The organism is Allomesorhizobium aridi, from assembly GCF_043769475.1.
Lineage (GTDB): Bacteria > Pseudomonadota > Alphaproteobacteria > Rhizobiales > Rhizobiaceae > Allomesorhizobium.
The window spans coordinates 1591172-1821857 of sequence record NZ_CP171729.1; the positions used below are offsets into that span (position 1 = coordinate 1591172).

207 protein-coding genes, 4 tRNA genes and 14 pseudogenes (1 of these 225 only partly in view) are annotated in these 230686 nt (G+C 62.5%); 126 read left to right on the forward strand and 99 right to left on the reverse strand.

The window, feature by feature from the left end; genetic code table 11:
• The first annotated feature begins 125 nt into the window (after nt 1-125).
• From coaD to queA, 4 genes are all read left to right on the forward strand, one after another.
• The gene (gene coaD, locus ACG873_RS09825; RefSeq protein ID WP_165028732.1) at nt 126-623 is read left to right on the forward strand and encodes a pantetheine-phosphate adenylyltransferase; all 498 of its coding nucleotides are present in this window, start codon (nt 126-128) and stop codon (nt 621-623) included.
• 10 nt (nt 624-633) lie between these two features.
• Complete coding sequence (locus tag ACG873_RS09830; protein WP_394891543.1) at nt 634-1218, forward strand: peptidylprolyl isomerase; 585 nt, start codon at nt 634-636, stop codon at nt 1216-1218.
• Between the two features lie 28 nt (nt 1219-1246).
• On the forward strand, nt 1247-1762 hold the full coding sequence (locus ACG873_RS09835) for a peptidylprolyl isomerase (protein WP_394891544.1): 516 nt from the start codon (nt 1247-1249) through the stop codon (nt 1760-1762).
• A 169-nt stretch (nt 1763-1931) separates the two neighbouring features.
• Nucleotides 1932-3011: a tRNA preQ1(34) S-adenosylmethionine ribosyltransferase-isomerase QueA gene (gene queA, locus ACG873_RS09840; RefSeq protein WP_394891545.1), complete on the forward strand. Its 1080-nt coding sequence runs from the start codon at nt 1932-1934 to the stop codon at nt 3009-3011.
• On the opposite strand, the gene ACG873_RS09845 is transcribed toward queA, so the two are convergent.
• Nucleotides 2999-3397: a GFA family protein gene (locus ACG873_RS09845; RefSeq protein ID WP_394891546.1), complete on the reverse strand. Its 399-nt coding sequence runs from the start codon at nt 3395-3397 to the stop codon at nt 2999-3001. The genes queA and ACG873_RS09845 overlap by 13 nt on opposite strands.
• 124 nt (nt 3398-3521) lie before the next feature.
• Between ACG873_RS09845 and tgt the strand changes: the two genes are divergently transcribed.
• From tgt to ACG873_RS09875, 6 genes are all read left to right on the forward strand, one after another.
• A complete protein-coding gene (gene tgt / locus ACG873_RS09850; RefSeq protein WP_394891547.1) occupies nt 3522-4652 on the forward strand; it encodes a tRNA guanosine(34) transglycosylase Tgt in 1131 nt (376 codons plus the stop codon).
• 452 nt (nt 4653-5104) lie between these two features.
• Complete coding sequence (locus ACG873_RS09855; protein ID WP_394891548.1) at nt 5105-5362, forward strand: hypothetical protein; 258 nt, start codon at nt 5105-5107, stop codon at nt 5360-5362.
• Nucleotides 5362-5847 carry a DUF4087 domain-containing protein gene (locus tag ACG873_RS09860; protein WP_394891549.1) on the forward strand — a complete coding sequence of 162 codons (486 nt, stop codon included), beginning with the start codon at nt 5362-5364 and terminating at the stop codon, nt 5845-5847. The genes ACG873_RS09855 and ACG873_RS09860 overlap by 1 nt, the downstream gene beginning before the upstream one ends.
• 53 nt (nt 5848-5900) lie before the next feature.
• Nucleotides 5901-6146, forward strand: coding sequence for a glycine zipper 2TM domain-containing protein (locus tag ACG873_RS09865; RefSeq protein WP_394891550.1), 246 nt, complete (start codon nt 5901-5903; stop codon nt 6144-6146).
• 14 nt (nt 6147-6160) lie between these two features.
• Entirely contained in the window at nt 6161-6514 is a 354-nt protein-coding gene (locus ACG873_RS09870) for an EF-hand domain-containing protein (protein WP_394891551.1), read from the forward strand.
• Nucleotides 6515-6892: 378 nt separating this feature from the next.
• Entirely contained in the window at nt 6893-7327 is a 435-nt protein-coding gene (locus tag ACG873_RS09875) for a hypothetical protein (protein ID WP_394891552.1), read from the forward strand.
• Nucleotides 7328-7330: 3 nt separating this feature from the next.
• On the opposite strand, the gene ACG873_RS09880 is transcribed toward ACG873_RS09875, so the two are convergent.
• Nucleotides 7331-7750 (reverse strand): DUF4864 domain-containing protein, encoded by a 420-nt coding sequence (locus ACG873_RS09880; protein WP_394891553.1) that lies wholly within the window; start codon nt 7748-7750, stop codon nt 7331-7333.
• A gap of 278 nt (nt 7751-8028) precedes the next feature.
• Here ACG873_RS09880 and ACG873_RS09885 point away from each other — a divergent pair, with 278 nt between their 5' ends.
• The 14 genes and pseudogenes from ACG873_RS09885 (at nt 8029) to glpK (ending at nt 22760) form a co-directional block, all read left to right on the forward strand.
• The gene (locus tag ACG873_RS09885; protein WP_394891554.1) at nt 8029-9441 is read left to right on the forward strand and encodes a circularly permuted type 2 ATP-grasp protein; all 1413 of its coding nucleotides are present in this window, start codon (nt 8029-8031) and stop codon (nt 9439-9441) included.
• A 72-nt stretch (nt 9442-9513) separates the two neighbouring features.
• Nucleotides 9514-9885 carry a four helix bundle protein gene (locus ACG873_RS09890; protein WP_394893428.1) on the forward strand — a complete coding sequence of 124 codons (372 nt, stop codon included), beginning with the start codon at nt 9514-9516 and terminating at the stop codon, nt 9883-9885.
• A 58-nt stretch (nt 9886-9943) separates the two neighbouring features.
• Nucleotides 9944-10885 (forward strand): alpha-E domain-containing protein, encoded by a 942-nt coding sequence (locus tag ACG873_RS09895; protein WP_394891555.1) that lies wholly within the window; start codon nt 9944-9946, stop codon nt 10883-10885.
• Nucleotides 10886-10897: 12 nt separating this feature from the next.
• Nucleotides 10898-11692 carry a transglutaminase family protein gene (locus tag ACG873_RS09900; RefSeq protein ID WP_394891556.1) on the forward strand — a complete coding sequence of 265 codons (795 nt, stop codon included), beginning with the start codon at nt 10898-10900 and terminating at the stop codon, nt 11690-11692.
• 32 nt (nt 11693-11724) lie between these two features.
• Nucleotides 11725-12456 carry a peptidase gene (locus tag ACG873_RS09905; protein ID WP_394891557.1) on the forward strand — a complete coding sequence of 244 codons (732 nt, stop codon included), beginning with the start codon at nt 11725-11727 and terminating at the stop codon, nt 12454-12456.
• Nucleotides 12457-12552: 96 nt separating this feature from the next.
• The gene (locus ACG873_RS09910) at nt 12553-13317 is read left to right on the forward strand and encodes a DeoR/GlpR family DNA-binding transcription regulator (protein WP_394891558.1); all 765 of its coding nucleotides are present in this window, start codon (nt 12553-12555) and stop codon (nt 13315-13317) included.
• A 134-nt stretch (nt 13318-13451) separates the two neighbouring features.
• Nucleotides 13452-14975, forward strand: a complete 1524-nt coding sequence (gene glpD, locus ACG873_RS09915) for a glycerol-3-phosphate dehydrogenase (protein ID WP_394891559.1) — start codon at nt 13452-13454, stop codon at nt 14973-14975.
• 37 nt (nt 14976-15012) lie between these two features.
• Nucleotides 15013-16096: pseudogene (locus tag ACG873_RS09920) on the forward strand (ABC transporter ATP-binding protein).
• 4 nt (nt 16097-16100) lie between these two features.
• Nucleotides 16101-17171, forward strand: coding sequence for an ABC transporter ATP-binding protein (locus ACG873_RS09925; RefSeq protein ID WP_394891560.1), 1071 nt, complete (start codon nt 16101-16103; stop codon nt 17169-17171).
• A gap of 2 nt (nt 17172-17173) precedes the next feature.
• Entirely contained in the window at nt 17174-18040 is an 867-nt protein-coding gene (locus ACG873_RS09930; protein WP_394891561.1) for a carbohydrate ABC transporter permease, read from the forward strand.
• Between the two features lie 103 nt (nt 18041-18143).
• On the forward strand, nt 18144-18962 hold the full coding sequence (locus ACG873_RS09935; RefSeq protein WP_394893430.1) for a carbohydrate ABC transporter permease: 819 nt from the start codon (nt 18144-18146) through the stop codon (nt 18960-18962).
• Between the two features lie 11 nt (nt 18963-18973).
• A complete protein-coding gene (locus tag ACG873_RS09940; RefSeq protein ID WP_394891562.1) occupies nt 18974-19381 on the forward strand; it encodes a DUF2160 domain-containing protein in 408 nt (135 codons plus the stop codon).
• 75 nt (nt 19382-19456) lie between these two features.
• A pseudogene (locus ACG873_RS09945) lies at nt 19457-21182 on the forward strand (ABC transporter substrate-binding protein).
• An 87-nt stretch (nt 21183-21269) separates the two neighbouring features.
• Nucleotides 21270-22760 carry a glycerol kinase GlpK gene (gene glpK / locus ACG873_RS09950; protein ID WP_394891563.1) on the forward strand — a complete coding sequence of 497 codons (1491 nt, stop codon included), beginning with the start codon at nt 21270-21272 and terminating at the stop codon, nt 22758-22760.
• 74 nt (nt 22761-22834) lie between these two features.
• Here glpK and ACG873_RS09955 read toward each other — a convergent pair whose 3' ends face one another.
• The gene (locus tag ACG873_RS09955) at nt 22835-23410 is read right to left on the reverse strand and encodes a BA14K family protein (protein WP_394891564.1); all 576 of its coding nucleotides are present in this window, start codon (nt 23408-23410) and stop codon (nt 22835-22837) included.
• Nucleotides 23411-23751: 341 nt separating this feature from the next.
• Here ACG873_RS09955 and ACG873_RS09960 point away from each other — a divergent pair.
• The 5 genes from ACG873_RS09960 (at nt 23752) to ACG873_RS09980 (ending at nt 29046) form a co-directional block, all read left to right on the forward strand.
• Nucleotides 23752-23826, forward strand: a tRNA-Lys gene (locus ACG873_RS09960).
• A gap of 120 nt (nt 23827-23946) precedes the next feature.
• The gene (locus ACG873_RS09965) at nt 23947-24696 is read left to right on the forward strand and encodes a cytochrome c biogenesis CcdA family protein (RefSeq protein WP_394891565.1); all 750 of its coding nucleotides are present in this window, start codon (nt 23947-23949) and stop codon (nt 24694-24696) included.
• 115 nt (nt 24697-24811) lie between these two features.
• A complete protein-coding gene (gene glmU / locus ACG873_RS09970) occupies nt 24812-26158 on the forward strand; it encodes a bifunctional UDP-N-acetylglucosamine diphosphorylase/glucosamine-1-phosphate N-acetyltransferase GlmU (RefSeq protein WP_394891566.1) in 1347 nt (448 codons plus the stop codon).
• Nucleotides 26159-26368: 210 nt separating this feature from the next.
• The gene (gene glmS / locus ACG873_RS09975; RefSeq protein ID WP_394891567.1) at nt 26369-28192 is read left to right on the forward strand and encodes a glutamine--fructose-6-phosphate transaminase (isomerizing); all 1824 of its coding nucleotides are present in this window, start codon (nt 26369-26371) and stop codon (nt 28190-28192) included.
• Between the two features lie 89 nt (nt 28193-28281).
• On the forward strand, nt 28282-29046 hold the full coding sequence (locus tag ACG873_RS09980) for a DUF502 domain-containing protein (RefSeq protein ID WP_394891568.1): 765 nt from the start codon (nt 28282-28284) through the stop codon (nt 29044-29046).
• Here the strand turns inward: ACG873_RS09980 and recG are convergent.
• On the reverse strand, nt 28998-31106 hold the full coding sequence (gene recG, locus ACG873_RS09985) for an ATP-dependent DNA helicase RecG (protein ID WP_394891569.1): 2109 nt from the start codon (nt 31104-31106) through the stop codon (nt 28998-29000). The two genes, ACG873_RS09980 and recG, sit on opposite strands and share 49 nt — an antisense overlap.
• Nucleotides 31107-31199: 93 nt before the next feature.
• Between recG and ACG873_RS09990 the strand changes: the two genes are divergently transcribed.
• A complete protein-coding gene (locus ACG873_RS09990) occupies nt 31200-31487 on the forward strand; it encodes a succinate dehydrogenase assembly factor 2 (RefSeq protein WP_394891570.1) in 288 nt (95 codons plus the stop codon).
• Nucleotide 31488: 1 nt separating this feature from the next.
• Nucleotides 31489-34989, forward strand: coding sequence for a transcription-repair coupling factor (mfd, locus tag ACG873_RS09995; protein WP_394891571.1), 3501 nt, complete (start codon nt 31489-31491; stop codon nt 34987-34989).
• Between the two features lie 59 nt (nt 34990-35048).
• Here the strand turns inward: mfd and ACG873_RS10000 are convergent, their stop codons facing one another.
• Genes ACG873_RS10000 through ACG873_RS10010 form a run of 3 tightly spaced genes read right to left on the reverse strand, consistent with a single transcriptional unit; the run spans nt 35049 to nt 38562 of the window.
• Nucleotides 35049-36014, reverse strand: a complete 966-nt coding sequence (locus ACG873_RS10000; RefSeq protein ID WP_394891572.1) for a serine hydrolase domain-containing protein — start codon at nt 36012-36014, stop codon at nt 35049-35051.
• A 14-nt stretch (nt 36015-36028) separates the two neighbouring features.
• Nucleotides 36029-36709, reverse strand: coding sequence for a DsbA family oxidoreductase (locus tag ACG873_RS10005; protein ID WP_394891573.1), 681 nt, complete (start codon nt 36707-36709; stop codon nt 36029-36031).
• Nucleotides 36710-36729: 20 nt separating this feature from the next.
• Nucleotides 36730-38562: an extracellular solute-binding protein gene (locus tag ACG873_RS10010; protein WP_394891574.1), complete on the reverse strand. Its 1833-nt coding sequence runs from the start codon at nt 38560-38562 to the stop codon at nt 36730-36732.
• A gap of 240 nt (nt 38563-38802) precedes the next feature.
• Between ACG873_RS10010 and ACG873_RS10015 the strand changes: the two genes are divergently transcribed.
• On the forward strand, nt 38803-39432 hold the full coding sequence (locus ACG873_RS10015) for an invasion associated locus B family protein (protein WP_394891575.1): 630 nt from the start codon (nt 38803-38805) through the stop codon (nt 39430-39432).
• A 66-nt stretch (nt 39433-39498) separates the two neighbouring features.
• On the opposite strand, the gene hspQ is transcribed toward ACG873_RS10015, so the two are convergent.
• On the reverse strand, nt 39499-39822 hold the full coding sequence (gene hspQ, locus ACG873_RS10020; protein ID WP_394891576.1) for a heat shock protein HspQ: 324 nt from the start codon (nt 39820-39822) through the stop codon (nt 39499-39501).
• 132 nt (nt 39823-39954) lie between these two features.
• Between hspQ and ACG873_RS10025 the strand changes: the two genes are divergently transcribed.
• The gene (locus tag ACG873_RS10025) at nt 39955-40917 is read left to right on the forward strand and encodes an AEC family transporter (protein ID WP_394891577.1); all 963 of its coding nucleotides are present in this window, start codon (nt 39955-39957) and stop codon (nt 40915-40917) included.
• Here ACG873_RS10025 and ACG873_RS10030 read toward each other — a convergent pair.
• Nucleotides 40906-42099: a UbiH/UbiF family hydroxylase gene (locus ACG873_RS10030; RefSeq protein WP_394891578.1), complete on the reverse strand. Its 1194-nt coding sequence runs from the start codon at nt 42097-42099 to the stop codon at nt 40906-40908. The two genes, ACG873_RS10025 and ACG873_RS10030, sit on opposite strands and share 12 nt — an antisense overlap.
• A gap of 155 nt (nt 42100-42254) precedes the next feature.
• Here ACG873_RS10030 and pcsA point away from each other — a divergent pair, with 155 nt between their 5' ends.
• From pcsA to ACG873_RS10060, 6 genes are all read left to right on the forward strand, one after another.
• Nucleotides 42255-43043, forward strand: a complete 789-nt coding sequence (gene pcsA / locus ACG873_RS10035; protein WP_394891579.1) for a phosphatidylcholine synthase — start codon at nt 42255-42257, stop codon at nt 43041-43043.
• 2 nt (nt 43044-43045) lie between these two features.
• On the forward strand, nt 43046-44023 hold the full coding sequence (locus tag ACG873_RS10040) for a quinone oxidoreductase family protein (protein ID WP_394891580.1): 978 nt from the start codon (nt 43046-43048) through the stop codon (nt 44021-44023).
• A gap of 107 nt (nt 44024-44130) precedes the next feature.
• The gene (locus ACG873_RS10045; protein WP_394891581.1) at nt 44131-45702 is read left to right on the forward strand and encodes an ABC transporter ATP-binding protein; all 1572 of its coding nucleotides are present in this window, start codon (nt 44131-44133) and stop codon (nt 45700-45702) included.
• On the forward strand, nt 45702-46820 hold the full coding sequence (locus ACG873_RS10050; protein ID WP_394891582.1) for an ABC transporter permease: 1119 nt from the start codon (nt 45702-45704) through the stop codon (nt 46818-46820). Before ACG873_RS10045 ends, ACG873_RS10050 begins: the two co-directional genes overlap by 1 nt.
• Complete coding sequence (locus ACG873_RS10055; RefSeq protein ID WP_394891583.1) at nt 46813-47727, forward strand: ABC transporter permease; 915 nt, start codon at nt 46813-46815, stop codon at nt 47725-47727. Before ACG873_RS10050 ends, ACG873_RS10055 begins: the two co-directional genes overlap by 8 nt.
• 153 nt (nt 47728-47880) lie before the next feature.
• Complete coding sequence (locus tag ACG873_RS10060) at nt 47881-48897, forward strand: BMP family ABC transporter substrate-binding protein (RefSeq protein ID WP_394893432.1); 1017 nt, start codon at nt 47881-47883, stop codon at nt 48895-48897.
• Nucleotides 48898-49012: 115 nt separating this feature from the next.
• Here ACG873_RS10060 and rimO read toward each other — a convergent pair whose 3' ends face one another.
• Complete coding sequence (rimO, locus tag ACG873_RS10065; protein WP_394891584.1) at nt 49013-50332, reverse strand: 30S ribosomal protein S12 methylthiotransferase RimO; 1320 nt, start codon at nt 50330-50332, stop codon at nt 49013-49015.
• 125 nt (nt 50333-50457) lie between these two features.
• Nucleotides 50458-51153, reverse strand: coding sequence for a TerC family protein (locus ACG873_RS10070; protein WP_394891585.1), 696 nt, complete (start codon nt 51151-51153; stop codon nt 50458-50460).
• Nucleotides 51154-51325: 172 nt separating this feature from the next.
• On the opposite strand from ACG873_RS10070, the gene ACG873_RS10075 reads away from it, so the two are divergent.
• Nucleotides 51326-51574 (forward strand): hypothetical protein, encoded by a 249-nt coding sequence (locus tag ACG873_RS10075; protein WP_394891586.1) that lies wholly within the window; start codon nt 51326-51328, stop codon nt 51572-51574.
• Between the two features lie 89 nt (nt 51575-51663).
• Here ACG873_RS10075 and ACG873_RS10080 read toward each other — a convergent pair whose 3' ends face one another.
• Nucleotides 51664-52131: a MucR family transcriptional regulator gene (locus tag ACG873_RS10080; protein WP_394891587.1), complete on the reverse strand. Its 468-nt coding sequence runs from the start codon at nt 52129-52131 to the stop codon at nt 51664-51666.
• 499 nt (nt 52132-52630) lie between these two features.
• Between ACG873_RS10080 and ACG873_RS10085 the strand changes: the two genes are divergently transcribed.
• Nucleotides 52631-54592 (forward strand): S9 family peptidase, encoded by a 1962-nt coding sequence (locus ACG873_RS10085; RefSeq protein ID WP_394891588.1) that lies wholly within the window; start codon nt 52631-52633, stop codon nt 54590-54592.
• On the opposite strand, the gene ACG873_RS10090 is transcribed toward ACG873_RS10085, so the two are convergent.
• The 17 genes and pseudogenes from ACG873_RS10090 to ACG873_RS10170 all read right to left on the reverse strand — a co-directional run bounded on the left by ACG873_RS10090 (nt 54589) and on the right by ACG873_RS10170 (nt 73859).
• Nucleotides 54589-56547, reverse strand: a complete 1959-nt coding sequence (locus ACG873_RS10090; RefSeq protein ID WP_394891589.1) for an adenylate/guanylate cyclase domain-containing protein — start codon at nt 56545-56547, stop codon at nt 54589-54591. The two genes, ACG873_RS10085 and ACG873_RS10090, sit on opposite strands and share 4 nt — an antisense overlap.
• A 208-nt stretch (nt 56548-56755) precedes the next feature.
• On the reverse strand, nt 56756-57448 hold the full coding sequence (locus ACG873_RS10095) for a response regulator (RefSeq protein WP_394891590.1): 693 nt from the start codon (nt 57446-57448) through the stop codon (nt 56756-56758).
• Entirely contained in the window at nt 57445-60144 is a 2700-nt protein-coding gene (locus tag ACG873_RS10100) for a DUF4118 domain-containing protein (RefSeq protein WP_394891591.1), read from the reverse strand. The genes ACG873_RS10095 and ACG873_RS10100 overlap by 4 nt, the downstream gene beginning before the upstream one ends.
• Before the next feature lie 8 nt (nt 60145-60152).
• On the reverse strand, nt 60153-60605 hold the full coding sequence (locus ACG873_RS10105) for a PTS sugar transporter subunit IIA (RefSeq protein WP_394891592.1): 453 nt from the start codon (nt 60603-60605) through the stop codon (nt 60153-60155).
• Nucleotides 60606-60614: 9 nt separating this feature from the next.
• Complete coding sequence (gene kdpC / locus ACG873_RS10110) at nt 60615-61184, reverse strand: potassium-transporting ATPase subunit KdpC (RefSeq protein ID WP_394891593.1); 570 nt, start codon at nt 61182-61184, stop codon at nt 60615-60617.
• A 12-nt stretch (nt 61185-61196) separates the two neighbouring features.
• Nucleotides 61197-62615 (reverse strand): potassium-transporting ATPase subunit KdpB, encoded by a 1419-nt coding sequence (kdpB, locus tag ACG873_RS10115; protein ID WP_394891594.1) that lies wholly within the window; start codon nt 62613-62615, stop codon nt 61197-61199.
• A 32-nt stretch (nt 62616-62647) separates the two neighbouring features.
• On the reverse strand, nt 62648-63292 hold the full coding sequence (locus ACG873_RS10120) for a hypothetical protein (protein WP_394891595.1): 645 nt from the start codon (nt 63290-63292) through the stop codon (nt 62648-62650).
• A gap of 13 nt (nt 63293-63305) precedes the next feature.
• Nucleotides 63306-65009 carry a potassium-transporting ATPase subunit KdpA gene (gene kdpA, locus ACG873_RS10125; RefSeq protein WP_394891596.1) on the reverse strand — a complete coding sequence of 568 codons (1704 nt, stop codon included), beginning with the start codon at nt 65007-65009 and terminating at the stop codon, nt 63306-63308.
• A 9-nt stretch (nt 65010-65018) separates the two neighbouring features.
• On the reverse strand, nt 65019-65108 hold the full coding sequence (locus tag ACG873_RS10130) for a K(+)-transporting ATPase subunit F (RefSeq protein WP_353646118.1): 90 nt from the start codon (nt 65106-65108) through the stop codon (nt 65019-65021).
• 448 nt (nt 65109-65556) lie between these two features.
• Nucleotides 65557-66323: pseudogene (locus ACG873_RS10135) on the reverse strand (SDR family NAD(P)-dependent oxidoreductase).
• Nucleotides 66324-66343: 20 nt separating this feature from the next.
• Nucleotides 66344-67132 carry an SDR family NAD(P)-dependent oxidoreductase gene (locus tag ACG873_RS10140; RefSeq protein WP_394891597.1) on the reverse strand — a complete coding sequence of 263 codons (789 nt, stop codon included), beginning with the start codon at nt 67130-67132 and terminating at the stop codon, nt 66344-66346.
• A 10-nt stretch (nt 67133-67142) separates the two neighbouring features.
• A complete protein-coding gene (locus tag ACG873_RS10145; RefSeq protein ID WP_394891598.1) occupies nt 67143-67985 on the reverse strand; it encodes a purine-nucleoside phosphorylase in 843 nt (280 codons plus the stop codon).
• 9 nt (nt 67986-67994) lie between these two features.
• Nucleotides 67995-69308, reverse strand: a complete 1314-nt coding sequence (locus tag ACG873_RS10150) for an amidohydrolase family protein (protein ID WP_394891599.1) — start codon at nt 69306-69308, stop codon at nt 67995-67997.
• Between the two features lie 8 nt (nt 69309-69316).
• Nucleotides 69317-70219, reverse strand: a complete 903-nt coding sequence (locus ACG873_RS10155; RefSeq protein ID WP_394891600.1) for an ABC transporter permease — start codon at nt 70217-70219, stop codon at nt 69317-69319.
• The gene (locus tag ACG873_RS10160; protein ID WP_394891601.1) at nt 70212-71270 is read right to left on the reverse strand and encodes an ABC transporter permease; all 1059 of its coding nucleotides are present in this window, start codon (nt 71268-71270) and stop codon (nt 70212-70214) included. Before ACG873_RS10160 ends, ACG873_RS10155 begins: the two co-directional genes overlap by 8 nt.
• Nucleotides 71267-72787 carry an ABC transporter ATP-binding protein gene (locus tag ACG873_RS10165; RefSeq protein WP_394891602.1) on the reverse strand — a complete coding sequence of 507 codons (1521 nt, stop codon included), beginning with the start codon at nt 72785-72787 and terminating at the stop codon, nt 71267-71269. Before ACG873_RS10165 ends, ACG873_RS10160 begins: the two co-directional genes overlap by 4 nt.
• A 61-nt stretch (nt 72788-72848) precedes the next feature.
• The gene (locus ACG873_RS10170; protein ID WP_394891603.1) at nt 72849-73859 is read right to left on the reverse strand and encodes a BMP family ABC transporter substrate-binding protein; all 1011 of its coding nucleotides are present in this window, start codon (nt 73857-73859) and stop codon (nt 72849-72851) included.
• 210 nt (nt 73860-74069) lie between these two features.
• Here ACG873_RS10170 and ACG873_RS10175 point away from each other — a divergent pair, with 210 nt between their 5' ends.
• Complete coding sequence (locus ACG873_RS10175; RefSeq protein ID WP_394891604.1) at nt 74070-74438, forward strand: cupin domain-containing protein; 369 nt, start codon at nt 74070-74072, stop codon at nt 74436-74438.
• Between the two features lie 1095 nt (nt 74439-75533).
• Here ACG873_RS10175 and ACG873_RS10180 read toward each other — a convergent pair.
• The 5 genes from ACG873_RS10180 to ACG873_RS10200 are packed head-to-tail and all read right to left on the reverse strand — an operon-like array spanning nt 75534 to nt 81487.
• Nucleotides 75534-77033 (reverse strand): ABC transporter substrate-binding protein, encoded by a 1500-nt coding sequence (locus ACG873_RS10180; RefSeq protein ID WP_394893433.1) that lies wholly within the window; start codon nt 77031-77033, stop codon nt 75534-75536.
• Between the two features lie 49 nt (nt 77034-77082).
• Nucleotides 77083-78759 (reverse strand): dipeptide ABC transporter ATP-binding protein, encoded by a 1677-nt coding sequence (locus tag ACG873_RS10185; protein WP_394891605.1) that lies wholly within the window; start codon nt 78757-78759, stop codon nt 77083-77085.
• Nucleotides 78756-79610 carry an ABC transporter permease gene (locus ACG873_RS10190; RefSeq protein ID WP_394891606.1) on the reverse strand — a complete coding sequence of 285 codons (855 nt, stop codon included), beginning with the start codon at nt 79608-79610 and terminating at the stop codon, nt 78756-78758. The genes ACG873_RS10185 and ACG873_RS10190 overlap by 4 nt, the downstream gene beginning before the upstream one ends.
• Nucleotides 79607-80545, reverse strand: coding sequence for an ABC transporter permease (locus tag ACG873_RS10195; protein WP_394891607.1), 939 nt, complete (start codon nt 80543-80545; stop codon nt 79607-79609). Before ACG873_RS10195 ends, ACG873_RS10190 begins: the two co-directional genes overlap by 4 nt.
• A gap of 51 nt (nt 80546-80596) precedes the next feature.
• The gene (locus tag ACG873_RS10200) at nt 80597-81487 is read right to left on the reverse strand and encodes a proline iminopeptidase-family hydrolase (protein WP_394891608.1); all 891 of its coding nucleotides are present in this window, start codon (nt 81485-81487) and stop codon (nt 80597-80599) included.
• 116 nt (nt 81488-81603) lie between these two features.
• Between ACG873_RS10200 and ACG873_RS10205 the strand changes: the two genes are divergently transcribed.
• Together ACG873_RS10205 and ACG873_RS10210 are read left to right on the forward strand one after the other, a co-directional pair.
• On the forward strand, nt 81604-82365 hold the full coding sequence (locus ACG873_RS10205) for a LuxR family transcriptional regulator (protein ID WP_394891609.1): 762 nt from the start codon (nt 81604-81606) through the stop codon (nt 82363-82365).
• Nucleotides 82366-82474: 109 nt separating this feature from the next.
• A complete protein-coding gene (locus ACG873_RS10210) occupies nt 82475-83398 on the forward strand; it encodes a proline iminopeptidase-family hydrolase (RefSeq protein ID WP_394893434.1) in 924 nt (307 codons plus the stop codon).
• Between the two features lie 388 nt (nt 83399-83786).
• On the opposite strand, the gene ACG873_RS10215 is transcribed toward ACG873_RS10210, so the two are convergent.
• Entirely contained in the window at nt 83787-84593 is an 807-nt protein-coding gene (locus tag ACG873_RS10215) for an N-formylglutamate amidohydrolase (RefSeq protein ID WP_394891610.1), read from the reverse strand.
• A gap of 125 nt (nt 84594-84718) precedes the next feature.
• Between ACG873_RS10215 and ACG873_RS10220 the strand changes: the two genes are divergently transcribed.
• The 5 genes from ACG873_RS10220 (at nt 84719) to ACG873_RS10240 (ending at nt 88769) form a co-directional block, all read left to right on the forward strand.
• Nucleotides 84719-85510, forward strand: coding sequence for an ABC transporter ATP-binding protein (locus tag ACG873_RS10220; protein WP_394891611.1), 792 nt, complete (start codon nt 84719-84721; stop codon nt 85508-85510).
• Nucleotides 85503-86237, forward strand: a complete 735-nt coding sequence (locus ACG873_RS10225; protein ID WP_394891612.1) for an ABC transporter ATP-binding protein — start codon at nt 85503-85505, stop codon at nt 86235-86237. Before ACG873_RS10220 ends, ACG873_RS10225 begins: the two co-directional genes overlap by 8 nt.
• Entirely contained in the window at nt 86234-87124 is an 891-nt protein-coding gene (locus tag ACG873_RS10230; RefSeq protein ID WP_394891613.1) for a branched-chain amino acid ABC transporter permease, read from the forward strand. Before ACG873_RS10225 ends, ACG873_RS10230 begins: the two co-directional genes overlap by 4 nt.
• 62 nt (nt 87125-87186) lie before the next feature.
• Nucleotides 87187-88125, forward strand: coding sequence for a branched-chain amino acid ABC transporter permease (locus ACG873_RS10235; protein ID WP_394893436.1), 939 nt, complete (start codon nt 87187-87189; stop codon nt 88123-88125).
• Nucleotides 88122-88769 (forward strand): cysteine hydrolase family protein, encoded by a 648-nt coding sequence (locus tag ACG873_RS10240; RefSeq protein WP_394891614.1) that lies wholly within the window; start codon nt 88122-88124, stop codon nt 88767-88769. Before ACG873_RS10235 ends, ACG873_RS10240 begins: the two co-directional genes overlap by 4 nt.
• On the opposite strand, the gene ACG873_RS10245 is transcribed toward ACG873_RS10240, so the two are convergent.
• Entirely contained in the window at nt 88763-90076 is a 1314-nt protein-coding gene (locus ACG873_RS10245) for a glutamine synthetase (protein WP_394891615.1), read from the reverse strand. The genes ACG873_RS10240 and ACG873_RS10245 overlap by 7 nt on opposite strands.
• Nucleotides 90073-90993 (reverse strand): MurR/RpiR family transcriptional regulator, encoded by a 921-nt coding sequence (locus ACG873_RS10250; RefSeq protein WP_394891616.1) that lies wholly within the window; start codon nt 90991-90993, stop codon nt 90073-90075. Before ACG873_RS10250 ends, ACG873_RS10245 begins: the two co-directional genes overlap by 4 nt.
• Nucleotides 90994-91155: 162 nt before the next feature.
• Here ACG873_RS10250 and ACG873_RS10255 point away from each other — a divergent pair, with 162 nt between their 5' ends.
• The 3 genes from ACG873_RS10255 (at nt 91156) to ACG873_RS10265 (ending at nt 94243) form a co-directional block, all read left to right on the forward strand.
• A complete protein-coding gene (locus ACG873_RS10255) occupies nt 91156-92292 on the forward strand; it encodes an ABC transporter substrate-binding protein (RefSeq protein WP_394891617.1) in 1137 nt (378 codons plus the stop codon).
• Nucleotides 92293-92405: 113 nt separating this feature from the next.
• Complete coding sequence (locus tag ACG873_RS10260; RefSeq protein ID WP_394891618.1) at nt 92406-92978, forward strand: cysteine hydrolase family protein; 573 nt, start codon at nt 92406-92408, stop codon at nt 92976-92978.
• 962 nt (nt 92979-93940) lie between these two features.
• Nucleotides 93941-94243 (forward strand): general stress protein, encoded by a 303-nt coding sequence (locus ACG873_RS10265; protein WP_394891619.1) that lies wholly within the window; start codon nt 93941-93943, stop codon nt 94241-94243.
• Between the two features lie 106 nt (nt 94244-94349).
• Here ACG873_RS10265 and ACG873_RS10270 read toward each other — a convergent pair whose 3' ends face one another.
• Nucleotides 94350-95078 carry a Crp/Fnr family transcriptional regulator gene (locus tag ACG873_RS10270; RefSeq protein WP_394891620.1) on the reverse strand — a complete coding sequence of 243 codons (729 nt, stop codon included), beginning with the start codon at nt 95076-95078 and terminating at the stop codon, nt 94350-94352.
• 465 nt (nt 95079-95543) lie between these two features.
• Between ACG873_RS10270 and ACG873_RS10275 the strand changes: the two genes are divergently transcribed.
• The 3 genes from ACG873_RS10275 (at nt 95544) to ACG873_RS10285 (ending at nt 98094) form a co-directional block, all read left to right on the forward strand.
• Nucleotides 95544-96092, forward strand: a complete 549-nt coding sequence (locus ACG873_RS10275; protein ID WP_394891621.1) for a sigma-70 family RNA polymerase sigma factor — start codon at nt 95544-95546, stop codon at nt 96090-96092.
• A gap of 91 nt (nt 96093-96183) precedes the next feature.
• Nucleotides 96184-97092 (forward strand): PhnA-like protein, encoded by a 909-nt coding sequence (locus ACG873_RS10280; RefSeq protein ID WP_394893438.1) that lies wholly within the window; start codon nt 96184-96186, stop codon nt 97090-97092.
• Between the two features lie 90 nt (nt 97093-97182).
• Entirely contained in the window at nt 97183-98094 is a 912-nt protein-coding gene (locus ACG873_RS10285) for an NAD(P)/FAD-dependent oxidoreductase (protein WP_394891622.1), read from the forward strand.
• Nucleotides 98095-98431: 337 nt separating this feature from the next.
• Here the strand turns inward: ACG873_RS10285 and ACG873_RS10290 are convergent, their stop codons facing one another.
• The 4 genes from ACG873_RS10290 to ACG873_RS10305 all read right to left on the reverse strand — a co-directional run bounded on the left by ACG873_RS10290 (nt 98432) and on the right by ACG873_RS10305 (nt 101816).
• Nucleotides 98432-99358, reverse strand: a complete 927-nt coding sequence (locus ACG873_RS10290; protein ID WP_394891623.1) for a manganese catalase family protein — start codon at nt 99356-99358, stop codon at nt 98432-98434.
• A 498-nt stretch (nt 99359-99856) separates the two neighbouring features.
• The gene (locus tag ACG873_RS10295) at nt 99857-100345 is read right to left on the reverse strand and encodes a YidB family protein (protein WP_394891624.1); all 489 of its coding nucleotides are present in this window, start codon (nt 100343-100345) and stop codon (nt 99857-99859) included.
• A gap of 711 nt (nt 100346-101056) precedes the next feature.
• On the reverse strand, nt 101057-101338 hold the full coding sequence (locus tag ACG873_RS10300; RefSeq protein ID WP_394891625.1) for a hypothetical protein: 282 nt from the start codon (nt 101336-101338) through the stop codon (nt 101057-101059).
• 199 nt (nt 101339-101537) lie between these two features.
• On the reverse strand, nt 101538-101816 hold the full coding sequence (locus ACG873_RS10305; RefSeq protein ID WP_394891626.1) for a hypothetical protein: 279 nt from the start codon (nt 101814-101816) through the stop codon (nt 101538-101540).
• A gap of 264 nt (nt 101817-102080) precedes the next feature.
• Here ACG873_RS10305 and ACG873_RS10310 point away from each other — a divergent pair, with 264 nt between their 5' ends.
• Nucleotides 102081-102329 carry a hypothetical protein gene (locus ACG873_RS10310; protein WP_394891627.1) on the forward strand — a complete coding sequence of 83 codons (249 nt, stop codon included), beginning with the start codon at nt 102081-102083 and terminating at the stop codon, nt 102327-102329.
• A 75-nt stretch (nt 102330-102404) separates the two neighbouring features.
• On the opposite strand, the gene ACG873_RS10315 is transcribed toward ACG873_RS10310, so the two are convergent.
• On the reverse strand, nt 102405-102944 hold the full coding sequence (locus ACG873_RS10315) for a response regulator (RefSeq protein ID WP_394891628.1): 540 nt from the start codon (nt 102942-102944) through the stop codon (nt 102405-102407).
• Here ACG873_RS10315 and ACG873_RS10320 point away from each other — a divergent pair.
• A complete protein-coding gene (locus ACG873_RS10320; RefSeq protein ID WP_394891629.1) occupies nt 102931-103197 on the forward strand; it encodes a hypothetical protein in 267 nt (88 codons plus the stop codon). The two genes, ACG873_RS10315 and ACG873_RS10320, sit on opposite strands and share 14 nt — an antisense overlap.
• Before the next feature lie 81 nt (nt 103198-103278).
• On the opposite strand, the gene ACG873_RS10325 is transcribed toward ACG873_RS10320, so the two are convergent.
• The 3 genes from ACG873_RS10325 to ACG873_RS10335 all read right to left on the reverse strand — a co-directional run bounded on the left by ACG873_RS10325 (nt 103279) and on the right by ACG873_RS10335 (nt 105063).
• A complete protein-coding gene (locus tag ACG873_RS10325) occupies nt 103279-104361 on the reverse strand; it encodes a sensor histidine kinase (RefSeq protein WP_394891630.1) in 1083 nt (360 codons plus the stop codon).
• A gap of 250 nt (nt 104362-104611) precedes the next feature.
• Nucleotides 104612-104839 carry a hypothetical protein gene (locus ACG873_RS10330; RefSeq protein ID WP_394891631.1) on the reverse strand — a complete coding sequence of 76 codons (228 nt, stop codon included), beginning with the start codon at nt 104837-104839 and terminating at the stop codon, nt 104612-104614.
• Nucleotides 104836-105063 carry a hypothetical protein gene (locus ACG873_RS10335; RefSeq protein WP_394891632.1) on the reverse strand — a complete coding sequence of 76 codons (228 nt, stop codon included), beginning with the start codon at nt 105061-105063 and terminating at the stop codon, nt 104836-104838. Before ACG873_RS10335 ends, ACG873_RS10330 begins: the two co-directional genes overlap by 4 nt.
• A gap of 80 nt (nt 105064-105143) precedes the next feature.
• Here ACG873_RS10335 and ACG873_RS10340 point away from each other — a divergent pair, with 80 nt between their 5' ends.
• From ACG873_RS10340 to ACG873_RS10350, 3 genes are all read left to right on the forward strand, one after another.
• Nucleotides 105144-105542 carry a DUF982 domain-containing protein gene (locus ACG873_RS10340; protein ID WP_394891633.1) on the forward strand — a complete coding sequence of 133 codons (399 nt, stop codon included), beginning with the start codon at nt 105144-105146 and terminating at the stop codon, nt 105540-105542.
• 74 nt (nt 105543-105616) lie between these two features.
• Nucleotides 105617-105850, forward strand: coding sequence for a DUF6894 family protein (locus tag ACG873_RS10345; RefSeq protein ID WP_394891634.1), 234 nt, complete (start codon nt 105617-105619; stop codon nt 105848-105850).
• 40 nt (nt 105851-105890) lie between these two features.
• On the forward strand, nt 105891-106097 hold the full coding sequence (locus ACG873_RS10350; RefSeq protein ID WP_394891635.1) for a hypothetical protein: 207 nt from the start codon (nt 105891-105893) through the stop codon (nt 106095-106097).
• On the opposite strand, the gene ACG873_RS10355 is transcribed toward ACG873_RS10350, so the two are convergent.
• Nucleotides 106098-106307, reverse strand: coding sequence for a hypothetical protein (locus ACG873_RS10355; RefSeq protein WP_394891636.1), 210 nt, complete (start codon nt 106305-106307; stop codon nt 106098-106100).
• 932 nt (nt 106308-107239) lie between these two features.
• Between ACG873_RS10355 and ACG873_RS10360 the strand changes: the two genes are divergently transcribed.
• Nucleotides 107240-107542, forward strand: coding sequence for a hypothetical protein (locus ACG873_RS10360; protein ID WP_394891637.1), 303 nt, complete (start codon nt 107240-107242; stop codon nt 107540-107542).
• 164 nt (nt 107543-107706) lie between these two features.
• Nucleotides 107707-108081 (forward strand): PRC-barrel domain-containing protein, encoded by a 375-nt coding sequence (locus ACG873_RS10365; RefSeq protein ID WP_394891638.1) that lies wholly within the window; start codon nt 107707-107709, stop codon nt 108079-108081.
• A 59-nt stretch (nt 108082-108140) separates the two neighbouring features.
• Here ACG873_RS10365 and ACG873_RS10370 read toward each other — a convergent pair whose 3' ends face one another.
• The 3 genes and pseudogenes from ACG873_RS10370 to ACG873_RS10380 form a co-directional block, all read right to left on the reverse strand.
• Nucleotides 108141-108374: a DUF6894 family protein gene (locus ACG873_RS10370; RefSeq protein WP_394891639.1), complete on the reverse strand. Its 234-nt coding sequence runs from the start codon at nt 108372-108374 to the stop codon at nt 108141-108143.
• Between the two features lie 333 nt (nt 108375-108707).
• On the reverse strand, nt 108708-108842 hold the full coding sequence (locus tag ACG873_RS10375; protein ID WP_394893848.1) for a hypothetical protein: 135 nt from the start codon (nt 108840-108842) through the stop codon (nt 108708-108710).
• A gap of 95 nt (nt 108843-108937) precedes the next feature.
• Nucleotides 108938-109459, reverse strand: a pseudogene (locus ACG873_RS10380) (recombinase family protein); the annotation flags it as partial.
• A 249-nt stretch (nt 109460-109708) separates the two neighbouring features.
• Here ACG873_RS10380 and ACG873_RS10385 point away from each other — a divergent pair.
• The 3 genes from ACG873_RS10385 (at nt 109709) to ACG873_RS10395 (ending at nt 115072) form a co-directional block, all read left to right on the forward strand.
• Nucleotides 109709-111034, forward strand: coding sequence for a hypothetical protein (locus tag ACG873_RS10385; RefSeq protein ID WP_394891640.1), 1326 nt, complete (start codon nt 109709-109711; stop codon nt 111032-111034).
• Between the two features lie 88 nt (nt 111035-111122).
• On the forward strand, nt 111123-114053 hold the full coding sequence (locus ACG873_RS10390; RefSeq protein WP_394891641.1) for an AAA family ATPase: 2931 nt from the start codon (nt 111123-111125) through the stop codon (nt 114051-114053).
• Between the two features lie 434 nt (nt 114054-114487).
• Nucleotides 114488-115072, forward strand: coding sequence for a GNAT family N-acetyltransferase (locus ACG873_RS10395; protein ID WP_394891642.1), 585 nt, complete (start codon nt 114488-114490; stop codon nt 115070-115072).
• 67 nt (nt 115073-115139) lie between these two features.
• On the opposite strand, the pseudogene ACG873_RS10400 reads toward ACG873_RS10395, so the two are convergent.
• Nucleotides 115140-115748, reverse strand: a pseudogene (locus ACG873_RS10400) (DUF2161 domain-containing phosphodiesterase); the annotation flags it as partial.
• Nucleotides 115749-115913: 165 nt separating this feature from the next.
• Nucleotides 115914-116538 (reverse strand): annotated as a pseudogene (locus tag ACG873_RS10405) (hypothetical protein); the annotation flags it as partial.
• Between the two features lie 516 nt (nt 116539-117054).
• Here ACG873_RS10405 and ACG873_RS10410 point away from each other — a divergent pair.
• Entirely contained in the window at nt 117055-118032 is a 978-nt protein-coding gene (locus ACG873_RS10410) for a MurR/RpiR family transcriptional regulator (RefSeq protein WP_394891643.1), read from the forward strand.
• A gap of 47 nt (nt 118033-118079) precedes the next feature.
• Here the strand turns inward: ACG873_RS10410 and ACG873_RS10415 are convergent, their stop codons facing one another.
• The 23 genes from ACG873_RS10415 to ACG873_RS10525 form a co-directional block, all read right to left on the reverse strand.
• Entirely contained in the window at nt 118080-118844 is a 765-nt protein-coding gene (locus tag ACG873_RS10415; RefSeq protein WP_394891644.1) for a MurR/RpiR family transcriptional regulator, read from the reverse strand.
• A gap of 275 nt (nt 118845-119119) precedes the next feature.
• Complete coding sequence (locus ACG873_RS10420; RefSeq protein ID WP_394891645.1) at nt 119120-129319, reverse strand: enterotoxin A family protein; 10200 nt, start codon at nt 129317-129319, stop codon at nt 119120-119122.
• Nucleotides 129320-129865: 546 nt separating this feature from the next.
• Nucleotides 129866-130909, reverse strand: coding sequence for an EscU/YscU/HrcU family type III secretion system export apparatus switch protein (locus tag ACG873_RS10425; RefSeq protein WP_394891646.1), 1044 nt, complete (start codon nt 130907-130909; stop codon nt 129866-129868).
• A gap of 49 nt (nt 130910-130958) precedes the next feature.
• Entirely contained in the window at nt 130959-131396 is a 438-nt protein-coding gene (locus tag ACG873_RS10430; protein ID WP_394891647.1) for a hypothetical protein, read from the reverse strand.
• A 6-nt stretch (nt 131397-131402) separates the two neighbouring features.
• The gene (locus ACG873_RS10435) at nt 131403-132800 is read right to left on the reverse strand and encodes a type II and III secretion system protein family protein (RefSeq protein WP_394891648.1); all 1398 of its coding nucleotides are present in this window, start codon (nt 132798-132800) and stop codon (nt 131403-131405) included.
• Between the two features lie 7 nt (nt 132801-132807).
• Complete coding sequence (locus tag ACG873_RS10440; RefSeq protein ID WP_394893440.1) at nt 132808-133791, reverse strand: FHIPEP family type III secretion protein; 984 nt, start codon at nt 133789-133791, stop codon at nt 132808-132810.
• Nucleotides 133703-134140, reverse strand: a complete 438-nt coding sequence (locus tag ACG873_RS10445) for an FHIPEP family type III secretion protein (protein ID WP_394891649.1) — start codon at nt 134138-134140, stop codon at nt 133703-133705. Before ACG873_RS10445 ends, ACG873_RS10440 begins: the two co-directional genes overlap by 89 nt.
• Complete coding sequence (locus ACG873_RS10450) at nt 134128-134964, reverse strand: FHIPEP family type III secretion protein (protein ID WP_394891650.1); 837 nt, start codon at nt 134962-134964, stop codon at nt 134128-134130. Before ACG873_RS10450 ends, ACG873_RS10445 begins: the two co-directional genes overlap by 13 nt.
• Nucleotides 134957-135292 (reverse strand): tetratricopeptide repeat protein, encoded by a 336-nt coding sequence (locus tag ACG873_RS10455; RefSeq protein WP_394891651.1) that lies wholly within the window; start codon nt 135290-135292, stop codon nt 134957-134959. The genes ACG873_RS10450 and ACG873_RS10455 overlap by 8 nt, the downstream gene beginning before the upstream one ends.
• Before the next feature lie 5 nt (nt 135293-135297).
• On the reverse strand, nt 135298-135726 hold the full coding sequence (locus tag ACG873_RS10460; protein ID WP_394891652.1) for a hypothetical protein: 429 nt from the start codon (nt 135724-135726) through the stop codon (nt 135298-135300).
• Nucleotides 135723-136676, reverse strand: coding sequence for an FHA domain-containing protein (locus tag ACG873_RS10465; RefSeq protein ID WP_394891653.1), 954 nt, complete (start codon nt 136674-136676; stop codon nt 135723-135725). Before ACG873_RS10465 ends, ACG873_RS10460 begins: the two co-directional genes overlap by 4 nt.
• A 115-nt stretch (nt 136677-136791) precedes the next feature.
• Entirely contained in the window at nt 136792-136965 is a 174-nt protein-coding gene (locus ACG873_RS10470; RefSeq protein WP_394891654.1) for a hypothetical protein, read from the reverse strand.
• Between the two features lie 145 nt (nt 136966-137110).
• Nucleotides 137111-137935 (reverse strand): type III secretion system export apparatus subunit SctT, encoded by an 825-nt coding sequence (gene sctT, locus ACG873_RS10475; RefSeq protein WP_394891655.1) that lies wholly within the window; start codon nt 137933-137935, stop codon nt 137111-137113.
• A 3-nt stretch (nt 137936-137938) separates the two neighbouring features.
• Nucleotides 137939-138208, reverse strand: a complete 270-nt coding sequence (locus ACG873_RS10480; protein WP_394891656.1) for an EscS/YscS/HrcS family type III secretion system export apparatus protein — start codon at nt 138206-138208, stop codon at nt 137939-137941.
• A gap of 28 nt (nt 138209-138236) precedes the next feature.
• Nucleotides 138237-138887, reverse strand: a complete 651-nt coding sequence (gene sctR, locus ACG873_RS10485; RefSeq protein WP_394891657.1) for a type III secretion system export apparatus subunit SctR — start codon at nt 138885-138887, stop codon at nt 138237-138239.
• Nucleotides 138884-140011, reverse strand: a complete 1128-nt coding sequence (gene sctQ, locus ACG873_RS10490; protein ID WP_394891658.1) for a type III secretion system cytoplasmic ring protein SctQ — start codon at nt 140009-140011, stop codon at nt 138884-138886. Before sctQ ends, sctR begins: the two co-directional genes overlap by 4 nt.
• Entirely contained in the window at nt 140005-140496 is a 492-nt protein-coding gene (locus tag ACG873_RS10495; RefSeq protein WP_394891659.1) for a hypothetical protein, read from the reverse strand. Before ACG873_RS10495 ends, sctQ begins: the two co-directional genes overlap by 7 nt.
• Nucleotides 140493-141833 (reverse strand): FliI/YscN family ATPase, encoded by a 1341-nt coding sequence (locus tag ACG873_RS10500; RefSeq protein ID WP_394891660.1) that lies wholly within the window; start codon nt 141831-141833, stop codon nt 140493-140495. The genes ACG873_RS10495 and ACG873_RS10500 overlap by 4 nt, the downstream gene beginning before the upstream one ends.
• Nucleotides 141830-142438 (reverse strand): type III secretion system stator protein SctL, encoded by a 609-nt coding sequence (sctL, locus tag ACG873_RS10505; protein WP_394891661.1) that lies wholly within the window; start codon nt 142436-142438, stop codon nt 141830-141832. Before sctL ends, ACG873_RS10500 begins: the two co-directional genes overlap by 4 nt.
• On the reverse strand, nt 142435-143037 hold the full coding sequence (locus ACG873_RS10510) for a SctK family type III secretion system sorting platform protein (protein WP_394891662.1): 603 nt from the start codon (nt 143035-143037) through the stop codon (nt 142435-142437). The genes sctL and ACG873_RS10510 overlap by 4 nt, the downstream gene beginning before the upstream one ends.
• 5 nt (nt 143038-143042) lie before the next feature.
• The gene (sctJ, locus tag ACG873_RS10515; protein WP_394891663.1) at nt 143043-143954 is read right to left on the reverse strand and encodes a type III secretion system inner membrane ring lipoprotein SctJ; all 912 of its coding nucleotides are present in this window, start codon (nt 143952-143954) and stop codon (nt 143043-143045) included.
• Nucleotides 143870-144478, reverse strand: coding sequence for a hypothetical protein (locus ACG873_RS10520; protein WP_394891664.1), 609 nt, complete (start codon nt 144476-144478; stop codon nt 143870-143872). The genes sctJ and ACG873_RS10520 overlap by 85 nt, the downstream gene beginning before the upstream one ends.
• Nucleotides 144479-144490: 12 nt before the next feature.
• The gene (locus tag ACG873_RS10525; protein WP_394891665.1) at nt 144491-145087 is read right to left on the reverse strand and encodes a type III secretion protein; all 597 of its coding nucleotides are present in this window, start codon (nt 145085-145087) and stop codon (nt 144491-144493) included.
• 214 nt (nt 145088-145301) lie between these two features.
• On the opposite strand from ACG873_RS10525, the gene ACG873_RS10530 reads away from it, so the two are divergent.
• Together ACG873_RS10530 and ACG873_RS10535 are read left to right on the forward strand one after the other, a co-directional pair.
• Nucleotides 145302-145976 carry a L,D-transpeptidase gene (locus tag ACG873_RS10530; protein ID WP_394891666.1) on the forward strand — a complete coding sequence of 225 codons (675 nt, stop codon included), beginning with the start codon at nt 145302-145304 and terminating at the stop codon, nt 145974-145976.
• A 76-nt stretch (nt 145977-146052) separates the two neighbouring features.
• Nucleotides 146053-146850, forward strand: a complete 798-nt coding sequence (locus tag ACG873_RS10535; RefSeq protein WP_394891667.1) for a tetratricopeptide repeat protein — start codon at nt 146053-146055, stop codon at nt 146848-146850.
• 625 nt (nt 146851-147475) lie between these two features.
• Here the strand turns inward: ACG873_RS10535 and ACG873_RS10540 are convergent.
• Entirely contained in the window at nt 147476-148288 is an 813-nt protein-coding gene (locus ACG873_RS10540) for a class I SAM-dependent methyltransferase (protein WP_394891668.1), read from the reverse strand.
• Between the two features lie 496 nt (nt 148289-148784).
• Here ACG873_RS10540 and ACG873_RS10545 point away from each other — a divergent pair.
• A pseudogene (locus tag ACG873_RS10545) lies at nt 148785-150351 on the forward strand (serine hydrolase).
• A gap of 402 nt (nt 150352-150753) precedes the next feature.
• Here ACG873_RS10545 and ACG873_RS10550 read toward each other — a convergent pair.
• Nucleotides 150754-152103: pseudogene (locus ACG873_RS10550) on the reverse strand (transposase); the annotation flags it as partial.
• A 253-nt stretch (nt 152104-152356) separates the two neighbouring features.
• Nucleotides 152357-153700 carry a PQQ-dependent sugar dehydrogenase gene (locus tag ACG873_RS10555; protein ID WP_394891669.1) on the reverse strand — a complete coding sequence of 448 codons (1344 nt, stop codon included), beginning with the start codon at nt 153698-153700 and terminating at the stop codon, nt 152357-152359.
• A 78-nt stretch (nt 153701-153778) separates the two neighbouring features.
• Between ACG873_RS10555 and ACG873_RS10560 the strand changes: the two genes are divergently transcribed.
• From ACG873_RS10560 to ACG873_RS10575, 4 genes and pseudogenes are all read left to right on the forward strand, one after another.
• Nucleotides 153779-154606: a BtpA/SgcQ family protein gene (locus tag ACG873_RS10560; protein ID WP_394891670.1), complete on the forward strand. Its 828-nt coding sequence runs from the start codon at nt 153779-153781 to the stop codon at nt 154604-154606.
• Nucleotides 154603-155730 carry a M42 family metallopeptidase gene (locus ACG873_RS10565; RefSeq protein WP_394891671.1) on the forward strand — a complete coding sequence of 376 codons (1128 nt, stop codon included), beginning with the start codon at nt 154603-154605 and terminating at the stop codon, nt 155728-155730. The genes ACG873_RS10560 and ACG873_RS10565 overlap by 4 nt, the downstream gene beginning before the upstream one ends.
• Nucleotides 155727-157220: an FGGY-family carbohydrate kinase gene (locus ACG873_RS10570; protein WP_394891672.1), complete on the forward strand. Its 1494-nt coding sequence runs from the start codon at nt 155727-155729 to the stop codon at nt 157218-157220. The genes ACG873_RS10565 and ACG873_RS10570 overlap by 4 nt, the downstream gene beginning before the upstream one ends.
• A pseudogene (locus ACG873_RS10575) lies at nt 157217-157784 on the forward strand (SIS domain-containing protein). Before ACG873_RS10570 ends, ACG873_RS10575 begins: the two are co-directional and overlap by 4 nt.
• Nucleotides 157785-157819: 35 nt before the next feature.
• On the opposite strand, the pseudogene ACG873_RS10580 reads toward ACG873_RS10575, so the two are convergent.
• From ACG873_RS10580 to ACG873_RS10590, 3 genes and pseudogenes are all read right to left on the reverse strand, one after another.
• Nucleotides 157820-158315: pseudogene (locus ACG873_RS10580) on the reverse strand (carbohydrate ABC transporter permease); the annotation flags it as partial.
• Nucleotides 158316-158317: 2 nt separating this feature from the next.
• Nucleotides 158318-158446: pseudogene (locus tag ACG873_RS10585) on the reverse strand (6-phospho-3-hexuloisomerase); the annotation flags it as partial.
• A 201-nt stretch (nt 158447-158647) separates the two neighbouring features.
• Nucleotides 158648-158722 (reverse strand) — tRNA-Asn (locus tag ACG873_RS10590).
• 192 nt (nt 158723-158914) lie between these two features.
• On the opposite strand from ACG873_RS10590, the gene ACG873_RS10595 reads away from it, so the two are divergent.
• From ACG873_RS10595 to ACG873_RS10630, 8 genes are all read left to right on the forward strand, one after another.
• Nucleotides 158915-159160: a PGPGW domain-containing protein gene (locus ACG873_RS10595; RefSeq protein ID WP_394893442.1), complete on the forward strand. Its 246-nt coding sequence runs from the start codon at nt 158915-158917 to the stop codon at nt 159158-159160.
• 330 nt (nt 159161-159490) lie between these two features.
• Nucleotides 159491-159564: transfer RNA gene (locus ACG873_RS10600), tRNA-Cys, on the forward strand.
• An 88-nt stretch (nt 159565-159652) separates the two neighbouring features.
• Nucleotides 159653-160327, forward strand: coding sequence for a protein-L-isoaspartate O-methyltransferase family protein (locus tag ACG873_RS10605; RefSeq protein WP_394891673.1), 675 nt, complete (start codon nt 159653-159655; stop codon nt 160325-160327).
• A gap of 182 nt (nt 160328-160509) precedes the next feature.
• Entirely contained in the window at nt 160510-161907 is a 1398-nt protein-coding gene (locus ACG873_RS10610) for a TolC family outer membrane protein (RefSeq protein ID WP_394891674.1), read from the forward strand.
• 340 nt (nt 161908-162247) lie between these two features.
• On the forward strand, nt 162248-163033 hold the full coding sequence (locus tag ACG873_RS10615; RefSeq protein WP_394891675.1) for a DUF2497 domain-containing protein: 786 nt from the start codon (nt 162248-162250) through the stop codon (nt 163031-163033).
• Nucleotides 163034-163320: 287 nt separating this feature from the next.
• Nucleotides 163321-166104: a valine--tRNA ligase gene (locus ACG873_RS10620; RefSeq protein WP_394891676.1), complete on the forward strand. Its 2784-nt coding sequence runs from the start codon at nt 163321-163323 to the stop codon at nt 166102-166104.
• Nucleotides 166105-166462: 358 nt separating this feature from the next.
• Complete coding sequence (locus ACG873_RS10625; protein WP_394891677.1) at nt 166463-167713, forward strand: OmpP1/FadL family transporter; 1251 nt, start codon at nt 166463-166465, stop codon at nt 167711-167713.
• A 450-nt stretch (nt 167714-168163) separates the two neighbouring features.
• Nucleotides 168164-168979 carry a tetratricopeptide repeat protein gene (locus tag ACG873_RS10630; RefSeq protein ID WP_394891678.1) on the forward strand — a complete coding sequence of 272 codons (816 nt, stop codon included), beginning with the start codon at nt 168164-168166 and terminating at the stop codon, nt 168977-168979.
• A 49-nt stretch (nt 168980-169028) separates the two neighbouring features.
• Here ACG873_RS10630 and xth read toward each other — a convergent pair whose 3' ends face one another.
• From xth to erpA, 4 genes and pseudogenes are all read right to left on the reverse strand, one after another.
• Nucleotides 169029-169820: an exodeoxyribonuclease III gene (gene xth / locus ACG873_RS10635; protein ID WP_394891679.1), complete on the reverse strand. Its 792-nt coding sequence runs from the start codon at nt 169818-169820 to the stop codon at nt 169029-169031.
• A 104-nt stretch (nt 169821-169924) separates the two neighbouring features.
• Nucleotides 169925-171392: pseudogene (locus tag ACG873_RS10640) on the reverse strand (NCS1 family nucleobase:cation symporter-1).
• 368 nt (nt 171393-171760) lie between these two features.
• Nucleotides 171761-172141 (reverse strand): glyoxalase, encoded by a 381-nt coding sequence (locus tag ACG873_RS10645; protein ID WP_394891680.1) that lies wholly within the window; start codon nt 172139-172141, stop codon nt 171761-171763.
• A 19-nt stretch (nt 172142-172160) separates the two neighbouring features.
• The gene (gene erpA / locus ACG873_RS10650) at nt 172161-172511 is read right to left on the reverse strand and encodes an iron-sulfur cluster insertion protein ErpA (protein WP_394891681.1); all 351 of its coding nucleotides are present in this window, start codon (nt 172509-172511) and stop codon (nt 172161-172163) included.
• A 75-nt stretch (nt 172512-172586) separates the two neighbouring features.
• Here erpA and ACG873_RS10655 point away from each other — a divergent pair, with 75 nt between their 5' ends.
• The 25 genes and pseudogenes from ACG873_RS10655 (at nt 172587) to ACG873_RS10775 (ending at nt 196829) form a co-directional block, all read left to right on the forward strand.
• Nucleotides 172587-173801 carry a deoxyguanosinetriphosphate triphosphohydrolase gene (locus ACG873_RS10655; protein WP_394891682.1) on the forward strand — a complete coding sequence of 405 codons (1215 nt, stop codon included), beginning with the start codon at nt 172587-172589 and terminating at the stop codon, nt 173799-173801.
• Nucleotides 173802-173862: 61 nt separating this feature from the next.
• Nucleotides 173863-175620 carry an arginine--tRNA ligase gene (gene argS, locus ACG873_RS10660; RefSeq protein ID WP_394891683.1) on the forward strand — a complete coding sequence of 586 codons (1758 nt, stop codon included), beginning with the start codon at nt 173863-173865 and terminating at the stop codon, nt 175618-175620.
• A 103-nt stretch (nt 175621-175723) separates the two neighbouring features.
• Nucleotides 175724-178900 (forward strand): hypothetical protein, encoded by a 3177-nt coding sequence (locus tag ACG873_RS10665; RefSeq protein WP_394891684.1) that lies wholly within the window; start codon nt 175724-175726, stop codon nt 178898-178900.
• Nucleotides 178897-179187 carry an SPOR domain-containing protein gene (locus ACG873_RS10670; protein WP_394891685.1) on the forward strand — a complete coding sequence of 97 codons (291 nt, stop codon included), beginning with the start codon at nt 178897-178899 and terminating at the stop codon, nt 179185-179187. The genes ACG873_RS10665 and ACG873_RS10670 overlap by 4 nt, the downstream gene beginning before the upstream one ends.
• Before the next feature lie 92 nt (nt 179188-179279).
• The gene (gene nagZ / locus ACG873_RS10675) at nt 179280-180299 is read left to right on the forward strand and encodes a beta-N-acetylhexosaminidase (protein WP_394891686.1); all 1020 of its coding nucleotides are present in this window, start codon (nt 179280-179282) and stop codon (nt 180297-180299) included.
• Nucleotides 180300-180362: 63 nt separating this feature from the next.
• Complete coding sequence (locus tag ACG873_RS10680) at nt 180363-181163, forward strand: segregation and condensation protein A (RefSeq protein ID WP_394891687.1); 801 nt, start codon at nt 180363-180365, stop codon at nt 181161-181163.
• Nucleotides 181164-181255: 92 nt separating this feature from the next.
• A pseudogene (scpB, locus tag ACG873_RS10685) lies at nt 181256-181656 on the forward strand (SMC-Scp complex subunit ScpB); the annotation flags it as partial.
• Nucleotides 181657-181716: 60 nt separating this feature from the next.
• Nucleotides 181717-181884 carry a hypothetical protein gene (locus ACG873_RS10690; RefSeq protein WP_394893849.1) on the forward strand — a complete coding sequence of 56 codons (168 nt, stop codon included), beginning with the start codon at nt 181717-181719 and terminating at the stop codon, nt 181882-181884.
• 40 nt (nt 181885-181924) lie between these two features.
• On the forward strand, nt 181925-183049 hold the full coding sequence (locus ACG873_RS10695; protein ID WP_394891688.1) for an ABC transporter ATP-binding protein: 1125 nt from the start codon (nt 181925-181927) through the stop codon (nt 183047-183049).
• 34 nt (nt 183050-183083) lie between these two features.
• Nucleotides 183084-183317: a twin-arginine translocase TatA/TatE family subunit gene (locus ACG873_RS10700; protein ID WP_008838168.1), complete on the forward strand. Its 234-nt coding sequence runs from the start codon at nt 183084-183086 to the stop codon at nt 183315-183317.
• A gap of 54 nt (nt 183318-183371) precedes the next feature.
• Nucleotides 183372-184001 carry a Sec-independent protein translocase protein TatB gene (gene tatB / locus ACG873_RS10705; protein WP_394891689.1) on the forward strand — a complete coding sequence of 210 codons (630 nt, stop codon included), beginning with the start codon at nt 183372-183374 and terminating at the stop codon, nt 183999-184001.
• Nucleotides 184002-184045: 44 nt separating this feature from the next.
• Nucleotides 184046-184855 carry a twin-arginine translocase subunit TatC gene (tatC, locus tag ACG873_RS10710; protein WP_394893443.1) on the forward strand — a complete coding sequence of 270 codons (810 nt, stop codon included), beginning with the start codon at nt 184046-184048 and terminating at the stop codon, nt 184853-184855.
• An 88-nt stretch (nt 184856-184943) separates the two neighbouring features.
• Nucleotides 184944-185831, forward strand: coding sequence for a VOC family protein (locus ACG873_RS10715; protein WP_394891690.1), 888 nt, complete (start codon nt 184944-184946; stop codon nt 185829-185831).
• On the forward strand, nt 185828-186664 hold the full coding sequence (gene kdsA, locus ACG873_RS10720) for a 3-deoxy-8-phosphooctulonate synthase (RefSeq protein ID WP_394891691.1): 837 nt from the start codon (nt 185828-185830) through the stop codon (nt 186662-186664). Before ACG873_RS10715 ends, kdsA begins: the two co-directional genes overlap by 4 nt.
• A gap of 83 nt (nt 186665-186747) precedes the next feature.
• Nucleotides 186748-188022: a phosphopyruvate hydratase gene (eno, locus tag ACG873_RS10725; protein ID WP_394891692.1), complete on the forward strand. Its 1275-nt coding sequence runs from the start codon at nt 186748-186750 to the stop codon at nt 188020-188022.
• Nucleotides 188023-188154: 132 nt separating this feature from the next.
• On the forward strand, nt 188155-188481 hold the full coding sequence (locus ACG873_RS10730) for an FtsB family cell division protein (protein WP_394891693.1): 327 nt from the start codon (nt 188155-188157) through the stop codon (nt 188479-188481).
• A 171-nt stretch (nt 188482-188652) separates the two neighbouring features.
• Complete coding sequence (gene pdhA, locus ACG873_RS10735; RefSeq protein WP_394891694.1) at nt 188653-189696, forward strand: pyruvate dehydrogenase (acetyl-transferring) E1 component subunit alpha; 1044 nt, start codon at nt 188653-188655, stop codon at nt 189694-189696.
• Between the two features lie 15 nt (nt 189697-189711).
• Complete coding sequence (locus ACG873_RS10740; protein ID WP_394891695.1) at nt 189712-191151, forward strand: pyruvate dehydrogenase complex E1 component subunit beta; 1440 nt, start codon at nt 189712-189714, stop codon at nt 191149-191151.
• Nucleotides 191152-191160: 9 nt separating this feature from the next.
• Nucleotides 191161-191454, forward strand: coding sequence for a DUF5076 domain-containing protein (locus ACG873_RS10745; protein WP_394891696.1), 294 nt, complete (start codon nt 191161-191163; stop codon nt 191452-191454).
• 9 nt (nt 191455-191463) lie between these two features.
• A complete protein-coding gene (locus tag ACG873_RS10750; RefSeq protein ID WP_394891697.1) occupies nt 191464-192849 on the forward strand; it encodes a pyruvate dehydrogenase complex dihydrolipoamide acetyltransferase in 1386 nt (461 codons plus the stop codon).
• Nucleotides 192850-192900: 51 nt separating this feature from the next.
• Nucleotides 192901-193539: an SGNH/GDSL hydrolase family protein gene (locus ACG873_RS10755; RefSeq protein ID WP_394891698.1), complete on the forward strand. Its 639-nt coding sequence runs from the start codon at nt 192901-192903 to the stop codon at nt 193537-193539.
• 16 nt (nt 193540-193555) lie between these two features.
• Nucleotides 193556-195019, forward strand: coding sequence for a dihydrolipoyl dehydrogenase (gene lpdA, locus ACG873_RS10760; RefSeq protein WP_394891699.1), 1464 nt, complete (start codon nt 193556-193558; stop codon nt 195017-195019).
• Between the two features lie 84 nt (nt 195020-195103).
• Nucleotides 195104-195388 carry a GlsB/YeaQ/YmgE family stress response membrane protein gene (locus tag ACG873_RS10765; RefSeq protein ID WP_394891700.1) on the forward strand — a complete coding sequence of 95 codons (285 nt, stop codon included), beginning with the start codon at nt 195104-195106 and terminating at the stop codon, nt 195386-195388.
• A 4-nt stretch (nt 195389-195392) separates the two neighbouring features.
• The gene (gene lipA / locus ACG873_RS10770) at nt 195393-196358 is read left to right on the forward strand and encodes a lipoyl synthase (protein ID WP_394891701.1); all 966 of its coding nucleotides are present in this window, start codon (nt 195393-195395) and stop codon (nt 196356-196358) included.
• A gap of 12 nt (nt 196359-196370) precedes the next feature.
• Nucleotides 196371-196829 carry a type II toxin-antitoxin system RatA family toxin gene (locus ACG873_RS10775; protein ID WP_394891702.1) on the forward strand — a complete coding sequence of 153 codons (459 nt, stop codon included), beginning with the start codon at nt 196371-196373 and terminating at the stop codon, nt 196827-196829.
• A 5-nt stretch (nt 196830-196834) separates the two neighbouring features.
• Here the strand turns inward: ACG873_RS10775 and ACG873_RS10780 are convergent, their stop codons facing one another.
• Together ACG873_RS10780 and ACG873_RS10785 are read right to left on the reverse strand one after the other, a co-directional pair.
• Nucleotides 196835-197323 carry a CinA family protein gene (locus ACG873_RS10780; protein ID WP_394891703.1) on the reverse strand — a complete coding sequence of 163 codons (489 nt, stop codon included), beginning with the start codon at nt 197321-197323 and terminating at the stop codon, nt 196835-196837.
• A complete protein-coding gene (locus ACG873_RS10785; RefSeq protein ID WP_394891704.1) occupies nt 197320-198549 on the reverse strand; it encodes a bifunctional 2-C-methyl-D-erythritol 4-phosphate cytidylyltransferase/2-C-methyl-D-erythritol 2,4-cyclodiphosphate synthase in 1230 nt (409 codons plus the stop codon). Before ACG873_RS10785 ends, ACG873_RS10780 begins: the two co-directional genes overlap by 4 nt.
• A gap of 140 nt (nt 198550-198689) precedes the next feature.
• On the opposite strand from ACG873_RS10785, the gene dusB reads away from it, so the two are divergent.
• The 11 genes from dusB (at nt 198690) to hflX (ending at nt 210948) form a co-directional block, all read left to right on the forward strand.
• Nucleotides 198690-199718, forward strand: coding sequence for a tRNA dihydrouridine synthase DusB (dusB, locus tag ACG873_RS10790; RefSeq protein ID WP_394891705.1), 1029 nt, complete (start codon nt 198690-198692; stop codon nt 199716-199718).
• Nucleotides 199715-200860, forward strand: coding sequence for a two-component system sensor histidine kinase NtrB (locus tag ACG873_RS10795; protein ID WP_394891706.1), 1146 nt, complete (start codon nt 199715-199717; stop codon nt 200858-200860). The genes dusB and ACG873_RS10795 overlap by 4 nt, the downstream gene beginning before the upstream one ends.
• Nucleotides 200857-202314, forward strand: a complete 1458-nt coding sequence (gene ntrC, locus ACG873_RS10800; protein WP_394891707.1) for a nitrogen regulation protein NR(I) — start codon at nt 200857-200859, stop codon at nt 202312-202314. Before ACG873_RS10795 ends, ntrC begins: the two co-directional genes overlap by 4 nt.
• Nucleotides 202315-202421: 107 nt before the next feature.
• A complete protein-coding gene (locus ACG873_RS10805; RefSeq protein WP_394891708.1) occupies nt 202422-204716 on the forward strand; it encodes a sensor histidine kinase NtrY-like in 2295 nt (764 codons plus the stop codon).
• Nucleotides 204706-206067, forward strand: coding sequence for a sigma-54-dependent transcriptional regulator (locus ACG873_RS10810; protein ID WP_394891709.1), 1362 nt, complete (start codon nt 204706-204708; stop codon nt 206065-206067). The genes ACG873_RS10805 and ACG873_RS10810 overlap by 11 nt, the downstream gene beginning before the upstream one ends.
• A 34-nt stretch (nt 206068-206101) precedes the next feature.
• Nucleotides 206102-207478, forward strand: a complete 1377-nt coding sequence (gene trkA / locus ACG873_RS10815) for a Trk system potassium transporter TrkA (RefSeq protein ID WP_394891710.1) — start codon at nt 206102-206104, stop codon at nt 207476-207478.
• 25 nt (nt 207479-207503) lie between these two features.
• Nucleotides 207504-208016: an MBL fold metallo-hydrolase gene (locus ACG873_RS10820; RefSeq protein WP_394891711.1), complete on the forward strand. Its 513-nt coding sequence runs from the start codon at nt 207504-207506 to the stop codon at nt 208014-208016.
• Nucleotides 208017-208018: 2 nt separating this feature from the next.
• A complete protein-coding gene (locus ACG873_RS10825) occupies nt 208019-208264 on the forward strand; it encodes a hypothetical protein (protein ID WP_394891712.1) in 246 nt (81 codons plus the stop codon).
• 43 nt (nt 208265-208307) lie between these two features.
• Nucleotides 208308-209168 (forward strand): D-amino-acid transaminase, encoded by an 861-nt coding sequence (locus ACG873_RS10830; protein WP_394891713.1) that lies wholly within the window; start codon nt 208308-208310, stop codon nt 209166-209168.
• A 136-nt stretch (nt 209169-209304) separates the two neighbouring features.
• Nucleotides 209305-209553 carry an RNA chaperone Hfq gene (gene hfq / locus ACG873_RS10835; protein WP_008838101.1) on the forward strand — a complete coding sequence of 83 codons (249 nt, stop codon included), beginning with the start codon at nt 209305-209307 and terminating at the stop codon, nt 209551-209553.
• 75 nt (nt 209554-209628) lie between these two features.
• Nucleotides 209629-210948, forward strand: coding sequence for a GTPase HflX (gene hflX, locus ACG873_RS10840; RefSeq protein ID WP_394893444.1), 1320 nt, complete (start codon nt 209629-209631; stop codon nt 210946-210948).
• A gap of 6 nt (nt 210949-210954) precedes the next feature.
• Here hflX and mazG read toward each other — a convergent pair whose 3' ends face one another.
• The gene (mazG, locus tag ACG873_RS10845) at nt 210955-211779 is read right to left on the reverse strand and encodes a nucleoside triphosphate pyrophosphohydrolase (RefSeq protein ID WP_394891714.1); all 825 of its coding nucleotides are present in this window, start codon (nt 211777-211779) and stop codon (nt 210955-210957) included.
• Between the two features lie 130 nt (nt 211780-211909).
• Here mazG and ACG873_RS10850 point away from each other — a divergent pair, with 130 nt between their 5' ends.
• Nucleotides 211910-212209: a hypothetical protein gene (locus ACG873_RS10850; RefSeq protein WP_394891715.1), complete on the forward strand. Its 300-nt coding sequence runs from the start codon at nt 211910-211912 to the stop codon at nt 212207-212209.
• 13 nt (nt 212210-212222) lie between these two features.
• Nucleotides 212223-213209, forward strand: coding sequence for a hypothetical protein (locus tag ACG873_RS10855; RefSeq protein ID WP_394891716.1), 987 nt, complete (start codon nt 212223-212225; stop codon nt 213207-213209).
• A 47-nt stretch (nt 213210-213256) separates the two neighbouring features.
• Here the strand turns inward: ACG873_RS10855 and thrS are convergent.
• The 5 genes and pseudogenes from thrS to ACG873_RS10880 all read right to left on the reverse strand — a co-directional run bounded on the left by thrS (nt 213257) and on the right by ACG873_RS10880 (nt 216834).
• Nucleotides 213257-215244 (reverse strand): annotated as a pseudogene (gene thrS, locus ACG873_RS10860) (threonine--tRNA ligase).
• A gap of 123 nt (nt 215245-215367) precedes the next feature.
• A complete protein-coding gene (yidD, locus tag ACG873_RS10865; RefSeq protein ID WP_394893446.1) occupies nt 215368-215730 on the reverse strand; it encodes a membrane protein insertion efficiency factor YidD in 363 nt (120 codons plus the stop codon).
• Nucleotides 215697-216068 (reverse strand): DUF86 domain-containing protein, encoded by a 372-nt coding sequence (locus tag ACG873_RS10870; RefSeq protein ID WP_394891717.1) that lies wholly within the window; start codon nt 216066-216068, stop codon nt 215697-215699. Before ACG873_RS10870 ends, yidD begins: the two co-directional genes overlap by 34 nt.
• Nucleotides 216065-216376: a nucleotidyltransferase family protein gene (locus ACG873_RS10875; RefSeq protein WP_394891718.1), complete on the reverse strand. Its 312-nt coding sequence runs from the start codon at nt 216374-216376 to the stop codon at nt 216065-216067. The genes ACG873_RS10870 and ACG873_RS10875 overlap by 4 nt, the downstream gene beginning before the upstream one ends.
• Before the next feature lie 11 nt (nt 216377-216387).
• Nucleotides 216388-216834 (reverse strand): iron-sulfur cluster assembly scaffold protein, encoded by a 447-nt coding sequence (locus tag ACG873_RS10880; RefSeq protein WP_394891719.1) that lies wholly within the window; start codon nt 216832-216834, stop codon nt 216388-216390.
• A 232-nt stretch (nt 216835-217066) separates the two neighbouring features.
• Between ACG873_RS10880 and folE the strand changes: the two genes are divergently transcribed.
• From folE to ACG873_RS10895, 3 genes are all read left to right on the forward strand, one after another.
• Nucleotides 217067-217705 carry a GTP cyclohydrolase I FolE gene (folE, locus tag ACG873_RS10885; RefSeq protein ID WP_394891720.1) on the forward strand — a complete coding sequence of 213 codons (639 nt, stop codon included), beginning with the start codon at nt 217067-217069 and terminating at the stop codon, nt 217703-217705.
• A 40-nt stretch (nt 217706-217745) separates the two neighbouring features.
• Complete coding sequence (gene hisI, locus ACG873_RS10890; protein ID WP_394891721.1) at nt 217746-218204, forward strand: phosphoribosyl-AMP cyclohydrolase; 459 nt, start codon at nt 217746-217748, stop codon at nt 218202-218204.
• A gap of 83 nt (nt 218205-218287) precedes the next feature.
• Nucleotides 218288-219250, forward strand: a complete 963-nt coding sequence (locus ACG873_RS10895) for a patatin-like phospholipase family protein (RefSeq protein ID WP_394891722.1) — start codon at nt 218288-218290, stop codon at nt 219248-219250.
• Here the strand turns inward: ACG873_RS10895 and recJ are convergent.
• From recJ to ACG873_RS10920, 5 genes are all read right to left on the reverse strand, one after another.
• A complete protein-coding gene (gene recJ / locus ACG873_RS10900; RefSeq protein WP_394891723.1) occupies nt 219247-221031 on the reverse strand; it encodes a single-stranded-DNA-specific exonuclease RecJ in 1785 nt (594 codons plus the stop codon). The two genes, ACG873_RS10895 and recJ, sit on opposite strands and share 4 nt — an antisense overlap.
• Nucleotides 221032-221121: 90 nt before the next feature.
• Nucleotides 221122-222102, reverse strand: coding sequence for a class II fructose-bisphosphatase (gene glpX / locus ACG873_RS10905; RefSeq protein WP_394891724.1), 981 nt, complete (start codon nt 222100-222102; stop codon nt 221122-221124).
• A 308-nt stretch (nt 222103-222410) separates the two neighbouring features.
• Nucleotides 222411-223724 (reverse strand): homoserine dehydrogenase, encoded by a 1314-nt coding sequence (locus ACG873_RS10910; RefSeq protein ID WP_394891725.1) that lies wholly within the window; start codon nt 223722-223724, stop codon nt 222411-222413.
• Nucleotides 223725-223762: 38 nt separating this feature from the next.
• Nucleotides 223763-224983: an LL-diaminopimelate aminotransferase gene (locus ACG873_RS10915; RefSeq protein ID WP_394891726.1), complete on the reverse strand. Its 1221-nt coding sequence runs from the start codon at nt 224981-224983 to the stop codon at nt 223763-223765.
• A gap of 67 nt (nt 224984-225050) precedes the next feature.
• A complete protein-coding gene (locus tag ACG873_RS10920; protein WP_394891727.1) occupies nt 225051-225491 on the reverse strand; it encodes a hypothetical protein in 441 nt (146 codons plus the stop codon).
• 108 nt (nt 225492-225599) lie between these two features.
• Between ACG873_RS10920 and phaC the strand changes: the two genes are divergently transcribed.
• The 4 genes from phaC to ACG873_RS10940 all read left to right on the forward strand — a co-directional run bounded on the left by phaC (nt 225600) and on the right by ACG873_RS10940 (nt 230122).
• A complete protein-coding gene (gene phaC, locus ACG873_RS10925; protein ID WP_394891728.1) occupies nt 225600-227429 on the forward strand; it encodes a class I poly(R)-hydroxyalkanoic acid synthase in 1830 nt (609 codons plus the stop codon).
• A 224-nt stretch (nt 227430-227653) separates the two neighbouring features.
• Nucleotides 227654-229111 (forward strand): D-Ala-D-Ala carboxypeptidase family metallohydrolase, encoded by a 1458-nt coding sequence (locus tag ACG873_RS10930; protein ID WP_394891729.1) that lies wholly within the window; start codon nt 227654-227656, stop codon nt 229109-229111.
• Between the two features lie 77 nt (nt 229112-229188).
• Nucleotides 229189-229263, forward strand: a tRNA-Glu gene (locus tag ACG873_RS10935).
• Between the two features lie 622 nt (nt 229264-229885).
• Complete coding sequence (locus ACG873_RS10940; protein WP_394891730.1) at nt 229886-230122, forward strand: hypothetical protein; 237 nt, start codon at nt 229886-229888, stop codon at nt 230120-230122.
• 397 nt (nt 230123-230519) lie between these two features.
• Here ACG873_RS10940 and ACG873_RS10945 read toward each other — a convergent pair whose 3' ends face one another.
• Nucleotides 230520-230686, reverse strand: the end of a protein-coding gene (locus ACG873_RS10945) for a hypothetical protein (RefSeq protein WP_394891731.1). The gene runs 169 nt beyond the window's last position; 167 of the gene's 336 nt are visible here — the last part of the coding sequence; its start codon lies off the right edge, out of view; the stop codon is at nt 230520-230522.

The window sequence follows — 230686 nt, forward strand, 5'->3', positions numbered from 1 at the left end:
CCGATGCCGGTTGAACCTTTTGTGATGCCGCCGTTCATTCGCGGTTCATCTTGCACACGTCGAGCAGCGGCGGCTCCGCCCATGCGAATTGCGTTTGATCTTAGGCCCGGCTAGAAGCAGCTTCCATGAAACGCATCACTATCTACGCGGGATCGTTCGATCCGCTGACCAACGGCCATCTCGACGTGCTGAAGGCGGCGCTGGCTGTCGCCGACACGATCTACGCCGCAATAGGCGTTCATCCCGGCAAGAAGCCACTGTTTTCCCTGGAGGAGAGGATCGAGCTCATCGAGCGGGCGGCGCGGGCCGAGTTCGGCGCCGACGCAGAGCGCATCAAAGTCATTTCGTTTGACGGGCTGGTGATCGACGCGGCGCGCAAGCATGGCGCATCGACCATGATACGCGGCCTGCGCGACGGCACCGATCTCGATTATGAGATGCAGATGGCCGGCATGAACGAAACCATGGCGCCCGAACTGCAGACCGTTTTCTTGCCGGCGAGCCCCTCCGTCCGCACCATTACCGCCACACTTGTCCGCCAGATAGCCAGCATGGGGGGCGACATCCGCCCCTTCGTTCCGGCCGTGGTCGCCGGCGCGCTCGTCGAAAAATTCGCTCATTGAGGAAAAATTCATGAAGCTCAGGAAGCTTGCTTCGTCCCTGATTATTGCCGCGGCCCTGTTTGGCGGCTCGGCCGCGATCGCCGCCGAGCCGGAAAACACCATGATCGTCACGCTGGAACAGGGCGACGTGACTATCGCGCTCAGGCCCGACCTCGCGCCCAAGCATGTCGAGCAGATCAAGGCGCTGGCGCGCGCCGGCGAATATGACAATGTCGCCTTCCACCGGGTGATCGAGGGCTTCATGGCGCAAACCGGCGACGTGGAATTCGGCGACATGAAGGACGGCTTCGACCCGAACCGCGCCGGCACCGGCGGCTCCAGCAAGCCCGACCTGCCCGCAGAGTTCTCCAGCGAGCGTTATGTGCGCGGCACCGTTGGCATGGCGCGGGCGCAGAGCCCGGATTCGGCCAATTCGCAGTTCTTCATCATGCTTGCGCCCAATCCGGGCCTTGAAGGCCAGTACACGGTCGTCGGCACGGTAGAGAGCGGCATGGAACTGATCGATCAGGTGAAAAAGGGCGACCCCGCCATGAACGGGGTTGTCAGCGAGCCTGACCGCATGGTCAAGGTGCGCATCGCCGCCGACGGCAATTGAACAACATAAGCAGAAAAAGGAATTCGGGATGGCCGAGATCAAGGATCGCGAAAACGCGCTCGTCATGGAAACCACCAAGGGCAAGGTCGTCATCGAGCTTCTGCCCGACCTGGCGCCGGGTCATGTGGCCCGCATCAAGGAACTGGCGCGTGAGGGCGCCTATGACGGCGTCGTGTTTCACCGCGTCATCGACGGATTCATGGCCCAGACCGGCGACGTGAAGTTCGGCAATTCGACCACGCCGTCGTTCAATCCGTCGCGCGCCGGCATGGGCGGTTCAGACAAGCCCGACCTCAAGGCCGAGTTCTCCAACATGAACCACGGCCGCGGCACCTGCTCGATGGCGCGGTCGCAGAACCCGAACTCGGCGAACTCGCAGTTCTTCATCTGCTTCGACGACGCGGCTTTCCTCAACCGGCAATATACGGTGTGGGGCCAGGTCATCGAAGGCATGGAGAATGTCGACAAGATCAAGCGCGGCGAGCCGGTACAGGATCCCGACAAGATCGTGTCGATGAAAGTGGCGGCGGACATCGCAGCCTGATCTGCCTGCCTACCCTTGAGGGAGGTGGCAAGCGAAGTGAGGCGGGTGGGGTTATATTGCTCCATCGCCGACCATGCTTCTTTGGATATCCAACTGTGAAATCGCACGGTAAGACGCCCACCCGCCCGGCCGAACGGCCGGGCGACCTCCCCTCAAGGGGGAGGTAGAGGTGCGCGTCGACCTCTTCGATTTCGATCTGCCGGAGGAGCGGATCGCGCTTCGTCCTGCAGAGCCCCGCGATGCAGCGCGGCTGCTCGTGGTCAGGCCGGGCGAGGAGGTCGAGGACCGCAGCGTGGTCGACCTGCCGAGGCTGCTCGAGCCCGGCGATGTGATGATCTTCAACGACACTAAGGTTATCCCGGCGCAGCTGAAGGGCTTGCGGCGGCGCGGCGAAGCGTCGGCTCAGGTGGACGCGACGCTGCACATGCGCGTGGCCCCTGACCGCTGGCTGGCCTTTGTCCGGCCAGGCAAACGCGTGGCGCCGGGGGACCGCATTCATTTCGGTCACGACGGCAATTCGTGTTTCCTCGGCGCGCTCGACGCGACAGTGGTCGAGAAAGGCGAGGGCGGCGAGGTGCTGCTGGCCTTCGACCTGTCCGGCACATTTCTTGACGAGGCACTACATGCGGTCGGGCATATTCCGCTGCCACCTTATATCGCCTCGAAGCGGCCGGACGATGAGCGCGACCGCACTGACTACCAGACGATTTTCGCCCGCGACGAGGGCGCTGTCGCCGCACCCACCGCCGGATTGCATTTCACGCCGGAATTGTTCGCGGCACTCGACGCGCGGGGCGTCGAACGGCATTTTGTCACGCTGCATGTCGGTGCGGGGACTTTTCTCCCGGTGAAGGCGGAAGACACCGCCGACCACAAGATGCATGCCGAAACCGGAAGCGTATCGGCGCAAACGGCCGCGGCGGTGAACGCCGCCCGGGCGCGCGGCAGCCGCGTGGTATCGGTGGGCACGACTTCGCTCCGGCTGCTCGAAAGCGCCGCGAGCGACGACGGGCGGCTTGGCGGGTGGTCGGGCGCGACCAGCATCTTCATCACGCCCGGCTACCGCTTCAGAACAGTCGACGTGCTGATGACCAATTTCCATCTGCCGCGCTCGACGCTGTTCATGCTGGTCTCTGCGTTCAGCGGCCTTGAGACGATGCGCGCGGCCTATCAGCACGCTATTGCCGCAGGCTATCGGTTCTACTCCTACGGCGACGCGTGCCTTCTGTTCAGGGATCAGAACCAGTAGTCGAAGACCCTACGGCCGTCGCGCGGCAGATCGGTGAAGCTATTCAAGCCCTCGAAATGGTCGATCGGCAGGTCAGCTACCATTTCCGGTTCGGCGAGCCTGACGTTCACGGCCATGCGTCGCCGGCCATCCTTGCCAGGGCGGTTTCCTCGCCACCATGCGACGCAGCCACATTCTGGGCAGAAGTGAAAGCTCAAGTGTTTTTCGCCCCGTGCATAGGCATGCGTCGTTCCGGACACGGTGATCTCGTGGCCTTCATAGCCGTAGATCCACAGAGCCCCGTGGCGGCGGCAGACCGTGCAGTTGCATGCCGTCGCTCCCTCCGGCTCTCCCTCGAAACGCCAGCGCACTGCGCCGCAATGGCACGCGCCCTCGATCGTCTTCATTCGGTCAGGCCCATCATTTTCAGCGTGCGTCAGCGTAGAGCGCCCATTTTGATCGTTCAAGGCTGAAGCGGCTCTTTGCCGTGATCCGATTGTCTTGACGCGCTGTCGTCGCTAAGGGCAACTCATGAGCCAAACATTCTCTTTTTCTCTCCTCGCCACCGACGGCGCTGCCCGCCGCGGAGAAATCTCCACGCCACGGGGAGCAATCCGCACGCCGGCCTTCATGCCGGTCGGGACCGGCGGCACGGTCAAGGCCATGTATATGGACCAGGTGCGCGGCGTCGGCTCCGACATCATTCTGGGCAACACCTATCATTTGATGCTGCGGCCCGGCGCAGAGCGCGTGGCGCGGCTCGGCGGCCTGCACGAATTCGCCCGCTGGCCATATCCGATCCTGACCGATTCCGGCGGCTTCCAGGTGATGTCGCTGTCGAAGCTGCGCAAACTGAATGAGCAGGGCGTGACCTTCCGCTCGCATATAGACGGTGCGGCCTACGAGATGTCGCCGGAGCGCTCGATCGAGATACAGGGCCTGCTCGACAGCGACATCCAGATGCAGCTCGACGAATGCACCGCCCTGCCGGCGAAGGACAAGGAAATCGAGCGGGCGATGGAGCTGTCGCTGCGCTGGGCGGAGCGCTGCAAGGCGGCCTTTGGCGAGCAACCGGGCAAGGCGATGTTCGGCATCGTGCAGGGCGGCGACAATGCGCTGCTGCGCGAGAACTCCGCACGCGCGCTGGCTGCCATGGATCTGAAGGGCTACGCGATCGGTGGTCTGGCGGTTGGCGAGCCGCAGGCGGTGATGCTCGAAATGCTGGAGATCACCTGTCCCGAACTGCCGACTGACAAGCCGCGCTACCTGATGGGCGTCGGTACTCCCGGCGACATATTGAAATCGGTGGCCCGCGGCATCGACATGTTCGACTGCGTGATGCCGACTCGCGCCGGCCGCCATGGCCTCGCCTACACCAGGCGCGGCAAGGTCAATCTGCGCAACGCGCGCCACGCCGACGACCACCGCCCGCTCGACGAGGAGAGCGACTGCCCGGCCGCGCGCGACTATTCCCGCGCCTATCTGCACCACCTGGTCCGCTCGCAGGAGGCGCTGGGCGCGATGCTTTTGACCTGGAACAATCTTTCCTATTACCAGAACCTGATGGGCCAGATACGCGACGCGATCTCGGCGGGTGCGTTCGAGGAGCGCTCGGCGGAGATCGCCGAGGGCTGGGCCAAGGGCGACCTGCCGCCGCTTTAGCGCATACGGTTCGTTCTACCATGGAGCGAAATCGGTGTCGGACCTAACGCGTCGGTAATAGGCGCTTACAAGGTCAATACTGGTTTGCACATCGTCCAGGGACAGCACTTCTGACAACGCTGCATGTACGGGAGGGGAGCCGAGATCACCTCTGTTGCAACGTTTCCTCGTCCCGTCCGCGACAGTCGGCCGTTTGCTGGGTTCGGTCGATGGCGGTTTGAGACGGCACGATTCTGCTCTTGTCAGCGACAATAATCTCGTTCCTTGCTGTTCACATCGACTGGACAAAATCCCGGTTATTCAGAAGACTTTAATTTAGAATACAGTGAACTATTCAGAAAACTCTTGCCTCTGGCCGCGACCATATGCAACCTTTGGTTAGCCGGACCGTTTGGTCGGCGTGACGCCATGCCGGGCGAGTGAGCGTCGAAGCGAACTGAAGGATTGGCGTCATGGTTCGTACCGCAATTTTCGCGGCGACGATGGCAGCGATACTGACCGGCTGCACCGCTACGGATGAGACCCTCGTGACCCGCAGCGTCGTTTTGGACAACCGGCCCAATGCCGTCATCTACCGCGACAGGCGGCCGACCGCCATTACCATGCGGGACGACCGCCCGGATGCGATTATTTATCAAGACGACCGGCCCGACTCGATCACTTACGAGGACAGTCGGCCTGACGAAATCATTTATGACGATGACGACTGATGTCCGTTTCCACAAGCGGGCAAGCGTCACGCGGCGTGACGCAAGTTGACTTAGGTAAAGGTCTTCCCGTCCGGGTGGCCCCTGCAAAAATGCTGCAAATCGTGGAGGCTTCCATGCGCCCGTTTCTCGGGATTGTTTGTCTGTGCCTGATCGGCTGGTCCCTACCTGCGGCAGCGGCAGAAAAACGCTGTGGCTGGTATGGAAATCCCGCACCCGGCGACATGCTGCTCACGGATCGTAACGGCGATTGGTGGATCACCGGGGGCGGCGAGGGGGCGGATGCCAAGGGCCTCGAAAACGTGCCCCAGATGAGCGACCGGGGATTTATCGCAACCGGTGTGCCGGGTTCAGGCCGAGGCTTCAACTGTGCCTGCCTGACCGTTGAGACCAATGCGAGGACGCAGCGGATCACCAGAGTGATCTCCGGCGAGATCCTCCCACTGGCGCAGTGCCGCAACGACAGATCGCTTCCAAGTCCGGACTGACGATCATCGACCTGGCGAGGGGTGCACTTGTCATCGAAAACCTGGAGGAATCCATGAAGAAACCAACTCTAGCAATTGCTCTGGCAGGCAGCTTCGCGCTGACAGCCTGCCAGTCGTCGTCGGATCCGAACGTGCAGGCGCGCAACGCCGAATTCGGCTGTATCGCCGGCACGGTCGGCGGTGCGATCGTCGGCGGTTTGATCGGCAGCACGATCGGCGGCGGCACCGGCCGTGTTATCGGGACGGCAGTCGGCTTGGGTGGCGGCGGCTTCCTCGGCAATCGCCTGGCATGCCGCTAAGAAAGGAACGCACGATGAGAACGAGAATCGCGACCACCGCTTCCGCCCTCCTGCTTTGCACCGTGATTGCCGTCGCACAGCAGGCCAGTCCCATGCATGAAGGTCATCGGGATCATCTCGACACCGACGACAACGGCGCGGTCAACCGCACCGAGTACCGGGCCTTCATGACGGACGCGTTCGACAAGCTCGACACTGATCGGGACGGCAGCTTGCGCGCAGCCGATCTCGGCCAGATCCTCACGACGGATCAGTTCACCGCAATGGACCGCAACGGCGATGGCAGTGTGAGCAGGACCGAATTCATGAATCAGGTCATGGCCGACTTCGCCAAGGCTGACGGCAGCGGCGACGGCCAGCTTCAGTAATGGTCAGGAGTATCGGAGGAAGCGGAGATGTCCTTTCCGATGGCGATGGTCGTTGCCGTGATCGCCGCAATCGTCGGGTTAGCGATCGTGTCCGCCGTCCTCCGATGGCTCTGGAATGCGACCATAGCCGAGTTTTTGGTCTCAATGCGCTGACATTCTGGCAGGCGGTCAAGCTCCTGCTCATCTCCGCGATACTGTTCGGCGGGCCAACGTCCGCCGTACATTTGGCGCCCGAGGACGGAGGATCAGCGGTACGTGGCCAGGAAGATGCGACTGGGCCCGCCGATTGTTGCTCGCGTCAGGATATCAAGCTCGACCGGACGGGTTGAGGGAACATTTGTCGCCAGTCTGGGTTGTGTTTGAATGCGCCTGGCGAGAATGCCGGTAGATTACCAATGCACCGATCACGCGGGGCCCACACCATGGAGCTTACGGTCTTTCTTTCGAAAGTCTTCGGCATCGGCCTCATTATTACGGGCGCGGCGATCGCGATCTCGACGGCGCTATTTCACCCCCGTTTTCGGCGCTTTCGTCGAAGAACGCCTTGTTCGCGCCGTTGTATCGTTTGCCGAGCTTATTGGCGGTCTTTTTCTGGTCATTGCGCATAACATCTGGGCGCCGCTGCCGGCCGCGATCATTTCCATCCTCGGATGGATGGCCGTCATCGAGGCAACGGCCTATCTGCTTCTCCCGGACGATATGCTCGAAAAGTTCATCGGCACGTTCAACGTCCCTGCCTGGTACCTTGTCGGTGGAATATTCGCAATTCTGGTCGGCATCTATTTGGCTGGTTTTGGCTTTGGCTGGTGGTGACCGTTACGTGCTCAATGACTTCGCCGCGCGCAGGCTGACGCCGGTGATGCGATACGTGCCGTCCGGCTGCAATTCGAGCGTATAGATCGCCTCATAGTCCTTACCGTCCGGCCCGACGATCAGCACTTGCTGGACGATCGAGGTAGCGCTCATTTCCTGGACCTTGCCGAAAGCATAGTTGCGAGGTCTGTGGACCGGCCCGTAGCCGCCAGTCACCATGTCCATGAAGGTCTCGACAGTCGGGAAGATGCGCTTGATGTTTGGCGCCGCAAAGGAATAGGCGGCCACACCGTCATTGCGGCTGAACGCTTTCATCTGCCCGTCTATGGCGTCTTGCGCCGCCTTGATCTCGGCCTCGCCGCCGAAGGCAGCTGACGCCAGAAGGCAAAAAGCGGCCGCGAGTGCAAATGAAATGCGGCGCATAGCTGACCTCCCGCAACGAAACCGCGACATCGGCCGCTGCCGTAGCCGCGCTGATTCCTGTCATACCATACGTGGATTGGAGCGGCATGGTTTCACCCGCCGGAAAAAATCGAGGCCTGCGATCGAGAGTATGCCGTCTTCTGCACAATCCGTTTTCAATACCTCCAGGCAATGTGCCCTGAAATTGGGCAGAGACCAGCGCATGCCCGAGTCGCCAGCGATTGCGCTTGCTTTTCTCAGCGCACGCAATTGAAATGCTCCTACAGGGGAGTGCGTGCGTGGTCGCTTTCGACGAGATGCTGCCGGAAACTACCGGATTGCGACGGCCATATACCGGGTATGACGACTGGCTGAAGGGCCAGGATCCGGCGCGGTTGACGGAGAAGATGCGGGATGCCGAACGGGTGTTCCGCAAGACCGGCATCACCTTCGCCGTCTATGGCGAGGAGGAGGCTGCCGAACGGCTTATCCCCTTCGACATTGTGCCACGCATCATTTCCGGGCATGAGTGGCGGCGGCTGACGCAAGGCATCGAGCAGCGCGTCCAGGCGCTGAACGCGTTCCTCGACGACATCTATCACCGCCAGGAGATATTGCGCGCCGGCCGTGTTCCGAAGGAACTGATCGCCAACAACGAGGCGTTCCTGCCCGAAATGATCGGCGTGCGTCCGCCCGGCGGCGTCTACACTCACATCATCGGCGTCGACATCGTGCGCATCGGCGAAGACGAGTTCTACGTGCTCGAGGACAATGCGCGCACGCCTTCCGGTGTCTCCTACATGCTGGAGAACCGCGAGACGATGATGCAGCTCTTTCCGGAGCTGTTCCAGAGGATCAAGGTCCGGCCGGTCGAGAACTATCCGCAACTCCTGCGGCAGTCGCTTGCGGCCGTGAGGCCGGATGGCGTCAAAGGCGCTCCGACCATCGCGGTGCTGACGCCGGGCAGCTACAATTCCGCCTATTTCGAACACGCATTCCTGGCCGACCAGATGGGTGTCCAGCTTGTCGAGGGCCAGGATCTGCGGGTCGTCGACGGTCATGTCGCGATGCGCACGACCGAGGGCTACAAGCAGATCGACGTGCTCTACCGGCGCGTCGACGACGCTTTCCTCGATCCGCTGACCTTCAATCCGGATTCGGCGCTCGGCGTGCCCGGCATCATGGACGTCTACCGCGCCGGCAACATCACCATCGCCAACGCCCCCGGCACCGGCATCGCCGATGACAAGGCGATCTATTCCTACATGCCCGAAATCATCGAGTTCTATACCGGCCGCAAGGCGATCCTCGGCAACATCCCGACATGGCGCTGCTCGGAGCCTGACAGCTTGAAATACGTTCAGGAACACCTCTCCGAACTGGTGGTCAAGGAGGTGCACGGCTCCGGCGGCTACGGCATGCTGGTCGGCCCCGCGGCCAGCAAAAAGGAGTGCGAGGATTTCGCCAAAAAACTCGCCGCGAAACCGTCCAACTACATCGCGCAGCCGACGCTGTCGCTGTCGACATGTCCAATCCTGACCGAGAAGGGGTTGGCGCCGCGCCATGTCGATTTGCGCCCCTTCGTGCTGGTCTCCGACCGAATCCAGATCGTGCCGGGCGGGCTGACGCGGGTGGCGCTGAAGGAGGGGTCGCTGGTCGTCAATTCCTCGCAGGGCGGCGGGACGAAGGATACGTGGGTGCTGGATGATTGAAGGAGCGAGTAGCGAATAGGGAGTAGTGAGTAGTGAGTAGTGAGTAGTGAGTGGTGAGAAGAGGGCTGTGATCTGGGGCTTATCGTCAAATCATATAGAGATCTGCTTGTATGGAAGGCGGCTATCGAACTCGCAGTGGATTGCTATTCGGCGACGAAAGCTTTTCCTGCCAGGGAAATTTATGGGATGAGTTCCCAAATCCGCCGTTCGGCAGCGTCCGTCGGAGCGAATATCGCAGAAGGCTATGGAAGAGAAAACAGAGGTTCATTCATTCAATACCTCAGGATCGCCCAAGGATCTCTCAAGGAGTTGGAGACGCATGTTATTTTATGCGGAAGGGTAGAGTTGATGATCGAGAACGACGTTGCCCGGCTGCTTCGCCAATCAGATGACCTGGGGAAGATGTTGCATGCGATGATCCGGAGCCTGCAGCGGAAATCATGATGTTCCTCCACTACTCACTACTCACTACTCCCTATTCACTAAGCAGCGGAGCCGCCTGATGCTCCTCGGTCGCACCGCCAACGGCCTCTACTGGATGAACCGCTATATCGAGCGGGCCGAGAACATGGCGCGGCTCCTCGACGCTGGGTTGCGCATGGCGCTGACCCGGACCGCGAGTTCGGCCGAGGAATGGACCTCCGTGCTGTTGAGCGCCGGCTGCGAGACCGAGTTCCGCAACCGGCACGACGATCTTTCGGCGGCGACCGTCGGCGATTTTCTGCTGCGCGACACCTTCAACCCGTCCAGCGTGATGTCGTCCATCGAAACAGCCCGCAACAATGCCCGCATGGTGCGAACGGCGTTGACCCGAGAAACATGGGAAAGCATCAACGAAGCCTGGATGTCGTTGAAGCGCATGCTGGCCGATCCGATCGACGAGCGCGAACTGCCGAAGGTTCTGGACGCAATCAAGCGCGAGACAGCCCTTATACGCGGCGCGTTCTACGGCACCATGCTGCGCAACGAGATCTTTGACTTTTCGCAGATCGGCACCTTCATTGAGCGGGCCGACAATACCGCCCGCATCCTGGACGTGAAATATTACGTGCTGCTGCCGTCGATCTCATGGGTCGGCTCCTCGCTCGACAATTACCAGTGGGAATCGATCCTGCGCTCTGTCTCGGCGCATCGCTCCTACCGCTGGGTCTATGAAGCGGACTACCGCCCGGCCAACATTGCCGACTATCTCATCCTCGATGGCCGCATGCCGCGCTCGCTGGCCTTCTGCTACCGCAACATCTCGCAAAGCCTGAATTATCTCGACGAAGCCTATGGGATGCGGCACGTCTGCCACAAGACCGTCGGCGAAACGATGGCCAAGCTCAAGGTAGGCTCGATCAAGGACATATTCGACGCCGGCCTGCACGAATTCCTGATGGACTTCATCCGCGACAATTACCGGCTGGGCGACGAAGTCGCCAAGCACTACCGGTTCCAGTGACCAGAGCCGCCGATGCGCCTGAAGATTACCCACCACACCGAATACCGGTACGATTTTCCCATCCAGTACGGGCTGCAGCGGCTGCGGCTGGTACCGGGCGGAGGCGCCTCCCAGTCGGTCCAGTCCTGGTCGCTGGCGATCGAAGGCGGGCGCGAGGAAGTCCGCTTCACCGACCAGTTCGGCAATGAAACGCGGCTCGTCAGCATCGAGGGGGAGCCGCGCATCGTCAGCGTCGAGGCGGCGGGCGAGGTCACGACGCAAAACACGGCCGGCATGACCGGTCCGCACCAGGGTTTTGCGCCGCTGTGGCTGTTCGAACGGCAAACGCCGTTGACCGAGGCCGGTGAGGGCATACGCGACCTTGCCGCCTCGCTCCGCAATGGTCCGGACATAGAGCGGCTGCACCGCCTGATGAACGCGATCGGCGAGCGCGTGGTCTATACGGCCGGCGTGACCGACGCTGCGACGCCGGCCGAAGCGGCGCTGGCGCTGAAAAGCGGCGTCTGCCAGGATCATGCGCACATCTTCATCGCCGCGGCGCGGCTCATGGGCTTTCCGGCCCGCTATGTCAGCGGCTATCTGATGATGGATGCGGCGACCGAGCAGGCTGCGAGCCACGCCTGGGCGGAAGCTCATGTCACGGCACTCGGCTGGGTTGCCTTCGACGTCGCCAACGGTATCTCTCCCGACGAGCGTTATGTGCGGCTTGCGACGGGCCGGGACTATCGCGATGCCGCTCCCGTATCGGGAATCAGGCTGGGACAGGCCGCGGAAGAGCTTGCGGTCCGCATCACTGTGGAGCAGTAATTCCGGCCAAATCGGACGCCGGAAGAGAATCGATGACCTATTGCGTGGGCCTCAAGATCGATCGCGGGCTGGTGTTCATGTCGGACACCCGCACCAATGCGGGCATCGACTCGATTTCCACCTTCCGCAAGATGCAGGTCTGGGAAAAACCCGGCGAGCGGGTCGTGGTTCTTATGTCGGCCGGCAATCTGGCGACCACGCAGGCGGTGGTCAGTCTGCTCGACGAGCGCATGAAGGCGGTGAAGGACCGCACGCCGACGCTGCTTGCTACGCCATCCATGTTCCAGACAGCGCGGCTGGTCGGTGATACCGTGAAGGAGGTGATCGCCAGTTCGACGCCGGCGGGCGAGCGGGCCGATTCCTATTTCAACGCCTCCTTCATCCTGGGCGGCCAGATCCGCGGCTCCGAGCCGCGCCTGTTCATGATCTATCCGGAAGGCAATTTCATCGAATCGACCGACGACACGCCGTTTTTCCAGGTCGGCGAGACGAAATACGGCAAGCCGATCATCGTCAGGGCCTATGATCGCGCCATGAGCTTCGCCGAGACGGTCAAGCTGCTGATGGTTTCGTTCGATTCGACATTGAAATCGAACCTTTCGGTCGGCCTGCCGCTGGATCTCCTGTTCTACGAGAAAGACGCATACCGGGTAGCGCTCAACAAGCGTATCGGTCATGACGATCCATACTACCGCACGGTTTCGGACGGCTGGTCGAACGCGCTGAAGCTGGCCTTCAAGAGCCTGCCTGACTTTCCCGAATAATCCCGGTTCGCGCCGATTTCGCGCTTCTCCGGATTGACTTCCGGCATCTTTCGTTTTCGAATGTAAAGGCAAAAAACGAAAGCGGAGGATCGGAAAATGTATCTGTCGGCGCGGCATTCCGAAATCGTGCAGATGGCCAAGGATAATGGCCGGGTGCTGGTCGACGATCTCGCTACCCATTTCGGCGTGACGCCGCAGACGATCCGCAAGGATCTCAACGACTTGTGCGACCAGCGCCTGCTCAGCCGCATTCATGGCGGCGCACTTTTCCCTTCCGGCATCGAGAACATGGAATATGAGGCGCGGCGCAAGATCGCGTCGGACGAGAAGGAGGCAATCGGCAAGGCTGCAGCGCGGCTGATCCCGGACAACGCTTCGCTGTTCATCAACATCGGCACCACGACGGAGGCTGTCTCGAAGGCGCTGCTCGACCATGTCGGGCTCATGGTCATCACCAATAACATCAATGTCGCCAACAGGATGCGGGTATATCCGGGCATCGAGGTGGTGATCGCGGGCGGGGTGGTGCGTGGCTCAGACGGCGGCGTCGTCGGCGAGGCGGCAGTGGATTTCATCAAGCAGTTCAAGGTTGACTACGCGGTGATCGGGGCTTCGGCCATCGATCATGACGGGGCGCTTCTCGATTTCGATTTTCGCGAAGTGAAAGTGGCGCAGGCGATTATCGCCAATGCCAGGCATGTCATCCTGGTCTCCGATGCGACGAAATTCGAGCGCACCGCCCCGGTGCGGATCGGCCATCTGTCGCAGGTCGACACTTTCATCACAGATCATTGCGATATCGCCACGGTGCGCCGCATCTGCCAGGATTCGGAGGTGCAGCTTATCGAAACCTCACGCTGAGCGCAGGCTTCGACCCAAATGTCCGGTTGACTCAGATTTTCGTTTGACATTCGTTCCTACTTCGAAATAATTCCCAAACGGTTTCGAAAACGGCGTGAAAATGCTGCACTGCGAAACTCGGGAGGAATTTTTCTTTGGACGCAGTTCCCATCCATGACATTTTCGTCATCGGCGGCGGCATCAATGGCTGCGGCATCGCCCGCGACGCTGCGGGGCGCGGCTTTTCGGTGTTCCTCGCCGAGATGAACGATCTCGCCAGCGGTACGTCGTCCGGCTCGACGAAGCTGATCCATGGCGGCCTGCGCTATCTCGAACATTACGAATTCCGCCTTGTGCGCGAGGCGCTGATGGAGCGCGAGGTGCTCTGGAAGGCAGCGCCGCACATCATCTGGCCGATGCGTTTCGTGTTGCCTTACGCCAGGGGACTGCGCCCGGCATGGCTGATCAGGCTCGGTCTTTTCCTCTACGATCATATTGGCGGGCGCAAATTGCTGCCGCCGACGCGCACGCTCGACATGACGCGCGATCCTGCCGGCAAGCCGCTCAAGCCTTTGTTTCGCACAGCCTTCGAATATTCGGACGGCTGGGTCAACGATGCCCGGCTGGTGGTGCTCAACGCCCGCGACGCGGCCGAGCGCGGTGCAACCATCAGGACGCGCGCCAAGGTGGTGCGGGCGCGGCGCGAGAACGGCAACTGGACGATCGCGGTCGAAAATCTGCGCGACAAGACGGTCGAGACGGTGAAGGCTCGCCTGGTCGTCAACGCGGCCGGGCCTTGGGTGGACAGGGTGCTCGCCGGAGCCGTCGGGCAGAACGATGTCCACAATGTCCGCCTCGTGCAGGGCAGCCACATCGTTGTCGAGAAGAAATTCGATGATCCGCGCGCCTATTTCTTCCAGAACAAGGACGGCCGGATCATCTTCGCCATTCCCTACGAGGACGATTTCACGCTGATCGGTACCACCGATCAGGACTATCTCGGCGACCCGCGGGAAGCGAAGATCACCGAAGCGGAGATCGACTATCTGTGCGCGGCGGCGAGCGAATATTTCGCCGAGTCGGTGCAGCGCAAGGACATCGTCTGGACGTATTCCGGCGTGCGCCCGCTCTATGACGACGGCGCCTCGAAGGCGCAGGAGGCGACCCGCGACTATGTGCTGAAGTCGGACGCGCCGGACGGGCAGGCCGCGATCGTCAACATATTCGGCGGCAAGATCACCACCTATCGGCGCCTGGCCGAATCCATGCTGGAAAAGATCGAGGAGCATCTCGGCAGGCGCGGCAAGGCGTGGACCGCTGAAGCTTCCCTTCCGGGCGGCGACTTTCCGGCGACGGGCTTTGAGGCGGAGGTGGCGAAACTGAAAACCGCTTACCCTTTTCTCGATCTGACCCATGCCAGGCGGCTGACCAGGCTTTACGGGACGCGGGCCAGAATTCTGCTAGGCTTGGCGCGATCGGAGGCCGATCTCGGCCGGCATTTCGGCGCGGATCTCTACGAGGCAGAAGTCCGCTACCTGATGAGCCAGGAATGGGCGATGACGGCGGAAGATATCTTGTGGCGCAGGACCAAGCGCGGCCTCAAGCTGACGCGGGAGCAGGCAGACGCCCTCGACCGCTACATGAACGGCGCGAGCGGCGCGATAGCGGCAGCCGAATGACCGGCGCAATGGGCAGGATGGCCTTGGAGGAGGCGCAATGCTGGAACTGAGAAACGTAACCAGGACGGTGGCCGGCGTGGACCACATCAGCGACGTGTCGCTGACGCTCCAGCATGGCTCGCTCAACGTGCTTCTCGGGCCGACGCTTTCCGGCAAGACCAGCCTGATGCGGCTGATGGCGGGGCTCGACGCGCCGAGTTCCGGCTCGGTCTGGTTCGATGGCGTCGATGTAACCGGCGTGCCGGTGCAGAAGCGCAATATTGCCATGGTTTACCAGCAGTTCATCAACTATCCGGCGATGACGGTTTACGAGAACATCGCCTCGCCGCTGCGGGTCTCTGGCGTGAACCAGGCGACCATCGACAGCGAGGTCAGGCGCGCCGCGTCGCTGCTCAAGCTGACGCCCTATCTCGACCGGACCCCGCTCAGCCTGTCGGGCGGCCAGCAGCAGCGCACGGCGCTCGCCCGCGCCATCGTGAAGAATGCCGGGCTTGTGCTGCTCGACGAACCGCTCGCCAATCTCGACTACAAGCTGCGCGAGGAACTGCGCGCCGAACTGCCAAAACTGTTTGCCGAAACGGGCGCAATCTTCGTTTATGCCACCACCGAACCGCATGAGGCGCTGCTGCTCGGCGACAACACGGCGACGCTGTCGGAGGGCCGCATCACGCAGTTCGGCCCGACCATCGACGTGTTCCGCAAGCCCGACGATCTGCTGACTGCGATGACCTTCGCCGACCCGCCGCTGAACACGATCGTGCTGAGGAAAAGCGGGCCGCATTTCCTGCTGGACGGCGGGGTTAATCTTCCGGTTCCGGCCGAGATGGCGCATGCGGAAGACGAGGTCTACACGATCGGTTTCCACCCGCACCATCTGGCGCCACATCGCAAGACGCCGGCGGCGGTGCCGATCTCGGCCAAGGTCTCGATCACCGAGATCACCGGCTCGGAGAGTTTCGTGCATCTCGACTTCGCCGATGCGCGCTGGGTCATGCTGGCGCACGGCATTCGCGTATTCGAGCCCGACGAGACGGCTCGAGGTGTTCATCGATCCACGTCACATTATGGTCTTCGACGCGAGTGGACGTTCGGTCGCGGGCCCCCAGAGAATGGCGGCGTAAGACCATGGCGCGCATCGATCTGAACCACATCCGTCACGCATACATGCCCCATCCGAGGTCGGATGCGGATTATGCGCTGAAGGAAGTGCACCACACTTTCGAGGACGGCGGCGCCTATGCGCTGCTCGGTCCGTCAGGTTGCGGCAAGACCACGCTCTTGAACATCATTTCGGGCTTGCTGCACGCCTCGCACGGCGAACTGCTGTTCGACGGTAAGGATGTCACGCGTCTGTCGACGCAGGAGCGCAACATCGCCCAGGTGTTCCAGTTCCCGGTGATCTACGACACGATGACGGTCTACGACAATCTAGCCTTCCCGCTGCGCAACCGCGGCGTGGCGGAAGCCGATGTCGACCGCAAGGTGCGCGAGACACTGGAAATGATCGGCCTCGCCGACTGGGCCAAGCGGCGGGCGAGGGGGCTGACCGCCGATCAGAAGCAAAAGATATCGCTCGGTCGCGGCCTGGTCCGTTCGGACGTAAACGCCATCCTGTTCGACGAGCCGCTGACCGTCATAGATCCGCACATGAAGTGGGTGCTGCGCTCGCAGCTTAAGCAGCTCCACCGCCGCTTCGGCTACACCATGGTCTATGTCACGCACGACCAGACCGAGGCGCTGACCTTCGCCGAGCGGGTCGTCGTCATGTATGACGGCGAGATCGTGCAGATCGGCACGCCGGCGGAACTGTTCGAGAGGCCGAAGCACACATTCGTCGGCTATTTCATCGGCTCGCCGGGCATGAACGTCATGCCAGTCGAGATCGACGGCCGCAATGCACGCCTCGGCGGCCAGGTGATCGCACTGCCAGGCGCGCCGAGCGCAGGCGCCGAAGGCTCGATAGAACTCGGCATCCGTCCCGAATATGTCCGGCTCGGAATTGAAGGCATGCCGGTCTCGATCAGAAAGGTCGAGGATATCGGCCGCCACAAGGTTGTGCGCGCCAGCCTCGAGGGCCGCGAGATCGCGGCGATCCTCGGCGAGGACGAAAATATTCCCGCCGACCCGAAGATCGTTTTCGACCCCGCCGGCATCAACATCTACGCCAACTCCTGGCGCGTCGAGACGGGGAGCTGATCATGGACAAGACCTGGAACAACAAGGCCTGGTTCATGGTGTTGCCGGTGCTGCTGCTGGTGGGATTTTCGGCGCTGATCCCGCTGATGACGGTGGTCAACTATTCGGTGCAGGACACGTTCGGCAACAACGAGTTCTTCTGGGCCGGCACCGCCTGGTTCGAGGAGGTGCTGGAATCCGACCGCTTCTGGGATTCGATGGGGCGCAACCTTCTCTTCTCGGCCATCATTCTCGGCATCGAGATCCCGCTCGGCATCTTCATCGCGCTCAATATGCCGCGCAAGGGCTGGGGCGTGCCGGTCTGCCTGGTGCTGATGGCGCTGCCGCTGCTCATCCCGTGGAATGTGGTCGGCACGATCTGGCAGGTGTTCGGCCGCATCGACATCGGGCTGCTCGGCTACACGCTGGCTGCGCTGGGCTTCGACTACAACTACGTCAGCGATCCGTTCGACGCCTGGATCACGGTCATCGTCATGGATATCTGGCACTGGACCAGCCTGGTCGTGCTGCTGTGCTACGCCGGCCTGGTTTCGATCCCCGACGCCTACTACCAGGCCGCCAAGATCGACGGCGCCTCGCGTTGGGCGATCTTCCGCTACATCCAGCTGCCGAAGATGAACCGCGTGCTGCTGATTGCCGTGCTGCTGCGTTTCATGGACAGTTTCATGATCTACACCGAGCCCTTCGTAGTGACCGGCGGCGGCCCCGGCAACACCACGACCTTCCTGTCGATCGACCTGGTGAAGCTCGCCATCGGCGAGTTCAACCTCGGCGAGGCGGCTGCGATGTCGATCATCTACTTCCTGATCGTGCTGCTGCTGTCATGGGTCTTCTACACGGTCATGACCAGCTACGATGCGGAGCGCTGAGATGACGGTGCGCGAACAGACGACAACCGGCGCAGACGCGCTGATGCGGCAGAGCCAGACAGGAGCCGAGGCGCATTCGCTCAACGTGGCGCTGGCGCGCAAGATGCGCCGGCGCGGCGAGGAATCGCGCTTCTGGTGGCTGGTGCCGACGATCTACATCATCTTCCTGATGCTGCCGATCTACTGGCTCATCAATATGAGCTTCAAGACCAACCAGGAGATCCTGGGCGCCTTCTCGCTGTGGCCGCAGGACCCCACGCTGCGCAACTACATGGTGATCTTCACCGATCCGTCCTGGTACAAGGGCTACATCAACTCGATCATCTATGTGGTCATGAACACGGTGATTTCGGTCACTGTCGCGCTGCCGGCGGCCTATGCGTTCTCGCGCTACCGCTTCCTCGGCGACAAGCATCTGTTCTTCTGGCTGCTCACCAACCGCATGGCGCCGCCCGCCGTTTTCGCGCTTCCCTTCTTCCAGCTCTATTCGGCTTTCGGGCTGATCGACACGCACATCGCGGTCGCGCTCGCGCACTGCCTGTTCAACGTGCCGCTGGCGGTGTGGATCCTCGAAGGCTTCATGTCCGGCGTGCCGAAGGAGATCGACGAGACCGCCTATATCGACGGCTATTCCTTCCCGCGCTTCTTCGTGAAGATCTTTGTCCCGCTGATCGCAAGCGGCATCGGCGTCGCCGCCTTCTTCTGCTTCATGTTCTCGTGGGTCGAGCTATTGATCGCGCGCACGCTGACCACCACCGACGCCAAGCCGATCGCCGCGATCATGACCCGCACCGTCTCGGCCTCCGGCCTGGACTGGGGCGTGCTGGCGGCGGCCGGTGTGCTCACCATCATCCCGGGCGCGCTCGTGATCTGGTTCGTCCGCAACTACATCGCCAAGGGCTTTGCCCTTGGGAGAGTCTAGGGGAGACCGCGATGACCGCGACTCGTCGCTGGCAAATCCCGCTGTTCGTCGTGCTAGCCTTATACACGGCAGTGGTGTGGCTGCTTACGCTGCAACTGCCCGTCAAGGACGGCGAGACCGACTGGTACGGCTCTCTCTTTCCGGGCGGCTGGATGGCCTGGTCGTTCCCGACCGCACTGTTCTTCCTGACCATCCTGCTGCTGCTCGGGCTTATGGCGGTCTGGGAATACGCATCGCCCGGCGGTAATCCGCGCGTAGGCGTGCTACGCTTCGAAACGACGCGCGGCGACCGTCTGTTTGTATCGCTGCTTGGCAGCGCCTTCATCCATCTCGCTTGGCTGGGTCTTGTCGGACCCAACCTGTGGTGGGCTCTCGCTCTCTCGGTGGTTTACGCGATTGGCGTATTCCGCTTCGTTTAGAGCGGGCACTGATCGGAGCGCCGCGCACCACGCGAACGCTCTGATGGAACTTGTAACTGTAACGGGAGGAAACCCATGCGAAGGCAATTTCTGACTTCAACGACTGCCCTGGTGCTGCTCCTCGGCGCGGGCCAGGCCTATGCCGGAATGGACGAAGCCAAGGCGTTTCTCGACGCCGAAATCAAGGACATGTCGGCGCTCGACCGCGCCGCACAGGAAGCCGAAATGCAGTGGTTCATCGATGCCGCGAAGCCTTTCGCGGGGATGGACATCAAGGTGGTCTCGGAAACCATCACAACCCACGAATACGAATCCAAGACGCTGGCCAAGGCGTTTGCCGACATCACCGGCATCAAGGTCACGCATGACCTGATCGGCGAAGGCGACGTGGTGGAAAAGCTGCAAACGCAGATGCAGTCGGGCGAGAACATCTATGACGCCTATATCAACGATTCCGACCTGATCGGCACGCACTGGCGCTACCAGCAGGCGCGCAACCTGACCGACTGGATGGCCAACGCCGGCAAGGACGTGACCAACCCGAACATCGACATCGACGACTTCATCGGCAAGTCGTTCACCACGGCGCCGGACGGCAATCTCTACCAACTGCCCGACCAGCAATTCGCCAACCTCTACTGGTTCCGCTACGACTGGTTCAACGACGAGAAGAACAAGGCCGACTTCAAAGCGAAGTACGGCTACGACCTCGGCGTTCCCGTCAATTGGTCGGCCTACGAAGACATTGCCGAGTTCTTCACCGGCCGTGAGATCGACGGCAAGAAGGTCTATGGCCATATGGACTACGGCAAGAAGGACCCGTCGCTCGGCTGGCGCTTCACCGACGCCTGGCTGTCAATGGCCGGCAATGGCGACAAGGGCATCCCGAACGGCCTGCCTGTCGACGAATGGGGCATCAAGGTCAACGAGAAGTCGCAACCGGTCGGCTCCTGCGTGGCCCGCGGCGGCGACACCAACGGCCCGGCGGCGGTCTATTCAATCCAGAAGTATCTCGACTGGATGAAAGCCTACGCCCCGGCGGCTGCACAGGGCATGACCTTCTCCGAGTCCGGCCCGGTCCCGTCTCAGGGTGAGATCGCCCAGCAGATGTTCACGTACACTGCCTTCACGGCCGACTTCGTTAAGCCGGGCCTGCCGGTCGTGAACGAGGATGGCACGCCGAAATGGCGCTTCGCCCCGTCGCCGCACGGCGTCTACTGGAAGGACGGTATGAAGCTCGGCTATCAGGATGCCGGATCCTGGACGCTGATGAAGTCGACGCCGGACGATCGCGCCAAGGCTGCCTGGCTCTACGCGCAGTTCGTCACCTCCAAGACGGTGGACGTGAAGAAGAGCCATGTAGGCCTGACCTTCATCCGTCAGTCCACGCTCGATCACCAGAGCTTCACCGACCGCGCGCCGAAGCTCGGCGGCCTGATCGAGTTCTACCGCTCGCCGGCCCGCCTGCAGTGGTCGCCGACGGGCACCAACGTGCCGGACTATCCGAAGCTGGCGCAGCTCTGGTGGCAGGCGATCGGCGATGCGTCTTCGGGAGCCAAGACGGCGCAGGAGGCGATGGATTCGCTCTGCGCCGAGCAGGAAAGCGTGCTCGAGCGTCTCGAACGCGCCGGTGTGCAGGGCGACATCGGCCCGAAGCTCGCCGAGGAGACTTCGGCTCGAGGAGCAGAACGCAGCCGCGGTCGCGGCCGGCCATCTCGCGCCGCAGCTGAAGGTGGAGAACGAGAAGGAAAAGCCGCAGACCATCAACTACGACGAACTGGTCAAGAGCTGGAGCAAATAGTAACGGCGGCCAGGCATTTGCCTTGACTGCAATAAGGGGAGGCGGCGTGAATGCCGGCTCCCCTTATTCATAATATTCGGAGGGACCATGACCGGCTTCATACTCGCCATCGACCAGGGCACGACATCCAGCCGCGCGATCGTCTTCGACGGCTCCATGAAGCCCATAGGCTCCGGTCAGAAGGAATTCACCCAGCATTTTCCGGCTTCCGGCTGGGTCGAGCACGATCCGGAAGAAATCTGGGAAAGCGTCGTTGCGACCTGCAGGACGGCGCTGAAGAATGCCGGGCGGACGGCAGGCGACATTTCGGCAATCGGCATCACCAACCAGCGCGAGACCGTCGTGATCTGGGACAAGGCTACCGGCAAGCCGATCCACAACGCCATCGTCTGGCAGGACCGGCGCACGGCCAAGCTTTGCGACGAACTGAAGAAGCAGGGGCTCGAGGAAAAGTTCTCGAAGAAGACCGGGCTGCTGCTCGATCCGTATTTCTCCGGCACCAAGATAGCCTGGCTGCTGGACGAGGTGGAAGGCGCGCGCAAACGGGCCGAGAATGGCGAGCTGCTCGCCGGTACCATCGACAGTTTCCTGATCTGGCGGCTGACCGGCGGCAAGATACACGCCACCGATGCGACGAACGCCTCGCGCACGCTGGTCTATAATATCGAGAAGAACGAATGGGACGCTGAGCTTCTCAACATCCTGCGAATTCCGGCCGTGCTTCTGCCCGAGGTAAAGAATTGCGCCGATGACTATGGATTCACGGAGAAATTCCTGTTCGGCGCCGAAATCCCGATCCTGGGTGTCGCCGGCGATCAGCAGGCGGCGACAATCGGCCAGGCCTGCTTCGAGCCGGGCATGATGAAATCAACCTACGGCACCGGCTGCTTCGCGCTGCTCAACACCGGCGGCGACCTTTGCCGGTCGAAAAACCGGCTTCTGACCACGATAGCCTATCGGCTGAACGGCAGGACCACTTATGCGCTAGAGGGTTCGATCTTCATCGCGGGAGCGGCCGTCCAGTGGCTGCGCGACGGCATCAAGGTCATCGGCAAGGCCGAGCACAGCGGCGAACTGGCGGCAAATGCCGACGAGACGCAGAACGTCTATCTAGTGCCGGCCTTTGTCGGGCTCGGCGCGCCGCATTGGGACGCGGAGGCGCGCGGCGCTATCTTCGGGCTGACCCGTAACACCGGCCCGGCGGAATTTGCCCGCGCGACGCTGGAATCGGTGGCATTCCAGACCCGCGACCTGCTCGACGCCATGAAGAAGGACTGGAAGAGCGGCAACGGGAAGACTGTTCTGCGCGTCGACGGCGGCATGGTGGCATCCGACTGGACGATGCAGAGGCTGGCCGACCTGCTCGATGCACCGGTAGACCGGCCGACCATATTGGAAACCACTGCGCTGGGCGCTGCCTGGCTCGCCGGGTCGCGCGCCGGCGTGTGGCCCAATGCAAAGGAATTCGCCGAATCCTGGGCGCTCGACCATCGCTTTGAGCCGCAGATGGATGAAGGCCTGCGCTCCAGCAAACTGAAGGGCTGGCATGACGCGGTGAGGCGTACACTGAGCCAGTAGTGCTCTAATCGGCGCTAGGCCACGAAAAAACCCGCGCCGGGAAGGCGCGGGTTTTTCCGATCAACTGAACTCGATCAGCTGTAGGGCGAAATGCACTCCCGGCGCGGACCGTAGTTAGGCTGATATGTGTTGTCGTAGGCGCGGTAAGACCGCCAACGGTCGTAGCACCACTGCACATGCGCATTGCCGCCGTAAACCCGACGCGGTGGACTGCTCAGCGCCCCGCCAATGATAGCGCCGGCAATGAAAGCGGCCGCCGGGAACCAGAAATCACCGTAGCGGCGATAGCCCGGACGATAATAGCGGTAGCCGCGGTGACCTCTGTACCAGCCATACCTGTCATCGCGATCCCGACGAATGCTTCGACGGAACTCGCGCCGGTCCCGGCGGAATTCGCGCCGGTCCCAGCGGAATTCGCGCCGGTCCCCGCGAAATTCGCGACGGAAATCGCGACGATCACCGCGGAACTGTCGGCGAAGCAGCCTTTCTTCCATCACCTCGCGACCGCGCGACTGGACCTTGATGATATCGGACTGAGCAACCGGAGCTTGGGGAACAACCAGCGGAACTGCATTTACCGGCACGGCCGACGCAATCGCGAAGGACGCGGCCAGCGTTGTGGCGCAAAGGCCGGATAGGAATTTTCTCATGAGCTTTCTCCTCATACGGCTGTGCCTGTCCCTTGTGGCGGTTGAACGACCGAGGCATTGCCATGGTTCCGGATAAAATACCAAGCCACTGATATGTAATGTTTCTTGCTGCCCAAGAGGCACCGGTGGCAGGGCCTGGCGTTAGCCCTGGAAGCCGTCGTTTTTCCGGTTGACCGGCCGAAACACTCTCCCTATGTTCCGCCGCACTTTCAAAGGGCGTTTTTCGCGCCCCCTTGAAGAGCCGTGCGGCGGCACGGCGCCTGCTTCCGACGGCTTGCATCGTAGGAAATCGGAACGGCGCTGCCGGGCGCTTGTTTGCGCATATGGCGGCGAATTGGTGAGGGCGGGTAGCTCAGTGGTAGAGCATTCGACTTTTAATCGAATGGTCGTGGGTTCGATACCCACCCCGCCCACCAGGCCAGCAGACCCAGGTCGACACCTTCGCCCTGTGGCCTTTCGTCCGGCCACGCAATGGTGATTGGAGCCATGCCGACGCTGCAGCTATAGGCAGGCAAACAGGTCACGCGGCAGGCAATATGGCAATCGACGTCGGGTATCTCAGCGCAGTCGGGGCGGGCGCGATCTCGTTCCTGTCGCCTTGCGTCTTGCCGCTGGTGCCACCCTATCTCTGTTATATGGCGGGTGTCTCGGTCGATGATTTCCGCGCGGATGGCAGGGCCGCGGCCAGCAAATCCGGCATCCGCGGAGCCTTGCTGGTCACCTCATTCGCCTTCGTGCTCGGCTTCACCACGGTTTTCGTGGCGCTCGGTGCCGGCGCTTCGACCATCGGCCGGCTTCTGCGCGTGTGGCAGGAACCGCTGGCGATGGCGGCGGGTGTCCTCATCATCCTCATGGGCCTGAACTTCCTCGGCGTGTTGCGCATCCCGTTCCTGTCGCGCGAGGCACGCTTCCAGTCGCAAGGCAAGCCGGCCAGCATGGTAGCCGCCTACGTCATGGGCCTGGCCTTCGCTTTCGGCTGGACGCCCTGCATCGGGCCCGTGCTCGGGCCGATCCTGACGCTGGCTGGCGGGCGCGAGACGGTCGGCGAGGGCGCGCTGCTGCTCGCCGCCTATTCGCTCGGCCTCGGCATCCCTTTTCTCATCGCCGCGCTGTTTTCCGGCGCGTTCATGCGGTTTCTCGGGCGTTTTAAGGTACACCTCGGCCGTGTCGAAAAAGCGATCGGAGCGATGCTGGTCGTTGCCGGCGTTTTCTTCCTGACCGGCGGCATGCAGGCGGCGTCTTATTGGCTGCTGGAGACTTTTCCAGCACTAGGGCAGCTTGGCTGACGGTCCTCGGCGCAAAAGATCGCTGTCCCGGAACGAAAATTTCGCCGCATTTGGAGCGCTACGCCAGCGGTGCTAGAAATGCCGCCGAATCCCGCCTTTCGCTCCCGGATATTCCATGACCAAAAGAACCTGCCTGTCGATCATCCTCGCCGCCGGCGAGGGCACCAGGATGAAGAGCGCGCTGCCCAAGGTGCTGCACAAGATAGCCGGCCTGCCGATGGTGGCCCACGTCGCCAGGGCGGCCGAATCGGCCGGCGGCGAGATCGCGCTCGTCATCGGCCATGGCGCGGACCAGCTGCGCGCGGCGGCACAATCTTTCGCGCCGGACGCCAAGACCTTCGTCCAGGAGAAGCGGCTCGGTACTGCCCACGCGGTTCTCGCCGCGCGCGAGGCCATCGCGAAAGGGCATGACGACATCCTGGTGATGTTTGGGGATACGCCGCTGCTGGAGCCGGACGCTCTGCTGCAGGCCAGAGCCGAATTGGCCAAGGGCGCCGCAGTGGTCGTCGTCGGCTTCCGCACAGACGAACCGGCTGGCTACGGTCGGCTGATCAAGGAAAATGGCGCGCTCGTCGCCATCCGCGAGGAAAAGGATTGCTCCGAAGCGGAGAAGAAGATCGGCTTCTGCAATGGCGGCCTGATGGCGATTGCGGGAGAGCATGCGCTGGCACTGCTCGATGCCGTAGGGAACGCCAACGCCAAGGGCGAATTTTACCTCCCCGACATCGTCGGGATCGCCCGCAGGCAGGGCCTGCAGGTCGTCGCCATCGAAGCGAGCTTCGAGAACGCGCTCGGCATCAACAACCGCGCCGAACTCGCCGAGGCGGAGGCGATCTGGCAGCGCCGACGCCGCCGCGCGATGATGCTTGCGGGCGTGACGCTGATAGCGCCCGAGACCGTCTTTTTCTCGCACGACACGGAAGTCGGCGCGGAAACCATCATCGAGCCCAGCGTGTTCTTTGGCCCCGGCGTGAAGGTCGCCGCGGGCGCGAAAATCCATGCTTTCAGCCATCTGGAGGGGGCCACTGTCGGAGAAGGTTGCGATGTCGGGCCGTTCGCGCGGCTGCGCCCCGGCGCGGATCTCGGCGAGAAATCCAAGGTCGGCAATTTCTGCGAGGTCAAGAAGGCCATCATCGAGCCCGGCGCGAAGGTCAACCACCTGACCTATATCGGCGATGCGCGCGTCGGCGCGGGCGCCAATATCGGCGCCGGCACCATCACCTGCAATTACGACGGCTATTCCAAGTTCTTCACGGACATCGGCGCAGGCGCGTTCATCGGATCGAACTCCTCGCTGGTCGCGCCGATCTCGATCGGGGCCGGCTCCTATGTCGCTTCCGGCAGCGTCATCACAGAAAATGTGCCCGACGATGCGTTGGCTTTCGGCCGGGCGCGCCAGAGGACGATGCCGGATAAGGGGCGCGAGCTCCGCGAAAGGCGCGCCGTAGCAGGGAAGAAGTAGACAAGGAAATGGCGGCCAGGCTGATACGAAAAGTCACCGAAAGTGATTTTCGCCGGACTGCCGGAATTTCTAAACAGCGATAGTAGAGCTTGATCCCGAAAAGTTGGAGACTTCCGGACGAGATCATGCAGCTAAACAGTAAGTTGGAGCCTCGGTCCGATTCGCTCGGAAAGACCAAGGCTCTAACCTGGGCGGTAACGGGGGCAGAAAATGTGCGGTATCGTTGGAATCGTGGGCCACAGCCAGGTGGCGCCGCTGATCGTCGACGCCTTGAAGCGGCTGGAATATCGCGGCTATGATTCGGCGGGCGTCGCGACCGTCGCCGCCGGCGAACTCGGACGCAGGCGTGCCGAAGGCAAGCTCGCCAATCTCGAACGCCGCCTGAAGGATGATCCGCTTGCCGGCACGATCGGCATCGGCCACACCCGCTGGGCGACACATGGCGTCCCCAACGAGACCAACGCGCACCCGCATTTTTCCAACGGCGTCGCGATCGTTCACAACGGCATCATCGAGAATTTCGCGGAACTGCGCGCCGAACTCATCGCTGACGGCTTTGCGTTCGCCTCGCAGACCGACACGGAGGTGGTTGCCCATCTCGTGTCGCGCGAACTTGCCCGCGGCGTCGAGCCGGTTAAGGCGGCGCACCTTGCGCTGAAGCGGCTGCAGGGCGCGTTCGCGCTGGCGATCATGTTCCAGGGCGACGAGAATTTGATCGTCGGGGCCCGCAACGGCCCGCCGCTGGCCGTCGGTCATGGCGATGGCGAGATGTTCCTGGGGTCCGACGCGATCGCGCTGGCGCCTTTCACCAGTTCCATAACTTATCTCGAGGATGGCGACTGGGCGGTCGTCCGGCGCAACGAGATCGGCATTTTCGACATGGAAGGCAATCCCGTCGACCGCAAACGCCAGCAATCGCTGAGCACCAGCTTCATGGTCGACAAGGGTAATCACCGCCACTTCATGGAAAAGGAAATCCACGAGCAGCCGGAGGTGATTTCCCACACGCTGGCGCATTACCTCGATTTCGTCGGCGGCGTCACGCGAAAGATCGATCTGCCATTCGATTTCGCCAAACTCGACCGGTTGGCCATCTCGGCCTGCGGAACCGCGTACTTGAGCGGCCTGATCGGGAAATACTGGTTCGAGCGCTTGGCGCGCCTGCCCGTCGACATCGATATAGCCTCGGAATTCCGCTACCGCGAAATGCCGATTTCGCCCGACAGCGCAGCACTCTTCGTGTCGCAGTCGGGCGAGACCGCCGACACGCTGGCTTCGCTGCGCTATTGCCGCAAGGCCGGCATTCCGATCGGCGCGATCGTCAATGTGCGCGAATCGACGATCGCGCGCGAATCAGACGTGACGCTACCGACGCTCGCCGGCCCGGAGATCGGCGTCGCCTCCACCAAGGCGTTCACCTGCCAGCTTTCGGTACTGGCCGCACTCGCCGTCCGCGCCGGCGTCGCCCGCGGCACGATTACGGCGGAGCAGGAAAGGAAGCTGGTGCGCGAACTGTCCGAAGCGCCGCGTTTCGCCAGCCAGGTGCTGAGGCTGGACAAGCAGATCGAGAAGGTGGCGCGCGACCTCGCACATTACAAGAACGTGCTCTATCTCGGCCGCGACACCAACTACCCGCTGGCGCTCGAAGGCGCGCTGAAGCTCAAGGAAATCTCCTACATCCACGCCGAAGGCTATGCGGCGGGCGAATTGAAGCACGGGCCGATTGCGCTGATCGACGAGAACATGCCGGTCATCGTCATCGCGCCGCACGATCGCATTTTTGAAAAGACCGTATCGAACATGCAGGAAGTGGCCGCGCGCGGCGGCAAGATCATCCTGATCACCGACAAAAAGGGGGCCGCCCTTTCATCCGTCGACACGATGGAGACGATCGTGCTCCCGGATGTGCCGGAGATCATCGCGCCGATCATCTATGCCTTGCCGGTGCAGATGCTCGCCTATTTCACGGCCGTGTTCATGGGCACCGACGTCGACCAGCCGCGCAATCTGGCCAAGTCGGTGACCGTCGAATAGGGGCTTTGCCCCCGCGCCGTGCAATTCGGTTGTCCTTCGCAGGCAATCCCGTCTAGATAAGTGCGGTGCACAATCTTGCGGCGGGGCAGATGTCGGATCACACAGGCTCACATCCAGGGATAACCAGGCTCAGGAATTATTTCCTGACGGGGTTTGTCGTCTGCGCTCCATTGGCCATCACCGTCTACATAGCGTGGTCGTTCGTCGGATGGGTGGATTCCTGGGTGAAGCCCTATGTCCCGGCACGCTACAATCCGGACAGCTATCTGCCCGTCGTCATTCCCGGTTTCGGCCTGATCGTGGCCCTGGTGCTGATCACGTTGATTGGCTTTCTGACAGCCAACATCATCGGCCGCACGATCGTGAACTACGGTGAGTATTTTCTCGACCGAATGCCGCTGGTGCGCTCGATTTACCGTGGTCTGAAGCAGATTTTCGAGACGGTGCTGTCCAACAAGGCCGACATGTTCAAGAAGGTCGGCCTCGTCGAATATCCCCGCCGCGGCGCCTGGGCGATCGTCTTCATCGCCAATGAAAAGGAAACCGAGGTCAGCGACAAGCTTGCGGGCCATGGCGAAAATACGATCGCGGTCTTCATGCCTTCTACCCCGAACCCGACAACCGGCTTCCTGATGTATGTACCGCGCTCCGACGTGATCGAACTCTCGATGTCGGTCGAGGACGCTGCCAAGCTGGTGATCTCGGCAGGCCTGGTCGCGCCGGAATACCACAAGAAGACCAAGGCATTGGCCGAGGATGCTCGAGCAATCCGGCCGGCGGCCAATTCTTCCGTCCTGGAAGCGCCTCAGCCGGCGCGCAAGAGCCGCACCGCCTCGTCGCGCCCAAAAAGATAAAGCAGCATCCGCACTGCCTGGCCGCGCTCCGATTGCAGGTCCGGATCGCGTGACAGGATCAGCCGCGCATCGTCGCGCGCGATTTCCAGCAGATCGGCATGGGTGTCGATACGCGCCACCTGAAAGCCCGGTGTGCCCGACTGGCGGGTGCCAAGCAGTTCGCCTTCGCCGCGCAGCTTCAGATCCTCCTCCGAGATCAGGAAGCCGTCCTCGGTCTCGCGCATCACCGAAAGTCGCCGGGCGGCGGTTTCGCCCAGCGGCGCCTGGTAGAGCAGCACGCAGGTCGACGCCTTTGCACCGCGGCCGACGCGGCCGCGCAACTGGTGCAACTGCGCGAGGCCGAAGCGCTCGGCGTGCTCGATGACGATGATCGTCGCATCCGGCACGTCGACGCCGACCTCGATGACGGTGGTGGCGATCAGTATGCGCGTCTCGCCATCCTTGAAGGCGCGCATCGCCGCATCCTTGTCGGCGCCCTTCATGCGGCCGTGCACCAGCCCGACCGCGTCGCCGAACATCGGCTGCAGCGAGGCGAAGCGCTCCTCGGCAGCCATCAGTTCGACCTCTTCGGATTCCTCGACCAGCGGGCAGATCCAATAGACCTTCTGGCCGTCCGCGACCGCGTCGCTGATGCGGCCAATCAGCTCGTCGAGCCGTTCCAACGGGAGCGTCACGGTGCGGATCGGCTGGCGGCCGGCCGGCTTTTCCATGAGTTTCGACACTTCCATATCGCCGAAGGCAGTCAGCACCAGCGTGCGCGGAATGGGCGTGGCGGTCATCACCAGCATGTCGGGCGCATCGCCCTTGGCGGTGATCGCGAGGCGCTGATGCACGCCGAAGCGGTGCTGCTCGTCGACGATGGCGAGCCCCAGATCGCGGAACCGCACGCTTTCCTGGAACAGCGCGTGCGTGCCGAGGACGAGATCGATTTCGCCGCTTTCGAGCCCGGCCAGGATTTCGGCGCGCTCGCGGCCTTTTTCGCGGCCGGTCAGCACGGCGCTTTTCAGGCCGGCCGCTTCGGCCAGGGGCGCAATGGTCGCAAAATGCTGGCGCGCCAGGATTTCTGTCGGCGCCATCAGCGCCGCCTGCCTGCTGGCCTCGGCAGCGCGGCCCATCGCCATCAGCGCCACCACCGTCTTGCCGGAGCCGACATCGCCCTGCAAAAGCCGCAGCATGCGCTCCGGTTTGGCAAGATCGGCGTTAATCTCGGCCAGCGCCTGTTCCTGGGAATCGGTGAGCCTGTAGGGCAGGGCGCTTCGCAGCGCCGCCACGATGCGCCCGTCTCCGGTGAGCGGCCTGCCTGAAAGCCTGCGCACCTTCGCCCGCACCAGCGCCAGCGAAACCTGCCCGGCCAGGAACTCGTCATAGGCCAGCCTGCGCCACGCGGCGCCCTCGGGCGAGATGTCGATAGGGTCGGCGGGATTGTGCAGCAGCTTCAGCGCTTCTGCAGATCTCGGAAAACTCTGGCGGCGCGCCACGTCCTCGTCCAGCCATTCGGGCATTTCCGGCACACGCGCCAGCGCCTGGCCGATGGCGCGGCGCAGCACTTTTGCCGACAGACCGGCGGTCATCGGATAGACAGGCTCGACCAGCGGCAGGTTTTCGGCCTCGTCGGCACGGGCAACATGGTCGGGATGGACCATCGACGGGCGGCCGTTGAACCACTCCATCTTGCCGCTGACGACCATCTTTTCGCCGACCGGCATGGATTTTTCCAGCCACGCATTGTTGGCGTGGAAGAAGGTCAGTGCGATCTCGCCGGTGTCGTCGTGTGCAAACACCCGGTACGGGACCGATTTGTTGCCGCGCGGCGGCGGTTGGTGGCGGTCGATGCGCACGTCCAGCGTCACGATCGCGCCTTCCGCGCCATAGGCGATGCCCGGCCGGTTGCGCCGGTCTATGACCGAATGCGGTAGCGTGAACAGAAGATCGCCGGCACGCACCTCCCGGTCGGTAACGTCGGCCGAAACGATCTTGGCGATCAGCTCGCCGACTTTCGGGCCAACGCCGGCAAGCGAGGTGACTGGTGCAAACAGGGGGTCGAGGAGAGACGGGCGCATGATGTCAGCTTATGCAGTGGGAAGGCATGCGCAAGGCTGACACGCCGGTCCATCCACGCTATATGCGCGCCAGATCAAATGGATATGAGAGTCATGAGCGGCACGACGCGGTCAGGCGTGGAACTCGATGCGCGGCGGCGCAAGCTTCTGTTCCGCTCGTGGCATCGCGGCATCCGCGAGATGGACCTGATTCTCGGCGGTTTCGCGGACCGCGCCATCGTCGAACTCTCCGACCACGAACTCGACGAATACGAGATCCTGCTCGAATTGCAGGATGCCGACATTCTTTCATGGATCACCGGCGAGCAGCCTGTTCCGACCATCCACGACACCGCGCTGTTCCGGAAAATCGCGGCGTTGCGCCCGGCAATGAGCATCTGAAATGAGCCTTATAGATCCCATCGGCCTGCCGAGAGGCAGGAATGGCCTGTTTGTCGTCGACGGCGTCGCGGACGGCTATGAAGCCTTCGCGATTGCCGCCGCGGCCGGCGAGATAGCAGGCGACCGGCCGATCCTGTTTGTCGCGCGCGACGGCCAGCGCCTGCCGGCCATAGTCGAGGCGCTGGCATTCGCCGCGCCGGACCTGCCGGTGCTCGAATTCCCGGCCTGGGACTGCCTTCCCTACGACCGCGTCTCGCCCGGTTCGGACGCCGCGGCGCGGCGGCTGGACGCGCTCGCCGCGATGATTTCGCTGGCAAAAAAACCGCATCGCGCGGTGGTGCTCACCACGGCCAACGCGCTGCTGCAGCGTATTCCACCCGCCGAGATCATCGAGGCGCAGACCTTCCACGCACGGCCCGGCAACCAGATCGACATGAGGGAACTGACCGCGCGGCTCGAGAATTCGGGCTTCGACCGGGTTCCCACCGTGCGCGATGTCGGCGAGTTCGCCGTGCGCGGCGGCATTCTCGATCTTTACGCGCCCGGCTGGTCGGAGGGGCTGCGGCTCGATTTCTTCGGCGACACGCTGGAATCGATCCGCTCCTTCGATGTCGCCACCCAGCGCACCACCGGCCAGCGCAAGTCGATGATGCTGCAGGCGATGAGCGAAGTGGCGCTGACCCCCGACACGATCAGCCGTTTCCGGCGCGCCTATATCGAAGCGTTCGGTGCGCCGTCGCGGGATGACGGCCTCTACGCTGCTGTCAGCGAAGGCCGGCGCTTCGCCGGTATGGAGCATTGGCTGCCGCTGTTCTATGAGCGGCTGGATACGATTTTCGATTATCTGCCGGATGCGCCGGTGGTGTTCGACCACCTGGCGCGCGAGGCGCTGGGTGAACGCCACGCACTGATCCTCGATTATTACGAGGCGCGCAGGAGTCAGGCCGAGGGCGCATTGAAGGACGCCGTGCCCTACAAGCCCGTCCCGCCCTCCGGCATGTACCTGTCCCCGGATGAGGTGAACGCCATGCTGCCCGACCGGCCGGCGGTCGAGTTCACGCCTTTCGCAGCGCCCGACGCGGGTACGGCGAAGATCTATCACGCCGGAGCCAAGGATGGCCGCGGCTTCGGCCTCGAACGCGCCGATCCGTCGGCCAACGTCTTTGAAGAGGTCGTGAAATATATCGCCGACGTGCGGTCGGCGCGCCGCCGCGTGGTCGTCGCCGGCTGGACCGAGGGCTCGCTCGATCGGCTGAGCCAGATTCTCGCCGAGCATCACCTCGGCAACATGAAGGCGGTGGCGACGCTCGCCGACGTCGAAAAGCTCGAGGCGGGGCAGGCGGGGCTCGCGGTGCTGCCGCTGGAAACCGGCTTCGAAACGGAAAAGCTCGTCGTCGTTGCCGAGCAGGATATTCTGGGCGATCGGCTGGTGCGCCGGTCGAAGAAGCGCAAGCGCGCCTCCGATTTCATCGCCGAGGCGTCCGCGCTGTCGGCTGGCGACATCGTCGTCCATGCCGACCACGGCATCGGCCGCTTCATCGGTCTTAAAACTATCGAGGCGCTGGGTGCGCCGCATGACTGCGTCGAAATCCACTATGCCGGCGACGACCGCCTGTTCCTGCCGGTCGAGAACATTGAGCTTCTGTCGCGTTACGGTTCGGATTCGGCCGAAGCCACGCTCGACAAACTCGGCGGCGGCGCATGGCAGTCGCGCAAGGCGAAACTGAAGAAGCGCCTGCTCGAAATGGCGGGCCAGTTGATCCGGCTCGCAGCCGAGCGCCAGATGCGCGCCGCTCCCGCCTTCAATCCGCCCGAAGGCCTCTACGGCGAATTTTCGGCGCGCTTTCCCTACGAGGAAACCGACGACCAGCAGCGCGCCATCGATTCGGTCATGGACGACCTTTCGGCCGGCAAGCCGATGGACCGGCTGATCTGCGGCGACGTCGGCTTCGGCAAGACCGAGGTGGCGCTGCGCGCGGCTTTCATCGCCGCCATGGAAGGTTTCCAGGTCGCGGTCGTGGTGCCGACGACGCTGCTTTCGCGCCAGCACTTCAAGACGTTCACGCAGCGCTTCGCCGGCCTGCCGCTGGTGGTGCGGCAGGCGTCGCGGCTGGTCGGCCCCAAGGAGCTGGCCGAGACCAAGAAGGGCATCGCCGAAGGTACGGTCGACATCGTTATCGGCACCCACGCGCTGCTGGGCAGCTCGATCTCGTTCAAGAATCTCGGGCTGCTAGTCATCGACGAGGAGCAGCATTTCGGTGTCAAGCACAAGGAGCGGCTGAAGGATCTGAAGACCGACGTGCATGTGCTGACGCTGTCGGCGACGCCGATCCCGCGCACGCTGCAACTGGCGCTGACCGGCGTGCGCGAACTGTCGCTGATCGCCACGCCGCCTGTCGACCGCATGGCGGTACGCACCTTCATCTCGCCCTTCGATCCGCTGGTGATCCGCGAGACGCTGCTGCGCGAGCGCTATCGCGGCGGCCACAGCTTCTATGTTGTGCCGCGTATTGCGGATCTGTCGGAAATCCAAAAATTCCTTCAGGAGCAGGTGCCCGAGCTCAAGATCGCCGTCGCCCACGGCCAGATGCCGCCGGGCGAGCTCGACGACATCATGAACGCCTTCTACGACGGCCAGTACGACGTGCTGCTTTCGACGACGATCGTCGAATCCGGCCTCGACATCCCGACCGCCAATACGCTCGTCGTGCACCGCGCCGACATGTTCGGCCTGGCGCAGCTCTATCAGTTGCGCGGCCGTGTCGGCCGTTCCAAACTCCGCGCTTATTCGCTGTTTACGCTGCCGGCCAACCGCACCCTGACCGCCACCGCCGAGCGGCGGCTGAAGGTGCTGCAGTCGCTCGATACGCTGGGGGCCGGCTTCCAGCTTGCCAGCCACGACCTCGACATTCGCGGCGCGGGCAATCTGCTCGGCGAGGAGCAGTCAGGCCACATCAAGGAGGTCGGCTTCGAGCTTTACCAGCAGATGCTGGAAGAGGCGGTCGCCGAGATCCGCGGCACTGGCGAGGTCGTCGACGGCGGCTGGTCGCCGCAGATCGCGGTCGGGACCGCGGTGATGATCCCGGAAAGCTACGTGCCCGACCTGCAACTCAGGCTGGCGCTCTACCGGCGGCTTGGCGATCTCGAATCGACGGAGGAGATCGACGCCTTCGCCGCCGAGCTTATCGACCGTTTCGGGCCGCTACCGGAGGAGGTTCAGCACCTCCTGAAGATCGTCTTCATCAAGGCGCTCTGCCGGAAGGCCAATGTCGAAAAACTCGACGCTGGGCCGAAGGGCGTCGTCATCCATTTCCGCAAGCGCGAATTCGCCGATCCGGCCGGCCTGGTGCGCTACATCGGCGAACAGGGTTCGCTGGCCAAGATCAGGCCGGACCAGAGCGTGGTGTTCATTCGCGACTGGCCGAACTCCGAGAAGCGGCTGGCCGGAGCTGCTGTGGTGATGACGCAGTTGGCGCGGCTGGCGACGAAGGCGGCGGCGTAGGACCAATAGTCATTCGTGACGCCGAAATGAGCAATTTTCGCCCTTCGGACCAGAGCCGTTCACCCACGCTCCAGCATCGCCGCAATCGCGAGACGAAGGATTTTCCCCATCCGGTCGTGGGTTATTCCATGGTCCACGCGGGCGGCGCGATGGACGACAACGAGATCGAGCGTCGTTATGACGACGATGTACTGTCCGCCGAGACCGCTGGCATAGAACAAGGGCGTATGAGTGCTTATTGCATCTCCGGGAGCATGAGCTTCGGCCGTCCACCAGAGGTATCCATAGCCTCTCCCACCTCCTAGATCGGAATGAGCCCGAACGCTCTCCCGAACCCAGGTTTCCGGGACGACTTGGTTCGCACCCCATCGCCCGTTCCGAAGATAGAGCAGTCCTACCCGTGCGAGGTCCCGCGCGGAAAATCGCAGTTTGTAGACCGGGTGTTCGGATTCTGGACCATGCTGATAGCGACCGTCCTCTCGCACGTAATCTTGCATCAGTAGAGGAACTGCAAGTCTGGATTCCAACGCGTCGAAGACAGTCTCCCCTGTCTGCCGCTCGAAAATGGTCGCCAAAACATTGAAATCCCAGTTGTTGTAATACCAGAAGCTACCCGGCGCATATTCTTCGCGCAGCGGACGGCCACGTGCGGTATCGTACACGGAGGGGTGGTAGACGCCCGATCTCGCCTGCAACAAATGCTCGACCGTCGCTTGGCGCTCGCGATCAGTGAGGCCGCCGATATCGTCGATACGCAAATCCTGAAGCGTCTCGTCGAGCTTGATCCTGCCCTCTGCCACGTAGATTCCGTACAAGATGCTGATCAGGCTCTTGCGCACGGACGCGACGCTGGACTTCAGTGCCAAGTCTCCCCACTGGAAGACAGGCTTGCCGCCTTCAACGACGATCAGCGCCGTCGAACCGCCGGCGCTCAGCTCGCGTACGAGGTGGGCGCGATGCTCCTCGGACCAACCGGTTTCAACCGGCTCCTGCCATTCGCTCGCCGGGAAAATTGCCTCGCTCATTTTCGATCTGGCAATTAACCCGTTTTTTCCAGTTCCCCACGCCCTTTCGCCGCCGCCACCTGGCGGATCGCGTCGGCGAGTGTCCCGGCGTCCTGCGCGCCCATGACGGCATATTTGCCTTCGAGGAGAAAGCAGGGAACGCCGGTTATGCCCATGCGTGAGGCGGTCGCGACTTCCGCCGCCACGGCGTCGCGGTCGGCGTCGGTCGGCAAGAGCGACTCGACGACAGCCGCGTCCATGCCGGCCTCGCGCGCCGCCTGGATCAGAACGGCATGGTCGCCGACATTGGCGCCTTCCTCGAAATAAAGCTGGAACAGCCGCTTCGCCAGCCGGTCCTGCAGATCGCCGCCGGCTGCCGCCGCCCAGCGCAGCACGCGGTGCGCGTCGAGCGTGTTTGGCGAAACCTTGATGGCCGCGAAATCGAAGGCGATGCCTTCCTCGGCGCCCAGCGGCTCGATCCGCGCATGGATTTCGCGCAGCCTTTCTTCGCTGCCGAATTTCGCCAGCATGTAGGCCTTGCGGTCCTTGCCTTCGGGCGGAATGGTCGGGTCGAGCTGGTAGGGCCGCCAATGCACCTCGACGTCGATTTCGGGAACCGCTTCCAGCGCTTTGCCGAGCCGCTTCTGGCCGATGAAGCACCACGGGCAGACGACATCGGAAACGATATCGATGGTGATGGCCGGCCGTTCGCTCATCTGCTTGTCCTTCGCCAAGGTCATTCCGGCTTGCGCCACCATGTCGGAAGCTGGAAGCCGAATATAGGCGTCTTATCGGGATGCGCCAGATAGGCCCAGTACGCCAGGGACTGCTCGTTGATGTGCTGCATGGGAACCATGTAGGCTCCGGATATCAGCAGGCGGTCGAGCGCGCGCACCGCGGCGACGTAGTCCTCCTTGTCGCGAGCGTTCAGCATTGCGTCGATCATGGCGTCTACCGCCGGATCGGCGACGCCGGCCAGGTTGAAGGAGCCTTCCACGTCGCGGGCTTCCGAACCCCAGCGGCCGATCAGTTCGATGCCCGGCGACAGCGTGCCGGCAAAGCCCGTCGAGCCGATCACCACCTCGAAATCGAAGCGCTGCTTGCGCTGCTGGATCTGCGCGTCGTCGACGCTGCGGATCGAAACGGCGATGCCGATCTTCTGCAGCGTGCGCTGGTAGATCGAGGCCAGCCGTTCCTCGCTTTGCGATGCGGTGAGGATCTCGAAGCCGAAAGGCTGCCCGTCGGGCGCCGTCAGTGCACCGTCGTTCAGCGAATAGCCGGCCGTCTTCAGGAGGTCGAGCGCCGACTTCAGCACGGCGCGATCACGGCCGGAACCATCGGTCGCGGCAGGGCGCCAAGTGCCGTCCATCACTTCGGGAAGCACCGAGCCGGGGAAGGGCGCCAGCAGCGCGCGCTCCTTTTCGCCCGCCGGACGCCCTAGCGCCGACAGTTCGGAATTCTGCCAATAGCTGGCGGTGCGTTCGAACTTGCCGTCGAAAATGTTCCTGTTCGCCCATTCGAAATCATAGAGGAGCGCCAACGCGCGGCGCACCCTCGCATCCGAAAACTTCGGCAGCCGCGAATTGAACAGGAAGCCGGTGACGACCGGCGGGAGCTTCCGCTCGAAGGATTCGATGATCACCTGACCGTTCTTGAACGCGGGAAAATCAAAATCGCGCGCGACCTGGTTCGGGTCGAGTCCGGTATAAATCGGTCCGGCATAGGCCGAGCAGATACCTTTCTTGAACGCCTCGAACTGCGAATTGGCGTTCAGGAAATATTCGATGGTGATGCGGTCGTAATTGTCGAAGCCGCGCTTGATCGGAAGGTCCTTGCCCCAGTAATCGGGATTGCGCTCGAAGGTGATGCGCTCGCCGGGCACGACTTCGGCGATCCTGTAGGGGCCGCTGCCCGTCACCGGCTTCAGCGTCGTCTGGTCGAAAGTCGCCTTGTCGAAGGCGTGTTTGGGAAGGATCGGCGTCATCGCAATGATCAGCGGAAATTCGCGGTCGGCATGCTCGTTGAAAGTGAAGCGAACGGAATGCTCGCCGGTCTTTTCGAGCTTGGCGATCTTGGCCATGCGGTCGCTGTAGGGCGGGCGGCCTTTCTCCGTATAGACCTCATAGGTGAACAGCACGTCCTCCGGCGTCACGGGCTTGCCATCCGACCATTTCGCGTTCGGATTGAGGTTGAACTCGGCAGTCTTGCGATCTTCCGTGATGTCGACCGTTTCGGCCAGCAGGCCGTAGAGCGAGAATGCTTCGTCGGCGTTGCGCGTCATCAGCGATTCGAACACCAGATTGCCGAATATCATGTCGATCACGCCGCGGGCGGTCGTCCGCAGGCTCTTGACGATGAACGGGTTCAGATTGTCGAAGCTGCCCATCACGCAATAGGTGATGCTTCCGCCCTTCGGCGCGTCCGGATTGACGTAGGAGAAGTGCCGGTAGTCGGCGGGCAGCGCCGGCTCGCCCTGCATGGCGATGGCATGCCGCGGCTCGGCTATCGCCGCGTCGCCAAGCGGCAACCAGGCCATGGCGGCGCAAAGGATAGGAAATAGGCGGCGCATTAATGACGTCCTGCTGGCGATTCTTCGGATGATTCGAGTTTCAGCCTATCACGATGGCGCCATTGTGAGACTAGGCCGGCGGCAGGCCAAATAAATCGAAAGCGCCGGGCTGGATTCATGCTGCCGCGCGGTGTAACACGCCCGCCACAGTCATGCTGTTGCCTCATTTGAGCAACAGGTACGCGATGACTTTCGGCTGAAAGTGGCCGATACGAGATCGTTTGAGAGGATATCGACAAGATGACGAGCCTGAAAACCGACATTTCCCGCCTTTCGGTCATGGCCGCGGGCGTGGTCGGGCTGCTCGCCGCCGGTCTTTCGCCGGCTGCAGCTCAGCAGCAGCCGCAGATTCCGCAGGGCTGGTTCAAGGCCTGCTCCAAGCAGGAAGACGTGGATATCTGCAACGTGCAGAACATCACCACCGCCTCCAGCGGCCAGCTCGTCACCGGCATCAGCCTGATCGAGCTCAAGGGCAAGATCAATCGCAAGGTATTCCAGGTGACGGTTCCGACCGGCCGCCTCGTGCCTCCGGGGATCGGCCTGCAGATCGACGGCGGCAAGGCGCAGAAGCTCGACTACGTGATCTGCTTCCCGGACCGCTGCGTGGCGGAAGTCGCGCTTTCCGACCAGATCGTCGCGTCCTTCAAGAAAGGCCAGGAACTGACCCTTACCTCGGTCAATTTCCAGAACCAGCCGAACCCGATCAAGGTGTCGCTCAAGGGCTTCACCGGCGCCTTCGACGGCCCGCCGCTGAAGCAGGCCGACATCGAGGACAGGCAGAAAAAGCTGCAGGAATTCGTGAGCAAGAACAACGAGGACTTCGCCAAGAAGCTCAAGGAAGAGCAGGACAAGGCGAAGGCGGCCAACTGACCGCATAGATCCTCAAAGCAAAAAAGCGGGGTTTGGCCCCGCTTTTTTCATGCCTGCATGGCGGCGTTAATGGCTTAGATGGCTCTTCGGCCGATAATGGCCGTCGGCGGTCTTGTCGAACAACTCGCGCAGCTGCGGATGCCGCACCGGTTCGCCGGACTGGTCCTCGAGCAGGTTCTGCTCCGAGACATAGGCGATGTACTCGGTCTCTGCGTTTTCGGCGAGCAGATGATAGAAGGGCTGGTCCTTGCGCGGCCGGACTTCGGCGGGAATGGCCTCGTACCATTCCTCGGTGTTGGCGAATTGCGGGTCGACATCGTAGATGACGCCCCGGAACGGAAACAGCCGATGTCGGACGACTTGGCCAATTGCGAATTTAGCTGTCTTCATTTCTTCCACGTGGAAATCTTTTCAGCCTATGTGGCGCATGGCTGCGCCAAATTCAATCTTATACGTCCTTATACGCCCTTGACGCATTGAGGAACAACGCGTTAGCCCGAACGCATTCGCGGCGGGGAGCATATGTCTGACGTCATCGGGCTCGTCCTGCCCTTCTTCGGATTGATATTCATGGGTTTTGTGGTGGCGCGGATAACGCGCCAGCCGCTCGAAGCGCTCGGCTGGATGAACACCTTCATCATCTATGTCGCGCTGCCCGCCCTGTTCTTCCAACTGCTCGCCAAGACACCTATCGAGCGGCTGACCGAATGGAGCTACATTTTCGGCGCGGTGTTTTCGACCTATACGGTCTTTTCGATCATGTTCGTCGCATCGGTGGTGCTGTCGCGCGGCGAGATCGCAGGGTCCACCATCAAGGGGCTGGCCGCCGCCTACGGCAATATCGGATATATGGGACCGGGGTTGGCGCTGCTCGCCTTCGGCCCGGAAGCGGCTGTTCCCGTCGCGCTGATCTTCTGCTTCGAAAACATCATGCATTTCGTCATGGCGCCGTTGATGATGGCGCTGTCGGGCGGGGAAAAGACGCCGCCGCTGCAACTTGCTACCGGCGTGGCCAAAAAGATCCTGCTGCATCCCTTCATCATCGCCACCGCCGTCGGCGTGGCCGCGGCGGCGGTCGAGTTTCGGCCGCCGCTGCCGATCGAGCGCTTCCTCGAATATCTGTCCAGCGCCGCAGCACCCTGCGCCCTGTTCGCCATGGGGGTGACGCTGGCGCTGCGGCCGCTCAAGCGCGTTCCCAGGGAACTCGCGCCGATCGCCGCACTCAAGCTGATCGTGCACCCGCTGATCTGCTATGTCGTCCTGAGCTGGGTCGGCAATTTCTCGGAGATCTGGGTGTTTTCCGCCGTGCTTCTGGCGGGCCTGCCGACCGCGACCAATGTCTTCGTCATCGCCCAGCAATATGGCGTGTGGGTGGAGCGCGCCTCGGCAAGCGTGCTCATCACCACCTGTCTTTCGGTCGGCACGGTGACGGCGCTTCTCTACGCGATCACCACCGGCATGCTGCCACCCGATTTATTCCCTTGAGAAGATGGACGAGAAGCCGCTGCCGGGCTTGAGACCTTCGCGCATGAAGAATGCGCGCAGTGGCGCGAATGCACCGAGCACGCCGAGGCCCGCGCTGCGCATCATCTGCGCCGGCAGCATGTTCGAAAGCAGCGAACGGTTCAACAAGTTGACTGCGCCGGTGCGCGCCAGAATGTCGGGCCTTCGCTTGGCGTCGTAAGCCGCCAGGGCGGCCGGCGCTCCCGGGTCGGCGCGATTTTCCGTTGCAATCGCAACGAGTTCCTGGACGTCCCTGATGCCGAGGTTGAGGCCCTGCGCGCCGATTGGCGGGAATACATGGGCGGCCTCGCCGACGAGCGCCACGCGGTTGCGTGCGAAACGCGCCGCCAGCGTTGCCGAAAGCGGGTAGATCTGCCGGCCGGGCTCGATGGAGACGCGGCCGAGCATCGATTGCATGCGCTCCTCGATTTTGGCAGACAGGACGTCGTCGTCGAGTGCGGCGAGTTCCTCGGCGGTTTCGGGCGCGACCACCCACACGAGGCTCGAACGGTCGCCAGGCAGCGGCACCTGCGTGAACGGGCCGGTCTCCGTGTGGAATTCGGTCGAGACGGAGCCGTGCGGCCGGGCATGCGCGAAATTGACGACGAGGGCCGCCTGCGGGTAGGCCCGCGTCGAGGTCGAGATGCCGGCCGCCTGCCGGGCAGGCGACATACGCCCGTCGGCCGCGACCGCGAGCGCGCCCGACACTTCCTCGCCGCCGGCCAAGAGCGCCGCTATCCGGTCGGTCCCGACTGACCAGCTTTCGACCAGCGCGCGCCGCCATTCTATGCCTGGATGCGCGGCGACGGCCTGCTCCAGCGCCGCGTTCAGATCGCGGTTGGGGACGTTCAAGCCAAAAAATTCCTCGCCGATCTCGCCGGCATGGAAGGTGACGACGGGGCTGCGGATCAGGCGGTTCGTCGCGTCGACGATGCGCATGACGCGCAACGGTGCGGCATTGCGCTTCAACGCCTCGGCGACGCCAAGCGTGTCGAGAAAGGCCAGCGCCGGCGACATCAGCGCGGCGGTGCGGCGATCGTCCCGGTTGGCCGCGGGGCCGGCGAGGATCACCCGGAAGCCGGCGTTCGCCAGGGCGAGCGCGGCGATCATTCCGGCAGGGCCGGTTCCGGCGACGATCACGTTCTGTGGATAGTCCTGGTCCAAGGCCGCTCCGGGCGCTCGATTGCTTCATGGTGGTATAGCAGCCGCCGCGCCTGCTTCAACGCGGCGATTCAACCCATCGGCCGTGGCGGGCGCGATAGCGCTTGTACCCACGACAAGGCTGCGATTAAGGTCCGACTGACGGAAGAGGACAATCCATGGCGGACAATCCGCATGTCGGTCGCATGAAACGCAGGCAGGTCACCTGGCCGCAGGCGAAGGCCTTTTCGGTCCACCTGCTCACCGCCTCGGGCTCGTTCCTGGCCTTCCTGTCGCTGGTGGCGGCAAGCGAAGAGCGCTGGACGGCGATGTTCTGGTGGCTCGGGCTGGCCCTGTTCGTGGATGGCATCGACGGGCCGATCGCGCGCAAGCTCGAGGTCAAGGAAATCCTGCCGACCTGGTCAGGCGAGCTTCTCGACAACATCATCGACTACGTCACTTACGTCCTCATCCCGGCCTTCGCGCTCTATCAGTTCGGCCTGATGGGCGAGGGGCTCTCCTTCCTGTCGGCGGCAATCATCGTGGTTTCGAGTGCGATCTACTATGCCGACACCGGCATGAAGACGACGGAGAACTTCTTCAAAGGGTTCCCGGTGGTCTGGAACATGGTGGTGTTCACGCTGTTCGTCACCGAGCCAGGCCAGTGGCTGTCCTTCGCCGTGGTCGTCTTCGCCGGCATCCTGACATTTTTGCCGATCCAGTTCCTGCACCCCGTCCGCGTCAGGCGGCTGCGATCCCTCAACCTCACCATCACGCTGTTGTGGTGCGCCTTCGGCGCGCTGGCGCTTGCGCAGTCGGCGCTTGCGAATTTCTACGACAGGATCGGCGTGCTTTCGGCCAATGTCGGCCTCTTCACCAAGGTTGGCATCGCGTCGACCGGCATCTACCTGTTCTTCATCGGAGCCGTGATGCAGCTGTTTCCCAACCTAGGCGCCAAGAAAGTCTGACCATGTCGAAAGCGATAAAAATCCAGGCCAATGGCGGGCCGGAGGTGATGGCCTATGGGGAGAACGATCCAGGCCGTGCCGGTCCGGGGCAGGTGCTCGTGCGCCATACAGCGATCGGGCTGAATTTCCTCGATGTCTATTACCGCAGCGGGCTCTATCCGGCGCCAGCGGGCTTCCCGCTGATCCCCGGCAACGAGGCGGCGGGCGTGGTGCTGGAGACGGCCGAGGGCGTCGAGGGGCTGAAGAAAGGCGACCGCGTCGCCTATGCCGGACCGCTCGGCGCCTATTGCGACGAGCGGGTGATCGCGGCCTCCGTTCTGGTCAAGGTTCCGGAGGGCCTGAGCGACGAACAGGCCGCCGCCATGATGCTGAAAGGCATGACCGCCGAATATCTGCTGCGCCGCACGTTCCCGGTGAAGCCCGGCGACACCATCCTCTACCACGCCGCGGCCGGCGGCGTCGGGCTGATCCTTGGGCAATGGGCGAAGCATCTCGGCGCGACCGTGATCGGCACCGCGAGTTCGGCCGAGAAAATCGCTCTGGCGAAGGCGCACGGCTTCGACCATGTCATCAACTACCGCGAGACTGATTTCGTAGGCGCGGTGAAGGAGATCACCGGCGGCAAGCTCTGCGACGTTGTCTACGATTCGGTCGGTAAGGACACGTTCCCAAGATCGCTAGACTGCCTGAGGCCGCGCGGCCTGTTCGTGTCGTTCGGCCAGTCGTCGGGTCCGATACCGCCCTTCAACCTGGCGCTGCTGTCGCAGAAGGGCTCATTGTACGCCACGCGGCCGACGATCTTCTTGTACAACGCGAAGCGAGAGGACCTCGTAGCGTCGGCGAAGGCGCTGTTCGACGTCGTGGCGAGCGGCGCGGTCAGGATCGAGATCAACCAGCGCTACCCGCTGAGGGATGCAGCCAAGGCTCATGCCGATCTTGAAGCGCGCAAGACCACGGGGACAAGCATTCTCCTCCCTTGAGCTTTCCCCGAAATTCTTGAAGCACTTTCAAGCGGCTCCCCGCTTTGCGTTGTGCGGCGGCGACGCCTACGATGCTTTCGGGAACATAATCAAAACTGGGGAGCGTTGTGACGGCAACCCTTGAAACTGAAGGCGGCAACCTGCTCGAGGTGCGCGGCCTGACGAAAATCTTCGGCACGCTCAAGGCGTGCGATGGTATCGATCTTACGGTCGGCCGCGGCGAGATCCACGCGCTGCTCGGCGAAAACGGCGCCGGCAAGTCCACCCTGGTGAAGATGCTGTTCGGTTCGCTGGAGCCGAACGCCGGCGTAATCCACTGGAACGGCCAGGTCGAGCGCATTTCCAGCCCAGGCGCTGCCCGCAAGCTCGGCATCGGCATGGTGTTCCAGCACTTTTCGCTGTTCGATGCGCTGACCGCGGCCGAAAACATCGCCCTGTCGCTCGACGACGATACGCCGATCGCCACCATCGCCGCCAAGGCCAAGGCGCTTTCCTACAGCTACGGCCTGCCGCTCGATCCCTATTCGCTTGTCGGCGACTTATCCGTGGGCGAGCGCCAGCGCATCGAGATCATCCGCTGCCTTCTGCAGACGCCGCAGCTCATCATCCTCGACGAACCCACCTCGGTGTTGACGCCGCAGGAAGCCGACCGGCTGTTCGAGACGCTGGAAAGGCTGCGCTCGGAAGGCAAGTCGATCCTCTACATTTCGCACCGGCTGGAAGAGGTCAAACGCATGTGCGACCGCGCCACCGTGCTGCGCCACGGCAAGGTCGTCGGCCACTGCGATCCGCGCAAGGAAACCGCCTCGTCGCTGGCCCGCATGATGGTCGGCAACGAGGTGCAGGCCGTGGTGCGCGATCCCATCCAGGGCATGGAGAAGGCAGCGGCGCTGCTCGAGGTGCGCAGCCTTTCGCGCATCCCCGCGACACCGTTCTCGATCCCGCTTCGCAACATCAATCTCAACGCCCGCGCTGGCGAGGTGATCGGCATTGCCGGCGTTGCCGGCAACGGCCAGGGAGAGTTCTTCGAAGCGGTGTCCGGTGAGGTTCAGCAGCAGGACGCGGCGAGCGTCCGTATTCGTGGCAAGGATGCCGGCCGGCTGACGATTTCGGGCCGCAGGCTGCTTGGCGCTGCCTTCGTGCCGGAAGAGCGGCTCGGTCATGGCGCAGCACCGCGCATGCGGCTTTCCGAGAACCTGCTCCTGTCGCGCCACGCCACCGACCGCAAAGCCTTTCTCGGGGCGGGCGGCACTGTGCAGACCCGAGCTATCGCCTCGGCCGCGCAGCGCATCATTGAAATCATGGACGTGCGCAAGAGCGCGCCTGACCCGGAAGCCGCAGCACTGTCGGGCGGCAATCTGCAGAAATTCATCATCGGCCGCGAGCTCGACCGCCGCCCGGCGGTGATGGTGGTCAATCAGCCGACCTGGGGCGTCGATGCGGGTGCCGCTGCACGCATCCGCCAGGCGCTGATCGAACTTGCGCGGAGCGGCTCGGCGGTGGTCGTCATCAGCCAGGATCTCGACGAACTGTTCGAGATCTCCGATTCCATCGCGGTCATGCACAATGGCGAACTGTCGAAGCCGCTGCCGATCGCCGAGGCGACCTTCGAGAAGGTCGGGCTTTTGATGGGCGGCGCCGAGCCCGGCCATGTCGAACCAGTGGCGGAGTTGGCCTGATGCGCATCGAACTCGTCAAACGCCCGCAGCAATCGGCGCTGTTTTCCGCGCTGTCGCCCTTCATAGCGCTCGGCCTCACGCTGATCGCCGGCGCGATCATGTTTTCGCTGCTCGGCAAGAACCCCGCCGAGGCGCTTTATTATTACTTCATCGACCCGCTCACCGGCCTATGGGACGAAAACAACCGCTGGCAGTTGCATGAGCTGGCGGTCAAGGCAGCGCCGCTCATCCTGATCGCGGTCGGGCTGTCCGTCTGCTTCCTGTCCAACAACTGGAACATCGGCGCCGAGGGCCAGTTCACGATCGGCGCGATCGTCGGCTCGATCCTGCCGGTGATGTATCCCGACCTGCAATCCTGGATCGTCCTGCCGCTGATGCTTCTCATGGGCATGATCGGCGGCGCGGCCTACGCCTCCGTGCCGGCCTACCTCAAGGCGCGGTTCAACACCAACGAGATCCTGACCAGCCTGATGCTGGTCTATGTCGCCCAGCTTTTCCTCGACTGGCTGGTGCGCGGTCCCTGGCGCAACCCCGGGGGCATGAATTTTCCGGAAACGCGCAATTTCCACGAATACGCGATCCTGCCCGAAGTCTGGTCGTCTTCCGGACGCGCCCACTGGGGCTTCGTCTTCGCGCTCGTCGCTGCGGTTGCGGCCTGGTTCATGCTGTCCAGAACGTTGCGCGGTTTTGAGGTGAAGGTGCTTGGCCAGAGCCCGAGGGCAGGGCGCTTCGCCGGCTTCTCGGCGTCGAAGATGGTGTTCTTCGCCTTCATCGTCTCCGGCGCACTCGCCGGGCTGGCGGGCATTTCGGAAGTGTCGGGCGCGATCGGCCAGCTGAGGCCGACCATTTCGCCGGGCTACGGCTTCGCGGCAATCATCGTGGCGTTTCTCGGCCGCCTCAATCCGCTAGGCATCGTCGCGGCCGGATTGATCCTCGCGCTTTCATATCTCGGCGGCGAGGCGGCGCAGATATCGATCGGCGTCTCCGACAAGGTGGTGCGCGCCTTCCAGGGCATGATCCTGTTCTTCGTGCTCGCCTGCGACACGCTGATCCACTATCGCGTGCGCTTCGTCGGCACGCCTGCCGTGAAGACGGCGGAGGCTTCGCAAAATGTTTGAATCCATCCTCATCACCATCGCGACGGCGGCGACGCCGCTGCTCATCGCTTCCATCGGCGAACTGGTCGTCGAACGCTCCGGCGTGCTCAACCTCGGCGTCGAAGGCATGATGGTCATGGGCGCGGTCACCGGCTTCGGTGTGACGCTCGCCACCGGCTCGCCCTGGCTCGGCATTCTCGCGGCAATCGCGGTCGGCGCGATGTTTTCCCTGCTGTTCGGCTTCCTGACGCTGACGCTGGTCACCAACCAGGTCGCCACCGGCCTGGCGCTGACGCTGCTCGGCCTCGGCCTCTCCGGCATGCTCGGCGAAGGCTTTGTCGGCCAACCCGGCATCAAGCTTGGCAATCTCGATATTCCGTATCTCTCCGATCTGCCGGTCATCGGAAGGCTGATCTTCGGCCAGGATCCGGTGTTCTACCTCTCGATCGTGCTGGTCGTCGGCGTCGCCTGGTTCCTGTTCCGCACCCGCGCCGGCCTTACCCTGCGCTCGGTCGGCGACAATCACGGCTCGGCGCATGCGCTCGGCATCAACGTCATCGGCATCCGCTACCTGGCGGTGATGTTTGGCGGGGCCTGTGCGGGCTTAGCGGGCGCGTACCTGTCGCTGGTCTACACGCCGCAATGGATCGAGAATATGACCGCCGGGCGCGGCTGGATCGCGCTGGCGCTGGTCGTGTTCGCTTCGTGGCGGCCGTGGCGCGTGCTCGCCGGCGCTTATCTCTTCGGCGCCGTCTCGATCGGCCAACTGCACGCGCAGGCGCTGGGGATAGGCGTGCCCTCGCAGCTACTTTCTTCGCTTCCCTATCTGGCGACCATCGTGGTGCTTGTTCTAATCTCTCGCAACAGGCGGCTGACTATGGTCAACACACCGGCTTCTCTGGGGCGGCCGTTTGTGCCAGATCGCTAAAGCATGATTCCGGGAAATGGGAACGATTCCTGAAATTTCATGCTCAAAAACAATGGGATAGTGTCCCCGGCAACAACTGAAAGAGGACGAACGAGAATGAAAAGCAAAATTCTGTCATTTGCCGCCGCGGCAGCCGTGCTGTCGCTCGGCACGATGGCCGCGGAAGCAGCCACCAAGGCCTGCTACATCTATGTCGGGCCGATCGGCGATTTCGGCTGGTCTTACCAGCACCATCAGGGTGCGCTCGAGATGCAGAAGAATCTCGGCGAAGAAAATGTCGAGTTGGCCTATCTCGAAAGCGTGCCGGAAGGCGCCGACGCGGAGCGCGCCATCGAGCGCTTCGCCCGTTCCGGCTGCAACATCATCTTCACCACCTCTTTCGGCTACATGGACCCGACCAACAAGATCGCCGGCAAGTTCCCGGACGTTAAGTTCGAGCATGCGACGGGTTACAAGCGTGACCATCCGAACGTCGCGACCTACAATTCCAAATTCCATGAAGGGCGCTACGTGCAGGGCGTGATCGCGGCCAAGATGTCGAAGGGCGGCGTTGCCGGCTACATCGCCTCCTTCCCGATCCCGGAAGTGGTGATGGGCATCAACGCGTTCGTGCTCGGCGCACAGTCCGTGAACCCTGACTTCAAGGTCAAGGTCGTATGGGCCAACACCTGGTTCGACCCGGGCAAGGAAGCCGACGCGGCCAAGGCGCTGATCGACCAGGGCGTTGACATCATCACCCAGCATACGGATTCGACCGCGCCTATGCAGGTTGCGACCGAACGTGGCATCAAGGCGTTCGGCCAGGCTTCCGACATGATCAAGTTCGGCCCTGAAACGCAGCTCACCTCGATCGTCGACAATTGGGGCCCGTACTATATCGAACGGGTCAAGGCGGTGATCGACGGCACCTGGAAGCAGCAGGACGTCTGGGGCGGCATGAAGGAAGGCCATGTCGTCATGGCGCCTTACGCCAATATGCCCGACGACGTGAAGAAGCTCGCCGAGGAGACCGAGGCGAAGATCAAATCCGGCGAGTTCAACCCGTTCACCGGTCCGATCAAGAAGCAGGACGGCTCCGATTGGCTGAAGGATGGCGAGGTCGCCGAGGACAAGGTGCTGCTCGGGATGAATTTCTACGTCCAGGGCGTGGACGACCAGCTGCCGAAGTGATCAGCTATTCCCTCGGGAGAGCGGGCGCTTCGGCGCCCGTTTTCGTTTTTGATTGTCCCGCGAACCCGCAGGATACGAAAAATATTACGGTTTCCGCACGCGCCGAAGGCAGCTGTCAGACAGCCGATCCGTAGAGGTCGTAGGCGTCGGCGCGATCGATCTTGACCGTTACGATGTCGCCTGCGCGCAGCGGCCGGCGCGACTGGATGTGGACCGAACCGTCGATCTCCGGTGCGTCGTATTTCGTGCGGCCCTTGCCCGACAAGCCATGCGCCTCGTCGATGATGACGGGCAGGCGTTTTCCCACCTTCTTCTGCAACTGCGCGGCCGAGATCTTCTGCTGGCGCTGCATGAAGCGGCGCCAGCGGGCTTCCTTCACCTCCTGCGGCACTTGTTCGAGGCCGAGATCGTTCGAGCGCGCGCCCTTCACGGGCTCGTATTTGAAGCAGCCGGCGCGGTCGATTTTTGCCTCGTCCAGCCAGTCGAGCAGCATCTCGAAATCCTCGTCCGTCTCGCCGGGAAAGCCGACGATGAAGGTCGAGCGGATGGCGAGATCCGGGCAGACCTCGCGCCAGCCGCGAATGCGCTCCAGCGTCTTTTCGCCATGCGCCGGACGGCGCATGTTCTTCAGCACCTGCGGCGAGGCGTGCTGGAAAGGGATGTCGAGATAGGGGAGGATCTTTCCCTCGGCCATCAGCGGGATCACGTCCGCCACATGCGGGTAGGGATAGACGTAGTGCATGCGCACCCAGACGCCGAGTTCGCCCAGTTCCTTCGACAAATCGAGGAATTTCGCGCGCACCTCGCGCTCCTGGAACAAGCTTGTCTGGTATTTGATGTCGATGCCGTAGGCGCTGGTATCCTGCGAGATGACGAGGATTTCCTTGACGCCAGCCTTGGCGAGCTTTTCGGCTTCGCGAAGCACGTCGCCGGCCGGGCGCGAGACGAGGTCGCCGCGCAGCGCCGGGATGATGCAGAAGGTGCAGCGGTTGTTGCAGCCTTCCGAAATCTTCAGGTAGGCGTAGTGGCGCGGCGTCAGCTTCACGCCCTGCGGCGGCAGCAGATCGATGAACGGCTCGTGCGTCGGAGGGGCTGCCTCGTGCACCGCAGCCATCACGCTCTCATAGGCCTGCGGCCCTGTGATGGCGAGCACGTTCGGATGCTTCTCGCGAATGACGTCCGGCTCAGCGCCGAGGCACCCGGTGACGATGACCTTGCCGTTTTCGGACATGGCCGAGCCGATCGCGGCAAGCGACTCGTCGCGCGCGGAATCAAGGAAGCCGCAGGTGTTGACGACGACGAGATCCGCGCCGTCATGCTTGCGCGCGATCTCGTAACCCTCGGCTCGCAGCCTTGTGATGATGCGCTCGGAATCGACGAGCGCCTTCGGGCATCCGAGGCTGACGAAACTGACGCGTGGAGCGGGTGCGGACATATCGGGTCTTTCAACGGCGAAAGCCGGAACCATGAAGGGTCCGGCCTTGCCTGAGTGCGTTGATTTAATGTGCGAGCGCGATAACACAGTTCCGGCCGCAGGAAAACCGCGACGCGACGTCCCTGTCAGTGGCCCATCTGTCCCGGCGCACCGAACCAGGTGCCGAGGAATGCAAGTTGCTCCGGCCACTGGCCGTAGGCTCCCTTCAGCGTCATCTCGATAGCCACATAGAGGATCACCAGCAGGCCGACATAGGCGATCCAGCGGTGCTTGTGCAGCAGCCGTGCGATAAAGGACGCGGCAAGACCCATCAGCGCGATGGAGAGCGCGAGCCCGATGATCAGCACGGTCGGATGGTCCATCGCCGCGCCAGCAACCGCCAGCACGTTGTCGAGAGACATGGATACGTCGGCGATGACGATCTGCCAGGCAGCCTGCGCGAAGGTCTTTCGCGGGGCGCCTCCTGCTACTGCCCCGCTCTTATCGTAGTCGATGTCCGACAGCGCTTCGGTCGCCTCTTCCTCTTCCTTGTGCGTGGTCCTGAGCTCGCGCCACATCTTCCAGCAGACGTAGAGCAGCAGGATGCCGCCGCCGACGAGCAGGATCGGCCCGATTTGGAGCAGCTGCTGCGTGATCAGCGCGAAGAAGATACGCAAAACAGTGGCCGCGAGAATGCCGACGACAATAGCCTTCTTGCGTTGTTCGGCTGGCAGCCCGGCCGCCGCAAGTCCGATGACGATGGCGTTGTCGCCGGCGAGAACGAGATCGATGGCAATGACCTGAAGGAGCGCGGAAAAGCCCGCGGCAGTGAAGATTTCCATGGGGCTGGGGCCTTCCTGTCCGATGCTGCAATTGGTCAGGGGCCCTAACGCGTGTCGGCGCGCGGCGTCAAGACACCTCCGTCCGGCCGCGCGCATATGTCCGCCAGCGCGGCGGCGTTATTCGACTTTGCCCCGCCGTCATGTCATCATCGGACCAAAGCGAGGAAGGTCAGTGGCGTCGCAATATCTCAATCATCAGCTCGAATGTCCGTACTGCCTGACGATCAGATTGAGAATCCCGGTCGATGCGCGTCCGGAATCGGAAATCCGGTGCGACGATTGCGGCGAGTATCTCGGCACGTGGGACGAGCTGCAGACGGATTTCGAGCGGCAGGGCGGCCACAGCGGCGTGTTCCGGCTGGACAAGGGCAGAATCAAGCGCGTCGATGAGTTCCCTAAGGGATTCGCGCCCGACGAGTGATCGGGGCGCCCGACGAATGATCGGGCAGGCCGCCAGGAGGCGGCCTTCGTCGACAGCCCCCCGTTAGCCCCCCGTTTTGGCCGAGGTGGTCAGCTCTTTTTCGGGCGTCCGCGCTTCGGCGCGGCCGCCGCTGCCGGCTTCGCTTTCGACGTGATTTTAGCTCCGGGCTTGCGGCCGAGGCCCATGGTCTTGGCCAAGGCGGAGCGGGTGGCGGCGTAGTTCGGGGCGACCATCGGATAGTCGCTCGGCAGGTTCCATTTCGCGCGGTATTCGTCCGGCGTCATGCCGTAGTGCGCGCTGAGATGGCGCTTCAGCGACTTGAACTTCCTGCCGTCCTCGAGCGAGATGATGTAGTCCGGCGTCACCGACTTCTTGATCGGCACAGCCGGCGTTGCCTGCACCGGCTCGGGTTCGGCGACAGCCGCGAGTTTCTGCAGCGAAGCATGGACGCTCGCCACCAGGTCCGGCAGGCCGGCGACGGGAACGCTGTTCTTCGACACGTATGCCGAAACGATGGATGCGGTCAGTTCGAGGGCGGAAATATCACTGTCTTGCAAGGTCGCTACTCCGATGGCGGCCATTGGCGCCGTGGCTGGAAATTGAGTGTCAAAGTAATCGATCTGCTAGAATTACCAAATTTAGCCGGATGCAAGCAAAATCGTTTGAATGCGCGTAAAAATCAGGTTTAGCGCGCAAAAATCGTATTGTCTTCCGATACATTGCGTCATTCGGGAATGAATTGCAGCTTAGGCGGGTAGCCTCCCCCTGCGAGCGAAGCGAAGGCGCCGGATGCCAATCATCCCGGCTGAATTAACGCCCGTTTCCAACGTCACGTCCCGGCAAATTCACGCAGCGACGAAGATATGATCTGAAAAATCGACTAGGACGGCCGAGCCGCGCGCCTTCCCCGCGACCCGGTCCGCCGGTACCCGCCAAAACACAGGACCCGACCAGCGCTCGCGCGTCAGGGCGACGCTCTTCGCCCTAGATCACCCTGACATCCGGACGTAGAACATGGAACAATGCGTCGAAGCATTCCACAAAGGATGACCGGCCATGCCGACGACCACACCCAAGACTGCGCCCTACGGCGCCTGGAAATCGCCGATCACGTCCGATCTCATCGTCGCGCAGGCCATCACGCTCTCGGAAGTTCGTCTCGACAACGGGGCGATCTACTGGCTGGAGGGACGGCCGCAAGAGCGAGGCCGATCCGTCGTGGTGCGCGCCGCCGCCGAGGGCGGAGAAAATGTCGACATCACGCCCCTGCCTTTCAATGCCCGCACGCAGGTCCACGAATATGGCGGCGGCGCCTGGATCGTGGAAAACGGAGTGCTGTACTTCTCCAATTTTGCCGATGGCCGGCTGTATCGGCAGGAAACCGGCAGCGTCGAGCCGCAGCCCCTGACGCCCGAATCGTCTGGGCAGCCCGACGGCTGGCGGTTTGCCGACGGCATCATCGACGCGGGCCGCAACCGCTGGATCGGCGTGCGCGAGGATCACACGGCCGGCGGCGAGCCGGTCAACGCGATCGTCGCCGTGGACCTGGCGGGTACGGGCGTGGAGCCCGGAAACATTCTCGCGGGCGGGCATGACTTCTTTTCGTCGCCACGGCTTTCTCCGGATGGACGACGACTCATGTGGCTGGCATGGGACCATCCCAACATGCCCTGGAACGGCACCACTCTCTATCTGGCCGAACTGGACGATACCGGCGCTGTCGCCGGCGAGCCCGAGATCATCGCCGGCGGTCCGGAGGAATCGATCTTTCAGCCCGAGTGGTCGCCCGACGGCAATGCCGTGATCTTCGTGTCCGACCGTTCCGACTGGTGGAACCTGTACCGTTTCGAGCTTTCGTCGCAGGCGTCGCGACCGATCGTGCCGATGGCGGCCGAGTTCGGGGCACCGCAATGGGTTTTCGGCATGTCCACCTTTGCATTCGCCGGCCCGGACAGGATTGTCTGCACCTATTCGGAAGCGGGGCTCTGGAGGCTTGGGGTAGTCGATCTTGCGACGAACGTATTGCGAACACTCGAAACGCCCTTTACGCAATTCGCCTCGGTTCGGGCCGACAGAGAGCAGGTCGTGGTCCTCGCCGGATCCCCGTCTCTTCCGGCGAGCGTGATCGAGTTCGATCTCGGAACCGGCCAGCACCGAACGCTCAAGAAGGCGACCGACATTCTCGATCGAGCGGACCTGGGCATCGCCGGCTATCTTAGTTCGGTCGAAGCCGTGGAATTTCCCACCACGGGCGGGAACATGGCGTTCGGTCTCTACTACAGGCCGCATAATCCCGATTATGCCGGTTCCGTAGGCGAAAAGCCGCCCCTTCTTGTCAAAGTCCATGGTGGTCCGACGTCGGCCGCATCGAGCACGCTCAATCTCGGCATCCACTATTGGACGAGCCGCGGCATCGCGGTGCTTGACGTGAACTATGGCGGGAGCACCGGCTTCGGCCGCGCCTACCGTGACCGCCTGCACCGCAACTGGGGTGTCGTCGACGTCGACGACTGCATCAACGGGGCCAGATTTTTGATCGAGCGGGGGCTCGTCGACCCCAAGCGCATAGTGATCACCGGCGGCAGCGCCGGCGGCTACACCACACTCGCAGCACTCGCGTTTCGCGATTTCTTCCAGGGCGGAGCGAGCCATTACGGCGTCAGCGATGCGGCGGCTCTGGCTCGCGACACGCACAAGTTCGAATCGCGCTACATGGACTGGCTGATCGGAGCCTATCCCGAGGAAGAGGCACTCTATCGCGAACGCTCGCCGCTGTTCCATGCCGAACGGCTGTCCAAACCGGTGATCTTCTTTCAGGGCGACGAGGATGCTGTCGTCCCGCCGAACCAGACCGAAATGATGGTTGATGCACTCCGTAGCCGCGGTACGCCGGTCGGCTATCTACTCTTTTCCGGCGAACAACACGGATTTCGACAAGCCGCCAATATCAAGAGGGCCCTCGACGCCGAACTTTACTTCTACGCAATCGAGGTCTTCGGCACAGGCCTGACTTTCTAACTGCTTTGCGCGGCTGGCGGGCACGAGATGTCAGCCGCTGACGTCGGGCGAACGCCGACGACCTCGTAGATCTCCAATGCCTCAGCGCGGCCCTTTGCCCGGGCTGAACCGAGCGGTCGGAACTCGATCACATGCGAACACGCGCTTTGTACTGCCGCGCTGGCAAGGATCGTGGTTTGATGCATCTTGTTTATCCCTTCCAGGCGCGACGCGACATTGATGGTGTCGCCCATCGCCGTGTATTGCAGCCGCTCCCGTGCGCCCACGCTGCCGACCACTGCCTGGCCTGAGTGGATCCCGAACCGGGTGCGAAACTCCGGCAGGCCTTTGGCCAACTGCGCCTTGTTGAAGAGAACGAGACTCTGTTCGGCAGCCAAAGCGGCCCGGCATGCATGCTCGGCGTGGTCAGGGTCGGGAATGGGTGCGTTCCACATCGCAAAAATCGAATCGCCGAGAAACTGAATGATCGCGCCGTTGTTTGCCGTCACCGCCTCGTCGAGAATGTCGAAGTACTCCGACAGCATGGACACGACTTCTTCGGGCGAGCGGCTCTCGCTGATCGTGGTGAAGTCATATATGTCGGTAAAAAGCGCGGTGACTTCCTGTCGCCCTGCCGCCCTGCCGGTGAAGTATCCCGCCTGGATGCTCTTCCGAACGAATTCCTTCGGGACGTAGAGGGCGAAAGTGAAGATGGCGTCGCGGGCCCTGTTCATCGCCTTGCCTAGCGCGGAGATCTCGCTGACGTGCGATTTCACCTGCACCGGCGTCGCGAAATCGAGGTTCTGAAGCCGCTTGGCGCTTTCAGTAAGCAACTCGAGCGACTTGGTGATCACGTGCGAGAGGATGAGGGCCAGGATGATTGCGGCAGCAACCACGACCGCCGAAATGACCAGTCCATGGAAAAGCGCGCGATTGGCAGGCGCCATCAACTCGTCGAGCGGAGCGGCGACGACGATCCGATGCCGGGCAAGCAGCAATGCGGACTTGATCGGCCTGAGTAGCACGAGGAAGGTTCGGTCACCCACCTCCACAAGCCGGGGCTGGTCGGTCCACGAGTCGTCGGACCGAATGCTCTCGATCAGGGGATACGATGCTGTCTGCGACAATGAACTGGATCCACCATCGGCAGACATCAGCCTCTTCATAGTCTCGCGATCGGAGTGGATGACCGGGTTGCCCGAAGTGTCGACGATGAATGCAATCGTGTCGGCAGACATGCGTTCGGCTGCGAGAAAATCGGTTATTGTGTCGAGGACGATGTCGGCCCCGATGACGATCCGCCGATTTCCATCGTGAGACTGGGCAATCGTCATTCCGAGTTTGCCGGTCGTCGCCATCTGGTAAGGGCCAATCGAGACAGCCGGTTCAATGCCTGATGCGGCCTTGTACCAAGGACGCGTCCGAGGATCGAAATCTGTCGCCGTCCCGAAAATCTCCCCGACTACGATTCCGGCTGAATCGAGGAACATCAGCCGTTGGTTCCTCTTGCCTGCGGGATCTGCCGCAATGATGCGTATGCCCACCGCGGCATTTTTTGGTGCGCCGAGTGCAGTTCGCCAGCCTTCGTTCTTGAGGTTGATCAGGTGGAAGAAAGAGCCGTCGGGATAGCCGGCATAGGCTCCGTCAACCGGTTCAGACCGATTGATGAATTCCCGCAGCAGCGCGATCTTGTCGTCCAGGCGCTCCGGCGGCGGCACAAGCAAGGCGTTGGCAACCGACGAGATCACGCCCACGAACGAGACGGTCTCGCCTGAAAGCACGTTGAAGCGATCGACGAGCCGGTCGGTGAAAATCCGCATCTCGGCCTTGGCGTCGTCAATGGCGGAGTTTCGCGCACGGTAGTAGTCGAAGCCGACAAGAGCCAATGAAACAAGGATGATCAACGAGACCATCGTCACGCCAAGCAGGGACTGGAGCGGCCGGCTCCACGTCGGGCGGGCGTCTTGCCCGGGCACAGGTGGATTGCTTGGGTCTTCCGTCACCGATATCCCGGTCCACAATCAGCGGGAACAAACTTGCGTTGGAGCAACCGCCAAGATAGCTCAGTCGCCTGCCCAACTGGGACACAATAGACTGAATCCTTTGAGTTTCACCTAACGGGATTGGCCATCCAGGTCGGCGTTCGGTCGCGCGGCAAGCGGCCCGTCATCGGCCGAAGATCCCTTAGTCCGTCAATCGAAGCCGGTAGCCGACGCCCGTCTCGGTGATGATGTGCTGCGGCTGCTCCGGATTGGCTTCGATCTTCTGCCTCAGTTGCCGGATGTAGATGCGGAGGTATTGCACATCCGTGTCGCCGCCCCACACCTCGTTCAGGAGGTATCGATGCGTGAGGACCTTCCCTGCGTGGGCCACGAGCAGGCGCAGGATGTCGTATTCTTTTGGCGACAGTTTTATTTCGACATCGCGAACCAGAACGATGCGGCGCACGAGATCGACCGACAGATCGCCGCTGGAAAACACCGGCCGTTCGCCCTGCTGCTGAAGGCGGTGCCTGAGAGCGGCGCGGATGCGGGCAAAGAGTTCGTCCGTGCCGAAGGGTTTGGTGACGTAGTCGTCGGCGCCGAGATCCAGCGCTTCGACCTTGCCGGTCTCGTCGGTCCGGCTGGAAAGCACCAGGATCGGAACGGACGATCCCTGCTCCCGCAGCCTGCGGATGAGCTCGTGCCCCTGAATGTCGGGCAGGCCGAGGTCGAGAAGGATGAGATCTGGCGCAGCCTGCTCGACCTGTTCGAGCGCTTCCCGGCCATTCGCGGCCTCGACGACCTGGAAGCCCTGGGAAACCAGGCTTGTTCGCAACAATCGCCGGATGGGCGGCTCGTCGTCGACCACCAAAATCCTGGTTGGGCGCGAGCTCATGCCACCGTGTCCAATTTGCCGGCATCCTCTGGGACCGGGATGGCGATCGTGAATACAGCGCCTGGGCGATCGCTGCGGTTGGCCACGTCGATCGAGCCGTCCATGGCTTCGACGAAGCCTCGGCAGATCGCAAGGCCGAGACCTGTGCCGGCGCGCTGGCTATCGCTTTTGCGCGCGCGATAGAACTTATCGAAGATGCGGTTCAAATCGTCGGCTGGAATGCCTTCACCTTCGTCGAGGATTTGCAGCCGCACCATATTGCCGTCGCGCCAGGCCTGGATGCGGATGGCAGAATTCGGCGGCGCGTATTTGGCGGCGTTGTCGAGAAGGTTGAACAGCACCTGCTCAAAAAGCACCGCGTCGAGATTCACCATCGGAAGATCGGCCGCGATCTTCGTTTCGATCCGGTGGCTTGACAGAATCTTATCCGCCCGCCGAAGAGCCGTGCCGACCACTTCACTGATGTCATGCAGGCTCATATTCGGCACGACCGCGCCCGATTCGAGCCGCGTCATGTCGAGAAGGTTGGCGATGAAGCGGTTGAGACGTTCCGCTTCCTCCTGGATCGTCGAGAGAAGTCCCGCCTTGTCCGCCTCTTCCAGGCCGGACAGCGTGCCGAGGCTGCTGGCAGCGCCAAGGATCGAGGCGAGGGGAGTGCGCAAATCATGCGAGATGGAGGTGAGGAGCGCCGACCGGAGTTGGTCCTTTTCGGCCGCGCGCTTCGCCCGGTCGACATCTTCCGCGAGGTTCACGCGCTCGATCGCAAGTGCAGCCTGATCGGTGAGCGCGTCGAGCAGGCGCCGCTGGTCTGGCGTTAGGATGGCGCCGGCCTTGTCGCTGTCGATGCCGATCACAGCGACAGCGCCGCGTCCCGTACGCATCGGCAGGAACAGGCGCTGCGCGCCGGGCAGAGTGTCGGCGCCGCGGCCCGCTGGCCGATTGTTTTCCCATGACCATTTGGCGGCGGCCAGATCGGCTTCCTCGGCTACGTCTTCGGGCGGCCATGCCGCCCTGAGCGTGATGGCGCCATCGTCCGGGAGAAACAGCACGACCCGGACCTTGAGCATGGATGCGACCTGCGATGCGGTCGCCCAAAGCAGGTCGTCGAGGGTCGCGATACCCGCGAGCTTGCGGCTGAAGAGGTAGAGATCCTCGGTCGTCTTGGCGCGCCGGCGCGCCACCATGGCCTGGCTGCGGACATTTGCCGTCAGATTGCTGGCGATCAGCGCCACCACGAAGAAGAAAAACAGCGCGACTACGTTTTCGGGATCGCTGATCGTGAAGGTGTGGAGCGGATGTATGAAGAAGAAGTTGAAGGTGAGCACGCTGACGACGCTCGTGAAAAGCGCAGGCAGAAGACCGTAGGCGACGGCGCTCACCAGAACCGCGGTGAGAAAGACCAGTGCGACGTTGTCGACATCGAGATACTGGGCCAGCATCAGGCCGAAAGCGAGCGCCACGGCAATGAGGCCGATGCTGACCAGGTAAGGCTGGAGTTCGATTCCGGTCGCCGCATCGCGCGTAGCCACTGTTTTTCCAGGCAAAGCGTCGCGTTCTGCTCCCGCGATGACATGCACGGCAATGTGTCCGGCGCCGCGCACGATGTCATAGGTGACGGAGCCGAAAAGCAGTTCATGAAGGCGGGACCGCTGGCTCTTGCCGATGACCAGATGACTGAAATTGTTGGTCTCGGCATAGCCTATGATCTCCTGCGCCAGCCCGCTGCCGGGGATCGTGACGGCCTCGCCGCCCAGCTTCTCCGCAAGGCGCAAGGCGTCCGCGACGCGATCGCGCTCGGCCTCTGTGAGACGCAGCGCCCGCGGTGTTTCGACATAGAGCGCCACCCAGGGTGTTCGCAGCCGCTCGGCCAGTCGGCGCGCGTAGCGCACAAGCGCTGCCGCCTTCGGATGCTCGTTGACGACGACCAGCACACGGTCGCCGGCCGCCCAGGGTCCCGAGATGGCGTGCGCCTGCATGTGCGTAAGCAACTGCTGGTCGACACGCTGGGCGGTGCGCCTCAGGGCAAGCTCGCGGAGCGCCGTCAGGTTGCCCGGCGAGAAATAATGGTTCAGCGCGCGTTCTGCTGTCTTCGGAACATAGACCTTGCCTTCCTTCAGGCGCTGGATCAGGTCCCCGGGCGTCAGATCGATGACCTCGATCTCGTCGGCGCGGTCGATGAAGGCGTCGGGCACCGTCTCGCGCACACGTATGCGCGTGATCTGCGCTACCACATCGTTCAGGCTTTCCAGATGCTGGATGTTGACGGTGGTATAGACGTCGATCCCGGCGGCAAGCAGGTCGTCGACGTCCATGTAACGCTTGGGATGGCGGCTTCCGGGCGCGTTGGTATGCGCCAGTTCGTCGACCAGCACCAGTTGCGGCGCGCGGGCGAGAACGGCGTCCAGATCCATCTCCTCGACGGCGCGGCCCTTATAGTCGGTGCGACGGCGGGGAACGATCTCGAACCCTTTCAGCAAGGCTTCGGTTTCCGCCCGGCCATGGGTCTCGACGACGCCGATGATCACATCGATGCCCTCTCGCTTGCGCGCCGCCGCGCTGAGAAGCATCTCATAGGTTTTTCCCACGCCGGGAGCCGCCCCGAGGAAAACTTTGAGGTGACCGCGCGTCTCACGCGAGGCCGCCTCGAGAAGAGCCTCAGGGGACGGACGCTTGTCCTTGGTGTTCTGGTCGGACATCGATCGGTTCAAACTGCCTCGGCCAGGATGGAGTGAACAGCGGCGGCGCTTCCCGCCTGCCGAAGCTTTGCCAGGGTTTCTGGATTTCGCAAGACGCGGCAGGCGCTGACCAGCGCCTCGAACGGCTCCTGTGTCGAGCCCTCAGGTCCGATGATAGCGCAGACCAGATCGACAGGTCGATCGTCGCCGGCGTCAAAATCCACTGGCTCCGCCAGCCTGACTAGCGCGGCATGAGTGGTCCCAAGTTCGCGGAGCCGTGCATGCGGCACTGCTATTCCTTGCCCAAATCCGGTTGTGCCGAGGTTTTCGCGGTCGGCGAGCGCCTGGAAAATAGGTGTGTCGAGTAAGCCCGACCGGGTAGCCAGCATTCTGGCGAGTTCCAGCAACACATGCTTCTTGGACATAGCCCTGACGTCCAGGCCGATGTCTTCCGGGCTGAGCAGGTCGATTATCCGCAGCACCGTGGCCTCCTACTGCGCCGCTTCAGCGTCAAGGGCCAGGTTCAGTCGCAGCACGTTGACCCGGGGCTCGCCGAACACTCCCATCACCCGGTCCTCGATATGGGCGGCGACGAGTTGGCGCACGCGGTCCTCGGGAAGGTTGCGGGCCTGGGCGACGCGCGGCGCCTGGAAAAGTGCCGCTTCGGGCGACAGATGCGGGTCGAGGCCGCTTGCCGAAGTGGTCACCAGGTCGACAGGCACGGGAACCCCGGGGTTCTGTGCGCCGCGGGTCGCCACGTCGGCCGTAACGCGCTCGATCAGCTTCTTGCTGGTCGGGCCGAGATTGGAGCCGCCGGATGCCGCGGCATCATAACCGTCACCGGCGGCCGACGGGCGCGTACGGAAATAGCGTTCTCCGGTGAACGACTGGCCGACGAGTTCGGACCCGATCACCTTGCCGTCCCGTTCGATCAGGCTGCCGTTTGCCTGGCGGGGAAAGACCGTCTGCGCGATTCCGGTGATGGCGAGGGGGTAAAGAAGGCCGGTGATGATGGTAAGGGCCACGATCATGACGAGTGCGGGGCGAAGCTGTGCGAGCATTTCTGATGGTCCTTATACGAGGCCGAGCGCAGTGATTGCTACGTCGATCACCTTGATGCCGACGAAGGGAATGATGACGCCGCCAAGGCCGTAGATGAGAAGGTTGCGGCGAAGCAGCGCTGCCGCGCCCACCGCGCGGTACTTTACGCCTCTGAGAGCGAGCGGGATCAGCGCCACGATAATCAAGGCGTTGAAGATGATCGCCGACAGGATCGCGCTCTCCGGCGTGCCGAGCCGCATGACGTTGAGCGTCTGGAGCTGTGGATAGAAGGCGACGAACATCGCCGGGATGATAGCGAAATACTTGGCGACATCATTGGCGATGGAAAAAGTCGTCAGCGATCCCCGCGTCATGAGAAGCTGCTTTCCGATTTCGACGACCTCGATGAGTTTGGTCGGGTCGCTGTCGAGATCGACCATGTTGCCGGCTTCGCGTGCCGCCATCGTGCCGGTGTTCATCGCCACGCCGACATCGGCCTGGGCGAGCGCCGGCGCGTCGTTCGTGCCGTCGCCGCACATGGCGACGAGCTTGCCTTTCGCCTGCTCGTCACGGATGAGCTGAAGCTTGGCTTCGGGCGTCGCTTGGGCGAGAAAGTCGTCGACGCCGGCTTCGGCTGCGATCGCCGCCGCGGTCATAGGATTGTCACCGGTAATCATAACGGTGCGGATGCCCATTTGCCTGAGAGCGGCGAAACGCTCCCTTATGCCGCCTTTGACGATGTCTTTCAGATGTATGATGCCGAGGAGACGCCCGTCGCGGACAACGGCGAGCGGCGTACCGCCGGCCTTGCCGATCTCGTCCGCAATGGCGCGGATTTCACGGACGCTGTCGCTGGACGCCCGCGTGCCGACAGCTGTCGAGCCACTGACGGCGAGCGCTACATTCGGATTGGTCCCGACATGGGCGAGAATGGCGTCGACCGCGCCCTTGCGGATCGAACTGCCCTCGACGTCGACACCGCTCATGCGCGTCTGCGCCGTGAAGGGCACGAAACTGGCATGGAGCTGCTGCATGTCGCGGCCGCGAATGCCGTATTTCTCCTTGGCGAGCACGACGACCGAGCGGCCTTCCGGAGTCTCGTCGGCGAGCGAAGCCAACTGCGCCGCATCGGCGAGTTCGCGCGCGTCGACGCCGCGCACCGGCAGAAACTCCGTCGCCTGGCGGTTGCCCAGCGTGATGGTGCCGGTCTTGTCGAGAAGCAGCGTATCCACGTCGCCAGCCGCCTCGACCGCCCGGCCGGACATTGCCAGCACGTTGAAGCGAACAAGCCGGTCCATGCCCGCGATGCCGATCGCCGACAGCAGCGCGCCGATGGTGGTCGGAATGAGGGTGACGAAAAGCGCGACCAGGGCGATCACGGGGATCGACCCGCCTGCATAGATGGCAAAACTCGGGATCGAGGCGACCGCCAGCACGAAGATGATGGTCATGCCGGCGAGAAGGATATTGAGCGCGATCTCGTTCAGGTCTTCTGGCGCGAGGCGCCTTCGACCAGGCTGATCATGCGGTCGAGGAAAGTCGAGCCCGACGCCGCCGTGATCCGCACCTTGATCTGGTCGGAGAGGACCTGGGTGCCGCCTGTCACCGCCGAGCGGTCGCCGCCGGATTCGCGGATGACCGGAGCCGATTCGCCCGTTATCGCTGCTTCGTTGACCGAAGCGACGCCCTCGACGACTTCGCCATCGGAGGGGATGATATCGCCCGCCTCGACGAGGACCAGGTCGCCGACCTTGAGGCTGGTTGCCGGCACGAGTTCGTAGGTCGTAAGTCCGTCGGAAGAAAGCAGCTTGGCGTCCGTTTCGGTACGCGAGCGGCGCAGCGTGTCCGCCTGCGCCTTGCCGCGCCCTTCCGCGACAGCTTCGGCGAAATTGGCGAACAGAAGCGTGAACCAGAGCCAAAGGATGATCTGGAACGAGAAGGCGAGGTTTTCGCCTCCTGTCGCGAGGTCGCGGATGAAGAGCAGCGTGGTCAGCGCCGCCACGACCTCGACCACGAACATCACCGGGTTGCGCAACTGCACTCGCGGATCGAGCTTCACGAAGGCGGAGGCGATCGCCGGCCTGATGATGCTGCCGCTGAAAAGGCTGATTGTATCGGATTTGGCCATGATGCCGTTCCTGTCAAAATGTCTGGCCGGCCATCATCGCTAGATGCTCGACGATGGGACCGACTGCGAGTGCCGGAAAAAAGGTGAGGCCGCCGACGATCAGGACGATGCCGACGAGCAGGCCGATGAAGAGGCCACCATGGGTCGGAAACGTGCCCGCCGATGCCGGAACCCGCTTCTTTGCCGCGAGCGAGCCGGCGATCGCCATCACGGGAACGATGACGAGGAAGCGGCCGGCCAGCATGGCGAGACCAATAGTCAGATTGTACCAAAGCGTGTTGGCGGACAGTCCGGCGAAGGCGCTGCCGTTGTTGGCGGCCCCGGAGGTGTAGGCGTAGAGGATTTCCGAGTGCCCGTGCGGTCCCGCATTGGCGAGCGACGCAACACCGGTCGGCAGGACTACAGCCATGGCCGTGAAGCCGAGGATCGCCAGCGGCAGCGACAGGATGGCCAGCATGGTCATCTTGACCTCCTTCGCCTCGATCTTCTTGCCGAGATATTCCGGCGTGCGTCCGACCATCAGGCCGGAGATGAAGATCGCCAGGATGACGAACAGCAGCATTCCGTAGAGGCCGGCGCCGACGCCGCCGACTATCACCTCGCCAAGCTGCATGTTGATCAGCGGTATCATGCCGCCGAGCGGCATGAAGCTGTCATGCATGGCGATGACCGCGCCGCAGGAGGCCGCCGTGGTGATGACCGCGAAGAGGGCAGACAACGCGATCCCGAAGCGCACCTCCTTGCCTTCCATGTTGCCGCCCTCGATTCCCAGCGCCGCGAAGGCGGGATTACCGGCGGCTTCCGCCCAGTAGGTGACGGCCACGCCGGCGATGAACAGCACGCCCATGGCGGCAAGGATCGCCCAGCCCTGCCGTTCGTCGCCGACCATGCGGCCGAACACGTTGGTGAGCGCTGCGCCTATGGCGAAGATCGAAACCATCTGAAGGAGGTTGGTGATTGCATCCGGGTTCTCGAACGGATGCGCGGAGTTGGCATTGAAGAAGCCGCCGCCATTTGTCCCGAGCATCTTGATCGCCAGCTGCGACGCCACCGGGCCGACGGCGATAGATTGCTCCGCACCTTCGAGCGTCGTAGCGTTGACATAGGAAGACAGCGTCTGCGGCACGCCCTGGAACACCAGGACCAGCGCATAGATGACGCAGATCGGCAGCAGGATGTAGAGGGTGCCGCGGGTCAGATCGGCCCAGAAATTGCCGACGGTGCGGGCCATAGCACGCGAAAAACCGCGGATCAGCGCCATGGCGATAGCGATGCCGGTGGCCGCCGAGACAAAATTCTGCACGGTGAGGCCGGCCATCTGCACGAGGTAACTCATCGTGCTCTCGCCGCCATAACCCTGCCAATTGGTGTTTGTGATGAAGCTGACGGCGGTGTTGAAGGAAGAATCCGGCGTCACAGCGCCGAAACCCATCGGGTTGAACGGCAGCACGCCCTGGAGGCGCTGCAAGCCGAACAGCAGCACGAAGCCCGCCGCATTGAAGAGCAGCATCGCGACCGCATAGGTCAGCCAGTGCTGCTCCTGACGCCCATCAATACCTGAGAGCGCATAAAGACCGCGTTCGATGGGGTGCAGCACGGGCGAGAGCAAAGTCCGTTCGCCGTTGAAGACGCGCGTCATGTAGCCACCGAGCGGCTTCACGAGCGCGACGACGATCGCGCAAAAAATAGCGATCTGTATCCAGCCATTGATTGTCATGGGAAGCCCTCAGAACCGTTCCGGGCGGACAAGCGCATAGATGAGGTAACCAAGGAGCAGCACCGTCACGAGGCCCCCCAGCGCGTAGTCGAAAATCATCGTCGTTCTCCTCAAAGCCTGTCGCAGGCCAAGCCGTAGATGATGGAAAGAGCGAAAAAGCCGAGGCCGATCGCCAGCGTGATCACGTCGAGCATTGAACCGTTCTCCGGGAAAGGCGCGCGTCGCGGCCTTGGGTTCCGCAGGCGCGGAGCCCCATGCGTCAGGGGACGGAAATTGCGCAAAGCCGCATATATTTTCGAGAGTGCTCGCCGCCGCCGCGCATAGTATTTTCATATACGGGCAGACGATGGGCGCCCGCGTCACGTACCTGGATGACGTGCCGAAACATCGCTCCATGCCCAGGTGAGCGCTTATCGGACGTACGGCGGCCGTCCTAAATGGAACCAGAAGGGAAGGGGACTTCACAGTAGCGGGACAAGGCCGCGTCAGCGACAGTCAAGAAATAGCGCGAACTGCCAGTGACAAGTCGCACCGGAACGAAGCAGCCTCAGTAGGGCGTGTCGCCGCCATCGACATTGATCGATTGCCCGCGAATGATCTGTGCTGCATCGGACAGAAGGAAGGCTACGACGCGGCCGACCTCGACCGGCTGGATGTGCCGGCCAAGCTGCTGCGGCACCATGGTCTTCAGCAGTTCGCCGGAATCTTGTCCGAGGCGCGGCCCAAGGAAATCGGCGACGTTCTTCAGCATCTCGGTTGCAACGCCGCCAGGGCAGACGGCGTTGACGTTGATGCCCTTGTCCACCCATTCCATCGACAGTGAGCGCGTGAGGCTGATCACCGCCGCCTTCGACGCGTTGTAGCCCGCCATGTTGCGGTAGCCGACCTTGCCGGCGTTCGACGCGATGTTGACGATCGCACCTTGCCTGAGAAGTGCCGCGCGGCGGCTTGCGAGGCGAGCAGCACACCCTTGACGTTGATGGCGAGCTCGAGGTCGAGCCCTGCCGGGCTCGTCTCGTCGGCGGGGCCGAGCCGCACGATGCCGGCATTGTTGACCAGGCCATCGAGCCGTCCCATGCGTTTGACCATTTCGGCAAACGCCGTTTCGAGACCGGCCGGATCGGTTACGTCCGCGGCGAAGCCCGCGATGCGGTCGCCAGCATTCAGTGCAGCCGCGGCCTGGGTTGCTTTGCCCTGGTCAAGATCGATCAGGCCGACGCGTCCGCCGGCATCGAGCACAGCCTCTGCAATACCGCGCGCAATGCCGCCCGCACCGCCGGTGACCGCGATCACCCTGTTCTTAAGCGCTTTCATCCACGAAAACTCCGTTTTTCTCACCAAGTCGGGCGTGCGTTGACGCCGCCGTCGACAATCAGATCCGCGCCGGTGATCCAGCGCGCCGCATCGGATGCCAGGAAAAGCGCGGCATCCGCGATATCGTCGGGACGGCCGAGCCTCTGCAGTGCCGCCGCACCTTTCCAGCGATCGACGCCTTCCGGCCAGCCCTCTTCGATCCCGTCGCGGTGGATCAGCCCCGGGCAGATCGAGTTGACCCGAATGCCGTACGCGCCGAATTCCAGCGCCGCGGCCTTGGTGAACATCAGCAGAGCAGCCTTGGAAGTGGCGTAGTGACCATGGCCGGGGGCCGGATTGTGGCCCTCTATCGAGGCGATGTTGACGACCGAACCGGGCTTGCCGGCCTTCCTTGCATGCTCGACAAAGGCGCGGACGAGCAGGAACGGACCAGCGACATTCGCCGCCATCATGGCATTCCAGTCGCCTTCCGACATGTCGGCGAGCATCTGTACCGGCTGTTGGCCGGCATTGTTGATCAGGATGTCGACGCCGCCGAATTGCGAAATCGCCTGCGTGATCAGATCGGTCGCGCCCTTTCCCGACGCGATATCGGCTTGGCAGGCAAAAGCCTTGCCGCCGGCCGAGCGGATCGCCTCGGCTACCGTTTCCGCGGCCTGCCGGTTGCTGTTGTAGTGGCAGACGACATTGGCGCCGGCCTCACCGAACCGCCGCGCAATGCCGGCGCCGATGCCGCCGCTCGCACCGGTAACAATGGCAGTCTTGCCGGAAAGATCGAGAAGCGACGTGACAGGTGGTGCTGCAGTCATTTCAATGTCCTCAGTGCGCATTCGCCGGCAGGGTTGGCAGCAATTCCTTCAGGATGGCCGAGATCTTCTCGCCGCAGATCGCGGCAAAGGCGAACACCGACTCGATCGTGTCAGGCTGCTGGTCAGGCCCGCCGGTAGCCGCATTCGCCACCGCCGAGAGCCCGAGCACCTTCATCCCGGCGTGGTTCGCCGCGATCACCTCCATCACGGTCGACATGCCGACGGCATCGCCACCTGCCGACCGGAAGAACCTTCGCTCGGCCGACGTCTCCAGTTCCGGCCCGTTGACGCCGCAATAGACGCCCCGGCGAATGGCGGTCTTGGCCCGCGCTGTCGCGTCAATCGCAAGCTGCCGAAGGTCGGGATCATAAAGACGCGACTGGTCGGGGAAGCGCAGTCCGATCGCGTCGTCGTTGGCGCCGATCAAAGGGCTCGAACCAGTGAAGTTCAGGTGGTCTTCGATCAGCATGACATCGCCGGCATCGAAATCGGGATTGAGTCCTCCCGATGCGTTTGTAACAACCAATACACCCGCACCAAGCCGCTGCAGCAAATAGACTGCGAGCCCGATGTCGCGCGGCGTCCAGCCTTCGTAAAGGTGCAGACGGCCCTGCATCATCACGACGCGGCGCGAGAACAGCGTGCCGATAACCAGTTGGCCCTTGTGTCCTGGCGCGGTCGAGACTGGAAAGCCGTCGATCTCACCATATGGGATCACAATCGCGTCGGTGACGGCTTCGGCGAGCTGGCCGAGCCCGGAGCCAAGCATGATGGCCGTGTCGCATGGCGGGCCGGCGCGGTCGCGGATCGAAGCATGGGCGCGTTCGAGGCGCGCGAGCTGGCTTTCGGGCATGGGCTTTCCTTATGCGATGCTGGCGGCGATTTTCGGAGCGAGGTGTTCGACGGCGGCAATCGTCTGGCCAATGTCGTGGCGGGTGAGCACGCCGTCACGCACCACCTGCTCGCCGCCGACGAAGACATGGCGCACATCGGACTTGGCCGTCGAATAGACGAGATGGGTGATCGGGTCGAAGACCGGCACGGCGTGCGGACGTTTCAGGTCGATCAGGATCATGTCGGCGAATTTTCCAGGTTCCAGACTGCCGATGCGATCGGCGGCGCCAAGCGCTTTCGCGCCCGCCGTCGTCAGCATGGCGAGCGCTTGGCTGGTGGTCACGACTTCCGGCCGTCCGCTGACGCCCTTGTGCAGCGTCGCCGCAAGCCGCAGCGCCATCCACATGTCGAGGTCGTTGCCGCTGATTGCGCCGTCAGTGCCCAGCGCGACGTTGATGCCGGCGTCGAGCATGTCGGGAATGCGCGCGACGCCCGAGGCAAGCTTCAGGTTCGACATCGGATTGTGGGCGACGGACGCACCCGTGCGGGCGAGGATTTCGATCTCACCGTCGTCGAGGTGGACGCAATGGGCAAGCACGGTGCGCTCGTCGAGCAGGCCGAGAAAATCGAGGTGACGAATGATCGAACGGCCGTAGCGGCCGGTCACGTCCGCCTGCTCGGCCCTGGTTTCGGCGGCATGGGTGGAGAACAACGCGCCGTGGCGCTCGGCGATGGCTTTCGCTGTCCGAAGGTTCTCCGGCGCGACGGTGTAGGCGCCATGCGGCAGGATCGACGGGAAGACGTCGTCGGAAGCGCCGAACTCGTCGAAGAAATCTTCCGCAGCAGCGATTCGACCGGCGAGATCGTGGCCGGTGACGCCCGGCGGATCGAAGAAGATGCCTCCGGTGGCGACACGAATGCCGACCGTGCGGGCGGCCCGAACCGTCTCCGTCGGGTACCAGAACATGTCCATGACGGTCGTTACGCCCGACAGCAGCAGCTCGGCAAAGCCCAGTACGCTGCCCAGCCGCGACGTGTCCGGGTTGAGGATAGCGCCCTCCGCCTTCCACACGGTCTGCAGCCACGGCTCTAGCGCCAGGTCCTCGACCAGCCCACGGAACAGACTGTCGGCGGCGTGGCAATGCGTATTGATGATGCCCGGCATCAGAATGTGACCCGAGCCATCCACCACGCGCTTTGCGTTTGCGGAGAGTGGCGCTAGCTCGGCGGAGGACGCGGCAGATGCGATGCGGCCATTCTCCACCGCTACGCCGCCGTCGGTGATTACCGTGCCGCCGGCATCGCAGGTCACGACAATCGCATTGCTGATGACGAGATCCATCTCTTCCCTCAAGCCGTTTGCCTGCGCCGCCACCACGAGAGGCCGACCAGCACGGCGAGCGTGGCAAGATAGGGCATCATGTCGGTGAACTGCTGAGGCAGTCCAAAGCCCTGGACGCGGAAGGACAGGCTGTCGACCACGCCGAAGATTACGGCAATGAGGAACAGCGGGAGCGGCCTTCCACGCGATAGAAGCACGGCGACGACGGCGATCCAGCCGCGCCCGGCGCTCATATTCTCCACGAACAGATTGACGTTGGCGATCGAGAGCTGCGCCCCGGCAAGGCCGCAGAACGCGCCGCAGCCGACCAGCGCCCAGAGCTGCACGCGGCTTGGGCTGACGCCGCCGGCCTGAAGGGCTGCCGGATTCTCGCCCGCTGCGCGCATGCGCAGACCGAGCCGGTGGCGCGCGAAAAAGATATGCAGCACCGGCACGGCAAGCACGGCGACATAAAACAGAATTGATTGGCCGCTGAGCAGCCGCCCGACGAAGGGGACCGAAGCAACAATCGGGATATGAATCGGCTCGAAGCCGGCGATGGCCGGATCGTTGAAGGCGCCGGTGACGTGGAAGATCGCGCGCAGCAGGAACGCCGTCAGGCCCGCCGTGAGGATGTTGACCGCGATCGACACGACGATCGGGTCGCCGCCGCGCCGGATGTTGAATTCGGCAAACACCAGGCCCATCGCGATGCCGGCGAGCATCGCGGCCAGCGCGCCAAGATATGGTGAGCCGGAGAAATAGGCGCCGAGGACGGCGGCGAAAGCGCCGGCCAGCATGAAGCCCTCCAGCGCAATGTTGAAGACGCCGGCGCGTTCGCACAGCGCTCCGCCGAGGGCCGCGAGCAGGATCGGCGTGACGAAGCGCGGCACCGAGGCGGCAAAGGAACTGTCGAACAGGAGCTCAAGCATCGCCGTCTCCGCCGGCTTTGCGGCCCGATGAGGCGAGCAGCGCACCCGAGACGCGGCTTGCGACAAAGAGGATGATGACCGCCTGCATGACCAGCGCGATTTCTTTCGGCACGCCCGCCGTCCGCTCCATGCCGGCGGCACCCGTCTGGATCGCTGCGAAGAAGAAGCCCGACAGCGGCACCAGCCAGGGGATCATGCCGACCAGGAGTACAGCGATGATGCCCGTCCAGGCGTAGAGCGGCTGCACGAGCATGCCGTCGATATAGCGGTGGTGGATGCCGAACACTGCGATTGCGCCGACGAGGCCGGCAATCGCACCGCTCATCGCCAGCGTCTGCAATGCGAGCTTGTTGACCGGCAGGCCGACGGCACGGGCAAAGTCGGCCGAAAGCCCGTTCAGCCGGGCGTGATAGCCGTGCACCGTCGCGTGGCTGTAGACGATTGCAAAAATGCTCGCCACGGCAATGAAGAGGATGCCGATGTCGAGGCGCGTGCCGGGGAAATAGGGCAGCCACGTCGCCTGCGGTACGAGATGCGACTGCACCATGCCGGAACCGACGTCGCGAAACGGGTGGGCCACGAGATAGGAGCCGATATAGCGGATCGGATAGTTGAGGAGCAGCGAACCGACGAGCAGCGGCACGCCGAGATAGAGCTGCAGGACGCCCGCCAGCAGCGCCCATAAAGCGCCGGCGGCCATAGCCGCAGCGATTGCCACGATCAGCACGACAAGCGGTGGTCCGGGCAAGAGGATCGCGACAAGCGCCGCGACAAGGCCGCCCGCGACCAGTTGCCCTTCGCCGCCGATGTTGAACAGGCCGGCGCGGAAGGAGAGCATCACCGAGATCGCCATACCGACGATCAGCGCGGTGCGACTGAGCGTGGTCAGAAGGTAGGAGAAGCGGCGGCCGCCGAAGGCGCCGTCGACGAAGCCGGAGAGCGCTTCGCCGAACGGTGCGCCGGTCAGCGCCATCAACGCGACCAGCGCTACGGCGATCGAGGCAGCGACACCCAGCCAGGACATGAATTCGCCGCGCAGGAGGGCCTTCATGCGACCACTTTCAGCGCGTCCACCGCGCGCGAGGTCATCATTCCGCCGATGCGCTCGCGGCTGGCCTCGCCGCGCTGGACTTCGCCGGCCACCTTGCCCTCGTACATGACCAGGACGCGGTCCGACAGCGCCAGTATCTCGTCGAGTTCGGTGGAGACGAGCAGCACGGCATGTCCGTCGTCGCGCATGCGCATCAGCTCGCCGTGGATGAAATCGATCGCGCCGATATCGACGCCCCAGGTCGGGTTCTCGGCGATAATCAAAGGCGTCGTGCGGGCAAGCTCGCGGCCGACGACGAGTTTCTGCTTGTTGCCGCCGGACATGGTGGACGCCCGCGCCGAAGGCCCGCCCACCCGGATACGGTAGCGTTCGATCAGCGAGCGGGCAAAGCGCGCCATGGCCGGTCGGTTGAGGAAAGGCCCGCGCGAAAAGGCGGCGCGGTCGTCGCGTCCGGCATTGGCGTTTTCGGCGACGGTTGCACCCAGCGCCAGGCCGACGCGCTGGCGGTCTTCGGGAATGTAGCTCATGCCGATCCGCCGCCGCCGCTCGACGTCGAGCGCCTCGATACGAATGCCGCAAAGCGTAATTGCGCCTGAGATCGAAGGCTTCAAACCCGTCAGCGCCTGCACCAGTTCGGCCTGGCCGTTGCCGCTGACCCCGGCGATGCCCACGATTTCGCCGGCGCGCACCGAAAGTGCGATCGGGCCGACAGCCATGCCGCGCCCGGCCGCGACGAGCTTGTCGACTGAAAGCACGATGTCGCCGGGCACACGCGGCCGGCGTTGCCGTGCGGCCGGCAGTTCACCGCCGATAATACCGCGCGCTATCTCTTCCTTCGAGGTCTCGGCGAGCCGGCCCGAGGCGATGAGCCGCCCGCCGCGCATAACGCTGACCCGGTCGGCGATCTCCATGACTTCGTCCAGCTTGTGCGTGATAAGGACGATCGCCTTGCCGGCGGCGCGAAAGCTTTTCAGGATGGCGAACAGCCGGTCCTTCTCCTGAGGCGTGAGCACCGAGGTCGGCTCGTCGAGGATCAGCACCTCGGCTTCGCGGTAGAGCACCTTCAGGATTTCGATCACCTGCCGCTCGCCGACCGAGAGGTCGCCGACCACGCGGTCGAGGCCGATTACGATGCCGTGACCTTCAGCGCTTTCCTTGAGCCGGCGGTGCGCGGCGGCGAAATCGACGAAACCGAAGCGGCCGACCGGCTCGGAGCAGAGCACGATGTTTTCGAGCACGGTCATCTCTTCCTGCAGCATGAAATGCTGGTGCACCATGCCGAGGCCGGCTGCGATCGCGCCTTGCGGCGAGGTCCAGCGCCGGACAGTGCCGTCGATGATGATCGTTCCCGCCGCAGGCTCGACCAGTCCGAACAGCGCGTTCATCAGCGTCGACTTGCCGGCGCCGTTTTCGCCGACGATGGCGTGGATCTCGCCCGGCGCAATGGCCAGCGAGACGTCGTCTACGGCGGTCAGCGCACCGAAGCGCACCGTGATGCCGGAAAGGGCGACATGCATCAGGAAATCTTCCGGAATCAGAAGCGGAGCCCGCCGCTCGCGCGGCGGGCGTGCGATGCCGTCACTTGGCGAACATCGGGTCTTCAAGTTTCAGCGAGCCGTCCTCGATACTTTTCGCGACGCTGCGCATCTTCTCGACCACTTCGGGGTGCTTGGCGATCTCGCACTGGCTCGCGGCGAGAGCTGCATCGTCCAGCGCCATGGCGTCCATGCCGCCTTCCTTGAGGCCCAACGACGCCAGTGTCTTCTTCTCGCCCTTCTCTATCGCGCCGATGGCTTCCACCATCGCGGTGTCGACCCGCTTCAGCGTCATGTCGACGATGTGGCCAGGCAATTCAGGGCAATGGTTCACGTCGACTGAGAAGACTTTGAAATTATTCTCCTTGGCTGCTTCGAACACGCCGTAGTCGCCACCGGAGGTCGCGGTGAAGATCAGGTCCGAGCCCGCCGCATGCATGGCGACCGCCTGCTCCTTGGCACGCACCGGATCGGCGAACGGGTTCTCGCCGCCCACCCAGCGGATGTCGACACTAACGTCCGGGGCGACGGATTTCACGCCCTGCGCATAGCCGTCGGTATAGCGGTGCAGGAAGGGGATATCGAGCGCGCCGACGACGCCGACCTTCTTCTTTTCCGTCAGCATTCCTGCGGCGACGCCCATCAGATAGCTCGCCTCGTATTCGCGGAAGACGGCGCAGTGCACATTGTCAGGGCGTTCGTCGAAGCACTGGTCGACGATCAGGAATTGTATGTCCGGCGCGGTCGGCGCGACTTCCTTGACGATATCGTTGAACTCGAAGCCGAGCAGCACGACGACGTTTGCGCCTTCATTGATGGCGGCATTGACGTTATCCAGCCGTTCTGCCGCAGTCTTGCTTTCATAGGTCTTCACGTCGGCGCCGTATTTCTGGCCCGCCGCCTCTATGCCGGTCTTGCCCATCTGCAAGAAAGCGTTGACGCCGATGGCGTCGGGCGAAACGTAGACGAACAGCTTGTCCGCCGCCTGAGCGTTCGTCGCAAGCGCTGCAGCGCCTAGTGCGCCGGCAGCGAGACATCTCTTCAGAAAACCCATCGTCATTCTCCCTCTCGTGGCTGACATGCGGCGCACCGGCACAATACCCGTCATTCCGACGCGGCGCGATCTGGTTGAGATGGCAAACCGGCATCGAGGCGGGCCGTCTCCTGCGGGGCTTCGAAGCGAGAGCCTTTGACAGATATCAAAGCGCTTCCTAACACTTGTCAACGTGGTTTCGCATTTGTCGAGATGGCCAGGCAGGTAGGAATGATGGCGCAGTTTTTCATACCAAAGAGCGATCGGGCGGAATTCTGGACGGAGGAGCGCTGCTACATCACCGAACTGCACAATTGCGACCAGTCGCCGGAAGCGTCGCTGGCGCTCGCCCGCGTCGAGCCGGGCGTGACTACCCAGTTGCACCGGCTCGATGGCGTCTCCGAGCGCTATATCCTACGCAAGGGCGAAGGCACGCTGGAGGTCGACGGAATCCGCCAGAACCTCAAGGCCGGCGACCAGGCGGTGATCCCGGCCGGCGCCAGCCAGCGCATCGAAAACATCGGCGACGTCGACCTCGAATTCTACTGCCTGTGCGTCCCGCGCTTCCATCCGGCGAGTTACGTCAATCTTGAGGGCTGAACCGGCCGGGCGGCTCCTGTGGCGCAGAATTTTTGCTCGGAAAGGCGCGGTGGCGGTCGATTGGGATGGGAGAAAGACCTCTCCGGCGGAAGGCGCGGCATGGGCGCCGGCCAAGGTTCGCCCTGACAGGCTTTCATCGGCCGCCGCCGGATGGACAAGATGAGCCGACCATCGCGCAGTTTGCGGGCCTATAAGACCCGGATGTCGATGTCGATTGGCAGCCCATCAGGGCGCACATCGCTGTCCCGAGGATAAGTGTCACCGTCTTTCGGCGAATTCGAACCATTCCGAACCTCCCAAGATTCGCACGGATTTGCCGATAGTCGCAGGAAACCCTTGGAAATCAACGGGAGCAAGTCGGAAGGATGTAGCCCGGAATGTGGCCCGCCATCACCGGAAATGAAAAAGGACCTAGCGCATATTTGCTAAGTCCTTGGAAATGTTGGCTCCCCGGGCTGAACGAAACCGCGAACTATGTGCTGCCGATTCCCCTCGAAACTACGCCACAGCCCACTGTCAGGATCCGGAAGCGTGATCGCGAGCGTGCCGAGTGCATCCGATTAGCCGGTGGTCCGAAGCCGACATTGAGGGAACGCGCCGTCCGGCTCGCTCTTGAGAAGGGCGAAGTCAGGACAAAAGACCTGACGGACATCGGCGTTCCTCGTTGCTACCTCGCCCGCATATGCGAGGAAGGGTTGCTCGTGAAGGTGGGTTACGGCCGCTATCGTGCGGCCGTTCCCAAAGTGGCTTGATGGCACGATACGAACGGCTCTTGAGGGACACAAGATGATGACGAGAGCCGGAGTAGGTTAGGTCCGCTGGCGCAAAAAGGCGGGGCTTGCTCTGGAACCGGCAAGTAGCGCCAGAGAAGGCTGACGCCCGGGATCGACGTATCGAATGTCTTCCAGTGAGGCCGCATCGAGACCGTCCGCAATCAGCGCGGACCTATCAGAAAGGGGAAGTAGCGACACCAGCCGATCGCTCACCTCATCCCGACAAACAACGCGCGGTGACCAGGACGGGCGAGACGCCAATTGTGTTGTCAGGGTTGGGCGGAACGCCGCCGAGCGGCGTCCCGCGGCTTCGCTCGCAAGCCTACTTCTTGACGACGTCTTCCAGGAAGAACCGGCCCAGCGGGTTCTGGTAGAAATTCTCGATGTTCTTGCGCGAGACGTTGATGAACGGACTGTAGTAGAGGTCGATCCAGTTGACGTTATCCTTGGCCATCTTCTGCAGGTCGGTATACATTTGCTCGCGCTTGGCCGGATCCATCTCGATGCGCGCCGCCGCGACCAGCTCCTTGACCTTCTCGTTATTGTAGCGGGTCATGTAGTTCATGTTGGCGTCGTGGCCGAGCACGAAGGTGGTCTTCTGGTCGGGGTCGAGGATGTCATTCGTCCAGTAGTTGACGCCGACGTCATAGTCGCCGGCCACCAGCATGTCCCACTCCTGGCTGGGGTCGACCTTCTGGATATTGACGGTGACGCCGGCCTTGGCGAGCTGCTCCTGCAGAAGAACGGCGGTCTGCTCAACGATCTCGTCGCCTGCGCGCACCACGTAGTTGAGCGTCAGGTCGGAGGCGCCGGCGTCGGCCAACATCTGCTTGGCCTTCTCGGGGTCGTAAGGGCGCTTCAGGTTATCGGCATAGTAGTAGAGCGCGCCCTTTGGCACGTAGGAATTGGCCACCTCGCCGTAGCCGAAGGTCACCGTGTCGACCACGGCCTGCTCGTCGATGGCCATGTCGAGGGCCTGCCGCACTTCCTTCTTTGCCAGCGCGCCCTTCTCATGGTTGATCAGCAAGTGATCCTCGCGGGTGGACGGGTCGAGATGGACAGTAAGGTTCGGGTCCTTCTGCAGTTCGGCGACACGCGAGAACGGCACGAAGATCGCGGTGTCGAGCTGGCCGGCCTGCACGTTCAGCATGCGGGTGTTGTCGTCCGGCACGGAGATCCACTCGATGCCGTCGAGGCTCACTCGATCGGCCTCCCAGAAATGCGGGTTCTTCGCGAGGATGACGCGGTCGCCGCGCCGCCATTCCGTGATTGCGAAGGCGCCGGAGCCGATGGGGGTCTCGGCGTACTTCTCCGGCCCGAGCGTCTCAAAACCCTTCTTGGACAACACCGAGGCGATCGGGAAGGCGAGCGTTGCCAGGAACGGTGCGGTTGGCTGCTTCAGCTTGATCGTAACGGTCTTCGGATCGGTCGCCTCGACCGTATCCATCACCTTGAAGGGATCAGCCCAGAGCGAGCCCTCGTCGTCGCGGATGCGGGTCAGGCTGAACACCACGTCCTCGGCCGTGAGGTCGGAGCCGTCCGAGAACTTCGCTTCGCGCAGCTTCAGCGTACAAGTCAGGCCGTCCGGGCTGACCTCCCAGCTCTCCGCTAGGCCGGGTTCCAGCTTGGTGCCTGTCTTGTCGACGCGGATCAGCACGTCATAGACGTTGGCGAACACCCACAGATCGATGTTCTGGGCGGTCTTGATCGGATCGAAGGTAGTCGAGTCCTCGCGGCGACCGATGGTTAGCACGCCGGCGGCCTCGGCGATTGTCACTCCGATGGAAAGGCTGGTCATCACCGTGACCAGGCCGATCCGCATCCACTTGTTCTTCAACATCTGCATTCCCCTTCTGGTTGGCTTCTGGTGGTCAATTCGCGACCGCATGGACATGCACGGTCGCCATCTTCGGCGGAGCAAGCAACGGCTTGTCCGGGTCGATATGCGGAACGGCGGCGATGAGGGCGGCTGTGTAGGCATGCTTCGGCCGGGCGAACACCTCATCCGTCCGACCTTCCTCGACGATCGCGCCGTGATGCATCACCACGACGCGCTGGCAGAGATTGCGTACGATGGCGAGGTCATGGGCGATGAACATCAGCGTGAGCGACATGCGCTCCGCGAGGTCGCGGAACAACTCGACGATCTGCGCCTGGATCGTCACGTCGAGCGCGGCCACGCATTCGTCGGCGATGATCAGTTTGGGATCTACGGCAAGAGCGCGCGCGATGCCGGCGCGCTGGCATTGGCCGCCGCTCAACGACCGCGGCTTGCGATCTAGAAATTCGCGCTCCAGCCCGACCAGGTCAAGCAACTGGCCGCAGCGCGCCGGGATCTGCGCGCACTCGATCTTTCCCTGCACCCGCAGGACCTCGGCCAGCATCTGGCCGATCGTCAGCCGCGGGTTTAGGGCATTGAACGGGTCTTGGAAAACCATCGCGGTTTCGCGTCGCAGGGTCGCCAGCGCTGCTCGGCCGGATGTTATGTCGCTACCGTCGAAGCGTATGGCGCCGGACGAAACCGGCGTCAGGCCGAGGACGGCGCGCGCCAATGTGCTTTTGCCGCTGCCGGATTCGCCGACGATGCCGACCGTCTCGCCGGGCATCACGCGCAGAGTCACGCCGTCGACGGCGTTCACTGCACTCCGCCGAAACAGTCCGCCGCTGGCGAAGCGCACATGCAGCTTCTCGATGTCGACCACCGGCACCGCTCCCGGCGCCTGCCGCTTCTCAGCCTTCGGCGGCGCGTCCTCCTCCTGCAACGAGGGGTGGCTGGCAATCAGGGACCGGGTATAGGCGTGGCCCGGCGCGGCAAGCAGGCTGCGCTTTTCTCCAACCTCCACCACGCGCCCGAGCCGCATCACCGCGATGCGGTCGCAGACCTGGGCGACGATGCCGAGATCGTGGGTGATCAGGATCACCGAGAGCCCGCGCTTTGCGCGGATGTCCATCAACAGCCGGAGGATCTGCGCCTGAATCGTGACGTCCAGGGCCGTCGTGGGCTCGTCTGCGATCAGGATCTTCGGATTGCTGGAGAGCGCGGCAGCGATCATGGCACGCTGGCGCATGCCGCCGGAGAACTCGTGCGGGTAGCCGTCGTATTGCCGGGCCGGGTCGGGGAAGCCGACCTGCGCCAGTACTTCGGTTGCGGCTGCACGCGCTTCGCGCGCGTCGAGCCCCTGGTGGAAGCGGATACCTTCCGCGATCTGGTCGCCGATCTTCATCACCGGGTCGAGATGGCTGGTCGGGTTCTGGAAGATCATGCCGATTTCGCCGCCGCGCACCTCGAGCATCTCGGATTCCGGTGCGTCGGTGAGCTCGTGTCCGGCAAGCTTGACCGAGCCGCCGCTGATCCTCAGCCGGCTCGACGGCAGCAGCCTGACCAGCGAGCGGCAGAGCAGGCTCTTGCCCGAGCCGCTCTCGCCGACCAGTCCGAGCATCTCGCCCTGGCCAAGCTCGAGCGAGACCGCATCGAGCAGGGTGCGCATGCCGCTGTCGCCGTCGTGAACGACGGTCAGGTCGGTGACCTTGAGCAGCGGCGCGCTCATTTTTGTACCCCGAAGAGGTCGACCAGCCCGTCGCCGATCATGCTGAAGGCAAAGGCGAGCGTCACGATCGACAGGCCGGGGAACAGCGTGATCCACCAGGCGGTGGTGACGAAGGGCTGGCCTTCCGCGACCATGACGCCCCACTCGGCGATGGGGGGCTGAACGCCGAGCCCGAGATAGCTGATCGCCGCGCCGTTCAGCAGCACGAGCACGGCGTCGGACATGGCGAAGACGACGGAGCCGGCGACTGCATTGGGCAGCAGATGCCGGAACATGATGCGCGTCCGGCTGAAGCCCAGGCTGACGGCTGCCACCGCGTAGTCGTGGTTCTTTAGCACCAGCATCTGGGCGCGGATCAACCGCGCGTAGGACACCCAGCCGACCAGGGCCATGGCGATGTAGAAGCTGCCGAGGCCCGGCCCGAGGATTGCGATAATCGACAGCATCAACACCAGGAAGGGGAAAGCCAGGATGATGTCGACCAGCCGCATGAAGATGGCGTCGACGATTCCGCCGAAGAAGCCAGCCACCGTGCCCAGCGTGGTTCCGATGATGAAGGGGAAGAGCACGCCGATGACGGCGATCTGCAGGTCGAGGCGCGTGGCCCAGATGACGCGCGAGAGGATATCGCGGCCGAAATTGTCGGTGCCGAACGGATGCAGCCAGGACGGCCCCTGCAGCCGCGCCGCTGCGTCCTGGGCGATTGGATCGGAAGGAGCGATCAGCGGCGCGCCAAGGGCCAGGATGACGAACGCGCCGAGGAGGAACATGCCGGTGGCCAGGGTGCCGCGGCGGCGGAAGCGGCCACGTCTGCCGGCGAGGGGAGCTGCGGCGACTGAGGGTTCGCTCACAGTTTCACCCTCGGGTCGAGCGCCACCGTGACGATGTCGGCCAGGAAGTTGATCAGCACCGTGGCGCAGGCGAACACCATCGCCACGCCCTGCACGACCATGTAGTCGCGCGAGAAGATCGCCCGCACCAGGAGCTGTCCCATGCCGGGCAGCGCGAACACCGTCTCCACGACCACCGTGCCGCCAATCAGCCAGCCTATGTTGACGGCCAGCAGGTTGACAGTCGGTACCAGCGAATTGGGCAGCACATGTCGCCAGAACACGATGCTCTCGGGCATGCCGCGTGCGCGCGCCGCTGTGGCGATGTCCGACCACAGCGCCTCCACCATGGCAGCGCGCAGGCTGCGCGCCAACACCGTCGACAGCGACAGCGAGATCGTGAGGCTGGGCAGGAAGAGATGCGTCAGCTTGTCCGCGACCGTATTGCCGTAGCCCGACACCGGGAAGATATCGAGCTTCACGCTGAACAGGATGATGAGCATCAGCCCCAGCCAGAAGGGCGGGAAGCCGATGCCGAAGGTGGAGATGATGCGGATTGCCTGGTCGGCGAACCTGCCCTGGTTGCGGGCCGCGACCGCAGCGACCGGCACTGCGATCAGCACCGACAGAACGACACTGCACAGGACAAGCATCAGCGTGGGCTCGATGCGTGTGAGGATGAGTTTCAGGACGTCGATCTTGTAGAGGATCGAACGCCCCATCTCGCCGTCCGCGAGGTTGCGCAGGAAATAGAGGTACTGGACCAGCATCGGCTCATCGAGACCGTACTGCTCGCGGATGCGGGCGATCGCCTCGGGCGTCGCGCGGGTGCCGAGCAGCACGCGCGCGGGGTCGCCGGGGATCAGCCGGACCAGGACGAAGGTGATGATGCTGATGCCGAACAGCACCGGCAGGAACTGCAACGGGCGGTAGAGTACGAACTTATAGCGGTGCATGGCCGTGAGGGGTTTCCCCGCCAGCTGTCTGCCACCTGGATTGTGCCTGCATCATCCTGCCCTGTTGCGCGCGAGGAAGCCGGTCAAGATCGGATAATACACGGCCGGGTTCTCGTAGAAAGGCATGTGGCTCGCGTTCGGGATTATGTGCAGCTCGGCCTGCGGCAGGGCAAGCTTCATGCGCAGGCCGCAGACTGGCGTCAGCTCGTCGTGCTCACCATGGGTGATCAGCACTGGGACTTTGATCCTGGGCAGATCGGAGACGCGATTCCAGTCCTTGAGATTGCCTATGTATAGGAACTCGTTCGGGCCCTGCATCGTCTCGTACGGGCCCATGTTCCAGTCGTCGAGCGAGCGGCGGACGGGCACCGGCCAGTCAGGCAGCCGGCAGACGTGTCGGTAGTTGAGGATCGTCACCGCCGCCATGTACTCGGGGTGGCTGTAGGTGCCCTGCGCCTCGTGCTTCTGCATCATCGACACCGTCTCGGGCCCGAGCGAGGCGCGCAGCCGCTCCAGCTCCGAGACCAGATGCGGCATGTCGGCGACGGTATCCTCGAGGATCAGCGTCCTCAGGTTTTCCTGGTAGGTCAGCGCATAGTCGATCGCAAGCCAGCCGCCCCAGGAATGGCCGAGCATGTGCACCTTGCCGAGCCCCAGCGCCTTGCGCACGGTCTCCGTCTCCTCGACATAGCGGCCGATTGCCCACAGCGAGGCGTCAGTGGGCCGGTCTGATGCGCCCGTGCCGAGCTGGTCGAACGCCACGACACGGTAGCCCTGGTCGACCAGGCAGGAATGCGACTCGCGCAGATAGTCGCACGGCAGGCCGGGGCCGCCGTTCAGACAGAACACGGTCTCGCTGCCGGCGCCGAAGCTGTAGGCGACGACCTTGAAGCCGTCGACATCGACCTCGATGCGGTCGTCGGCCGCGATCTCACGCCACATAACATTTCCTGCATGCACAGCTTTTAGGCATGCCCATATTGTTAGCATAACGTCGTGCGTGCGTTAGCTATAAGAAGTGATAGGTTGTCTTCGGGAGGACGCTGCGGACAGGTGTGATGCTCGACGAAGTCACTGCAATCAGGCGTCGGTTCGACGGGCGCGCCTCGCTCGAAGAGTGTATCGACGAGGCGTTCGGGGCGGCCAGCCGCCTCGGCTACGATGCCCTGATCTATGACTACACGCCGGTTCCCTACGATCTCGACGGCACGATCATGATCCCGTCGATGCTGAAGCTGCGCAACATCGCCGATGACATGCACGACTACTGGTGCGACCGCGGCTATTTTCGCATCGACCCGGTTCAAATCGTCGCGGCACGAAGCTCAACGCCGTTCGCGTGGAGCTATGACAAGGGGATGGATACCGAGATCGGCGCGCTTCTTAACGAGACCACCGAGCCGGTGGCTCGCTATCTGCGCGAGCGCGATCTCGCCAGTGGCGTGACTATCCCCATCCATATGCCGCGCGGCGGCTATGCCACCGTCACCGGCATCCGGCCGGGTTCGAGCGGCGGGGATGACCACGATGCCGCGATCATTGCGCGCTTCAGCCTCCTCGCGCATGTCTTCCACGACGCCGCCTACGCCCACTACGACCGCTCGGCACTCAGCCCGCGCCTGCCGGCCCTGACTGAGCGCGAGCGCGAATGCCTGAGCTATTCCGCGCGGGGCCTGTCGGCCAAGGAGATCTCGCGGATCATCGAGCGGTCGGTGCCGACGGTCGTCATGCACCTGGCGGCCGCCGCGCGGAAGCTGGGCGCCAGGAACCGTACTCAGGCCGTCGTGCGCGCCGCGCATTTCCGTCTGCTCGACGACTAACGTAGTAGCGGAGTGCGCGTCCGCGCGTCGACGTCCAAGGTCCGCGGCGCCCTGCCAGCAGCCACCTATCACTTCTCATAGCTGCCGCGTATCGCGAGCTATCCTTATGATGTCAGCAGCAGCGAGGAGAGGGCTCTTGACCCAGACGACCGAAGGCCACGTCGCGTTTCGCGACTACCGCACCTGGTACCGCATCACCGGCAGCCTGGGGTCTCCGAAGTTACCCCTAGTAGTCGCGCATGGCGGGCCAGGCTGCACGCACGACTACGTCGATGCTTTCAAGGATATCGCCGCGCTCGATGGCCGGGCCGTGATCCACTATGATCAACTCGGCAATGGCAATTCCACCCGGCTGTCGGACAAGGGCCCGGACTTCTGGACCGTCGACCTGTTCCTCGATGAACTAGACACACTGTTGCGGGCGTTGGGGATCGAGAAGCGATATGCCTTCTTGGGCCAGTCCTGGGGCGGAATGCTCGGCGCCGAGCACGCCGTGCGCAGGCCGCACGGCCTCAAGGCGCTGGTGATCGCCAACTCGCCGGCCAACATGCACACGTGGGTGACGGAAGCCAACCGGCTGCGCCGCGAACTGCCCAAGGACGTGCAGGATACGCTGACACGGCACGAGGCCGCCGGCACGATCACCGATCCTCAATATGTAACAGCCTCGCGCGTCTTCTACGACCGACACGTCTGCCGCGTCGTGCCTTGGCCACCGGAAGTGGCCCGCACCTTCGCCATCATGGACGAGGATAACACGGTCTACCGCAACATGAATGGCCCGACCGAATTCCACGTTATCGGCACGATGAAGGACTGGACCATCGAGGACCGGCTGTCCGACATCGCTGTGCCGGCGCTGCTGATCTCCGGCCGCCACGACGAGGCCACGCCCGAGGTGGTGCATCCCTATGTGGAGCGCGTTCCGGGTATTCGATGGGTACTTTTCGAGCATTCGAGCCACATGCCACATGTCGAGGAGCGGGAGCTCTGCATGCGCACTGTCTCCGACTTCCTCAGGACGCAGGACTGAGGAGGAACTGGCAAGCATCGGGACGTGGGATGCACCTTTCGCACTTCCCCGAGGTCGCGGCGACGAATTCCATGGACGCAGTCCGGCGCCGGATTCGCGTGGCTTGCCTCCGACAGGACGACAGGCGATGGATGAGGGACGGGAAAGAGGCCGTGACCGGACGGCGAAACCAAATCTCAAGTTTCTGTCTGAAGCAGATATCGGCGGGTTAAATAAGTTCGACTGAGCACGCGCCGTAGCATTCAATGATCGCATGAACGTCGACTCTTGCAGCGTCGCCGTTGTGGCACTCTCGTCCACTTTGGAACCCGGCTTCGCTGGCTCCTAGGGAAAATTTCGGATGTTCTCGCATGGCAGATCGTTGCAGGCGCTCGGATACCGTCGCCGATCATGATGAACCCGGCAACAATATCATCGCTTCTTGACCAGCCCGCAACGCACGGGCCAGGAGATCGGCCCAAAGATCTGCGTTCTCATCCTTGGCGATGAGGTCATGGCGAACTTCAAACTCCACGCATGGCAGCCCACGCTTTTCGCCGTGGACCGGGATGGCGTAGTCGGTATCGTCTCCGACCGTGTACGGCTCGTTTACGCCGACGCAGTAGTTCGTATTGGTCTTGAGCCATTCGGCAATCGCCGGCGAAAGCATCTTGTCGCGATTGAAGAGAACGCCGATCTCCCACGGACGGCTTTTGCCGAGGTAGACCGGCGTGAAGCTGTGGATCGTGGTGAGCAGTGTCGTGCGACCTCTGCGCTGGCGCTCGTCGAGAAACGCCGTCACAGCGTTGTGGAAAGGATGGAAGATCGCATCGGCTCTGGCGTTTCGATCTGATACCGAAAGACCGACATTTGCCGGAATTTTTGTCGCCTCACTGATCTCCGGCGCGAAAGCGAGCACGTCGGGGCGCCGGTTGCAGTCGCAGACAAGCCGCGAATAGCGCTGCATGAACAGAGGTGCGTCGAGTTTCGCCGAGAGTGCCAGCGAGACAGCGCGCGCGCCAATGTCCCACGCGATGTGGCGGTCGAATTCGTGCTGCGGGAGGCCCATATCGCCCAGCGAGCGCGGTACGCGCCTACCAGCGTGTTCGCAAATCAGAACGAAATCCGATGTGCCGCCGAGGTTGAAGGCTTCCAGCGGATCAGGCTCGTCGGGGGCAAGGATCGGATGTGTCTGCTGCGAAGCGGCCAGGGCCATACTGTTCCTCCATCTCCGGTGTATCAAATCGTACAGATTTGCTTCAAGCGGGCAGAATGTATCTTTTTGTTGACGGTCGGGCGACCCGCCTCCTATCGTCTCGGAAAGCTGAAGAGAAGGTTGGTTTGGCCGAAGAGAACGTAATCGATGCAAGGGGGCTGTCGCGTGTTTTCGGCGGCCTTGTTGCCGTGGACGACTATTCGCTTGGCCTCCGCGTCGGCGACCTGAACGGCCTGATCGGTCCGAACGGTGCGGGAAAGACGACCGCATTCAACCTGTTGACTGGCGTCACCGCGCCGAGCACTGGTACGGTCACTGTGTCAGGCCGTGACTTGACCGGACGCAGGCCAAGTACGTTCGCACAGGCCGGCGTGGCGCGGACCTTCCAGAACATCCGGCTCTTCAACGATCTCAGCGTCCTTGAGAACGTGATGTGCGGCGGACACATGCGCAGCGGTGCATCTTTCCTGTCGACAATGTTTCGCACTAGCGGCTTCCGGGCGTCCGAGAAAGCAATCGCCGACTTTGCCCATGATGCCGTCAAGCGTGTCGGCCTCGAAGCGCATGCGCTTCGTCGCGCCGGTGACCTGTCCTATGGGGACCAGCGGCGCGTGGAGATTGCGCGCGCCCTGGCGACACAGCCTCGCGTGCTTCTTCTCGATGAACCTGCGGCCGGCCTCAATCCGCGCGAGACAGAAACGCTCGTCGATCTCATCCGCTCGGTGAATGCCGGAATGGGCGTTGCAATTCTTGTGGTTGAGCATGACATGCGGCTGGTCATGAACCTCTGCCGGCGCGTCCAGGTTCTCAATCGTGGCCGCCTGATCGCCGACGGTCCGCCGGCAAGTATCCAGTCGGATCCGGCGGTGATCGAGGCTTATCTCGGCACTCGGCGCAAGGTGGCCGCCGATGCTTGAGGTCGCAAAGCTGAATGTGGTGCGAGGCGCGACGCACGTTCTAAAGGATGTCTCCTTCTCGATTGCGGCCGGCGAACTAGCGGCCCTTGTCGGTGCCAACGGCGCCGGCAAATCAACGACGCTCCTGACATTGTCCGGCCTTCTCAAGGCGCGCTCTGGTAGCGCGATCCTGAACAGTCCGGACGGGCCGCTTGATCTGCTGAGGGCCCCGCCCGAAAAGATCGTCCGCAGCGGCGTCGTCCAATGCCCTGAGGGCCGGCAGATATTCCAGTCGCTGAGCGTTGCCGAGAATCTCTCGATGGGCGCCTACACCCGGACCGACGCGGCTGAGATCAAACGGACGCTCGACCAGGTCGAAGTTTTGTTCCCGATCCTCGCTGAGCGTCGAAGCGTAGCTGCAGGCACCCTGTCGGGCGGCGAGCAAATGATGCTGGCAATGGGCCGTGCGCTTCTCGCCGCGCCGAAGCTGTTGCTCCTCGACGAACCTTCGCTTGGCCTGGCGCCGAAAATGGTCGAAGCGATTTTTGACGTCGTCGCGCGACTGAAGGCTTCGGGCGTGACGATCCTTCTTATCGAGCAGAATGCCGCCATGGCCCTCGAAGTCGCGGATCGTGCATATGTTCTCGAGCATGGTCGGATCGTGAAATCCGGAACGGGCACGGACCTCGCGAATAGCGACGATGTCCGCCGCGCTTATCTTGGAGTCGGCGGGCAGGAAGCCATATGAGCCAGTATCTCTTCCAACAAGTCATCAATGGCTTGGCGCTCGGCAGCCTTTATGCCTTGGTCGCCATCGGCTTTTCGATGATCTACGGCATTGTCCGCCTGATCAACTTCGCGCATGGCGACCTCGTGATGATCGGCGCGTTCACAACGCTTGCGATGGTGGCGACGGGGGTCCCGTGGCCGCTTATCCTGCTGATGGTCCTCGTTGTTGGCGCCGCTGCCGGCGCGACAATCGGCGCGGTGATCTTCCGGCCGCTCATCGGTGCGCCGCAGGTGACCGGTTTCATCGCCACGCTGGCAGTGTCCGTTGCGATCCAGAATGCTGCGCTGATGATCCTGTCGGGCCAGCCGCGCAATTTTCTATTCCCGGCCATCATGCGGCGGCGAGTCGACTTTGGCGGCGTAAATGCATCGGTGACCGACCTGGCGATCATCGGGCTGACGGCGATCTTGATCGGCGCTCTTCTGTACGTGGTCTACCGTACGAAGCTTGGGACGGCGATGCGCGCCACCGCCGAAAATCTGACCGCAGCGCGATTGATGGGCATCGCCGTCGATCGGACAATCATCGTCGCGTTCGCGATCGGCAGCGGCCTTGCCGCGGTGGCCGGGCTGATGTGGGGTGGAAAATTCGGGCAAATCGACCCGCTTCTGGGATTTGCGCCGGGCCTTAAGGCATTCATCGCCTGCGTGATCGGCGGTGTGGGGTCGATCGGCGGCGCACTGCTGGGCGGTTACCTGCTCGGCCTTGCTGAAGTGCTTTTCGTCGGGCTGATGCCGCGCGAGGCGGCAGGCTATCGCGACGCATTCGTGTTCCTGCTGCTGATTATCATTTTGCTCATTAGACCGTCCGGCCTTTTCGTGCGTCACGCCGAGGAGCGCGCCTAATGAAAGGACCTGCAAGCCGCGGCGTCACCACTGTCATTACGCTAGCACTCGTCGCGCTGTTGGTGTTCGCCGTGCAGTCCGTGGCCAGCCCCTATTTCGTGACGCTTGTGGCCGTACTATTCCTGAACGCCGCACTTGCTGTCTCACTCACGGTCTCAAACGGCCTCACGGGGATTTTCTCGCTGGGGCATCCGGCGTTTATGACGATCGGCGCTTATGTTGCCGCGATTCTGACGTTTCCAGTCGGCCGCAAAAGCATGCTGTCCGATCTTCCGGAGATGATGTCGCAGGTGGAACTGAGCCTGCTGCCTTCAGCGCTCATTGCAGGTCTGGTTGGGGCTGTCCTCGCCCTGCTCATCGGTATCCCGGTGCTGCGGCTGCGCGGCCACTACCTAGCGGTGGCGACCCTCGGTCTCATCGTAATCGTGCAATCGCTGGCGACAAATCTAGACGGGTGGACACGGGGTGGCTCGGGGCTAAACGGCGTGCCTCGATTGACTGGCGTCTGGTGGGCTTTCGGGCTGCTTGCTTTTGTGGTGATCGCCGGTTGGCGCTTGAAGTTCTCGTCGTTCGGCCGCGCCATGCTTGCCACGCGCGAGAACGAGCTTGCGGCCGAGTGCACCGGAATCCGAACGTTCAGGATCCGCATGCTCGCCTTCGTGTTCGGTGCTTTCCTTGCCGCGCTTGCTGGCGCCCTGATGGTGCACCTCATTGGCGTCGTCACGCCAAAATCCTACTCCATCATCCTTGCCTTCAACCTCGTGGTGATGGTGGTGATCGGAGGGCAGGGCAGCATTGTCGGCGCCCTTATCGCTGCTGCCGCTATCACTGCACTTTCGGAGGCGCTGCGGCCGGTCGAAGAAAGCGTCGGTTTGTACGGACTCAGCCAGGTAATCGTGGCGCTCGCACTGATTCTTATTCTCTATCTGCGGCCGCAAGGGCTTTTCGGCAGCGGCGAGCCGGGCTTTCTGCGCAATCTGTTCGAGGGGAGGCGCATGTGAGCGAACCGCGCCGACGGGATGTCTTTTCAAGCCGTGCGCAGCCGCTGATGGCGGAACGCACCGGCTTGCTGATCATTGATGCACAGAACTGGGTGATGGACGAGGAAAACCGGCAACCGAGGCCTGAGTTCTACGAGGATGCGCGCCGCCTTGCCATCCCGAACATGGCACGCCTGATCGGCGCGTCGCGGAAATCCGGCGTGGAGGTCATCTACACCGTGATGGAAAATTACACTGCTGACGGAAGGGACCGCAGCCTCGACTACAAGCTCTCGAACTTCTTCATACCGAAAGGTTCGAATGACGCGCAGGTTGTTGCCGAACTTGCACCGGACACCGATGAAATCGTTATCCCGAAGACCTCGTCGTCCCTCTTCAATTCGACGAATTTCGAGTATCTCGTGCGCAATATCGGCCTCGACACGATCATCGTGACCGGCTTTCTCACCGATCAATGCGTAGACCACACGATCCGCGATGGCGCTGACCGCGGATTCCATATGATCTGTGTTTCGGACGCATGCGCGACAGACACGCGTGTCAGGCATACAGCCGCACTCAGTGCCTTCTGCGGCTATTGCCGGACGGAAACAACGGACACACTGCTCAGCGCCATGTCGGCAGACTTCGCGAAAGCTCAATAAGCGGCGCGATACCGCATGCACTGATCTTCCGGTGAAAGATCGCGCATGATGCCGGCCTCATACCGCTTGTGCGCGAGATAGGCGGCCTTCAAATCCGCTCCGATCGTTTCCGCGAGGTCCTCATCTCCTTCGAAACGATCAAGTGCTTCTTCGAGCGACTGGGGCAAACGAACAATCCCCATATTACTACGCTGCTCGTCGGTCATGTTCTGCGGCGCACCCTCGCAGACGGCCGGAATGCGGAAACCCTTGTCGAGTCCCCACAGACCTGCGGCCACGATCGCTCCCAAGACGAGATACGGGCTCGCCGCGGCGTCGGCGGCCCGGTATTCGAAGTGAAACTGTTCAGCCACGTCGGCCTTTGCGCCACCAAAAACGGGGCAGATCCGAACGCCGGCCTCGCGGTCGCGGAAGCCGAGATTGTTGTATGCCGCGCTCCACCTGTTTGGCGTCAACCGCAGATAGGAGATCGATCCGGCTGCAGTCAGCGCCGTGATGGCCGGCAGCTTCTCCAGGATCCCGGCCACGAAGGCGCCGGCGGTCTTTGACATGCCTTGCGGATGCTTGGCGTCGTGGTTCACCGGTGCGCCGTTGGCGTTCCTGAGACTGAAGTGCACGTGCACGCCATTGCCGACGGAATCGGGCCTCAGGATTGGCGTGAAGCTTGCCCGGCCGCCTTCGCGGAAGGCCGTGCCGCGTGCCAGCTCGCGCACCGCGACGGCCTGATCTGCGGCGGCGACACCAACGGCCGGACCCACAGTGACTTCGTACTGCATCGGGCCGTATTCCGGCATGAAGGTGTCAAGCTCGATGCCGGCTTGCTTGAGCGCGCCCAGATAGTTTTCCGCGAAACGGTCCTGCCGGCGGAACGCATCGAGCGCATAGCTCGCGTTTGGCCGCTCCTCGACCGCATCGTACAAGAACTCATGTTCGAAGGCCGCCTTGAGTGTCAGGCCGTGGCGTTCCTTAAGCGCCGCAAGGCCACGCTTCAGGAACCCGCGCGGACAGACAGGCCAGGGCGTACCGTCCAAATGCATGATGTCGGCCATGACGAAGTGTTCAGCGGCGTGGTTGCTGCCATAGTCGACGCGCACCCTGGTCTCTGGCGCCGGCGTCAGCACGAGGTCGCCGAACGGACCCCAGGGGCTCGGTGCGATCGGCCCGTGCGCGGTGATCATGCTGTTCGTCGGCGTCCATCCGATGCCTTTGACGAGCCGCGACTCGAGATCGCTGACGGGAAAGCCTTTGCCACGCACCTGACCCGACAGGTCGGAAGTGCAGATCATCACAATTTCTTCTGGCGTCATTTTCTGTCTCTGAGAGAGGATTTGCGTGTGTTGAACTTGGCTTCGTACGGCGCGAACGGTGCGCGCAGATTCTCCAACAGCGCCATGCGGTCGCGGCCAACGGCCCCGAGGCGGCCGGCGATTGCGCCGACAAGCGCCTCGGCCATGACCATGCCGGGTGCGAGTACGTCGAAAACGGACGGCGACTCGACGGGGACCGTCAGCACATGATCTGCAATCTGTGCGGCAGGTGAGCGCCACTGATCGGTGAGCAGCACGATCGTCGCGCCGCGTTGGTCGGCTGCCTGCGTGAATTCGATGACATCCTGCTGATAGCGCCTGACGTCGAACACGAACAGGATGCTTGACCGGCCCATGTCGAGCAGGTGATGCGGCCACTTCTGCGTCTGGCCGGAAATGATGTGGACCTTGCCGCGGACAGATGCCAGGAGGTCGGCGAAGTAGGTGGCGACGCTTGATGAGTAGCGACCGCCGAGAACATGCACATCGCGCTTACCGTCGCAGAAGAGCGTGACGACGCGATCGAACTCCTCGTTCAGCGATGCCGCGTTCTCACGCATGGCCCGGGTCTGATCTGCGACCGAACCGAGAAAACGCTCGAGAAACGAGCCGCCTGTCTCCGTTCGTTCCCCTTCACGGGTCGCGAAGCGGATCAATGGCGACTGCAATGTCTGCTCGAGGTGGCGGCGCAGCGCTCCCTGGAAGTCCGCGTAGATCGTGAAACCGAGGCGCCTCACCAGGCGCAGGATGGTGGCCGTGCTGACGCCGCTCTGGTCTGCGAAATCAGCTACGGTGGTCAGCCCCGCAACCGGATAATTCGCAAGCAGGTGTCGCGCTGCACGTGCTTCGCGGCCGCTGAGGTCTGTCAACTCGCGCTTCAGCCGCTCCAGCACACTGTCATCTTCAAGTCCCAGCAACGCATCCTCCCCGAGCTTGTATCAAATCAGACAAATCGCGCTGGTTAAAGAAAAATGTATCATTCAATTGACGGGCTCAAACGAGGTATGCATTCTGACCAAAGCCGCGTGCACGTCGGCCCTCCGGCGTTTCATAGACGGTTTTTAACAGGGGAACGTATCATGATGAAACTCATCGCTACCTCTGTTGCGTTCATGGCAATGCTCGGCACGGCCACAGCGCAAGAGACGATCAAAGTCGGGGCTCTCTACAATCTTACAGGCGGCATGTCGTCGCTCGACGGCCCGTCGCTCAAAGGCGCGCAACTCGCCGTCAAGCAGATCAACGCGGCCGGTGGCTTGCTTGGAAAGCAGATCGAATTGATCGCCCCGGATGGCAAGACCGACCAGCAGGAAACGGCAAAGGCCGCACAGCGTGTGTTGTCGGAAGGTGTCGTTGCCGGCATCGGCCAATCCGATACCACCTTTGTCATGGCCGGTGCGCCGCTGTTCCAGGAAAAAGGCATTCCGTTCGTTACCTCGGGCGCGACCCATCCGGAGCTTCCGAAATGGGTCGGCGATAATATGTTCATGACGCCGTTCGGCGATGATGACCAGTCGTTCGCGATTGCCGACTACACCTTCGATAAGCTCGGCGCAAAGACCGTTGCTGTCTGGACGGACAACTCGATGGACTTCACCAAGGCGCTGTCGAAATTCTTCACGCAGCGTTTCGAGGAGAGGGGCGGCAAGATCCTCGGCGCCGACGTGTTCATGATGGGCGACACGGATTTCTCAGCGCAGATCGCGCGGCTTGCCTCGCTCGATCCGAAGCCGGACGCCGTCTTCATATCGGCCATCCCGTCCGAAGCCGGCCTGTCGGTGAAGCAGATTCGCGAACAGGGCATCACCATGCCGATTGTGTCCGGTGACGGCTTCGACACCGAACTGGTTGTCACGGTGCCTGGTCCTGAACTGGCCGACGAGGTGTACTTCTCGACGCACACCTATCGTGCCGACGACCGGCCCGAGGTGAAGAAGTTCGTCGAGGACTACAGAGCTGAGTACGGCATCGATCCCGAGAATGCATTCGCACCGCTAGGCTATGATGCGATGATGCTGGTCGCAGATGCGATCACGCGTGCCAACTCGGCCGAGCCGGCGAAAATTCGCGAGGCGCTCGCAGCCACGCGTGGTTTCAAGGCGGTGACCGGCGAGATCAGCTACACGCGCGAGTCGATGGTGCCACCGAAGCCAGTGTCGATCATCAGCGTAAAGAAGGGCCAATACAAGGTCGAAGAGATCTGGACGCCGAAATGAGCTAAACAAAGGGCACTTCGGCGGGGCTCATGCCCCGCCATTTTCATGAGGGCAGGACGATGACGACGGAAAGCACGCTCGCGCGATATGAAGGCCGGGACCGTAAGCTTGCGGTGACGAAGACCGCCATTCTGGTGGTGGATGCGCAGAATGCGGAATTCGAGCCTGACGTCCTGCAGACGCATCCAGAATTCGCGGCGGCGTTGAAGGCGCGAGCCCTGCCTGCGATGAAGCGACTGGTCACAACGGCGCGCAGCCGTGGCGTCGAGATCATCTACACGGTCATCGAGGCATTGACGAAAGACGGCCGCGATCGCTCGCTCGATCACAAGCTGTCAAACATCCTCGTGCCCAAAGGTTCGCGGCTCGCCGCCGTGATGGACGACGTGGCGCCAGCCGCTGATGAGATCGTGCTGCCGAAAACCTCATCGGGTGTCTTCAATTCCACCAATATCGATTACGTGCTGCGTAATCTCGGGATCGAGAATATTGTCGTCACTGGTTTTGTCACGGACCAGTGCATCGACATGGCGATCCGGGATGGCGCGGATCATGGCTACTACATGATATGCGCGGCGGACGCGTGTGCCGCCTATACCGATGAGCGTCACCGCACGGCGCTGCGCGCCTTCGGTGGATATTGCCGAGTTCAACAGGTCGACGAGGTTCTTGCGGACTTTACTTGAGGCGTGCCGGCGAACGAAAGATTCTAGTCAGTCCGATGCACAGACTGCGTCAGCGATCGTTTGGCACCTATCCAGGCACCCATCTCGCACTTTCGTGACGCCGGCGACGTCCTGCTTTCGGGAAATGGCCAAGCTGGTCTGTTTGTCCGAGATTGGCGCGACTACGATGTCCAGGGTGGTCGCCGGCAACGTCTGCTATCGGGCAACAGCAAAGATCACCTCAACGGCCGACATGGGGGGCGCAAAGCGGTCATTGCGCCGATGAAGGTCACCAATGCGTTCATGACCTTGGCGGGACTCGAACGACAGCATCATCCGCCTGACCAAGTGCTCGGCAAACCGGTTCACAGCGGGTGTCGGCTAAGTCATTGGAATTGTTTGTTGCGCAAGCTGTGAACCAAAATGCCGTGGTTCGCAGCTTCGGAGAACAAACGTCTAAAGAGAACGCTCTGGCGCCGGTAGCGTTGTGTGCAGTTCACAGCTTTTCTGTCAAACCCTGCAGAACTCCGGCATTGTGAGCACCTTCGGCTGAATTGGAGAATAGTTCCGTAGACGGACTGGCGGAGGGAAGGGAACTGGAATCCAACATTCTCCAGCCAGCCTGCTGTTGCCTCGCGATATTAAAAGCAGGGCCCCGCGTCTTCCCCAGCGGTGCACCCGAGGGATGTTTCACTAGAAGAAGGAAAGCAATCGCGCGTCGTCTCATGGCTAACGGCTACCGGCCGGGCAGCAACGGCGGAGAAAAGAAACGAGTCACGTTTCCGAGCAGATCTCGGAATCAAATCCAGGCGATCTCCTTGTCAATAACATATGACAAGTAACGAGAAAAAGATCTAGCTCGTCGTCGCGGAACGATCGGCCGTTCGAAGAGTATTGCGGTTCGACAGACAGGCTGTCGAAAAAGAAGGAGAAATTAAATGCCTAATAACAAACAGAGTTCTTCGGACCGCGGCTTCGCCTCCATGGACGAAGAGGAGCAGCGCGAAATCGCCGGTAAAGGTGGTGAGAGCGTCTCGGATGAAGATCGCAGCTTTTCACAGAATCGCGAGCTTGCGTCTGAGGCTGGCCGCAAGGGCGGGCAACAGTCCGGTGGCAACACCAGCGCCAACCAGCAGCAGCGCGCCGAGGAAGGCGGGGAAGGCGGGCCACAGCGACGAAGCGGCACGCAGGACGTCGAGTCCGGCTCGGAGCGCGAGCCTGGCGGTAATTTCGCTGACGACCCGGAGCGCGCTTCAGAGGCTGGCCGTAAAGGTGGCCGCTCGTAACCACTCAAAGGGGGACAGGAATTCCGTTCCTGTCCCCCTCTCTCGTGAACAGTGCGAAGCCAGAAGCCTATCAATCCAGAGGTGGTGACGAAAACGGCATTCACCATTACCGAGGCTCTCGTATCAAGTTTAAGTAGGTCGGGTCAAAATCCGCCAACTCGCGGAGGCGATCGATATCGAGAATGGTAACCGTTTTGCGATCCCATATGATCAACCCAGATGCGCGCAACTCCTGGATCCTTCGGTTAACGTGTACAACTGATAAACCAACCATATCGGCAATGTCAGACTGCGTAAGGGGTAGTTGGAAGCTTTGGCCACGGACAAGCCCCACCGGTTCCAGACGTGCGTAGAGCTCGCAGATCAAGTGAGCAAGATGAGTATTGGACGGCCGGCGCCCGAGGCAGGTGACCCAGTTCCGCTCTATGGCACCATCTATCACAGTAGAGAGCCACAGCAGACGACCGAGATGGGGCGACGCAGCGATTATGGCTTTGAGACCGGTATGCGGCACGAACGCGGCGAGGCAACCCCCAAGCGACACGACGCTGTGGTCCATGACCTTTAGCAGCATCGAGTGCAGGTCAACGAAGTCGCCCGCTATATGAATTGCAGTAAACTGGCGCTTGCCGTCGGAGACGTATTGCTGGCGGGCTGCAAAGCCGCTCAGAACAAGACAGCTTTCGGTCGGGCGGGAGCCCTCTAACACAAGTTCATCGCCTGCAGCAAACGTCCGGATTCGGAACGGTAGCTGCTCCAGTAACCTCTTTTCGTCCTCGCTGACGTGGTCTCGGCGCTCGAGAGCCAGGATCAGCGCTGTGAAGGTGCCGGTCACAATATGCCGGGGGCACCGACGCCCCTGTAAGGCGGTTGGTCGCGCTGTGGCACAAACTTCTCCTTCTGGGTGCTTGTGGTCGCTCGCCGGGCCAGCAAACACCGATGATCAAGACCCAAGCCTTTTCTAAGCGATCGCGGTTTGCCGGCCAATCCCTCTTTTACCGTCCGGAACTCCGTTCGTCTCACGCCGCGCACCTGCGGGTCCGAATATGCGGAACGGAGTTGACCCTTAACGGGCAGCCGAAACGCACTATGACGCCGTGTCGCCTCGCTCGCGACGAGGACGACGCGACAAGATTCGGCAGTCACGTCCCGAGCCGCAAACTGCCGGAAAATTAGCATTTGTTAGTCTGCACGTAAGTAGTTCCAAAACCGCGACGCCAACGTGGAACCGACCTCCCTTCGACGGGTTAGCCTCGGCCTCGATCGGACCGACCAGGCTTATTCGAACTCGGAGGTGAACATGCCAACAGAGCGGAGCGAGTTTGTGACCCTTATCCCCGCGTTGCGTGCCTTCGCCCGCACGCTATCCAGGGATGGCAGCGAGGCCGACGACCTGGTCCAGGAGACACTGATGAAGGGTATCGCAAACACCAACCGCTTCCAGCCCGGGACCAATTTGAAAGCCTGGCTTTTCACCATCATGCGCAACACTTTCTACACACGCATCAAAAGGGCGAATCGCGAGGGACCCGGTCTGCTTGATTGTGCTTCGAGCCGACCCGCGATCGCGGCGAGCCAGGAGTGGTGGCTACGCAGCCAGGAGATGGCGCGGGCCATCGACGCTCTGCCTGACGATCAGCGCCAGGCTATCGTTTTGATAGGCGTTCTCGGGACCAGTTATGACGATGCGGCAAGTATATGCGGCTGCGCCATTGGAACGATAAAGAGCCGCCTGAGCCGCGCGCGCAACCGGCTGCTCGAAACGCTTGGCGAAACGTCTTCGGAAGATGCCGTAATGACCTCGGACATTTCCGCCGCCATCCCCCGGTCCAACGAGGCGGCGGTTTAGGAGTGCCTCTTTCGATGCACTCAGTTCGGACCCAACAACATCGCAGCGCCGGTTCCCCAGGAGCTCGCCGCAGTAAATAAGGACAACAATGATGAGCGACGCAATTCCCAACTCCCGCCAAGAAAAAAATTTGGCTTACTCGACAGCAAGTGATGACGCTCACACGATCTTGCTCAACGAAGTCAGTTGGGGCGCCATTTTCGCCGGAGTGGTTGTGGCTCTCGTAACGCAAGTGCTGCTTACGATGCTAGGTGCGGGAATCGGTATCGCCACGCTCGATCCCGGGACCGGTGACAATCCCGAAGCATCGACGTTTTCGGTTGCAGCCGGTATCTGGTACATCCTGTCCGGCATTGTTGCTGCGTTCGTCGGCGGCTACGTCGCTGCTCGGATGTCCGGCAAGACGCTCCCGACCACAGGCGCGTTCCATGGGCTGACAACTTGGGCACTCACAACCTTGCTGGTGCTTTATTTCCTTACCAGCACCGTCGGCATGATTGTTGGCGGAGCTTTCAGTGGCATCACAAGTGCTGTCGGCGGCTTGAGCGAGACTATGGCGGAGACTGCGGCCCCAATTGTCGCTGAGGCCAATCCTCTCGACGCTATTGAAGCTCAGGTGCGCTCGACCGGTACGGATCCCGAAGCGCTTAACAATGCCGCTACTAGCGCAATGCGTGCTCTTATCATGGGCAACGAGGCAGATGTCACCACAGCCCGTCAAAACGCAGCACAAGCACTGGCGACGGCGCGTGGCATCCCTCTCGAACAAGCCATCCAACAGGTGACGCAGATGGAACAACGATATCACCAAGCCGTCGAGCGGGCCAAGCAACAAGCGACTGAAGCTGCGGACACCGCCGCTTCGGTCGCATCGACCGGCGCGCTCCTGGCATTCGTCTCACTTGTGCTTGGCGCGATTGCGGGCTGGTTGGGCGGCCGTTCCGGGGTGGTCCACCCTGTCTTTGCAGACCGCATCATACCTACGCGGCGCGTTTTGTAACTACGGGAGCCTCGCTCTTTATGCGGGCGTGCGAGGTCTGATCGAGAACGCGCTGGACTTTGCGCGCCCGGCCGGCTTGATGGACGTGATATGAACGATTCCCATCTGGATTGCCTGATCGTCGGCGGTGGACCTGCGGGTTTGGCGGCTGCGATTTATCTAGGCAGGTTTCGCCGCCGTGCGCTGTTGATTGATGCCGGCCGCAGCCGCGCGAAATGGATCAGTTCCATACGCAACTATCCGGGCTTTCCCGACCTCATTTCCGGACCGCAATTGCTCGGCGATATGCACATGCAGGCACAGCGTTTCGGCGTCTGCATCCAAACCGGGACGGTTTCGGCCATCGAACGATCGGAAGACGGCTTCGTGGTCTCAGCCAGCGACCGAATGTTCCGGGCGGCCACCGTACTGATCGCCTCCGGCGTCGCGGACAATCTGCCTGATGTGCCCGGCTTCAGCGAAGAAATGATCGTGCGCGACAAGGTCAGACTTTGCCCGGTTTGTGATGGGTTCGAATTCATCCATCGGACAATCGCGGTATGGGGTGAGGCCGAGCGTTCTGTGAAGGAGGCGCTGTTCCTGCGCGCCTACTCCAAGTCTATCACTGTGCTAGTGGCCTCGGGTCGTGTCGGCGCATCCGACCGGGCGCGTCTGGCAGGGGCCGGAATCGAAGTGGTAGAAAACCCTCTGGCGAGGCTGGAAGAGTTGGAGAGCGCAATCGCCGCGATCGATGCGGATGGGCGTGCGAGGCGCTACGACTGCATCTATCTGGCCATGGGTTCCCAGCCCAGGACTGGACTTGCCGTGCGGTTGGGGGCCGAAGTCAACAAGGCCGGCTGCCTGCTCGTGGATGCGCATCAACAGACGGCATCGCGCGGTCTGTATTCGGCCGGAGACATCGTCGACGAACTGAACCAGATTTCCGTCGCGGTCGGGCACGCCGCGATCGCCGCCACCGCCATCCACAACAGGATCGCAGAGCAACGGGGCCATCGTTTGTAGGACGCGGCGCCGACACTCGCCGGCCGCGCCATAGCTCCTCTAAGGTCCTCCCAAGCTTGCCGCGACCACGGCGTCGTGTTCCCCATGGGCTTTTGGCGCGGTCACCGAGGGTCGAAGCACGGGCCGTCTGGTGCTCCATCTGGGCCTCTGGCTACGTCTTTCCCATCCACCGGCATCCGACTGAGAATCCCGGCCAGACGCGCGGCGAACAGGCTCGTGCGGCCGTTGCTTCTGCGCCGTGACGCTCTTGCCAAATTTGCGTCAGGCCTCCTGTGTCATCCGGAACAATCGCCATCCGCACGGGTACCACCGCAAGGGTGTCGATTGTTCCTTCGCCTTATCGCGACGCCTTGTAGAGTTTGGTGGCGATTTCGAACATTTCTTCCGGCGCATAGTCAGGGGTGAACGCAGAAGGTTCGCCGACCAACTCCTGGATTTTTCCGCCGTCAGGCATCCCTTCTATCACCTCCAGCTCTCCAGGAGGATCATCAGGAAGTGCCATTTCACCGTTGCCCCAGAGACTGGCGATTTCCTCATAATCCTGTGGGCTGAATGTATAAAGCCGACGATGAGAGCCCTCTTCGAGGTATTTCTGGCATTCGGGAATATTGCCGAGTGGGATGTTCGGCGTGGGCAGCATCTTCTCGATCTCCACCCCTGTGAGTTGCTTTAAAGCGAGTGCATAGGCGTGCGCATGGACTGATCCCCTAACCAGCAGATATCCGCAGACTTCGCGACCTGTCGGGTCCGATACCGTTTGATAGACCCGCAGCTTATGCAGTCGCGCGCCGCATTCGAGATGGAAATTGTGAAGCAGGTCGAAAATGACGTTTCCCGTCGTGGTTACGAAATCCTTGTTCCAGCTGAGCCCATTGCTGTCGATGGGAACAGCGCCGCCACCATGCGACAGAAAACCAGCTGCCAGGCGGATATCCTTCATCGCTTCGAATGGGGCACCACTGATGTCGGTGGGGCCGGCCATGTCATCGCCGAGGGCGTCGGGCCCGTTGTTCAGCATAGCTACGCCATTGCTAACCAGCTCGACATGGCCGAGCTCCTCGGCCGTGATAGCCGCAACCAAGCTGTAAAAAGATCGAAGCTTGCTTTTCGAACGGAAATTGAAGCTCTGGAAGAGGTAGTTTCCGAGCGTCGACATCTCTCCATATTTGCCGCCGAGCAGTTCCTGCAGAGCGGCAGCGGCGTTGGTATCCTGTTGGGCGGGCGGGGGCAGTTCGATCTGCAGCTTGTCTACTCGCAAGAACATGTTGGCCTCCTATTTTGCAAACCGCGCAACAACGGCGAGCATCGAATGTTCCATTGCGTGAACCTGAAACCAATTGCGGCTCGGGATTGGTTGCGTGGTGCCGCGAGGGTCGGCGCATATCGGCCGGGAGATGTGGCCGTCAGCTCCGCTTGATGTAAGTGCGGCCGGCAGCGCTGGTACTGAGGAGCCTGCGAACGTCAGACGCCGCTGACGTTGGAAACCGGATCCTTAGCCGTCAGGTTTTTAGGCTTCCACGGGCTCCACGAAATGACGCACTCCTTGGAAAGAGCCGCCGCTCGGCCCCCGTGCGTTCGCGGCGGGTTTCTTTATGCCGCTCGCGGCTCTGTCGTCCGATCTGCGGCAACAGGTGCCACACGGAACAATCTAGGCGCGGTTGTCTTTATGTCGCCGACGAGGGTGCAATGCCGCGCTTTTACTTTAAGCCACGCGCACAAATCTCGGCGAGCACCAAGGGCGAGGGCGAACCGTATGGCGGAGTTATTGGGTTCTCGGCGGCACGGGATCGAGCAATATCGGCTCGGCAGGTTTGGCGTTCGCTGCCTCATCCGGAAGATGACCACTAGGAGTCATCTTGTCGACTGCATCCGGCAGGTCGTGAGCTATCCGTTCAAGTAACTCCTCTCTGGACAGTCCCGTCTGGAGCGACAGTTCGTTAATCGTTTCCGGATCGATCGCTGCCTCAACCTGCTGGCGGTCAACCGGCTGGTTTGGCCCTTGACGGATCCAAGAATCCGCTTGTTCGCCGCTGCCTGATTGCCTGAAACGATCGAGGACGTCTGCAAGGCCGCCGCCCGAACCAAGTGTGTCAGTGATTTGCTCGATGAGCCCACCACCATCGGCTTGCTGGGGATTTTCGCGATCCATGCCAGTGCGGTCGCTGCCCCGAAGCAGCTCTCCAATCTTGTCTCTGTTCTGGTACGCCAGAATGCCCAGCATCGCCAATGCGACTTTACCGAGATTAGCCATTCCTTCTCTCCCTGTTTCGGCAGAGAGGAAACGTTTGGATGAGCAAAGGTTCCCGCAGACGGGAGCGGGAATTAGATGATTTCTGGGGCTTCGGGAGCCCCAACCGCACCACCGAGCTCGGCGGAAAGCCCAAACGTTGCCGTTCTTTCCTTACAAGGGCGGCAAACTGACCGAGCGGTTTGGAGCCTGTTCCCAGCCCAACCGGCCAAAGGTAGCCATGGCCGAACCCTTGCTCTCGACTACACCCCCGCCACGGGCGCGAAGCAACCAGCGAAGCCGCCAAGCCGGGTCGCGGCAGGCGGATGGCGTGGGCCGAGTTTCGTAAGCCCGTCGCCGACGCGGCGAATGACGTTCGGCTAGGGAGCGGGCTGCTTGATGCCTAGCTCTTAGATGTCGGACGCCTTCTTGCAGCAGTCTTCCTGGCTACTGGCGTTCGCGGTCGCCATGTAGATCCCGACCGACGTTCGGCGTTGTAGACGACCCACGCGGCGAAGGTCAAAATAGCAAGGACGGCTAGCCGGATCATTGGTGCGCTTCCTTTTCGCTCAGCACAGGCGGACGCGCCTTGGTTCCGGCAGGCCGCGTCGAAGCCATGGATGTAAAGCGGGCCTTGCCTCCGGTGATCTTCCCGACCTACCGTGCCTAGACCCGGCGCGGCTATCCAGCAATCGCAGATTTTTTGCCTTCGCGTGTGCGCAAGCGCCAGGGCGCCTATCGATACCGATCATACCAGTGCCTGGAGCGTTCTTCGGATTGGCCGACAGCCAGGCCGATAAGAAAGCCGATTATCCCGCCCATGATAAGGGCGGAACTAACCACGCCGGGGTTCTGCCTGACGGGCGTGACAACAGCCTGTGCGCCGCGCGACCCAGCGGCGACCATATCGTCTCTGCGTTCCGCCAGCACCGCCCTCAGGTTTGCAAGTTCGCGCCGAAGTCCATCGGTTGCATCGTCTTGCTCATCGTCTGCATTGATGTCGGGATCTTTGGCCATCGGCGCCGCGCTCCTATCGTTGGCTTCTCAGCCGCAACGGGAAGACGGTCGCGTTGGTTCCTCCGGCCAGTATAGCGGCCCACCTGACCGTGGGCGGCGACCGTCATGGGCAGAGTCTTCGGAGAGCGGCCGGACTTAAAGCCGGACAATGATAATGAGTCCGCGGAGGCTGCGTGATGACCGGCGGCCATTTCCTTGTTCAGAGCGAGTTAGCGCGCCCAAAAGCGGAATGCTTTCGGCCGTTGACCCGGTCTGCCTCTGCCTCGGTTCTTGGTGTGTAGAACTCCATTGGGGCGCCGATGATTTGCGCTTGGTCCATGACCATCTCGGCGATGTCTTCCAGAGCGACATTTTCCCTTTCATGGCGCAGCCGTAGCGCCTCGGAAAGCGTCGAAACATTGACTATCCCCACCTCGAGATACTCGGCTCGGACCGTGGCGGCTACATCGTCGGCTAGTAGCTGTGAAATGGGTCGCATTGAACGCCCTCCAGGTGGCTTGTGCTTGCCGCAATAGTGCCCCCTCCCAGGCAGAAGCGCAACCATTTTCTGAAAATAAACTAATAGGATCAATAAGTTAGTAGTTGATGCTGTTTGGTGAAGCGCGGCCAAGTTGGTCTTTGGCGCACTAGCCGCCGTCCGCCGTCTTCGCATCAAGGGAGCGCAGCCTAGAAAACGCTGAAATTGCGTCTATATAGTCACTTACTCATTTGACGCGTTTAGCACATTGGGAGAGTTGATGTCATGGCGCTGTTGGAGCGAGGCGAACGCCTCCAGATCATGCTGAATTCTGACGAGCTGGAAGCCGTAGAAAATTGGCGGTTTGAGAAACGGATGCCGAGCCGCGCTGCTGCCGTGCGGGAACTGTTGCGCCGCGGGCTTTCTGCGGACGGCTTTTTAGCCGCAGAAAGTGGCAGCAAGTCACAAGATTTCGGAATTCTCGATACCCACGGAAACGGCGACGGCGGCGAGGGGTCGTCGCCTGGTGAGTAGCTGCGCGCGCGGCTACTAGCCTTGGCCATCGTCGGGCGTACCGGCACCGTCGGGATGCCATAACGCGCGGCGCTATCAGTTGAACAGTTCCAGGCCCGGCGGAATGGCTGCTGGCTTCTTCCCTTCCAGCAGGTTTTGAGCGACTTCTATAGCAGCGAGTACGGTGCTGGGCTCATAGGGCTTGCAGATATAGCCCAGCGCAAGGTGCTTGTGCTCTCTTGCTTCCGCCATTTCGCCGCTGACGAACAGACAGGGAATGTTCCAACGCCGGACCAAAACGGCAGCCAGTTCGGTACCTTTGCTTCCGTCTTCGAGGTTTATATTCAGGACTGCCAGCTCAGGCTTGTCAGCCGCGATTGTATCCAGCCCCTCCGCCACTGTTTTGGCAGGCCCCAGGATAGTGTGGCCCGCACTAGCCAACTCCTCCGCGAGCGCAAAGGCCAAAAGGGGCTCGTCTTTGACGACAAGGATTTTCATCCGCTCAAGGAACACCCCTGAAAAGATTGCGTTCCCTGAGGCGGTTAGGAGCGGGATGGGGTATTTCCCTACCGGATATTCGGAACGATAATAAGTATCGGGTCGGTCGGACACCCCTTCCGTGATGGGTGCCACCATCACCCCAGTACCTTTGGATGGCGGCTTTAGAGAAACCAACCTCGGCGGCAATCTCGCGAATGCTAATGTCGCACCCAATACGGGTCGTACGGAAAAACGCCCGCCGTCGAGGCAATTGCACCATCAATGTTGGATGAATGATGAGTCCCTGCCTGTATGGCCAGCAACGGGCTTGTTTTTAAGCAAGCTCGGCGAAATGCGTTTCAGCGTCGCTTGGGCCATCTATCACGTCGGTCGGGAAGCCGAGCTCTGACTGGCCCCGGCGCACGAACAACGCAGCGGCCCACACTCCGGGCAGCCAGCTAGCGGAGCGCCGAGCGGGCTCCATGAATGATTAGCCCGCGACCGCAGCCGATCGCTTGAAGATGATCGTCACCTTAGTTCCCTCACCGACGGTTGAGGTGACGTCGAACTGCGCCTTGGCATTTTCGGTCAGCGAGCGCGCGATGAGGGCTCCGAGTTTACCGGGTGTAGGCCATGTTACGCCTTCAGGCAGGCCAATACCGTCGTCAGCGACCACGACCCGGCAACCATTGCCGTCAACCATGCTCCGCAGCGTGATTGTCCCTCCCTCCCGACCTCTGAAGGCATGCTTCAGCGCGTTTGTGAGAAGCTCGTTCACAACCAGCCCAGTGGGCATGGCAACATTTACCGAGACCGGATAGGTATCGACCTTCATGTCGAGGCGGATGCCCTCCACCGCGTGAGAGCTCATGACGGCGGAGGCAATCTGGCTCAGATAGACGCCCAAATCGATCTCGCCCTTGTCATCCTCGCCAGACAGCGCTTGATACAGGATCGCGAGTGCATCAACGCGCCCCGCCAGCCGTTCGAAACGCTTCTTGTCTGGCTCGACCGCATTCCGACTTTCCATTCGGATGAGCGCAGTGATCATTTGCAGGTTGTTCTTGACCCTGTGCTGAAGCTCGCGGAGGAGCGTATCCTTCTCCCGGATTCGCTCCTCAATGGACAGTTTGTCCGCATCGCCATGGGCAGACACATCAACCAGGGCAACAAGTCGGAAGCAGAGCTTGCCGTCGTCGTCTTCAATGACATTCGAATAGACATCTACGATCGCTGAAACTGTGTCTTTGCGCTCGAGGCGGAACGTACCGACGAAGTCGGTGTCCGTGACAATCGCTTCATCGATCCGCCGATCGAAGGGCGCTTTCACCGCACTCCCCGAAAGCCCCTCCCAATTCTCCTGCTCAAGGCGAGCGGCGGAAAGTCCGGAAAGCTTCTCGAACTCTGGATTGGCGTAGACCACCGTCTCGCCATCCCTGAGATCCGATACCGCAATGGCGATAGGGACTTGGTCGAGGAACTTCTTGAACTGTTCGCTTTCGAGCGCAGTGGCAAGCTCTGGAGTGTCGAGCAAGTGTTCGACATGCTCTTGTCCGTCTTCGTCGGATATCATCCGTAACGTCCGGTCCTTTCGCCGTGTAGCAACAGCAGTACCAGTGCGGTTATACGCCCGCCATCTGATCAGGGCTACAACGTCCTGGCTGTGGATTTTCAGGAGTAGGAGGCATGATTGCTCGGCTTTGCAGCGAGTGAGATAGGAACGCACTAGCAGGCAATTTTCCCCGTTCGCCACGTTGCGGTGCGTACTCTACGAACGGTTGACGGAGGCCACTGCTAACCAGCATCACCGACCGTTGTTCTCATTATTTCGGGGTATTGAGCGGTCGGCCGTCCATGAGCTTCTCGATGCCCTTCTCCAGGGGGCCGACTTCCTCCTCAACCTCTTCAAGCTTGACCTGCGCCGACCTTGCGTCCTTGCGGAATGCCTCGGCTAAGTCAGGCGCCGACCTCTGTGGTTGGCCGAGGACACGTGCCTTGTAGATATGCTCCTTCGCCCACTGGCGAATGAAGTGCAGGCCCTTGAAGCTCATCCGGGTTTTCCTTTAGATGCCGCAACCGTGAGTTCGTCGGTGATCGCTTGCTTGATGTCGATCACGACCTCTTCCAGTTCCTCGAGCGGAACGCCGGCTTTCTTGGCGTCGGTCGCACATTTTTTTGCGAGGATCGGCGCCGACTTCTCTGGTGCCTTGAGGTGCCGGTCCGTCACTTTGGCTTCCAGCCAGCTGTCCATAAAGTCTTCGGCGCGTTTGCTCATCTCCAGATCTCCGAGCGATGTCCTTTGCTGTCCGCAGCGCACAACGCGGATCTTTGCAAAAGGATGCTGATAGGGCGTTCATGCTGGCGACGTTGGGGCGCGGCGGTAATCGGTGCTGGGTATTGGTTAGGCTTGAAGACCGGCCGTTCGACCGGGCGGTGAAGGTGCACGGCACGTGCGCCGGCCAGGCCCAACACATAGGCAGCGCCCGTCAGGCATCCGAATGGCTTTTCTATCAATGGCCGGCCGAGGAGGACACTGACAAGGGCGTGGCGGGGCGCGCATGGACCTGCTTTGAAGCTCTGCAAGGAAAATTCGACCCGGTAGCTGCCCGCAAGGCGTTCAGTGAGGCAGCCGAGGAAGCCGGCATCCTGATCGGCGACGCGCGCATTTCGCCGAAGAATCTGAAGCGCAGGCGAAGTTTTGTACGGAACCGACCATTATTCCGTCCGTTAGTCTCGAACCCGTTTGTGCCATGACGGGGTCAGATCGAGTCCGGGTGGGTTCCTTCCGTCCTGCCGGGCTCGGTTCTCACCGAAGCCGGGGGACGTGCATGAGGTACTTTTCCGACTTCCACAACAACGGCCATGTCTCGATAGACGGGTATGGGTCCGAGCTTCTTGGAATCGAAGACGCCAAGGACGAGGCCACAATGGCGCTGATCGAAATCATGCCCTATGCGCTCAGGTCAGGCGACAAAAGTGAGCTCGCCATCAGCGTCCGCGACGAATGCGGCAAGCCGGTGTTAAAAGTGGTCGTCGTCTTCGAAGTGATCGTGCCCCACTAGAAACCGGCACGTTCGGCCCATCTGTTAGAAGGAGAACAACGTGTCAAAAAAGCTTCCACTGGCGGTGGGAATAGCGAACGCGGTGTCGGACGCTCAAAGACGAAACTCGTCAATCGATGTCGACGCGAAAACCGACCAGTTGCTGAAGGACCATCCAGAAGCCGAGACAACTCGGTCGATGGTTGAAAAGACTTTGCGCGAGGAAAGCGCTGATGCCGGCGTGCAGCCAAGGAAGCGCAGGCGGTAGTCAACTCCGGCCGATTACCTCCCAGAACATCGAGCCAGTGCGGTTGAGCGCCCGCACCAGCCGAAGGGCTTGGCTATCATCTAGCGTATCTCCCCAACCGCCCTCTATGCAGAGAACCTCGAAATAGTGTTGCCCATACTTGGCCTTGGCGATTTCCAGCTCCAGCTCGATCTCAGCGTGAATTGCTTTGTCGAGGGGAACGACGTGCATCTGGTCAGCCCTTTCAGGAAGAGGGGAGTGCCGAAGCGCACACGACCGAGGCGCTTCGGCACTCTACCCGACCCAGAGGCTCACTCCCGCCCTCCGGGCGTACTAACCCCTTCAATCCGGCTTGGCGGGAATTGTTCCAAACCGTACAAACATCACCTCCTTGACTGCGCGAGGCATTTCTTCCTAATTCGTTCACATGCCTGCCCCAATCGCCACCCCATCTTCCGCTTGTCGGCCCTGAACCAGTCGCGGAGCCTGGTTCGCAGAGCGTGCAGCTACTGTAAGCGGAGGCACAACTATTATCCGGACAACCTCATCCAGATATTCGGGGACGTTGATGTCCATTCGCTCATGGGGCGGATGTGGTGCGAGACTGGCGGCCACGGCCCGGTCGACGGGAGGAGCTTTGTGCCTAGCGTCAGTGAAGCCGTCGGGCTTCGCATCCGCCGGCCGCGGCCGGTCTCAGTAATGTGGCTGATCGACGAGATGCGTCAGAACTTCGTCGCCAGAGGGACCACTGAAGCTCTCGAACTTCTGGCGGTCGAAATGGCTGCGGCCCGCCAGTTGGCGATTATGCTGGATCGTCCGCCCAAACGACGTCGGGGGCGCTGATTGCGCTGGCGACGCGCAGTCGATCCGGACCGCCGATCTTGCTCTTGTCGTCTGCCATCTCGCTCTCTCCTGACCGAGTCTGGGGAGCAGATCGCCGGAAGAACCAGACGGCACCGCCCGCGATCTGCCCGCTCTGTCTGTCCCCAACAACGGAGCTCACATCAACATCTTCTAATGTGATAGGTTCCAAGGTGTGAATCCGGCGATTGTTGCATGTCCGGCGAGCAGCCTGAAGAGACGGTTTTAAGTGGAACCTCCCTACATTTTCGCAGTTATCGCCGTGATGAATGGCCACAGAGGCCAAGCGATTAGGCACGGCCATGGACCGAGTTTTGTTGGGTTTCTCGGCGTTCATGCTCTCCTTTGCTCAGGCGGGAGCGCAGGAATGGCAGCAGTTCGGCATCGAAAAGTTTGGCTTTGTTTTCGACGTGCCGCCCGAGTTCGAGCTGTTGCATCGTTCAGAGGACGGCGATGGCGCGGCGTTCCAGTCCCCCGACGGAGCCCTCCTCGCCGTCTGGGGCACCAACGTCGCCGAAGGCGACTTCCTGCCTCAGGTCAAGAAACAGATCAGTCGGGACGAAAAGGAGGGCTGGAAATTCACCTATCGGCGGCCATGTTCCTGATTGACTACAGCAGGGAGCAAAAAGTTGCCTACGATCCGGTCGTCACCCGGATGGTTCGCTCGCTCAAGCCAGAAGATTGCTGACGGCTGCTGCATCAAGTTTTCGTTGGAACGTGGAGGGCACGGCCCCGTTTTGCTCCATAACAGACCGGGAAGGAGAAAATCATGACAAACCAGGATTCCGACATTCGTGAGACCCACGATCTTATCGCCAGCGACATGGTCGTCGGCACCAACGTCTATGACATCCAAGGAAATCACATCGGACAGGTCGAAAGGCTGATCCTTGAGAAGAGAGGCGGCAGGGTGTCCTATGCCGTTCTCAGCTTTGGTGGATTTCTTGGAATTGGCGACGACTACTATCCGCTGCCATGGCAAAAGCTCGACTATGACGAGAGCCTTGGAGGCTTCCGCATCGACCTCACGAAGGAGCAAGTCGAAGGCGCGCCGCGCTATGCCCGCGAGCAGGATTTCGACTGGGGTGCCGAGAGTGGCCGCCGCGTTTACGACTACTATGGCGTCCGGCCGTATTGGGTATAGCGCGAAATCGTATAGCTTTTCCCGGCCGGCACAAGCACATCGCATGAGAGCAATGAGAACTATTCGCCGGGATCGATAAAAGGCATTCTGAACAGCGTTGCTCCCGCGTTGTCCTTCACGAGCAGAACGGCTCCGAGGAGCGCTTCGCGGCCGGCTTGCGAATTTGACCGCATGATTTCCCCTGCCGCCACCATCGCCTGGGCAAGTGCGGCAGGCTCGTCCTCAAGGTCCATTCCCTCCGGATCGGGAATGACGCCTGCCTCGTGTTCGCAAAAGAAATAGTACCGTGGCATAGCCGCCTCCACATCGAGGACGAAAACACCAGGTTGGCCAAGCCGTTCCAAACATACTGGCGAGGGAGGGAACAACGGCCGACTGCCGCGCGCTCGGGTCCACGCGGCATCCGCTAGATGAAAAGGGGTGGTTGGGCGCTACCGGAAACCCCACTATGGTTGCGGCACTCGCACGAATGACCCGCGATGGCATCTCACAATGTGAAGGCACCGCCGCAGTCGAGTGGTCGAGATATTCCCGATTATAAAAGCGTGCTGGCGGCAATCCGGGCCAGCAGGTTCCTAACGTTCGAGACCTGCCATTGGCCGCCGCGTGCCGTTCGGACGCCACGGTTATTCAAGGCAATGGCCAATCCACGGAGGGCTGGACACGCCGGCTTTCTGAATTTCCTGCATGATCGGCAAAACGGTCGCTGCGAACCGGTCGGCTTCCTGGATCGAGACCGCGCGACCCTTGGCCGCCGCCATGGCACTATTGCTCGGGTTGCCCAGCTTCGTGCATAGGCTTTCCGCGAGGCGAGGGCGGACCTCGTCCGCTCCGAGATCATGCGCCGTTCCTTTTCGGCGAGGGCTGCGTAGAGATGAAGCATGAAGGGGTCTGCATCGGCGCCGAGTTCGGCCACGATGAATGGCACGCGCTGCGCCATCAGTCCGGCAATGAATGCGACGTCGCGAGAGAGTCGATCGAGCTTGGCAACCACTACCGGGCATTTCGCCTGGCGGGCTGCGGCGAGGGCGGCTGCAAGCTGAGGCCGACGATCGAGCGCATCGGCTCCCTTGCCGGTTTCAACCTCGGTGAACTCCTGAAGAAGGACTATGCCAGCTGCTTCGGCGAAGCGGGTGACAGCAGCGCGCTGTGCCTCGATGCCAAATCCCGAGCGACCCTGCCGCTGTGTCGAAACCCTAAAATAGGCAATCGCGCTGCTCATCTGGCTCATCCCGTGGGTGTGCAAACTGCAAACCACCGTTTGCAGTTTGCTCATGTGACGAAGATTAGCAACTAAGCTGTTGTTAATGCATCGCATTGCGCGAGAACCGCCCGGGAGAACAGTAACTAAATTCACCTTCCGCGCAGACGCACCCATGATTGATGAGTTCTGTCTATGCTGTCATTTGGTGTCGTTTGCGGATGATCTGGCGTGGCGTTGATGTCCAACCTTGCGCTGCAACTGCAGCCGCTGTTCGGATCGATAAGGATTTCTAGCGGATTCAATGTTCCGTGTTAAACTGAGATCCGGAATCTATCCGGATCGGGGGCGGCTCGTATGTGGCAGGGACTCAGTCGGCTTCGCTTTCAAATTGCAGTGTCCGTCCCGCCGCTCCTGGTGGCCCTGATGTCGCCGGTATTCGCCGCCGATCCATTTGCCTCGAACAACGGCCTCTATCCCGATCAGAGCCAGTGGCAGGGCCGGTACCGGAGCCTGAACTACGACTATCCGGAAACCGCCGAAAACAAGTGGTTCGCGGTCGCGCCGCGCGCTCCGCTCACGATCGACAATGCCGACGAATACGTGGCCGCGCTTAAGGCCTTCGTCGAGCCGTCGATGAGGGGAATGATCGACGAGACAGACACCTGGGACCCGGCGGCGAACGGGTGGTACGGCATGATTTGGCAAGGTGACGGCACCAAGGGGCCGAATGGCGTCACCGATCCCGAGAGCGGACAGGAGTCCATTCTCGGCGCATTCTCTGGTCAGGTGATCACGAAGGAGACATTCGTCGATCCCAACAATTCCTATCCCCCGCTGACTGTAGATATGCAGAACCACACCGTCATCTACTATGACTCGCTGTCTGCCACGATGCTGAACAAGCTGTGGGCCAATCCGTTCAATCCCGACCGGAGGGCCGTCTCCTTTCCGGAGGGTGGCATGGTCGTGAAGGCGGCCGCCGTGACCCCGACACCCGAACAGTGGCCAGTGCTCGAGGGTGCGGCAATCTGGAATGTATACCGTCCGACGGTCGAGGCGCTCGAGGGCCCCGACTACAATCCTTATACCAACGCCAAGCCTGAGGTCGTTCCGCTCAGGGTGCTGCAGTTCGACATCATCGTGAAGGACAACATAGCCTCGCCGCAAACCGGCTGGGTCTTCGTCACGTATGTCTACAAACTGAACGCGCCCGGCCAGACGACATGGGACAAGCTGGTGCCGCTCGGCGCTATGTGGGGCAACGACCCTGCCTTCGCTCGCGAGCCCAACGGCATGGATCCGAACGGCGGCCCCCTACAGGAGACCTGGATCAACGATGAAGCGCCGGCGTTTGCGAAATCGTCACTCGGCTGGGGCGGACGACTGTCGGGACCGATTGATGTGGCGGAACGCCACGATGTGCTTTTGACCGACGGCACTCGCGTCCCGGTGCTGCATGCGTCCTCCTGCCTGAGCTGCCACGGGACAGCCCAATTCCCATTTGTGGCCAATCTCTATCCGTCGCCGAACCGCACATTCCCGCGCGAGGGCACGCTGTTTCCGATGTATCCGCCAGGATCGGAGATGTGGTCGCGCTGGTTCCAGAACAGACCCGGCTCGCTGGCCCAGAACGACAACAAGGGATCGGTCGCGCTCGACTACGATATGCTCATCATGTTCGCGCTGAGCGCCTTTGATGCAGCGGCTGGCAACGACATCTACGTCCAAGATCATGTCGACGTCCATTAGAGGGCCGCTCGACCGGCTTGACCAGTTTATTGCCGGCCCTCCGACGCAGGACCAGAGCGCTCCGTCCCAAAATCGCCAGCTGACGGTGATGTTCGCTGACCTCGTGGGATCGACCACACTGCTCGAGGAGCAGGGACCAGAAGCATTCAGCGATCTCCTGCGCGTCTATCACAGCCTGTGCACGGAGGCGACGCGCGCGCAAGGCGGCACCGTCGCCAACTATCTGGGCGACGGTGTAATCAGCTATTTCGGATATCCCCGAGGAACGGAAGACGATCCTCTCCGTGCCGTAGAGGCCGCATGGGCCATCGTTCAGAATCTCAAACAGATGAGCAGCAAGTCTGGAGGTTGCGCGCTTGCCGCGCGGATCGGCATTGCTACCGGTCGCGTCATAATCCACCAGAAGCCAGGTGATCACTACGGCGAGAACGTTGTTGGCGCCTGCCTGAACAAGGCGGCGCGGCTGCAGGCGCTCGCTTTGGAGAACTCCGCGAACGTCTGCGCTGCTACGCGGAAGCTGGTCGGAAAAGCCTTTGAATTCGAAGATCTTGGGCAGCAATCGCTGAAGGGCTTCGAGCGGCAGGAAGCCGTCTACCGCATAAAGCCGCGGCGGCGCAAAGGGCTCAGCCGCTTCGAAGCGCTGCGTGGCGAGCGGCGCACGCCACTGGTTGGGCGCGCCGAAGAGCTAACGATGCTGCGCAAAATGATGGCGCAGGCGTCGGACGGGAGCGGTGGCGCCGCCGTTCTGGTTGGCGAGCCCGGCATTGGCAAGTCGCGGCTCATCGATGCCTTACGGCAAAACGAGGCGCAGGAGAGCGTCCGGTATCTGTCGCTGCAATGTTCGCCCACACACCAGTTCTCCTCGCTGCACCCGGTGAAGGACTACCTCGACTGGATCTCTGGCGTAAATGCCGACGATCCGCCGGAAGCCCGTCGCGACAAACTTCGCAGATTGTTCCAGTCGGCCTGGCAGGCCGACGAGGAACAGACCGCGATACTGATGGACGTGGTGGCGTCCAGCGGCCCGGCGCAGGAAGCCAAGGCAGACATCGGCATCCTGCTCAAGCGTCGCATGGCGTTCCAGATCCTGTCGCGAAAAGTGTTCAGCACGGCGATGCCTGGCCGCCCGCTTTTCCTGGTCTTTGAGGATGTGCACTGGATAGATCCCACATCGGCCGAGTTCCTGGAAAACCTGGTCAGGAACGCACCCGATCATGCGGCCGTCGTGCTAGCAACCACCCGCCCGGAGGGACCATTCGCCGACCGGTTGAACGCGCTTGGCGAAATCGTGCGGCTGGACCGCCTGAGTGACGCCGAAGCGGTCGAACTGGCCAGGGCGGCTGGCCGAACCTCCGGGCTGGACGGCAAGACGCTACAGGCCATTGTCGAGAAATCAGACGGGGTTCCGCTCTTCCTCGAGGAATACGCGCTGATGCTCGCAGAAAGCTTCGGCACGCGCCAGGCAACAGGAGCTGCGGAACAAAGAAACATTCCGCTGACGTTAGGCGGACTTGTGCAGAATAAGCTGGATCGACTCAATCCGCACGCTCAGAAGGTGGCACGGATCGGGGCAGCCGTAGGGCGCGTCTTCGACACTCAGCTGGTCATGAAACTGTCGGATCTCGGCAAGGATGCTTTCGACAAGGCGCTCGACGCCCTGGAGACAGCAGACATCGCGCATCGCGACGCGGGCATCGGCAGCCGTGGCGCCGGCAGCTTCAAGCACGCACTGGTTCGGGATGCCGTCTATGCGTCGCTGAGCACCGCCGAGCGGAGACGTCTGCACGGGACCGTGGCCGACGCCATGCTCTCGGAGGAAGACGGCCGGAGGATGGCGGCCGAGGTGCTGGCGAAGCATCTGCTGGAGGCCGGCCGAAACGGCGAATCCGCCGAGTGGCGCCTTGCGGCGGCAATGGCGGCGGCCGGCGAGGGCAGTGCCGCCGAAGCGCTCGCGCATATCACTCAGGGCCTTGCTGCGATCGAATCGCTGCCCGATGCGCCTGAGCGCGACCGGCTCGAGCTTCGGTTGCGCGCCATCGAGGGCCCGACACTGATGGTGACCCGCGGCCCGGGCAGCCCGGCTTTTGGGGCCGCCCAGGCGCGTGCGCTGACGCTGTTGCGCGGCCAGGACAACCCAGACAACCTGGTTCCCGTCATCTACAATGCCGCGCTGCACGCGTGGGCTTGCGGGAGGCTCGCCGACGCCGATGCAACGACCGACGAGATATTCGACATCCTGGAGGCGGAACCGTCGGACGGCGCCTTCCTCGCCGCACATACCATGCGCGGACTGGTGGCTTGGCATCGCGGCGACAATGCCGCGGCATTCGCGCATTTGAGCGCCACAGTGGATCGCTACGATCCGGAGCTCCATCGCGACTTCTACACGCGATTCCTGAAGGAGTTCGGCGTCTTCGGCAGTTTCTATCTCGGATTGACCCATACTGTGATGGGCGAAACGGAAGCGGGCGCGCGCTTTGCCCGGTCCGCCCTCGAAATCGCGAAGCTGGTCAAGCGTCCGCATGCCTATGGGTTCGGTTTGCTCGCGAATTTCGTTACCGCGATATTGCGGGGCGATGTGCCAACTGCTGCGCGCTACAGCGAGGAAGGTCTTGAATTTGCCGGACGTCAGGGCTTTCCCGAAATGGCCGCCATGTCGCTCGTCTGCCAGGGATGGGTAAAAGTCCGGCGCGGCGAGACCGAAGCCGGAATCAGGCAGATGGAGGAGGGGGCGGGGCTCTGGGCGATGACCGGCTTCGAGAACTGGCAGGCATTTTTCGCGACGCTGCTGTCGGACGCCTATGTCGCAGTCGGGCGGCTCGACGACGCGGGCGTTCTCCTGGACCGGCATGACGAAAGGGTAGCGCGTTTCGACGAAGCACAATTCGAGCCACCCTTGGCGCGTTCCAGAGCCATGCTGCTCTCCGCCAGAGGAGATACGGAAGGCGCAGCGCGGAACCTTCGGTTCGCTGAGGAGTGCGCAAGGCGGCACAAGGCAGCAATTTGGGTCGGCGGTTAATCTCGCACGCGCGATCGCCATCGCGCAGCACCGCACGAAGAAAGTGCGCTCCCAGCTGCATTTCGAGACTACGTCAGGAAGCGGCTGAGCAAGGACAAGTGGCATCCAACGGTTGCCCAGCAATATTTCGAGAACGGAGCATCAGGCACTACGAGAAGAACTTGTCATCGTCTTGCTCGCCTTTGAACCCACATGGTGCGGCGTTGACTCGCGCTGCGCGACACCGGCGAAACGCTGAGTTTCGCTCGTGAACATGTGGCGATGACTGATGAAGACCCGCCGCGTTCCACTTCGCCAGCGCCGAGTTGTATAGCGCCCGGCGGCGCTTGCAGCCCGTCAGCGGCACTGCGATCGAGCGGAAGCTTCGACAGATTGAAAAATCGCACTACCTAAGGCGTGTGACCTCGTCGGACTGTCTGCGTCAGGAGGATTGCGTGAAGTCAGAGACAGTAAGAGTTGCGTCCCCCGCCGATGAAAATCCCGTGGTCGATACGGTCGTGCTGGCGTTTACGGCGGACCCTATGGCGCGATGGACTTGGCCTAATTCGCACCAGTTCCTTGCGGCCTTGCCACGGATGGTTCGTGCGCTCGGAGGCGCGGCATTCTCTTGCGGAAGTGCCTTTTTTACCAAGGACTACTCCGGTGCGGCGCTGTGGCTGCCGCCTGGGGTGCATCCTGACGACAAAGAGCTTGATGCTCTCCTCCAGAGCACCGTTGCGCCCTCTCTGGCCGGCGAAACCGCGGCTGTATTTGAGCAGATGGCCACCTACCATCCGACCGAACCGCATTGGTTCCTGCCCCTGATCGGTGTCGACCCGGCGCACCAAGGCGAAGGTCACGGCGAAGCCTTGATGGCGTACGCACTCGCACGGTGCGATCACGATCACGCGCCTGCTTATCTGGAATCCTCGAATCCGCGCAACATTCCGTTTTACCGCCGACACGGCTTCGAACCGCTCGGCGCCATTCATGTCGGTTCCTCGCCGACAGTCGTCCCGATGCTGCGAGGACCGCGTTGAGTCGTGGAAGGTCCGGGGAAGCGTATCTATCCGGGGGCGCTCGATCGTTATTCGCACGGCATCGCAGCAGATCGTAAACACCGCGATCGATGCGAACAAACCAGTCATAGACGTTGTGCAGCAGGATTTTGGGCGCGTTTGGCATGCCGGGCTTCAAATCACGCGGCCTCTTTGGACCATGCGTCAGGGCGGCGGCGCATGCCAGAGCTTCCTGGCGATAGGCCGTCATGATCGGCGCACGCGAACCTCCTCCGGCGACGGGATCGCCCTGCCGGCGACGATGTTCGTCTATCAATTTTGAACGGCGTCGCGGATCCCGGCGCGGCGCCAATGCCGTCGGGCATAGGGGAACATGCACCTGACCGTTGGCGGACACGCCGAGGAGGCTGAATCCGAGGCGGCGACAGAGATTGCGGAACCTTACATCGGTTTCGCGGCCCTTGCCGCGTACCGACATGCAGGCCGCCAGCCAGACCTCGTCGCTGGCGGCCATCCGGTCGACATCTTGCAGGATCAGTTCGAGATTGAACTGCAGTTTCAGTTCGCAGATGACCACGATTGGCGGGCAGTCGGCGCTCAGCGCCAGCAGATCGCAGCCGCCGATCTCGCCCTTGACCGCAAAGCCTAAGCCTTCGAGGAAGCCTTTGACCGGGCTGTAGAGTGAGGTTTCGAGCATGGGTCTCTGCGTTGTGGCGAATCAATCTTTGCCAAGTTGACCATGTTCGGCATTCGGCGCCAGACGGCGGCGGCTGAAGCGGCGTTCGCGCGAAGATGCGAGCGGCTGCTCTGACCGATCGCTGGATCGTGCGCATTCCCGCTATTCATCCCGACGAGGCGCCAGTCATATTCCCAGGCTGAGCTGCCGTTCATGCTCTACGGCGTCGTCGCCTAGCGATGACATTGTCACCTCGAGCAGGCGAAAGCCTTTGGTCACGGGAAAGATCGGCTCGAGCAGCGCGTCAACAAGATGCTCGATTTCGGCTTGCGCGGTAATCGGCGTTGCGACGCTTCGACTTCGGGAGATCTGCTGGAAATCGGCGTATTTGATCTTCAGCGTGACGGTGCGGCCTGCCGAAAGGGGACGGACTGCTCCCTCAGGTCGAATCGGGTTTCGATGCCGAGACGGTTCATCTTCGCTGTTGTTGCCGGATCAACGCCATGACATTTCCTGAGAGGGAGTGTCTCGACATACGTCGGGCCCACTTTCGGTGTAGTGACGAACAGACCATCCGGCTTGTTCTGGTCGGACGCTATTTGGGCTAGGAACTTGTTGTAGGAGACGCCGGCGGACGCGGTCAGGCTGGTTTCGGCCTTGATCTTTGCACGGTCGCTTCGGCGATCTCGGTGGCGGAGGCAATGCCCTGCAAGTTCTCGGTGACATCCAAGTAGGCTTCATCCAGCGACAAAGGCTCGACCAACGGCGTGTGCTTGGCGAAAACCGAGCCAGGCACACGCGCGCAAGGCCGACAGCCGACTGCTCCCGCGCCGGCGCCAGCTCATCTCGGCGCCGACGCCGCAATTGATCGTCAGCCCGCGCCTTCCGCCGGGCCCATACTCGGTCGAAATTCCGGTCGACCAGCAATTTTTGACGGTCGGCCCGATCACAACGGCTCGACTTTCTATCAGCGTCAGCGGTTTTGCGGCGCGGTGCGAGGCGAAGGCCAAGTCGAAGTGAGGTTGGATGACGGCTGGAAAGCCGTCGCAATGGGTATGGCCGCGCAATTGTCGGCAAACCAGAGCACGGTCGTTTCCAACCCACTCGTTGCTACTTTCGGCTGCTGACGAACTTCGTTTCTGAGCGCAGCACGACGGCGTGTCGATGGTGCTGTTGGCTAGCCACGCAGCGCCGTGAGATTGACGCGCTCCCTACACAAATTGGGCTTATTTAATCGCCTATGTGAAACCAATAGAATCTTTTAAAAATTCGCGAAGCAGTGAACTTTTTGCGGCAGTTTGGTTGTGGAGTGGTTCGTGGCCGGTTTATGGAGGGAAGTGAAGGTGCCAAAGAAAAACCCGCCCCGCTCCATGAAATTGCAAACCAGGCATCACCGCGTAAGGTTGTGCCCGGCGTGTCTGCGAGTTGCGCCGTGACGAGCGGAAATGCAGCCAAACGGATTGCTTCCGACAGGTTGGAAAGCAGCGAATACGGTCACGATCCGGACCACGTTGGCCAGATCTTAAAGAAACTCGCGGCGGAACTCGAACTCTTGCCCGGCCAGCTTCGAGCGGCCGCCCGGTTTGTGCTTGCAAATCCTAAGGATGTTGCACTCAAGACGATGCGTGAGCAGGCAGGGCTGGCGGGTGTGTCGCATTCAACCATGGTACGCTTTGCGGAATGGCTGGGATTTGACGGTTACACGGAACTGAAGGCGGTATTCGCCGACTGGCTGCGCCAGAATGCCGACAATGGGTCTGAGCAGGTCAGCTTCTCATCCGAACCAATATCCGCCGATGTCGAAAACGCAGCTGATTGGCTTCGCTGGGAGGTCGCTCGTCTGGGCGCGCAACCCAATATCGAGCGCAATCTTCTCGCCGCAGACCTGCTGGCCGGGGCAAGACGAGTCATATCTGTCGGAACTGGACCACAACTGGCTGTCGCCAACCACTTTGCAGAGGTCCTCCGTTCCCTAGGGCACACTGCAATTGTGTTTGACGCAGCACAGCAGTCAGCTACCCACGGATTGAAAGATATCGGCCCCAGAGATGCTATTTTGGCAATAAGCATGGAGCCGTTCACCAAACAAACGCTCGCAGTCGCACGTTATGCGCGGCGCCGAGGGGCCCAAATAGTCGCTATTGTGGACGGCCCGCAATCGCCGATCGAGCAATATGCGCAAGCGATCATCGTCACGGGGCAATCGGAGAGCCGATTCCAGAGCATGGCACCGATTATCGCGTCAGTAGAAATTCTTGCCGCCCTGGTCGAGCAATCGGTTATCTCATCGGAAGCAAAGGAATAGGGCGTGGCGCGGCTCCCTGCCAATCGAGCCATCAGGCGGATGGCACTTCAGACCCGAGCGGCAATCATCTCCACGGCAGCGATGGCTGGCACCATGCTCGGAAAAGTCAAGGGAACGGGAGTTTGAACCAGCACAGTCTCGTCCGCAATCCGCGCCAGCGCGGATTTCTCGCAATAGGTCACGGCAATCACTTTGGCGCCGCGGCTGGATGCGAGGGTCGCCAACCGTACTGTCCGACAATCCCCGGAATTCAGTCCTACAGCAAGCAACGCCGATCCCGGTCCGGCTTCACGCAACTGAGTTAAAGCCCGCGCATTACCTGCATCGATCGACTGGGCGTTCATCTCCCGTGCCACCAGCGTCTGGGCCAAGTGGTCGGCCACGACTTTCTCAAGACAGGAGCCAACGCACCAGATTTCGCTTGCGCGCTGCAAGAGGGCGGCCGCGGCTGATTGCTGCGCCGCGCTTCTCTGGTCGCCCAACTGCGAAAGGCTCGCCGCCACGTGGTTAGCCATCAATCTCGCATGGTGCCCCGGTAGTTGGAATGGCGAATCGGGCGCCCCAGTCTCCCGGAGATCGCGCAGAGAGTTGGCATGGATCGCTCGCAATGCTTCGTAACCCTCGAGCCCGAGCCATTCAGCCAGTCGCATCATCGTGGAGTGAGAAACACCCGCCCTGCGCGCCTGGTTGCGCATGGACAGCAACGCGACGTCACGAGGATGCTCCAGCACATAAGAAGCTGCGACTTTCAGTTGGGGCGGCAATCTATCGAATTGTATCAGCAGCAGATCAGAAATAGCGGTCACGTCCATGACCTAACACCTCTCTGCCCCCGCGCGACCGTATGGATTGGCGCGCAGGACATCAACGACAGATTGCAATAGAAGATGTGTCCCTGCGGATCGAGATGACCACTTTCGAGAGCCGCACATTAACCGACTAAAAAAATAATCCGCTGGAACTCGGTAGTTTTCAGCACCACGGTCCGATCCGGATTTTATTAGCCGACTTATTTTGTGGCGAGATCACATTTTGTAACTTCCGGCGAACCTATCCGGCATGTATTCAAATCCAGGGAGCTACCGTTTTACCGTGGCAGGTAGATCCGGTCCCCCGCAAACAGCAGGCTCGGATTGGCTATATGCTCCAAATTGAGCGCCACCGTTGCCGAGATGCTCTTTTGGTGATGGATCGCGAGGCCGATGATGCTGCCGTTGTTCTGGACGATGATAGCGCGATAGCCCTGCTTCTCGAGTTTGGGGTTGAAGCGACCCGATTGGTCCTGAGCACCTTCGGGGTGAGCCGCGAGATATTCGGCGCGCACCCATCCCTGCATCTCCTTGCCCTCAACGTCGATCGCCCGCACCGGAGCCCACATGGTCCCGTCTGTATCTGTCTTGCGAGAGCCGGTTTCGCGCACCAGCGCACCCGGTCGCAATACACCGAGGCGATCGGCGTCCGCGTTCGGCGCCTGGCGCAAGCTGAGGCCGATTTCCGAAGTGATCGCAAATTGCGGCTCGACCCTATCCGCCGGTTTCGCATCGGTAGGGTCCGGTGGAGGCGGCGTGTCATCGGGCTGTACGACGCCGTCATCCGGGCTGAGATTCACGCTGGTTGCGGGAGGGTCCGGCTCCCCCGGGTTCTGGCCATCGGTTCCGGCCACTTTCCATGGCTCGCCATCCAACGTGTCCCAGGCGAAGAGGAACATGCCGGCCCCGAAGGTGACGCCCAGAGCCAGGCGGTCCGCAGCCGCCCAGCGCTTGTCGGACTTTGCTGCCGCCGTAATGTCGGCTTCAGTGCGTGGCAGGGGCTGCCGGTTCAACTTGTCTGCGCGGATTGCCGAGGCCCAGAATTCGGCACTGCCCAGCGCGAACAGTACGCCAGAACTCCATCCGAGCGGCGAATGCAGATTCTGTGCGGTATAGGCGATAGAGCCGCCGAGATAGGCGGCGTTGCCGACATGGTCGCCGAGCAGGCGCATCACCGTGCGGCCAGTGAAGGCCTGCATTGTCGACTTAGTGCCATAGATCATATTGCCCAGCGTGAAGGTGCCGTTCACGACCGGGTTTGATCCGCTCTGGATCAGCGGCGCTGCAGCTCCGGGCGAGGAAACGATGAACGAAAGTCCGCTCGAGAGGTTCAGCGCGCAGCCAAGCTTGGTATGCGGCGCCGTTGCATTGGGAAAGATCGACTGCACGCTGAAGACGGCGCCGCGCCACGCGAACGCCACGCCGCTGGCTGTCGCCGTCCAATGCGGGGGCAGCGAACTCCACAGCATGTAGGACGAAGTCGCCATGGTGCCGAAGGTTTCAAGCGCCGCCTGGTGTTCCTTGAACCGCGAATAGACCAACGCGCCATCCACGAAAGCCCGCTGCTCCGGCGTCATCGTTTTCCGGTAAGCGGTTTTGAAGGTCGACAGTTGCTGCACCGACAGCGCGTTTGTCTGATCCGTGCTCATCCACCCGAACTGTTCGAGCGTGAACTTGCGGAACTGACCGGGGCCCAACTCTTCAAGCTGCTTCGGCGTCACGGCCGCGATCTGCGGCCGGGTTAGCGCTTCGAAATGGTTGACTGTGAAGGCCCCCCACTGGTCGCGCATCAACGCTGCGATCTGCCCGGGAGTCAACCAAGACACCTGCTCCGGCGTCAGTTTCGCGGTATCGATCGCGGCGGTGCCCGTCTCGGGAATTGCGCGCAACTGCTCTTTGGAAAGCCGATCCCACGCTGTATTCTCGCGCGCGATGCCGAGCTGCGTATCGTCAAGCTTGGCGAACTGCCGCCCCCGCATTTGGGAAAGGTCCAATCCGAGGGCTTTCAGCTGTTGGGGATCGAGCATGGCCAGCTGATCCGGAGTGATCTTCAGGCGCTGAGCGGAGGTGAATTGCTTCAGCTGAAGCGGCGAGAACGCGTCGATTTGGTCGGCGTTCATGCCGGCGATGCGCCCAGGCGGAATCGCGGCGACACGACTGGGCCTGATCCCGTTGAGCTGATCGGCGCTCAATGCCCGCAATTGTTTTGGCCGGAACGCCGCGATCTGGTCGTAGCTCAGGAACGCCATCTGGCCGGGCGTCAGGCCGCGCAGTTGTTCGGAAGTGAACTGTGCGATGTGCCGCGGTTCGATGGCGATGAGCTCGGCGCGAGACAGGTTGCCAATTTCGTCGGTCGACCAGGACCGCACCGTCCCGGCCGGCGGCGCCTGGACCTCCGGCTGCACGAGCGAACCCAGCGGGATAGGTTCATGGTCGCCGAGCGGGTAGAGGTCGAAATTGCCCTTGCGTTCCGAATAGGCTGCGAGGAATGCCTGCACATCCGCCGCATCATCGCGTCGCAGGAACGTGCCTTCGACGATTTTCGTGGCAGGGCCGTTGCGGAAGTTCTCGATCATCGCCCTCTGGTCGGGCTGCGCATGCTCGGCCAGATCGTCGAGGAAACGCTTCAGCGAGGCCTCGGCGCCCTTCGGAATCATGAATGCCGAACGATCGTGGGCAGCGGCGCGCCCAAGCCATTGCGGCGCGTAGAGGCCGTAGATCTCGCCGTCCTGGCCGGTCAGCTTCAGGGTTGTGTAGTGGTCCTTTGCGATCGAACGCGGTTCGCTGCGCGGATTGCTCTTGTACTGCACCCGCACCTCGGCGGTATACGCAAGCGCTCCGCTCGACAGAGGCGGGGTCGAGAGCGAGACCGTGTAACGTGTCGCAGGCGTTCCATACTGGCCGTAGAGGTTTTCGTATATGTTCCCGTTCGTGGGCATGGAGCGCGATTGCGGCGGATGTCCGGAGTGAAGGCTGTCGGGAAGATGCGCGTCGCGCCACTCGTTCGCCTTGCCCTTGATCTTGTAGCTCTTCGACGTCACGAACTTGTCCGGATTGAAGGCGAGGGCGCCGGGCAGCCTGTTGCTGTCGTTGAATATGACGTCGACGAGCATGGCCTCGGAATTGAGCACGCGCTGGTTTTCGCCGGTCAGGAGCACGATGTCCGCGAAGGGCGCCTTGCCGGGCACAGCCGAAAGACGCATGCCGCTCGCCACAGGATTCTCAACATATGAAACGGTGTTCGACGGATCGATCTGCCCCGCCTCGACGAGGTTGTGAATGATGTCGACACCTTCTCCGCGGTTAAGCGCATCGGCAAGCTGTTGCGCCGCCGCCGGATCCTTGACCGCAAACTGGATTTGCAGGGTGGTTGTGCCCAGCGCCGCCTGGATCTGGTCGTAGGCCTCGCGGGAGACAACATCGCCCGCCTTCAGTGTATCCTTGACCGGAGATTCCGGCCGCTTCTCGTAACCCACGCGCGGAAGCGCATCGACGGCGTCGACATGGTTCGCCAAGACGGGCAGGCGGAGACCCGCCTTGAACTCGGTCATGACCCTGTCGAACGGCAGCGTGTCCTGGAGCCTGACATGGCCGGCCCCGTTGTCCGCGGCCACGCCGAAGAAATCGCGCTCGCCGGGATTGAGCGTGACGTCCTCTCCCTTGAGGGATGGCGTATATGCCATCTCGATAACGGTCGCGGAACCGGATTCCTCGGGCGTCTTGCCGACGACGGAGGCAAAGCTGGGCTTGATTTCGTACCCTGAACGGTCCGTGAATACTGCGTTCTTCACGACTTCGGAGAGGTCGCTGGCCCGCACCGGGAACGCCGTCTGATTGGAAACCGGCCAGACGCCTGCCTGAAGGCCGGTGATGTTGAGATATTCCCGCGCGCGCACGGAAACGACACCTTCCGTGCTCAGCGCATCCTTCAGCGGCGTCAGTTTCCTTTCACGGAAGCTCTCTCCGATTGACCGCGCGATCTTGCCAAAATCCGTCTTCGTACCGAAGCCGAAACCGACAGTTCCGATTGTGGGCGAGCCGATGCCGAATGGTTCTCCGGTATTCAGGCGAGCCCGGAAAGTAACGCCGATCCGGAAATCGGGTAGCTTGTCCCTCCACGATGTCAGCGGCGGAACCTCATGCGCCGTCGCAAGCATCTCCGGCGTGAACGGCGAAACCTCCGGCTGCACGGTTGCCCTTTGCTCGGGGGGCAGGTTGTAGTTGATCAGGATTTCCTGCCCTTCCGGCGCTGCCGCTCCGAGCGTGTAGCGCATCAACGGGTGCGAGCCGCCGTCATTGGTGGCCAACAGGATCGATGCATCGTCGGGCGGAGGAGGTATCAACGGAGATTGCCCGGTTTCGCCGTCCGGCTTGTCGACCGGCGGCGCCGTTCCCTCGGCATCTTGCGCTGGCGCGATTCCATCGCCTTCGGCCATGCCTTCGATCAGGTCAGGCTGGCGCAGGACAACTTGCCGCTGTTTGGGCGTTGACGCGGCCTGGTAGTCGAAACCTTCATTGCGTGTGAAACCGCCGACGAAGTTGCCGTCAGGATCCATCTTCCGCCAGCCATAGACCTCGTTCCACGGAACGCTGCCGTTTATGGCCACCTCGTCTTCCAAGGCCTTGCCTTGATTAAGTTGCCAGCCGCCGGCCTCGAACTCGGTGGGAACGTGGTGGCGCGGACTTTTTGGGTTTACCACGTAGAGATAGGTGTAACCCTGCTCCCTTGCCGAACGGGAGTTCTGCGAAACAAAGGCCTTCGCCCCCTCGATCGAACCGCTCGTGCCAACAAAGCGGCCACGGGTGTTGCCCGTGACGTAGTTGTACAGCGAGATCCCTTCGGCATTGTCGACCCACAGCCCGGTCGCGGGTGGCGGCGAAAACCCACCATCGGCCATGATCTGCGCGGGGGAGCGCGTGTCGGCACGGAAGACAAATGGACGGGCGTGGTCGCGGACCGTTTGCGTGACACCCGCCGTCGTTTCGTTCCGCTCGGCCGATGACGCGGCCACCTCCGGGCCCGCTTCTTCTCCGGACGTCCGGGAAGCGACCGGTGTGATCTCGCCATTGCCGTCCACGGCAAATATTGCCCGGCTGACATTTCCGTCGCCATCGGCGATGAAAAGCCGTGGCGCGGATTGGCCGTCGACAGTCGCCTGCGTCACGCGGGGATCGCGCGGGGCATAGGAGGCAGCGTCTGTTGCCTGGGCGCTCGCCTCAGGCGGCAACCAGTGGCGATATATGTTGCCGATAATCCGCGCATCGTTGAGCGCTTGCACCAGCTCCGCGGAAGGCGGCGCGTCGAGGAAGACCCAGCGTGGCTCGTAGCCCGGAATCCTGTTCCGCAAGGCAACATCCTTGTTGATCTGCTCCTGGATGCTGGAGGTCAGCGGCACCTCTCTCATATGCGGCGCGCCGCTGATGGTCGTCCACAAATTGTACGTCTTGACCTCGATGGCCTCCATTCCACGGACGGTATGGACCGGCGCATCGACATGACGTCCCCCTGGACGCGTGACGGGGAATGGCCCGTTCGGGTCGAGCGGTACGGGGAAATGCTGCTGGCCCGCGGAGCCGTTGAGTTCCTGTATGTAGATTTCGCCGGCCTGCCATTTGTCCGGCTGCCTCATGCCCCGGACCTGCTCAAGCGTGTGGGTCGTTGGCGGGTCAGGGCCGATTTCCTTGGGCTGATGCCCGGCCGGAAGCACTCGCTGAGTGTCCACAAGGCCTAGCGGAATAGAACCATCCCGTCGCAAAGGCAGAATGAGCGGTGCGTCCGTTGCGGGATCGCGCAGCAGCACGTGCGTCTTGCCGGCCACGTCCTGGGCTCGCGGCAGTTCCCCGTGCCGGTGCACGAAGATGGTGTCCGCGCTCGTCGGCTGATCGCCGAGGACCACGGCATCCACCATCTGCCCGTCTTCAGCGCGAACCCTGATGATGTCGGCACCGCCGCGTCCGGCGATCGGCGTGAGGTCCGCTGTTGTCCTTGTCGAGCCCGATACGACGATCTGCTCGGGGCCGCCATCTCGGCCAGGAATGATGATAGAATCCGGCTCGATCACCGGCGTTTGCTGGCCAGGGGTGTCAGTCAGGTTACCGGTTCCGCGGCCGGGCCGGTAGGTTGCGATCGTCCTCACCCCCGCGCCAGTGCCCATCACGCCGGTTCCCAGACCGAGCACGCTGTTCGCCAGTTCAAGCCCGGACATGTCGCCGCCATGTATCGCAAGGTCGACGCCTGACTGGACAACAAGGGGCGCACCGACCGTCAGGGCGGTGGCGTCCAACCCATGGGCGGCCATGTTCACCCCGCCTGCCGTGCGGGTATAGTTGGCGACTTGCGTCGCATAGGGCGAGGCAGTGTAGGCGAATTCTCTCCCTGCGAGGTTTATGGTGCCGGATTTCATGGGCAGCGCGCCGATGCTGCCCGGCAGCGCCCGGCTGGCCGGGATGCCGGCGCGCACCATGCCGAAGCTGCGCAGGGCGCTGCCGCCGACGGGCAGCGCCGTCGCCGCCATCATGCCCATATTCATCAGCGATTCTTTGTCGCCCCATTCGCCGCCGTGGTTCAGATAGTCGGCCTGCTTGAAGGCCGTCCGGCCGGCGAGATACACGCCACTGCCAATAGCGATTGGCGCCGCGACCGGCGCCAGGGGCGTGAACGACAATACGGTCGCGACGCCGCCAACAATGCCGACGACGGGATCGACAACCTTGTCCCAGGTCGAGACGTTGCGCGCCTGCACGACATCAAGCGAGATTCTGCCGTCGGCGCCGGCAGTCATCTCAAGGTTCTTCGGCACGATCAACTTGCCATCTTCAGAGAACTGGCGGTTGTTGTCCTGGAAGTCCTTGAGGCTGTCGAACTTCTGGCCCGCGGCGTCGATGTATCTGGTGCCTTCGTCGGTCCTTACGGCGTAGAGCGCCGTTTGATGCGGAGAGCTGCCTTCCTCGGAATAGAATATCGGCACGACACGGACGTCGGCGTTGTCGCCGCCTGTCTCGTTGATCTCGTCGATGATCTTCTGCCGTGCCTCGCGCCCGTCTTCCGTGCTCGGATCGATGCCGGCAGTCCGGTCGATGGTCCGGGACAGCTCGGTGGCGTCCAAATCCTGGAACTCATTGTTGAATCCCGAATTCAACAGACTCTGGAACCTACCTTGGTAGATGCCATCGAGCGCGCCCTGCTCGTCGCGTTCGAGATACTCCGCTTCCGTCGTTCCGGTGGTGTCGGTCAGCAGCTCCGGATTTCCGAGGCGCATTTCGTTGTAGGCGATGCTGTTGTCCAGCATGCTCTTGGACTGCGTGAGTTGGTCCCCTTGTGCCTCGGCGTCTGCTAACCGTACGCCGGCAAGAGCCAATTCCGGGTTTACCCAGCCACGCAACTGGGTCATGCTTCCATCTCCGGACGGGATTTCGATGTCGGTGTAGACCAGCTTGCCACTTTCCGTAAGCGCCGCTAGCCCTTGCGACCGAACCTGTTCCGCCACATCCGGCGCCACTTCGATGGTCTGACCGCCGACCTGAATCGGAACGCTCGTCTCGCCCGGCGCCAACGTGCCTTCCGGCGGCGTTGCGGTGCCGGTCCCGTGGGTCTGCACCAGCTCGTTGTAATCGGTCCGGAGGCCGGGCAGCTGCTTGTCGATCGCGGCGAGGTTTTCGGTGACGCCGCTGTGGAGCAACTGGTTCAGTTCGAGCGCCGCGCTTTCGACACCGCCCTTCGCCGCGGCCAGCGGCGAGGCGACGCACACATTGCCTTCGCTTGTTGGGCCGGCCAACTCCATCCACTCTCGATTGAGCGGGCGGCCGCGCATTTCGTCCGTGTAGTTGGTGTCATTCGGGTTCACCGCCAAGGCCACTTCGAGCACGTGGCCGTCCTCGCCGCTGAAGACGTCGTTCTCGTAGCGGTTCTGCAGCATCAGCTTGCCGTCTTTGATGACGACCTCGCTGTCGATGAGCTTGCCGGTATGCTCTCCGGCGCCGTTCTTATAGCCGTTCGGATCGAAATGATGCGGATTTCTCTGCCGATAGTCGGCTATGGCGCGAGTCTCGAACTCCTGGAGTTCTACGCCTAGAGCGGCGTCGGTCTGAAGCGCGCCGAAGTAATTGTTGTAGGCCTCGCTTAACCCCAGCTGTTGCCCTGCGCCGACGGATTGCAGCGCGGTCTCCGGAGCGACCCAGCGCCATTCCGTGCCCGTCGTTCCGTCCGGTCGCGTCACATCGACCTGGACGCGTATCGGCTTGTCGCCATTCGACAGCGCCGTGATGTCGCCCGAATTGTTGTACGCTTCCGCGACTTCGGGGGCGACCTGCAGCTTCTGCCCGCCGATCTCGATCTCGACCGGCTGGGCGCCCTCGGCCAGCGTTCCGGGCGGCGCGTCGATGGCTCCGGTCATGCTGACGTTGAAGTCGATGATCGCCTTGTCGCCTGCCTTGGTCTGCAGGTCGACATCGGAGAAGAGCTTGTTGATGTCGGCTCTCGCCTGCTTTCCCTTGGCGACTTCGGCATCGTAGTCGTAGTTGGATCCGGCCGCGGTAGCGACCGGTGTCGTGCCGCCCGGATAGAACGGCATCGCCGCTTGCTGGCCGATCGCCTGGTCGAGCGAGGTCACAGCCTGATCGTAGTGGCCGCGCGCCTCGCTTGCCTGGCCATATGCGTCATGGGCCAGGGTCTGGGCTTGCTGCGCATCGGCAAGAGTGCCGGGCGCCGTCGATGGATTCCATTGCAGGCCATGGGCCGCCAGGGCATCGTTCACCTGCGCGCGTAGGTCACGCATCGTGCCATTGAACTCAGGCGTCTTGGCGTAGACTTGCAGATCGGCCTCGCTGGCCGTGATCAGCGAGTTCGTCTCGACCACCCGGGAGTTCGCGCCCGCCTCGGCGGCAGCGGCGCGCGCAACCTCCGGATGCACCCACCTCCAGGAGCCGTTGACATTGATTGGCACCCATTTGTCGGCCGTGCCGCCGTTCGTTGCGATAGGCGTCTGCGTCGCGTCCGGCTGCGTGATGCCGGCAGGCGGCGGGGTGCCGATCAGCTCTCCCGGCGATCCCGGCGGCGGCGCGCCGATCGGATCGATGACCTGGCCTTCCGGATTGAGCGTCGGTTCCGCCGGCCTTCCGGAACCGTATTTACCCTCGGCGTCCACACGGGCCTGGGTCGCGTCCGCCGCCTGCTGCTGCTGGCCGGGCAGACGCGTCTGGGCCAGCTGACTTTCCGCGAACGCCTTCTGAGCCTGGCCCAGCCTGGCGATCTCCGGATCAGCGCTGTTGGGCGTCGCTTCCATCAGCATGGTCGCGAAGGAGTCCTGCACAGAGCCCGCCTTGATCGTCTGCTGATCGCCATTGCTGGTGTTGGTGAGCGTCCTGTCGCCATTTGGCGCGGTCGTCAGCTGATAGCCGTTGAAAGTGACGGTGGTTGTGGTCTGTTCGGATCCATCCGCGCCCTTCGCCTTGACGACTTCGGTCCTGCGTCCGTCGGCGTCAATGGTAATGTCGGTTGTCGTATTCGACCTGGGGTCGAGTTCGCGCGTTGTCTGGGCACCGGTCTCGGCATTTCGTTCGGTATGCCTCGTCACGCCGTTGCCGTCGATGGAATCGCTGGTGCTGTTGCCATTCGGCTTGGTTACGGTGACGTTGGTCGAGTCGTGGTCGTAATCGTGAGAGTAGCTGGTCGTCTGACCGCTCTGTGGCTCGGTCACCTCGACGACATGGCCCACGCTGGTTTGAGTTTCCGTGACCGTCATGCCTAAGGCCTGCATCCCGGCAATGACCTGGTCGCGGCTGATGCCGCGCGTCTCGGCAATTTCGTGGATGGAGCGCCCTTGGGCCAACTCTTTCTGGATGGATGGAATGCTCTGGTCGCCGCCGACAGCGAGCATATTCTCCGTCGCCACCGGACCGACGAAATCCTGCAGGTGCGGCGGGCGCACATAATGCGAAGCGGGAGCCGGCATGCCGGGCGCGGATTGCCAGGGCGCCAGTTCGACCTTTTTGCCATCAGGGCCGATGACGACGGCGCTTGCCGTGCCGTCCTGCGCTATGGTGGTCTCGACCCTAGTTCCGTTGGGATGGCTCGTCTCGACGACCCTGCTTCCGGCACTGTCCATGTCGAGGTCGTCAACACGTGTCGTGGTGATCGTTCCCGTTTTGGAATCGTAGTTCTGGTTCACTTTCCAGCCCGATTCGTCACGAACCGGATTGGAAACAGGCGCCGTCTGCGGGTTCTCCTGGACCGTTGTGTAATAAGTTCCGTGCTGGAAATCGTAGTGTTCGGTAATGGTTCGGCCCTGCGCGTCATCGATGACGGTGGTGCGCACGTCGCCATTGTCGCTGGTCGGCGGCGTCACGACCGGCTGGTTGCCTCCGGCCAATGTCGTAATCACCGCCTCGCGGGTCATGCCGCGCTCCTGTGCAACCTGCTCGGTGCTCTTGCCGGCGGCCAGGTCGTTGAATATCCCTTCAGAAAGGTTCGGTTGCAGCAACGGTGTAAACGTTGGCTGCGCGAGCGATCCGTTTTGAGGGAAGAGCGGGGCAATCTTCGGCGGCTCCGCCGGCCTGGGTTGCGGGGGCGGCGGAGGAGGAGCCGGAGGCGTCGGATTCGTTATTCCGAGCTTCGCGAGGTCTTCCGGTGAACCGTAATACCTTCCAGCCCGATACGTCACACGGCCAGCGGCGTCGACGACCTGCACCATTCCTAGCTCCCGAATTCCATTCCGCCAGCAGTCGAAACGCGATGCCGACAGGCCGTATGCCCGCTTGGGGAAGAGATCGGGAACATGAGCTGGTGTCTGGTGACCGTGCTTGCCGCAGCATTTGCTACGGCCGTCGCGGCGCGGATCGCATCGGCAATCGGCTGGAGGAAACGAAACGACATAATCGCCATGGCCCTCTCCCGCTGGATTGGGTCGGGCTCTGCGAGCCGGCTAGACCCGTTCCGCGAACGGATATTTCCTTGTTGACACCCTACGGGCGCGCCTTCCGCTCGCAAAATCCAGTTGGTTCATGAATGCCGAAAGGAGCCGGGTTTCTCACACCAGATTGAGCTGGCGCAGATGCCGCACGACAACCGGATAGGTATCGGGCCTGATATATTCTCCGGCCCTCGAGCCCTTGAAGAGAGCGTCAAGCAGCTCGCGATCCTCAACGATCGATATGCCACGACGCCTTGCTTCGGCCGCGATCGTCATTCCGGGCTTCCCGGATCCCTTGGCCGTAACGACAGGAATCCGCGTTTCGCCGCCGACATAGCGCAGTCCCACAGCCCGGTCGCCTACAACGGCAACGAAGGACGAGTCCTTCACCTTAAGCTTCTTAGGCGCGGACAGCGTTTCGCGGCGCAAGCGCTGAAATTCGCGCTGTATCAGCGGGTCGCCTTCGACGTCCTTGTGCTCGCGCCTGTATTCCGTCGCGGACATGCGCATGTCGCGCATGAACAGCTGACGCTGGATTGGAAGATCGGCAAGGCCGATGACGATGAAGGCTATGGCGGCAGCAAATCCAAGCGGCGTAACGATACCGAGAATGACAGGAATCAGGCAGGTGTCACCACAGCCCGGAGCTTCGACGATTGGCCTCAGCCAGGCCAGCAGGATGATGACGAAGAGAACAGTCAACAGCAGCAGTTTCACCAGCCCCTTGGCGAACTCGACGACGTTTCGCAACGAGACGATCCGCTGCAAGCCTTTCACCGGATTTATGTTCTCGAATTTCGGCTTGATCGGCTCGCTAGAGAACACCGGTCCGCCCATGATGACGGCAGCCGAAAGTACAGTCGCGACGACGACGACAATCGCTAACGGCAGGAGCGTCAGCAGAACCGCCCAGCCGAATTCCTCGCTGACGCGTCCTATCTCCGCCTCGAATGGATGGGTCGTCGCCTCGATGACAACATCGAGCAGCCTGTCGACACGCGCAGCTATGTCGGGCCACGCCATATTGAGATAGGCAAGCGCGAAAAGCAGCGCGACCGCCGAAACGAGATCATGACTTTGCCATGCCTGACCTTTCTGGCGGGCGTCCCTGAGCTTCTTGTCGGACGCTGGAAGGCGTTTTTCCTCGGTTTCTTCGGACAATGTTGCTTCCTGCCGAACTCAACCCTGGCTGGTTTTCCGAAGGCCTGAGTTAGTTGCCGGTGTCGGATTGGTCCTGATTGTTGGCGCCGCCCAGCGGATCGTCCTCCTCGCCGTAAAGGTAGCGCTTGGCGGCGCGCACTCCGGGTGCAGCGCGTGCGGGTCCCATCCGGCGACCCTCGACGAGGTCGCGTTGGCTTTCGGCCATGCGCTGGAGATTGTAGGCGTTCGCGCAGCCCGGCGGTAGATGCGGTCCTAGCGGCGGTGTAATCGTCTGAGACGTGCTGGCGAGAGAAGGATCGGTATCGGCCGGTTCACCAAGGCAGGCATCGGGAACAAGAATTGAGCCATCGGCACCTTTTGCGGAACCGCCGTCGGTCGAGATATAGCTATAGCCTGGCGAGTAATCGGACTCCGGTTCGGTCTGGCAGCCGGAAATGCCAAGGCTAAGTAGGACGATCAGGGGCAGGGAATGGTTGGTCACGATCATCTTCGCTCACTTCACGATCATACCGGTGTTGCGCGATTTTCGGGCAGCCTTGCGCTTCCTGGCCGGCCGGTCGATCGGCGTTGCCAGATCATGGCTCCTCACCGGCTCCACCAGATAGGGCGTGATCAGGACCACCAATTCCGTCTCTTCCTTGCGAAAGCGCTCGGACCGGAAAAGTGCGCCGAGGACCGGAACGTCCCCGGCTATCGGCACCTTATCCAGGTCGCGGGAGAAGGTTTGCTGAAAAAGACCAGCAATCGCAAAGGTTTGCCCGCTTGCAACCTCGACGGTTGTGTCGACCCTCCGCACTGTAAAGCTCGGCAGGTTGAAGCCGTCCACCGTAACCGACGTCCCTGTAACCGAGGGAGTGCTGACCTCCGGCTTGACATGCAGGCCGATACGATTGTTGCCGATGATCGTAGGGGTAAAAGTCAGCGATACCCCGAAGGGCTTGTACTCGGCGGTGACCGTGTCCTCGCTTTGCGGGATCGGAATGGGTATCTCGCCACCGGCGAGAAAGCTCGCTGTCTGCCCGCTCACCGCGGTCAAGTTGGGTTCGGCGAGGATTTTGAGGACTCCGTTCTTTTTCAGCGCGTCAATTATTACCTCGAAATTGAAGCCGGTGTCATGGGAAAGGCCCGCCTCGAAATTGCCTCCTGCGCTGTCCGGGAAGGCGTTGTTCTGGAGCATGCCGAATTCGAAGCCGCTTGACCGGTAACCAATGTTCCAGTCGATGCCATAGGATTGCAGTTCGCTGCGCGAAACCTCGGCGAAGCGAACCCGGATGTTGACCTGCTGCGAACCTTGAATTGTGGTGTCGTTCAGCGGCTCTTGATCTGGCGGCGAGAAGGTGCGGGCGACGTTGTCAACGTCGACGGCCTCATCCATGTCGGCCGCCTCTCCCATGGCGACGATGCGGGTGCCGAAAATTGCCAGATCGGTTGTCCCGGTGGCGTTAAGCGCTCGGTTCGCTTCGTTGGCCGGAGCCGCATCCATCGTCACGCGGAGCAGCGCGGTCGCCTCGACCTGCTTGTCGCCGGTGACCGCGATGAGATTGGTGACGCCCGGCTTCAGGCCATAAACATAGACGATGTCGCCGGCGACGACTTGCAGGTCGGCGATTGTCGTGTCGGCGATCAGCACCGACTCGACCGGCCCGTTGAAACGCAGGAGGTGTCCCTGACCGACGGCCACATTGACCACGAATTTGCCCGAGAGACCTTGGGTGTTCTCCTGGGCCGATACACGGCCCGCGACAAAGCATGCCATCAGCAAGACTAACGTCATGGAAAGCCAGCGCATGCGGCAATCAGTTGCCGGACATGCGGCTGTCGTAATTCGGTTGTCGATCATTAATCCCCCTCGGCAGATAGTATTTCGGCCACGCGCAATTTCACGGATCACGACATGTTCATGTCCCCTGGCCGGCATCTGCCATTGCCGGTAGCGACCGCGGTCCCCGAAAATTCGCGGTAGCCTCCTGTGTTCCTCCAATCATCGCGAGCGGCTGCACGTTGAATTCCGGGGCAAGCTCCTGATAGGCCAAGACGGGAAAGAGAATGCCGTTATGCGCCAACAGGCTGCGGACATGGCGGCGAACGTCACCGGATGCGAGCACGACGGGCAGGGCGCCGGCCTCGGTCTTGGCCTGCGCTTTCTGGAGCTGAGCCACCAGCGCCTGGATCTGACTGCCCGTCGGATTGAAATGCGTGCCGGAAGGCGACGACTGAATCGAATTTCTGATGGCGTCCTCAGCCGGCCTCTGCAGCACATAGGCCGGGATGACATTATCTTGGTTCGCGGCGCGGAAGCTGATCTGGCGCCTGAGGGCTGTTCGCACCTGCTCGGTCAGCAGCAGGACATCCTGCTCACGCTGGCCTGAATCGGCGATTGCCTCGAGAATGAGACGAATGTTGCGCACCGGGACATTCTCGGACACCAGCCGGCGTAGCACGTCGGCGATCTTCTGCAGCGGCAACGTTTCCTGCGCCTGGCGGACCAGATCGCTATATTCAGCCTCCGCTTCGGTCAGCAGCTTGCGGGTTTCCTGAATGCCCACGAAATGGCTGGCATATTGGCGCAGTGCGTAGGCGAGCCAGCGGCCGATAATATCGAGCGGCGGCAGGACTTCGATATCGGCACGCGTGAGGCTTGCTGCGCCCGCTGCATCGACCCACAGGGACTTCCTCGCTCCAGCAACGCCCGGTCCCTCATCGACGCTCACATTCGCGAGGTCGACATGTTCGGGAGCTTCATCGACAAACAGCTTTCCGGCAGGGATTTCCGCTTCAAGGATAGGCGCCCCTTCAAGGTCGATGCGAAGGCGGCGCGCAGGCATGGCATCGTCCACGATTCGTTCGGCTGCGGGAATCTCGATGCCCAGATCGGTGAATATCTCGCGTCTGACATTGCTGACGCGGCGGCTCGAGTTCGGTATCGAGCGCATCGCTCGCAAGGCTTGGGCCCAGTCGTATCGCCAGTGGCGACGACGACAGCAAGGCGATCGCAGCTTCCTGCGCCTCCGCTCGCTGCAGCGTCACAGGCTTGCTGCCTGTTTCTCCAATCCGTTGCTCGGGCGACGCTTCGAAAAGGCTGCTACGGCCGCGGGCAAGGTAGGCCGCGGCGGCGCAGGAAAGGGCAAGTCCTGCAAAGATGATGGTGGGGAAGCCGGGCACGAAGCCGAGCGCGAGCATGATAACGGCGGCGAGGCCGAGGGCCCGCGCATTGCTCGTCAGTTGCGACACGACCTGGCTGCCGAGCCCCCTTCGCCCTCGTCACCGGATACCCGTGTCACCATCACGCCCGCCGAGACTGCGACAAGCAGAGCGGGAATCTGCGCGACCAGCCCGTCGCCAATCGAGAGCAACGTATAGATGCTGGCTGCTTCACTCGCGCTCATTCCGTGTTGCATCATGCCGACGGTGAAGCCGCCGACGAGATTGACGAGAATGATGATGATGCCGGCCATGACGTCGCCCTTGACGAACTTCATGGCGCCGTCCATCGCGCCGTAGAGTTGGCTCTCGCGCTCGAGCTGCTGACGAAGGTGGTGCGCCTGGGCGCGGTCTATGTCGCCGTTGCGCAATTCGGCATCGATACTCATCTGCTTGCCCGGCAGTGCGTCCAGCGTGAAGCGCGCGGCCACCTCGGCGACGCGCTCGGAACCTTTGGCGATGACGATGAACTGGGCGATGGTGATGATCAGGAACACGATCAGGCCAACGACTATCGAACCACCGACAACGAATTCGCCGAATGTCGTGACGATTTCGCCCGCGTCGGCCTGCAGCAGGATGAGCCGGGTGGTGGTAATGGTGATTGCCAATCTGAAAATCGTCGCGACCAGGATCACCGAAGGCATCGCCGAGAATTGCAATGGACGCTCTGCGTAGAGCGCCACAATCAGGATCAGCATGCTGAAGGCGATGTTGGTGGTGATCAGGATGTCGACCAGAAAGGTTGGCAGCGGAATGAGCATCATCGCCACGGCGACGAGCATCAGCACAGCGATTACCAAGTCGCCGCGCCCGGACACCTTGACAAGAAAAGGCAGCAAACGCTCAAGCATGGCTGTCCAGCATCTGGTGATTGTCGAGGAACCGGCGGAAGGACTGCCGCGCCTCGCCAGGACAGCCGGCCGCCAACAAAGCACGACTTTTCAGCAGCGTGAGCCCGGGGTGATCTGCACCGTCGATCGTCTCAAGCTTGCTAATCGCGGCGAGAGCCTTTTCCGGTTCGCCGTCAAGAATGAGCAGATGCGCGAGCGTGCGCAGCACACCGGCGTCGTCCGGCGCCAGTTGCGCGGCGATAAGCAGATACGCAGCGCCACGCTTGGCCTGACCGTGGCAACCATAGAGATATCCCAGCATATGCATCAATTGTACGGTGTCGCGCACGCCGTTCAGATGTCGGTCCCTCCATGCAACTTCTTAAGTATTTCGAGATGCCGGTTGATCTCGTCGCGCATGAGCGCATCCGCCATCGAACGCAGTTGTTCGCCGCCTCCGAGGCGCGGAAGCAACTCGCTGATGCAATCCTCCAGAATGGAGGCGGCGCGCCGCAAGATGGCCGGATCGGGGATACGTGGACGCACATACTGCACCAACATATCATTGATCGGGGTGCCGGATGGACCGGCTTCGAACAAGATGGCGCCGTTCTCGATGCCTAGGGCTTCCCTCGATCCGCCGGCATTGTTCGTCTTTTGCTCGACTGCGTCGGGCCGTCGGCGCTCGACCTGTTGGCCACGAGTAGCTCCCGCTCGCGCATGCGGTGAAACCGCATCCAAGTTGGAGACGTCGAGTCGTGAACCTTCGATGCGGCGGCTCATGGATACCTCAAGGCAATGGTCGCTCCGTCCTTGCCAAGTATCAGCGCGTCCTCGCCGATCCGCTTGATCGACCAGCCGTTTTCGACGAACGCGCCTTCATGATAGCGAGCACCGTCGGCCGTGATGATATAGGGCCGGTTGCCATACCAGATTGCCTGAAGCGCCAGCTGCGGCGCAGCTTCGGCGCTGGCGACAGCCACGGTCGACGCCAGCATGAACTTCGCACCATGGGTTTGATCGAACCAGGCCTGCACGTTCGCCCATGCCTGGCTCCGATCTCTCGGCACCGTTCCGGCCACACTGATACGGCCGTCATCGACGTGTATATCCAGCGGCCCAATGCCGGCCTCCTCGATCTTCTGCGTCAGATCTCGCGTCGCTGCAGTGACCGACCTATCGCCCGCAGCGGTAGCCGATGCTTCAGTGCCGGCTGCCGGAAGGGCCGCTGCCAAGGCTTTCGAAACATGTTTGGTATCAGCCATGGATAGCTGGTTGGCCACCACGGAAAGGACGAAGACGCCGACGAGGCCAATGAGAGTCAGTGCCAAGGTGCGCGAAAGAAATGAACGCTCCGCGTCGTGCTGCTGATGTCGTATCCGCACCATAGCGCCGCCGATGCGCGCATTGAGCGGCAGCCGGCATTTTTGGCCGTGTCCCTGCGGCACCACGCCCTTGTCAAGCAGCACATCGCCGCCGAAGGCTTCAATCTCGACTGAGGAGCCACTGAGGCGCAGCCGCGCATGACTTGGCGCCACGCCTTCGTCCCTCAGCACGATATCGGATTCAACATTCGATCCGATCGAATGGAACTCGCCGTCAAGTGCAAGCTGCGCGCCGGCGTGAAGTCCGTCGGTGACCTCGAGCAGGATAATGGGGGTTGCGACAGGCGCAAATGCTGCTAGCGCCGTGCTAGCAGAATTGCGCGTTCCGAGCCCCGGTTCGCCGCCCATCTTCGCCTCCTAAGCAGATGCACAAGCCGCTTTGAGAGGATGCGCGACAGCTATCGCGCACCCGGATCGTCTGCGCCGCTCGAAGTTTCCGCGACGCGACCTGTCACGATGACCGTTAGGACTTCTGGGCGGCGCTGCCCATGTCCTTGGACGTGCCCATCTGGAAGTCGTGCTCCATCTTGTGGGTGTCCTTCTTCACCTCGAGCGCGAACATACGTTCCTGCTGCGCAATCATTTTGTCGAGCATCGCTTCGGGGTTGGTGCCGCCTATGGAAGGGACCGTCGTCATGATTGGACTCCTCGCTGGGATTAAGTCGTATCAATGCAGATCGCCGACGCTCCGTTCGACGCCTACGCGCAAACCTTACGGAAGAGTTACGGCGGGACGAAATCCATTTGGTTTGTGGCGTCACGCCGAGACGGCAGACGGTTCGTCAGCGGATCTCGCCGGGTCGGCAGTTCGGGCAGGAAAGGCTCTCAAGCAGCTCGCTCGCGTCGCGCAGGAACGACATTTCCTGGCCCATGTAGCTGATGAGGAAAGCCGCATAGACGACGAGCAGCAGGCTGAAGACCAATGTCTTGACCACCAACGACATGGCGAAGACATTCATGTGGGGGGCGGCCTTCGCCACGAAGCCTAGCAGCACGTCCGACAGCAAAAGACCGACGACGATCGGGAAACTCAGGACGAGCGCCATGGTGAGAACGCGTGTCAGCAAATCGAGAAAGACATCCGCCGATTCGGCGCTGAAGACCGGCATTAGGCTTTCGATGGGCCACAGCCTGTAGCTGTCGAACACCGTCGTCAGCATAAATTCGAGGCCGCCTGCAGCGAGGAACAGCGCGATCAGGGTGATTGCAAAGAGAGTGCCGGTGGGGCTTGTCTCATGCGTCATCATCGGGTCGATCAGCGATCCCATGGTCGAGCCACGCTGGAGGTCGACAATGTCGCCGGCCGCCTCGGCCGCCCAGAATGGCACGCCGAGCACGAGGCCCAGTGTCGCGCCGACAAGCATTTCCTTCATGCCGAGGATGACGAAGGTGGCCACTGTGAAATCGACGCCGCGCAGCGCCTCTGTCAACGCCGGATAGAGTGGGATCGCGAAAGCGATGGCGACGCCGTTCCGCAACAGGCCAGTCAGCCGCAGGCGGGAAAACAGCGGCAGGACGACGATGAAGCCCAGCATGCGCGCGACGACGAAACCCGCCGCCAGAATGTAGAACTCGGCCTCTTGGAGCCAGCCCAGAAACGATTCCATTCCCTAGCGCGTCGCAGTTGGAAATTCGTCGAAAATCGCGGTCGCCTGTTCCGCGATCTGATGGGCCATAAAGGGCCCGGTGATCAGGATGACTACCAGCACGACGACGAGCTTGATCGTCTGCGGCAGCGATTGATCCTGGATCTGGGTCAGGGCCTGGATCAGGCCGATCAACAGGCCCGTGACCAACGAAACGACAATCGCCGGCGCCGACATGAGCAGCATGATCATAAACGCCTCTTGGACCTTCGCGAGTATGATGTCGCTGTTCATTTTCTTGATGTTCCTTGGCGCCGAGGGGTCAGGCATAGCTGAGGATCAGCCCGTGCATCAGACGCGACCATCCGTCGATGGCGACGAACAGAAGCAGCTTTAGCGGAATGGAGATCAGCACCGGCGACACCATGATCATGCCAAGCGTCATCAGCACATTGGCAACGACGATGTCGATGATCAGGAAGGGCAGGTACAGCAGGAAGCCGATCTCGAAGGCGCGGGTCAGTTCCGATGCAACGAAGGCCGGGATAAGGATGGAAAGATCGTCGTCGCGCACATTTTTGCGCGCTTCCTCCGGCCAAAGCCTGCCTGTGCCTTCAAGAAAGAATTTACGCTCATTCGGCTCGGTGAAGCGTATGAGGTGCACCTTCAGCGGTTCCTTGATCAACTCGGCGGCAGCTCTGACGTCATCGACAGTCTCGAATTTCGTCTGGCCCTGCAGCCGATTCGACATTTCGCTCAGAAGCGGCGTGGTGATGTAGCTCGTCAGCACCAGCGCGATGCCATAGAGCACCAAATTCGGCGGCATCTGCTGGACGCCCAGCGCGTTCCTTATCAGGAAGAGCACGATCGAGATTTTGAGGAATCCCGTCATCGTCACCACGGCGAGCGGCACCAACCCAACGGTGCCGATGGCGATCAACAGGACCAGAAGGCTGGGCGCCCCTTCAATCATTTTGCGAAAATGCGCCTGACGCGAATGCCGAGGCCTTCGCCGATCCTGACGATTTCACCTTGTCCGATGCGCTTGCCGCCGGAAATGATGTTGATGCTGTCCGCCGCAGCGTCGGGGAGCGGAAGAACAGCGCCGGGGGCGAGTTTCCTGACCTGTTCGACGGACAGGGTCGCGCGGCCTGCTTCGAAGACCAGCGTTACCGACAGGTCGCTCACGTCAAGGTCTTCAGGTTGCTCGCCGATAGATCGCATCCGGCCTGAACTCATCATCCACTCCCATCTTGAACCCGTGACCCTCCGCAGGCGGTCGAGTAACCGCACGCCGGACCCTGCAAATTCGACCGGCGCTGCGAACACGCCGCCCAACTCGACCATTGCCGACACCGACTCGCCGGAGGTATCGTCGATCACCACGACATCGCCGGCGGCGAGGTCTTCGAGTTCTGCCAGCGTGATCCGAACCGCGCCGCGGCAAATACTGAGAGACAAGAGCGGATCGACAGCTTCCGCTGCCGGCGCCGGCGCGGCGACATCCAGAAGGCGAGCCAGACTGAGCGCTAAATCCTTATCGTCGAAAAGCAGGAGGCCCATCGGGGCACCATCACCATGATGTAGCGCCAGCCGAAAACGCGCTGCGTCTGCCGCCGAGCTCTGCGCGAAAGCGACAGTTTTCAGCTCAACGGCACGGCCGAGATGCTGCTCGAAATCAGTCAGTTCCTGCGCGACCAGTGCTTCGACGAGTAGCGCGGCATGCGCGGAATTGAGCTGTTCAAGATCGGCCACCAAGTTCTGGCGGGCAAGCATGCCCATCAGGAGACTCCGATCCACATGCAGCGAGGCTTCGGCGTCGCCAACTGCGACCGTGATCGCCGTATCCCAAGCCCGCGCTTCGTCCAGGCACCATTTGGCGGTGGCCGTTGCCGCCATTCCGCCAAGTTCAAACCGGATCGCTGGCCGGCCCCGGTAGAATGCGTTCAGAGCCTCCAGATCGTCCGGCGAAACCTTTTCGAGTTCCAGCCGCTCCCATCCGGATGCGGTCCGCGAAGACCTTGCCCGCTGGCGATGCGCCGACTTCCGGCCGCCTGGCTGCGTGTCGGCTGGGGGAGGGGACGTGGATTTCAGCATGAGTCTGCTAGGCGTTCCGCGGGCTTGTAGTCCTCTTCCGCCATCAGTTCGACCAGCGCGGCTTCACGTATCGCGCCGCGCTCCGCCACCTTGGTGGCGAGAGCGTCGATCTTTTCAAGGACCAACCGGGCACGGCGCAGCTTGTCTTTCGCTTCCGCGAGCTCAAGCCAACGGGCATGAACACGCTGCTCCGCGGCATCCTTGGCTTCGGCCAGCCTGGCTGCCTCGAATTGCGCGGCAAGGTATCTGTTCTCGAGATCCTGCATGCTGGCGACGCTCAGCTTCTGCCCGATCATCGCGTCCATCGCTATTCGCTCGGCGGCGGCTGCGCGCTCCAAGTGGCTCTCGATCGCCCTTGCGGCATCCGCGACGAGGCGCTCGGCCTCTTTGTGCGCCGCGTGGCTGCGGCTGGCTACCTCTTCGGCGCGCCGTAACCGTGCTTCCCGTATCGAGCGGGTGCCTGCGATGAACCTGGCGTCTTTCATGAAAGGGCAATCTCGCTCATGAGCCGCAGCGTCTCGGCAAGCGCCTCGCTCGATTTAGAATCCTGCCGCAGGAACGCGTTGATCCGGTCTGCCTTGGCTATTGCCTCGTCCGTCGTGGTGTCGCTGCCACGTTCGTATTCCCCTACGCGCAGCAGCAGTTCGACCTCGGCATAGCGCGACATCATTTCCCGGATCCGTCCCGCGTGTTCCCGGTGCTCCTGCGATACCACCGTGTCCATCAGGCGGCTTCTGCTGCGCAGGACGTCTATCGCCGGAAAGTGGTTACGCTGCGCCAGTTCGGTGGACAGAAAGACGTGGCCGTCCAGCAGCGCCTGAATTTCCTCCGCTACCGGGTCCATCGTCCCGTCGCCTTCCATCAGGACGCTGTAGAGGCCTGTGATCGAGCCGATGCGTCCTGGCCCGGCCCGCTCCAGCAGGCGTGGCAGCGCGGCGAAGAGCGACGATGGATAGCCGCGCCGCGTCGGCGGCTCGCCGGAAGCAAGGCCAATCTCGCGCTGGGCGCGGGCAAAACGGGTGATGTTGTCCATGGCGAGCAGCACGTGCTTGCCCTGGTCGCGGAAATATTCCGCGATCGCGGTCGCCGCGTGGGCCGCCTTGACGCGCTCGATGGCCGGCCGGTCCGATGTTGCGGCGACGATCACCGACCGCGCAAGCCCTTCCGTGCCCGCCTGGCGTTCGACGAATTCGCGCACTTCCCGTCCGCGTTCGCCGACCAGCGCGATCACGGCAACGTCGGCATCAGTGCCGCGGACAATGTCGGCAAGCAACATCGACTTGCCGACGCCCGGCGCTCCAAACAGGCCAACGCGCTGGCCGCGCGCGCAAGTCAGGAGCCCGTCGAGCGCACGAATGCCGAGCGTCATCGGCTCCGAGATCAGGCCGCGTTGCATCGAGGGCGGGGGATCGGCAATGACAGGATAGCTGCCGGCGATATCCGCCTCGTCGAGCGGTGCGCCGTCAAGAGGGTCGCCGAGCGCGCTGATGACGCGACCGAGCAGCGCCGGGCCTATACGGATTTGCTGGCTCTTGAACGTCGGAATAACCTCGGTGAGGCTCGACAGGCCTGCAATGTCGCCGAGCGGCAGCAAGATCGCCATCTCGTCGAGCAGTCCGATCACTTCGGCTTTGAGCCGCCTCTTGGTTTTCGGATCGACCAGGTCGCAGATCTCGCCAATCCGGGCCTCTTCAAGGGCGGCATGGATGATGGCCCCGGTGACCTGGCGCACTCTGCCGGTGCGCCGCCGCGCCGCGTCGTGACGCAGGCCGTTGCGAAGGTTGGGAACGATGTCGGCGAGACGGCTGTCAATTCCGCTCATGTCGGCGTCTCCCCACGGTCGCGGACAGCCTCGGCGATTGCCGCGATCTGCGCCCCGATGGTCGCATCGACCACTGCGACATCGGTTGCCACGACGCAGCCGTCGCGCCGCAGATCGGCATCGGGGATGACCTCGATAGTTCCCTGGAAGCTTGATTCTGCGCGGAGAGCCGCAAGTTCATCTCGCACGGCGTCGACGGCTTGCGGATGCACCGTCACCTTGATGAAACGGCTGCGCCGCATCTCGGAAATCGTCTGCTTCGCCGCCTTCGCCACCAATTCGCTGGCATCGAACTCGCCAAGCACGCGAGCGATGACATCGGTCGCCAGGCCGATGACGTCCTTCTCGATCGAACCGAAATAGCGGTCCACCTTGGCTGCGACCTCCGCCAGGAGGCGAGTGGCTTCCGCGGCGCCCTCGGCCTTGCCGTCCTTATAGCCTTCGGCAAAGCTGTCGCCATAGGCGCCGCGGGCCGTATCGTGCAGCTCGGCAGCTCTGCGTTTCGCGGCGTCGAGGAAGGCAAACCCGTCTTGCCAGGCCTGTGCTTCGGCCGCTTTCAGAATTCGCCTGCCGGGCCGCGTCGGCAGTCCGATGCCGGGGTTCATCGTGCGGCCTCGCTGGCACGGCGGACAATCCCGGCGCCGCCTGTCATCGGCTCGGCGTCGAGATCGATGCCGCCCGGAAACTTGAGCTTCATCCATGCGGATGCGGGCTCCGACACGGCATTGCACCAGGCGGCTATGCAGCGCCAGCCGTCATCGTGCATACGCGCCGCGATCGTCTCCAGCGGCTCCAGAGGGCGGGGCGGCGCCGTAAGATCCCTGTTCGCCAAAGCAAAGGCGAACAGTTCCTCGCCGATCTGATAGTGGATGGCGCTCACCTTTTCCCTGCCGATCGCGCCAGCCAGAGAGCCGGACCAGCAGATCGCGCCCGCACGCATCGCCAGGGTCTCGATCTCCCGCTTGGGTGTCAGAGTGATCCGGTGGTCTTCGTCCGCCACATCGTCGCCGAGCGGCGCAAGCCCGAAATGCGAAGAAAGCAGCGCCGAAAGGCGCCGGGCCAGCCGGGGCGTCTCCAGCATGAACTGGCAACCGTGCACCGCGATCGCGCCGCCGAAGCATGCGGCAAGCTGGCTGGCATCGGTATAGACCGCGGGATTCTCGACGAAAGCATTCCAGTCAGGATCAAAGGCCGTCGGCGCCATCGCCTTCACACCGCCGAATGTTTGGCCGGAAGCGTCGTCTGGTTCAGCGCGTAGGTCCTGCGCCTGCTCCGATTCAGCAACGTGTGGACGAGCAGGACACCAAAAACGAGAACACCAGCGCCGAGACCGTAAACGATCCACATCGCCGCCGTCAGGCTATCGGGATGCAATTGCAATCCGAAGAAGGACGCGAAGGATGGTGTGCTCGACGGCCGTTCCGGAGGGGCGGCGACGGGAATCAGGACCACCGAGACATTGTCATAAGCGAGGCCGGCGACACCATTGGCCACCAGCATTTTCACTTGCGGGATGAGGTTCTCCATCCGCGTCGTCGCCTGATGACGGATGAAAACTGAAGCGGAGGAAGGCACGAGCTTCTGGCGCAGTGGATCGTTTTCCGGCAGGACCAGATGGACCCTTGCCGTCAGAACACCGTCAATATCGGAAATCGTGCGCGACAGTTCCTGGCTCAGGCCGAAGATCATCGCCGCCCGTTCCTCGACAGGCGAAGACACCAGACCGTCACGCTTGAATACGTCGCCGAGTGTGGCGTATTCCTGTTTGGGCAGGCCGTGGTCATTGAGGATCGCCATAGCCTCGGCAAAGTTATTCTCGCTCACTGTCACGGTCATCTTGCCGTCCTTCTCTGGTTTGCGCTCGGCGGAAATGCCATTGCGCACCAGAGTGGCGACCATCTCGTTCGCCTGCTGCTGACCAAGCCCGGTGTAGAGTTCGACCGAACACGCCTGCAAAAACAGCAGGATGCTCAGCACAGCAACAGTGATCGCAAGGCGACTTGGACGGTCCGACAAGTGCTCCCCCCGCTGCCCGCTTACTGCTGCTTGATCAGTGTGTTGACAGATGATGACGCCGCCGAGACGCTGTTCGTTGCGAGCGAGGCGCCGAAAAGGGCCCACGAGGCCGAAACATACTGGTCGAGCAGGCGCTGCATGTCCGCCTCGGCCATCTTGCCCGACGGCTGGCCGGAGCCGTCCGCGCCATTCCCGGCCGGCGCGGGCTGCGGCGATCCCATGGCGCCCTGCGCAGATTCCACCATGCTGCCGAGTGACCTCATCGTCGAATCGAACAGGGTGGAAGGATCGGAGCCGCCGGTGCCGCGCTTGCCTGACTCGTCCATATATTCGTAGAGGTGAAATTCCTTCACGGCTTCCGCGGGAGCCGGCGGGTTGCCGGCATCGCCATTATTGCCGGTGCGCATGTTCTGAACGTTCTGAGCGAGTTGGGCAGGTTCCGATCCGGCTGTTGTCGGTGTCGTCTTCTGTCCGGCTATCTTGTTCGTCGTGCCCGCCGGCGACTCCTTGACCGCCGGCTTGAGATATCCGGTACCAGCTGCCGCGGCGACGTTGATGTCGAGCCCTGCGGCAGTCGCGTCGGGAAGCAATTCCGCTACGGCCAAAGGCATCGTCGAGGCGATTTCCATTTCTACTGCTCCCTACTGCGTTGCGACGGATGGCTTTGCCGATGTCACGGGCTGAACGTCCACGGTGCGGCCGCGGAAAACCCGCACATTGACTTCCTTGCTGACAGTCCCGGAATCGCCCAGCCCGACGCTCTGCTTGACAAGCGCAATGTAGGACGGTGGTCCGGAAATCGTGACGGCTCTGTCTTTTTCGGAGATCCTCAGTGGAAAGCGGCTGTCGGATACACCCAGCCTATCGAGCCGCTCTGCAAGATCGGGCATCGTTTCCCGGCCAACCTGAACTATTTCGGTGCGCAAATCCGCCTCTGTCACGATGTTGAGCGTGGAGCCGTCATAGTGCCATACCAGCCCGTAGCGATCGCATACCCAATCCAAAAACGCTCGCGCTGATTCGTGCGGCTCGCCCGAGTTTAGCCGCCCCTTGATGCCATTGCCGAGCTTGATCGAAATGCCAAGGTTTCGGCCGAACTCCACCAAGGCAGCCTCCACGGGCTGATCGACGGCGATATATTTATACGGACTATCCGGCCAATCGGGTTCGATCGCACTCGCTGGCGCGATGGCGGCACAGATAAACGCCATCGCCCCGGCGGCGATCCGAATGCGCACAGAAATAGCCTTTCTGACTACCACCTCGGTAACGGGCCCATTCAGTCACATTGAAGGCATCGCCGACGCTGGCGCGCCGAAGACATAGCTCAGACAAAGCTAGTCCTCTCTTGCGAGATCGGAAAATCCAATTGGAACGCGCCGGGGACTCGTTTCAGGCAGAGCGGTCGACTATCGTCCGCGCCGGGGGCTGCCAGTACGGAAATTCGAAAAGATGGCGGATCGGGCTTCGTTCAATGCTTCAGGCCGGGTGTGCGGCTGGCTGGCCGGCGTGGCTCTGTTTTGTGCGACTATGTTTCTCGCCCAGGCGAATGCCGCCGCCGAGAACAGCGGCTACGACCCACGGACCTGGTCCTATGACGACGCGCGCAACATAGTGTTGGCGCCCTCGGACCTGGAGGACGATGCGGGTCCTGAGGAGCGGGTGGACTGGAATCCCATTCCGCGCACGATCGTGTCCTATGATGGTCCGGAAGCAGCGGGAACAATCCTCATCAGCACGTCGGAACGGCGCCTGCGTCTGGTCCTCGACGGGGGCAGGGCTCTTCAATATGCGGTCGGGGTCGGGCGTGAGGGATTCAGCTGGAGCGGCCGCGACCGCATCTCTGAGAAGAGAGAATGGCCCGACTGGCGTCCGCCTGCCGAGATGATAAAGCGCGAGGCAAGCAAGGGCAGGATCCTTCCCGCGAAGGTCGAGGGTGGGCCGGACAATCCGCTCGGCGCTCGCGCACTCTATATCGGGTCCACGCTCTACCGCATTCACGGCACCAACCAGCCTTGGACGATCGGCGAGGCGAATTCGTCAGGCTGCATCAGGCTTACCAATGAGGATGTTATCGATCTTTATCAACGGGTTCCAATCGGGGCTCAAGTCGTCGTGCAGCGTTGAGCTGCAGCTTGTCGAGTTTCACACCAGCCCGCTATTGTGAATGTCACATCCGGCCAGCGATCAGATGGAGCGACCAGTGCGGCTAGCCCTTTTTACGATCGTATGCGCCTTTGCGCTCGCCGGCTGTCAGACCACAGGCTCGACCACCAAGGATGCTGCCGCGGACACTGAAATTTCGCATGCCGACCGGCTGGTGAAGCTCGCCGGCGATATCGAGTCGCGAGGCGAGCACGACACTGCCATGGCGCTTTACGCACGCGCCGCGGCAATGCCAGAAGCGAGCGCTGCAGCCAACGTCAAAGCTGGCGATGCCTATCTTCGTTCCGGCTATGTGGAAGAGGCGATGTCCCAGTATAAAGCGGCGCTCGTCAAGTCGCCCAACAACGGTCAGGCGATGCTTGGCCTCGGCTCGGCGCTGATCGAATCGGGGGATCTGACTGCCGGTATGCGCGCGCTCAGCGAAGCGGCCCCCATCGTCAATACCAGCCGCGCCTATAACCGGCTCGGCGTGGCGCAGACCATGGCCGGTCTGACGCAGGAAGCGCAGAGCACCTTCACCACGGCGCTCAAGCTGGAGCCCGACGATCTCGACCTTCAGACCAACCTGGCGCTTGCGGCAGCGCTCGAGGGCAATGCTTCTGTCGCCTTGCCGATGGCGCAGCGCGTGGCTGCATCTGGCAAGGCGCAACTGAGGCACAAGAACAACATCGTCATCGTGTATGGCCTGCTTGGCCAGGACGATCAGGTGAAATCCGCCCCACCGACCGGCCTGTCGTCAAAGGAAATAGCCTCCCTGCTGGCAAGATGCAGAGAAATCCGAGCAAAGGGCAGCGTCAAGGCAAAAGCGGCTGCGCTGGGATCGATGACCGCCTGACCGGTGCTCCATCCTTATTTAGACCAGAGAAAGATGTGGTCGTTTAGAGATCAAGTGCACGCTAGTGATGAATGAAATCTGTCGCGGGCAACCGGACATAGCCGGCGACCACTCTGGAAGTCGCGGTTGGCGTTCATTGGGTCGGCTGGGTGAAATTAAAGCGCTGCAAATGGGACAAAAACATTGAAAGGCATTGGAACAGGTTTGAAAGCTGCGCGGTCCCACCGTTCCCTAACCAATTGATCTTGCTTGCTTTCCAGACATCCTCCGGGCCCACCAAAATCTTTCAATATCAACAACTTATGGCGAACTTCGCTCTGAAGTGGCCAATCGAGCTTCGCTATACCCGCAGCACTCAGTTTGAGTGTTCTCGCATGAACACGATCCAAGTGCAGGGGAGGGCGATCTTGTGCGTGTTGTCTATCTTCTAATCTTGCTCCTGTCGGGTAGCGTGCAGCCACACATAGCGCAGCTGTTTCAAGGCTGCAAAGGCCCTTGGTCCACGCGTGCCGCAAAAGGCGGTTACGGGTCAAACCTTCGCCTCCGCCAAGGTGAAGGTTGCGCCATTTCGCGACATTCCAGCCACGTCTCCAAAGGCGACATTCGTGCAGCGGCAGACGGCCTGCTAGGTGGTCGGGAGAGGTAATCTCCCCTTGATCCCCCAAGCCCTTGCTGCCAGCAAGATCTCTCCATCAGGCCCGATGGGAAGGCGGCTCTGAACCTCGATCCGCAGACGCTCACGCGCACTCTCGGAGAGGGAAGCGCAGTATTTCGGTGCTGAACCGGTTCCGCCGAGAATCGGTGTCCAGTAGTCATCGAAGCTGTCAAAGGCGGCCGGAATGTCGATGGCTTTAACCACTATGTCGGCGAGACCAGCTTGCTCGAACAGGCTCCGTAGCGGCGTCGGTCGGCAGATCGGTGCCTTCACGCCGTCGTCAAATTCGCGAGCAGACTGGTCCAACGCCGCCGCTGCGTCAAAGAACCTGCGCATGATCTGCATGTGACCGGCGTAGTCCCAAACGTAGAGGGCGATGATACCTCCTGGGCTGGAGACGCGCACCATTTCAGCAATCGCCGCATCCTTGTCGGGAACGAAGTTGAGAACGAGCCCCGAAACCACAGCGTCGGCACAGGTGTCTTGTAACGGGAGAGATTGCGCATCTCCCTGCTTGAAAGAGACGCGGGGGTCAGTCAATTCATGCCGCGCTGTTTCCAGGAACGTCGCGGAAGTATCGATTCCAACCACGGATGATGGTTGGCGGCTTTCAACAATCGCAGCTGTCAGGACCGCGGTGCCACAGCCTATGTCGACCCACCGGGCACCTGGCGGGACGTCGACCCAATCCAGGAATTGCGCCGCGACCTTACGACTCCATCGACCCATATAACGTTCGTAGGCATCGCTTGCGCCCCAAAGTCCTTTGCTTTCTGCCTGCATTATACGATCCACGATGCCAGTCGCGACAGGTCCATTCTGCATTAATCCTGCAGCAGTGTCACCGAATCCGGCGCACGAACCATCGTGTTGCATCCCTGAAGGGAAGAGGAGGGGCCGGCTTTTTGATATCGGTACTCTGGACGCCAGGAGTGGGTCATGCGCTGGTTGCGCTCAATGTCGATATCACATGGGTCGTTGGCGGCATCGCGTTAGCGCAACGTGCTGCGTTCCCGCTCTGGGGCGTCACCGGTATCAACTTTGCCGGACCTGTCGGCCGGACGGTCGATCACCTCCGACGACGGCTTTCGCGCGCCAACTCCACTGCTCCCGGAAAACGACAGCCCCCACATTCAAAAGGACGTGCATTTTACCGCGCGATCGCAACCATTGGTCGATGGCAGACCGAGCGTGAGCTTGTTTCCCTTGCCTTAGCCTGTACTCTAACCAGGTGTATGCAAGCCCGTTGCATGCGAGCGACACGGAGGAGGCTGGTAGCATGCGTTTGCTCGCGAATCGAATTGTTCGCGGCTGGCGGAGGTGGACCTTCGCCGCCGTCTTGGCGCTGGCGCCGAATGCGGCGGCTTCGGCCGACATCATCACAGCCGAACGAATTGCAGCGGCCCTGTCGAAGCTCGAATTGCTCGCCGAAGGCGCCGTCGCGGACGGTGCCGTACCGGGTCTCGCCATCGGCGTCGTGCACGGGGACGAGGTGGTTTATCTGAAGGGTTTTGGGCATCGCGAGGCCGGAAAGCCGGAAGCCGTCGACGCAGACACGGTGTTTCAGATCGCCTCGCTATCCAAGCCGGTCTCCGCCACCGTTGTGGCGGCGTTGGTAAGCGACGGGATCGTCTCTTGGGATTCTGAAGATTGCCGACCTCGATCCGGCCTTCCGGCTCGCCAATCCTTATCCGACGGGCGAAGTCACGGTTCGCGACCTCTTCGCGCATCGCAGCGGACTTCCCGGAACGGCCGGGGACGATCTCGAGGACATAGGCTACGACCGCGCAGAGATACTGCGTCGACTGAGGTTCGTCTCGCCGTCGTCGAGCTTTCGCGCCGGCTACTCCTACAGCAATTTCGGGCTGACCGAGGGCGCTGTCGCCGCCGCGAAGCCGACAGGCAAGCCGTGGGAGGAGGTCGCCGAGGAGAAGCTCTACCGCCCGCTTGGGATGGCCTCGACCAGTTCCCGTCACGCAGATTTCGTCAAGCACGCCAACCGCGCCGCCCTCCATGTCAAGATCGATGAAGCCTGGGCCGCGAAGATCGAGCGCGACCCGGACGCGCAGGCGCCCGCCGGCGGCATCAGCTCCACAGCGCGCGATCTCGCGCAGTGGATCCGCCTTGAACTCGGCAATGGCGTCTTTGGCGGCGAAACACTCATTGCAGCCGATGCGCTGGACCAAACGCATGTTCCGTTGATGGCTCGCGGCCGCAACCCCGTCACAGGCAGCGAATCTTTCTACGGTCTCGCCTGGAATGTCGAGTTCGGCCGCCACGGTTTGGCCTGGGGCCATGCGGGCGCCTTCAGCGTCGGCGCGCGCACCGTCGTGACGCTTTTCCCGAAGGAAGAACTTGGCATCGTCATACTCACCAACGCCTTTCCGACTGGAGTGCCGGAGGGACTGTCCGACAGCTTTGCCGACTTCGTCTTCGACGGAACGGTCGAGAAGGATTGGTTCAAACCATGGGACGCGGTTTTTGCCGGCCTGCTCGGCCAAGCAGTCGAGGCGGCCAAGGCCACCTATGCTGCACCGCCTTCGCCGTCGACGCCGGCCGGACCTGGCAGCGCCTATGCGGGGCGTTACATAAACGACTTCATCGGCGAAGCAATCGTGTCGAATGAAGGAGAGGCTCTTGTGCTCAAAGTCGGTCCCGATGGTGCGCGGTCGTATCCATTGCAGCATTTCGACCGTGACCTTTTCCTTGCCTTCCCCGATGCCGAGACGCCGGACAGGCCCTCGGCCGTAAGCTTCGTCATCGGTCCCGACGGAAAGGGAGCGGCCATGACCATAGAGTTTCTCGACGGAAATAATCTCGGCACGCTGCGGCGGGTGGGAGACTAGCCGCTCGATGCGGGCTTTGCCGGCTTGCTCTCAAATCAAGACGTTGGGCACTGCCGCGAGCCAGCATATCAACGTGGGCGTGATGGCGCTGCCGATGATCATCACGAAAGTGCAGATCGACGACATGGTGGCGATCCTGCGCGACGCGAGGGGATCTCGCGGACGAATCTGCGGCGCGAGGGGTTTGGCAAGGGTAACGGAGTGTTTGATTAACCGATTAGACGGCAGGCTGGACCCCAACTCACGTCGATGACCCAAAGACGACTTACGTCTGCCGAGACGTTGACGGCCGCTTTGCGCCCGATTGTGTTGAAGAAGTCGCTGATCGGAGCGAGTTGTTGGCCCGCTCGACGTGACCGATGGATGCCTTGCCCCCTCAGGCGGGGCCGGCAGAGGTGACATCGGGATCAGCTTGGCGATCTTGCGGAGGTTCTGGGCGGTGGCAGCGAGGAGGAACTCGTCTTTGGCACCGTTTGGACCTCGCAGGCGCAGGCGATCGAGCTTCAGGATGCGTTTGAGGTGCGCGAACAACATTTCGGCCTTCTTTCGTTGCCTTCGTGAAGTGAGGTAGGCGTCGGTCGTGGCGATATCGCGCGCCCTGTCGCGGGCGCCTTCATGGATTGATCGCATGATCTTGCGAGCCGGCATGTTGGGCGTGCAGCGCTGGCGTAGAGCGCAGTCGCTGCAGTCCTGCTGGCGCGCACGATACCGAATGAAGCCATCCTGATCGACATTGGACCGGGGGACGGTAAAGTTCCGGTTTCGAGGTCGCAGGCGCTTGCCGCCGGGACAGATATAGCTGTCATCCTTCTGGTCGAAGGTGAAGGCCGATCGCTCGAATGTTCCGTCGGTGCGGGCGGATTTGTCGAACACCGGGATGTGCGGCGCAATGCCCTTGTCCTCGACCAGCCAGGCTAGGTTGGCGGCATCGCCATAGCTGGCATCGGCAGCCAGCCGGTCGGGCCGCAGGCCGAACCGTGCCTGCGCGCGGTCGATCATCCTGCGCTGGGCAGTCACCTCGGCCTGGCGTACCGAGGTGGTCGCCTCGACGTCAACGATCACGGCATGTTCGAGGTCGATCAGATAGTTGGTGCTGTAAGCGAAGAAGGCGCGCTCGCGCGTCGCGGCGGTCCATCGCGAGGCAGGGTCGGCCACCGCCAGTTGCTTGGGTGTGACCGGCGTCGCGCCACCGAACGCGGCATCGTCGAGCACCGCCAGATACTCTCGCACGGCGTGGCTGACACGTTCTTGCGGCAGCTGCTCGTGACGATCGACGGCGTGCTGCCGGCTCACATCGGCCCGGACCAGGCTGGCGTCGACCGCGAAGCCTTCGCCGCCGACCAGCCCCTCGGCAATGCAACGCGCCACCGTCATCTCGAACAGCTCGCGCAGCAGATTGCTGTCGCGGAAGCGCCCGTGTCGGTTCTTGGAGAAGGTCGAGTGGTCGGGCACGTCGCCCTCGAGGCCAAGACGGCAGAACCAGCGATACGCCAGGTTCAGATGAACTTCCTCGCACAGACGCCGTTCGGAGCGGATGCCCATGCAATAGCCGATGATCAGCATCCGGATCATCAGCTCGGGATCAATCGAAGGCCGACCTGTCTCGCTATAGAAGGGGCGCAAGTGCTCGCGGATGTCCGACAGGTCCAAGAACCGGTCGATCGAGCGTAGCAGATGGTCCGCCGGCACGTGTCGATCCAGGTTGAAGCTGTAAAACAGCGTCTCCTGCGCCACCGTTCGCTCACCCATCATCGGCCGACTCTCCGGATGCTGGCAATGAGTGAATCAGTTGATCGACGCTACTTCAAGACTGAGTTTTTCAACACAATCCGCCTCAAGTCGGCCGTTGAGGGCGCCTTTGCCACTGCCCAATGCAGACATCGCCGATAGCGTAGTTGTTGGTCGAGGTTGCGCCATTTCCAGCTATTTTGTGGCGGCTTCATCGAAGCGAACCTCACGTTTGCGCGGGATCTCGGTCTTGGATGCGCGGCTACGGGCGAAATTGTCAGCCAGGATTTAGAACGGCTGCGTTTGCGCGTTTAGCGATTCCCGGCTCACCAGTCACGCGCCAGATCACGTCACCCACATCGTCCGCCACCAACAGCGAGCCGTCCGGGCCAATGGCAACGCCCACGGGTCGTCCGTAGGAGGCCCGCTCATCCGGAGAAAGAAAGCCAGTCAGAATGTCGCGAGCCGGCCCGGATGGGCGTCCATTCGTGAAAGGCACGAAGACGACCTTGTAGCCGCTCAGCTTGCTGCGATTCCAGGAACCGTGTTGTCCGATGACCATGCCGTCTGGAAAGCCGGGCAGCTTGCCGGCTGGAAGCCAGCAGAGGCCGAGTGAGGCGGTGTGGCCTCCCAGAGCGAAATCAGGCGTTATCGCCTTTGCGACCATGGCCGGGTCCTGCGGCACCCGGTCGTCGACGATCCTGTCCCAATAGCAGTAGGGCCAACCGTAGAAGCCGCCGTCGCGCACTGAAGTCAGGTAGTCGGGAGGCGTTTCGTCGCCCAACCCGTCGCGCTCGTTGACCACCGTCCAGAGAGCCCCCGTCGTCGGCTCCCATGCCATGCCGACAGGGTTGCGCAGCCCGGACGCGAAGATGCGGCTCCTGCCGCTCTCGATATCGAGTTCGTGTATGGCGGCGCGGCCTTCCTCCGCCGCCATCCCGCTGTCGCCGATATTGCTGAGCGAGCCGACGCCGATATAAAGCTTCCGTCCGTCGGGGCTTGCAAGCAGGCTTCGCGTCCAATGCCCGCCAGGCTTCAGGCCAATCAGTTTTCGCCCGGTTGCGCTTATGCGAGTGTCTCCGACCGCGTAAGGGAATGCCGTCACGCCGTCGGTGTTGCCGACATAAAAGGTATCGCCCAGCAGCGTCATGCCAAACGGCTGGTTCAGCCCATCGAGGAATACTTCGCGGATTTCGGCCACTCCGTCGTCATCGGCATCACGCAACAGCGTAATCCGGTTCGGGCTGTATCCGACCGCGGCGGCGCGCTTCATCGTGCTGAACATGGCGTAGTCGAAAGCGGATCTGATGCCTCCCGGCACGCTCAGAGCCTCGGCCGTGAGCACGTCGCCGTTCGGCAACACATGGATCCAGCGCGGATGTTTCATGCCGGTTGAAAAGGCGTTCACGTGAAGTCCCTCCGCAGCAACCGGCGTTTGCCCCCGCGTCCATCCTCTTGCGGTCGGCATCTTGAGAGTTGGAATGCCCTGCGGCTTTGCTGCCGGTATTTTCGGCGCGCTGCCAAAAGCCTGTTCCTGCGAACCTTCGCCCCGGTGCCGCAAAAGGATCGCTACCGCGCCGATCAGCGCGACTATTCGAGCGAAGATGCCGGAAGCGCTCATTGCATTTCCCTATCTGGGTTGGCGGAAGTTGCGAACCATTGGACATGGATTCCAGCGGTTGCTAGCATCAAAGAAAGCATGTGGGGAGGGCCAGTGACGCAAAAGTTCAGGCGGGTTTTCGGCGCGGGCAAGCCGGTGATTGGCATGGTGCATTTCGGCGCACTGCCTGGCTCACCGCTGTACGACGTCGAGCGCGGGGTCGACGGTCTTGTCGAAGGCACCGGCAAGGATATCGAAGCTCTTCAAAAAGCCGGCTTCGATGCAATCATGTTCGGCAACGAGAACGACCGGCCGTACGAATTCGACGTCGATGCCGCTTCAACAGCGACAATGGCCTATGCCATCGGCCGGGTGCGCGACAGGATAAGCGTTCCGTTCGGCGTGAATGTACTGTGGGACCCCATGTCTTCCATCGCGCTTGCGACAGCGACCGGAGCCGCCTTCGTGCGCGAGATATTCACCGGCACTTATGCCTCCGACATGGGGTTGTGGACCCCGGACGCCGGGAAGGCGATGCGGTATCGCGACAGGCTGCACAGGCAGGATCTTGCATTGCTCTACAATGTGTCAGCCGAATTCGCCCATTCGCTCGACCAGCGCAGCCTGCCCGACCGGGCGCGCAGCGCGGTGTTTTCGAGCATTCCGGACGCCATCCTTGTCTCGGGCCAAATCACGGGCGAGGCGGCGGCATTGAACGACCTCGAGGCGGTGAAGAAGGTGCTGCCGCAAACGCCGGTTCTCGCCAACACCGGTGTCAAGCACGCAACTGTTGCGGATGTGCTGAAGATCGCCGACGGCTGCATCGTCGGCTCATCGCTCAAATTTGACGGCAACACCTGGAACCCGATTGATCCGGACCGTGCGACCGAATTCATGCGCCTGGCGCGCGCGGCGCGCGGCGCATGATGGCAGACCAACGTCCCGAAGAGGCTAAGGCGCGTCTGAAGGCGCTTCTTTGCGACCTCATGCTCATCCCCGGCCTGTCCGGCCATGAAGGAAGGATTCGCCGCCACATCGCAGGCCTGCTGAAAGCCCTCGGCCTGTCGACGCGAACCGACCGGCTGGGAAATTTGATAGCGACGTCAGAGGGTGACCACGGCGCGCCGTCGGTGATGCTGTTTACGCACATGGATCAACTCGGCCTTGTCGTGCGCAAGATCGAAGCCGATGGCTTCATCCGGGTCGAGCGGCTTGGCGGGGTTCCTGAGCGCGCGCTGCCCTCGCAGGAAGTGTTGATCTGCGTCGGTGAGGGGCGCGACAGACCAGGCGTCATCGCCAACAAGAGCCACCATGCGACCACGCCCGAGGAGAAATACAAGGTCGTCCCGTACCAGGACCTCTACATAGACGCCGGCTTTGCCGGTAGGGACGAGGTGCTCGCCGCCGGCATCGACATAGGTTCCCCGGTTGTCTATCGGCCGCATTGGGTCGAACTCTCGCAGGATCGCATCGCCGGCACCTCGGTCGACGACCGAGCCGGCTGCGCGGTCATCGTCGAAGCCGCGAGACAGCTTATGGCGCGACCCAAACGGCCCACGGTGCATTTCGTCTTCTCGGTGCAAGAGGAATTCAACCTGCGCGGCGCGCTGACGGCGGCGCAGGCGCTGCAGCCGGACATCGCCATCCAGATCGACCTGCTGCTAGCCACCGACACGCCGGACATGGCTTATCGCGGCGACGTCAAACTGGGCGGCGGGCCGGTGATGAGCCTTTATTCCTTCCACGGCCGCGGCACGCTGAACGGCACGATCCCGCATCCGGCGCTGGTGTCGCTGTTCGACGGCGCCAGCCGGCATATCGACATTCCGCTGCAGAGAAGTGCACACACCGGGGCGCTGACGGACTCATCCTATGTGCAGCTTGTCGGCCAAGGCGTCGCCTCCATCGATCTCGGCTTTCCCATGCGCTACTCGCATTCCTCGCTCGAGGTCTGCGACCTTGGCGACCTAGAAGGCCTGACGACGCTGCTGGTCGAAGGCATCGCGTCGATCGACAAGCGCTTCAGCCTCGATCGCGACGACTACGAATGAATTATTATCTCGGCATCGACATCGGGACGTTCAGATCGAAAGGCGTCATCGTCGACACGTCGGGCCACGTCGTCGCCAGCGCGTCGAAGCCGCACCGGATGCTGGTGCCGCAGTCCGGGTGGGCCGAGCACCGGCCGAAGCAGGATTGGTGGGGCGACTTCACAACCATCTGCAAGAAAATGCTCGCCGACAGCGGGATCGCTCCAAATTCCATTCGCGCCGTTGGTGCGAGCGCCATCGGGCCATGTATGCTGCCGGTGGACGACGATGGCGAGGCGCTCTCGAATGCGGTGCTCTATGGTGTCGATACGCGCGCGTCAAAGGAGATCGACGAACTCAACGCCGCCATCGGGCCGGACCGCATTCTCGAACGCTGCGGCAACGCGCTGACCTCGCAATCGGTCGGGCCGAAGATCCTGTGGCTGAAGAAGAACCGGCCGGAGGTCTTCCGCAAGGCAGCGAAGATCGTCACCTCCACTACCTATCTGGTTCAGAAGTTGACTGGCGAATGCGTGATCGACCACTATTCGGCCGCCAATTTCTCGCCGATCTACGTCGTCGAAAAGCAGGGATGGAGCACCGAACTCGCGCCGGACATTATCGATATCGAGCGGCTGCCGAACATCATGTGGACGACCGCGGTCGCCGGCCATGTGACCACGAGGGCGGCGCGCGCCACCGGGCTGGCGCAAGGCACGCCGGTGATCGCAGGCACCATCGACGCGGCTGCCGAGGCGCTGAGTGTCGGGGTCGTCCGGCAGGGCGACACGATGGTGATGTACGGGTCGACCGTCTTTACGATCATGCTGTCGAAGAACCGTATCGAGGATCCACGGCTGTGGTACGCGCCATGGCTCTTTCCCGGCGGGCATGCGTCGATGGCGGGACTGGCGACCAGCGGTACGCTAACGCACTGGTTTCGCGACCAGGCCGCACGTGACCTCGATCCCGACGAGGCCTTCGCAAACCTCTCCCGGGAGGCGGAAGCCTCGCCGCCCGGCGCGAACGGCCTTGTCATGCTGCCTTATTTTTCGGGAGAGCGGACGCCAATCCACGACCCCGACGCCAAGGGGATGATCTTCGGCCTCAATCTTACGCACCGGCGCGGCGACCTCTATCGGGCCTTGCTTGAAGGCATCGCCTGCGGCACCAATCACATCATCGAGACGTATCGCGACATCGGCCACATGCCGGGTTCGCTGATTGCCGTCGGCGGCGGCACCAGGAACCGTGTCTGGTCGCAGGCGGTGTCCGACATTTCGGGCATGGCCCAGACAGTTTGCCAAAATTCGGTCGGCGCGAGCTATGGTGATGCGTTCCTCGCCGCCCTCGGCGTCGGCGATGTCAGTAAACGGGATATTCTCACCTGGAATCCCGAGGAGCGCCGGATCAAGCCCGACCGGAAGAACCGTCCGGTCTATGAGCGGCGCTACAAAGTCTTCCGGCAGCTCTACGAGCGAACCCGGGATCTGATGGCGGAGCTGCCATGACAGAGGCGCAAAATAATCCGTTCGAGATCGCTCTTGACGAACTCAGCGCGGTCCTTGGCCGGGTGGACGCGGCCGCCATCGACCGGGCCTGTTATATGCTCGCGGACGCACCGCAAATCGTCGTTTACGGCTGCGGTCGGGAAGCCTTGCAGGTCAAGGGATTTGCCATGCGGCTTTTTCCATCTCGGCCTGCCGGTTTCGGTGGTTGGCGACATGACTACGCCGGCACTCGGACCGGGGGACGTGTGTCTGGCGAGTTCGGGGCCGGGTGAAACAGCGACCGTGCTGACCCTGATGCGGGTCGCCCGCGAAGCAGGGGCGACCAATCTCTTATTGACTGCGCAAGCCGGCGGGAGCGCGGCGGCGCTTGCTGACTTCACCCTGCTCATTCCGGCGCAGACCATGGCCGACGATCAGGCGTCGCAAAAGCGCTCGCTTCTGCCGATGGGATCGATCTTCGAAGGCGCGCTGTTCCTACTCTTCGAGGTAATGGTGCTGAACCTCAAGGAGATGCTCGGCGTATCGCCAGACGCCATGCGCGCCCGGCACACGAATATGGAATAGCTGGGCGCCCCGCGGCGACTTCACGGCCCCGGCTACTACTTCACTGCCCCTGCCGTCATGCCCTTGATCAGATAGCGGCTCGAGCACCACGCCGATGATGATGAGAGGCAGGATCGCGGCGAAGGACAGCGCGGCCATCGACCACCAGTTGATGCCCTGGCTGCCGGTCTGGGAAGCAACCATGACAGGCAACGTGTTGGCGTGCGTCGAGGTCAGCAGGGCGGCGAAGAAATATTCGTTCCAGGTCAGCACGAGGCTGAGGATGAAGGCTGCGATCATGCCGGGGAGCGCGATCGGCAGGATGACGCTGAAGAACGCCCCCCAGATCGAAAGGCCGTCGACCAGCGCCGCCTCCTCAAGCTCCGTCGGGATCGATTCGAACTGGTCCCGCATGATCCAGATGACGATCGGCAAGACCGTCAGTGTGTAGAGAAGGATCAGGCCGATACGCGTGTCGATCAGGGCAAGCTGCTTGTAGAGAACGAGGAAGGGCAGGGCGAGAACGACCGGCGGCAGAATAAGTTGCGAGAGGAGGTGAAGTCGGCAAGCCTTGCGGCGCTGCTCTCGCCCTGCGCGGTCAGCAGCAGCACGGCCGCACCCGCATCGCGGGCGACTTGCATCAAAATGAGCACGGTCGAGGTCTCACCCGGGCCGCCGGGTGCAGGTCTTTTTACGATGTTGCCACCGACTCTACGATGAGAGCTTTGCAGGCCTAGGCGAGGGGAGGGCGCTACGCTAGCTTACAACTGACTTCGATCGGCATCTCTGCTGTTTGCGAGCCATTCCAGCAGAATGAATCGGATCGAAGGTAGGGAAAATTGACCGTCGGCGCGCAATTTCGCGCCCTGGCGTAGAAAGGGCGGTGGCTCCCCGGGCCGGATTCGAACCAGCGACCAACCGGTTAACAGCCGGTTGCTCTACCACTGAGCTACCGGGGAACAGAGGCTCGCGTGAACGAGGGAGCCTATAGCAAACCAATTTCGGCTTTGCAAAGCGCCATTCGCTATTTTTCCTGCGAATTTAGCCCAACCCTGTGGCATTGGAGCGCAAGCGTCATCATATCATGGCGGCGGGGACGCAGGACACCGTGCCGAGACAACCGCCAGCACACACCGACCGGGAGAGCCGAGATAAGCAGCCATCGTCACAGGATACCGCTCTTCGGACGCCATCTGGCGATGCCGCAATCGCGCATGCTTCGCATCGCGATCGGCGTACTGCTGGTCGTCTTCGGCATTCTCGGATTCCTGCCGGTGCTCGGCTTCTGGATGGTTCCGCTCGGCGTCCTCGTCCTGTCTTACGAGTTCGCCGCAGTCCGGCGGTTCCGGCGCCGCAGCGTCGTCTGGTGGGAACGCCGCAAACGGACGCCGGACTAACGCGTGACTCCCGAGAGCCGGAACCGGCTTTCGGGAAGCGCAGATTCAAGACTTGCAGTGTCCATTGCGCGCCCGAAGGGGCGCGCATCCCGCTCTAGTCGCTCCCCTCGATGCGGGTTCCTGTTTCCTGCCCGTCACCCCGACGGCAGATACGTTGGGCAGGCGCGCAAGGAGCGCTCGGCGCTTGCGGCTGGCAATAAAAAATAGCCACCGGCTGTCGCCAACGGCAAATCATGCCGTTCCAGCCCATATTTTTTAATCACCAAAGCCGCTTGTCGCCCCGAATACCCTCTGTTAACAGAGCCAATCGTAGAACGCCGGCAGCGGCGAGGCCTCGTGGCGGAGTGGTTACGCAGAGGACTGCAAATCCTTGCACCCCGGTTCGATTCCGGGCGAGGCCTCCATCCTGCCACGCCTTTCCTCGCGGGAGGCTGTCCGTTCTACCCGGAATGAAAACGCGTTTCGAATGCGCTGACAGCGGGTCGTTTGGACATGAATACTGACTACTCCGAACAGCGCGTGAAAATGGTCGACGGTCAGATCCGCACGACCGACGTGACCAAACTGGCGCTGCTCGACGCAATGCTGACCGTGCCCCGCGAGGCGTTCGTCAGCGCGAACCGGCGCAGCCTGGCCTATATCGACGAAGATCTCCTGATCGCGGCGCCCGACGGCGACCGCGGCGCGCGCTATCTCATGGAGCCGTCGCCCTTTGCCAAACTGGTGCAACTTGCGGACGTGAAGCCTTCCGATTTCGTTCTCGATGTCGGCTGCGGCACCGGCTACTGCTCGGCCGTGCTGTCCAGACTGGCCAGTTCCGTCATCGCGCTCGAAAGCGATCCGACACTCGCCGAATTCGCCACCGACGCGCTCGCCGAACTCGGCTACGACAACGCCGTCGTCGTGCAGGGCCCGCTGCGGGAAGGTTATGCCTCCGAAGCGCCCTACGACGTGATTTTTGTCGGCGGCTCGGTAGAGGAGGTGCCACAGACGTTTTTCGATCAATTGAAGGAGGGTGGAAGGCTCGTGGTCGTGGTCGGCCAGGGCAATGCGGGGGTGGCGCGTCTCTATTTGAAAACCGCGGGCGAGGTCAGTGGACGCAGCGCCTTCAATGCGGCAATTAAGCCACTGCCTGGATTCGAACGCGTCCGCACTTTCGAATTCTGATCCGATACTTATTGTCTTGCGGTTGTCGCATCGCCATGTTGGCTTGGGTTTGGACCATTGTTGCCGAATTTTCGCAACCGGGGACGGAAGCGAAGACAGAGAGCATGAAACGTCACGGCCGACGGCCGCCACAAGCGGCGAGACCGCGCGGTTTCTGTTGAAATGAATGAGGGGTTCTACTCGTGTCTGTACGCCAGGGTATTCTTGCCGCGATCTTCTTTTCAACGACCGCGCTTTCTCCACTCACAGCATCCGCCGAAACCATCTTCGGCGCGCTCACCAAGGCCTACCAGCTCAATTCGACTCTCAATTCGGCACGCGCCGGCGTCCGGGTGACCGACGAGGGCGTGGCGATTGCAAAATCCGGCTATCGGCCGACGATAAACGGGGTGTCGAGCATCAATTACGCCTCGCAGTCGGGCACAAGGCTCACCACGGGTTCCTTCGGCGTCGAAATACGTCAAACGCTGTTCGACGGTTTCCAGACCAAGAACAATGTCGCCGCGGCCGAATCGCGCGTCTTCGCTTCCAATGAAAGCCTGCGCAACACCGAGCAGAACATCCTGTTCAATGCGGCCAGCGCCTATATGGATGTGATTCGCGACCGTCAGGTGGCGGTGCTCCTGGAGCGTAATCTGGAGTTCCTGTCGGAGCAGGCGCGCGCTGCGCGCTCGCGTTTCGAGGTCGGCGAGGGCACCCGCACCGACGTGGCCCAGGCCGACGCCAGCCGTTCGGCCGCCGTGGCGCGGGTCGCCGCGGCGCGGGCGCAGGCGCAGTCGAGCGCCGCTATCTACCGCCAGATCGTCGGCGAGGAACCGGGCCAGTTGCAGGCCGCGTCGCCGCTGGCCAAGCTTCTTCCCGCAAGTCTCGATCAGGCGGTCGGCGTCGCTTCAAGCCGGCATCCGGCCATCATGGCGACAGAGCATCTGGTCGATGCGGCGGGCTTTACCGTAAAATCGGCCGAGGGCCAGTTGCTGCCCCAGATTTCAGCGCAGGCTGGTCTTGCGCGGACCTACACCGAGCGGCACGCGGTGGAGCAGAGTATACTTCCCGGCGTTGGCGGCGGTCCCTCCGTTACCGAGGAATGGGGAAACAACGCCAGCATCGGCGCGACGCTGACGGTGCCGATCTACCAGGGCGGCAGGACCTCGGCGCAGGTGCGCCAGTCGAAGGAATCGCTCGGCCAGGCGCGCATCGAGGTGGATGTGCAGCGCGACCAGGTGCGGGCGGCGGTGACGTCGGCGTGGACGCAATACGTCGCCGCGCAGGAAACGCTTGCCGCGACGCGCGAAGCCGTAACGGCGGCCGAACTCGCGCTCAGCGGCGTCATCGAAGAGCGCAATGTCGGCCAGCGCACTACGCTCGACGTGCTCGACTCGCAGGCCGATGTCATCGACGCCCAGATCGCAGTCGCCAATTCCGAACGCGATCTGGTGGTGGCGAGCTACGCCATCCTGTCGGGCGCCGGTGACCTTTCCGTCCGCCGGCTCGGGCTCAACGTCGCCGAATACAAGCCCGAAGAGCACTATAAGGCCGTCAAGGACAAGTGGTTCGGCCTCAGGACGCCCGACGGCCGCTGATCCGCGCCGCCGCTTCGGTATCCCTCCGGCTTAAGGCCGCATCTCCAGGCTTCTGCTCCAGGTGTTGGGCTGAGCCGGAATCGAAAATGGGCGTGACCACTCTGGTGGATTCGAGAACCGGAACGGTGCGGCTGCGCGAGTGCCGGAAGCGCACAAACCCCCGCCATTTGGATGCCGGCATCGCCGGAATCTCAGCACAGCTAATCTGTTGAAATCCCGGAAGTCCCGTTTTGGGGGATTCTCGTATGCCTCTGCGTCCGCTACGCTCGAACCCATGATTCGTTTCGGTCGTTCGGTGGCCGGGACATGGTAACTGGTCACAAGGGCGGCGGATGTGACGATGGCACATGCAGGCAGCGCACAGCGCGAACCTTCGATGGAAGAGATACTCGCTTCCATCCGCAGGATAATCGAAGACAGCGATACCGGCCGAAAGCCGCATGAGGAGGCTGAGGCCGGCCAGGCCGAACATGAGGCCTCAAGCGGCGGTTCCGCCTACGAGCCGGCGCGGCGCGATGTTGCGCCCGCGCGAGGCGAGGGCGCCGTCATCGAGGTCGACGCTTTCCGCGCCGAGTTGCGCGCCCCGACGCCGGAACCCAGGAAGCCAGTGACGCTGGCCGAAGTGCAGGCGCAGATCGCCGCTGACGCGCGCAAGCGCGCCGGCGAGAGCATGCCCGCCGCCGCGGAGCCTGCGGAGCCCGTCCGCAAAAGTCCACCCGAACCGGATGCGGTGGCGCGACGGGAATGGACACCCCCATCACCGTCCGCGAGCCCGGTCGTCGCCGAATCCGAAGGCGGCGCCATGGCAGCCGCGCCGTCCGACGAGGTAGAATCCGAGCAGGTTTCCCCCGCGGTCGCCGAGGAAGCCGGAAAAGCCGTTGCAGCGGCCGCAGAGAACGGTGTCGCCAGGTCCGCCATCATTTCCGAGCAGGCAAGCCGCCAGGTCGCCGCTGCCTTCGGAGAACTGTCGGAAGCCTTCTCCGCGCGCAGCAAGAAGACCTTCGACGAGATGGCGGAGGAGATGATGCGCCCCATGCTGCAGGACTGGCTCGACAACAATCTGCCGACGCTGGTCGAGCGGCTGGTTCGCGAGGAAATCGAGCGCGTCGCTCGCGGGGCAGGCTGACGATCCTTGGCGAAGCTCGTTCAGGCCAGCTTGATGTAGGTCTGCGGGAAGTCGTTGCCCTTGCAGAGCAGAGGCACATCCAGGATCTTGGCGCACGCATAACTAAAACAATCGCCGAAATTGAGCGCCGCGCTATGGCGGCCTTTGCCAGATGAGACGCGCGCAAAGCCTCGCGCCCGATACGAGCGCTTAGGTGACGGCGCAACCGCACTAACCGTTTGACTCGGCCAAGCCCTTCCGATTTACACCGGACCGACTAGATTTCCGGATAACGCGGACCGTTTCCCATGCTTGAGAAGACCTACGACGCCAGCACCGTCGAGCCCAAGATCGCCAGGCGCTGGGCGGAGGCCGATGCCTTTGCCGCCGGTGCGGGCGCCGAGCCGGAGGCGGAGCCGTTCACCATCGTCATCCCTCCGCCCAACGTTACCGGCTCGCTGCATATGGGCCACGCGCTCAACAACACATTGCAGGATATTCTGGTGCGCTTCGAGCGCATGCGAGGCAAGAACGTGCTCTGGCAGCCCGGCATGGACCACGCAGGCATCGCCACGCAGATGGTGGTCGAGCGGCAGCTGATGGAGCGCCAGATCCATCGCCGTGAGCTGGGTCGGGAGCAGTTCGTCGACAAGGTGTGGGAGTGGAAGGCCGAATCCGGCGGCGCGATCGTCAACCAGCTGAAACGGCTCGGCGCGTCCTGCGACTGGTCGCGCGAGCGCTTCACCATGGATGAAGGCCTGTCCAGGGCGGTCATCGAGGTCTTCGTGACGCTCTACAAGGAAGGCCTGATCTACAAGGACAAGCGCCTTGTGAACTGGGATCCGAAGCTCCTGACCGCGATTTCCGACCTTGAGGTCGAGCAGGTCGAGATCAACGGCAACCTCTGGCATTTCCGCTATCCCGTGGAAGGCGTGGCCTACGATCCCGAGGATCCGGCGACCTATATCGTGGTGGCGACGACACGGCCCGAAACGATGCTCGGCGATACTGCCGTCGCGGTTCATCCGGACGACGAGCGTTATCGCCATCTCGTCGGCAAGAAGGTTCGACTGCCGATCGTCGGCCGCGACATTCCTGTCGTCGCCGACGAATATTCCGATCCCGAAAAGGGCAGCGGCGCGGTCAAGATCACGCCCGCGCACGATTTCAACGATTTCGAGGTCGGCAAGCGCCACCGGCTGCGGGCGATCAACATCTTCACCCCCGAAGCGAGGATAAACCTCAAGGATAACGAGGATTTTCTCGAGGGTGTCGATGTAAATCCTCTGCGCCAGGGCGTGTGGGACCAGCTTCACGGGCTCGACCGGTTCGAGGCTCGCAAGCTTGTGGTCAGAGTCATGGAGGAAGGCGGCTTCCTCGACAAGGTCGAGCCGCACCGCCACGCCGTGCCGCATGGCGACCGCGGCGGCGTTCCGATAGAGCCGTTCCTGACGGACCAGTGGTATGTCAACGCCGAGGAACTGGCCCGGCCGGCAATCGCGTCGGTGCGCGAGGGCCGCACCAATTTCGTCCCAAAGAACTGGGAAAAAACCTATTTCGACTGGATGGAGAACATCCAACCCTGGTGCATCTCGCGCCAACTCTGGTGGGGCCACCAGATTCCGGCCTGGTACGGTCCGGACGGCGCGGTGTTCGTCGAGCGCACCGAGGAGGAGGCGCTCCACGCCGCCATCCAGCACTACATCGCCCATGAGGGGCCGATGAAGGCGGTCGTCGAGGACCTGCTGGAGAATTTCAAGCCCGGCGAAATCCTGACCCGCGATGAGGACGTGCTCGACACCTGGTTCTCCTCCGCACTGTGGCCGTTCTCGACGCTAGGTTGGCCGGACGAGACGCCGGAGCTGAAGACCTATTACCAGACGGATGTGCTGGTCACCGGTTTCGACATCATCTTCTTCTGGGTCGCCCGGATGATGATGATGGGTTTGCACTTCATGGACGAGGAGCCGTTCCACACGGTCTACGTGCACGCGCTGGTGCGCGACAAGAACGGCGCCAAGATGTCGAAGTCGAAAGGCAACGTCATCGACCCGCTGGGCCTGATCGACGAATACGGCGCCGACGCGCTGCGCTTCACGCTGGCCAGCATGGCGGCGCAGGGCAGGGACGTGAAGCTCGATCCGGCCCGCATCGCCGGCTATCGCAATTTCGGGACAAAGCTCTGGAACGCGACGCGCTTCGCCGAGATGAACGGCGTCGCCCGCAACGACGCGCTCTGGCTCGGCGACGCTAAGCTGACCATCAACCGCTGGATCCTGACGGAGCTGACGCGCGCGACCCACGAGATCACCGAAGGCATCGAGACCTTCCGCTTCAACGAGGCCGCGAATGCCGCCTACCGCTTCGTCTGGAACCTCTTCTGCGACTGGTATCTGGAACTTTTGAAGCCGGTGTTCATGGGTGAGGACGCGGCGGCCAAAGCCGAAAGCCAGGCGGTCGCCGCCTTCGTGCTCGACGAAATCTACAAGCTGCTCCACCCGATGATGCCGTTCATCACGGAAGAACTCTGGGCCCATACGGCGGGCGAGGGGCAGGAGCGGCAGTCGCTCATCTGCCACGCACGCTGGCCCGACCCCGATTTCGAGGACGCCGAGGCGGCTGCGGAGATCAACTGGCTGGTGGAACTCGTGTCGGGCATACGCTCGGTGCGTTCAGAAATGAACGTGCCGCCGGCAGCGATTGCGCCGCTGGTCGTCATCGGCGCGAGCGATCTCACGCGCGCCAGGCTCGAACGCCACGATTCGGCGGTCAAGCGGCTGGCCAGGATAGGTGCGGTGACGCATGCGGACGCTGCGCCGGCGGCTTCCGCGCAGATCGTTCTGGGCGAGGCGACCGTTTGCCTGCCGCTCGGCAGCCTGATCGATCTCGAGGCGGAGGCGGCCAGGCTGCAGAAGGAACTCGCCAGGGTCACCGAGGAAGTCGCGCGCATCCACAAAAAGCTTTCGAACGAGAAATTCGTCGCCAACGCCGCACCCGAAGTGGTGGCCGCGGAGCGCGAAAAGCTCGCCGAATACCAGGAGGCGCAGGAGCGGCTGAACGTGGCGCTAGCGCGCGTTCGCGGCGACGCTTGACCGGCTTTCGCGGCTGATTCTGGTGATGCCGAAACCGCCGTTTTGGTTCGAGAAATGGCGTGACGTTGCGTAACCTTAGGTTGTCCAAATATTTTCCGCCCCATTGTTGCCGTAATGTAACAAAGTCGGCGGATTGGGCCGAAAATAAGCGATTTCGGCCGGTTTTTCCGGGCAATGCCATGTTTTTGGTATGACGGGCAGCAAAAATCGGTTGTTTTGCGGCATTTTCGAGCCTGGTCCGCGCCCGTATCGGGCCGTCCGGAGCCTGCCGAGCGCGCGCGTGCAAAAACAGTGTTGCACCCTTTTTAGGAAATGGTTCTAGCTTCCTCCCACATACTTTTGGGGGAGAGAAACTTTCATGAATAAACCGCTTTTGAAAACGCTTCTGGGGGCGGGCTGCGTTTCGCTAGCCGTGGTTGGCACGGCAAGCGCCGGCGGCCTCGAGCGTGGCGGCTACAATGTCGACCTTCTGTTCGATCCGGCCCGCTTCGCCAGCGAAGCGTCGGTTACTTACGTGATGCCGCAGCGCGAGCTGGACGACGTCGTCGACATCAACCCGCTTAACGGCATCGGTTCCAACGGCATTGGCGGCGGAGCGACCAACGGCGTCGCCGACACCGAGGACTACGCGATACCGCGCATCGGCTTCAAGGCTTCCATCGGCGACAGCGTTGACTGCATGGTCGATTATTCGCAGCCATGGGGCGCGCACAGCAATCCGGGCGCCGACTGGATGGGCGCCAACAGCAATATCGAGACCAAAATCAACAGCGACAACATCGCCGGCACCTGCTCCTACAAGATGCAGGCCGGGCGCGGCCAGTTCCGCGTGCTCGGCGGTGTGTTTTACCAGCAGGTCGATGGGTTTAAGGAGCGCCTTGTCGCGCCAGTCCCGACGCTCACCGGTACCAATGCTTTTGGTAACGGTGTCGGCCTTCTCGAGTTGGAAGGCGACGGCGTTGGCTGGCGGATCGGCGCGGCCTATGAAATCCCCGAGATCGCATTCCGGGCCAGCCTCGTCTACAATTCCGAAGTCGATCTCGGCGACATAACCGGAACTGTCGACCTGACCGAAGTTCCCGGTTTCATAAACCCCTTGAACCCGGTGCTCGGAGTCGTGACCGATGTCGAGGGCACGCAATCCATGCCGGATTCGCTGGAATTCAAGATTCAGTCCGGCATAGCGCCGAATTGGCTCGCCTTCGGCTCGATCAAATGGGTGGACTGGAGCACTTTTCAGGAGATCAGCTTCTGCGCGGTTGGCACTTCGGGTGCCTGCACGGTCGACAACGACGTGACCTCGCTCGAGCTTTTCTATCGCGACGGTTGGACAGTTTCGGGCGGCGTCGGACATAAGTTCAACGACCAGTGGAGCGGGGCGGCGAGCATAGCCTGGGATCGCGGCACGTCGACCACGCTCGGCATTCAGAGCGACACCTGGACCTTCTCGGCCGGCGCTGCTTATACGCCGACCCAGAACGTCGAATTCCGCCTTGGCGGCGCGCTCGGCGTGCTGACCAGCGGCGAGTCCGAAGATGAAGAGATCACCTACGAATACGGCAACGATCTCGTCGCCGCAGTCTCGGCTTCCGCCAAGGTCAAGTGGTAGTCAAGCATTCGTGACGAAAAGCCCGGCTTTGCGGCCGGGCTTTTTTGTATCTGGTAGTCGCTAATATAGCCCGCGATTTTGTGACGAATCTGCAACAGTCTCCAGGCAAGCCATTTGCTACAGTGAGGCGGACCAAATCTGCCTATTTCCCGCCATAAACCGGGCGCACGGCGGGTTCAGGACGGGCATGCAAGACAAAAGGCTGCGGCAAACGCGGCCAAGGACAAGAAATTGGACGCCAAGGTAATTTCCACAGTGAAACTGCCGATCAGGGCGGCGACCGAAGGGTCCGCGCCTCAAAAAGCCGGGAACGGAGACGCGCCCGGCGCGTTCTACGCTGCCTGCCCATTCCCGGCCCCCAACATCGCCTCGGGCGGTCGTAGTTTGGCCGAAAATCCGGAGCACGTTTGGCGGGCTCGATCGGGAAGGGCACAGAAGAAGCATATTGTGATGCGTATGTCGGATGCCTTGAGATCGACTGCCCTGTGCGCCCTGGTCGCGGCCGCGACCTTCGGCTCCGCGGGTGGGGCGCTGGCGTTCGAAAACGACATTTTCGACGATTCAGGTGAGGTGAAGGCCGAGTCGAACCCATGGTCGGTGTTTCAGTTCGGTTATTCCGCCTACAAGAGCGGCCACAAGGACCAGGCCGTCGAGGCCTATCGCTACGCGGCCGAGAACGGCCAGCTCGGCGCCACGTGGAAGCTGGCGCGCATGTATGCCGAGGGCGACGGCGTCGCACGTGACGACTACGAGGCCTTCAAGTTCTTCTCCGAGATCGCCCGGCAGGATGTCGAGCCCGGCAGTCCGGAAGAAAGCTACATGTCCGACGCGCTGGTGGCGCTCGGCAGCTACTGGAAAAAGGGAATCCCGGGCAGCCCGGTTCAGGCCAATCCTGCCGCCGCGCAGGAATACTACATGCGCGCCGCTGCGAACTACCGCAATCCCAATGCCCAGTTCGAGATGGGCAACATGTTCCTCAAGGGCGAGGGCGTGAAGGCGAGCGTGCGGCAGGCCGGCCGCTGGTTCCAGTTGGCGGCAGAGAAGGGGCACGCCGGCGCGCAGGCGACGCTTGGCAATCTGCTGTTCCAGAGGGGCAAGGTCGTGCGTGGACTGGCCATGATGACGGCCGCGCTCGAGCGCGCCTCGCCGGGCGACAGGCCGTGGATACGCGGCATGCAGGAAGAGGCGTTCGCGCTGGCCGCCGAAGCCGACCGGCGCACTGCGATCGCGCTCGCCGACGATATCCTGACCAAGGGCAACCAATAAGTTCCGCCGCGGGCCGGATATCGTTCAAAACCGATAAAAAGCAAAAATGTCAGGCGGCTGCGAGCGCCAGTTCCACCGCGACCGGAACATGGTCCGACGGCTTTTCCCAGGCTCGCACATGCTTTTCGACCGACGCCGATGAAAACCGGTCGGCGGCTTCCGGCGACATCAGCAGGAAATCGATGCGGATGCCGTTGTTCTTCTGCCACGCGCCGGCCTGATAGTCCCAGAACGTGAAGACGTCCGTGGCGTCGGTGACGGCGCGGACGGCTTCAGTGAAGCCGAGATTGCAGAGCCGCCGGAACGCTTGCCGGCTTTCCGGTTGGAACAGCGCGTCGTTGACCCATGCTGCCGGGTTCTTCGCATCGGCCGACTCCGGAATCACGTTGTAGTCGCCGGCGAGAATCAGCGGTTCCTCGAGCTTCAGCCGTTCCTCGGCCCATTGCTCGAGCCTCTCCATCCAGGCCAGTTTGTAGGGAAATTTCTCCGTGTCGATCGGATTGCCGTTGGGCAGATAAAGCGAAACGACGCGCAGCACGCCCTTTTCGGTCGAAAACACGCCTTCGATGAAGCGCGCCTGCTCGTCGCCGTCCGCACCCGGCAGACCGCGATTGACCTCGTCGAAGCGGTACTTCGACAGGATCGCCACGCCATTGAAGCCTTTTTGGCCAAAAGTCTCGACGTGATAGCCGAGCGCTTCGATCTCGATGCGCGGGAACTGGTCGTCGACCGATTTGATCTCCTGCAGGCAGACGATGTCGGGCGCGCTGTCCCTCAGCCATACAAGCAAATTGCCCAGGCGAGCCTTGATGCCGTTGATGTTCCAGGTGACGATTTTCATGTTGCGACCGTTATCATGAACCCGTCCCGGCAATCACCCGAAAAATGGTATGGGCAAAAAAAGGGGGCGGGAGAGTTGTCCCGCCCCTTAAAAAGACGCTCTGCTCAGGCGGTCTTCGGCACGGCGCGAACGTCTGCCGCCCGCAGCGCGTAGTAGATGATGCCGGCGATCGCCACGCCGAAGAACCAGCCGTAGACGCCCCACCACGAAGGCAGCCAGTTGGTGAAGTTCGGCAGAATCGAGGAGAACAGGATGCCGACGCCGAAGGCGATCAGCGCCTTGACGTGCCAGCCGCTCTGGAACCGGTATTCGCCGTCTTCGTGATAGAGAGCGTCGACGTTCAGCCAGCCTTTGCGGATCAGATAATAGTCGACCATCATCACGCCGAAGATCGGGCCCATCGTTGCGCCGACCATGTTGACGAAGCGGGCCGCGCCGCCTTCCCATGGCGCGAATGGGTAGAGCGCCAGCGCGATCAGCGCGGCGATGTAGCCGCCCTTCTTGAAGTCGATGTGCTTGGGAAACACGTTGGCGAAATCGAAGGCGGGCGAGACGAAGTTCGCCACGACGTTGATGCCGAGCGTGGCGACCGCGAAGGTCAGTGCCGCCAGCAGGGCCAGGAACCAGCTGTCGAACTTGGCCGAGATCTGGTCGGGGTGCAGAAGCACTTCGCCATAGACCTGGAAGGCCGCGATCGTCGTGATGCCAGCCACCAGCGAGAACAGGATGAGGTTCACCGGCAGGCCCCAGATATTGCCGATCTTGAGCGAACGTTCGTCGGGCGAATAGCGCGAGAAATCGCAGAAGTTCAGGTAGAGCGCCGCGAAGTAGGTCACCCAGATCGCGGCCACGGCCGCCAAGGCCTCGAGGGAGCCGGGCACGCCCGGCACGCCGGCGTCCTTGGTCCTTTCGAGTAGCACGTCCATGGGGATGTCGGCGGTCAGCGAGATGCCCCCCGCCTTGATGACAAGGTAGATCGCCAGGATCAGCATCATGATCCAGACCGCGGGGCCGGCCCAGTCCTGGAACCGTCGCACCGTCTCCATGCCGCGCTGGATGATGAGCAACTGCAGCCCCCAGATGACGACGTAGCAGATCACCTCCAGCGTCGAATGGCCGAGCATGTGGCTTGTCTGGTGGAATTGCAGCATGCCCTCGTCGCGAATCAGGAGCGCGACGATCGCGCCCGAGGCCGCGGCCGTCTGTGCGCCGTACCAGAAGCAGGCGACGATCGCGCGTACCATGGCCGGAAGGTTCGCGCCCCAGATGCCGAACGATGCGCGCGCAAGCACGGGGAAGGGCACTCCAGTGCGAACACCGGCGACGCCCACCATGTTCATCAGGAAATAGATGATCAGTGAGCCAGCGCCGATCGCGATGATGAAATTGAAGAAGCTGCCGCAGAACAGGAACAGGCTGGCGGCGAGGTAATAGCCCCACAGGCTGTGGACGTCCGACGTCCAGACGTTGAAGATGCTGAACGGCCCCCAGTTGCGCTCTTTTTGCGGGCGCCAGATCCTCGTTGTACAGCGATGGAGATGCGTTCGGTACTCTTGCGTTCGGCACTGTCATGTGATGTCCCCTCTACGGCAGCCTGGCTCGCCCTTTGCCGGCATTTGCAAAGCCTGCGATTGGTCCGTGAAGCTGTCAACGAAGCCGACGAGGGGACCAGCAAGGGATTGTTTGCCGGCGAGGACTGTCCAACTTCCCCAGCGGAATACGCGCTGCGCCGGCACGCGATTTTCCGTTTTGAATCAATGGCGCTCGGCGCGCCCTGACAGAATCATTCCTGCTGTCTTCATCCGAATGCGTGGAAGACTTTCAATTATTTCTTTGCAATTGCGGCCGGACCTGTTTTGCGCATCGCGGCGAAACCGGCGTTGGGCAGGACCACCTCCGAGCCGCCCGAAAGCGAGTCTCCGCATCCTGAGCGATGTGATTCACCCCGGCCGGCGCTCGACCAGACCGATCGTGTTGCCTGCCGGATCCTTCAGGAAGGCCAACCACTCGCTTTCGCCGGGCGCGCCGAACTGGCCGAGCCGATCGATGTGGACGAGGGAAGGCATGGCGGTAAAGGCCGTCCCGAAGGCGGCCGCGTGCTCGCAGAACGCGTCGAGGCCGGGCATATCGAGATAGACGGTCGCCTGCGGCGTGCCGCCCGAAAACAGGAGCCGCACTCCGCCGACCAGGATGAAGGCTATGCCGGGCGGCTCGAAGACCGCGTGGGTCGCCAGCCCGAGAACGTCCCGCCAGAAGGCGAGAGTCGCGTCAAGATCGCGGCCGGCGGCAAGCGCGACCTGCCGGAAAGCGGTCGGGCGCATGGCCGTAGGCGGCATTGGTCTAGACGGAAAAGCTCGTGCCGCAACCGCAGGAGGCGACCGCGTTCGGGTTCCTGACCTGGAAGGACTGTCCCATCAGGTCGTCGACGAAATCGATGACCGACCCGCCCATATAGATCATGGAAAGCTCGTCGATCAGCACCATCGCGCCGTCGCGTTCGATCGCGACGTCGTCATTATTCCGGCTGTCGACCAGATCGAACTTGTAGGAAAATCCCGAGCAGCCGCCGCCCTCGACCGAGACGCGCAACGCCGTCTTGCCCGGTTCGGCAGCGACGATTCTGGCGATCCGCTTCGCTGCGGCTTCGGAGAGATCAACGCCCTTCATGGCAGTCTTGGCATCAGCGCCCATCGGCGTCACCTTGCTTTCGCGTACCCACCATAGGTATGAAGCGGCGAGGGGCAAGTCAACGGGCGGTTTCGGACCATGGCGATAGAGCTTGGCGACATCGGCTTCGGCTTCCGGCCCCGCGCGGCCTATGCGTGCGATCCGGCGCAATCGCGCGGCCGTTTCTACCCGGAAGCGGAAAGCCCGACCCGCACGCCATTCCAGCGCGACCGCGACCGCATCATCCATTCTACCGCCTTCCGCCGTCTGAAGCACAAGACACAGGTTTTCGTGGCGCATGAAAGCGACCACTACCGCACCAGGCTCACTCACACCATCGAGGTCGCGCAGATCGCGCGCGCCCTGGCGCGGGCGCTGCGTTGCGACGAGGATCTGGCCGAGGCGGTGGCCTTGGTCCACGATTTCGGCCACACGCCCTTTGGCCACACCGGCGAGGACGCGCTGAACGAAAAAATGGCTGCGTGGGGCGGCTTCGACCATAACGCCCAGTCGCTGCGCGTGGTGACGAAGCTTGAGCGTCGCTACGCCGAGTTCGACGGCCTGAACCTGACCTGGGAGACGCTGGAGGGGCTGGTCAAGCATAACGGCCCGCTAACCGACGCGCAGGGCAGGGGCCTGAAAGGCACCGTGCCGCAGGCGATCCTGGACTATTCCGAACTGCACGACCTCGAACTCGACCGCTTCGCCGGTCTTGAAGCGCAATGCGCGGCGATCGCCGACGACATCGCCTACAACACCCACGACATAGACGACGGCCTGCGCGCCGATCTGCTGACGCTCGACATGCTGGAGGAGGTGTCGCTGCCGGGGGGCATCTTGCGGGGCGTGCGCGAACGCTATCCGGCACTCGACCCGGTCAGGACCGGGCATGAGTTGATGCGCCGTCAGATCACCATCATGGTCGAGGACGTGATCTCGACCGCCGGCGCGAGGCTCGCGGAACTGAAGCCACAAAGCGCGGACGAGGTGCGGCAGGCAGGCAGGACGATCGTTACCTTCTCGGCCGACATGATCCCTGCGGAAAAGGAGCTGAAGGCGTTCCTCTACAAGAACATGTACCGCCACGACGAGGTGATGCGGGTGCGCGAAGATGCCGATCTGATCGTGCGCCAGCTCTTCGACGCCTATCTTGCCGATCCTCGCGCCATGCCGGAAGGCTGGCGCGAGGGGTTGGAGCGGGCCAGCGACCGGGTCAAGGCGCGCCACGTCGCGGATTTCCTGGCCGGCATGACCGACACCTACGCGATCAAGGAGCACCGGCGGCTGTTTGACCACACGCCCGATTTGGGCTAGGGCGGGCCGGTTTTCCGGCGCGGCCCTTGGTCCGCGCATACCAGTTCCAGAGTAAGCACCAATGAACATCTTCGCCGATTTCAATGATCGGATCATCAAAGCCGTTGAAGCGCTTGATCTGAAAGACAAAGACGGTAACAGCGCCGATCTTTCCCGGATCACGGTCGAGCCGCCTCGCGACGCCAGCCATGGCGATCTGGCGACCAATGCGGCGATGGTGCTGGGCAAGCCGACGGAACAGAACCCGCGCGCGCTGGCCGAAAAGCTGGCCGAAGCGTTGCGGGCCGACGGCGACGTCGCGGCGGTTGAGGTCGCCGGCCCGGGCTTCGTCAACCTGCGGCTCGACAACCGCTATTGGCAGGCGCATCTCGCGGCCCTGATCGGGGCCGGCGCCGGTTATGGCCGCTCCAGCCTGGGCAAGGGCAGAAAGGTCAACGTCGAATATGTTTCGGCCAACCCGACCGGGCCGATGCATGTCGGCCACTGCCGCGGCGCCGTCGTAGGCGACGCGCTCGCCAACCTCCTGGCCTTCGCCGGATTCGACGTTACGCGGGAATACTACATCAACGACGCCGGCGCCCAGATCGACGTCCTCGCCCGCTCGGCCATGCTGCGCTACCGCGAGGCGCTCGGCGACGAGATCGGCGAGATCCCGGCAGGGCTCTACCCGGGCGACTATCTCGTGCCGGTCGGCCAGGCGCTGGCAGCCGAGTTCGGCCGCAGTCTGCTGCAGAAGCCGGACGAGGAAGCGCTGGCTCTGGTCAAGGACCGCACGGTCGACGCGATGATGGCGATGATCCGCGAGGATCTGGCGCTGCTCAACGTGCACCACGACGTGTTCTTTTCCGAGCGCACCCTGCACGCCAACGAGGCGCAGGCGATCCGCTCGGCCATAACCGACCTGACGCTCAAGGGCCACATCTACAAGGGCACGCTGCCGCCGCCGAAGGGCGAGAAGCCGGAGGATTGGGAAGACCGCGAGCAGACGCTGTTCCGCTCGACGGCGGTCGGAGACGACATGGACCGGCCGCTGGTCAAGTCCGACGGGCAGTTCACCTATTTCGCTGCCGATGTCGCCTACCTGAAGGACAAGTTCGCGCGCGGCTTCGACGAGACGATCTTCATTCTCGGGGCCGACCATGGCGGCTACGTCAAGCGGATGGAGGCCCTGGCCAAGGCTCTCTCTGGCGACTGGCTGAAAATGACGGTGCTGCTCTGCCAACTGGTCAGGCTCTATCGCAACGGCGAGCCCGTGCGCATGTCGAAACGCTCCGGCGAATTCATCACGCTGCGCGAGGTGGTGGAGGAAGTCGGCCGCGATCCGATCCGCTTCATGATGCTCTACCGCAAGAACGATGCCCCGCTGGACTTCGACTTCGCCAAGGTCACGGAGCAGTCGAAGGACAACCCCGTCTTCTACGTGCAGTACGCCTCGGCGCGGTGCCACTCCGTGTTCCGCCAGGCCCGAGAGCAGCTCGGCGAGGCGGCGTTCGGTCGCCTGGCACTGAGCAAAGAAGCCTCCTGGCTGACCGACGAAAGCGAGATTGCGCTGATCAGGAAGCTCGCCGAGTATCCTCGCATCGTCGAGTCCGCGGCCCAGGCTCACGAGCCCCACAGACTGGCCTTCTATCTCTATGATCTGGCAAGCAGTTTCCACGGACACTGGAATCGCGGTACTGAGAATCCCGACTTACGATTTGTTAAGGTTAACGACCGACACTTGACGTATGCCAGACTCGGGCTGGTGCAGGCCGTATCGGATGTTTTGACGTCCGGCCTGGCGCTGATCGGGGCCGAAGCGCCTACCGAAATGCGCTAGATTTGCGGGAAAAACCTGTCACCTTTTGCCCACATTGCGCTGGTAAGGGCCAACCTTACGCGACGTTGACAGCGTCCGATTATGTGCGAGTTCGGGACAGAGAATGGCAGAGAAAAACCATCTGAGAATCGCCGACCAGAACGATCTTCCCAACGACGATCCGTTTGCTGAACTGACCAGGATCATGGGCTTCGACCCCCGCCAGCCGGTGCGGCAGCAGCCTGCCGAGGCGCCTGCGCAAGATCCTTCGGGGGCGGTTGCCGACGAGGATGATTTCGGCATCGATCTCGAGAAGGAACTGATGGGCGAGTTGGAGGCCGAGGAGACCGCGCCGGAAGCCGAAGCTGCTTTCCAGCCGGTCGAAGCCGCTTACGAGCCGGCGACGGAACCGGCTGCCGAGATTGACCAAGCCCTGGCGGGTATGGACGAGGCCTCGTTCGAGACCGCCGCTTTCGAGGACGAACTGGCCGCGTCGCTCGATGCCGATGCGCAGGAAGAGCTTGCGGACCCGGTTTCCGAGAACCTGCTTGCCGCCGCGTTCGAGGAAGAGTTTTCGCTCGCCGACGATTTTGCGGCTGCCGATGACTATAGCCATGTAGCTGCCGCCGAAACCTCACCCGACGACGACTTCGAGGGCGAAACGGCTTTTGTCGACGATCAGCCGTTCGAGCAGGTGCTGGAAACGGCGACGGAGGCCGAATTGGCTGACGACGCCGTTGAGGCGCAGGCTTTCGCGCCTGGCGAAGAGGCGCAGGCCTTTGAAGCTGGCGAAGAGGCGGGTGATTTTGCCTTCGAAGATGCCATGCAGGAAGAACTGGCGCGTGGCCTTGCGGATGCGTCATCTGACGCCGAACCGGCGGCCGATCTGGCTGGCAACGGTGCTTTCGAGGTCTCGGACGAGCAGGAAACGCTCAGCGACGATAGCTGGGAACCGGCCGCCGAATACGATGAGCCTGTCGTGGATGAAGAGGTTTCCGCGCAGCCGGTCGCAATGACGCCCGAACAGGCGCCGGCCGATGATTTCGATGCAGCATTGGCCGAAGTCGACATGGATTTTTCGGCAGCCAAGGCGCTGCATGCTACCGAGGCCGCGTCATTCGCGGAGGATGACTTCGACGGCGAACTGCATTTGCGGTTGTCGGAGCCCACCGACTACGACCACGCATCAACGGCTGCCGTCGCGGTGGAAGCAGAGGAGCCCGAGCCGGACGAACTCAGCCTCGAGGACGAGCTCAACGCGCTGCTGGGCAATACGCACGGCCGCAGCGCGCCGGTCGCCGAGGTTCTGGCTGATGAAGCTCCGGTTGTTGAAGCAGCTCAGGAGCCGGCGGAAACCGCCGAAGCTGAAACTGCTGAATCGGAAAACGCCGAAGAAGGTTTGCTCGATGATCTGGCTGGTGATCTCGACGCCGTGAACTGGGCGTTCGAGGCCAGCGCCGAGCCGGTCGAAGCGCAAGTTCCTTCGGAAGACGATCTCCCGCTCGATGAAGCCACTGTTTCGACCGACGATGCCGATCACGGCTGGGACCGGAACGAGCAGGTGACCTACGCAGCGCAAGCGGCGGACGATGAGACCGATTTCGTTCCCGCGGCGGATGCCGAATTCGGAGATATCGATCTCGCCTTCGACGACGAAGCATTCGACGCCGCGATTTCCAACGCGATTGCGGATGACGAGCCGGTTCTGCATCAGACGGAAGACAGCGCCGCCTCGGAGCGGCAGGAACCGGAGCGGGCCGTGGTGGACGAGAGCAACGACCCGTACGCCGCCCTTGCTGCCCTGACGGCGTCGATGCGATCCGCCGAGCCTGCGAAGTCCTGGCGGCAGGAGGCCGCTCCCGCACCGGCGACAGATGTGCCGGCGAAACAGGAACAGCACGAGCAGGACGCCGAGGAGCAGGACGACTATTACGCGTCTGCTCCCTACGAGGATTTCCCGGACATCGAGACGGTCGACGTGCCCGAGCAAGCGGTTGCGCTGGCCGACGATCTCGACATCCCCGAGGTGGCTTTCGAGGAGAACGTGCCGCCGCAGCCCGTCTTTGACGATCTCGACGCGGAGTTCGCCAGCCTGCTCAGCGACATGAATTCGCCGGAAAAGACGCCGGCTCCCGCTCCGGCCTATCAAGCTGACGACTACTCGGCGGAATTCGAGCGCGCATTTGCCCGGCAGGAACAGGCGCACCCGGTTTCCAGCTATGCAGCTCCGGCGGCGTTCGCCGCAGGCGTTGCCGGCGGAGCAGCCTTTGCAGGCGCTTCAAACGCCGCCTACGGCTCCGCAGCCGGCGATGACGATGCCGACTACGTGCCGGGCAGCCGCCAGCCAGAAGCCCAGGACCAGTTCGCCGTGGACGATTTCTCCTACGATCCGGATGTCGACGAAGACATGGCCCCGCCGGAATATGCCGCGGCCACGCGAGAGACGCCCCAGCGGCGCGGCATGCTTGTCGCCGCGATCGTCGGCGGCGTCGCGGTACTCGGCGGCATCGGCGCTTTCGCGATGTCCTTCGGCGATGGCGGCTCGGACGCGCCGGCAATCGTTAAGGCCGACGCGGAGCCGATCAAGGTCAGGCCTGAAAATCCCGGCGGCGCCACCGTGCCCAATCAGGACAACAAGGTTTACGACAGCGTCGCCGGAGCCGGCGGCGAGGCCGGGCCAAGGCAGGAAAAACTGCTGACCAGCGCCGAGGAACCGATCGAGATGCCCGCGCCGGAACCCGAGCCGGAGCCGCGAATTGTTGAAGCCGCGCCAGCCGACGCTGCGCCAGCCGATCCGATTGACCCCAAGCCCGTCGAAGCCAAGCCGGTCGAGCAAGCCGCCGCTCCCGAAGGCGACCTGCCGCAGGCTCTTCCCGCCGGGGATCAGCCGCCGGCCCTGCCTCAGGCAAAGTCGGAGGATCGTATAGAGCAGGTCATCCAGGAAGCGGGCGTCGACAACAGCGTCGAAGTGGCCGCGGTCGCGCCGCGCAAGGTCCGCACCATGATCGTCAAGGCCGACGGCACGCTGGTTCCGGAGAGGATCCGGCGCCGGCTCCCGAAGCTGCCGCGGCAAAGCCGGCGCCAGCTGTTCCGGCCGCCAATGCCGCCGAACCCCAGCCTCCCGTTCCGGAAGCCACTGGTGCCGTGCCTGACGCCCCCGTTGCTGCAGCACCGGCGGCCACGCTGGCTGCCGCAGGCGCCGAAGCCGCCGCCGATAAGCCGTCATCGGCCACGCCGAACTCCGTTCCGGTCGCTCCGGCGCGGCCTTCGGATCAGCCGGTCGACATTGTCGGCGAGGTGAAGGGCGATCAGGTCGCGGCGCTGAACCCGGCCTCCGGCGCGAACGGCGCGTGGTCGATGCAGATCGCTTCGCAGCCCAGCGAAGCCGCTGCGCAGTCGTCCTATCAGGATCTGCTGCGCCGCTACGGCAGCGTGCTAGAGGGGCATCAGGCCAATATCGTCAAGGCCGAGGTCGCCGGGAAGGGCACCTTCTGGCGCGTGCGGGTTCCCGCCGGCAGCCGCAGCGACGCCATCAAGCTTTGCGAAAGCTATAAATCCGCAGGCGGCAACTGCTTCGTCTCGAAATAAGCTGCCCCGCACCGCACTTGCCGAACCGGCGCGGGTCCAACCCGCGCCGGTTTTCTTTTCAACCTATGCCTCGACGCGCTAGTGTCGACGACATGACCGAATCAAAATCCATGATCCTCGGCTGCGCCGGGAAATCGCTCAGCCGCGAGGAAATCCAGTTCTATCGCGGCGAATGCCCTTGGGGCTTCATCCTGTTTGCGCGCAACATCAGCGAAACCGAGCAGATCCGTGACCTCGTTGACGAAATGCGCGATTGCATCGGCCGTCCCGGCGCGCCGGTGTTCATCGACCAGGAGGGTGGCCGCGTGCAGCGCCTGCGTCCGCCACTGGCTCCAAACTACCCCGCCGGCGCGGCGATCGGCGCGCTGTGGCGCGACGACCACGACGTCGGCGAGCGCGCGGCATGGCTGCTTGCCCGCCTGCACGCCTTCGATCTCCTGAAACTCGGCATTACGGTGGATTGCCTGCCGGTGCTCGATGTGCCGATCGAAGGCGCCAGCGACGTCATCGGCGCGCGCGCCTACGGCAAGGAGCCGAAAAGCGTCACCGCGCTCGGCAAGGCGTCCGCGGAAGGGCTGATGGCCGGCGGCGTGCTGCCCGTCATGAAGCACATCCCCGGCCACGGACGCGCATTCGCCGACACTCATTTCGAATTGCCGACCGTCAATGCCTCGCTGAGCGACCTGCAGCGGCATGATTTCGCCCCGTTCAGGGAGTTGAACCATCTGCCGATGGCGATGACCGCCCATGTGGTTTACGCCGCGGTCGATCCGGACAATCCGGCCACGACGTCCGGCAGGGTCGTCGACGAGATCATCCGCCGCGAGATCGGCTTCGACGGGCTGCTCATCAGCGACGACACCTCGATGAAGGCGCTTTCTGGGGATTTCCCGTCGAAAGCCGCCGCGATCCTTGCGGCCGGCGTCGATATCGTTCTTCACTGCAACGGGGTGATGGAAGAAATGGCGGGGATCGCCTCGCGCACCACGGGGCTTGAGGGCAAGTCGCTGGAACGGGCCGAGCGGTCGCTTAACTACATTCAGGAGCGCGATCAGGCCGACGAGGCCGAAATCCGCGCCGAATTCGCGACTTACTTCGAGGCGGTGGCGTAATGAACAGGAAGCAGGCAGCAATTGCCGGAAGCGCTGGATAAAAGGGCAGGGAAGCCCGCGCCGATGGACCGCCTCTGGGCGGAGGACGAGAACGCGCGCGGCGTTTCCGAACCGGCGCTGCTCATCGACGTCGCCGGTTTCGAAGGCCCGCTCGATCTTCTCCTGCATCTTGCCCGCAACCAGAAGGTCGATCTCGCCCGCATATCCATCCTGGCGCTGGCCGAGCAGTACCTGAAATTCGTCGACAGCGCCCGCGCCATCCGGCTCGAACTCGCAGCCGACTATCTCGTCATGGCGGCGTGGCTTGCGTACCTGAAGTCGAAGCTCCTCATCCCCAAGCAGCCGGGCGACGACGGCGAAAGCGGCGAGGAACTGGCCGCCGTGCTGCAATTCCGCCTCAAGCGGCTGGAAGCCATGCGCGACGCCGCGGCGCGCCTCGTCAACCGCAACCGGCTCGGCCGCGACGTCTTCGCGCGCGGCATGCCCGAAATGGTCATCGTCGAGAAACGTAATGAATATTCGGCGTCGCTCTACGACCTCCTGACCGCCTATGCGGTGCAGCGCCAGCGCCAGGCCATCACCAATGTGCGCATCGCCCGGCGCGGCGTCTGGTCGCTCAAGGAGGCGCGCGAAATCCTTATCCGCCTGATCGGCGAGTTCCGCGACTGGACCGCGCTCGACCAGTTCCTGACGCAGTATCTCACCAGCGCCGAGGAGCGCTCCACCGCCATCGCCAGTTCCTTTGCCGCCACGCTCGAACTGGTGCGCGAAGGGGCGATCGAAATGCGTCAGCAGGAGGCGTTCGCGCCGCTCTACCTGCGCAACCGCCAAAATGCCGCAAATAAAGCCGAGGCAGCGTCATGAACGACAGCGCAAACGCAACGGTGATCCAGTTCCTTTCGGACGAGGCCGACATGAACCCCGCCGAGCGCCTGCATCTGGCCGAAGCCGTCCGCATGGCCGAGGCGATCGTCTTTGCCAGCGCCGAGCCGGTCAGCGAAAAGCAGCTCGCCCAGCGCCTGCCCGACGGCGTCAACATCGCCGCCGCCATGGCCGAGCTGCAGCAGATCTATCAGCGCCGCGGCGTCAATCTGGTGCGCGTCGGCGACGCCTGGGCTTTCCGCACGGCAGGCGATCTCGCCTTCCTGATGAGCCGCGACGCCGTCCAGCAGAAGAAGCTTTCTCGCGCGGCCCTCGAAGTGCTGGCGATCATCGCCTATCATCAGCCGGTCACCCGCGCCGAGATCGAGGACATTCGCGGCGTCGAGACCTCCAAGGGCACGCTCGACACACTCTGGAAACCGAGTGGGTGCGCATGCGCGGCAGGCGGCGCACGCCGGGCCGCCCGGTCACCTACGGCACGACTGAAAAATTCCTCGACCATTTCGCGCTGGAAGAAATCCGCGACCTGCCCGGAATGGACGAGCTGAAAGGGGCGGGGCTGCTATCCTCGCGCATGCCATCGAACTTTTCCATCCCGCAGCCGCCCTCCGATCCGGATCTTTTGACTGAGGACGAAGACCCGCTGACCGACATAGATCTCGAGGAGCTCGGCCTGCTGACGCCCCGCGTCACAGATGATTGACCGCAAGGCGGGCGCTTCCAGGGCTATATCTCGCGCCGAAATGCCGGGAGTCTCTCGTTTGAACGCACAGGATCTGCATCAGCACGGCCGCGTGCCCGCCGGCGTCACATTCGCCGCGCGGCTCGCCTTCGAAAACATCAGCCACTCCTTCGGGGCTGGCGCCGAGACGCTGCGCGGCGTGACACTTTCGGCCGAGCCGGGCGAGGTTCTTTGCCTGCTTGGCCCCTCCGGCTCGGGCAAGACCACGCTGCTTCGGATAGCCGCCGGCATAGAGAGCCAGACTTCCGGCCGCGTGCTCCTCAACGATCGCGAGATCGCCGGGCCGTCTGTGTTCCTGCCGCCGGAAAGGCGCTCCATCGGCCTGGTTTTCCAGGATTTCGCCCTCTTTCCGCATATGACCATCCTCGACAATGTCCGCTTCGGGCTGACCGCCCTGTCGGGCGAGGAGGCGCGCAAGGAGGCGCTGATCGCGCTTTCGCGAGTGGGGCTGGAGGATTATGCCGGCTCTTATCCGCATATCCTGTCGGGCGGCGAGCAGCAGCGAGTGGCGCTCGCCCGGGCGCTCGCGCCGCGCCCGGCGGTTCTTCTGATGGACGAGCCGTTTTCCGGGCTGGATTCGCGGCTGAAGGATTCCGTCCGCGCCGAGACGCTGGCGATCCTGCGCGAAAGCCGCGCCACGGCGATCGTCGTGACCCACGATGCGGAGGAGGCGATGCGCATGGCCGACCGCATCGCTCTCCTCAGGGACGGCAGGCTGGTGCAGGCCGGCCGCGCCGAGGATCTTTATCTCAACCCCGCGAGCCTGTTCGTCGCCGGCTTTTTCTCCGAACTCAATCTTTTCGAGGGGCGGGTGCGGGGCGGGGCGGTTGAAACCTCGCTCGGGCGCGTCGACGCGGCGGGCTTCTCCGAGGGCGACGATCTGACCGTCGCCGTGCGCATGACGGGCTTCGACGTCAGCGAAACCACGGGCGATACCCAGGCGCGCATCCTCTCGCGTCGCTATCTCGGCGTCGTGGAATTGCTGGAACTTGCCGTTCCCGGCGCGGAGACGCCGGTGCGCGCGCGGGTACGCTGCGGCGCTTTGTCGGCCAAGGCGAAGGATATCTGGCTTTCGACACGGAAGTCTGACGTACTTCTGTTTGAAACACAGCGTGAAAACGCATAGATCAGTCTCAGGAAATCGTTCGGAGAGAGTTATCATGGGTTCCTTTTCAATCTGGCACTGGCTTATCGTGCTTGTGGTGGTGCTGCTGCTGTTCGGCCGCGGCAAGATCCCCGAGCTGATGGGCGACATGGCCAAGGGCATCAAGAGCTTCAAGAAGGGCATGTCCGACGACGAAGCTGAGGGCGCAAAGACCGCTGACGGCAAGACCGTCGAGCATCGCCCCGACGAAACCGTCCAGGCGGCCAAGGAAAGAGCCAGCAAGAGCTGAGCCTTAGAGCCTCGCTTTAATCTCTAATCTCTGCGCTGGTCGGATTGAGTAGCCATGTTTGATATCGGCTGGACCGAGATGCTCGTGATCGCGATCGTCATGATCGTGGTCGTCGGCCCGAAGGATTTGCCCAAGATGCTGCGCACCTTCGGCAAGACGACCGCGAAACTGCGATCGATGGCGGGCGACTTCCAGAAACAGTTCAACGAGGCGCTGAAGGAGGCGGAGCTCGATGAGGTCAAGAAGTCGGTGGATTCACTGCGCGGCCTCAACCCGGCCGCCGAGATCAAGAAGCAGCTGAACCCCTTCGAGAAAGCCGCGGCCGATGTCCGCGCCGGCCTCGATTCCGCAATGAAGCCTGCGCCCTCGAAGGCCGCTGAGCCCGCCGCCGAGGCCGCGCATGCGGCCGAACCGTTGAAAGCGGGGGCGACCAGCATTCCGGGCGTCGCCGGGCCCGAGGCCATGCCGACTTCGAAGCCGGTGTTTCCAGCAATGCCGGACCCTACGCCAGTAGCGGCCGCAGTCCCTGAACCGGCCAAGGCCGCGGCAAAGCCTGCGAAGGCGGTCAAACCCGCGTCGAAGCCGGCCGAACCCAAGGCGGCGGCAAAAGCCGCCCAGCCAAAATCCGCTTCGGCCAAGCCGGTGGCGGAAAAGAAGAAGAAATCCGCAGGGACTGCCTCGTGAGCGCACCGGAAGACGACGAGATCGAAAAGTCATCGGCGCCGCTGATGGACCATCTGATCGAGCTGCGCTCGCGCCTGATGTGGGCGATCGGCGGCTTTTTCATCGCCTTCCTGGGCTGCTTCTTCTTCGCCAAGGAACTCTTCAACCTGCTCGTCATCCCGTTCAAATGGGCGGTCGAGTGGGCGGGCATAGGCGATGGCCAGGTCGAGCTCATCTACACCGCGCCGCAGGAATTCTTCTTCACCCAGATCAAGCTCGCGATGTTCGGCGGCATGGTGCTGGCGTTCCCGCTGATCGCCGCGCAGATCTACAAATTCGTCGCGCCCGGCCTTTATAAAAACGAGCGCGGCGCCTTCCTGCCGTTCCTGATCGCTTCGCCGATCCTGTTCCTGATGGGCGCGGCGCTGGTCTATTTCTTCTTCACGCCCATGGTGATGTGGTTCTTCCTCGCCATGCAGCAGACCGGCGGCGAGGTGCAGATCTCGCTGCTGCCAAAAGTGTCGGAATATCTCAGCCTCATCATGACGCTGATCTTCTCCTTCGGCCTGGTGTTCCAGCTGCCGGTGGTGACCACGCTGATGGCGCGTGTCGGGCTCTTGACTTCGCAAGGGCTGGCCGAAAAGCGCAAATGGGCGATCGTCATCGCCTTCGTCGTCGCCGCCGTGCTCATGCCGCCCGATCCGGTCAGCCAGATCGGTCTCGCCGTGCCAACCATCCTTCTCTACGAGGTTTCGATCTGGATGGCCCGGATGGTCGAGCGCAAGCGCGAGCAGGAACGCGTGGCGCGCGAGAAGAAAGAAGCGGCCGAGGCCGCAAAGGAATCCGCCGACTCCTCGACGCAAGCCGCTTCGTAGGCGGTGAGGGTGTTATCCCCCCTCGCGGGGGAGATAGAGACCGGCGGCGCCTTGAACGACCCGCCATTTTCGGGCACATGGCGTGCCGATGACCAAGCCGCCCCGTCCGATCGACCATCTGGTGCTGCCGACCGCGGACCTGGCCGCCGCGCGGACGCGGCTTTCGGCGCTCGGGTTCACCGTCGCGCCGGACGGCGTCCATCCGTTCGGCACGGAAAACGCCTGCGTCTATTTCGCCGGCGGCACATTTCTTGAGCCGCTGGCGGTTCGTGACGGAGCGACAGCCGACGAGGCGATTGCCGGAGGCAATGTGTTCGTCGCCAGGGACCGCATGTTTCGGCAGGCAAACGGCGATGAAGGGTTTTCCGCCGTCGTGTTCGGCACGGACGATGCCGCCGCCGACCATCGGGACTTCGTCAAGGCGGGAGTCTCGGCCGGCGATGTTTTGGATTTTTCGCGGCCTTTCCTCGACGCCTCGGGCAAGACCGCCACGGTCTCCTTCAAGCTGGCCTTTGCCGCCGAATCGGATGCCCGCGACCCATTCTTTTTCACCTGCGAGCGGCTCAACTCGCCGAACGTCGACCGCGCGGGGCTGCAACGCCACGCCAATGGCGCAAGCCGGCTCTCGGCCGTCGTCGCGTCCAGCGAATCTCCCGAAAGGCATGCCGGATTCCTCGCGTCGCTCGCCCGGAGCGGAGTTGTTTCGCGCGGGGATTCGACATTCGACGTCGATCTGCCGAACGGCAGGCTCTGCATTGGTCCGACAGCCTCGCTGGCGCGGGAATTCGGCGCAGAAGGCTGCGCAGGAGGGAGCGGCCTGCGGCTCGCCGCTATTCTGTTCGGCGTCGACGATCTGGCTGCAACCGGGACGCTTCTTCGCTCCAACTCAATAGAATTTAGCACCATCGGCGGCCGACTGGTCGTGCCTCCGGCGCCGGGGCAGGGCGCCGCTTTCGCTTTCGAGGAGAACTCATGAACACGCCGAATTCCACAGTCGCGGCCGGAAACGCGGTTTTCGCCAACAATGCGCCGCTGACGCTGATCGCCGGCCCGTGCCAGCTCGAATCTCGCGGCCACGCCTTTGACATGGCCGGCGCGCTGAAGGAGATGGCGCAGAAGCTCGGAATCGGCCTCGTTTACAAAACCAGCTACGACAAGGCCAACCGCACCTCGCTGTCCGGCACGCGCGGCGCGGGGCTGGAGGCGGCGCTGCCGGTCTTCGACGATCTCCGCCGCGAATTCGGCCTGCCGGTTCTGACAGACGTGCACTCTGAGGAGCAGTGTGGCATCGTCGCGCCCCATGTCGACATATTGCAGATCCCGGCGTTTCTCTCGCGCCAGACCGACCTCCTGATCGCCGCCGCACGGACCGGCAAGGTCGTCAACGTGAAGAAGGGCCAGTTCCTTGCGCCTTGGGATATGAAGAACGTGGTCGCCAAGATTGTCGGGTCCGGCAATGCCAATGTGCTGGTCACCGAGCGTGGCGCGTCCTTCGGCTACAACACGCTGGTTTCCGACATGCGCGCCCTGCCGATCATGGCCGAAATCGGCGCGCCGGTGATCTTCGATGCGACCCATTCGGTGCAGCAGCCGGGCGGGCAGGGCGGCTCGACTGGCGGCGATCGGCGTTTTGTCGAGACGCTGGCGCGCGCGGCGGTCGCGGTCGGGGTCGCCGGCGTGTTTATCGAGACGCACCAGGATCCAGACAACGCGCCATCCGACGGCCCGAACATGGTTCCGCTGAAGGATCTCCCGGCGCTGATGGAAAGGCTGATGGCCTTCGACAGGGTAGCCAAGGGCCGGAGCTGACGCGAGCCGTCCCGCATTGCCTTTTCGGCTTCTTTCGCTAAGACGGGCGCGACAATTTTCGCAGACATCGAGGGGACTTTCGAATGACCGCCATCATCGACATTATCGGCCGCGAAATTCTCGACAGCCGCGGTAACCCGACCGTAGAAGTCGACGTGGTGCTGGAGGACGGCTCGATGGGCCGCGCCGCGGTTCCCTCCGGCGCCTCCACCGGCGCGCATGAAGCGGTCGAGCTTCGCGACGGCGGCCCGCGCTATCTCGGCAAGGGCGTCGAGCGCGCCGTGGAAGCGGTCAACGGCGAGATTTTCGAGGCGATCGGCGGCATGGAGGCCGAGAGCCAGGCGCATATCGACCAGACCATGATCGACCTCGACGGCACCGCCAACAAGAACCGTCTCGGCGCCAATGCAATCCTTGGCGTGTCGCTGGCTGTCGCAAAGGCGGCAGCGGAGGCGTCCGGCCTGCCGCTCTACCGCTATCTCGGCGGCCCCAATGCCCGCGTGCTGCCGGTTCCGATGATGAACATCGTCAATGGCGGCGCGCATGCCGACAATCCGATCGATTTCCAGGAGTTCATGATCCTGCCGGTCAGCGCTCCGTCGCTGCGCGACGCCGTGCGTTGGGGCTCGGAAATCTTCCACACGCTGAAGAAGCGGCTGAAGGACGCCGGCCACAACACCAATGTCGGCGACGAAGGCGGTTTTGCGCCGAACCTCAAGAACGCCCAGGCCGTGCTCGACTTCGTCATGGGTTCGATCGAGAAGGCCGGCTACAAGCCGGGCGAGGAGGTGGCGATCGGGCTCGATTGCGCCGCGACCGAATTCTTCAAGGACGGCAATTATGTCTATGAGGGCGAGAGGAAGACGCGCGACCCTAAAACCCAAGCGAAATATCTGGCCAAGCTTGCCGCCGATTATCCCATCATCTCGATCGAAGACGGCATGGCCGAGGACGATTGGGAAGGCTGGAAATACCTGACTGATCTCTGCGGCGACAAGGTGCAGCTGGTCGGCGACGATCTCTTCGTCACCAACACGGCGCGGCTGCGAGACGGCATCCGCATGGGCGTCGCCAACTCCATTCTGGTCAAGGTCAACCAGATCGGCTCACTGACTGAGACGCTCGACGCGGTCGAGACCGCACACAAGGCGAGCTACACCGCCGTCATGTCGCACCGCTCGGGCGAGACGGAGGATTCGACGATCGCCGATCTCGCCGTCGCGACCAATTGCGGGCAGATCAAGACAGGGTCGCTCGCCCGCTCCGACCGCACGGCGAAGTACAACCAGCTGATGCGCATCGAGGAGGAACTCGGCAAGCAGGCGCGCTATGCGGGTCGGTCGATATTGAAAGTCTGAGATTCCGTCGAAACGGCAGTCTGGCGGGCGGGGATTCCCGCCCGTTTTCGTTTCAGGTTCAAAAAAATCCATCCACCTGTAACCGCGCATTAAGCATGATGGCGGCAGAAAGGAGCGGAAGGGATTTGCACCATGTGGACACGCCAGCATCGACAGAGAAATACCGGCCGGCTGATCGTACCGGCCATATCGGCGGCGTTCCTCGCCTACTTCGGCTTCCACGCTTATCATGGCGAGTTCGGCATCTATTCCAAATACCAGCTCGAGGTCCGGGTGGCGGAGCTGGAGGGAAGGCTGGGCGAAATCCGGGCGCAGCGCATCGAGCTGGAGCGGCGGGTGCAACTGCTGCATGACGGCACGCTGGAAAAGGACATGCTGGACGAGCAGGCGCGCAAGGCGCTCAACCTGTCGCATGAGGACGAGATAACCATCATGCGGCCGTTGCGTCAGCAGAATTAACTGATCTCCGGTTAATAGAAGATATCCTCAACAAAATGAAGCGTTTAGCTGCATGACAGCCATGCATTTTTCCGCATGGCCCAATCGGGTTGCTCATGCTAGCTTTTCTCTACACAGGGAGGTGAGCGTCTCCCTTGATGTCCGCCAAGAGACATAAACAGGGAGTGATGCATGGCCGTAGCCGCCAGAAAAGCGTCCGCTAAATCGAAAGCGGACGCGAAATCCTCATCCGCGCCCGTCGCGCCCAAGCCCGCCGAATTCACCAAGGAACAGGAACTCTCCGCCTATCGCGGAATGCTCCTGATCCGGCGCTTCGAGGAGAAGGCCGGCCAGCTCTACGGCATGGGCTTCATCGGCGGCTTCTGCCATCTTTATATCGGCCAGGAGGCGGTCGTCACCGGCCTCAAGATGGCGATGATCGACGGCGACCAGATGATCACCGCCTATCGCGATCACGGCCACATGCTCGCGATGGAAATGACGCCGCGCGGCGTCATGGCCGAACTGACCGGACGCCGCGGAGGCTACTCCAGGGGCAAGGGCGGCTCCATGCACATGTTCTCCAAGGAAAAGCACTTTTACGGCGGCCACGGCATCGTCGGCGCGCAGGTGTCGCTCGGCACGGGCTTGGCCTTCGCTAACCGCTATCGTGACAACAACAACGTCGCGGTGACCTATTTCGGCGACGGCGCCGCCAACCAGGGCCAAGTGTACGAGAGCTTCAACATGGCCTCGCTGTGGAAGCTGCCGGTGATCTACGTCATCGAGAACAACCGCTATGCCATGGGCACGTCCGTCGCCCGCTCATCCGCCGAGACCGACTTTTCGCATCGCGGCCTGTCGTTCCGCATCCCCGGCATCCAGGTGAACGGCATGGATGTGCGCGCGGTCAAGGCCGCCGGCGACATGGCGACCGAATGGTGCCGCGCTGGCAACGGGCCGATCATCCTCGAAATGCAGACTTACCGCTACCGCGGCCACTCCATGTCCGACCCCGCCAAATACCGGTCCAAGGAGGAGGTGCAGAAGATGCGCGCCGAGCAGGACCCGATCGAGCAGGTGAAAGCGCGGCTCATCGACAAGAAGTGGGCGAGCGAGGACGAGTTGAAGGCGGTCGACAAGGAAGTCCGCGACATTGTTGCGGACGCCGCCGAATTCGCGCAGACCGATCCCGAGCCGGACCCTTCCGAGCTCTGGACCGACATCGTACTCTGAGGGAGGGCGCGAAAAATGCCGATCGAAATTCTCATGCCCGCGCTCTCGCCGACGATGGAGGAGGGCAATGTCTCGAAATGGCTGAAGCAGGAGGGCGACAAGGTCGTCGCCGGCGACGTCATCGCCGAGATCGAGACCGACAAGGCGACGATGGAAGTCGAGGCTGTCGATGAGGGGACGCTTGCGAGGATCCTGATTGCGGCGGGCACCGAGGGCGTCAAGGTCAACACGCCGATCGCCGTGCTGGCGGTCGATGGCGAGGATATCGATCAGGCCGGCGAGGGCGTCGGCGAAGAAGAAGCGCCGAAGGCGAAAGCGGCCGATTCGGACACGCCGAAGCAGACCGAAGGCGACGCGGGCGGCAAGGCGCGCGAGCCCTCGGAGGAGCCGAGCGCGGACAAGGACGCAGCCAAGGTTCCTGCCGCGCCCAAGGCCGAAATCGCCGCCGACCCGGACATTCCGGCCGGGACCGAAATGGTGTCGACCACGGTGCGCGAGGCGCTTCGCGACGCCATGGCCGAAGAAATGCGGCGCGATCCGGACGTCTTCATCATGGGCGAGGAGGTTGCCGAGTACCAGGGCGCCTACAAGATCACGCAAGGCCTGCTGCAGGAGTTCGGCGACAGGCGCGTGGTCGACACGCCGATCACCGAACACGGCTTCGCCGGCATCGGCGTGGGCGCGGCGATGGCCGGGCTGAAGCCGATCGTCGAATTCATGACCTTCAACTTCGCCATGCAGGCGATGGACCAGATCATCAATTCGGCGGCCAAGACGCTCTATATGTCAGGCGGCCAGATGGGCGCGCCGATCGTGTTTCGCGGGCCGAACGGGGCTGCGGCGCGCGTGGCCGCGCAGCACAGCCAGGATTACGCCGCATGGTACAGCCATGTGCCGGGCCTGAAAGTGGTGATGCCCTATACTGCGGCCGACGCGAAGGGCTTGCTGAAGGCTGCGATCCGCGACCCGAACCCGGTCATCTTCCTCGAAAACGAGATCCTCTACGGCCACTCCTTCGACGTGCCGAAGCTCGACGACTTTGTCCTGCCGATCGGCAAGGCACGCATCCACAAAGCGGGCAGGGACGTCACCATCGTCTCCTGGGGCATCGGTATGACTTATGCGGTCAAGGCCGAAGCCGAGTTGCGCGGCATGGGCATCGACGTCGAAATCGTCGATCTGAGGACCATCAGGCCGATGGATCTCGACACCGTCATCGCCTCTGTCAAAAAGACCAACCGGCTCGTCGTCGTCGAGGAGGGCTATCCGCAGTCCTCGGTCGGCGATTTCATCGCCAACCAGGTGTCACAGCGCGCCTTTGACCATCTCGATGCGCCGGTCATCACGATTGCCGGCAAGGACGTGCCGATGCCTTATGCGGCCAACCTCGAAAAGCTGGCGCTGCCGAATGTCGGCGAGGTGGTCGCAGCGGTGAAGGCTGTTACGTATCGATAGGAGACCGGCATGTTCGGAAAGCGCAAACCAGCACCCTCCGGCCATGACGTGAACAATTCGCCGTTCCTCGTCGCCTATCGCGGCGAGGATGGCGGCATGGTGGTCAAGCTCGATCCGGCAAGGGTCGGCTCGGCAGGCGCCGCCGGCATAATGCTCGCCGATTTCATGCGGCATTTTGCTCGGGCGCTGACGCAATACGGCGCGGCGCGCTCCGAAGAGGAAGCCACCGCGGACATGCTTACCATTTTCAAAGCAGAAGTTGAATCGCCGACCGATATCGGGTCCGGCTCGATTGTGAATTAGGGGAGAGCGATGCCCATCAACATCACCATGCCGGCTCTTTCGCCTACGATGGAGGAGGGCAATCTCGCCAAATGGCTGGTCAAGGAGGGCGACAAGGTCGCGCCGGGCGATGTCATCGCCGAAATCGAGACCGACAAGGCGACGATGGAGGTCGAGGCGGTCGACGAGGGCACGGTGGCGAAGATCGTGGTGCCGGCGGGGACCGAAGGCGTCAAGGTCAACGCGCTGATCGCGGTGCTTGCGGCCGAGGGCGAGGACGCGAGCGTGGCGGCAAAGGGCGGCAACGGCGCGCAGGCCGAAGCACCGAAGGCACAGGCGTCCAAGTCAGCCGACATGAAATCCGAAGCGCCGAAGCCTGCCGCGAAGGATACAGCGCCGGCCGCTCCCAATAAGACAGCCGAACCGGCGCCGGCCGCGAAGTCGAACGGCCACGACGCCGGGGACCGCGTCTTTGCCTCGCCGCTCGCCCGCCGAATCGCCAAGGACGCCGGCATCGAAGTTTCAGCGGTGACTGGCTCCGGCCCGCATGGGCGCGTGGTGAAGGCCGATGTCGAAGCCGCGATCGCCGGCGGTACGGCCAAGGCTGCGCCTGCGGAGAAGGCGGCTCCGGGCGCCGCGCCCGCTGCTGCTCCGGCAGCCAAGCCCATGTCCGACGAGCAGGTGCTGAAACTCTTCGCCGAGGGCTCCTACGAACTCGTCCCGCACGACAATATGCGCAAAACCATCGCCCGGCGGCTGGTCGAGGCGAAGTCGACCATCCCGCATTTTTATCTCACCCTCGACTGCGAGCTTGATGCGCTCCTGGCGCTCAGGGCGCAGTTGAACGCCGCCGCCCCCATGAGAAAGACCGACAAGGGCGAGGTTCCCGCCTACAAGCTCTCGGTCAACGATCTGATCATCAAAGCGATGGCGCTGGCGCTGCGCGACGTGCCGACCGCCAACGTCTCCTGGACCGAGACGGCCATGGTCCAGCACAGGCATGCCGATGTCGGCGTGGCGGTGTCGATCCCCGGCGGGCTGATCACGCCAATCATCCGCAAGGCCGACGAAAAGACGCTGTCGGCCATCTCCAACGAGATGAAGGACATGGCCGCGCGGGCGCGGAACAAAAAGCTGAAGCCGGAGGAATACCAGGGCGGCACCACGGCGGTCTCCAATCTCGGCATGTTCGGCATCAAGGATTTTTCCGCCGTCATCAACCCGCCGCACGCGACGATCCTGGCGGTTGGCGCGGGCGAGGAGCGGGCTGTCGTCAAAAATGGCGAGGTGAAGATCGCGACGATGATGTCGGTGACGCTGTCAACCGACCACCGCGCGGTGGACGGCGCGCTCGGAGCCGAGTTGCTGGTCGCCTTCAAGCGCCATATCGAGAATCCGATGGGGATGCTGGTTTAGCGCCCGTTTCCCTCCCCTTCCGGGGGAGGGCTTCCGTGAAGGTCTCCCCTTATGAAAACCATCCTCTGCTACGGCGATTCGCTGACCTGGGGTTACAATGCGGTCGGCCCGAGCCGGCATTCTCTCGAAGACCGCTGGCCGAGCGTGCTGCAGGCGGCGCTTGGTGAGGGCGTGCAGGTCATCGCGGAGGGGCTGAACGGCAGGACGACCGCGTTTGACGATGATCTTGCCGGCGAGGATCGCAACGGCGCGCGGACTTTGCCGACGCTGCTCGGCACGCATTCGCCGCTCGACGTGATCGTCATCATGCTCGGCTCGAACGACATGAAGCCCTGGATCCACGGCAATCCGCTGGCGGCCAAGCAGGGCATGGGCCGGCTGGTGAAGATCGTGCGCGGCCACGCCTACCCGCTGGATGCCGAGGCGCCGGAGATATTGCTCGTCGCTCCGCCGCCGGTCAGCCGCACCGAAAATGCGGAATTTTCCGGCATGTTCGCCGGCGGCGACGCCGCCTCCCGCGAGCTGGCCGGCATGTATGCCGAACTCGCCGACGAAGTCGGCTGCGGCTTTTTCGATGCGGGTTCCGTCGCCGAAACCACGCCGCTCGACGGCGTGCATCTCGACGCCGCAAACACCCGCAGGATTGGCGAAGCGCTCGCGCCCGTAGTGCGCGTGATGCTCGCGCTTTGAATTTCAGGAGAAAGCCATGGCCGAGACCTACGACGTCATCATCATCGGTTCGGGCCCGGGCGGCTATGTTGCAGCGATCCGTGCGGCGCAGCTCGGCCTGAAGACGGCGATCGTCGAGCGCGAGCATCTTGCCGGCATATGCTCCAACTGGGGCTGCATCCCGACCAAGGCGCTGCTCAGATCGGCCGAGATCTTCCACTATGCCGAGCATGCGAAGAATTACGGCCTCAAGATCGAGGGCAAGGTGACGCCCGATTTGAAGGCGATCGTCGAGCGCTCGCGCGGGATAGCGCAACGCATGAATGGCGGCGTCGGCTTCCTGATGAAGAAGAACAAGGTCGACGTGATCTGGGGCGAGGCCAAGCTCACCAAGGCTGCCTCCGGCGACAAACCGGGCGAGATCGTCGTGTCGAAAACATCCAAAAAGCCGATGGAGCCGCAAGCGCCGCTGCCCAAGAACACCAAGGGCGAGGGAACCTACACCGCCAAGCACATCATCCTGGCGACCGGCGCCCGCCCGCGTGCGCTGCCGGGCATCGAGGCGGACGGAAAGCTGATCTGGACCTATTTCGAGGCGATGGTGCCGCCCGAAATGCCCAAATCACTGCTTGTGATGGGTTCAGGCGCGATCGGCATCGAGTTCGCCTCGTTCTACCGCACGATGGGCGTGGAAGTGACGGTCGTGGAACTGCTGCCAGCGGTGATGCCGGTCGAGGATGCCGAAATCTCCGCCTTCGCCAAGAAGCAGTTCGAAAAGCAGGGCATGAAGATCATCCTCGAGGCCAAGGTGACCAAGGTCGAGAAGGCGGCGAATTCGATCACCGCTCACGTCGAGATGAAGGACGGCAAGGTCGAGAAGATCACGGCCGACCGGCTGATCTCGGCGGTCGGCGTGCAAGGCAACGTCGAAAACCTCGGGCTGGAGGCGCTGGGCGTCAAGACCGACCGCCGCACGGTGGTCATCGACGGCTACGGCAAGACCAATGTGCCGGGCATATACGCCATCGGCGACGTCGCCGGTCCGCCCATGCTCGCCCACAAGGCGGAGCACGAGGCGGTGATCTGCGTAGAAAAAATCGCGGGCCTGCCGAACGTCCATCCGATGGACAAGCTGAAAATACCTGGCTGCACCTATTGCAACCCGCAGGTGGCGTCGGTCGGCCTGACGGAGGCCAAGGCCAAGGCCGAGGGCCGCGACATTCGCGTCGGCCGCTTCCCCTTTGTCGCCAACGGCAAGGCGATCGCGCTCGGAGAGGACCAGGGTCTGGTGAAGACAATATTCGACAGGAAGACCGGGCAGTTGCTCGGCGCGCATATGGTGGGCGCGGAAGTCACCGAGCTCATCCAGGGTTTTGTGGTCGCGATGAACCTCGAAACCACCGAGGAAGAGCTGATGCACTCGATCTTCCCGCATCCAACTTTGTCGGAAATGATGAAGGAAAGCGTTCTCGACGCCTATGGCCGCGCGCTGAACGCATGACAGCCTGCCGGCGGCAGGGCTGTTTCGGCGGGGTATTCTGACTTATATGCGGGTTCTGGCGGAGCGGCAGCGAGGAGACAGGTGATGGATCAGAGCGTCGGTATAATGGGAATGCCGGGCGTCGGCTTTTTCGGCATGCTCCTGATCGGATTTCTCGCCGGCTACGTCGCCGAAAAGGCGATGAACCGCAATCACGGGCTGTTCACCAACATACTGGTCGGCATCGCCGGCTCGTTTGTCGGCGGCACGCTCGCCGGCCTGCTCAATTTCCAGTATCAGGGCTTTCTGGGCAATCTGATCGTTGCCGTCGCCGGCGCGGTTCTGCTGTTGTGGATTTTCGGGCGCGCCAAAGCGAGCGGAGTGAACTGAACAGATGGTCACGATACTCGACACGATTTCGAACGCGCCGCGGCTGAGGCACCCCGAAAAGGCGCACCGGCCGGACCAGGAGGTTTTGCGCAAGCCCGACTGGATCCGGGTCAAGGCGCCGACCTCCAAAGGCTATGCCGAAACGCGCGAGATCGTGAAGTCGCACAAGCTTGTGACAGTATGCGAGGAGGCGGGCTGCCCGAACATCGGCGAGTGCTGGGAAAAGAAGCACGCGACCTTCATGATCATGGGCGAGATCTGCACCCGCGCCTGCGCCTTCTGCAATGTCTCGACGGGACGCCCGACGGCGCTCGACCCTAACGAGCCGGCCAATGTCGCCAAGGCGGTGAAGCAGATGGGGCTCAGCCACGTCGTCATCACCTCGGTCGACCGCGACGACCTCGATGATGGCGGCGCCCAACATTTTGCCGACGTGATCCACGCCATCCGCGCGGCGACGCCGGCGACCACCATCGAAATCCTGACGCCCGACTTCCTGCGCAAGGACGGGGCGCTGGAGATCGTCGTGGCGGCCAAGCCGGACGTGTTCAACCACAATCTCGAGACGGTGGCGTCGAATTATCTGACGGTGCGGCCCGGCGCGCGCTACTTCCACTCGATAAGGCTGCTGCAACGGGTCAAGGAACTCGATCCGTCGATGTTCACCAAATCCGGCATCATGGTGGGGTTGGGCGAGGAGCGGAACGAGATCCTGCAACTCATGGACGATCTGCGTTCGGCTGACGTCGACTTCATGACGATCGGCCAATACCTCCAGCCGTCGAAAAAGCACCATCCGGTGAAAAAATTCGTCACGCCGGAGGAATTCAAATCCTATGAGACGATCGGCAAATCCAAAGGCTTCCTGCTGGTCGCCTCGAGCCCGCTGACCCGCTCTTCGCATCATGCCGGGGAGGATTTTGCAAAACTTCGCGCCGCACGCGAGGCGTTTCTAAGCAAATCCGCCTAAGGCTTTGGGCCCATGCCTAAATTCGAGACAACGCGACGGGTGGACCATACTCCGGATGAGATGTTCGCGCTGGTCGCGGATGTAGAAAAATATCCGGATTTCCTGCCGCTTTGCGAGGCGCTGTCGGTGCGCTCGCGCCGGGAGCGTGACGGGCGCACCATGCTGCTCGCCGATATGACGGTGGGCTACAAGGCGATCCGCGAGACCTTCACCAGCCAGGTGCATCTGAAGCCGGACGAAAACGTCATCGACGTGAAATATGTCGACGGACCGTTTCGCTACCTCACCAACATCTGGCGTTTCGAGCCTGCCGGCAGCGGCCACTCCAACGTGGTGTTCTCGATCGATTACGAGTTCAAGAGCCGTATTCTGGGCGCCGTGATGGGTGCGATGTTCGACCGCGCGTTCCGCACGTTCTCCGAAGCCTTCGAGAAGCGCGCCGACGCCATCTATGGGGAACAGGTAACTTAGCCGAACTAAATTTGCAGCGCCTTCAGCGCCATCTCCAGCGCCGTCCGCACAGATTCGCGGCGGATGAAATCGCGGCCGCGATTTTCGAAGACGTGCTGCTCGGCGATGGGCTGAGAACCCTGCTGGGCCAGGCCGAACCAGACCAGCCCGACGGGCTTTTCCGCCGAGCCGCCATCGGGGCCGGCGATGCCGGTGACCGAAAGCGCAATGCCGGCATGCGAGCGGGCCAGCGCCCCAACCGCCATCTCCAGCGCTGTTTCGCGCGAGACCGCGCCATGCGCATCGAGAGTGACCGGGGAAACTCCGAGCATCTCGACCTTGGCGTCGTTGGAATAGGTGACGAAACCGCGATCGACCATCGACGACGAACCCGGGATGTCCGTGAGGATCGAAATGATCATGCCGCCTGTGCAGGATTCCGCCGTCGCTGCGAGGATCTTGTGGCTGGCGCATGCCTTGAGGAAGCGGTCGGCCAGTTCTCCGAGGTCGTTCATTCGGGCAGTTCCCCCGGATAAACGACGGTCGCCGTCGCGATTGCCGCAATGCCTTCCTCCCGGCCGATGAAGCCGAGCTTCTCGTTGGTCGTCGCCTTGACCGAAACGCGCGACCGGTCGATGCCAAGCATTGTCGCGAGCGCCTCGGTCATGGCTTCGCGATGCGGACCGATGCGCGGCGCTTCGCAGATCAGCGTGATGTCTGCATTGGCGATGCGTCCGCCCTTGGCCCGCACGACAGTTGCCGCGTGCTCGACGAAGATACGCGAGGCCGCGCCCTTCCACTGCGGATCGGATGGTGGAAAGTGCGTGCCGATGTCGCCGGCGCCGCAGGTGGCCAGAAGCGCGTCCGTCAGCGCATGCAGGCCGACATCGGCGTCGGAATGTCCGGAAAGTTTTTGGTGATGCGGAATGGCGACGCCGCACAGCGTCACGCTGTTTCCCGGCTCGAAGGAGTGCACGTCGTAGCCGTTGCCGGTGCGGACATCCGGAAAGCCGGTTCTTGTTTCCGAAAGGCGCTGGTCGGCCATCGTTATGTCCCTGGCCCAGGTGAGCTTCAGATTGTCGGGTGAGCCCGGGACGATGCGTACCGGAATTCCAGCCGATTCGGCGATGGCCGCATCGTCGGTGAAATCGGCGACGCCCGCCTCGAACGCCCTCTGGTGCGCCGCAAAGATCGGGCCGAAAGGAAACCCCTGAGGGGTCTGCGCGGCGTAGAGGCCGGCGCGCGGCACGGTTTCGCAGACGGTGCCGTCGGCCGCCTCCTTCTTCAGCGTGTCGGAGACCGGCAGGGCCGGCACCGCGCCGTGCTCGTCGTCGATGGCCAGAATCACGCGGTCGATAGTCTCGATGTCGATGAAGGGCCGCGCGCCGTCATGGATCAGGACAACGCCCGGCGATTTCTCGCGCAAGGCGAGCAGCCCGAGACGCGTGGAGTCCTGACGCGTCGCGCCGCCATGCACGACGATCACCCGATCGCCGGCATCGCCGGCGGCGACACGAAACAGGGCTTCGTCGTCGGCGTGCACCGCCACCACGATCGGGCCGATGTCCGGGTGCGCAAGGAAGGCTTCGAGCGTGCGGGCGATGACGGTGCGTCCGCCGATATTCCGGTATTGCTTCGGGCCGTCCGCCAGGCCGGCGCGCTCGCCCCGGCCTGCCGCCACGATGACCGCGGCGACCGGGCCGTGAATGTGTTCGGCAGGGCTGTCGGAACTCTTCTCCATTCCGAGACGCATAGTCGCAGGCCAGCGCAATGGCTAGCAATTTCCCGGATCAGCCATGATTTCCACCCATCGGACAGTTGCCAGCAGCGCTCAACATGTCTAGGGATTGAGCATCATGAAAAGGTGCTTTGTTTTTGTGCATGCCTGAACTCAGCAATCTGGCCAGTCCACTCGAAGTCGGCGGCGTAATCATCCGCAACCGCGTGTTCCTGGCGCCGATGTCGGGCGTTACCGACGAGGCGTTCCGCACGCGCGCCTATGCTCATGGCGCGGGGCTCGTCGTCTCCGAAATGGTCGCCAGCGGTGAACTGGCCAAGGGCCATGCGGCATCCGCGCGCCGGGTCCGCCATTCCGGCCTTCCCGTGCACATGGTCCAGCTTGCCGGGCGCGAAGCAGCGCATATGGCCGAAGCCGCAAGAATTGCGGCAGGCGAGGGCGCCGACATCATCGACATCAATATGGGCTGCCCGGCCAAGAAGGTGACGGGCGGCTATGCCGGCTCGGCGCTGATGCGCGATCTCGACCACGCGCTGAAATTGATCGAGGCGGTGATCGGCGCAGTCAAATTGCCGGTGACGGTCAAGATGCGGCTCGGCTGGGATGAAACGGCGTTGAACGCGCCGCTGCTTGCGCGCCGGGCCGAGCAGGCCGGCGTCAAAATGGTGACGGTGCACGGCCGCACGCGCTGCCAATTCTACCAGGGCAAGGCCGACTGGCGGGCGATAGCGCGCGTCAAGGAGGCGGTTTCTATTCCCGTCGTCGCCAATGGCGATGTCGGCTCGCTGGCCGACGCCAGGGAGATATTGAGCCTGTCGGGCGCCGACGCAGTGATGGTCGGCCGCGCCAGCTACGGCGCGCCATGGACGGCTGGGGCCATAGCGCATGGCGCGCGAGGAGAGGGCGCGCCGGGCGTGCCGCCGGAGGCCTGCGAGATCACTGACTATGTCGTCGCCCATTACGAGGACATGCTGGCGTTGTACGGCATCGAGAGTGGGCTGCGCCAGGCGCGAAAGCACCTCGGCTGGTATCTCGACCGCCGTGCCGACGGCGTGCCGACGGAGCTTCGCCGGACCGTTCTGTCGTCCTTCGAGCCGGCGCAGGTCATTGCCGCGCTGAGGCAAGCCCTGACCACGCCGTGGCAAACCGAAGCCGCAAGGAGCGCCGCATGAACCTTCCGGCAGCCTCAGTCGTGACCGATCCTTCGTCTGCAGCGCAGATCGTTCTGAACACGATCCGGCGTCCGGTCATCATGATCGACGCAGAGGGGCTGATCAGCTACGCGAACGCCGATGCGGAGGATTTCTTCCGTTCGAGCGCGGCCATGCTCGCCCGCAACACGCTGGCGCGCTTCGTGCCTTTCGGCAGCCCGATCCTGACCCTGGTCGAGCAGGTTCGCGAGCGCGGCGCACCGGTCAACGAATACCGGGTCGACATATCTTCGCCCCGCCTCGGCGTCGAAAGGATCGTCGATCTCTACGTTGCGCCGGTTCCCGAACTGCCCGGATCGGTCGTGGTGATGTTCCAGGAACGCTCCATGGCCGACAAGATCGACCGCCAGATGACGCATCGCGGCGCGGCGCGGTCGGTTACCGGGCTGGCCGCCATGTTGGCGCACGAAATCAAGAACCCGCTCTCGGGCATCCGCGGCGCGGCCCAGCTTCTGGAGACCGTTGTTCCGGACGAAGATCGTGCTTTGACGCGGCTGATCACCGACGAAACCGACCGCATCGTCTCGCTGGTCGACCGTATGGAGGTGTTTTCGGACGAGCGGCCGATCGAGCGCTATCCAGTCAACATCCATATCGTCCTGGACCACGTCAAGGCGATAGCCAAGAACGGTTTTGCGAGCCGGATCAAGATCTTGGAGGACTATGATCCGTCATTGCCTTCGGTGTTCGCGAATCGGGATCAGCTCATACAGGTATTCCTGAATCTGGTGAAGAACGCCGCCGAAGCCGCCGGCAACCAGCCCACGAGCGAGATTTCGCTGTCGACCGCTTTCCGGCCTGGGATCCGCGTTTCAGCGCCTGGTTCGCAGGACCGCGTCTCGCTGCCGCTGGAATTCTGCGTGCACGACAACGGCCCCGGCGTATCCGAGGATATCCTTCCGATCCTGTTCGATCCGTTCATCACCACCAAGCCGAACGGATCGGGCCTCGGCCTCGCTCTGGTCGCCAAGATCGTCGGCGAACATGGCGGCATCATCGAATGCGAATCCACATCGCGCGGCACCACCTTTCGCATCCTGATGCCGGCGTGGAAGGAAATGTCTGCTCCACATGAAGACGACAGCCAAGGAGACCGGCGATGATGGCTAAAGGCAGCATTCTCGTCGCGGACGACGACGCCGCCATCCGCACCGTGCTCAATCAGGCGCTGTCACGGGTCGGCCATGAGGTGCGCGTCACCTCGAATGCTGCGACGCTCTGGCGCTGGGTCGCGGCGGGCGAGGGCGATCTGGTCATCACCGACGTCGTGATGCCCGACGAGAACGCATTCGACATGCTGCCGCGCATCAAGAAGGCCAGGCCCGAATTGCCCGTCGTGGTGATGAGCGCGCAAAATACGTTCATGACCGCGATACGCGCTTCGGAGACGGGCGCCTACGAGTACCTGCCCAAGCCTTTCGACCTCAACGAACTTCTGAACATCGTCAACCGCGCGCTTTCGGAACCGAAGCGGCCGCAAGGTAACGTCCAACCGGAAGACCAGCCGGAATCGATGCCGCTGGTCGGTCGGTCGGCGGCCATGCAGGACATCTACCGCATGCTCGCCCGCATGATGCAGACGGACCTGACGGTGATGATCACCGGCGAATCCGGCACCGGAAAGGAACTCGTCGCCCGGGCGCTGCATGAGTATGGCAGGCGGCGCAACGGGCCGTTCGTGGCGATCAACATGGCGGCAATTCCGCGCGACCTGATCGAATCGGAACTGTTCGGGCACGAGAAGGGCGCATTCACGGGCGCGCAGAACCGCTCCACTGGCCGTTTCGAGCAGGCGGAAGGAGGGACGCTTTTTCTCGACGAGATCGGCGACATGCCGATGGAGGCGCAAACCAGGCTGCTTCGTGTTTTGCAGCAGGGCGAATATACCACGGTCGGCGGCCGTACCCCGATCAAGACCGACGTCCGGATCGTCGCCGCCACCAACAAGGATTTGCGGACGCTTATAAACCAGGGCCTGTTCCGAGAGGATTTATTCTACCGAATCAACGTTGTGCCGCTGCGTCTTCCAGCGCTTCGGGAACGTTCCGAGGACATTCCGGATCTCGTCAGGCACTTCTTCAAGCAGGGCGAAAGCGAAGGGCTGCAGACCAAGCGCATTTCGAGCGGCGGCATCGAGCTGATGAAGCGCTATCCCTGGCCGGGCAATGTGCGCGAACTGGAGAATCTGATTCGCCGGCTTGCCGCACTCTACGCGCAGGACGAGATCACTGCCGAGATCATCGAAACCGAACTCAAGACCGGCGCCCAGCCGGCCGTGCCGGGCGGTAGCCTCATCCCGGACGACCTGTCGATCGGGCAGGCGGTCGAACATTACCTCCAGCGCTATTTCTCGGCATTCGGCGAGGACCTGCCGCCGGCGGGGCTCTACCAGCGCATCCTTTCGGAAGTCGAGTTTCCGCTGGTGCTCGCTTCCATGACGGCCACGCGCGGCAACCAGATCAAGGCGGCCGAACTGCTTGGCTTGAACCGGAACACGCTGCGCAAGAAAATCCGCGAACTCGGCGTAAACGTCTACCGGGCGTCGAAGCAGGCCTGACCACCGGCCTGCCAAACACCCAAACATTTCCGCCCACAGCCATTTTGTTGCATAATCGCCACAATGCGTTGCATACATCCAACGCAAACGAGGCTTCACAAGCACACATGGCGATTCCGGCACCATCTGCAACCACACGGCTTTTCTCGCAAGCCGGGTCACTCGACGGACGCCGTCTGCTGGCGCTGCCCGGCATCGTGGCTGTCGTGGGTTCGCTTGCCGCCGCCGCGATCTCGTTTGCCATCTTGGTCGGGGCGACGCCGATCGAGCCGGACGACGCCACTACGCTGGCGCTGATCATCGGCATCAACGCCGCCTTCATCCTTTTGCTGACCGCGCTGATCGGCCGCGAGGTGCACCGTGTGCTGGCGGCGCGCCGTCGCGGCAAAGCGGCTTCGCGGCTGCATGTGCGCATCGTCGCCATGTTCTCGCTGGTGGCGGCGCTGCCGGCCATCCTGGTCGCGGTTGTCGCTTCGATCACGCTCGACATCGGGCTGGACCGCTGGTTCGAGATCCGCACCAAGACGATCGTGAACTCGTCGCTGTCGATCGCCGAGGCCTATGTGCAGGAGAACGCCCGCAATCTGTCGGGGACGACGCTTTCCATGGCCTACGATCTGGACAATGCCCGCACCCTCTACAATCTCGACCGCACGGGCTTCCGAAATTTCATGAGCCAGCAGGCAGTCGGCCGTGCGCTGGCGCATGCGGCCCTCATCCGCGCCGACGGATCGTTCGTGATGAGCGCCGAGACGGCAGCCGATTTCACCATGCCTGAGCCGCCGGCCGGCGCGGTGCAGGATGCCCAGAACGGCCAACCGGTGCTGATCGAGCCGCGTACCCGCAACATAGTCGGCGCCGTGATCAAGCTGCGAGAGATTCCAGACGTCTACCTCTACACGATCCGGCTGGTCGACCCGGAGGTTATCCGGGCACGCCAGATCGTGACCGCCAACACCGATGCCTATCGCGGGCTCGAATCCAACCGCGGCACCACGCAGGTCGCCTTTGCTCTGCTCTATCTCGGATTGACGCTGGTCATCGTGCTGGCGGCGATATGGACCGGCATCGCTGTCGCCGACCGGCTTGTCAGGCCGATCCGCCAACTTATCGGCGCGGCCGATGAGGTCGCGACCGGCAATCTCGACGTATCGGTGCCGGTGCGGCCGTCCGACGGCGATGTCGCCTCGCTGGGCGATACGTTCAACAAGATGCTGCTGCAGCTCAAATCGCAGCGTAACGAAATCCTCAACGCCAAGGATCTTGTCGATGAACGGCGGCGCTTTTCCGAGGCGGTGCTTGCCGGCGTTACCGCGGGCGTCGTCGGCGTCGATCCCTATGGCATCATAACCATCGTCAATCGCTCCGCCGAGACCATGCTGGCGCTTTCAGCGAAAGCCTCGGTCGGCCAGAACCTCTCGACGCTGCTGCCGCAGGTCGGGCGCGTCTTCGAAATCGGGCGCAAATCAGGCAGACCGGTCTATCGCGAGCAGGTGACTTTCTATCGCGGCGGCGCCGAACGCACCTTCAACGTGCAGATAACCGTCGAAGCCGGCGAGAACCACGACGACGAAAAGTCCTATGTGGTGACGATCGACGACATCACCGATCTCGTGCAGGCGCAGCGCACCTCGGCCTGGGCGGATGTGGCGCGGCGCATCGCCCACGAAATCAAGAACCCGCTCACGCCGATCCAGCTCTCGGCCGAGCGCATAAAGCGCCGCTACGGCAAGGTCATCACCGAGGACCGCGAGGTTTTCGACCAGTGCACCGACACGATCATCCGGCAGGTCGGCGACATCGGCCGCATGGTCGACGAATTCTCGGCCTTCGCGCGTATGCCCAAGCCCGAAATGAAGATCATGGACCTGCGCGAGCCTTTGCGCGAAGCGTCGTTCCTGGTGGAGGTCAGCCGCTCCGACATCGCCTTTGAACGCGTCTTCGGCAGCGAGCCCCTCAAGGGTAAGTTCGACAGCCGCCTGATGTCTCAGGCTTTCGGCAACGTCATCAAGAACGCCGCCGAGGCGATCGAGGCAGCCGAGCGCGAGAACGGCCAGAACGGGGTGATCCGCGTCAGCGCCGGGCGCGAGGGCAGGATGATCCGCATCGACATCATCGATAATGGCAAGGGGTTGCCGCGCGAGAACCGCCAGCGCCTCCTGGAACCCTACATGACGACCCGCGAGAAGGGGACCGGGCTCGGCCTCGCCATTGTCAAGAAGATCGTGGAGGACCACGGCGGCAGGCTGGAGCTTCACGATGCGCCACCTGATTTCTATGACGGGCGCGGCGCTATGGTAACCATGCTTTTGCCCGCAGCGCCGGAAGATGCGGCTCAGTCGCCCGGCGACGGCGGCGGCTCGAACGAACGAGAAACTGAAAAGGTCGATAATGGCGTCTGATATTCTTATTGTCGACGACGAGGAAGACATCCGCGAACTCGTCGCCGGAATCCTGAGTGACGAAGGGCACGAAACCCGCACGGCCCACGACGCCGACAGTGCGCTGGCGTCGATCGCCGACCGCGTGCCGCGGCTGGTGTTCCTCGATATCTGGCTGCAGGGATCGCGCCTCGACGGGCTCGCGCTGCTCGACGAGATCAAGACCATGCACCCGAACCTGCCGGTTGTGATGATCTCGGGACACGGCAATATCGAAACCGCCGTATCGGCGATCCGCCGTGGTGCCTACGACTTCATCGAAAAGCCGTTCAAGGCCGACCGCCTGATCCTGATCGCCGAGCGCGCGCTCGAAACCTCCAAGCTGAAACGCGAGGTCTTCGACCTCAAGATGCGCAGCGGCGAGACGTATGACCTGATCGGCATGTCGTCGGCCATGACGCAGTTGCGCCAGACCGTCGAACGCGTAGCGCCGACCAACAGCCGCGTCATGATCATCGGCCCCTCCGGCTCCGGCAAGGAGCAGGTCGCCCGCGCCATACACGCATTGTCGGCGCGCAAGACCGGGCCGTTCGTGTCGCTGAATGCCGCGACGATCACGCCGGAACGCATGGAGATCGAACTCTTCGGCACAGAATCCAATGGCGGCGAACGCAAGGTCGGCGCTCTCGAGGAGGCGCATCGCGGCATCCTCTATCTCGACGAGGTCGCCGATATGCCGCGCGAAACCCAGAGCAAGATCCTGCGCGTTCTCGTCGACCAGCAATTCGAGCGGGTAGGGGGCACCAAGCGGGTCAAGGTCGACGTCCGAATCATCTCGTCGACCGCGCAGAATCTCGAGGCGATGATCGCGGATGGCCGCTTCCGCGAAGACCTTTATCACCGCTTGGCGGTGGTGCCGGTCATGGTGCCGGGCCTCGCCGAGCGGCGCGAAGACATCCCCTATCTCGTCGACGGCTTCATGAAGCAGGTGGCTCGACAGGCGGGCATCAAGCCGCGCCGAATCGGCGACGACGCCATGGCGGTGCTGCAGGCGCATAATTGGCCTGGCAACGTCCGGCAGTTGCGCAACAACGTCGAGCGGCTGATGATCCTCGTGCGCGGCAGCGACGTCGACGCGCCGATCACCGCCGATTTGTTGCCGGCCGAAATCGGCGATGTTATGCCGCGCGCGCCCAACCAGTCAGACCAGCACATCATGGCTCTGCCGCTGCGCGAAGCGCGGGAAATGTTCGAAAAGGAATATCTGATCGCGCAGATCAACAGGTTTGGCGGCAACATCTCGCGCACTGCCGAATTCATTGGTATGGAACGGTCGGCGCTGCACCGCAAACTGAAATCCCTCGGAGTCTGAGCGTGTCCCTTTCCAGCATTCGGCCGAACCATAAATGCGCATCATAATCTGCGGCGCGGGGCAGGTCGGCTACGGCATTGCCGAAAGGCTTGCGGCCGAGAAAAACGACATCTCGATCATCGATACCTCGCCTGAACTCATCCAGGCGGTGCGCGATTCGCTCGATGTCCGCGGCTTTGTGGGGCACGGCTCGCATCCTGACGTCCTGGAAAAAGCCGGCGCGCAGCAGGCCGACATGATTATTGCGGTGACGCTTTACGACGAGGTCAACATCGTCGCCTGCGAAGTAGCTCACGCGCTTTTCAACGTGCCGATGAAGGTCGCACGCATCCGCTCGCAATCCTATCTCCAGCCGCATTACCAGGATCTGTTTTCCCGCGATCACCTGCCGATCGACGTGATCATCTCGCCGGAACTGGAAGTCGGCGAAATGGTGCTGCGCCGCATCGCGCTGCCGGGCGCCACGGACGTCGTGCGATTTGCCGACAACAAGATCGCCATGGTGGCGATCGAGTGTCTTGAGGATTGCCCGGTCATAAACACGCCGCTTGCCCAGTTGAGCGAGCTTTTCCCGGACCTTCCGGCAACGGTGGTCGGCGTCTCCCGAAACGGCAAGCTCTTCATCCCGCGTTCCGCCGACCAACTGATCACCGGCGACCTGGCCTACGTTGTCGCGGCAAAAGACCAGGTGCGGCGCACGCTCGGTCTGTTCGGCCATGAAGAACAGGAGGCGACGCGCATCGTCATCGCCGGGGGCGGCAATATCGGCCTTTTTGTCGCCAAGACCATCGAGCAGCGCCAGAACCGCTCGAAGGTGAAGATGATCGAGCACGGCCGCGAACGCGCCGTGGCGATAGCCGACGCGCTGCGCCGGACCGTCGTGCTCAACGGCAGCGCGCTCGACCAGAAGCTGTTGCTCGAAGCCGACATTCAGGAAGCCGACCTGATGATCGCGCTGACCAACAACGATCAGGTCAACATCCTGTCCAGCGTCATGGCCAAGCGGCTCGGCTGCAAGTCCAACCTGGCGCTGATCAACAACCCGACCTATCTCGACATCACCAAATCCGTCGGCATCGACGCCACGGTCAATCCCGGCACGGTCACGGTCTCGCGCATCCTGCAGCATGTGAGGCGAGGGCGCATCCGCGCCGTCCACTCGATCCAGCGCGGCGCGGCCGAGATAATCGAGGCCGAAGCGCTGGAAACGTCGCCGCTGGTGGGGCCGTTCCTGCGCGAACTCGATTTGCCGGACGGCATGCGCATCGGCGCCATCTACCGCGATGGCGAGGTGATCAAGCCTAGCGGCTCGCTGCGCATCAAGCCGAAGGACCGGGTGGTCATCTTCGCGCTCGCCCATGCCGTCAAGCAGGTGGAGCAGATGTTCCGCGTCAGCCTCGAATTCTTTTGAGCGGCCCCTCAGAAATCAGGACATCATGCAACTCCAGCTCATTCGGAATGCGACGCTCAAGCTTGCCTATGGCGGTGCGACAATCCTCGTCGATCCGTATTTCGCGCCGAAGCACAGCCTGCCTTCCTTTACCGGCCGCTCGCAAAATCCGATGGTGGACCTGCCGGTGGCGGTCGAGGAGATCCTCGACGGCGTGGAACTGGTCATCGTCTCGCATCTCCACACGGATCATTTCGATGCCGTCGCGAAGGAAACAATACCCAAGCACTGGCCGCTGATCTGCCAGCCCGGCGACGAGGCCACCATCCGCGAGGCCGGCTTCACCGACGTGACGCCACTTGGCGACGAACTTATCTGGCGCGGCATCAGGATCACCCGGCGCGAGGGCAATCACGGCACAGGCGCCGTGCTTGACAAGATGGGGCCAGTGATGGGCTTCACGCTGGAGGCGGGGGAGAACCGTCGGTCTACTGGGCCGGCGACACGGTGCTCTACCCGCCGGTGCTCGAAACCATCGAGGCTTTCGAGCCGGATGTGATCGTGACCCACTCATGCGGCGCGTTGTGGGACGATACGCTGATCGTCATGGATGCGGAGCAGACGGTCGCGACGGCAAAGGCCGCGCCGCGGGCGACGGTGATTGCCACCCACATGGAGGCGCTCGACCATTCCACCGTGGGCCGGGACGCGCTCCGGGCTCATGCTGCCTCACACGGACTGTCGCCCGAACGATTGCTCGTGCCGGCCGACGGCGAGCTTCTGACATTGCCGGCCGCTGCCCGCTAAGCAGCGAGCCACCAGGAAACATTATCGGGGACAGGACCAAAACATGCCGCGCATTGCCTATGTCAACGGACGCTACGTCGCTCACGCCGAAGCCAGCGTGCATATCGAGGATCGCGGCTATCAGTTCGCCGATGGCGTCTATGAGGTTTGCGAGGTCGCACGCGGCTACATCGTCGACATGAAGCGGCATCTCGACCGTCTGGATCGCTCGCTGCGGGAACTGTCGATCGCCTGGCCGATGAACCGCGCTGCGATGGAAATCGTCATAGTGGAGGTGATCCGCCGCAACCGCGTGAAGAATGGACTGGTCTATCTGCAGGTGACGCGCGGCGTGGCGAGCCGCGACTTCCTTTTCCCGGCCGACACAAAGCCATCGGTGGTGGTGACGGCCAGAAAAGTCGATCCGGCCGCGGCGGCAAAACGCGTCGAAAACGGCATCAAAGTTATCACCGTGCCCGAGAATCGCTGGGATCGCGTCGATATCAAGTCCGTCGGGCTGCTGCCCAATGTGCTGGCGAAACAGAAGGCCAGCGAGGCAGGCGCGCAGGAAGCCTGGTTCATCGATGCGGATGGAACCGTCAAGGAAGGCGGATCCTCCAACGCCTGGATCGTCACCCGGGATGGCGCACTCGTCACCCGGCCCGCCGAGCACGGCATCCTGAGAGGCATCACCCGCACGACTTTGCTCGACGTGGCGGCAAAGCTAGGCCTGAGGGTCGAGGAACGCGGCTTCACCGTGGCCGAGGCCAAGGCGGCGCGCGAGGCCTTCATCAGTTCGGCGACCACGATCGCAATGCCCGTCGTCGCCATAGACGGCGACCCGGTCGCAAACGGGCATCCCGGATCGGTGGTGCTTTCCTTGCGGCAGGCCTTTTTTGACATTGCGGAAAAAAGGCCGGCCTGATAACCGCATTATGGAAATAGACATCCCGTTCCGCCCGTCGCATCTTGCGGCGGGGGCATGGGTTGCGCGCTTGACATGAGCCGATAAATTTGGCGCACTGGTTCGCAATCGAGGGGATCGGCGAAAGATAAAAACAATGGCGGAACGTACGCAAAATCTTCAGGACCTTTTCCTGAATTCAGTTCGCAAGAGCAAAAACCCACTTACAATCTTTCTCATCAACGGCGTGAAACTGACGGGTGTCGTGACTTCGTTCGACAATTTCTGCGTATTGCTGCGCCGTGATGGTCACTCCCAGCTCGTCTACAAGCACGCGATTTCCACCATCATGCCGAGCCAGCCGGTTCAGATGTTCGATGGTGAGGAAAACGGCCAGGGCGCCTGATTGGCTCAAGGCAAGCGCGCGGGCGACGGGGCACGCAAGGGCAGGGGTGGCGCGGCTAACGTTGGCCGCGACGAGCTGACGCGCGCCGTCGTCATCGTACCTCTGCTCGGCCGCAGTCCGCGCACCGATGAGGATACGGGGCGACCTCGGCTCAACCGCTCGCCCGAAGCGCGCCTCGACGAAGCCGTCGGTCTTGCCCAGGCGATCGACCTCGATATCGTCCACAAGGCAATCGTTGCGCTCAACGATCCGCGTCCCGCGACATTGTTCGGAAGCGGCAAGGTCGAGGAGATCGCCGAGATCATCAAATCGGGCGGCGCCGAACTGCTGATCGTCGACCATCCCCTGACCCCGGTGCAGCAGCGCAACCTGGAAAAGGCGACCGACGCCAAGGTGCTGGACCGCACCGGGCTGATCCTCGAGATTTTCGGCGAGCGCGCCCGCACCAAGGAAGGCACGCTGCAGGTCGACCTGGCGCATCTGAACTACCAAAAGGGTCGCCTGGTGCGAAGCTGGACCCACCTCGAGCGCCAGCGCGGCGGGGCGGGCTTCCTCGGCGGTCCCGGCGAAACCCAGATCGAATCCGACCGTCGGGCGCTGCAGGAAAAGATCATCAAGCTGAAGCGCGAACTGGAGACGGTGCGGCGCACCCGCGACCTGCACCGCGCCAAGCGCAAGAAGGTGCCGTTCCCGGTCGTCGCCATCGTCGGCTACACAAATGCCGGAAAATCGACGCTGTTCAACCGGCTGACCGGAGCAGGGGTGCTGGCCGAGGACATGCTGTTCGCCACGCTCGACCCGACGCTGCGCCGGGTGCGGCTGCCGCACGGCACGCCGGTGATCCTGTCGGACACAGTCGGCTTCATCTCCGATCTGCCCACGCATCTGATCGCGGCCTTCCGTGCGACGCTGGAGGAAGTAGTCGAGGCCGACCTGATCATCCATCTGCGTGATATTTCCGACCCGGACACCGCCGCTCAGGCCGAGGACGTCGAGCGCATACTGGTCGACCTCGGTGTCGACGCCTCGGACGAAAAGCGGATCATCGAGGTCTGGAACAAGATCGACCGCCTCGACGAGGGCAATCGCGAGCGGCTGCTAGCCGATGGAGCGGGAAGCGGAAAGGCATCTCCCCCTGTCGCCATTTCGGCGATCACGGGCGAAGGAATAGACGCCCTTGCGGCGGTCATCGAAGAGCGGCTTTCGGGAGAGCTGGAGCCGGTGACCGTGACACTGACAGCCGACCAGATGGGCCTAACCGACTGGCTTTACCGAAACGGCGACGTCGTCGCCCGGACCGACAATGAGGACGGCAGCGTATCCATCTCAATGAAGGCGACAGCCGCCGCGCGGGAAGAGATCGAAAGCAGATTAAGACGCGATAACAAAGGGTAGGGCGCGTTACTTAACGCCTTTTGCCTGCTGCCAGAGCGCTTCCATCTCGTCTAGAGTGGCCTCATCCAGCGTGCGGCCAGCGGCCTCGAGAGCGCGCTCGACGTGATGAAAGCGTGTCCGGAACTTCTCGTTCGTGCCGGCAAGCGCGGCCTCCGAATCGATCTTCAGATGCCTGCCGAAATTGACCAGCGCAAAGAGAAGGTCGCCGAATTCGTCCTTGATCTCGGCTTCGCCGGCTGTGCCCATTGCTTCACGGAGTTCGGCGATTTCTTCCTCGATCTTGTCCAGGATCGGTTCGGCCTCGCTCCAGTCGAAGCCTACGCGCGCGGCTTTCTCCTGGAGTTTCAACGCCCGTGTCAGCGCCGGAAAGGCTACCGGGACACTGTCGAGAAAACCCTTGCCGTGATCCTCGGCGTCGAGCCCGCGCTCCACCCGCTCGGCCCGCCTGCCGGCTTTTTCCTCGGCTTTGATCTTTTCCCATACGCCCTTGGCCATGCCGGCGCTGCGCGCTGTCTCATCGCCGAACACATGCGGATGCCGCCGTATCATCTTGGTCGTGACGGCGTTCACCACATCGCCGAAGGAGAAGACGCCGGCTTCCTCCGCCATGCGCGCGTGATAGACGACCTGCAGCAGGAGATCGCCAAGTTCGTCGCGAAGATCGTCCATGTCGCCGCGCTGGATGGCGTCGGCGACCTCGTAGGCTTCCTCGATCGTGTAGGGCGCGATGGTCTCGAAGGACTGCTCGACGTCCCAGGGGCAGCCGGTGACCGGCGCGCGTAGCGCCGCCATGATTTCGATCAGCCGTGAAATGTCTCTGGATGGTCGCATGGCGCGACGCTACCGCGACGCGGGGCGGGCGCACAATGGCGTTGCCCGGCTCAGGTGGTTTTCCACACAGTTTGCGTACGACGATGCGCCTCAATGAAAGTCGCATAAGATATATTATGGAACTTTTGCATTGACGACGCTGTCGGGTCGCGGGCTTACCGCTTCGAGTTTCAGGCTCATCCAGAACGCTCTAGACGGCGGTCGGAATGAAGCTTGTGCAGTGGAAATCCTCAACAGGATTCGCGGGAACATTGAACGCTCCATGGATTTCGCTCTTGGCATCAGGATCGAAACCACCCGTACGCGGTTGAAGGTGATTCTTCAGAAGACCGGCACTTCGAGACAGAGCCAACTCATGCTGCTGCTTTCCCGGTTGAACTGGCAATCACGTGCCTTCGCCCCGGAATGCCGGCTGTCCGAGACGCCTTGAAATCGCCGCCCATATGGGCTTCAAGAGCAATATGATCGAGGGGATTTTCCGGTTTCTTGCGCTGACCATGAGCGTTGCCGCGTTGACGGCTGCGCCCGCATTCGTTTCGGCGCAGGAATTTGGCGAACAGATCCCGAATCTCAAGCTGCCCACCATCACGAATTTTGCCCCTCCCCAGGGCGAAGCTCCGCTCGCGCAGGGCTCTGGCGGCGAGATAACTCTTGCGGCGCAACTGACTGAGGGCGGCGCCGAAATAACGCGCGGGCTGGTCTGGCGTGTTTTCAAGCCGGAACCCGGGCCGGAAGGCAAACTGCCACTGGTCGCCTCATCGCAAGGCGGTACGGGCGTCTTCCATCTGGACCCTGGTAGTTATCTCGTCCATGCAGCTTTTGGCCGCGCCGGAGCCACAAAGCGTATCACTGTCGGCCGCGAGGCGAAGCGTGAAAGTTTCGTCCTGGACGCAGGCGGATTGGAACTTGACGCCGTCCTTGCCGGCGGTGTGCGCATTCCGCCGGATAAGCTGCGCTTTTCCATCTATGCGGCGGAGGCCGAGGCGGACGGAGACAGAGCGCTGATCCTTCCCGATGTCAGTCCAAACACCGTGATTCGACTGAATTCGGGCATCTATCACGTCGTCTCGACCTACGGCACGGTCAACGCCGTCATCCGTTCAGACATACGGGTCGAGGCCGGCAAGCTCACAGAGGCGACCGTCGAGCACCGGGCCGCCGAGTTGACGTTGAAGCTGGTGCGCGAGCCAGGAGGCGAAGCGATCGCCGACACGTCTTGGTCCGTACTCACCAATTCAGGCGATCCGGTCCGGGAAAGCGTGGGCGCGTTCGCCTCGATGGTGCTGGCCGAAGGCGACTATACAATCGTCGCCAAGAACCGCGACCGCATCTATCAGCGCGAGTTCACAGTGGTCGGCGGGCGCAACCAGGAAGTCGAGGTTGTGGCGACCGAAGCCGCGGCCGCGCGCGCCACGGAAGATGTCGAATAGAACAAGGCAGGGGCAGCCAGGCTGCCCCGCTCCTGCACCCTCCGGGTTCAAGCGTCCTGCATGCGCCTGAGATCAGGCGCGACCGCCTCTTGGGAGAGGCTTGCGACAGCATCGCCCAGGGACATCGAATGCTGGTCGCGCGAGCCTAGCCGGCGGATGTTGACGGTCCCCTCCTCCGCCTCGCGCTTGCCGCAGACGAGAATGACCGGAACTTTGGCCAGCGAATGTTCGCGAACCTTGTAGTTGATCTTCTCATTGCGAAGGTCGGCCTCGGCTGACAGCCCTGCCTTTTTCAAACGGGCAACGACTGACGCTGCATAATCGTCTGCATCCGAAGTGATCGTGGCGACGACGATCTGCAGCGGCGCGAACCATAGCGGCATATGGCCGGCGTGACCCTCGATCAGTATGCCGAGGAAGCGCTCCAGCGAGCCGCAGATGGCGCGGTGGATCATCACCGGTTGCTTCTTTTCCGAATCCGAGCCGATGTAGAAGGCGCCGAAACGCTCCGGCAGGTTGAAGTCGACCTGGGTCGTCCCGCACTGCCATTCACGGCCGATAGCATCCCTCAGCGTGTACTCGAATTTTGGCCCATAAAAGGTGCCCTCGCCTTCGTTAATCCCGGTTTTGATGCGGTTGTCCTCGCGCGCCATGCGGGCGAGCGCACGCTTGAGGATATCCTCCGCGTGATCCCACATAGCGTCCGTTCCGACGCGCTTTTCCGGCCGCGTGGCGAGTTTCACCACCACCTCATCGAAGCCGAAATCCTTGTAGACCGACATCATCAGGTCGTTGATCTTGAGGATCTCCGCCTCGAGCTGCTCCTCGGTGCAGAAAATATGAGCGTCGTCCTGCGTGAAAGCGCGCACGCGCATCAGCCCGTGCAGCGCACCCGACGGTTCATAGCGATGCACGTTGCCGAATTCGGCAAGTCTAATCGGCAGATCGCGGTAGGACTTCAAGCCATGCTTGAAGATCTGGACGTGGCCGGGGCAGTTCATGGGCTTCAGCGCGAACACCCGCTGGTCCGCTTCCTGGTCGTCCGGGTGCATGAAGGCATGCGCGGATTTCACCGCGAACATGTTCTCCTGATACCAGCCCCAGTGACCCGAAGTTTCCCACAAGGATTTGTCGAGCACCTGGGGAGCGTTGACCTCCTCATAGTCGTCGCCCAGGCGACGCCGCATATAGGAAATCAGGTTCTGGAACATCTTCCAGCCCTTGGAATGCCAGAACACGACGCCCGGCCCCTCTTCCTGGAAATGGAACAGGTCCATCTCGCGGCCGAGCCTGCGGTGGTCGCGCTTTTCCGCCTCCTCCAGCATGGTCAGGTAAGCGTCTAGCTGCGCCTGGTCGGCCCATGCCGTGCCGTAGATGCGCGTCAGCATCGGATTGTTGGAATCGCCGCGCCAATAGGCGCCGGCGACCTTCATCAGCTTGAACGCGCTGCCGACCTGGCCGGTCGAAGCCATATGCGGTCCGCGGCAAAGATCGAACCAATCGCCCTGGAAGTATATCTTGAGATCCTGGTCCTCGGGGATCGCGTCGATCAGTTCGACCTTGTAGGCCTCGCCCTTGTCGCGAAAGATTTTTTCGCCTTTTCGCGCGACCACACTTGCTTGCTGAACGGTTTGTTGCGGCCGATGATCTCGCGCATCTTTTTCTCGATCGAGGGAAAATCCTCGGGCGTGAACGGCTCGTTGCGCGCAAAATCGTAGTAGAAGCCGTTATCGATCACCGGGCCGATCGTCACCTGGGTGCCGGGCCACAATTCCTGCACGGCTTCCGCAAGCACATGCGCCGCGTCGTGGCGAATGAGTTCCAGCGCGCGCGGGTCGTCGCGAGTGACGATTTCGACTGTCCCGGAGCGCCCCAGAGGATCCGACAAGTCGCGCAAGACGCCGTCGATCGTGTAGGCGACCGCCTTCTTGGCCAAGGACTTCGAGATCGACTCAGCAACGGCGGCGCCGGTCATCGCCGCGCCGTAGTCGCGGACGGAACCATCGGGAAATGTCAGGGAAACGGGATTCGACAAGGCAGTTCTCCATCTATCCAGTCCCGCAAACGAGCGCGGGTGGTGATGCCGGATGCGTCCGGCGGCGAGCGGTGTTTCTAGTGGATGTTTTTTTCGGCGTAAAGATTGCCGCGTTGAGAAAGCTCAGCGGCTGGCTGACTTTCCAATGCGCCAATACCGCCACGGCTTGAACCAGCGATAGCGGTCCGCCAGCGTTTCGGGCACGCGATCGATGCCGTGCGTGCCGCCCGGTCCGCAGCGGATGACGCGGAACAGCCCCATCCACCCCCCGGCCCACAGCCCGTGGCGGGCAATCGCCTCATGGGCGTATTCCGAACAGGTGGGAAGGTGGCGGCACGAATTGCCGACGAAGCCGGACAGCGTGAGTTGGTAGAGCCGGACCAGCGACGTTCCGAGCACACGGCCCGGCGTCTTGCGCCAGGGACCGGGCCAGTTGCGAGTGGAAACAGCGGTCAATGCGCCCTGCCCGAATTGGCCAAGATCAATCGCGCTTCCTCCATCATCGGCGGAACGAAATTCTGGACCGTAGTCCTCAGTATACCGAGATCAATGGTGGAATAGCCATGTGTCAGCTGATTGCGCATGGCATATGCCTGTTTGAGTGGCAGTTGCGGATAGCGGATTTCGAAGTCCTCGCTTAGCCGCATTATTCTGGCCGATGCCTCACCCAGAATTTCGACGCATTTCCAGACAGCGAGATGAGTGATCTCGTCGCGTGCGAACTGCTCGTAGGTCATGTTCTTGATGAAACCTGGAATACGGTCTCCCCACTGAACGATGTGGCGACAATATTCGAGGAACTGTTGTTCAACGTCCTTTTTCACAACGCCGACAGCTCCGGCCGAATTCGCTCCGCCACCGCGTCGACGAGCCCGCCAGGCGTAACAACGTCAACTCCAACGCCAAGTATCTGGCTGAGTTCGGCCTCCAGTTCGCCGAGATGCACGAACGTCGTGACGCCGAATTCCGGATCGACCAGGATATCCAGGTCGACCAGGATATCCAGGTCGCTATCCTCTGTGTCCTCACCCCTGGCCGTCGAACCAAAAATGCGTGGATTCGTCACCGGGTAGCGCGCGATGATTTCGCGCACCTGTTCGCGGTGTTTGGCCAATGCTTCCGAAGGGCGCATGTCTTCCTCGCCTACGCCGCCGCTTCGGTGCGCTTGCGCTCGACTTGGCCGATCGCATCGACCACCGCGTCGAATGTCAGCATGGTCGAGGCGTGGCGGGCTTTATAGTCGCGCACCGGCTCGAGATATTTCAGGTCGGCGAAGCGGCCTTCCGGCGGCGCGCCGTTTTCCTTGAGCATTTTTCGCATGGTTTCGCGCACAGCGCGCAGTTCTTCCGCCGTGGCGCCGACGACGTTCGCCGCCATGATCGAGGACGATGCCTGGCCTAGCGCGCAGGCTTTCACATCGTGCGCAAAATCGGTGACGACGCCGTCCCGCATGTTGAGATCGACCGTCACAGTCGATCCGCAGAGCTTCGAATGCGCCATGGCGGTGGCGTCCGGGTGTTCGAGCCGGCCGATCCGCGCGATATTTCCGGCAAACGCCAGAATTTTCGCATTGTACACGTCATCGATCATTTTGTTCCAATCTGCCGCCGTTTCGAGAACAGGCCATAGCGCTTCGGCGTCTTCCAATCGCTCGGTAAGCTCCTATATAATGCTCGTGCCCCGGCGACAGCAAGGCAGCCACTTCGGCAGCCCAGCCAGCCGGGGCGCTTCCACCCCGCTTTCGGGCCTTGAGCGGCCCGCGAAAGGAAGTGGTCCGTTCAACTCGTTCCTCCGTTGAGGGGAACTACGGGAGACACCTTTCATGGACGCCGTTATCAAGAAACTCATGCCCCGCTCGGAATACATGGACAAGCCGGAGACCCATCGGCCGACCCAGGCTGAAGCGGAAGCCGCGGTACTGACGCTGTTGCGCTGGACGGGCGACAACCCGGACCGCGAAGGCCTGCAGGACACGCCGAAGCGGGTCGCCAAGGCGTTCCGCGAGATGTTCAACGGCTACGACATGTGTCCCGCCGAAGAACTCGGCCGCACGTTCGAGGAAGTCGCCGGCTATGACGATCTGGTCCTGGTCAAAGACATCATCTTCCATTCGCATTGCGAGCACCACATGGTGCCGATCATCGGCCGCGCGCATGTCGGCTATCTGCCGGACGGCAAGGTGGTCGGCCTGTCCAAGATCGCCCGCGTCGTCGACATCTTTGCGCACCGTCTCCAGACCCAGGAGGCGATGACGGCGCAGATTGCCGGCGTCATTCAGGACGTGCTAAATCCGCGCGGCGTCGCAGTCATGATCGAGGCCGAACATATGTGCATGGCCATGCGCGGCATTCGCAAACAGGGCTCCACCACCCTGACCTCGACCTTCACCGGCGCGTTCAAGGACAGTCCCGAAGAGCAGCTCCGGTTTGTAACAATGGTGCGGAACGGCTACGCGGGCTAAGTCAAGCTCGGCTGCCGGTTCCGCGAAAAAGGAGCCGGCAATGGCCCGCATCGATTTTCCAGAAAGCCCATCGGACAAGCAGGCGCTTGAAGAGGGCGGCGTCTTCGCCCCGCGTTTCGACGCCGCTGGTCTGGTCACCGCGGTGGTCACCGACGCGCGCGACGGCATGCTCCTGATGGTCGCGCACATGAATGCGGAAGCGCTGGCGCTGACGATCGAGACCGGCATCGCGCATTACTGGTCTCGCTCGCGCGGCAAGATATGGAAAAAAGGCGAAATTTCAGGGAATGTGCAGTACATCACGGAACTGCGCACTGATTGTGATCAGGATGCAGTATGGCTGCGCGTAAATGTATCGGGCCACGACGCAACTTGTCACACCGGACGGCGTTCTTGCTTTTATCGGACGGTGGGGCTTGAAGACGGCATCGCGACACTCCGCGACGACGGCGGTGAGCCTTTGTTCGACGCAAAGAAAACATATCGTAACGCAGAGTGAACCGCCCTGACTTGAAAATTACATAAATTCATTCTTTCGATACTGACCTTGGGTAGACTCGACCCGGGACATGGGAGATTTTGATGCTCGAATGGGCGTCCTTGCGTAGCAGGGTGGATGTGCGCGAAGCGAACGGCCCCTCATCCTCCGGCGGCGCAACCGAAATACAGCTTCCGAAATCAGGGATTTCACTGGCCCTCGGCGGTGGGGCAGCGCGCGGCTGGGCACATATCGGCGTGCTGCGCGCGCTCGACGAGGCCGGCATCCAGATCGACATGATCGCCGGCACCTCGATCGGCGCCTTGGTCGGCGGCTGCTATTTGGCCGGCAAGCTCGACGAACTGGAGGAATTCGCCCGCAGCCTGACCAAGCGCCGGCTGTTCGGGCTGCTCGACCTGCATATCGGCGGCAGCGGCCTGTTCGGCGGCATGAAGCTCAATGCTCGCATGCAGGAGCACATGAACGGCAAGACGTTCGCCGACCTGTCGAAGCCGTTCGTCTGCGTCGCCGCCGAAATCCGCACCGGCCACGAGATATGGCTGTCGGACGGCTCGCTGATCACGGCGATGCGCGCTTCTTATGCCCTGCCCGGCGTTTTCGAACCGGTCCTGGTCAACAAGCGCGTGCTGGTTGACGGTGCGCTGGTCAATCCGGTGCCGGTCTCGGTCTGCCGCGCGTACGAGCAGCGGCTGGTCGTGGCCGTGAACCTGCATTATGATCTGTTCGGCCGCGCCGCCGTCATCAAGCACAGCGCCGGCGAACTGACCGTCGAACAGGACGCCCCTGCCCCCGGTCGGCACAATGCCGACACGCGCGAGGCGCGCATCGGCATCACCGGCGTGATGGTCGAAGCCTTCAACATCATCCAGGATCGCATTTCCCGGGCCCGCCTTGCCGGCGATCCACCCGACCTTTCGCTGCAGCCGAAGCTCGGCCATATCGGCCTCACCGAATTCCACCGCGCCGACGAAGCGATCCGCCTCGGCTATGAGGCAACCATGGCACAGATGGCCGACCTGACCCGGCTGCAGACGGTATTGGCCTAAGCCATCGCCGCGTCGATCAGGCGAAACTGGACGGTCTTGTTGCCGTTCCAATAGTTCGCAGACAGCGAGCCGGCGACATGGATATGTGCGCCCCTGCTCTTGATCAGGAAGTCGCCCAACGGCGTGTCCACCGCGCGAAAGGCGATCGATTGCACCCGCCCGCCTGCGTCCGACTGCAGATCCACGCGAATGTGGTTGGTGCCGACGAAGCGCACATCGGCCACCCGATGACGCGGTAGCACGAAGACCGGCGGCAGGTGCCCCGCCCCGAACGGTCCGGCGCGCTCCAGCGATTCGAGCAGCGATGGCGTCGCCCCGTCGGCGGCAAGGGCCGCGTCGATGCCGAGGCTCTCCTCGTCCTGCAGCCGGAACACGTCGGCCGAGGCGCGCTCCTCGAAAAACGCCCGCAATTCTCCCAGTTTCTCGCGCTTAACCGTGATGCCGGCAGCCATGGCGTGGCCGCCACCCTTGACGATCAGACCGCGCTCGGCCGCTTCCCGCACCAGTTTGCCCAGGTCGAAGCCCGAGACGGAGCGCCCGGAACCGGTGCCGACACCGTTCGCGTTGAAGGCGATGGCGAAGGCGGGACGGCGCGCATGTTCCTTCAGCCGCGAGGCGATCAGGCCGACGATGCCCGGATGCCACTTCTGGCTGGCGGTGACGATGACCGCCGGCCCTGCCCCACCGGCCAGCTCGGCGTCGGCTTCGGCGCGGGCCTCCGCCAGCATGTCCTGCTCCATCGCCTGGCGCTCCTGGTTAAGGCGGTCGAGCGTTTCGGCAATTTTGCCGGCTTCTACCGGATCGTCGGTGGCGAGCAGCCGGCTGCCGAGTGCGGCGTCGCCGATGCGTCCGCCGGCATTGATGCGCGGACCGATCAGGAAAGCGAGATGGAAGGTGTTGATCGGCTCGCCTATGCGCGAGACGCGCGCCAGCGCCGAAATGCCGGCGTTCTTCTGCTGGCGGATGGCGAGCAGTCCCTTGACCACGAACGCCCTGTTCACGCCTGTCAGCGGCACCACGTCGCAGACCGTCCCGAGCGCGACCAGATCCAGCAGCGACAAAAGATCGGGCTGCGGTGCATCCGGCAGCGCCGCACGAAGCACCCTGGCCGTCTGGACCAGCGTCAGGAAGACCACGCCGGCTGCGCAAAGATGGCCCTGCCCGGAAAGATCGTCCTCGCGGTTGGGATTGACGACCGGAACGCCTGTGGGCAGCGGGCCGCCGACCTGATGATGGTCCAGAACCACGACGTCGGCTCCCATCTGCCGGGCGGCGTCGATCGAGGGTGCGCTGTTGGTGCCGCAGTCGACGGTGACGATAAGCCTGGCGCCGCGCGAGACGAGTTCGCGCATCGCTTCAGGATTGGGACCGTAACCCTCGAAAATCCTGTCGGGAATATAGATTTCGGCTTCGACGCCGTAATGCGACAGAAACCGTTTCAGCAGCGCGGAGGACGCGGCCCCGTCTACATCATAGTCGCCAAAGATCGCCACCTTCTCGTGCCGGAGAACCGCGTCGGCGATGCGGGCTGCCGCCGCTTCCATGTCGGTCAGCGTGACCGGATCGGGCAGCAATTGCCGGACCGTCGGATCGAGGAAGGTCGCCACCTCGTCGACGCCGACGCCTCGCCCCGCGAGCACTCGGGCGACGATATCCGGCACGCCATGTCCCTGCGCCATGGCGAGCGCCGCCATCTCCTGGCGCTCGTTCAGGCGGTGTTCCCAGGCAAGCCCGGTCACCGACCGTTTGACGCCCAGAAAGCTGCGCTTCTCGACGATCATGCCCCGATTCGAAAGGTTATCCATGGGCGCAGGATAAGCCATCCGCCTCGAAAGTGCAGCGCCGCGCGGGCGTGGAAGGGCTGATCCGGCTCAGAATTTGTCCAGATCCTGATGCCTTGCCTTGATTTCGCGCACCGTCCGCGACGAGGAGCGCAGCACGATCGTGTCGGTGGTGATGGAATTGCGGCCGAATTTCACGCCGGCGAGCATGTTGCCGTCCGTCACACCGGTGGCGGCAAACAAAACGTCGCCGCGCGCCATTTCCTCGATTCGGTAGACCTTTTTCGGATCGGTAATGCCCATCTTCGCCGCGCGCGCCACCTTTTCGGGCGTATCGAGCAACAGCCTGCCCTGCATCTGGCCGCCGGTGCAGCGCAGTGCGGCGGCCGCCAGCACACCTTCCGGCGCACCGCCGGTGCCGAGATAGATGTCGATGCCGGTCTCGTCCGGATCGGTCGTGTGGATGACGCCGGCAACGTCGCCGTCGCCGATCAGGCGGATCGCCGCGCCGGTGTTGCGCACAGCCTCGATCAGCTTGGCATGGCGCGGCCGGTCGAGGATGCAGGCGGTGATCTCCGAAATCGGCACACGCTTGGCGTCCGCGAGGTTGCGGATATTTTCGTAGGGTGACGCATCGATGTCGATGACGCCGTCCGGATAACCCGGACCGATGGCTATCTTGTCCATGTAAACGTCCGGCGCGAAAAGCAGGCTGCCCTTTTCGGCGATGGCTATGACCGCCAATGCGTTGGGCAGGTTCTTGGCGCAGATCGTCGTGCCTTCCAGCGGGTCGAGCGCTATGTCGACCTCTGGCCCATCGCCGGAACCGACCTCCTCGCCGATATAAAGCATCGGCGCTTCGTCGCGCTCGCCCTCGCCGATCACCACGGTTCCCTTGATGTCGAGGCGGTTCAGTTCAGCGCGCATCGCGTCGACCGCGACCTGGTCGGCTGCCTTCTCGTCGCCGCGGCCGCGCAGCCTGGCGGCGGCGACCGCCGCCCGCTCGGTAACGCGAACGAGTTCCATGGTGAGGATCCGGTCAAGGCCGGCGACGACGCTATTTTTCGCCATGTGAATGTCCCTATGGAAATTGAACGGCCCGGAACCGGGCGGCGGCTTCTTCTGTCAAAGCGCTGTGACAACAGCAAGACCCGTCGAGCGGTAATTCGGCCGCAAACAGACATCAATCGATTAACATCTGCTCCGCGCCGAGGTGGGTTGAGATTCAGGTCAGGCCGAGCCGGAATCGAAGATGGGCGCGCAGCGACCAAAATGGCGGATTTCGAGAACCGGAACGGAGCGTACATTCAGGTACGCGAGTACCGGAAGCACAGAAAACCGCCATTTGCAGGCCGGCATCACCTGAAGATCAATACACCTTAGCCGGCGCGTTCGATGCGGATAACCTGCGGCTTGTCGGTCAGATGGCCGTCCTTGGTGATGCCGTCCACCGCCTTGCGCACAGCGGCCTCGGTGGTCTCGTGCGTGACGAGGATGACGGTCTTTGCCGTGCCTGCCTCAGGCTCGGCGGCGTGCTGAACGATCGATTCCAGCGAGATTTCATTGTCTGCCATGCGCTTGGCGACGGCGGCGAAGACGCCGACGCGGTCGTGCACGGTGAGCCGGATGAAATAGCCGCCCTCATGCGAACGCATGCGGGCGCGCTTGTACGGCTTCAATTCCTTGGCCGGCCGGCCGAAAACCGGCCCGTGCTGGAAGCCGGGGCGGCTTTTGGCGATATCGGCGATGTCGCCGACAACGGCGGACGCCGTTGCGTTGCCCCCTGCCCCCGGCCCCGAAAGCAGGAGTTCGCCTAAAATATCGGTCTCGATGGCGACGGCGTTGGTGACGCCGTGCACCTGCGCGATGACGCTGGCCGTCGGCACCATGGTCGGGTGGACGCGCTGTTCGATGCCGCTCTCTGTGATCTGGGCGACGCCCAGGAGTTTTATGCGGTAACCGAGTTCACCGGCAGCGCGGATGTCGGCCTGGCTGATGTTGGAAATGCCTTCCATGTAGATGTCGTCGGCAGAGATCCTGCAGCCGAAGGCCAGGCTGGTGAGGATGGCCAGCTTGTGTGCGGTGTCGTGACCTTCGATGTCGAAGGTCGGGTCGGCTTCGGCGTAGCCGAGGCGCTGTGCGTCCTTCAGGCAGGCGTCGAAGGACAAGCCTTCGGCCTCCATGCGGGTGAGGATGTAGTTGCAGGTGCCGTTGAGAATGCCGAAGACGCGCGAAACGCTGTTGCCGGCCATCGCCTCGCGCATGGTCTTGATGACCGGAATGCCGCCGGCGACCGCCGCCTCGTAATTGAGGAGAACGCCCTTCTTCTCGGCAATCTCGGCCAGCAAGACGCCATGCCTGGCAAGCAGCGCCTTGTTGGCGGTCACGACGTGCCGGCCGGCTTCGAGCGCCGCCTTCACGCATGCGCGGGCGGGCCCGTCATCGCCGCCGATCAGCTCGACGAATACGTCGATGTCGGCGCTTCTTGCCAGTTCGGCCGGATCGTCGAACCACTTGGCGCCGCCGAGATCGACGCCGCGGTCGCGCGTCCTGTCGCGCGCCGAGACGGCGGTCACGACGATTTCGCGGCCGCATTGCCGGGTCAGTTCTGCAGCCTTTTCCGAGAGCACGCGCGCCACCGACGCGCCGACCGTGCCGAGGCCGGCAATTCCAATACGCAAAGCTTCGGCCATGTGCGGCAATGTCCCTCAGACTGCTATGAAATGATCGCTCAGCGATGCGCGGCGAGCGGAACCACGTTGTTGGGTTGCTTGGCCGACGACGTGAAAAAGCGCTTGATGTTGCGCGCAGCCTGGCGAATGCGATGCTCGTTTTCCACCAGAGCGATGCGCACAAAGTCGTCGCCGTGCTCGCCGAAGCCGACGCCGGGCGCCACCGCGACGTCGGCATGCTCGATCAGGAGCTTCGAGAATTCGAGCGAGCCCAGATGCCTGAACGGCCCGGGTATCGGCGCCCACGCGAACATGGACGCAGCCGGCGCTGGAATAACCCAGCCGGCCCGCCCGAAGGAATCGACCATCACGTCGCGGCGCCTGTGGTAGATGTCGCGCACTTCCGCGATGTCGGCGCCATCCCCATTGAGCGCCGTCGTCGCCGCCACCTGGATCGGCGTGAACGCGCCATAGTCAAGATACGATTTTACGCGTGTGAGCGCCGCGATCAGCCGTTCGTTGCCGACAGCGAATCCCATGCGCCAGCCCGGCATCGAAAAAGTCTTCGACATCGAGGTGAATTCCACAGTGATATCGATCGCGCCTGGAACCTGCAGCACGGACGGCGGCGGATTGCCGTCGAAATAGATCTCGGAATAAGCGAGATCGGACAGGATGATGATGTCGTTCTTCTTCGCGTAGGCGACCACGTCCTTGTAGAAGTCGAGCGTCGCGACATGCGCCGTCGGATTGGACGGATAATTGAGGATCAGCGCCAGCGGTTTTGGGATCGAATGGCGAACACCGCGCTCCAGCGCCGGTATGAAGCCGGCGTCGGGTTCCGCCTGCAGCGAACGGATGACGCCGCCCGACATGATGAAGCCGAAGGCATGGATGGGATAGGTCGGGTTCGGGCAGAGAATGACGTCGCCGGGCGCTGTGATCGCCTGCGCCATATTGGCGAAGCCTTCCTTGGAGCCCAGCGTGGCGACGATTTGCGTCTCCGGATCGAGTTTCACGCCGAAACGGCGGGCGTAGTAGTTTGCCTGAGCCCGGCGCAGTCCGGGAATGCCGCGCGATGAGGAGTAGCGGTGGGTGCGCGGATCGCGCACCACTTCACAGAGCTTGTCGACAATGGATTTCGGCGTCGGCAGGTCGGGGTTGCCCATGCCGAGATCGATGATGTCGGCGCCGCGCGAGCGGGCGCTGGCCTTCAGGCGGTTGACCTGTTCGAAGACGTATGGCGGAAGCCGGCGAACCTTGTGAAATTCTTCTTCCATATCAGTCCCACGAAACAGGCGTTTTGTTGCGCCGCGATATATACCCAATCGGATTGGCGGTCGAGCGTCAGTTCTTTTCGATCTGCTCGAGCGCCTCGGTCGCGTGCGAGGCGGCGAGCTTCTTCAATCTGGCCTTCGAGGCGCTCGTACCGGCGCTGCCGGGCGGCGCCTTTTGCCCCGACTGCGCGGCTTTGAGTTCCGCGAGCCTCGCCGCCTTTTGCTGCGCGCTGATCTGTTCGGCCGCCGATTGCGGCGGGATGTTGAGATTGGGGAACGTACCGGTGTCCCTCGGCTCGCCTGACGACAGCTGAACCTCGGAGATTGTGGCCGGAGTTGTTTCGGTCGCAGCGATCGCGGGAGCTTGCTCGGCCGGCGTTGCCGCCGCCGTAGGAGCAGCGTCCCCGGTAGTTGAGGTGGCGCAGCCGGGTGCAAGGCAGACGGCGGCGATCACGGCCGCGAGGCGCCACCGCAAATCCCAAAATTTCTTCCTACCAAGGCGCTGCGTCATATTTTTCCCCGGCGGGCTGCAATAAATCCCGGTCAGTTGCTATTTAGACCCTATTCGCCGTGTCATGGTATTGTGTCAATAACACGCCCTGGGAGAACAGTGCGAACCATGTCGAAGACACCCGATTCGGGCAAGACTGACGCCGACACTTCATCGGTCGAGCAATACCTGGTCAAGGACCCGGAACGCTTCGCGCTGAACATCGCGCGCATGATCGAGCAGGCCGGCAAGGCCGCCTCGGCCTGGGCGGAGCCGCGCGAAAAAGGCGAGGTCCGCGACAGCGTCGCCGAGCCGATGGCCGACATGGTCAAGACCTTCTCCAAGCTCACCGAATACTGGCTGTCGGACCCGTCACGGGCGCTCGAGGCGCAGACGCGGCTGTTTTCCGGCTATCTGGACGTCTGGTCGAAATCTCTCCATCGCGTCGCGGCAGGCGAAGAAGTTGAGGATGCCGCCAAACCGGATCGGGGCGACAAGCGCTTCCAGGATCCGGAATGGGGCAAGAACGCCTTCTTCGATTTCCTCAAGCAGGCCTACCTGGTGACCTCGCGCTGGGCCGGCGACCTCGTGGAGCATGCCGACGGCCTCGACGAGCACACCCGCCACAAGGCCAGCTTCTACGTGAAGCAGGTCACCAACGCGATATCGCCGTCCAATTTCATCCTGACGAACCCGGAGCTGTTTCGCGAGACGGTGGCCAGCAATGGCGAAAACCTTGTGCGCGGCATGAAGATGCTGGCCGAGGACATAGCCGCCGGCAAGGGCGATCTGAAACTCAGGCAGGCCGACTACTCCCCCTTCGAGCTTGGCAAGAACGTGGCGGTGACGCCAGGCAAGATCGTGGGCCGCAGCGATGTCGCCGAAATCCTGCAATATGAGCCGTCAACCGAGACGGTGCTCAAGCGGCCGCTGCTGATCTGCCCGCCCTGGATAAACAAGTTCTACATTCTCGATCTCAACCCGCAGAAATCGTTCATCCGCTGGGCAGTCGAGCAGGGGCACACGGTGTTCGTCATTTCGTGGGTGAACCCGGATTCGCGCCACGGCATGAAGGGGTGGGAAGCCTATGTCCGCGAGGGCCTTCAATACGGGCTCGACATTGTAGACAGGGCGACCGGCGAAAAGGACGTCAACGTCATCGGCTACTGCGTCGGCGGCACCCTTCTGGCCGCCGCCCTGTCGCTTCTGGCGAAGGAAGGCGACGACCGCATCAAATCGGCGACGTTCTTCACCACGCAGGTCGATTTCACTTATGCCGGCGATTTGAAGGTGTTCGTCGATGAGGACCAGATCGCCGCCGTCGAACGGGCGATGGGCGGAAAGGGCTATCTCGAAGGCACCAAGATGGCGACGGCGTTCAACATGCTGCGCTCGGGAGACCTGATCTGGCCCTATGTCGTCAACAACTACATGCGCGGCAAGGATCCGACACCGTTCGACCTGCTTTACTGGAACGCGGATTCGACGCGCATGGCGGCCGCCAATCACTCCTTTTACCTGCGCAACTGCTATCTTGAGAACAATCTGGCGAAGGGCAGCATGGAACTGGCCGGCTGCACGCTTTCGCTCGCCGACATCACCATCCCTGTCTACAACCTCGCCGCGCGCGAAGACCACATCGCCCCTGCCCGCTCGGTCTTTCTGGGCTGCAAGTATTTCGGCGGCGACGTGGAATATGTGATGGCGGGTTCCGGCCATATCGCCGGCGTCGTCAACCCGCCTTCGATGAACAAGTACCAATACTGGACCGGCGGCAAGCCGGTGGGCGATTTCCATGAATGGATTGCAAAAGCCACCGAAAACGCCGGCTCCTGGTGGCCGCACTGGCAGGAATGGATCCAGGCGAAGGACGCGAGGCGCGTCCCGGCGAGGGTTCCCGGCAAGCGGATCGAAGTGCTCGGCGACGCGCCGGGAACATACGTCAAGGTTCGCGTGTGAACCGCCGAAACCAGCCGTGAGTTGACGCGCGCGTAAAAGCAGGCGAAATGGTGTTCTTGCAACCTTGATGTTGCCTTATTCGGACCGTAGCCGGATAATTGGCGATCTGCTTTACAGATTCGTAGGTCCTGTTTCCGCTTCGGTTGCACGGCTGCACAGTTTTTGATTTTTGATTGCCGGAACAACAAAACGTATCGGCGCGAATATTAGGGAGGGGATCCGGTTTGAGAGCGGGCTCGCGCTTTGCGAAACGGAATGGCCGCGCCGCTGCGGCTGTGCTGTTTTCCATTCTGCTGGCGTCCTGCACATCCTCGACCGACCCCAATCTCGAAATCGGCATGCCCGGCTATAATGCGACCGCGGCTTCCGCAAACGACGCTTCGTCGGGCGATCTGCAGTCTGCCGGCGTCGACGTCGCGCCGCAGCCGGTGATGAACGCCGAAGGCGATACTCCCTTGCCTACACAGGTCGCATCCGTCCCTGCATCGAAGCCGGACGGCGAAACCGCCGCGACGACAATCGCGGAAGCTGGCGCCACGCCGGCGGCGGTGGCAGAAACCGCGAAGTCCACGCAAGCCGAGGCGACCGCCGAAGCCAAGGCCGATTCCGCCGACGCAAAACCCGCCGAGGTAGCATCCGTCGCGGGTGCCGAGGCTCCCGCTGAAACTGCCGCGACAAATGCGGCCGCGGACGAAACGCCCGCCGCTAAGCCGGCGCCCAGGAAAAAGGGCCTCCTGTCGGCTCTCTTCTCCCCTGCTCCCGCAGCCAAGCCAGCCCAGGCTGCTGAAACCGCCAAGCCGGAGCAAGCCGAAGCCGCCGCTGACCCGGCCACGGCTTCGGCGGTCCCGACCCCTAAGCCTGCCCAGGCCGCTGCGGAAGCCAAGCCTACGGAGGCCACTGCCGCCCCGGCCACTGAAGCTGCAAAGCCCGCTGCGGAAAGCGCCGTCTATGTGACTGCCGGCGAAATGCCCGCCGCCCAGCCAATCGCTCCCAAGAAAAAGGGATTCCTGTCGGCCTTCTTCGGCGCCGCTCCCGCGTCGGCCGCACCCTCGCCCATCAGGCAGAGGGAAGCCAGCGAGACGAAACCGCTCATCGAGACCGAGGCCGAATCAAAGCCGATCATCACGCTGGCGTCCGCGAAGCCGGCCGAGAAGCCGGTCAGGATGGCTTCGCTCGGCGACGACAACGCCCTGCCCGGTGTCCGCCAGACCGCCCTGTTCGAGATCAAGCGCAAATCCGGCATAGACGACGACAGCGACGTCGACCTGCACGAGGATGAGGATGGCGGGCCGGTGCTGGCTTCCGCCGCAGGCCTGGCGCGGCTTGCACCGAACGGCCTGCTCAAGCAGACCGACCGCGTCGATGTGGCGTGCCTGAAGCCGTCGCTGGTCCGGGTGCTGAAAACCGTAGAGCGCTACTACGGAAAGAAGATGATCATCACGTCGGGCTATCGCAGTCCGTCGCACAACCGGCGGGCTCGCGGCGCCAAGAATTCGCTGCACATGTATTGCGCCGCAGTCGACGTGCAGATTCCCGGCGTCAGCAAGTGGGAATTGGCCAAATTCGCGCGCGCCATGCCCGGCCGCGGCGGCGTCGGCACCTATTGCCACACCGAATCGGTGCATATCGACGTCGGCCCCGAGCGGGACTGGAACTGGCGCTGCCGCCGCCGCAAGGGGTGAAAATCTTTGAGGAAGCTTGCTTTCTGGGGGGTTGCCCGCCGCACGCAAGCTGGCTATAAGCCGGTTCGTTGTCTTCCGCGCCCATCGTCTAGCGGTTAGGACACCGCCCTTTCACGGCGGTAACAGGGGTTCGATTCCCCTTGGGCGTACCAACACTTTCAAGTGCTTAGCACCTCCCCTCCCCGTTCTGTCCAATATCTGGCCGATATTGAGCGCCGAATCTTGGCGAATGCAGGCGCACGATTTGATTCCTTCCGGTTTCCTGCGACTATCGGCAAATCCGTGCGACATGCGCGCGACATGATATGGGAGCCGCGCGGGGGGCGGAAATCCAACGCATCAACGCTGAAGCTGTCGAAAACATGAAAATCCTCAATGAGGTCGAAGCACGACAATTGCTGTGGATTTTCCGGAACGGAGCCCAACGCTTCAGCGGATATATCGGTCGATCGAGACTACCTGACTTGCACATAGTTCGCGCACCCAAGCCTTGCCTTGGGTGGAGGAGGTTTGGATCGTCAATGATGCCGTCTGGGAGAGAAGAGATGCGGTCCTTGAGGAATTGAAGCAGCTGCCACGAGAGCGAAGTCTTCCCACCCCCAAGTCCGGATATGTCTGAACGTGCGTAAAAGCCCGCCAGGGCGAACCGTGACGGGCTTGGGGTCGCTAACGTTGCACTTGACCACGCGACGTTCCATCAGTCTTTTCTAATGCAACTCATTCGGTAGCTGTGGGTTGATTGGTCCGAAGGGGCTCGACTGACGGAGAGCCGTTATGGACAACAGCAAGCTCGATCGAGCCGATTTGCTTTCGGCCGTGAATGCCTGTGTCGATATCGCCCACTGGGGGTCACTGCTGTCTACCTCCAAGGCCATCGCGAAATTCCGGAGGCTGTCAGGAGACTTTGTGACCCCCGACGAGGAGCTAGCGATTGCAATATCGGAAACCGCCGTAGCCTTGGGCTATGTGGTTATGTTCGATGAACGACCGGAGGCCGACAGCGTCCCCTAGATAAAAAGCCCGCCAGGGCGAACCGTGGCGGGCAAGGCAAATCTGTAAGCGCAACGCCCGAAGGAGCGGGGCGCACCCTTGGCTGTCCGCTAATCTAGTTCGCCGGCGCTGGTTGGGCTGGTTGCTCAGTGGTCGCAGGTGGTGCCGCAGTGTCTGCCGGCGTTTCGCCTGTAGGCCGCAGAAGGAAATAGCCGGCAATGATGACCAGAACCACAACGGCTACAATGATCCAGTTTTGCGTAGTCATGGGTAGCCTCCGTCAAAAGCCCTGCCCCTAGCTGGGCGAGAATGGCGCGCCAGGACGTGAAGAAAAAGCCCGCCAACCCGACCATCCCGGTAAACAAAGCGCCGCCCGCCGCACAGCGCCCGCCACCGAGAAATAGCGGACGCGCCGCAGCTAGAAGTGCAGATATATGCTGACGCTTGGGCGGCGACGGTAGTGGCGCGGGTAGTACTCACGATACCCGTAGTGGCGACCGTAGTAGCGACCGTAGTGGCGGCGCGGGTAACATCTGTCATAGCGGCAGTCCCGCCACGCGTGCCGCCGGTTCCAGTGACGACCCC

Excerpts from the sequence above, each read along its gene's own strand:
- ACG873_RS09990 (WP_394891570.1), top strand. The coding sequence starts at position 31,200 with ATGAGCGGCACGACGCGGTCAGGCGTGGAACTCGATGCGCGGCGGCGC.
- ACG873_RS10315 (WP_394891628.1), bottom strand. The coding sequence starts at position 102,944 with ATGGTGGCACCCATCACGGAAGGGGTGTCCGACCGACCCGATACTTAT.
- ACG873_RS10765 (WP_394891700.1), top strand. The coding sequence starts at position 195,104 with ATGGATCAGAGCGTCGGTATAATGGGAATGCCGGGCGTCGGCTTTTTC.
- coaD (WP_165028732.1), top strand. The coding sequence starts at position 126 with ATGAAACGCATCACTATCTACGCGGGATCGTTCGATCCGCTGACCAAC.
- ACG873_RS10040 (WP_394891580.1), top strand. The coding sequence starts at position 43,046 with ATGTCGAAAGCGATAAAAATCCAGGCCAATGGCGGGCCGGAGGTGATG.
- ACG873_RS10060 (WP_394893432.1), top strand. The coding sequence starts at position 47,881 with ATGGCCGCGGAAGCAGCCACCAAGGCCTGCTACATCTATGTCGGGCCG.
- hfq (WP_008838101.1), top strand. The coding sequence starts at position 209,305 with ATGGCGGAACGTACGCAAAATCTTCAGGACCTTTTCCTGAATTCAGTT.
- glpX (WP_394891724.1), bottom strand. The coding sequence starts at position 222,102 with ATGGCGAAAAATAGCGTCGTCGCCGGCCTTGACCGGATCCTCACCATG.
- ACG873_RS10335 (WP_394891632.1), bottom strand. The coding sequence starts at position 105,063 with ATGAGCAAACGCGCCGAAGACTTTATGGACAGCTGGCTGGAAGCCAAA.
- ACG873_RS09835 (WP_394891544.1), top strand. The coding sequence starts at position 1,247 with ATGGCCGAGATCAAGGATCGCGAAAACGCGCTCGTCATGGAAACCACC.
- ACG873_RS10775 (WP_394891702.1), top strand. The coding sequence starts at position 196,371 with ATGCCTAAATTCGAGACAACGCGACGGGTGGACCATACTCCGGATGAG.
- ACG873_RS10645 (WP_394891680.1), bottom strand. The coding sequence starts at position 172,141 with ATGCGCCCGACCGCTTTCCGGCAGGTCGCGCTTGCCGCCGGCCGCGAT.
- ACG873_RS10820 (WP_394891711.1), top strand. The coding sequence starts at position 207,504 with ATGCAACTCCAGCTCATTCGGAATGCGACGCTCAAGCTTGCCTATGGC.
- ACG873_RS10570 (WP_394891672.1), top strand. The coding sequence starts at position 155,727 with ATGAATTATTATCTCGGCATCGACATCGGGACGTTCAGATCGAAAGGC.
- ACG873_RS10895 (WP_394891722.1), top strand. The coding sequence starts at position 218,288 with ATGCTCGAATGGGCGTCCTTGCGTAGCAGGGTGGATGTGCGCGAAGCG.
- ACG873_RS10690 (WP_394893849.1), top strand. The coding sequence starts at position 181,717 with ATGGACGAGCTGAAAGGGGCGGGGCTGCTATCCTCGCGCATGCCATCG.
- glmU (WP_394891566.1), top strand. The coding sequence starts at position 24,812 with ATGACCAAAAGAACCTGCCTGTCGATCATCCTCGCCGCCGGCGAGGGC.
- ACG873_RS10830 (WP_394891713.1), top strand. The coding sequence starts at position 208,308 with ATGCCGCGCATTGCCTATGTCAACGGACGCTACGTCGCTCACGCCGAA.
- ACG873_RS10695 (WP_394891688.1), top strand. The coding sequence starts at position 181,925 with ATGCCGGGAGTCTCTCGTTTGAACGCACAGGATCTGCATCAGCACGGC.
- ACG873_RS10050 (WP_394891582.1), top strand. The coding sequence starts at position 45,702 with ATGCGCATCGAACTCGTCAAACGCCCGCAGCAATCGGCGCTGTTTTCC.
- ACG873_RS10200 (WP_394891608.1), bottom strand. The coding sequence starts at position 81,487 with ATGTGGCGTGAGATCGCGGCCGACGACCGCATCGAGGTCGATGTCGAC.
- ACG873_RS10470 (WP_394891654.1), bottom strand. The coding sequence starts at position 136,965 with ATGACGACGGTCCCTTCCATAGGCGGCACCAACCCCGAAGCGATGCTC.
- ACG873_RS10360 (WP_394891637.1), top strand. The coding sequence starts at position 107,240 with ATGGACCGAGTTTTGTTGGGTTTCTCGGCGTTCATGCTCTCCTTTGCT.
- ACG873_RS10730 (WP_394891693.1), top strand. The coding sequence starts at position 188,155 with ATGTGGACACGCCAGCATCGACAGAGAAATACCGGCCGGCTGATCGTA.
- ACG873_RS10390 (WP_394891641.1), top strand. The coding sequence starts at position 111,123 with ATGTTCGCTGACCTCGTGGGATCGACCACACTGCTCGAGGAGCAGGGA.
- ACG873_RS10340 (WP_394891633.1), top strand. The coding sequence starts at position 105,144 with ATGCTGGCGACGTTGGGGCGCGGCGGTAATCGGTGCTGGGTATTGGTT.
- nagZ (WP_394891686.1), top strand. The coding sequence starts at position 179,280 with ATGACCGAATCAAAATCCATGATCCTCGGCTGCGCCGGGAAATCGCTC.
- sctQ (WP_394891658.1), bottom strand. The coding sequence starts at position 140,011 with ATGCTGAAATCCACGTCCCCTCCCCCAGCCGACACGCAGCCAGGCGGC.
- ACG873_RS10155 (WP_394891600.1), bottom strand. The coding sequence starts at position 70,219 with ATGCTTGAGCTCCTGTTCGACAGTTCCTTTGCCGCCTCGGTGCCGCGC.
- ACG873_RS10875 (WP_394891718.1), bottom strand. The coding sequence starts at position 216,376 with ATGCGCCCTTCGGAAGCATTGGCCAAACACCGCGAACAGGTGCGCGAA.
- ACG873_RS10385 (WP_394891640.1), top strand. The coding sequence starts at position 109,709 with ATGTCGCCGGTATTCGCCGCCGATCCATTTGCCTCGAACAACGGCCTC.
- ACG873_RS10305 (WP_394891626.1), bottom strand. The coding sequence starts at position 101,816 with ATGCGACCCATTTCACAGCTACTAGCCGACGATGTAGCCGCCACGGTC.
- ACG873_RS10495 (WP_394891659.1), bottom strand. The coding sequence starts at position 140,496 with ATGAAAGACGCCAGGTTCATCGCAGGCACCCGCTCGATACGGGAAGCA.
- ACG873_RS10310 (WP_394891627.1), top strand. The coding sequence starts at position 102,081 with ATGGCGCTGTTGGAGCGAGGCGAACGCCTCCAGATCATGCTGAATTCT.
- ACG873_RS10150 (WP_394891599.1), bottom strand. The coding sequence starts at position 69,308 with ATGGATCTCGTCATCAGCAATGCGATTGTCGTGACCTGCGATGCCGGC.
- ACG873_RS10300 (WP_394891625.1), bottom strand. The coding sequence starts at position 101,338 with ATGGCCAAAGATCCCGACATCAATGCAGACGATGAGCAAGACGATGCA.
- folE (WP_394891720.1), top strand. The coding sequence starts at position 217,067 with ATGGACGCCGTTATCAAGAAACTCATGCCCCGCTCGGAATACATGGAC.
- pdhA (WP_394891694.1), top strand. The coding sequence starts at position 188,653 with ATGGCCGTAGCCGCCAGAAAAGCGTCCGCTAAATCGAAAGCGGACGCG.
- ACG873_RS10130 (WP_353646118.1), bottom strand. The coding sequence starts at position 65,108 with ATGATTTTCGACTACGCGCTGGGGGGCCTCGTGACGGTGCTGCTCCTT.
- ACG873_RS10785 (WP_394891704.1), bottom strand. The coding sequence starts at position 198,549 with ATGGAGAAGAGTTCCGACAGCCCTGCCGAACACATTCACGGCCCGGTC.
- ACG873_RS10740 (WP_394891695.1), top strand. The coding sequence starts at position 189,712 with ATGCCGATCGAAATTCTCATGCCCGCGCTCTCGCCGACGATGGAGGAG.
- trkA (WP_394891710.1), top strand. The coding sequence starts at position 206,102 with ATGCGCATCATAATCTGCGGCGCGGGGCAGGTCGGCTACGGCATTGCC.
- ACG873_RS10625 (WP_394891677.1), top strand. The coding sequence starts at position 166,463 with ATGAATAAACCGCTTTTGAAAACGCTTCTGGGGGCGGGCTGCGTTTCG.
- kdpC (WP_394891593.1), bottom strand. The coding sequence starts at position 61,184 with ATGCTCGCACAGCTTCGCCCCGCACTCGTCATGATCGTGGCCCTTACC.
- ACG873_RS09905 (WP_394891557.1), top strand. The coding sequence starts at position 11,725 with ATGACCTATTGCGTGGGCCTCAAGATCGATCGCGGGCTGGTGTTCATG.
- ACG873_RS10465 (WP_394891653.1), bottom strand. The coding sequence starts at position 136,676 with ATGGGCGGCGAACCGGGGCTCGGAACGCGCAATTCTGCTAGCACGGCG.
- ACG873_RS10555 (WP_394891669.1), bottom strand. The coding sequence starts at position 153,700 with ATGAGCGCTTCCGGCATCTTCGCTCGAATAGTCGCGCTGATCGGCGCG.
- kdpB (WP_394891594.1), bottom strand. The coding sequence starts at position 62,615 with ATGACCATCATCTTCGTGCTGGCGGTCGCCTCGATCCCGAGTTTTGCC.
- ACG873_RS10095 (WP_394891590.1), bottom strand. The coding sequence starts at position 57,448 with ATGAGCTCGCGCCCAACCAGGATTTTGGTGGTCGACGACGAGCCGCCC.
- ACG873_RS10510 (WP_394891662.1), bottom strand. The coding sequence starts at position 143,037 with ATGGCGCCGACGGCCTTTGATCCTGACTGGAATGCTTTCGTCGAGAAT.
- ACG873_RS10265 (WP_394891619.1), top strand. The coding sequence starts at position 93,941 with ATGGACGAAGAGGAGCAGCGCGAAATCGCCGGTAAAGGTGGTGAGAGC.
- kdpA (WP_394891596.1), bottom strand. The coding sequence starts at position 65,009 with ATGACAATCAATGGCTGGATACAGATCGCTATTTTTTGCGCGATCGTC.
- ACG873_RS10255 (WP_394891617.1), top strand. The coding sequence starts at position 91,156 with ATGATGAAACTCATCGCTACCTCTGTTGCGTTCATGGCAATGCTCGGC.
- ACG873_RS10365 (WP_394891638.1), top strand. The coding sequence starts at position 107,707 with ATGACAAACCAGGATTCCGACATTCGTGAGACCCACGATCTTATCGCC.
- ACG873_RS10210 (WP_394893434.1), top strand. The coding sequence starts at position 82,475 with ATGTCAGCAGCAGCGAGGAGAGGGCTCTTGACCCAGACGACCGAAGGC.
- glpK (WP_394891563.1), top strand. The coding sequence starts at position 21,270 with ATGACCGGCTTCATACTCGCCATCGACCAGGGCACGACATCCAGCCGC.
- sctT (WP_394891655.1), bottom strand. The coding sequence starts at position 137,935 with ATGGAATCGTTTCTGGGCTGGCTCCAAGAGGCCGAGTTCTACATTCTG.
- ACG873_RS10780 (WP_394891703.1), bottom strand. The coding sequence starts at position 197,323 with ATGAACGACCTCGGAGAACTGGCCGACCGCTTCCTCAAGGCATGCGCC.
- ACG873_RS10745 (WP_394891696.1), top strand. The coding sequence starts at position 191,161 with ATGTTCGGAAAGCGCAAACCAGCACCCTCCGGCCATGACGTGAACAAT.
- ACG873_RS10290 (WP_394891623.1), bottom strand. The coding sequence starts at position 99,358 with ATGTTCTTGCGAGTAGACAAGCTGCAGATCGAACTGCCCCCGCCCGCC.
- ACG873_RS09895 (WP_394891555.1), top strand. The coding sequence starts at position 9,944 with ATGCTCCTCGGTCGCACCGCCAACGGCCTCTACTGGATGAACCGCTAT.
- ACG873_RS10700 (WP_008838168.1), top strand. The coding sequence starts at position 183,084 with ATGGGTTCCTTTTCAATCTGGCACTGGCTTATCGTGCTTGTGGTGGTG.
- ACG873_RS10680 (WP_394891687.1), top strand. The coding sequence starts at position 180,363 with ATGGACCGCCTCTGGGCGGAGGACGAGAACGCGCGCGGCGTTTCCGAA.
- ACG873_RS10855 (WP_394891716.1), top strand. The coding sequence starts at position 212,223 with ATGGGCTTCAAGAGCAATATGATCGAGGGGATTTTCCGGTTTCTTGCG.
- ntrC (WP_394891707.1), top strand. The coding sequence starts at position 200,857 with ATGATGGCTAAAGGCAGCATTCTCGTCGCGGACGACGACGCCGCCATC.
- ACG873_RS10280 (WP_394893438.1), top strand. The coding sequence starts at position 96,184 with ATGAGCGACGCAATTCCCAACTCCCGCCAAGAAAAAAATTTGGCTTAC.
- ACG873_RS10615 (WP_394891675.1), top strand. The coding sequence starts at position 162,248 with ATGGCACATGCAGGCAGCGCACAGCGCGAACCTTCGATGGAAGAGATA.
- ACG873_RS10010 (WP_394891574.1), bottom strand. The coding sequence starts at position 38,562 with ATGCGCCGCCTATTTCCTATCCTTTGCGCCGCCATGGCCTGGTTGCCG.
- ACG873_RS10285 (WP_394891622.1), top strand. The coding sequence starts at position 97,183 with ATGAACGATTCCCATCTGGATTGCCTGATCGTCGGCGGTGGACCTGCG.
- ACG873_RS10565 (WP_394891671.1), top strand. The coding sequence starts at position 154,603 with ATGATGGCAGACCAACGTCCCGAAGAGGCTAAGGCGCGTCTGAAGGCG.
- ACG873_RS10185 (WP_394891605.1), bottom strand. The coding sequence starts at position 78,759 with ATGAGCGCGCCGCTGCTCAAGGTCACCGACCTGACCGTCGTTCACGAC.
- ACG873_RS09830 (WP_394891543.1), top strand. The coding sequence starts at position 634 with ATGAAGCTCAGGAAGCTTGCTTCGTCCCTGATTATTGCCGCGGCCCTG.
- ACG873_RS10460 (WP_394891652.1), bottom strand. The coding sequence starts at position 135,726 with ATGAGCCGCCGCATCGAAGGTTCACGACTCGACGTCTCCAACTTGGAT.
- ACG873_RS10375 (WP_394893848.1), bottom strand. The coding sequence starts at position 108,842 with ATGGCGGCGGCCAAGGGTCGCGCGGTCTCGATCCAGGAAGCCGACCGG.
- eno (WP_394891692.1), top strand. The coding sequence starts at position 186,748 with ATGACCGCCATCATCGACATTATCGGCCGCGAAATTCTCGACAGCCGC.
- lpdA (WP_394891699.1), top strand. The coding sequence starts at position 193,556 with ATGGCCGAGACCTACGACGTCATCATCATCGGTTCGGGCCCGGGCGGC.
- lipA (WP_394891701.1), top strand. The coding sequence starts at position 195,393 with ATGGTCACGATACTCGACACGATTTCGAACGCGCCGCGGCTGAGGCAC.
- pcsA (WP_394891579.1), top strand. The coding sequence starts at position 42,255 with ATGGCGGACAATCCGCATGTCGGTCGCATGAAACGCAGGCAGGTCACC.
- ACG873_RS10205 (WP_394891609.1), top strand. The coding sequence starts at position 81,604 with ATGCTCGACGAAGTCACTGCAATCAGGCGTCGGTTCGACGGGCGCGCC.
- ACG873_RS09875 (WP_394891552.1), top strand. The coding sequence starts at position 6,893 with ATGCCGGTAGATTACCAATGCACCGATCACGCGGGGCCCACACCATGG.
- ACG873_RS10810 (WP_394891709.1), top strand. The coding sequence starts at position 204,706 with ATGGCGTCTGATATTCTTATTGTCGACGACGAGGAAGACATCCGCGAA.
- ACG873_RS10880 (WP_394891719.1), bottom strand. The coding sequence starts at position 216,834 with ATGATCGATGACGTGTACAATGCGAAAATTCTGGCGTTTGCCGGAAAT.
- ACG873_RS10025 (WP_394891577.1), top strand. The coding sequence starts at position 39,955 with ATGTCTGACGTCATCGGGCTCGTCCTGCCCTTCTTCGGATTGATATTC.
- ACG873_RS10085 (WP_394891588.1), top strand. The coding sequence starts at position 52,631 with ATGCCGACGACCACACCCAAGACTGCGCCCTACGGCGCCTGGAAATCG.
- ACG873_RS10415 (WP_394891644.1), bottom strand. The coding sequence starts at position 118,844 with ATGGACGTGACCGCTATTTCTGATCTGCTGCTGATACAATTCGATAGA.
- ACG873_RS10805 (WP_394891708.1), top strand. The coding sequence starts at position 202,422 with ATGGCGATTCCGGCACCATCTGCAACCACACGGCTTTTCTCGCAAGCC.
- ACG873_RS10225 (WP_394891612.1), top strand. The coding sequence starts at position 85,503 with ATGCTTGAGGTCGCAAAGCTGAATGTGGTGCGAGGCGCGACGCACGTT.
- tatB (WP_394891689.1), top strand. The coding sequence starts at position 183,372 with ATGTTTGATATCGGCTGGACCGAGATGCTCGTGATCGCGATCGTCATG.
- erpA (WP_394891681.1), bottom strand. The coding sequence starts at position 172,511 with ATGGGCGCTGATGCCAAGACTGCCATGAAGGGCGTTGATCTCTCCGAA.
- ACG873_RS10450 (WP_394891650.1), bottom strand. The coding sequence starts at position 134,964 with ATGCTTGAGCGTTTGCTGCCTTTTCTTGTCAAGGTGTCCGGGCGCGGC.
- ACG873_RS09965 (WP_394891565.1), top strand. The coding sequence starts at position 23,947 with ATGGCAATCGACGTCGGGTATCTCAGCGCAGTCGGGGCGGGCGCGATC.
- ACG873_RS09900 (WP_394891556.1), top strand. The coding sequence starts at position 10,898 with ATGCGCCTGAAGATTACCCACCACACCGAATACCGGTACGATTTTCCC.
- ACG873_RS10540 (WP_394891668.1), bottom strand. The coding sequence starts at position 148,288 with ATGCAGGCAGAAAGCAAAGGACTTTGGGGCGCAAGCGATGCCTACGAA.
- ACG873_RS09865 (WP_394891550.1), top strand. The coding sequence starts at position 5,901 with ATGAAGAAACCAACTCTAGCAATTGCTCTGGCAGGCAGCTTCGCGCTG.
- ACG873_RS10430 (WP_394891647.1), bottom strand. The coding sequence starts at position 131,396 with ATGATCGTGACCAACCATTCCCTGCCCCTGATCGTCCTACTTAGCCTT.
- ACG873_RS09930 (WP_394891561.1), top strand. The coding sequence starts at position 17,174 with ATGGACAAGACCTGGAACAACAAGGCCTGGTTCATGGTGTTGCCGGTG.
- ACG873_RS09940 (WP_394891562.1), top strand. The coding sequence starts at position 18,974 with ATGACCGCGACTCGTCGCTGGCAAATCCCGCTGTTCGTCGTGCTAGCC.
- ACG873_RS10715 (WP_394891690.1), top strand. The coding sequence starts at position 184,944 with ATGACCAAGCCGCCCCGTCCGATCGACCATCTGGTGCTGCCGACCGCG.
- ACG873_RS09925 (WP_394891560.1), top strand. The coding sequence starts at position 16,101 with ATGGCGCGCATCGATCTGAACCACATCCGTCACGCATACATGCCCCAT.
- ACG873_RS09955 (WP_394891564.1), bottom strand. The coding sequence starts at position 23,410 with ATGAGAAAATTCCTATCCGGCCTTTGCGCCACAACGCTGGCCGCGTCC.
- ACG873_RS10070 (WP_394891585.1), bottom strand. The coding sequence starts at position 51,153 with ATGGAAATCTTCACTGCCGCGGGCTTTTCCGCGCTCCTTCAGGTCATT.
- ACG873_RS09880 (WP_394891553.1), bottom strand. The coding sequence starts at position 7,750 with ATGCGCCGCATTTCATTTGCACTCGCGGCCGCTTTTTGCCTTCTGGCG.
- ACG873_RS10320 (WP_394891629.1), top strand. The coding sequence starts at position 102,931 with ATGGGTGCCACCATCACCCCAGTACCTTTGGATGGCGGCTTTAGAGAA.
- hspQ (WP_394891576.1), bottom strand. The coding sequence starts at position 39,822 with ATGAAGACAGCTAAATTCGCAATTGGCCAAGTCGTCCGACATCGGCTG.
- ACG873_RS09855 (WP_394891548.1), top strand. The coding sequence starts at position 5,105 with ATGGTTCGTACCGCAATTTTCGCGGCGACGATGGCAGCGATACTGACC.
- dusB (WP_394891705.1), top strand. The coding sequence starts at position 198,690 with ATGCCTGAACTCAGCAATCTGGCCAGTCCACTCGAAGTCGGCGGCGTA.
- sctL (WP_394891661.1), bottom strand. The coding sequence starts at position 142,438 with ATGAACCCCGGCATCGGACTGCCGACGCGGCCCGGCAGGCGAATTCTG.
- ACG873_RS10100 (WP_394891591.1), bottom strand. The coding sequence starts at position 60,144 with ATGTCCGACCAGAACACCAAGGACAAGCGTCCGTCCCCTGAGGCTCTT.
- ACG873_RS10325 (WP_394891630.1), bottom strand. The coding sequence starts at position 104,361 with ATGATATCCGACGAAGACGGACAAGAGCATGTCGAACACTTGCTCGAC.
- tatC (WP_394893443.1), top strand. The coding sequence starts at position 184,046 with ATGGACCATCTGATCGAGCTGCGCTCGCGCCTGATGTGGGCGATCGGC.
- ACG873_RS09910 (WP_394891558.1), top strand. The coding sequence starts at position 12,553 with ATGTATCTGTCGGCGCGGCATTCCGAAATCGTGCAGATGGCCAAGGAT.
- ACG873_RS10275 (WP_394891621.1), top strand. The coding sequence starts at position 95,544 with ATGCCAACAGAGCGGAGCGAGTTTGTGACCCTTATCCCCGCGTTGCGT.
- ACG873_RS10245 (WP_394891615.1), bottom strand. The coding sequence starts at position 90,076 with ATGACGCCAGAAGAAATTGTGATGATCTGCACTTCCGACCTGTCGGGT.
- ACG873_RS10605 (WP_394891673.1), top strand. The coding sequence starts at position 159,653 with ATGAATACTGACTACTCCGAACAGCGCGTGAAAATGGTCGACGGTCAG.
- glmS (WP_394891567.1), top strand. The coding sequence starts at position 26,369 with ATGTGCGGTATCGTTGGAATCGTGGGCCACAGCCAGGTGGCGCCGCTG.
- ACG873_RS09935 (WP_394893430.1), top strand. The coding sequence starts at position 18,144 with ATGCGCCGGCGCGGCGAGGAATCGCGCTTCTGGTGGCTGGTGCCGACG.
- phaC (WP_394891728.1), top strand. The coding sequence starts at position 225,600 with ATGTCGAAGACACCCGATTCGGGCAAGACTGACGCCGACACTTCATCG.
- ACG873_RS10355 (WP_394891636.1), bottom strand. The coding sequence starts at position 106,307 with ATGCACGTCGTTCCCCTCGACAAAGCAATTCACGCTGAGATCGAGCTG.
- ACG873_RS10750 (WP_394891697.1), top strand. The coding sequence starts at position 191,464 with ATGCCCATCAACATCACCATGCCGGCTCTTTCGCCTACGATGGAGGAG.
- ACG873_RS10215 (WP_394891610.1), bottom strand. The coding sequence starts at position 84,593 with ATGGCCCTGGCCGCTTCGCAGCAGACACATCCGATCCTTGCCCCCGAC.
- kdsA (WP_394891691.1), top strand. The coding sequence starts at position 185,828 with ATGAACACGCCGAATTCCACAGTCGCGGCCGGAAACGCGGTTTTCGCC.
- ACG873_RS10120 (WP_394891595.1), bottom strand. The coding sequence starts at position 63,292 with ATGGCCAAATCCGATACAATCAGCCTTTTCAGCGGCAGCATCATCAGG.
- ACG873_RS10620 (WP_394891676.1), top strand. The coding sequence starts at position 163,321 with ATGCTTGAGAAGACCTACGACGCCAGCACCGTCGAGCCCAAGATCGCC.
- ACG873_RS10520 (WP_394891664.1), bottom strand. The coding sequence starts at position 144,478 with ATGGAAATCGCCTCGACGATGCCTTTGGCCGTAGCGGAATTGCTTCCC.
- ACG873_RS10180 (WP_394893433.1), bottom strand. The coding sequence starts at position 77,033 with ATGCGGATCGGCCTGGTCACGGTGATGACCAGCCTTTCCATCGGAGTG.
- ACG873_RS10410 (WP_394891643.1), top strand. The coding sequence starts at position 117,055 with ATGGAGGGAAGTGAAGGTGCCAAAGAAAAACCCGCCCCGCTCCATGAA.
- ACG873_RS10560 (WP_394891670.1), top strand. The coding sequence starts at position 153,779 with ATGTGGGGAGGGCCAGTGACGCAAAAGTTCAGGCGGGTTTTCGGCGCG.
- ACG873_RS09980 (WP_394891568.1), top strand. The coding sequence starts at position 28,282 with ATGTCGGATCACACAGGCTCACATCCAGGGATAACCAGGCTCAGGAAT.
- ACG873_RS10755 (WP_394891698.1), top strand. The coding sequence starts at position 192,901 with ATGAAAACCATCCTCTGCTACGGCGATTCGCTGACCTGGGGTTACAAT.
- argS (WP_394891683.1), top strand. The coding sequence starts at position 173,863 with ATGAACATCTTCGCCGATTTCAATGATCGGATCATCAAAGCCGTTGAA.
- ACG873_RS10160 (WP_394891601.1), bottom strand. The coding sequence starts at position 71,270 with ATGAAGGCCCTCCTGCGCGGCGAATTCATGTCCTGGCTGGGTGTCGCT.
- ACG873_RS10140 (WP_394891597.1), bottom strand. The coding sequence starts at position 67,132 with ATGACTGCAGCACCACCTGTCACGTCGCTTCTCGATCTTTCCGGCAAG.
- ACG873_RS09860 (WP_394891549.1), top strand. The coding sequence starts at position 5,362 with ATGTCCGTTTCCACAAGCGGGCAAGCGTCACGCGGCGTGACGCAAGTT.
- ACG873_RS10330 (WP_394891631.1), bottom strand. The coding sequence starts at position 104,839 with ATGAGCTTCAAGGGCCTGCACTTCATTCGCCAGTGGGCGAAGGAGCAT.
- ACG873_RS10195 (WP_394891607.1), bottom strand. The coding sequence starts at position 80,545 with ATGCACCGCTATAAGTTCGTACTCTACCGCCCGTTGCAGTTCCTGCCG.
- ACG873_RS10630 (WP_394891678.1), top strand. The coding sequence starts at position 168,164 with ATGCGTATGTCGGATGCCTTGAGATCGACTGCCCTGTGCGCCCTGGTC.
- sctR (WP_394891657.1), bottom strand. The coding sequence starts at position 138,887 with ATGATTGAAGGGGCGCCCAGCCTTCTGGTCCTGTTGATCGCCATCGGC.
- ACG873_RS10940 (WP_394891730.1), top strand. The coding sequence starts at position 229,886 with ATGGACAACAGCAAGCTCGATCGAGCCGATTTGCTTTCGGCCGTGAAT.
- ACG873_RS10370 (WP_394891639.1), bottom strand. The coding sequence starts at position 108,374 with ATGCCACGGTACTATTTCTTTTGCGAACACGAGGCAGGCGTCATTCCC.
- ACG873_RS10170 (WP_394891603.1), bottom strand. The coding sequence starts at position 73,859 with ATGGGTTTTCTGAAGAGATGTCTCGCTGCCGGCGCACTAGGCGCTGCA.
- ACG873_RS10910 (WP_394891725.1), bottom strand. The coding sequence starts at position 223,724 with ATGGCCGAAGCTTTGCGTATTGGAATTGCCGGCCTCGGCACGGTCGGC.
- recG (WP_394891569.1), bottom strand. The coding sequence starts at position 31,106 with ATGCGCCCGTCTCTCCTCGACCCCCTGTTTGCACCAGTCACCTCGCTT.
- recJ (WP_394891723.1), bottom strand. The coding sequence starts at position 221,031 with ATGATCGTCGAGAAGCGCAGCTTTCTGGGCGTCAAACGGTCGGTGACC.
- ACG873_RS10005 (WP_394891573.1), bottom strand. The coding sequence starts at position 36,709 with ATGAGCGAACGGCCGGCCATCACCATCGATATCGTTTCCGATGTCGTC.
- ACG873_RS10145 (WP_394891598.1), bottom strand. The coding sequence starts at position 67,985 with ATGCCCGAAAGCCAGCTCGCGCGCCTCGAACGCGCCCATGCTTCGATC.
- ACG873_RS10655 (WP_394891682.1), top strand. The coding sequence starts at position 172,587 with ATGGCGATAGAGCTTGGCGACATCGGCTTCGGCTTCCGGCCCCGCGCG.
- xth (WP_394891679.1), bottom strand. The coding sequence starts at position 169,820 with ATGAAAATCGTCACCTGGAACATCAACGGCATCAAGGCTCGCCTGGGC.
- ACG873_RS10915 (WP_394891726.1), bottom strand. The coding sequence starts at position 224,983 with ATGGAAGAAGAATTTCACAAGGTTCGCCGGCTTCCGCCATACGTCTTC.
- ACG873_RS10015 (WP_394891575.1), top strand. The coding sequence starts at position 38,803 with ATGACGAGCCTGAAAACCGACATTTCCCGCCTTTCGGTCATGGCCGCG.
- ACG873_RS10795 (WP_394891706.1), top strand. The coding sequence starts at position 199,715 with ATGAACCTTCCGGCAGCCTCAGTCGTGACCGATCCTTCGTCTGCAGCG.
- ACG873_RS09870 (WP_394891551.1), top strand. The coding sequence starts at position 6,161 with ATGAGAACGAGAATCGCGACCACCGCTTCCGCCCTCCTGCTTTGCACC.
- ACG873_RS10055 (WP_394891583.1), top strand. The coding sequence starts at position 46,813 with ATGTTTGAATCCATCCTCATCACCATCGCGACGGCGGCGACGCCGCTG.
- ACG873_RS10920 (WP_394891727.1), bottom strand. The coding sequence starts at position 225,491 with ATGACGCAGCGCCTTGGTAGGAAGAAATTTTGGGATTTGCGGTGGCGC.
- ACG873_RS10165 (WP_394891602.1), bottom strand. The coding sequence starts at position 72,787 with ATGCATGTCGCCCTTTCCGGCATCACGGTGCGCTTCGGTGCGCTGACC.
- hisI (WP_394891721.1), top strand. The coding sequence starts at position 217,746 with ATGGCCCGCATCGATTTTCCAGAAAGCCCATCGGACAAGCAGGCGCTT.
- ACG873_RS10230 (WP_394891613.1), top strand. The coding sequence starts at position 86,234 with ATGAGCCAGTATCTCTTCCAACAAGTCATCAATGGCTTGGCGCTCGGC.
- ACG873_RS10175 (WP_394891604.1), top strand. The coding sequence starts at position 74,070 with ATGATGGCGCAGTTTTTCATACCAAAGAGCGATCGGGCGGAATTCTGG.
- ACG873_RS10345 (WP_394891634.1), top strand. The coding sequence starts at position 105,617 with ATGAGGTACTTTTCCGACTTCCACAACAACGGCCATGTCTCGATAGAC.
- ACG873_RS10665 (WP_394891684.1), top strand. The coding sequence starts at position 175,724 with ATGGCAGAGAAAAACCATCTGAGAATCGCCGACCAGAACGATCTTCCC.
- ACG873_RS10530 (WP_394891666.1), top strand. The coding sequence starts at position 145,302 with ATGGCGGATCGGGCTTCGTTCAATGCTTCAGGCCGGGTGTGCGGCTGG.
- rimO (WP_394891584.1), bottom strand. The coding sequence starts at position 50,332 with ATGTCCGCACCCGCTCCACGCGTCAGTTTCGTCAGCCTCGGATGCCCG.
- mazG (WP_394891714.1), bottom strand. The coding sequence starts at position 211,779 with ATGCGACCATCCAGAGACATTTCACGGCTGATCGAAATCATGGCGGCG.
- ACG873_RS10000 (WP_394891572.1), bottom strand. The coding sequence starts at position 36,014 with ATGAGCGAGGCAATTTTCCCGGCGAGCGAATGGCAGGAGCCGGTTGAA.
- ACG873_RS10295 (WP_394891624.1), bottom strand. The coding sequence starts at position 100,345 with ATGGCTAATCTCGGTAAAGTCGCATTGGCGATGCTGGGCATTCTGGCG.
- ACG873_RS09845 (WP_394891546.1), bottom strand. The coding sequence starts at position 3,397 with ATGAAGACGATCGAGGGCGCGTGCCATTGCGGCGCAGTGCGCTGGCGT.
- ACG873_RS10480 (WP_394891656.1), bottom strand. The coding sequence starts at position 138,208 with ATGAACAGCGACATCATACTCGCGAAGGTCCAAGAGGCGTTTATGATC.
- tgt (WP_394891547.1), top strand. The coding sequence starts at position 3,522 with ATGAGCCAAACATTCTCTTTTTCTCTCCTCGCCACCGACGGCGCTGCC.
- ACG873_RS10500 (WP_394891660.1), bottom strand. The coding sequence starts at position 141,833 with ATGAGCGGAATTGACAGCCGTCTCGCCGACATCGTTCCCAACCTTCGC.
- mfd (WP_394891571.1), top strand. The coding sequence starts at position 31,489 with ATGAGCCTTATAGATCCCATCGGCCTGCCGAGAGGCAGGAATGGCCTG.